Source organism: Cronobacter sp. HA18003 (genome assembly GCF_011605905.1).
GTDB lineage: Bacteria > Pseudomonadota > Gammaproteobacteria > Enterobacterales > Enterobacteriaceae > Cronobacter > Cronobacter sakazakii.
Genome location: NZ_JAANQO010000011.1, coordinates 173,015 through 403,700, shown reverse-complemented (window position 1 = coordinate 403,700; position 230,686 = coordinate 173,015). Strand labels below are relative to the sequence as shown.

Annotated in this window: 212 protein-coding genes, 8 tRNA genes, 2 pseudogenes, 1 riboswitch and 1 other annotated feature (2 of these 224 cut by a window edge); of the genes and pseudogenes, 84 read left to right on the top strand and 138 right to left on the bottom strand. The window is 55.7% G+C overall.

Translation table 11 applies throughout. The features are described 5' to 3' along the window. A protein-coding gene (gene tyrP / locus G6041_RS02905) for a tyrosine transporter TyrP (RefSeq protein ID WP_012124426.1) crosses the window boundary here: on the top strand, nt 1-1,191 show its 3' portion. 18 nt of this gene lie to the left of the window's left edge; only the last 1,191 of its 1,209 coding nucleotides appear in the window; its start codon lies off the left edge, out of view; it ends in the stop codon at nt 1,189-1,191. A gap of 28 nt (nt 1,192-1,219) precedes the next feature. Here the strand turns inward: tyrP and G6041_RS02900 are convergent, their stop codons facing one another. From G6041_RS02900 to uvrY, 7 genes are all read right to left on the bottom strand, one after another. Further along, a complete protein-coding gene (locus tag G6041_RS02900; RefSeq protein ID WP_041460467.1) occupies nt 1,220-1,639 on the bottom strand; it encodes a GNAT family N-acetyltransferase in 420 nt (139 codons plus the stop codon). A gap of 553 nt (nt 1,640-2,192) precedes the next feature. Next, a tRNA-Leu gene (locus tag G6041_RS02895) sits at nt 2,193-2,279 on the bottom strand. Between the two features lie 12 nt (nt 2,280-2,291). Beyond that, nucleotides 2,292-2,365 (bottom strand) — tRNA-Cys (locus G6041_RS02890). Between the two features lie 53 nt (nt 2,366-2,418). After that, nucleotides 2,419-2,494: transfer RNA gene (locus G6041_RS02885), tRNA-Gly, on the bottom strand. A 166-nt stretch (nt 2,495-2,660) separates the two neighbouring features. Continuing rightward, nucleotides 2,661-3,209, bottom strand: coding sequence for a CDP-diacylglycerol--glycerol-3-phosphate 3-phosphatidyltransferase (gene pgsA, locus G6041_RS02880; RefSeq protein WP_004387984.1), 549 nt, complete (start codon nt 3,207-3,209; stop codon nt 2,661-2,663). 56 nt (nt 3,210-3,265) lie between these two features. Beyond that, the gene (uvrC, locus tag G6041_RS02875; protein WP_012124423.1) at nt 3,266-5,098 is read right to left on the bottom strand and encodes an excinuclease ABC subunit UvrC; all 1,833 of its coding nucleotides are present in this window, start codon (nt 5,096-5,098) and stop codon (nt 3,266-3,268) included. Further along, on the bottom strand, nt 5,095-5,751 hold the full coding sequence (gene uvrY / locus G6041_RS02870; protein WP_004387982.1) for a UvrY/SirA/GacA family response regulator transcription factor: 657 nt from the start codon (nt 5,749-5,751) through the stop codon (nt 5,095-5,097). The genes uvrC and uvrY overlap by 4 nt, the downstream gene beginning before the upstream one ends. Before the next feature lie 483 nt (nt 5,752-6,234). Here uvrY and G6041_RS02865 point away from each other — a divergent pair, with 483 nt between their 5' ends. Next, nucleotides 6,235-6,459 carry a DUF2594 family protein gene (locus G6041_RS02865; RefSeq protein WP_004387981.1) on the top strand — a complete coding sequence of 75 codons (225 nt, stop codon included), beginning with the start codon at nt 6,235-6,237 and terminating at the stop codon, nt 6,457-6,459. Between the two features lie 73 nt (nt 6,460-6,532). Here G6041_RS02865 and sdiA read toward each other — a convergent pair whose 3' ends face one another. The 19 genes from sdiA to G6041_RS02770 form a co-directional block, all read right to left on the bottom strand. Further along, nucleotides 6,533-7,258: a transcriptional regulator SdiA gene (gene sdiA / locus G6041_RS02860; protein WP_004387980.1), complete on the bottom strand. Its 726-nt coding sequence runs from the start codon at nt 7,256-7,258 to the stop codon at nt 6,533-6,535. 252 nt (nt 7,259-7,510) lie between these two features. After that, nucleotides 7,511-8,263: an L-cystine ABC transporter ATP-binding protein TcyN gene (gene tcyN / locus G6041_RS02855; protein ID WP_012124422.1), complete on the bottom strand. Its 753-nt coding sequence runs from the start codon at nt 8,261-8,263 to the stop codon at nt 7,511-7,513. Beyond that, nucleotides 8,260-8,928, bottom strand: a complete 669-nt coding sequence (gene tcyL / locus G6041_RS02850; RefSeq protein ID WP_004387977.1) for a cystine ABC transporter permease — start codon at nt 8,926-8,928, stop codon at nt 8,260-8,262. Before tcyL ends, tcyN begins: the two co-directional genes overlap by 4 nt. Nucleotides 8,929-8,951: 23 nt before the next feature. Further along, a complete protein-coding gene (dcyD, locus tag G6041_RS02845; protein ID WP_012124421.1) occupies nt 8,952-9,944 on the bottom strand; it encodes a D-cysteine desulfhydrase in 993 nt (330 codons plus the stop codon). A 94-nt stretch (nt 9,945-10,038) separates the two neighbouring features. Further along, nucleotides 10,039-10,839 (bottom strand): cystine ABC transporter substrate-binding protein, encoded by an 801-nt coding sequence (gene tcyJ / locus G6041_RS02840; RefSeq protein WP_012124419.1) that lies wholly within the window; start codon nt 10,837-10,839, stop codon nt 10,039-10,041. Between the two features lie 85 nt (nt 10,840-10,924). After that, nucleotides 10,925-11,473 (bottom strand): flagella biosynthesis regulatory protein FliZ, encoded by a 549-nt coding sequence (gene fliZ, locus G6041_RS02835; RefSeq protein WP_004387974.1) that lies wholly within the window; start codon nt 11,471-11,473, stop codon nt 10,925-10,927. 60 nt (nt 11,474-11,533) lie between these two features. Further along, nucleotides 11,534-12,253, bottom strand: coding sequence for an RNA polymerase sigma factor FliA (locus tag G6041_RS02830; RefSeq protein WP_004387973.1), 720 nt, complete (start codon nt 12,251-12,253; stop codon nt 11,534-11,536). Nucleotides 12,254-12,385: 132 nt separating this feature from the next. After that, nucleotides 12,386-13,588: an acyl-CoA reductase gene (locus tag G6041_RS02825; RefSeq protein WP_012124417.1), complete on the bottom strand. Its 1,203-nt coding sequence runs from the start codon at nt 13,586-13,588 to the stop codon at nt 12,386-12,388. Further along, complete coding sequence (locus tag G6041_RS02820; RefSeq protein ID WP_012124416.1) at nt 13,572-14,654, bottom strand: LuxE/PaaK family acyltransferase; 1,083 nt, start codon at nt 14,652-14,654, stop codon at nt 13,572-13,574. The genes G6041_RS02825 and G6041_RS02820 overlap by 17 nt, the downstream gene beginning before the upstream one ends. Further along, nucleotides 14,647-16,062, bottom strand: coding sequence for an AMP-binding protein (locus tag G6041_RS02815; RefSeq protein ID WP_012124415.1), 1,416 nt, complete (start codon nt 16,060-16,062; stop codon nt 14,647-14,649). Before G6041_RS02815 ends, G6041_RS02820 begins: the two co-directional genes overlap by 8 nt. Further along, nucleotides 16,059-16,205 carry a hypothetical protein gene (locus G6041_RS02810; protein ID WP_012124414.1) on the bottom strand — a complete coding sequence of 49 codons (147 nt, stop codon included), beginning with the start codon at nt 16,203-16,205 and terminating at the stop codon, nt 16,059-16,061. The genes G6041_RS02815 and G6041_RS02810 overlap by 4 nt, the downstream gene beginning before the upstream one ends. After that, nucleotides 16,202-16,945 (bottom strand): SDR family NAD(P)-dependent oxidoreductase, encoded by a 744-nt coding sequence (locus G6041_RS02805; RefSeq protein WP_012124413.1) that lies wholly within the window; start codon nt 16,943-16,945, stop codon nt 16,202-16,204. The genes G6041_RS02810 and G6041_RS02805 overlap by 4 nt, the downstream gene beginning before the upstream one ends. 12 nt (nt 16,946-16,957) lie before the next feature. Beyond that, nucleotides 16,958-17,704 carry an SDR family NAD(P)-dependent oxidoreductase gene (locus tag G6041_RS02800; protein ID WP_032988482.1) on the bottom strand — a complete coding sequence of 249 codons (747 nt, stop codon included), beginning with the start codon at nt 17,702-17,704 and terminating at the stop codon, nt 16,958-16,960. 16 nt (nt 17,705-17,720) lie between these two features. Then, entirely contained in the window at nt 17,721-17,960 is a 240-nt protein-coding gene (locus tag G6041_RS02795; protein ID WP_032988410.1) for a hypothetical protein, read from the bottom strand. A 37-nt stretch (nt 17,961-17,997) separates the two neighbouring features. After that, the gene (locus G6041_RS02790) at nt 17,998-18,636 is read right to left on the bottom strand and encodes an acetyltransferase (protein WP_012124410.1); all 639 of its coding nucleotides are present in this window, start codon (nt 18,634-18,636) and stop codon (nt 17,998-18,000) included. Further along, the gene (locus G6041_RS02785) at nt 18,633-19,766 is read right to left on the bottom strand and encodes a DegT/DnrJ/EryC1/StrS family aminotransferase (RefSeq protein ID WP_007850978.1); all 1,134 of its coding nucleotides are present in this window, start codon (nt 19,764-19,766) and stop codon (nt 18,633-18,635) included. Before G6041_RS02785 ends, G6041_RS02790 begins: the two co-directional genes overlap by 4 nt. A 69-nt stretch (nt 19,767-19,835) precedes the next feature. Further along, nucleotides 19,836-23,186, bottom strand: coding sequence for a bifunctional class I SAM-dependent methyltransferase/glycosyltransferase (locus G6041_RS02780; RefSeq protein WP_012124409.1), 3,351 nt, complete (start codon nt 23,184-23,186; stop codon nt 19,836-19,838). A gap of 21 nt (nt 23,187-23,207) precedes the next feature. After that, nucleotides 23,208-24,695 (bottom strand): hypothetical protein, encoded by a 1,488-nt coding sequence (locus tag G6041_RS02775; protein ID WP_012124408.1) that lies wholly within the window; start codon nt 24,693-24,695, stop codon nt 23,208-23,210. Nucleotides 24,696-24,907: 212 nt separating this feature from the next. Further along, nucleotides 24,908-25,744, bottom strand: a complete 837-nt coding sequence (locus G6041_RS02770) for a flagellin N-terminal helical domain-containing protein (protein ID WP_007776089.1) — start codon at nt 25,742-25,744, stop codon at nt 24,908-24,910. Nucleotides 25,745-26,179: 435 nt separating this feature from the next. Between G6041_RS02770 and fliD the strand changes: the two genes are divergently transcribed. The 3 genes from fliD to fliT are packed head-to-tail and all read left to right on the top strand — an operon-like array spanning nt 26,180 to nt 28,392. After that, nucleotides 26,180-27,610 carry a flagellar filament capping protein FliD gene (fliD, locus tag G6041_RS02765; RefSeq protein WP_007776091.1) on the top strand — a complete coding sequence of 477 codons (1,431 nt, stop codon included), beginning with the start codon at nt 26,180-26,182 and terminating at the stop codon, nt 27,608-27,610. Between the two features lie 9 nt (nt 27,611-27,619). Beyond that, entirely contained in the window at nt 27,620-28,030 is a 411-nt protein-coding gene (fliS, locus tag G6041_RS02760; RefSeq protein WP_007850993.1) for a flagellar export chaperone FliS, read from the top strand. Next, complete coding sequence (gene fliT, locus G6041_RS02755) at nt 28,030-28,392, top strand: flagella biosynthesis regulatory protein FliT (RefSeq protein ID WP_004386798.1); 363 nt, start codon at nt 28,030-28,032, stop codon at nt 28,390-28,392. Before fliS ends, fliT begins: the two co-directional genes overlap by 1 nt. Nucleotides 28,393-28,745: 353 nt before the next feature. On the opposite strand, the gene yedD is transcribed toward fliT, so the two are convergent. Further along, the gene (gene yedD / locus G6041_RS02750) at nt 28,746-29,159 is read right to left on the bottom strand and encodes a lipoprotein YedD (protein WP_012124407.1); all 414 of its coding nucleotides are present in this window, start codon (nt 29,157-29,159) and stop codon (nt 28,746-28,748) included. A 203-nt stretch (nt 29,160-29,362) separates the two neighbouring features. On the opposite strand from yedD, the gene yedE reads away from it, so the two are divergent. The 3 genes from yedE to G6041_RS02735 all read left to right on the top strand — a co-directional run bounded on the left by yedE (nt 29,363) and on the right by G6041_RS02735 (nt 31,572). Continuing rightward, the gene (gene yedE, locus G6041_RS02745) at nt 29,363-30,580 is read left to right on the top strand and encodes a selenium metabolism membrane protein YedE/FdhT (protein WP_004386795.1); all 1,218 of its coding nucleotides are present in this window, start codon (nt 29,363-29,365) and stop codon (nt 30,578-30,580) included. Beyond that, nucleotides 30,577-30,810, top strand: a complete 234-nt coding sequence (gene yedF, locus G6041_RS02740; RefSeq protein ID WP_004386794.1) for a sulfurtransferase-like selenium metabolism protein YedF — start codon at nt 30,577-30,579, stop codon at nt 30,808-30,810. Before yedE ends, yedF begins: the two co-directional genes overlap by 4 nt. Nucleotides 30,811-30,888: 78 nt before the next feature. Next, nucleotides 30,889-31,572, top strand: coding sequence for an SOS response-associated peptidase (locus tag G6041_RS02735; RefSeq protein ID WP_012124406.1), 684 nt, complete (start codon nt 30,889-30,891; stop codon nt 31,570-31,572). A gap of 192 nt (nt 31,573-31,764) precedes the next feature. Here the strand turns inward: G6041_RS02735 and G6041_RS02730 are convergent, their stop codons facing one another. After that, a complete protein-coding gene (locus G6041_RS02730) occupies nt 31,765-32,370 on the bottom strand; it encodes a class I SAM-dependent DNA methyltransferase (protein ID WP_012124405.1) in 606 nt (201 codons plus the stop codon). 356 nt (nt 32,371-32,726) lie between these two features. Continuing rightward, complete coding sequence (locus G6041_RS02725) at nt 32,727-33,638, bottom strand: LysR family transcriptional regulator (protein ID WP_012124404.1); 912 nt, start codon at nt 33,636-33,638, stop codon at nt 32,727-32,729. A gap of 408 nt (nt 33,639-34,046) precedes the next feature. Between G6041_RS02725 and G6041_RS02720 the strand changes: the two genes are divergently transcribed. Next, nucleotides 34,047-35,264 carry an MFS transporter gene (locus G6041_RS02720; protein WP_084999248.1) on the top strand — a complete coding sequence of 406 codons (1,218 nt, stop codon included), beginning with the start codon at nt 34,047-34,049 and terminating at the stop codon, nt 35,262-35,264. 190 nt (nt 35,265-35,454) lie between these two features. Here G6041_RS02720 and G6041_RS02715 read toward each other — a convergent pair whose 3' ends face one another. After that, nucleotides 35,455-36,036, bottom strand: coding sequence for a DUF4142 domain-containing protein (locus G6041_RS02715; protein ID WP_012124401.1), 582 nt, complete (start codon nt 36,034-36,036; stop codon nt 35,455-35,457). Between the two features lie 471 nt (nt 36,037-36,507). Next, the gene (locus tag G6041_RS02710) at nt 36,508-37,404 is read right to left on the bottom strand and encodes an SDR family oxidoreductase (protein WP_012124400.1); all 897 of its coding nucleotides are present in this window, start codon (nt 37,402-37,404) and stop codon (nt 36,508-36,510) included. A 99-nt stretch (nt 37,405-37,503) separates the two neighbouring features. Here G6041_RS02710 and G6041_RS02705 point away from each other — a divergent pair, with 99 nt between their 5' ends. Further along, a complete protein-coding gene (locus G6041_RS02705; protein WP_004386786.1) occupies nt 37,504-38,343 on the top strand; it encodes a helix-turn-helix transcriptional regulator in 840 nt (279 codons plus the stop codon). Nucleotides 38,344-38,428: 85 nt separating this feature from the next. Here G6041_RS02705 and G6041_RS02700 read toward each other — a convergent pair. Then, nucleotides 38,429-38,723, bottom strand: a pseudogene (locus tag G6041_RS02700) (DUF4113 domain-containing protein); the annotation flags it as partial. Between the two features lie 144 nt (nt 38,724-38,867). Between G6041_RS02700 and G6041_RS02695 the strand changes: the two are divergent. Beyond that, nucleotides 38,868-39,272, top strand: coding sequence for a DUF2251 domain-containing protein (locus G6041_RS02695; protein ID WP_012124399.1), 405 nt, complete (start codon nt 38,868-38,870; stop codon nt 39,270-39,272). A gap of 204 nt (nt 39,273-39,476) precedes the next feature. Here the strand turns inward: G6041_RS02695 and G6041_RS02690 are convergent, their stop codons facing one another. The 3 genes from G6041_RS02690 to G6041_RS02680 form a co-directional block, all read right to left on the bottom strand. Further along, a complete protein-coding gene (locus G6041_RS02690) occupies nt 39,477-40,376 on the bottom strand; it encodes a hypothetical protein (RefSeq protein ID WP_012124398.1) in 900 nt (299 codons plus the stop codon). Nucleotides 40,377-40,820: 444 nt separating this feature from the next. After that, nucleotides 40,821-42,494, bottom strand: a complete 1,674-nt coding sequence (locus tag G6041_RS02685) for a hypothetical protein (RefSeq protein WP_228370870.1) — start codon at nt 42,492-42,494, stop codon at nt 40,821-40,823. Between the two features lie 36 nt (nt 42,495-42,530). Then, complete coding sequence (locus tag G6041_RS02680; protein ID WP_012124395.1) at nt 42,531-43,172, bottom strand: hypothetical protein; 642 nt, start codon at nt 43,170-43,172, stop codon at nt 42,531-42,533. A 256-nt stretch (nt 43,173-43,428) separates the two neighbouring features. Here G6041_RS02680 and G6041_RS02675 point away from each other — a divergent pair, with 256 nt between their 5' ends. Further along, nucleotides 43,429-44,031, top strand: a complete 603-nt coding sequence (locus tag G6041_RS02675; RefSeq protein ID WP_012124393.1) for a site-specific integrase — start codon at nt 43,429-43,431, stop codon at nt 44,029-44,031. A gap of 173 nt (nt 44,032-44,204) precedes the next feature. Here G6041_RS02675 and G6041_RS02670 read toward each other — a convergent pair whose 3' ends face one another. The 4 genes from G6041_RS02670 to fliE all read right to left on the bottom strand — a co-directional run bounded on the left by G6041_RS02670 (nt 44,205) and on the right by fliE (nt 47,737). After that, entirely contained in the window at nt 44,205-45,470 is a 1,266-nt protein-coding gene (locus tag G6041_RS02670) for a hypothetical protein (RefSeq protein ID WP_012124392.1), read from the bottom strand. 427 nt (nt 45,471-45,897) lie between these two features. Next, on the bottom strand, nt 45,898-47,163 hold the full coding sequence (gene umuC / locus G6041_RS02665; RefSeq protein WP_041460466.1) for a translesion error-prone DNA polymerase V subunit UmuC: 1,266 nt from the start codon (nt 47,161-47,163) through the stop codon (nt 45,898-45,900). After that, entirely contained in the window at nt 47,102-47,389 is a 288-nt protein-coding gene (locus G6041_RS02660) for a S24 family peptidase (protein WP_228370873.1), read from the bottom strand. Before G6041_RS02660 ends, umuC begins: the two co-directional genes overlap by 62 nt. Nucleotides 47,390-47,425: 36 nt before the next feature. Continuing rightward, the gene (fliE, locus tag G6041_RS02655) at nt 47,426-47,737 is read right to left on the bottom strand and encodes a flagellar hook-basal body complex protein FliE (RefSeq protein WP_004384862.1); all 312 of its coding nucleotides are present in this window, start codon (nt 47,735-47,737) and stop codon (nt 47,426-47,428) included. Nucleotides 47,738-47,967: 230 nt separating this feature from the next. On the opposite strand from fliE, the gene fliF reads away from it, so the two are divergent. The 14 genes from fliF (at nt 47,968) to rcsA (ending at nt 59,686) form a co-directional block, all read left to right on the top strand. Further along, nucleotides 47,968-49,665 (top strand): flagellar basal-body MS-ring/collar protein FliF, encoded by a 1,698-nt coding sequence (fliF, locus tag G6041_RS02650; protein ID WP_084999252.1) that lies wholly within the window; start codon nt 47,968-47,970, stop codon nt 49,663-49,665. Beyond that, on the top strand, nt 49,662-50,684 hold the full coding sequence (gene fliG, locus G6041_RS02645; protein ID WP_004384858.1) for a flagellar motor switch protein FliG: 1,023 nt from the start codon (nt 49,662-49,664) through the stop codon (nt 50,682-50,684). The genes fliF and fliG overlap by 4 nt, the downstream gene beginning before the upstream one ends. Further along, entirely contained in the window at nt 50,677-51,381 is a 705-nt protein-coding gene (fliH, locus tag G6041_RS02640; RefSeq protein ID WP_012124388.1) for a flagellar assembly protein FliH, read from the top strand. The genes fliG and fliH overlap by 8 nt, the downstream gene beginning before the upstream one ends. After that, nucleotides 51,381-52,751 carry a flagellar protein export ATPase FliI gene (gene fliI, locus G6041_RS02635; protein WP_012124387.1) on the top strand — a complete coding sequence of 457 codons (1,371 nt, stop codon included), beginning with the start codon at nt 51,381-51,383 and terminating at the stop codon, nt 52,749-52,751. The genes fliH and fliI overlap by 1 nt, the downstream gene beginning before the upstream one ends. Before the next feature lie 21 nt (nt 52,752-52,772). Then, the gene (gene fliJ / locus G6041_RS02630; protein ID WP_004388146.1) at nt 52,773-53,216 is read left to right on the top strand and encodes a flagellar export protein FliJ; all 444 of its coding nucleotides are present in this window, start codon (nt 52,773-52,775) and stop codon (nt 53,214-53,216) included. After that, nucleotides 53,213-54,475: a flagellar hook length control protein FliK gene (gene fliK, locus G6041_RS02625; protein ID WP_012124385.1), complete on the top strand. Its 1,263-nt coding sequence runs from the start codon at nt 53,213-53,215 to the stop codon at nt 54,473-54,475. The genes fliJ and fliK overlap by 4 nt, the downstream gene beginning before the upstream one ends. Before the next feature lie 103 nt (nt 54,476-54,578). Beyond that, nucleotides 54,579-55,052, top strand: a complete 474-nt coding sequence (gene fliL / locus G6041_RS02620; protein ID WP_004388144.1) for a flagellar basal body-associated protein FliL — start codon at nt 54,579-54,581, stop codon at nt 55,050-55,052. A 4-nt stretch (nt 55,053-55,056) separates the two neighbouring features. Then, nucleotides 55,057-56,061: a flagellar motor switch protein FliM gene (gene fliM, locus G6041_RS02615; RefSeq protein WP_004388143.1), complete on the top strand. Its 1,005-nt coding sequence runs from the start codon at nt 55,057-55,059 to the stop codon at nt 56,059-56,061. After that, a complete protein-coding gene (fliN, locus tag G6041_RS02610; RefSeq protein ID WP_004388142.1) occupies nt 56,054-56,518 on the top strand; it encodes a flagellar motor switch protein FliN in 465 nt (154 codons plus the stop codon). The genes fliM and fliN overlap by 8 nt, the downstream gene beginning before the upstream one ends. Next, nucleotides 56,519-56,896, top strand: a complete 378-nt coding sequence (gene fliO / locus G6041_RS02605; RefSeq protein ID WP_012124384.1) for a flagellar biosynthetic protein FliO — start codon at nt 56,519-56,521, stop codon at nt 56,894-56,896. Further along, nucleotides 56,896-57,633 (top strand): flagellar type III secretion system pore protein FliP, encoded by a 738-nt coding sequence (gene fliP / locus G6041_RS02600; protein WP_007868948.1) that lies wholly within the window; start codon nt 56,896-56,898, stop codon nt 57,631-57,633. Before fliO ends, fliP begins: the two co-directional genes overlap by 1 nt. 11 nt (nt 57,634-57,644) lie before the next feature. Beyond that, nucleotides 57,645-57,914: a flagellar biosynthesis protein FliQ gene (gene fliQ / locus G6041_RS02595; RefSeq protein WP_004388139.1), complete on the top strand. Its 270-nt coding sequence runs from the start codon at nt 57,645-57,647 to the stop codon at nt 57,912-57,914. An 11-nt stretch (nt 57,915-57,925) separates the two neighbouring features. Then, a complete protein-coding gene (fliR, locus tag G6041_RS02590) occupies nt 57,926-58,714 on the top strand; it encodes a flagellar biosynthetic protein FliR (RefSeq protein ID WP_012124383.1) in 789 nt (262 codons plus the stop codon). 348 nt (nt 58,715-59,062) lie between these two features. Continuing rightward, nucleotides 59,063-59,686: a transcriptional regulator RcsA gene (rcsA, locus tag G6041_RS02585; protein WP_004388137.1), complete on the top strand. Its 624-nt coding sequence runs from the start codon at nt 59,063-59,065 to the stop codon at nt 59,684-59,686. A gap of 168 nt (nt 59,687-59,854) precedes the next feature. Here the strand turns inward: rcsA and dsrB are convergent, their stop codons facing one another. Beyond that, nucleotides 59,855-60,043 carry a protein DsrB gene (dsrB, locus tag G6041_RS21290; RefSeq protein ID WP_004388136.1) on the bottom strand — a complete coding sequence of 63 codons (189 nt, stop codon included), beginning with the start codon at nt 60,041-60,043 and terminating at the stop codon, nt 59,855-59,857. A 123-nt stretch (nt 60,044-60,166) separates the two neighbouring features. Here dsrB and G6041_RS21285 point away from each other — a divergent pair, with 123 nt between their 5' ends. Both G6041_RS21285 and G6041_RS02575 read left to right on the top strand, forming a co-directional pair. Further along, nucleotides 60,167-60,379, top strand: coding sequence for a DUF2525 domain-containing protein (locus tag G6041_RS21285; protein ID WP_004388135.1), 213 nt, complete (start codon nt 60,167-60,169; stop codon nt 60,377-60,379). Between the two features lie 301 nt (nt 60,380-60,680). After that, complete coding sequence (locus tag G6041_RS02575; RefSeq protein ID WP_012124380.1) at nt 60,681-61,496, top strand: mannosyl-3-phosphoglycerate phosphatase-related protein; 816 nt, start codon at nt 60,681-60,683, stop codon at nt 61,494-61,496. A 3-nt stretch (nt 61,497-61,499) separates the two neighbouring features. Here G6041_RS02575 and dgcQ read toward each other — a convergent pair whose 3' ends face one another. The 3 genes from dgcQ to G6041_RS02560 all read right to left on the bottom strand — a co-directional run bounded on the left by dgcQ (nt 61,500) and on the right by G6041_RS02560 (nt 64,558). Further along, the gene (gene dgcQ / locus G6041_RS02570; protein ID WP_012124379.1) at nt 61,500-63,170 is read right to left on the bottom strand and encodes a cellulose biosynthesis regulator diguanylate cyclase DgcQ; all 1,671 of its coding nucleotides are present in this window, start codon (nt 63,168-63,170) and stop codon (nt 61,500-61,502) included. Nucleotides 63,171-63,371: 201 nt separating this feature from the next. Next, on the bottom strand, nt 63,372-63,554 hold the full coding sequence (locus G6041_RS02565; protein WP_004388133.1) for a YodC family protein: 183 nt from the start codon (nt 63,552-63,554) through the stop codon (nt 63,372-63,374). A gap of 89 nt (nt 63,555-63,643) precedes the next feature. After that, nucleotides 63,644-64,558 (bottom strand): DUF808 domain-containing protein, encoded by a 915-nt coding sequence (locus G6041_RS02560; protein WP_004388132.1) that lies wholly within the window; start codon nt 64,556-64,558, stop codon nt 63,644-63,646. Between the two features lie 178 nt (nt 64,559-64,736). On the opposite strand from G6041_RS02560, the gene yedA reads away from it, so the two are divergent. After that, nucleotides 64,737-65,648 (top strand): drug/metabolite exporter YedA, encoded by a 912-nt coding sequence (gene yedA, locus G6041_RS02555; RefSeq protein ID WP_012124377.1) that lies wholly within the window; start codon nt 64,737-64,739, stop codon nt 65,646-65,648. A 3-nt stretch (nt 65,649-65,651) separates the two neighbouring features. Here the strand turns inward: yedA and G6041_RS02550 are convergent, their stop codons facing one another. From G6041_RS02550 to G6041_RS02540, 3 genes are read right to left on the bottom strand one after another with little or no spacing between them, the layout of a single operon-like run. Continuing rightward, the gene (locus tag G6041_RS02550; protein WP_012124376.1) at nt 65,652-66,149 is read right to left on the bottom strand and encodes a very short patch repair endonuclease; all 498 of its coding nucleotides are present in this window, start codon (nt 66,147-66,149) and stop codon (nt 65,652-65,654) included. Continuing rightward, nucleotides 66,133-67,566 (bottom strand): DNA cytosine methyltransferase, encoded by a 1,434-nt coding sequence (locus G6041_RS02545; RefSeq protein ID WP_041460464.1) that lies wholly within the window; start codon nt 67,564-67,566, stop codon nt 66,133-66,135. The genes G6041_RS02550 and G6041_RS02545 overlap by 17 nt, the downstream gene beginning before the upstream one ends. 60 nt (nt 67,567-67,626) lie before the next feature. Next, on the bottom strand, nt 67,627-68,325 hold the full coding sequence (locus G6041_RS02540; protein ID WP_012124374.1) for a phosphohydrolase: 699 nt from the start codon (nt 68,323-68,325) through the stop codon (nt 67,627-67,629). A 644-nt stretch (nt 68,326-68,969) separates the two neighbouring features. Between G6041_RS02540 and ompC the strand changes: the two genes are divergently transcribed. Then, on the top strand, nt 68,970-70,094 hold the full coding sequence (ompC, locus tag G6041_RS02535) for a porin OmpC (RefSeq protein ID WP_041460463.1): 1,125 nt from the start codon (nt 68,970-68,972) through the stop codon (nt 70,092-70,094). Between the two features lie 153 nt (nt 70,095-70,247). Beyond that, nucleotides 70,248-70,487, top strand: coding sequence for a DinI family protein (locus tag G6041_RS02530; protein WP_007794693.1), 240 nt, complete (start codon nt 70,248-70,250; stop codon nt 70,485-70,487). Nucleotides 70,488-70,581: 94 nt separating this feature from the next. Here G6041_RS02530 and G6041_RS02525 read toward each other — a convergent pair whose 3' ends face one another. Then, nucleotides 70,582-71,376: an SDR family NAD(P)-dependent oxidoreductase gene (locus tag G6041_RS02525; RefSeq protein ID WP_012124372.1), complete on the bottom strand. Its 795-nt coding sequence runs from the start codon at nt 71,374-71,376 to the stop codon at nt 70,582-70,584. 29 nt (nt 71,377-71,405) lie between these two features. Next, the gene (locus tag G6041_RS02520; RefSeq protein WP_012124371.1) at nt 71,406-72,254 is read right to left on the bottom strand and encodes a type 1 glutamine amidotransferase domain-containing protein; all 849 of its coding nucleotides are present in this window, start codon (nt 72,252-72,254) and stop codon (nt 71,406-71,408) included. A 120-nt stretch (nt 72,255-72,374) separates the two neighbouring features. Between G6041_RS02520 and G6041_RS02515 the strand changes: the two genes are divergently transcribed. Continuing rightward, nucleotides 72,375-73,277, top strand: coding sequence for a LysR family transcriptional regulator (locus G6041_RS02515; RefSeq protein WP_012124370.1), 903 nt, complete (start codon nt 72,375-72,377; stop codon nt 73,275-73,277). Between the two features lie 6 nt (nt 73,278-73,283). On the opposite strand, the gene G6041_RS02510 is transcribed toward G6041_RS02515, so the two are convergent. Together G6041_RS02510 and G6041_RS02505 are read right to left on the bottom strand one after the other, a co-directional pair. Further along, nucleotides 73,284-74,861, bottom strand: a complete 1,578-nt coding sequence (locus G6041_RS02510; protein WP_012124369.1) for a GGDEF domain-containing protein — start codon at nt 74,859-74,861, stop codon at nt 73,284-73,286. Nucleotides 74,862-75,229: 368 nt separating this feature from the next. After that, a tRNA-Ser gene (locus G6041_RS02505) sits at nt 75,230-75,319 on the bottom strand. Nucleotides 75,320-75,412: 93 nt separating this feature from the next. On the opposite strand from G6041_RS02505, the gene mtfA reads away from it, so the two are divergent. The 3 genes from mtfA to shiA all read left to right on the top strand — a co-directional run bounded on the left by mtfA (nt 75,413) and on the right by shiA (nt 77,973). Further along, nucleotides 75,413-76,210, top strand: a complete 798-nt coding sequence (gene mtfA, locus G6041_RS02500) for a DgsA anti-repressor MtfA (RefSeq protein WP_004387292.1) — start codon at nt 75,413-75,415, stop codon at nt 76,208-76,210. 101 nt (nt 76,211-76,311) lie between these two features. Beyond that, nucleotides 76,312-76,387 (top strand) — tRNA-Asn (locus G6041_RS02495). Nucleotides 76,388-76,653: 266 nt separating this feature from the next. Beyond that, the gene (gene shiA, locus G6041_RS02490) at nt 76,654-77,973 is read left to right on the top strand and encodes a shikimate transporter (protein WP_014728569.1); all 1,320 of its coding nucleotides are present in this window, start codon (nt 76,654-76,656) and stop codon (nt 77,971-77,973) included. Nucleotides 77,974-78,015: 42 nt separating this feature from the next. On the opposite strand, the gene cbl is transcribed toward shiA, so the two are convergent. Both cbl and nac read right to left on the bottom strand, forming a co-directional pair. Beyond that, nucleotides 78,016-78,969, bottom strand: coding sequence for an HTH-type transcriptional regulator Cbl (gene cbl / locus G6041_RS02485; RefSeq protein WP_004387291.1), 954 nt, complete (start codon nt 78,967-78,969; stop codon nt 78,016-78,018). A 101-nt stretch (nt 78,970-79,070) separates the two neighbouring features. Then, the gene (gene nac, locus G6041_RS02480; RefSeq protein WP_004387290.1) at nt 79,071-79,988 is read right to left on the bottom strand and encodes a nitrogen assimilation transcriptional regulator NAC; all 918 of its coding nucleotides are present in this window, start codon (nt 79,986-79,988) and stop codon (nt 79,071-79,073) included. A 317-nt stretch (nt 79,989-80,305) separates the two neighbouring features. Here nac and G6041_RS02475 point away from each other — a divergent pair. Then, nucleotides 80,306-80,381: transfer RNA gene (locus tag G6041_RS02475), tRNA-Asn, on the top strand. A gap of 50 nt (nt 80,382-80,431) precedes the next feature. Here the strand turns inward: G6041_RS02475 and G6041_RS02470 are convergent. Together G6041_RS02470 and G6041_RS02465 are read right to left on the bottom strand one after the other, a co-directional pair. Continuing rightward, the gene (locus G6041_RS02470; protein WP_041460462.1) at nt 80,432-81,457 is read right to left on the bottom strand and encodes an LLM class flavin-dependent oxidoreductase; all 1,026 of its coding nucleotides are present in this window, start codon (nt 81,455-81,457) and stop codon (nt 80,432-80,434) included. Between the two features lie 241 nt (nt 81,458-81,698). Continuing rightward, nucleotides 81,699-82,910, bottom strand: coding sequence for a diguanylate phosphodiesterase (locus G6041_RS02465; RefSeq protein WP_012124366.1), 1,212 nt, complete (start codon nt 82,908-82,910; stop codon nt 81,699-81,701). 327 nt (nt 82,911-83,237) lie between these two features. On the opposite strand from G6041_RS02465, the gene G6041_RS02460 reads away from it, so the two are divergent. Further along, entirely contained in the window at nt 83,238-84,692 is a 1,455-nt protein-coding gene (locus G6041_RS02460) for an AMP nucleosidase (protein ID WP_004387287.1), read from the top strand. A gap of 129 nt (nt 84,693-84,821) precedes the next feature. Beyond that, nucleotides 84,822-84,897: transfer RNA gene (locus G6041_RS02455), tRNA-Asn, on the top strand. 114 nt (nt 84,898-85,011) lie between these two features. Here G6041_RS02455 and G6041_RS02450 read toward each other — a convergent pair. From G6041_RS02450 to G6041_RS02430, 5 genes and pseudogenes are all read right to left on the bottom strand, one after another. Further along, nucleotides 85,012-86,022, bottom strand: a pseudogene (locus G6041_RS02450) (DUF3396 domain-containing protein); the annotation flags it as partial. 97 nt (nt 86,023-86,119) lie between these two features. Next, nucleotides 86,120-87,340: a DUF3396 domain-containing protein gene (locus G6041_RS02445; RefSeq protein WP_012124364.1), complete on the bottom strand. Its 1,221-nt coding sequence runs from the start codon at nt 87,338-87,340 to the stop codon at nt 86,120-86,122. Between the two features lie 11 nt (nt 87,341-87,351). Beyond that, the gene (locus G6041_RS02440; RefSeq protein WP_012124363.1) at nt 87,352-88,653 is read right to left on the bottom strand and encodes a VRR-NUC domain-containing protein; all 1,302 of its coding nucleotides are present in this window, start codon (nt 88,651-88,653) and stop codon (nt 87,352-87,354) included. After that, nucleotides 88,653-91,175, bottom strand: coding sequence for a type VI secretion system Vgr family protein (locus G6041_RS02435; protein WP_166491626.1), 2,523 nt, complete (start codon nt 91,173-91,175; stop codon nt 88,653-88,655). The genes G6041_RS02440 and G6041_RS02435 overlap by 1 nt, the downstream gene beginning before the upstream one ends. A 391-nt stretch (nt 91,176-91,566) precedes the next feature. After that, entirely contained in the window at nt 91,567-93,039 is a 1,473-nt protein-coding gene (locus G6041_RS02430; protein WP_029464225.1) for an EmmdR/YeeO family multidrug/toxin efflux MATE transporter, read from the bottom strand. Between the two features lie 190 nt (nt 93,040-93,229). On the opposite strand from G6041_RS02430, the gene G6041_RS02425 reads away from it, so the two are divergent. After that, nucleotides 93,230-93,305 (top strand) — tRNA-Asn (locus G6041_RS02425). Nucleotides 93,306-93,418: 113 nt separating this feature from the next. On the opposite strand, the gene G6041_RS02420 is transcribed toward G6041_RS02425, so the two are convergent. The 4 genes from G6041_RS02420 to dacD all read right to left on the bottom strand — a co-directional run bounded on the left by G6041_RS02420 (nt 93,419) and on the right by dacD (nt 96,912). Then, the gene (locus tag G6041_RS02420; protein WP_004385327.1) at nt 93,419-93,757 is read right to left on the bottom strand and encodes a DUF496 family protein; all 339 of its coding nucleotides are present in this window, start codon (nt 93,755-93,757) and stop codon (nt 93,419-93,421) included. A 168-nt stretch (nt 93,758-93,925) separates the two neighbouring features. Continuing rightward, the gene (locus G6041_RS02415; protein WP_041460461.1) at nt 93,926-94,984 is read right to left on the bottom strand and encodes an FUSC family protein; all 1,059 of its coding nucleotides are present in this window, start codon (nt 94,982-94,984) and stop codon (nt 93,926-93,928) included. A gap of 200 nt (nt 94,985-95,184) precedes the next feature. Continuing rightward, nucleotides 95,185-95,658, bottom strand: a complete 474-nt coding sequence (gene sbmC, locus G6041_RS02410; protein WP_004385325.1) for a DNA gyrase inhibitor SbmC — start codon at nt 95,656-95,658, stop codon at nt 95,185-95,187. Nucleotides 95,659-95,745: 87 nt separating this feature from the next. After that, on the bottom strand, nt 95,746-96,912 hold the full coding sequence (gene dacD, locus G6041_RS02405) for a serine-type D-Ala-D-Ala carboxypeptidase DacD (protein ID WP_228370869.1): 1,167 nt from the start codon (nt 96,910-96,912) through the stop codon (nt 95,746-95,748). A 243-nt stretch (nt 96,913-97,155) separates the two neighbouring features. Between dacD and G6041_RS02400 the strand changes: the two genes are divergently transcribed. After that, nucleotides 97,156-98,307 carry an acyltransferase family protein gene (locus G6041_RS02400; protein ID WP_012124357.1) on the top strand — a complete coding sequence of 384 codons (1,152 nt, stop codon included), beginning with the start codon at nt 97,156-97,158 and terminating at the stop codon, nt 98,305-98,307. 77 nt (nt 98,308-98,384) lie between these two features. Then, complete coding sequence (sbcB, locus tag G6041_RS02395) at nt 98,385-99,812, top strand: exodeoxyribonuclease I (RefSeq protein WP_015386526.1); 1,428 nt, start codon at nt 98,385-98,387, stop codon at nt 99,810-99,812. A gap of 296 nt (nt 99,813-100,108) precedes the next feature. Here the strand turns inward: sbcB and G6041_RS02390 are convergent, their stop codons facing one another. Together G6041_RS02390 and gabT are read right to left on the bottom strand one after the other, a co-directional pair. Then, entirely contained in the window at nt 100,109-101,470 is a 1,362-nt protein-coding gene (locus G6041_RS02390; protein ID WP_007794764.1) for an APC family permease, read from the bottom strand. A gap of 188 nt (nt 101,471-101,658) precedes the next feature. Next, nucleotides 101,659-102,954 carry a 4-aminobutyrate--2-oxoglutarate transaminase gene (gene gabT, locus G6041_RS02380; RefSeq protein ID WP_041460459.1) on the bottom strand — a complete coding sequence of 432 codons (1,296 nt, stop codon included), beginning with the start codon at nt 102,952-102,954 and terminating at the stop codon, nt 101,659-101,661. Between the two features lie 266 nt (nt 102,955-103,220). On the opposite strand from gabT, the gene G6041_RS02375 reads away from it, so the two are divergent. Further along, nucleotides 103,221-104,000, top strand: coding sequence for a gamma-glutamyl-gamma-aminobutyrate hydrolase family protein (locus G6041_RS02375; RefSeq protein WP_012124352.1), 780 nt, complete (start codon nt 103,221-103,223; stop codon nt 103,998-104,000). Here the strand turns inward: G6041_RS02375 and G6041_RS02370 are convergent. After that, the gene (locus tag G6041_RS02370) at nt 103,984-104,808 is read right to left on the bottom strand and encodes an SDR family oxidoreductase (protein ID WP_004385874.1); all 825 of its coding nucleotides are present in this window, start codon (nt 104,806-104,808) and stop codon (nt 103,984-103,986) included. The two genes, G6041_RS02375 and G6041_RS02370, sit on opposite strands and share 17 nt — an antisense overlap. A gap of 180 nt (nt 104,809-104,988) precedes the next feature. On the opposite strand from G6041_RS02370, the gene hisL reads away from it, so the two are divergent. The 9 genes from hisL to hisIE all read left to right on the top strand — a co-directional run bounded on the left by hisL (nt 104,989) and on the right by hisIE (nt 112,228). Beyond that, nucleotides 104,989-105,039 (top strand): his operon leader peptide, encoded by a 51-nt coding sequence (gene hisL / locus G6041_RS02365; protein ID WP_071601073.1) that lies wholly within the window; start codon nt 104,989-104,991, stop codon nt 105,037-105,039. Then, nucleotides 105,015-105,137 (top strand) — a sequence feature (His leader region). Its footprint overlaps the gene before it by 25 nt. A gap of 47 nt (nt 105,138-105,184) precedes the next feature. Continuing rightward, complete coding sequence (gene hisG / locus G6041_RS02360; RefSeq protein ID WP_004385872.1) at nt 105,185-106,084, top strand: ATP phosphoribosyltransferase; 900 nt, start codon at nt 105,185-105,187, stop codon at nt 106,082-106,084. A 5-nt stretch (nt 106,085-106,089) separates the two neighbouring features. After that, entirely contained in the window at nt 106,090-107,394 is a 1,305-nt protein-coding gene (gene hisD, locus G6041_RS02355) for a histidinol dehydrogenase (protein WP_012124349.1), read from the top strand. After that, nucleotides 107,391-108,473, top strand: a complete 1,083-nt coding sequence (hisC, locus tag G6041_RS02350; RefSeq protein WP_012124348.1) for a histidinol-phosphate transaminase — start codon at nt 107,391-107,393, stop codon at nt 108,471-108,473. The genes hisD and hisC overlap by 4 nt, the downstream gene beginning before the upstream one ends. After that, on the top strand, nt 108,470-109,537 hold the full coding sequence (gene hisB / locus G6041_RS02345; RefSeq protein ID WP_004388509.1) for a bifunctional histidinol-phosphatase/imidazoleglycerol-phosphate dehydratase HisB: 1,068 nt from the start codon (nt 108,470-108,472) through the stop codon (nt 109,535-109,537). Before hisC ends, hisB begins: the two co-directional genes overlap by 4 nt. Continuing rightward, nucleotides 109,537-110,127, top strand: a complete 591-nt coding sequence (hisH, locus tag G6041_RS02340; RefSeq protein ID WP_004388507.1) for an imidazole glycerol phosphate synthase subunit HisH — start codon at nt 109,537-109,539, stop codon at nt 110,125-110,127. Before hisB ends, hisH begins: the two co-directional genes overlap by 1 nt. Beyond that, entirely contained in the window at nt 110,128-110,865 is a 738-nt protein-coding gene (gene hisA, locus G6041_RS02335) for a 1-(5-phosphoribosyl)-5-[(5-phosphoribosylamino)methylideneamino]imidazole-4-carboxamide isomerase (protein ID WP_012124347.1), read from the top strand. It abuts the gene before it with no gap. Next, entirely contained in the window at nt 110,847-111,623 is a 777-nt protein-coding gene (gene hisF / locus G6041_RS02330; protein WP_012124346.1) for an imidazole glycerol phosphate synthase subunit HisF, read from the top strand. The genes hisA and hisF overlap by 19 nt, the downstream gene beginning before the upstream one ends. Next, on the top strand, nt 111,617-112,228 hold the full coding sequence (hisIE, locus tag G6041_RS02325) for a bifunctional phosphoribosyl-AMP cyclohydrolase/phosphoribosyl-ATP diphosphatase HisIE (protein ID WP_012124345.1): 612 nt from the start codon (nt 111,617-111,619) through the stop codon (nt 112,226-112,228). The genes hisF and hisIE overlap by 7 nt, the downstream gene beginning before the upstream one ends. 61 nt (nt 112,229-112,289) lie before the next feature. Here hisIE and wzzB read toward each other — a convergent pair whose 3' ends face one another. The 35 genes from wzzB to G6041_RS02150 all read right to left on the bottom strand — a co-directional run bounded on the left by wzzB (nt 112,290) and on the right by G6041_RS02150 (nt 150,653). Beyond that, nucleotides 112,290-113,282 carry an LPS O-antigen chain length determinant protein WzzB gene (gene wzzB, locus G6041_RS02320; protein ID WP_004387999.1) on the bottom strand — a complete coding sequence of 331 codons (993 nt, stop codon included), beginning with the start codon at nt 113,280-113,282 and terminating at the stop codon, nt 112,290-112,292. 227 nt (nt 113,283-113,509) lie between these two features. Next, on the bottom strand, nt 113,510-114,916 hold the full coding sequence (gene gndA / locus G6041_RS02315) for an NADP-dependent phosphogluconate dehydrogenase (RefSeq protein WP_004387998.1): 1,407 nt from the start codon (nt 114,914-114,916) through the stop codon (nt 113,510-113,512). Between the two features lie 213 nt (nt 114,917-115,129). Then, nucleotides 115,130-115,894 carry a glycosyltransferase family 2 protein gene (locus G6041_RS02310; protein ID WP_012124343.1) on the bottom strand — a complete coding sequence of 255 codons (765 nt, stop codon included), beginning with the start codon at nt 115,892-115,894 and terminating at the stop codon, nt 115,130-115,132. Beyond that, entirely contained in the window at nt 115,884-116,762 is an 879-nt protein-coding gene (locus tag G6041_RS02305; protein WP_041460458.1) for a hypothetical protein, read from the bottom strand. The genes G6041_RS02310 and G6041_RS02305 overlap by 11 nt, the downstream gene beginning before the upstream one ends. Next, nucleotides 116,749-118,029, bottom strand: coding sequence for a DUF6337 family protein (locus tag G6041_RS02300; protein WP_041460457.1), 1,281 nt, complete (start codon nt 118,027-118,029; stop codon nt 116,749-116,751). Before G6041_RS02300 ends, G6041_RS02305 begins: the two co-directional genes overlap by 14 nt. A gap of 38 nt (nt 118,030-118,067) precedes the next feature. Then, entirely contained in the window at nt 118,068-119,012 is a 945-nt protein-coding gene (locus G6041_RS02295) for a glycosyltransferase family 2 protein (RefSeq protein WP_012124339.1), read from the bottom strand. Beyond that, entirely contained in the window at nt 119,012-120,274 is a 1,263-nt protein-coding gene (locus tag G6041_RS02290) for an O-antigen translocase (protein ID WP_012124338.1), read from the bottom strand. Before G6041_RS02290 ends, G6041_RS02295 begins: the two co-directional genes overlap by 1 nt. Next, the gene (locus G6041_RS02285; RefSeq protein ID WP_012124337.1) at nt 120,271-121,374 is read right to left on the bottom strand and encodes a DegT/DnrJ/EryC1/StrS family aminotransferase; all 1,104 of its coding nucleotides are present in this window, start codon (nt 121,372-121,374) and stop codon (nt 120,271-120,273) included. Before G6041_RS02285 ends, G6041_RS02290 begins: the two co-directional genes overlap by 4 nt. Next, nucleotides 121,371-122,306 (bottom strand): hypothetical protein, encoded by a 936-nt coding sequence (locus G6041_RS02280; RefSeq protein ID WP_012124336.1) that lies wholly within the window; start codon nt 122,304-122,306, stop codon nt 121,371-121,373. The genes G6041_RS02285 and G6041_RS02280 overlap by 4 nt, the downstream gene beginning before the upstream one ends. Continuing rightward, nucleotides 122,307-122,759, bottom strand: a complete 453-nt coding sequence (locus tag G6041_RS02275; protein ID WP_012124335.1) for a GNAT family N-acetyltransferase — start codon at nt 122,757-122,759, stop codon at nt 122,307-122,309. It abuts the gene before it with no gap. Next, nucleotides 122,752-123,153 carry a sugar 3,4-ketoisomerase gene (locus G6041_RS02270; RefSeq protein ID WP_014728540.1) on the bottom strand — a complete coding sequence of 134 codons (402 nt, stop codon included), beginning with the start codon at nt 123,151-123,153 and terminating at the stop codon, nt 122,752-122,754. Before G6041_RS02270 ends, G6041_RS02275 begins: the two co-directional genes overlap by 8 nt. Before the next feature lies 1 nt (nt 123,154). Further along, the gene (gene rfbA, locus G6041_RS02265; RefSeq protein ID WP_012124334.1) at nt 123,155-124,027 is read right to left on the bottom strand and encodes a glucose-1-phosphate thymidylyltransferase RfbA; all 873 of its coding nucleotides are present in this window, start codon (nt 124,025-124,027) and stop codon (nt 123,155-123,157) included. Next, nucleotides 124,024-125,103: a dTDP-glucose 4,6-dehydratase gene (rfbB, locus tag G6041_RS02260; protein WP_166491625.1), complete on the bottom strand. Its 1,080-nt coding sequence runs from the start codon at nt 125,101-125,103 to the stop codon at nt 124,024-124,026. The genes rfbA and rfbB overlap by 4 nt, the downstream gene beginning before the upstream one ends. Before the next feature lie 391 nt (nt 125,104-125,494). Continuing rightward, the gene (galF, locus tag G6041_RS02255; RefSeq protein ID WP_012124332.1) at nt 125,495-126,385 is read right to left on the bottom strand and encodes a UTP--glucose-1-phosphate uridylyltransferase GalF; all 891 of its coding nucleotides are present in this window, start codon (nt 126,383-126,385) and stop codon (nt 125,495-125,497) included. Nucleotides 126,386-126,614: 229 nt separating this feature from the next. Further along, nucleotides 126,615-127,610: an NAD-dependent epimerase/dehydratase family protein gene (locus G6041_RS02250; protein WP_012124331.1), complete on the bottom strand. Its 996-nt coding sequence runs from the start codon at nt 127,608-127,610 to the stop codon at nt 126,615-126,617. A 215-nt stretch (nt 127,611-127,825) separates the two neighbouring features. Continuing rightward, entirely contained in the window at nt 127,826-129,241 is a 1,416-nt protein-coding gene (gene wcaM / locus G6041_RS02245; protein WP_012124330.1) for a colanic acid biosynthesis protein WcaM, read from the bottom strand. Nucleotides 129,242-129,252: 11 nt separating this feature from the next. Next, the gene (wcaL, locus tag G6041_RS02240; RefSeq protein WP_012124329.1) at nt 129,253-130,473 is read right to left on the bottom strand and encodes a colanic acid biosynthesis glycosyltransferase WcaL; all 1,221 of its coding nucleotides are present in this window, start codon (nt 130,471-130,473) and stop codon (nt 129,253-129,255) included. Continuing rightward, nucleotides 130,470-131,750 (bottom strand): colanic acid biosynthesis pyruvyl transferase WcaK, encoded by a 1,281-nt coding sequence (gene wcaK, locus G6041_RS02235; protein WP_007851130.1) that lies wholly within the window; start codon nt 131,748-131,750, stop codon nt 130,470-130,472. Before wcaK ends, wcaL begins: the two co-directional genes overlap by 4 nt. A gap of 79 nt (nt 131,751-131,829) precedes the next feature. Then, entirely contained in the window at nt 131,830-133,308 is a 1,479-nt protein-coding gene (locus G6041_RS02230; protein WP_012124328.1) for an MOP flippase family protein, read from the bottom strand. 12 nt (nt 133,309-133,320) lie between these two features. Beyond that, nucleotides 133,321-134,715: an undecaprenyl-phosphate glucose phosphotransferase gene (wcaJ, locus tag G6041_RS02225; protein ID WP_004386776.1), complete on the bottom strand. Its 1,395-nt coding sequence runs from the start codon at nt 134,713-134,715 to the stop codon at nt 133,321-133,323. Nucleotides 134,716-134,829: 114 nt separating this feature from the next. Continuing rightward, nucleotides 134,830-136,200 (bottom strand): colanic acid biosynthesis phosphomannomutase CpsG, encoded by a 1,371-nt coding sequence (gene cpsG / locus G6041_RS02220; protein ID WP_012124327.1) that lies wholly within the window; start codon nt 136,198-136,200, stop codon nt 134,830-134,832. Between the two features lie 55 nt (nt 136,201-136,255). Beyond that, nucleotides 136,256-137,698, bottom strand: a complete 1,443-nt coding sequence (gene cpsB, locus G6041_RS02215) for a mannose-1-phosphate guanyltransferase (protein ID WP_012124326.1) — start codon at nt 137,696-137,698, stop codon at nt 136,256-136,258. Between the two features lie 3 nt (nt 137,699-137,701). Continuing rightward, the gene (gene wcaI, locus G6041_RS02210) at nt 137,702-138,925 is read right to left on the bottom strand and encodes a colanic acid biosynthesis fucosyltransferase WcaI (RefSeq protein ID WP_012124325.1); all 1,224 of its coding nucleotides are present in this window, start codon (nt 138,923-138,925) and stop codon (nt 137,702-137,704) included. Beyond that, a complete protein-coding gene (locus G6041_RS02205; protein WP_007699452.1) occupies nt 138,922-139,401 on the bottom strand; it encodes a GDP-mannose mannosyl hydrolase in 480 nt (159 codons plus the stop codon). Before G6041_RS02205 ends, wcaI begins: the two co-directional genes overlap by 4 nt. A gap of 2 nt (nt 139,402-139,403) precedes the next feature. After that, nucleotides 139,404-140,369 (bottom strand): GDP-L-fucose synthase, encoded by a 966-nt coding sequence (gene fcl, locus G6041_RS02200; protein WP_004386769.1) that lies wholly within the window; start codon nt 140,367-140,369, stop codon nt 139,404-139,406. Between the two features lie 2 nt (nt 140,370-140,371). Then, nucleotides 140,372-141,493 carry a GDP-mannose 4,6-dehydratase gene (gene gmd / locus G6041_RS02195; RefSeq protein ID WP_004386768.1) on the bottom strand — a complete coding sequence of 374 codons (1,122 nt, stop codon included), beginning with the start codon at nt 141,491-141,493 and terminating at the stop codon, nt 140,372-140,374. A 133-nt stretch (nt 141,494-141,626) separates the two neighbouring features. Continuing rightward, entirely contained in the window at nt 141,627-142,175 is a 549-nt protein-coding gene (gene wcaF, locus G6041_RS02190) for a colanic acid biosynthesis acetyltransferase WcaF (RefSeq protein WP_012124324.1), read from the bottom strand. A 22-nt stretch (nt 142,176-142,197) separates the two neighbouring features. Further along, nucleotides 142,198-142,950, bottom strand: coding sequence for a colanic acid biosynthesis glycosyltransferase WcaE (gene wcaE, locus G6041_RS02185; RefSeq protein ID WP_007699457.1), 753 nt, complete (start codon nt 142,948-142,950; stop codon nt 142,198-142,200). 14 nt (nt 142,951-142,964) lie between these two features. Beyond that, nucleotides 142,965-144,185 (bottom strand): colanic acid polymerase WcaD, encoded by a 1,221-nt coding sequence (gene wcaD, locus G6041_RS02180; protein ID WP_004386765.1) that lies wholly within the window; start codon nt 144,183-144,185, stop codon nt 142,965-142,967. Beyond that, on the bottom strand, nt 144,160-145,377 hold the full coding sequence (gene wcaC, locus G6041_RS02175; RefSeq protein WP_012124323.1) for a colanic acid biosynthesis glycosyltransferase WcaC: 1,218 nt from the start codon (nt 145,375-145,377) through the stop codon (nt 144,160-144,162). The genes wcaD and wcaC overlap by 26 nt, the downstream gene beginning before the upstream one ends. After that, nucleotides 145,374-145,862: a colanic acid biosynthesis acetyltransferase WcaB gene (gene wcaB / locus G6041_RS02170; RefSeq protein ID WP_029039283.1), complete on the bottom strand. Its 489-nt coding sequence runs from the start codon at nt 145,860-145,862 to the stop codon at nt 145,374-145,376. Before wcaB ends, wcaC begins: the two co-directional genes overlap by 4 nt. 2 nt (nt 145,863-145,864) lie before the next feature. After that, nucleotides 145,865-146,710: a colanic acid biosynthesis glycosyltransferase WcaA gene (gene wcaA, locus G6041_RS02165; protein ID WP_007699479.1), complete on the bottom strand. Its 846-nt coding sequence runs from the start codon at nt 146,708-146,710 to the stop codon at nt 145,865-145,867. A 189-nt stretch (nt 146,711-146,899) separates the two neighbouring features. Further along, the gene (gene wzc / locus G6041_RS02160; protein ID WP_084999354.1) at nt 146,900-149,062 is read right to left on the bottom strand and encodes a tyrosine-protein kinase Wzc; all 2,163 of its coding nucleotides are present in this window, start codon (nt 149,060-149,062) and stop codon (nt 146,900-146,902) included. Nucleotides 149,063-149,064: 2 nt separating this feature from the next. After that, entirely contained in the window at nt 149,065-149,508 is a 444-nt protein-coding gene (gene wzb, locus G6041_RS02155) for a low molecular weight protein-tyrosine-phosphatase Wzb (protein ID WP_032988474.1), read from the bottom strand. Nucleotides 149,509-149,513: 5 nt separating this feature from the next. Continuing rightward, nucleotides 149,514-150,653 (bottom strand): polysaccharide export protein, encoded by a 1,140-nt coding sequence (locus tag G6041_RS02150; RefSeq protein WP_004386759.1) that lies wholly within the window; start codon nt 150,651-150,653, stop codon nt 149,514-149,516. A 732-nt stretch (nt 150,654-151,385) separates the two neighbouring features. Here G6041_RS02150 and G6041_RS02145 point away from each other — a divergent pair. Then, nucleotides 151,386-152,975, top strand: a complete 1,590-nt coding sequence (locus G6041_RS02145; RefSeq protein WP_004386758.1) for a TerC family protein — start codon at nt 151,386-151,388, stop codon at nt 152,973-152,975. A gap of 59 nt (nt 152,976-153,034) precedes the next feature. On the opposite strand, the gene asmA is transcribed toward G6041_RS02145, so the two are convergent. The 3 genes from asmA to udk form a co-directional block, all read right to left on the bottom strand. Further along, entirely contained in the window at nt 153,035-154,876 is a 1,842-nt protein-coding gene (asmA, locus tag G6041_RS02140) for an outer membrane assembly protein AsmA (protein WP_012124320.1), read from the bottom strand. A 30-nt stretch (nt 154,877-154,906) separates the two neighbouring features. After that, nucleotides 154,907-155,488: a dCTP deaminase gene (gene dcd, locus G6041_RS02135; RefSeq protein ID WP_004386756.1), complete on the bottom strand. Its 582-nt coding sequence runs from the start codon at nt 155,486-155,488 to the stop codon at nt 154,907-154,909. An 83-nt stretch (nt 155,489-155,571) separates the two neighbouring features. Then, nucleotides 155,572-156,213, bottom strand: a complete 642-nt coding sequence (gene udk / locus G6041_RS02130; protein ID WP_004386755.1) for a uridine kinase — start codon at nt 156,211-156,213, stop codon at nt 155,572-155,574. A 300-nt stretch (nt 156,214-156,513) separates the two neighbouring features. Here udk and G6041_RS02125 point away from each other — a divergent pair, with 300 nt between their 5' ends. Continuing rightward, nucleotides 156,514-159,903 carry a diguanylate cyclase gene (locus tag G6041_RS02125; protein WP_012124318.1) on the top strand — a complete coding sequence of 1,130 codons (3,390 nt, stop codon included), beginning with the start codon at nt 156,514-156,516 and terminating at the stop codon, nt 159,901-159,903. Here the strand turns inward: G6041_RS02125 and alkA are convergent. After that, a complete protein-coding gene (gene alkA, locus G6041_RS02120) occupies nt 159,893-160,741 on the bottom strand; it encodes a DNA-3-methyladenine glycosylase 2 (RefSeq protein WP_012124317.1) in 849 nt (282 codons plus the stop codon). The two genes, G6041_RS02125 and alkA, sit on opposite strands and share 11 nt — an antisense overlap. 135 nt (nt 160,742-160,876) lie before the next feature. On the opposite strand from alkA, the gene yegD reads away from it, so the two are divergent. Then, the gene (gene yegD, locus G6041_RS02115; RefSeq protein ID WP_012124316.1) at nt 160,877-162,229 is read left to right on the top strand and encodes a molecular chaperone; all 1,353 of its coding nucleotides are present in this window, start codon (nt 160,877-160,879) and stop codon (nt 162,227-162,229) included. A 9-nt stretch (nt 162,230-162,238) separates the two neighbouring features. On the opposite strand, the gene G6041_RS02110 is transcribed toward yegD, so the two are convergent. Together G6041_RS02110 and G6041_RS02105 are read right to left on the bottom strand one after the other, a co-directional pair. Then, entirely contained in the window at nt 162,239-162,535 is a 297-nt protein-coding gene (locus G6041_RS02110) for a helix-turn-helix domain-containing protein (RefSeq protein ID WP_004388209.1), read from the bottom strand. Continuing rightward, nucleotides 162,522-162,884 (bottom strand): type II toxin-antitoxin system RelE/ParE family toxin, encoded by a 363-nt coding sequence (locus G6041_RS02105; RefSeq protein ID WP_046377190.1) that lies wholly within the window; start codon nt 162,882-162,884, stop codon nt 162,522-162,524. The genes G6041_RS02110 and G6041_RS02105 overlap by 14 nt, the downstream gene beginning before the upstream one ends. 230 nt (nt 162,885-163,114) lie before the next feature. Between G6041_RS02105 and G6041_RS02100 the strand changes: the two genes are divergently transcribed. From G6041_RS02100 to yegS, 8 genes are all read left to right on the top strand, one after another. Further along, nucleotides 163,115-164,362 (top strand): MdtA/MuxA family multidrug efflux RND transporter periplasmic adaptor subunit, encoded by a 1,248-nt coding sequence (locus G6041_RS02100; protein WP_004388207.1) that lies wholly within the window; start codon nt 163,115-163,117, stop codon nt 164,360-164,362. Beyond that, nucleotides 164,362-167,484 (top strand): MdtB/MuxB family multidrug efflux RND transporter permease subunit, encoded by a 3,123-nt coding sequence (locus tag G6041_RS02095; protein WP_012124312.1) that lies wholly within the window; start codon nt 164,362-164,364, stop codon nt 167,482-167,484. Before G6041_RS02100 ends, G6041_RS02095 begins: the two co-directional genes overlap by 1 nt. After that, complete coding sequence (mdtC, locus tag G6041_RS02090) at nt 167,485-170,574, top strand: multidrug efflux RND transporter permease subunit MdtC (RefSeq protein WP_054628505.1); 3,090 nt, start codon at nt 167,485-167,487, stop codon at nt 170,572-170,574. A 3-nt stretch (nt 170,575-170,577) separates the two neighbouring features. Beyond that, the gene (locus tag G6041_RS02085; RefSeq protein WP_012124310.1) at nt 170,578-171,993 is read left to right on the top strand and encodes an MFS transporter; all 1,416 of its coding nucleotides are present in this window, start codon (nt 170,578-170,580) and stop codon (nt 171,991-171,993) included. Further along, a complete protein-coding gene (baeS, locus tag G6041_RS02080) occupies nt 171,990-173,414 on the top strand; it encodes a two-component system sensor histidine kinase BaeS (protein WP_007902990.1) in 1,425 nt (474 codons plus the stop codon). The genes G6041_RS02085 and baeS overlap by 4 nt, the downstream gene beginning before the upstream one ends. Then, the gene (gene baeR / locus G6041_RS02075; protein WP_004388202.1) at nt 173,411-174,133 is read left to right on the top strand and encodes a two-component system response regulator BaeR; all 723 of its coding nucleotides are present in this window, start codon (nt 173,411-173,413) and stop codon (nt 174,131-174,133) included. The genes baeS and baeR overlap by 4 nt, the downstream gene beginning before the upstream one ends. Nucleotides 174,134-174,359: 226 nt before the next feature. After that, nucleotides 174,360-175,721, top strand: a complete 1,362-nt coding sequence (gene trhP, locus G6041_RS02070; protein ID WP_004386535.1) for a prephenate-dependent tRNA uridine(34) hydroxylase TrhP — start codon at nt 174,360-174,362, stop codon at nt 175,719-175,721. Between the two features lie 250 nt (nt 175,722-175,971). Then, nucleotides 175,972-176,871: a lipid kinase YegS gene (yegS, locus tag G6041_RS02065; RefSeq protein ID WP_012124309.1), complete on the top strand. Its 900-nt coding sequence runs from the start codon at nt 175,972-175,974 to the stop codon at nt 176,869-176,871. Between the two features lie 727 nt (nt 176,872-177,598). Here yegS and fbaB read toward each other — a convergent pair. The 5 genes from fbaB to G6041_RS02040 all read right to left on the bottom strand — a co-directional run bounded on the left by fbaB (nt 177,599) and on the right by G6041_RS02040 (nt 181,829). Further along, nucleotides 177,599-178,651, bottom strand: coding sequence for a class I fructose-bisphosphate aldolase (gene fbaB / locus G6041_RS02060; protein ID WP_041460696.1), 1,053 nt, complete (start codon nt 178,649-178,651; stop codon nt 177,599-177,601). A 147-nt stretch (nt 178,652-178,798) separates the two neighbouring features. Continuing rightward, entirely contained in the window at nt 178,799-179,599 is an 801-nt protein-coding gene (gene thiD / locus G6041_RS02055) for a bifunctional hydroxymethylpyrimidine kinase/phosphomethylpyrimidine kinase (RefSeq protein WP_012124307.1), read from the bottom strand. After that, a complete protein-coding gene (gene thiM / locus G6041_RS02050; protein ID WP_012124306.1) occupies nt 179,586-180,383 on the bottom strand; it encodes a hydroxyethylthiazole kinase in 798 nt (265 codons plus the stop codon). Before thiM ends, thiD begins: the two co-directional genes overlap by 14 nt. Nucleotides 180,384-180,416: 33 nt before the next feature. Then, nucleotides 180,417-180,513, bottom strand: a riboswitch (TPP riboswitch). 310 nt (nt 180,514-180,823) lie between these two features. Then, entirely contained in the window at nt 180,824-181,396 is a 573-nt protein-coding gene (locus G6041_RS02045) for a hypothetical protein (protein WP_012124305.1), read from the bottom strand. Nucleotides 181,397-181,511: 115 nt separating this feature from the next. Further along, the gene (locus G6041_RS02040) at nt 181,512-181,829 is read right to left on the bottom strand and encodes a DUF1493 family protein (RefSeq protein WP_041460456.1); all 318 of its coding nucleotides are present in this window, start codon (nt 181,827-181,829) and stop codon (nt 181,512-181,514) included. Between the two features lie 231 nt (nt 181,830-182,060). On the opposite strand from G6041_RS02040, the gene G6041_RS02035 reads away from it, so the two are divergent. Both G6041_RS02035 and G6041_RS02030 read left to right on the top strand, forming a co-directional pair. Beyond that, complete coding sequence (locus G6041_RS02035) at nt 182,061-182,387, top strand: RcnB family protein (protein ID WP_032976974.1); 327 nt, start codon at nt 182,061-182,063, stop codon at nt 182,385-182,387. 359 nt (nt 182,388-182,746) lie between these two features. Then, the gene (locus tag G6041_RS02030; RefSeq protein ID WP_012124303.1) at nt 182,747-184,471 is read left to right on the top strand and encodes an ABC-F family ATP-binding cassette domain-containing protein; all 1,725 of its coding nucleotides are present in this window, start codon (nt 182,747-182,749) and stop codon (nt 184,469-184,471) included. Between the two features lie 75 nt (nt 184,472-184,546). Here G6041_RS02030 and G6041_RS02025 read toward each other — a convergent pair whose 3' ends face one another. The 5 genes from G6041_RS02025 to G6041_RS02005 all read right to left on the bottom strand — a co-directional run bounded on the left by G6041_RS02025 (nt 184,547) and on the right by G6041_RS02005 (nt 190,417). After that, the gene (locus G6041_RS02025) at nt 184,547-185,152 is read right to left on the bottom strand and encodes a hypothetical protein (RefSeq protein ID WP_012124302.1); all 606 of its coding nucleotides are present in this window, start codon (nt 185,150-185,152) and stop codon (nt 184,547-184,549) included. Between the two features lie 7 nt (nt 185,153-185,159). Next, complete coding sequence (locus tag G6041_RS02020) at nt 185,160-186,137, bottom strand: hypothetical protein (RefSeq protein WP_007851202.1); 978 nt, start codon at nt 186,135-186,137, stop codon at nt 185,160-185,162. A 217-nt stretch (nt 186,138-186,354) separates the two neighbouring features. Next, nucleotides 186,355-187,899: a methyl-accepting chemotaxis protein gene (locus tag G6041_RS02015; RefSeq protein ID WP_012124301.1), complete on the bottom strand. Its 1,545-nt coding sequence runs from the start codon at nt 187,897-187,899 to the stop codon at nt 186,355-186,357. A 110-nt stretch (nt 187,900-188,009) separates the two neighbouring features. Continuing rightward, nucleotides 188,010-188,735, bottom strand: a complete 726-nt coding sequence (btsR, locus tag G6041_RS02010) for a two-component system response regulator BtsR (RefSeq protein WP_012124300.1) — start codon at nt 188,733-188,735, stop codon at nt 188,010-188,012. Continuing rightward, the gene (locus G6041_RS02005) at nt 188,732-190,417 is read right to left on the bottom strand and encodes a sensor histidine kinase (RefSeq protein ID WP_007889684.1); all 1,686 of its coding nucleotides are present in this window, start codon (nt 190,415-190,417) and stop codon (nt 188,732-188,734) included. The genes btsR and G6041_RS02005 overlap by 4 nt, the downstream gene beginning before the upstream one ends. A 98-nt stretch (nt 190,418-190,515) precedes the next feature. Between G6041_RS02005 and G6041_RS02000 the strand changes: the two genes are divergently transcribed. Further along, on the top strand, nt 190,516-190,956 hold the full coding sequence (locus G6041_RS02000) for a GNAT family N-acetyltransferase (RefSeq protein ID WP_007776469.1): 441 nt from the start codon (nt 190,516-190,518) through the stop codon (nt 190,954-190,956). Between the two features lie 56 nt (nt 190,957-191,012). On the opposite strand, the gene apbC is transcribed toward G6041_RS02000, so the two are convergent. Together apbC and G6041_RS01990 are read right to left on the bottom strand one after the other, a co-directional pair. Then, nucleotides 191,013-192,122: an iron-sulfur cluster carrier protein ApbC gene (gene apbC, locus G6041_RS01995; protein ID WP_004388666.1), complete on the bottom strand. Its 1,110-nt coding sequence runs from the start codon at nt 192,120-192,122 to the stop codon at nt 191,013-191,015. Between the two features lie 136 nt (nt 192,123-192,258). Beyond that, on the bottom strand, nt 192,259-192,597 hold the full coding sequence (locus tag G6041_RS01990) for a putative T6SS immunity periplasmic lipoprotein (RefSeq protein WP_012124298.1): 339 nt from the start codon (nt 192,595-192,597) through the stop codon (nt 192,259-192,261). A 280-nt stretch (nt 192,598-192,877) separates the two neighbouring features. On the opposite strand from G6041_RS01990, the gene G6041_RS01985 reads away from it, so the two are divergent. The 9 genes from G6041_RS01985 (at nt 192,878) to G6041_RS01945 (ending at nt 202,252) form a co-directional block, all read left to right on the top strand. After that, a complete protein-coding gene (locus G6041_RS01985; protein ID WP_124753121.1) occupies nt 192,878-193,348 on the top strand; it encodes a hypothetical protein in 471 nt (156 codons plus the stop codon). A gap of 48 nt (nt 193,349-193,396) precedes the next feature. Continuing rightward, on the top strand, nt 193,397-194,251 hold the full coding sequence (locus G6041_RS01980; RefSeq protein WP_012124297.1) for a hypothetical protein: 855 nt from the start codon (nt 193,397-193,399) through the stop codon (nt 194,249-194,251). 30 nt (nt 194,252-194,281) lie between these two features. Next, nucleotides 194,282-194,992 carry an ABC transporter ATP-binding protein gene (locus G6041_RS01975; protein ID WP_041460455.1) on the top strand — a complete coding sequence of 237 codons (711 nt, stop codon included), beginning with the start codon at nt 194,282-194,284 and terminating at the stop codon, nt 194,990-194,992. Continuing rightward, the gene (locus G6041_RS01970) at nt 194,952-196,229 is read left to right on the top strand and encodes an ABC transporter permease (protein WP_012124295.1); all 1,278 of its coding nucleotides are present in this window, start codon (nt 194,952-194,954) and stop codon (nt 196,227-196,229) included. Before G6041_RS01975 ends, G6041_RS01970 begins: the two co-directional genes overlap by 41 nt. Beyond that, nucleotides 196,132-197,703 (top strand): TolC family protein, encoded by a 1,572-nt coding sequence (locus tag G6041_RS01965; protein WP_012124294.1) that lies wholly within the window; start codon nt 196,132-196,134, stop codon nt 197,701-197,703. Before G6041_RS01970 ends, G6041_RS01965 begins: the two co-directional genes overlap by 98 nt. Next, complete coding sequence (locus G6041_RS01960) at nt 197,696-198,970, top strand: efflux RND transporter periplasmic adaptor subunit (RefSeq protein WP_046377235.1); 1,275 nt, start codon at nt 197,696-197,698, stop codon at nt 198,968-198,970. Before G6041_RS01965 ends, G6041_RS01960 begins: the two co-directional genes overlap by 8 nt. 154 nt (nt 198,971-199,124) lie before the next feature. Beyond that, nucleotides 199,125-201,158, top strand: a complete 2,034-nt coding sequence (gene metG / locus G6041_RS01955; protein ID WP_041460452.1) for a methionine--tRNA ligase — start codon at nt 199,125-199,127, stop codon at nt 201,156-201,158. Nucleotides 201,159-201,338: 180 nt separating this feature from the next. Further along, nucleotides 201,339-202,082 (top strand): MerR family transcriptional regulator, encoded by a 744-nt coding sequence (locus tag G6041_RS01950; protein WP_004388657.1) that lies wholly within the window; start codon nt 201,339-201,341, stop codon nt 202,080-202,082. Between the two features lie 59 nt (nt 202,083-202,141). Then, entirely contained in the window at nt 202,142-202,252 is a 111-nt protein-coding gene (locus tag G6041_RS01945; RefSeq protein WP_004388656.1) for a protein YohO, read from the top strand. On the opposite strand, the gene G6041_RS01940 is transcribed toward G6041_RS01945, so the two are convergent. From G6041_RS01940 to bglX, 5 genes are all read right to left on the bottom strand, one after another. Then, nucleotides 202,230-202,961, bottom strand: coding sequence for an ABC transporter permease (locus G6041_RS01940; RefSeq protein ID WP_007869323.1), 732 nt, complete (start codon nt 202,959-202,961; stop codon nt 202,230-202,232). The genes G6041_RS01945 and G6041_RS01940 overlap by 23 nt on opposite strands. Then, a complete protein-coding gene (locus tag G6041_RS01935; protein ID WP_012124291.1) occupies nt 202,954-203,895 on the bottom strand; it encodes an ABC transporter ATP-binding protein in 942 nt (313 codons plus the stop codon). Before G6041_RS01935 ends, G6041_RS01940 begins: the two co-directional genes overlap by 8 nt. Beyond that, entirely contained in the window at nt 203,888-205,045 is a 1,158-nt protein-coding gene (locus G6041_RS01930) for an ABC transporter permease (RefSeq protein WP_041460451.1), read from the bottom strand. Before G6041_RS01930 ends, G6041_RS01935 begins: the two co-directional genes overlap by 8 nt. Nucleotides 205,046-205,074: 29 nt before the next feature. Further along, entirely contained in the window at nt 205,075-205,983 is a 909-nt protein-coding gene (gene osmF / locus G6041_RS01925; protein WP_208089841.1) for a glycine betaine ABC transporter substrate-binding protein OsmF, read from the bottom strand. Between the two features lie 156 nt (nt 205,984-206,139). Continuing rightward, a complete protein-coding gene (gene bglX, locus G6041_RS01920) occupies nt 206,140-208,437 on the bottom strand; it encodes a beta-glucosidase BglX (protein WP_041460450.1) in 2,298 nt (765 codons plus the stop codon). Nucleotides 208,438-208,630: 193 nt separating this feature from the next. On the opposite strand from bglX, the gene dld reads away from it, so the two are divergent. Both dld and G6041_RS01910 read left to right on the top strand, forming a co-directional pair. After that, entirely contained in the window at nt 208,631-210,382 is a 1,752-nt protein-coding gene (gene dld / locus G6041_RS01915) for a D-lactate dehydrogenase (protein WP_041460449.1), read from the top strand. Nucleotides 210,383-210,474: 92 nt separating this feature from the next. Beyond that, on the top strand, nt 210,475-211,029 hold the full coding sequence (locus tag G6041_RS01910) for a GNAT family N-acetyltransferase (protein ID WP_015386497.1): 555 nt from the start codon (nt 210,475-210,477) through the stop codon (nt 211,027-211,029). 1 nt (nt 211,030) lies between these two features. On the opposite strand, the gene pbpG is transcribed toward G6041_RS01910, so the two are convergent. Beyond that, nucleotides 211,031-211,963 (bottom strand): D-alanyl-D-alanine endopeptidase, encoded by a 933-nt coding sequence (gene pbpG, locus G6041_RS01905; protein WP_007869351.1) that lies wholly within the window; start codon nt 211,961-211,963, stop codon nt 211,031-211,033. Between the two features lie 166 nt (nt 211,964-212,129). Continuing rightward, a complete protein-coding gene (locus tag G6041_RS01900) occupies nt 212,130-212,717 on the bottom strand; it encodes a Yip1 family protein (RefSeq protein WP_041460448.1) in 588 nt (195 codons plus the stop codon). Between the two features lie 182 nt (nt 212,718-212,899). On the opposite strand from G6041_RS01900, the gene G6041_RS01895 reads away from it, so the two are divergent. After that, nucleotides 212,900-213,466 (top strand): DedA family protein, encoded by a 567-nt coding sequence (locus G6041_RS01895; protein WP_012124285.1) that lies wholly within the window; start codon nt 212,900-212,902, stop codon nt 213,464-213,466. On the opposite strand, the gene G6041_RS01890 is transcribed toward G6041_RS01895, so the two are convergent. Next, complete coding sequence (locus G6041_RS01890; RefSeq protein ID WP_012124284.1) at nt 213,463-214,236, bottom strand: SDR family oxidoreductase; 774 nt, start codon at nt 214,234-214,236, stop codon at nt 213,463-213,465. The two genes, G6041_RS01895 and G6041_RS01890, sit on opposite strands and share 4 nt — an antisense overlap. Nucleotides 214,237-214,408: 172 nt before the next feature. On the opposite strand from G6041_RS01890, the gene yohP reads away from it, so the two are divergent. Then, nucleotides 214,409-214,492: a small membrane protein YohP gene (yohP, locus tag G6041_RS21525; RefSeq protein WP_000691708.1), complete on the top strand. Its 84-nt coding sequence runs from the start codon at nt 214,409-214,411 to the stop codon at nt 214,490-214,492. Nucleotides 214,493-214,528: 36 nt separating this feature from the next. Here the strand turns inward: yohP and G6041_RS01880 are convergent, their stop codons facing one another. Next, on the bottom strand, nt 214,529-215,488 hold the full coding sequence (locus tag G6041_RS01880) for an MBL fold metallo-hydrolase (RefSeq protein ID WP_012124283.1): 960 nt from the start codon (nt 215,486-215,488) through the stop codon (nt 214,529-214,531). Nucleotides 215,489-215,560: 72 nt separating this feature from the next. Between G6041_RS01880 and G6041_RS01875 the strand changes: the two genes are divergently transcribed. Continuing rightward, nucleotides 215,561-216,484: a LysR family transcriptional regulator gene (locus G6041_RS01875; protein WP_012124282.1), complete on the top strand. Its 924-nt coding sequence runs from the start codon at nt 215,561-215,563 to the stop codon at nt 216,482-216,484. Between the two features lie 2 nt (nt 216,485-216,486). On the opposite strand, the gene dusC is transcribed toward G6041_RS01875, so the two are convergent. From dusC to G6041_RS01860, 3 genes are all read right to left on the bottom strand, one after another. Further along, nucleotides 216,487-217,419, bottom strand: a complete 933-nt coding sequence (gene dusC / locus G6041_RS01870) for a tRNA dihydrouridine(16) synthase DusC (protein ID WP_012124281.1) — start codon at nt 217,417-217,419, stop codon at nt 216,487-216,489. Between the two features lie 70 nt (nt 217,420-217,489). Beyond that, the gene (locus tag G6041_RS01865; protein ID WP_007776551.1) at nt 217,490-217,789 is read right to left on the bottom strand and encodes a helix-turn-helix domain-containing protein; all 300 of its coding nucleotides are present in this window, start codon (nt 217,787-217,789) and stop codon (nt 217,490-217,492) included. Then, complete coding sequence (locus tag G6041_RS01860) at nt 217,790-218,137, bottom strand: type II toxin-antitoxin system RelE/ParE family toxin (RefSeq protein WP_012124279.1); 348 nt, start codon at nt 218,135-218,137, stop codon at nt 217,790-217,792. A gap of 252 nt (nt 218,138-218,389) precedes the next feature. Here G6041_RS01860 and G6041_RS01855 point away from each other — a divergent pair, with 252 nt between their 5' ends. The 4 genes from G6041_RS01855 to sanA all read left to right on the top strand — a co-directional run bounded on the left by G6041_RS01855 (nt 218,390) and on the right by sanA (nt 221,335). After that, nucleotides 218,390-218,791 carry a CidA/LrgA family protein gene (locus G6041_RS01855; protein WP_007869367.1) on the top strand — a complete coding sequence of 134 codons (402 nt, stop codon included), beginning with the start codon at nt 218,390-218,392 and terminating at the stop codon, nt 218,789-218,791. Continuing rightward, the gene (locus G6041_RS01850) at nt 218,788-219,483 is read left to right on the top strand and encodes a CidB/LrgB family autolysis modulator (protein ID WP_007869369.1); all 696 of its coding nucleotides are present in this window, start codon (nt 218,788-218,790) and stop codon (nt 219,481-219,483) included. Before G6041_RS01855 ends, G6041_RS01850 begins: the two co-directional genes overlap by 4 nt. Nucleotides 219,484-219,612: 129 nt before the next feature. Next, the gene (gene cdd, locus G6041_RS01845) at nt 219,613-220,497 is read left to right on the top strand and encodes a cytidine deaminase (RefSeq protein ID WP_012124277.1); all 885 of its coding nucleotides are present in this window, start codon (nt 219,613-219,615) and stop codon (nt 220,495-220,497) included. 124 nt (nt 220,498-220,621) lie between these two features. Continuing rightward, nucleotides 220,622-221,335, top strand: coding sequence for an outer membrane permeability protein SanA (sanA, locus tag G6041_RS01840; RefSeq protein WP_004387784.1), 714 nt, complete (start codon nt 220,622-220,624; stop codon nt 221,333-221,335). 715 nt (nt 221,336-222,050) lie between these two features. Here the strand turns inward: sanA and mglC are convergent. The 7 genes from mglC to G6041_RS01805 all read right to left on the bottom strand — a co-directional run bounded on the left by mglC (nt 222,051) and on the right by G6041_RS01805 (nt 230,228). Further along, nucleotides 222,051-223,061 (bottom strand): galactose/methyl galactoside ABC transporter permease MglC, encoded by a 1,011-nt coding sequence (gene mglC, locus G6041_RS01835; protein WP_004387466.1) that lies wholly within the window; start codon nt 223,059-223,061, stop codon nt 222,051-222,053. A gap of 15 nt (nt 223,062-223,076) precedes the next feature. Continuing rightward, complete coding sequence (mglA, locus tag G6041_RS01830; protein ID WP_004387465.1) at nt 223,077-224,597, bottom strand: galactose/methyl galactoside ABC transporter ATP-binding protein MglA; 1,521 nt, start codon at nt 224,595-224,597, stop codon at nt 223,077-223,079. 81 nt (nt 224,598-224,678) lie between these two features. Then, on the bottom strand, nt 224,679-225,677 hold the full coding sequence (gene mglB / locus G6041_RS01825) for a galactose/glucose ABC transporter substrate-binding protein MglB (RefSeq protein WP_004387464.1): 999 nt from the start codon (nt 225,675-225,677) through the stop codon (nt 224,679-224,681). A 283-nt stretch (nt 225,678-225,960) separates the two neighbouring features. Further along, nucleotides 225,961-226,986, bottom strand: a complete 1,026-nt coding sequence (galS, locus tag G6041_RS01820) for an HTH-type transcriptional regulator GalS (RefSeq protein WP_012124276.1) — start codon at nt 226,984-226,986, stop codon at nt 225,961-225,963. A gap of 155 nt (nt 226,987-227,141) precedes the next feature. Continuing rightward, a complete protein-coding gene (gene yeiB, locus G6041_RS01815; protein WP_012124275.1) occupies nt 227,142-228,299 on the bottom strand; it encodes a DUF418 domain-containing protein YeiB in 1,158 nt (385 codons plus the stop codon). Between the two features lie 8 nt (nt 228,300-228,307). Then, the gene (gene folE, locus G6041_RS01810) at nt 228,308-228,979 is read right to left on the bottom strand and encodes a GTP cyclohydrolase I FolE (RefSeq protein WP_004387461.1); all 672 of its coding nucleotides are present in this window, start codon (nt 228,977-228,979) and stop codon (nt 228,308-228,310) included. 124 nt (nt 228,980-229,103) lie between these two features. Beyond that, nucleotides 229,104-230,228, bottom strand: coding sequence for a YbfB/YjiJ family MFS transporter (locus tag G6041_RS01805; protein WP_004387460.1), 1,125 nt, complete (start codon nt 230,226-230,228; stop codon nt 229,104-229,106). Between the two features lie 123 nt (nt 230,229-230,351). On the opposite strand from G6041_RS01805, the gene fghA reads away from it, so the two are divergent. Then, a protein-coding gene (fghA, locus tag G6041_RS01800) for an S-formylglutathione hydrolase (protein WP_041460446.1) crosses the window boundary here: on the top strand, nt 230,352-230,686 show its 5' portion. It continues 496 nt past the right edge of the window; 335 of the gene's 831 nt are visible here — the first part of the coding sequence; its start codon is at nt 230,352-230,354; its stop codon lies beyond the right edge, outside the window.

Genomic DNA, 230,686 nt, shown 5'->3' with positions numbered 1-230,686 from the left:
GGCAGTATTTTTATCGTCGCCGGTACGACTATCGGCGCAGGGATGCTGGCGATGCCGCTGGCTGCGGCGGGCGTTGGCTTTGGCGTGACCGCACTGCTGCTTTTCTTACTCTGGGGGCTGATGTGCTACACCGCGCTGTTGTTGGTAGAGGTCTATCAGCACCAGCCTGCATCGACCGGGCTCGGTACGCTTGCGCTGCACTATCTGGGTAAACCTGGCCAGTGGTTGGCCGGGTTTAGCATGCTGTTTTTGATGTATGCGCTGACGGCGGCCTATATCAGCGGCGCGGGCGAACTGCTGGCCTCAAGCCTGAGCCAGTGGACGGGCGTAGCCATTACGCCTGCTGCCGGCGTGCTGGCGTTTACGCTTGTGGGCGGGCTTATCGTCAGCATCGGCACGCACAGCGTGGATCTGGTCAATCGTCTGCTGTTTACAGCCAAAACGGTTTTTCTGGTCGTGATGCTGGCGATGATGATGCCGCATATTCATCAGGTGAATCTGCTGACGCTGCCGGTGGAAAAAGGCCTGGCGCTCTCCGCGCTGCCGGTCATTTTTACGTCATTTGGCTTTCACGGCAGCGTGCCAAGTATCGTCAGCTATATGAAGGGCGATGTCCGCAAACTTAAGCTGATTTTTATCACCGGCAGCGCTATTCCGCTGGTGGCATATCTGTTCTGGCAGCTTGCCACGCTGGGTGCCATCCCGTCAGACACCTTTATAGGCCTGCTCGCTACCCATGCTGGCCTGAATGGTCTGTTGCAGGCGGTGCGCGATGTCGTCGCCTCGCCGCACGTGGAGCTGGCGGTGCATCTGTTCGCCGATCTGGCGCTGGCCACCTCGTTTCTTGGCGTGTCGCTCGGGCTGTTTGATTATCTGGCGGATATGTTTAAACGCTCCCGCACCGTAGCGGGCCGCGCCCAGAGTGGGCTGATGACTTTTGTGCCGCCGCTCGCTTTCTCGCTTTTCTACCCGCAGGGGTTTGTCATGGCGCTCGGCTATGCGGGCGTGGCGCTGGCGGTGCTGGCGCTGCTGCTCCCTTCCCTGCTCGCCTGGCAGAGCCGTAAACGCCACCCGGCAGGCTGGCAGGTCGCGGGGGGCAGTCTCACGCTGGCACTGGTTTTTGCCTGCGGCATCGCCATTGTGGCTATACAGTTTTTGATTAGCGCGGGCGTATTGCGCGAGGTTGGCTGAACAGGTTAAAGCCCCATTGCCGGGGCTTTTACTTTTCGCTCAGGTCTTTGCGGAAGTAAAAACGGGAGTGACCATCGCGATAATCGGGTGCCACGCCGTAGATTTCATACCCCTGTTTGCGGTAAAAATCCGGTGCCTGAAAGCTAAAGGTATCCACAAATACCCGTTTACAACCGCGCTTACGCCCTTCTGCTTCGGCCATCGCCATGAGCGACGCGCCGGTGCCCTGCCCGCGCAGGCTTTCATCGACCCACAGAAATTCGATATGCAGGCAGCCCCAGTAGCTACGCCCGGTCAGACCGGCGGTCAGATTGCCCTGCGCGTCGGTGACGCTGATGATCAGCTCCTGCGGATCAGACGTCATATGCTTTGCGTTATAAAGCCCGACCTGTTTTTTTATGCGTGCTTTGAGTTCTTCATCCGCGGTGCCCGTTAACTGATATTCCATCGTCTTTTCCTCGTTACCTTTTACTGACCTTAAGCGTTTCTGGCAGATGACATAACCCCCGAATTTCGGCAGGCGGTATTTCTGGAAAGAGTTTGGTGTGCGGGGAGGGAGGAAAAAGAAGCCAGTCCTCATGGACTGGCTCAGTCTGTTATGGTTTGCGCCGTCCTGGCCCTTATTCTGCAAGGTACGATTTTCCCCCGTGTGAGTCAGCGTCAGAATGGCTCAACCGTGGGGCTGAACGCTGACCTGGAAAACTCATTGCAGCGAGTAGAGAGCACCATGATGGGGTGCTATTAAAACGTAGCAGCAGAATGGAAAAACAGATACATGATATATCATGATTGATGAATTTATTAGCGAAGTGTGATGGTGTTCAGGTTGTGCGCTTCAGCTAAATACATTAAGAATCAGCGTGATGACGCCGTGGCCGCTCAGGAAAAAACGAGAAATGATGTCAGGAAAGATGTCAGGAAACGGCGCGACAAAATAAAAAACCACCCGAAGGTGGTTTGCACGACACTGCTTATTGCTTTGATTATTCTTGTCTTTCCCATGGTGCCCGGGGCGGGACTTGAACCCGCACAGCGCGAACGCCGAGGGATTTTAAATCCCTTGTGTCTACCGATTTCACCACCCGGGCTCGGGAAGAAAGTGGAGGCGCGTTCCGGAGTCGAACCGGACTAGGCGGATTTGCAATCCGCTACATAACCGCTTTGTTAACGCGCCAGAATTGCTTGCCTTTTCAGGCTGACACCAGCAAAGAGGCTGATATCAAAATTTGGAGCGGGAAACGAGACTCGAACTCGCGACCCCGACCTTGGCAAGGTCGTGCTCTACCAACTGAGCTATTCCCGCTTATCGAAGTAACTGAAAGCGAATCGCTTAATCTAATTACTTGATTTACTTACCGTCCGGCGAACCGTGCCGCCGTTCGATGCGTTGCATTCTACTTACCTGACGCAATGAGTCAACGAAATTTTCAGGCAACGCGATTCGTTTGCTGAATTTTGCGCCGTATAGATCAACGTTCGAGCAAATCACCGCGCGCGGCGTTCAAATACTGGAACATTGACCAGAACGTCAGCACTGCAGCGACGAAAAAGAGTGCAATCGCGGCGTACTCAACCCACTGATTCGGACGCCACAGCAAACCGACCAGCGCCATCATCTGCGCGGTGGTTTTCACTTTCCCAATCCAGGAGACGGCCACGCTGCTGCGTTTGCCCAGCTCCGCCATCCATTCACGCAGCGCGGAGATAATAATTTCACGTGCGATCATAGTGGCCGCCGGCAGGGTAATCCACCAGCTGTGATAGTGCTCGGCGACCAGCACCATCGCGATAGCAACCATCACTTTATCCGCAACCGGGTCGAGGAACGCCCCAAAGCGCGTGCTTTGATTCCAGCGGCGGGCGAGAAAACCGTCAAACCAGTCGGTCACCGCCGCAAAACAGAAGATCAACGCGCAGACGAAAGGCGCCCAGTGAAAAGGCAGATAGAACGCGAGCACGAAAAACGGGATCAGAATGACTCGAAACAGCGTCAGCAATGTAGGGATGTTAAATCGCATAGTGCAGGTAACTATCTGTCATAATTTGAGATTACCGCTATGTTGCTACATAGCCCTTAATGTTTCAACGAGTAGTAGATCTTTTCTGCAAGGGCCTGAGAGATGCCCGGCACTTTCGCAATTTCTTCGACCGACGCGTTCAACAGCGGCTGCAATCCACCCATGTATTTGAGCAACATCTGACGGCGTTTTGGCCCGATGCCTTCAATCGTCTCAAGCGTACTGGTGTTCTTCACTTTGGCGCGTTTTTTACGGTGGCCGGTAATCGCATGGTTATGCGATTCATCGCGAATATGCTGAATAACATGCAGCGCCGGAGAATCCGGCGGTAAGGCGAAGCCCTCCCCTTCCGGCTCCAGGAACAGCGTTTCCAGCCCGGCTTTACGATCGCTGCCTTTGGCCACGCCAAGCAGCAGCGGATGGTGTTTATCCCACGGCACGTCCAGCTCGGCAAAAACGGATTTCGCCTGACCAAGCTGTCCTTTACCGCCGTCGATAAGAATAATATCCGGCACTTTGCTCTCTTCGATGGCCTTGCCATAGCGACGGCGCAACACCTGATTCATCGCCGCATAATCATCGCCCGGTGTGATGCCGGTAATATTATAGCGTCGATACTCCGCGCGCAGCGGGCCGTTCGCGTCAAATACCACGCAGGACGCCACGGTCTGCTCGCCCATCGTATGGCTGATGTCGAAACACTCCATGCGCTTTATTTCCGGCAGATGCAGCGCCTGCGCCAGCGCGGTAAGACGCTGGCTGATGGTGGACTGCTGAGAAAGCCGCGTGGTCAGCGCCGTCGCCGCGTTGGTGCGCGCAAGCTTCAGGTATCGGGCGCGATCGCCACGCGGGCGCGTCTGCACATTCACACGACGCCCGGCGATTTCTGTCAGCGTCTCGGCCAGCAGTTCCGGCGTGGTGAGCGGGAAATCGAGCAAAATCTCGCCCGGTAACGTGCGCATCTGGCTGCCCTGCAGATAGAACTGCCCGACAAACGTTTCCACCACTTCCGCAAGCTCGGTGCCATTCGGCACTTTCGGGTAGTAGCTGCGGCTGCCGAGCACTTTCCCCTGACGGATAAACAGCACGTGCAGGCACGCCATGCCGGATTCAAACGCCACGCCTATCACATCCAGGTCATCGCCGTTATTGGAGACAAACTGTTTTTCCGTTACGCGGCGCACCGCCTGAATCTGGTCGCGCAGGCGCGCGGCCTCCTCAAACGCCAGATTCTGGCTGGCCTGCTCCATGCGTGAGACCAGCTGGTTAATCACCTGGTCGTCTTTACCGGCGAGAAACAGTCGCACGTACTCCACCTGCTGCGCGTAATCTTCTTCGCTCACCAGCCCTTCGACGCATGGCCCGAGGCAGCGGCCAATCTGATATTGCAGACACGGGCGCGAACGGTTGCGATAGACGCTGTTCTCGCACTGGCGAATCGGGAAAATCTTTTGCAGCAGCGCGAGCGTTTCCCGCACCGCGTAGCCGTTCGGGAACGGGCCGAAATACTCGCCTTTGGCGTGTTTCGCGCCGCGGTGGATAGCCAGCCGGGGATGCGTATCGCCGCTCAGGAAGATATACGGATAAGATTTGTCATCGCGCAGCAGCACGTTATAGCGCGGCTGGTAGAGCTTGATGTAGTTGTGCTCCAGCAGCAGCGCTTCGGTCTCGGTGTGAGTCACCGTCACGTCGATATTATGGATTTGCGCCACCAGCGCTTCGGTTTTACGGCTGGCGAGGTTGCTTCGGAAATAGCTGGAAAGGCGCTTTTTGAGATCTTTGGCCTTGCCGACGTAGATAACCGTGCCGCTGGCGTCATACATACGGTAGACGCCAGGCTGGCTGGTGACGGTTTTCAGGAACGATTTGGAATCAAAAACTTCACTCACTGACTTGATAAGGTCTCCGCGTTACACAGGCCATGGCGGATGGCCAGATGCGTCAACTCAACATCGCCATGAATGTTTAGCTTACTAAACATACGATAGCGGTAGCTGTTGACGGTTTTAGGGCTGAGATTAAGCTGCTCAGAGATTTCATTGACCTTCTGGCCTTTGGTAATCATCAGCATAATCTGCAATTCCCTTTCCGACAAACTCGCGAAGGGGGATTCGCTGCGGTCGGGCTCTATCTGACTGAGCGCCATTTGCTGTGCGATGTCGGAAGCGATGTAGCGCCGTCCGGCGTGAACCGAGCGGATAGCGCTCACCACCTCGGCGGGTGCGGCACCTTTACTCAGATACCCTGCGGCTCCGGCCTGCATCACTTTAGCCGGAAGCGGGTTTTCCGTATGTACGGTAAGCATGATCACTTTAATGTCTGAAGAATAACGGGCGATTTTGCGAGTCGCCTCCAGGCCGCCAATGCCCGGCATATTCATATCCATCAGCACCACATCCACCGGGTGAATGCGACACCATTTGATGGCGTCCTCGCCGCAGCAGGCTTCGCCTGCCACCTTAATGCCCTTCATATCTTCAAGTATGCGTCGTATCCCTGCGCGCACCAGTTCGTGGTCATCAACAAGAAGAACGTTGATCAAAGGAAAACACTCCTCAAAAAGGGATAACGCTGCTGGTAACTTATTCGCCCCATATTAGCGTTTTTTAAGTCAACTTTGAAACGCAAAAAATGCACTTCTGTAAGCAACGGGCGGGTTAAATCCAGTTAAAACGCGTTTTTGAGCCTGCGATAGCGGCACCGATACTTAAAAAACGTCCAGAAATCAAGGTTCAGCATTTCTGGATATATCATATTACTTTCTGACAATTTAAAAGCGCTGATGGGCAACTTTTAAATTTACAACGGAGAAACTTATTGGAAACATATATTTTCACCGCTACGTCAGCGAACCCTGAGAAATCCCGTTTATCGGTGAAAAGCTTATTATAATAAGCCAGACGCCTCACAAAACGCTCAAAAAAACGGCGCTAATTACTTTTTAGGACCTTGTGGTATACTCCGCCGCCTTAAAACATCAACAGGCGTGCCCGCTGCACGTCGTTACACTGACAGAGGATAAACCATGAGCACTCCCGATATTTCCACCGCAGAGAACAACCAGGAACTGGCTACCGAGGTGTCATGCCTGAAATCCCTGTTGACCCTGATGCTGCAGGCAATGGGTCAGGCTGATGCGGGCCGGGTTATCATTAAAATGGAAAAACAGATAGCTGAAATGGAAGATGCGGAGCAAGCGGCGGTTTACACCAATACCGTTAAGCAAATTAAACAGGCTTACCGCCGTTAATAAAAAAACCGGCTGGAGAACGTTTATTCTTCCAGCCGGTTCGAGTGTCTGGCACGCAGAACAAATGACCCGCTCAAATCAGTCCAATTGCAGCAGCATAACAGGCAATTTGCGTTTTGTTTGGAGCATTAAACTTCTTCTGCATATTTTTCTGGTGAAAATTAACGGTATTTTCCGAGATAGATAATATTATCGCAATTTCCGCCGACGTTTTACCTTCCGCCGTCCACTGCAATATCTCTTTTTCTCGCTTACTCAGTTTCATTTCCAGCACCGTCGCCGCCGGATCTTCCAGGCGCATCATGGTAACCAGGCTTTGTTCCACCAAATGCTGAAGTCGCAACGCCAGTTCGTCATCCGCCATGGAGTGTCCACGCGGGCTGGTTCCAGAGACGGATAAAAATCCCTGGGCGCGGTTAGGCGCAATGACGCACTGCGTTACGCCCTTGACCAGACCGTGGTCGCGCGCGGCATTCCAGAGCTCTTCTGCGGCGCCGGCGAACAGCGCGTCGTTCCAGGAGAGCGGACCCACCAGATAATTTGCAGGCTTCAGCACCGGATCTATCACGTAATAATTTTCCGCCTGGTAATGCTCAAGCCAGGCTTCAGGATAGGTGGTGTGCAGCGTCAGTTTTGGGCGCGTGAAAGGCACAGGATGGCGAACGCACAGCGCGAAATAATCATATTCCATGTTCTGCGTTTCGGTTTTCAGGAGCGAATAAATGTCGCTTGAATCCTGAATTTCCTGAAAGCGGGTCGTCATTTCCCGACGCCAGTTAAAAAAGTCACTTTCCTTCATGCTGTGGGGCGAAACTCCTGTCGTGCTGTAAGCATTATTTTTTTGTGATATGACAAAATAACACATTCTTCATAATTATTAATATCAATAATCCGCATTCCGCACGCGACATTGCGCCAGACACAGGCTTTAAGCCAAATTAAAACGCTAACGAACTGTATATGCTGATTAATTAGTCAGACACTTTTTAAGGCTTATTTTTTGCAGGGAGTTTGCGAAGGCACCCGGTGCTAAAACGCACCGGGTAAGGGGTCAGGCATTGAGAAATTTGTCTAAAAACTGGCGGGTGCGCGGCTGTGTCGGGTTAGCGAACAGGGCTTTCGCCTCGCCCTGCTCGACGATTTTGCCCTGATCCATAAAGATCGCGCGATCGGCCACATCGCGCGCGAAACTCATCTCATGGGTGACGATAACCATCGTGCGCTTCTCCTGGGCGAGCTGACGGATAGTGTTCAGCACTTCGCCCACCAGTTCAGGATCCAGCGCGGAGGTCGGCTCATCGAACAGAATCACCTCCGGGCGCATCGCCAGCGCACGGGCAATCGCCACACGCTGCTGCTGACCGCCGGAAAGCCGCTTCGGGTAGCTGTTTTCCTTACCGGAAAGGCCGACTTTCGCCAGCAGTTCACGGGCGCGCGCCGTCGCCTCCGCTTTCGGCTCGCCTTTCACAATAACCGGCCCTTCGATAATGTTTTCCAGCACGGTACGGTGCGGGAACAGGTTAAAGCTCTGAAACACAAAGCCCACCTGCTGTCGCAGCTCCCGCACCAGGCCGCGCTGTTCGCGAGCCGATCTGGCGGTATCAATGGTGATATCGCCCACGCGCACGGTACCGCTCTCGGGCTGTTCCAGCAGGTTAATACTACGCAAAAGCGTGGTTTTACCGGAGCCGCTCGGGCCGATAATCGCGACCACTTCTCCGGTCTGCACTTCCAGATCAATGCCATGCAGCACCGTCTGCCCGTGAAATTTCTTCACCAGGTTTTTGACCTCAATGGCACTCATTTCGGATCGCGCTCCTGTCGGTTTAGCTGGTTTTCAAAATGGTTTTGCAGGGCAGAAAGCACCGTCGCCATCACCCAGTAGATGAGCGACGCGGCCAGATACATCGTAAATACCTCCAGCGTGCGCGAGGTAATAAGCTGCGCCTGGCGGAAAAGTTCCGGCACCTGGATAGTGGCGGCGAGCGACGTATCTTTCACGAGGCTGATAAAACTGTTGCCGAGCGGCGGCAGCGCCACGCGGGCGGCCTGCGGCAGAATGGCGCGGCGCAGCGTCTGCCACGGCGTCATGCCGATACTCGCCGCGGCTTCCCACTGCCCTTTATCAATCGACGAAATCGCCGCGCGCAGCGTCTCAGAGGTATACGCCGCGGTATTGAGCGAAAGGCCAATCATCGCCGCCGGGATCGGGTCCAGCTCAATGCCGAACTGCGGCAGACCGTAGTAGATCATAAAGAGCTGGGCGATAAGCGGCGTACCGCGAAAAATCGAGATATAAAACCGCGCCAGCCACGAGACAGGCCAGAAAGGCGACAGCCGCATCATGGCCAGCAAAAAGCCTAACACCAGGCCGAAAAACATGCCGCCGATGCTGAGCTGTAGCGTAAAAACGGCCCCTTTCAGGAGAAAGGGTGCCGAATCGATAACCAGTTGGATACTTTCCTGCATTATAGTGGTTTCACCCTGCGTTTTCAGACATGCGGATGGTACGCGAACAGCGCCGGAGCGCCGCCGGTGTGAATAAAGAGAATCGGGCCGTTATCTTTAAAACGGTTCTGCGCGATGCCGTCAATGAGCCCCGCCATCGCTTTGCCGGTATAAACCGGGTCAAGCAAAATGCCTTCGAGACGCGCCAGCAGCTTCACCGCTTCCATGCCCTCGTCGTTCGGCACGCCGTAACCCGGCGCGAAATAGTCATCCCACAGTAAAATATCGGCGCGCGCTTCCAGCTCCAGCGCTTTTGCAACGCCCTGCTGCAGCGCGACGACTTTCGGCTTCTGCGCGGCGACGCTTCGCGAGACCGTCACGCCGATAAGTTCAGCCTCCGGCATCCCCTGCTCCAGCCCGACGGCGAGCCCCGCGTGCGTTCCGGCGCTGCCGGAGGCGACCACTACGGATGACGGGCGCACCACGCCTTCGCACTGCTGTACGATCTCGAGCGTGCTTTCGACATAGCCGAGCGCGCCCAGCACGTTCGAGCCGCCAACCGGAATGACATAAGGCCGGAAGCCCTGCGCTTCAAGGCGAACCGCCAGCTCGTCAAGCTGCTGGTCTGGTGCGTCCAGCGCATCGCACATCTCGACCTGCACATTAAAGAGATCCAGCAGCAGCCGGTTGCCGTTAGTGAGGTAATTCTCTTCGCGCGTGGCGATCGGGTTTTCCAGCAGCGCCACGCAGTGCAGGCCGAGGCGCGCGGCCACTGCCGCCGTCTGGCGCACATGGTTAGACTGTATCGCGCCCGCCGTCACCAGCGTGTCGGCCCCTTCGCGCAGCGCCTGGGCTGCGAGAAACTCCAGCTTGCGCAGCTTATTGCCGCCCATCGCCACCGGCATCGCGTCATCGCGCTTGATGAAAATTTCGCGGCCCAGGTAGTCAGACAGGCGCGGCAGAAACTCCAGCGGCGTGGGCGCGCCGATAAGCTCAAGGCGCGCATAGCGGGTAAGATTTTGCATGGTAAACCTCATGCCAGTTCAGCGGTTAAACCGTCATTATGCAGCAATTTTTCGCAGGCATAAAAAAAGGCGCTGATATCAGCACCTTTATTGCGCAGCGAAGCCGTTATTTGGTCACGTCCGCGCCAAACCACTTCTCAGAGATTTTCTTGAGCGTGCCATCTTTCTGCATCTCGACGATGGCGTTATCAACGGCCTTGACGAAATCGTCGTTGCCTTTGCGGATAGCCACGCCCGCTTCCTGACGAGAGAACGGTTCACCGGCCGCGGCCAGCGTGTTGTTGGTCTTCTTCACCAGATCCAGCGCCGCCAGGCGGTCCACCAGAATGGCGTCGATACGGCCTACGCGCAGATCCTGATATTTGGTCGGGTCGTCGTCATAGGTGCGGATATCCACGCCCTGCACGTTCTGGCGCAGCCACTCTTCGTAGTTGGTGCCAAGACCAACACCCACTTTTTTACCCTTGAGATCGGCCGCGGTTTTAATGCTGTCGGCGTTCTCTTTCTTCACCAGCGCCTGAATACCGGAAACGGTATACGGCGTTGAGAAATCATATTTTTTCTTGCGCTCATCGGAGATGGTGACCTGGTTAATCACCACGTCGATACGCTTAGAGTCCAGCGACGCCAGCATCCCGTCCCATTTGGTCGGTTTAAGCGAGGCTTTCACGCCCAGGTGCTTCGCGAGCGCCTCGGCGAACTCCACTTCAAAGCCGGTCAGCTTACCGTCATCGCCCTGGAAGCTAAACGGCGGATAAGTGCCTTCAAGCCCCACCAGCAGCGTGCCGCGTTCTTTAACTTTATTCAGCAAATTTTCCGCAGCATAGGTTTTCACGCTCATGCCCGCGACCAGCGCGACCGCCATAACGCCCATCAGCGCCTGACGACCCAAAAGTGCAAGTTTCATAAGTACCCCGAATTAACGAAATTAAGTGCTAGTGTAAGTAGTTACGCAAAGAAATCAAAACCACTGTGCTACAACTTATGCTTTTTTAATATATATCAGAAGTTGCCGTTGAGTCGGTTTTCTCTGTCGGCAGTGACGAGAGCTGCTGATACTGGGCATACTTACGAAGCGCAATACGATAATTGTTGGTACTGGTGAGCGGCAGCCACGCCTCAAGATGCTCGTCAAGATTATCCTGACGGGCAAGCGAGAGCGGCACCTGGCGTTGGGTGAGATGCGCGCCGAGACGGCGCAGGCGCACCACATATTCGCGGATCGTGCCGTGGCTCATATCGGTTTGCTCGAAGAGATATTGCTTAAAGCCGATGATATCGAAGTAGTTGCTCTGCTCTTTACAATGCAGATCGCCACAGAAGCGGCAAAGCGCCACCCAGTCCTGCTTTTCCTGCTCCCAGGTGGCCTCGTCAAGCAACGTGTCGAGCGCAGCGATCGCTATCTTGTTCACAATTTCGCCGCGATGAACCAGCGTAATGCGATCCAGCAGCTTGTGACAATGCGCACAATGCGTCTGTGAGTGCTTGAAATCTTTAAGGTAGCGGCTCAGGGGCCGCCTTTTAGGTTGCTGCGCCGTCATGATAACTCCTGGTTGTCGTTCCTGTGTGCGGCATTACCAGGATGATGACGAATCAACAACCTATAGCTTACCCAGCTTGGTACGCAGACGTTTGATGGCCTGGCTATGCAACTGGCTCACCCTTGACTCGCCCACTTCCAGTACCGCGCCAATCTCTTTAAGATTCAGCTCTTCCTGGTAGTACAGCGTCAGCACCATCTGCTCGCGCTCCGGCAGCGATTCAATCGCTTCCATAACACGCTCGCGCAAATTGCTTTCCAGCAGTTGATGCAGCGGGTTTTCGTTCTGGTTATCTTCCGTCACCAGTTCGATGCTATCGCCATGCTCTTCACGCCATTCGTCATACGAGAACAGCTGACTGTTGTTCGTGTCGAGCAACATCTGACGATATTCTTCAAGCGGGATACTCAGTCGCTCTGCGACCTCCAGTTCCGTCGCGTTACGTCCCAGTTCCTGCTCCAGTTGGCCTATTGCCTGCGCCACCTCGCGCGCGTTGCGTCGGACACTGCGTGGCACCCAGTCACGGCTGCGCAGCTCGTCCAGCATCGCGCCACGTATACGCTGCACTGCGTAAGTGGTAAATGCCGTTCCTTGCAGGGCGTCGTAGCGTTCTACAGCATTCAGCAAGCCGATGCCGCCCGCCTGTAACAAATCGTCCAGTTCGACGCTCGCCGGCAAACGCACCTGCAGGCGCAACGCTTCGTGACGCACCAGCGGGACATAACGCTGCCAGAGCGAGTGTTTATCCATTACACCATCAGCGGTATAGAGAGAATTCACGATAAACAGCCCTGCGTTAGTTGAGTTATCGGCGTGATTATCTAATTCTACAGCGCTTTTTAATCGGGAGAATAATGGTCTAAATAAGGGGTTATTTTCAGGTTATGCGCTAAATCACTGAAAATAAGTTGATTAATAAGAAATTAAAGTTAAACGGCGGGTCAGCATATCGGCCAGCGGATACCCGTCCCACAGCAAAGAAAACTGCATACTTTGCCCCAGAGGCACCACGCGATCGACGCCGCGCGGTTTCGCGATCGCCAGAAAGCGTTGAAATTCCTCAGGATCGACACCAAACGTGACGATCGTCTGGCACTTCTCCCCGCACAGTGGCGCGATGTCCAGCAGATCCTGCGCCACATATTCAATAAACACACCGCTCTGGTGATGATCCGCCAGCAACGCGCCATCCGGCGCGTCAGTTTGCGCCAGGAAAAGACGATTATCCGGCTGCGCGATGCGCCTGAGCGTCGGATCGTTGACAGTCTGGGCGCAAAACCACGCCAGATTGCTCACGGCGGTCGCAGGCAGCGGCGCGTAGCGCTCGCCGCACCAGTCGCGAAACGCGGGCCAGAACTGCGCACGCGCTTCATCGGTACGCTCGCCGGTCCACACCACCATTTTCGCGGCCGTACACGCCTGCTGCGCGGTCAGTAGCGTATCGTTGTAAAACGCTTCCAGCAGGCGCGCTTTATCCGGCGCCGCAAGCCACGCGTCGGCGTTGATCACCGCAAAGGAGTAACGATCCGCAAAGGCGATATCCACCGCGCGAGGGCGCAGCGCCGAGCGGCGCACCTCGCTGATCGTGCGATCGCCGCCCCAGATAAGCCGCGCGTCACAGAGCGCGGAGAAATAATCCGTCAGCGCCGCGTCGTGCGGGTACTGCACAAGACAAAGGCTCGCCGCCATCGACGGCACCTGTGACAGCGCCCCTTTCAGCGCGTCGCAAATCAGCGCGGTCTGGGGGAACGGTTTTGAGGAGAGCCTGACGATATTGGCGTTGCCGGTGAGCAGCCCCGCCGCCAGCGAAAACGCGAAATTCACCGCCACGTTGGACGGCGCGATATGAAACGCCACGCCGCGGCCCTGGGTAATGCCCTGCGGCATAAATTCCTGGCGCAATTTTTCAAGCGACGCCGGACGACACCAGAACGCGAGGCTCACCACATCGCTGTAGGCGCGCACGCGCGGGTCGGCCAGTAGCTTCCGGGAAAATTCGCTTAAAAACGTCAGCGTCTCGTCATCAAACGGCGCGCGCGGGCGAAAACGCTCAAGGGCGGCGAGCTGTGCGGCGTCGCCCAGCAGAAAAGTGAGGTTGTCAAAACTGGGCTGCATAAGTGTCGCTACATCCTCTGATTTCGGCCTGTTGCAGGCGTCCGTTGATGCGGAAATATTTACCGTGCCGCCCGCAAGGGCAATCATCCTCGCCAAGCAAAACGCCCTCATCTTCCGTAAGCAGCGAATGCCCCGGATAGGATTCCGGAATAAGCGACAGCACCTGCACGATCCCCGCGCGCCCCGGCGGGCACACCGAGAAATCGTGCGGATCGCGGATAATCACATCGGAAAAAATACTGGCGTGCAGGTGGCCCTGTTCGCACTGCATGTAAATGCAGCCGGTCTGTTCCACCATGCCGTAATAGTCATAAATACGCGTCAGGCCGCACACGTCGTGCAGACGGCGGGCGAACTCCTGCGGCGACACCGCTTCGCTGGCGAGTTTTTTCCAGCCGCCGCCGTGGATCAAAATGCCCTGGCTGAGATCGATCCGCTGACCGCGTTGCGAAAGCGCGCGCCAGAAATGCTGCCAGATCATAAATGTGAACCCAAACAGCAGCACCGGCTTGCCCGCGTGTTTCGCAAGAAACGCGGTAATACCGTCAATATCGAGATTCATCTCGTCATCAAGCGCAAAGGCGCGATCGGCCCCGAAGATTGAAAACCCCAGAATGCCCGCGCCGCGCGCGGAAAACATGGTGCGATCTTTCAGTACCGACGGCGCGTCGATGATAAGCATCGGCAAACGCCCCGCGCCGGTAAAGGCGCTGACGATCTTCACCAGCGTTTTCTGCTGGTTGGCCGCCGTTTGCTTATCCAGATAGATCCGCGACACCGCCTGGCCCGTGGTGCCGGATGAGGTCATCACCTTCACGGCTTCGTCGGGCGGCATGCTCGCAAGCGTCAGGGTTTTAAACAGCGACACCGGCAGAAACGGCACATCCTCCGGCGCGCTCAGCGCGGCGACATCCACGCCAAGGCCGTCAAGCATTGCCCGGTACGGCGCGCAGTTCGCGCGGTGATGTTCCGTCAGCCATTGCAGGCGCTGCATCATCAGCGCGCGCTTTTCATCGCGCGCCAGCGAATAAGGGGGTTGCTGTAACCACTGCGCGTAATCAAGCACTGAGCGCCTCCAGTTGTGCATAAAGCGTTTTTCCGGCGGCGTTTTTCGGGATAGCCTCCAGGATCACCACGCGAAACGCGCTGTGGTGTAGCTGGCAGGTCTGCGCCAGCCAGCTTTTAACCGTTTCGGCCTGGGTTTCATCGGTCAGAAACAGCGTGATGCGGTCATCAACGCCGCCTGTCGCGCACTCAAGCCCCACAAAATGGTTTTTCACCAGCTGTTCCAGCTCATCGAGCCCGACGCGGTTGCCGAACACTTTCAGGAACCGTTTTTTACGCCCGACGATGGTGTAAATGCCATTGTCGTCACGGCGGGCCAGATCGCCTGTCGCGAGCCGCCCGTTAAAATCATCGGTGCGCGCGAGACATGCCCGTTCCAGCGCATAACCATGACAGACGTTCGGGCCGTAATAGATAAGCTCGCCAGCCACACCCGCCGCGGTAATTTCCACGCCGTTTTCATCTTCAAGCGTAAAGCGCCCGCCCGGAATGGCGACTCCCATCGCGCCCGGCATTGCCGCCGCGTGCTCCACGGGCAGATAACCCATTCGCGAGGTCGCTTCCGACGCGCCATACATCACCACAAAACGCTTGCCCTGCTCTTGCGCCCAGGCGGCGAACGCCTCATGCAGCGCTGCAGAGAGCTTGCCGCCCGCCTGCGTCAACGTTCGCAGCGACGGCAGCGTCATGCGCATAAAGCGCAGCTTATTGAGCATTTCGAAGGTATAAGGAACGCCCGCGAGCGATGTGGCCTGCTGGCTTTTCACAAACGCCCAGAAACCCGGCTGCACCGGGCCGCTGCGGGTCATCAGCAGCGTCGCGCCCTGCGCCAGGTGGGAATGAATCACCGATAAACCATACACATAGTTCATCGGCAGATAGACCAGCGGACGCTCGTTCGCGTCAATCGCCAGATAGTCGCAAATGCTCGCGCAGTTGCTGAGAAGATTGTCATAGCTCTGGCGTACCAGTTTCGGGCTGCCGGTCGAGCCGGAGGTCGTTATCAGCAGCGCCAGCGCGTCGTCCATCGCCGGTGCCGGCTCGTTCGTCGCGATAAGCTGATACCCGTCCTGGCGCAGCAGCACCTCGCCCGGCCACGCGCGGCCTTCCGGCAGCCAGAGAAACCCCGGCCGCCAGCGCGCGAACAGCGCATTAGCCAGCGTCTCATCGAGCTGGCCGTCGAGCATCACCGGCACCGCGCGGGCGTTGAGCGCCGCGAGATAACCGGTGAGCGACCCCGCGCTGTTTTCGCAAAAGCAAAACATCAGCGCGCGGGCAGGCAGATGCGCGCGCACCTGCGCCACGCGGTCAGCCAGCTCGCCATATGTAAACGTCGCGCCGCCGTCTTCAGTCAGCGCCACGGCGTCGCGCGGCGCGTGTGTCAGTTGCCAGAAAGGCGCATCCGTCATAACACCGCATCCAGAATCTGTTGTGTAACCTGTGGCGCGGTCAGGCCGCACTGCTCCAGCATCCAGGCGTATTCGCCCGCCGGGCCGTAGCCCTGCGGAATGAAGAAATCGATCTGAACTTGGTTAGCAGCACAGCAGTTCATCGCATGCCACCATCAACACGTATCGTCTGGCCCGTTACATACGATGAAAGATCAGACGCCAGCCAGACGGCGGCGGCGGCTATCTCCTGCGGCGCGCCGAGGCGGCGCAGATCAGTGCTGTTACGGGTCTCTTCGATAACGTAATCCGGCATGGCTGAAAGCATGTCGGTTTCAGTCATACCCGGCGCGATGCAGTTGGCGCGAATCCCCTGCTCGCCAAGCTCTGTGGCGATCGTGCGGGTCAGCGCGACCACTGCCGCTTTGGCCGCGCCATAGGCCGCTTTACCTGAATTACCATCTTCGGCGGCAGTCGAGGCGATATTCACAATGCTGCCAAAACGCTGACGCGTCATCAGCTTTGACACCATCTGAGTCAGGCTGAACAGCGAGAAAAAATTCACCTCAAATTGTTCTCGCAGCGTCTGCATCGTGGTCATCTGGAACAGCGCGTTCCAGATAACACCCGCGTTGTTAACCAGCGCGTGCAGCGGACGTTTGTCGCTCATCAGCCGTTTCACCGCGCCTTTCATTGCGTCGTTATCGGTCAGATCAAAGCACAGCGGCCAGATCTCCACCTGGTAACGATCGGCAAGCGCTGCCATATCAGCCAAAAATTCCGGCGTTTCGCTGCGCGCATGCGCGTAAATGCACGCGCCTTCGGCGGCGAAAGCCTCCACCATCGCGCGCCCGATACCGCGCGCGCAACCGGTGATAATGACGTTTTTCTCTTTCAACAACATGGGCTTCCCCTTTTAATAACCGATCCCGCCATCGACGCGCAGTACCTGGCCCGTCACAAAGCTCGCCGCGTCAGAGCCAAGCCACACCAGCGTGTCGGCCACTTCGTCGGCACGCCCGGTGCGGCGCAGGGCGCTCTGCGCGAGCTTGCTTTCCACCACGTCGCTTGCGAGGTTTTCAGTCATCGGCGTGGCGATAACGCCTGGCGCCACCGCGTTCACGCGAATGCCCTGCGGTGCCAGCTCAATGGAGAGCGTTTTGGTCGCCGCCACCATCGCGGCTTTCGACGCCGCGTAGGCGAGCTGCCCGCTGTTGCCGTCAAGGCCGGAAATGCTCGAGATATTGATGATGCTGCCGCGTTTATTGCGCAGCATCAGGCGCGTCAGGTACTGGGTGAACACCATCTGTGAAAAGAAGTTGATGGCGAAGGTCTTGTGCAACTGCTCCATGGTGACCATCGGGAACAGCGCATCGAGCGTCACGCCCGCCACATTCACCAGGATATCTACCGGCACTTTCGCTTTCTGAATCGCCATCGCCGCCTGCTTGATGGACGCGTCGTCCAGCAAATCAAAGCAGACCGGCGTGATGGTCACGCCATATTGCGAAGAAAGTTCAGCGATTTGCGCGCTGAACGCCGCGTCTTCCTGCTGAACGCAGGCGAAGATATTCGCCCCGTGCCGCGCATAAGCGACCATCGTGGCGTTGCCGATCCCCTGCAGACAGCCGGTGATCACCGCGTTTTTTCCCACGAGCAGCATGCTGACCTCCGTCATATCAGGCGATTTCTACGTCGTATTTTTGCAGGATCTCTTTGCCTTTCTGCCAGGAGGTAAAGTCAATGATGTCTTCGGTATCCATCATGATGTCGAAGGTTTCTTCCAGTGCGGCGATCATGGTCATGTGGCCTACGGAATCCCAGGACGGGGTGTCCTGATATTTGTAATCCGCCAGCATTTCTTCCGGCACTTCAAAGGTTTCCATAAAAATGGTGTTGTACTTCACTAAGTTCGTCATGGTCATACTCCAGATAAAAAATGTTCTGTCGCGGCGCTTATTTAAATACCTTGCCTTCGGTATTCTGGCGCATCGCCCTGGCCGGGTTGCCCAGTACGATCGTGGCGTCCGCCACGTCGCTGAATACCGCAGAACCCATTCCGACGATGGCGTCATCGCCGATGCGGGTCTGCTCTTTTACGCAACTATTCATACCGATGAATACGCGCTCGCCCACTACACAGTGGCCCGCCAGCGCCACCATGCCAGATACGACACTATTTTCCCCTATAACGCAGTCGTGACCGACGCAGGCGCGCGGCAGGACCAGTACGTTTTTGCCAATCGTCACACCGCAAGAGATAAAAGCGCCATCGCAGAGGATCGCGCCTGCGCGGATCTCGCTTTGCGACGGGACATCGACATTCGGGTGAATAAGCGTCGCAAGCGGCGCGTTGCCTGCGAGCTTTTGCGCCAGACGCTGGCGCAGCGCCGGTTCGCCAATGGCGATTGCCACTTCGCACTCCGCCGGACGCGCGTCGAAACGCACCACCGCCGCGCCGTAGACCTCCTGCGCGTCGGTTACGTCGTCAATAAAGAAAATCTCGCTCCAGCGCGACGTGCACTGGTTAATGGCGCGCGCCAGCATCAGCACCTCGCGCCCTAACCCGCCCGCGCCGTAAATGCCAAGCTTCATGCCACTTTCTCCGCAAGGCCGAGCGCGGCCTGCGCGCGGATAGCGTCCACCACGCGGCGCTGATCCTCTTCGGTCAGATCCGGGAAAATCGGCAGACACAAAATACGCTCGGCGATACCGGTCGCTATCGGCAGATGTTGCGGCTGCGCCGATGGCAGATGTCGGTACATCGAGAACGCGCTGATAAGCGGGTAGAAGTAGCGGCGTGAGTAAATATTTTCGGCTTTCAGCGCTTCATAGAGCGCGTCGCGGCTGACCGGGAAGTCGTCGTTCACGCGGATCGGGAAGTAAGAGTGGTTCCACTCCACATCATCCGGCGCGCTGAAGGTTTCGATGCCAGGGATATCAGCAAGCCACTCGCAGTAGCGGTCATGGATTGCCGCGCGGTTCGCCAGCGCGTTATCGATATGCCCAAGCTGCACCAGGCCGAATGCCGCCTGCACTTCATTCATTTTGGCGTTGATGCCCGGTGCCACAACGGTCGTTTCCCCGGCAAAGCCGAAGTTTTTCAGGTAGTCGATGCGCTGTTTCATGCGCGCGTCCGGGCAAATAATTGCCCCGCCTTCAAAGGTGTTGAAAACTTTGGTCGCATGGAAGCTCAGGATCGACAGATCGCCGCAGTTCAGGATGCTCTGGTGGTTTTTCTTCACGCCAAACGCATGCGCGGCGTCGTAAATCACCTTCAGGCCCCAGGCGTCGGCGATGGACTGAATTTTGTCGACATCACACGGCAGGCCGTAGCAGTGGACCGGCAGGATAGCCGAGGTCGCTGGCGTGATCAGCTGTTCGATTTTGTTCGGATCGATATTACAGGTGACCGGGTCGATATCGGCGAAAACCGGCGTCAGGCCGTTCCACAGCAGCGAGTGGGAGGTGGCGACGAACGAATACGGGGTGGTGATCACTTCACCCGTAATGCGCAGCGCCTGCAGCGCGGTCAGGAGCGCCAGCGTGCCGTTGGAAAACAGGCAGAGGTGTTCCACGCCGAGATACTCCGCGAGCCGCGTTTCCAGCTCCTGATGAAACGGACCGCCGTTGGTCAGGTATTTGTTTTCCCAGATCTGCTCAAGATACGGGATAAACTCTTCCAGCGGCGGCAGCAGCGGGCTGGTGACAAATAGATTTTGCATGATACACCTCGGTGTTTTACACCAAACGTTGCCGGCCCCGGCCGGTATGGGTAATGCCGTCGCGACGCGTTATTCCTCAACGAAGAACGAACGCGGCGCTTCTCCGGTACAGTAAATTTTCCACGCCTCGCGCAGCCCTTTTTCAAAGGTCTCAGCCACCCGGAACCCGTCGGCGTTATTCGTCGGGATGCGGCTGCGCATGGAGAGACGAATCGCGTTCAGTTCCTCAAAGCGGCCCTGCCAGGAGAGCGCTTTTTCGACGTAGTCTGCTTTATCGTTCGCCACAAATTCCGGCAGTCCGTAGCCATTCATTGTTTCAACGCCCTGACGCCCCGCCATCGTCTCACCGCAAAGCGTGAGCGTCGGCACGCCCATCCACGCGCCGTGGTTGGTGGTGGTACCGCCGGTATACGGGAAGGCGTCGAGCAAAATATCGATGTGATGGTGGTATTCGAGATATTCGATAAGCCCGGTGCGCGTTCTGAAAATGAGCTGTTCGGGGCGCGCGCCGAAATGCGTCAGGCGGCGCGTCATCATGGCAATCATCTCGTCATCGGCCATAAAGCCCATCAGCAGCTTCGCACTGGGTTCACGCACCAGAATTTTCGCCCAGAGTTCGAGCACTTCATCGTTAATCTTTTTCGGGCGGTTGAAGCTCGCAAACGTCAGATGGCCGTTACGCAGCGCCGGTAGCGGATTTACATCCGGGCTTTGCGGGTGCGGCTCAAAAATTTTGCGCATCGGCACCCAGAGGATCTGCTCGGTAAACTGCTCAGCGAGCCCTGGAGGGCTTGCAAGCGTAGACGACAGCAGGCGGTAATCCATCGCCGGTACGCCCGTCGTGCCAGGGTAGCCAATCCAGGTCATTTGCAGCGGTGCCGGGCGCAGCGCGAACATCGGCAGCCGCGTCCAGGTGGTATGCCCGGAGAGATCGATAAGAATGTCCACGCCATCGTCGTTGATCTGGCGCGCCAGCTCGCGATCGCTTAACTGATACGCATCGCGCCACAACACCGCGCCCGCGCGCAGGTGATCGGTCACCTCGTCGTGCATCGGCGCGGCGTTATAGCCCACCAGTTCAAACTGCGTGCGGTCAAACGACTCCCAGAACGGCAGCAGGAAGTTGCTGACCGGGTGCGTACGCAAATCGCCCGAGACAAACCCGACGCGCAGCTTACGGTGCGGATCTTTCTCATTATTAAGCGGCAGATTGAGCGCTAAGCGTTCGGCGTACGCCGTAACGCGCTCGCCATAATCGCGGTGCTTCGCGAGCAGCTCCTGCGCGCTGACGCGGTTGTCGTGCGTCAGCACGAACAGCAGGCTGGTGAAGCAGTCAAAATCTTCAGGCGACAGTTCCAGGGATTTCTCCAGGAAATAACGCGCTTCGTCGAGCTTCTGGTTATCGCTCAGCACCACGCCCATCATGGCCAGATAGCGCGGGTTGCGCGGCTGGAAGCGGAACGCCTCGCGGGCGCATTTTTCCGCAAGCGTCATGTCGCCACGCGCGTGGTAGAGCGTGCCGAGCGAGTTCCAGAAACCCGCGTTTTTCTCATCGAGGCGCAACAGCCCTTGCACCACTTTTTTGGCGTTAAAGTGATCGAGCGTTTTTTGCAGCGCGGTCGCCAGATCGTAATAGATGTCGAGGCTTGAGAAGTAATGGCCCATCAGGCGGCAGAGCGCGTCCAGCGCCTCGTCCCACGCGCCGGTCAGCACGCAGGTACGTGAATAGCAGCGCAGGATGTGCATATTCTGCGGGTCCTGCGCCAGCAGTTCGCGGGTATACTCGCGCGCTTCTTTTGCCATACCTTTGACAATCAGCCGGTTGGCCTCTGCATAGACGGCATCCATCTCGCTGCTGTCGGTCTGGCTGTCGGCGTCCATATTGGCTTCGCTTTGCAGCAGACCGCCGCGCCGCTCGCTGACGCTCAGGAGCAACAGCGTATTCAGGCACTGTTTCAGCCACGCCACGTTGCCGGTGCGCAGAAACGGCTGAATGACATTTTTCCAGGCGAGCGGTGTGCCTTGCAGCACGCCGCGAATACGCAGCGAGGTAAAACTTGCCCAGGCGTCATCGTCAGTCGTGCGCATGCCGTCGCGCAGCCAGCGCCAGTGTGCGGGCGTAACGGTAACCGCCTCGCCCCACAGGTTCAGCACGCGGCTCTCTTCATCGGTCACCGGCAGCGGCAAGACCGGTGCCAGCACATCGTTTTCCGCCAGGTTATACGGCCCCGGTACGGCACTCCAGAACAGCCCGTCGAGATTATTGAGAAAGAGATCGCGCAGCGACTCCAGCACCTGCTTGCGGGTGTCGTCGCCCGGACGCTCCGGCAGGCGGCAGTTAAAAATCAGCTGTTCGACGCTGAGGCTCATCGGCCAGGCGCCCGCCAGCACGTCAAGAATTTGCAGCGTCACCGGGTTTTCCGTACGCACCGGCACGCCGGACTGTGAGATATGGCCGCTGACGACTTTTCCATTAATCGTGAACACGCGGGTGAAGTTGCCCGCCCAGTGCAGGGATTCCAGCATGGCCAGATCCGGCACGAAGGATGGCTCTGCCGCGTCTTTGGCGCAGAGCATCGTGAAGCGCTCGCGGCGGTTGACCGCGAAATCGAGGTACTGGCGCGCGCTGTGGCGATCGCGCGGCCCGGCGATCATCGCATGGAGCTGCTGCTGGCGTTCGCCATAGCACGCGGCAAGATCGGTCTGCGGGAGTGCATCGCCGATACACGCCAGATCCAGCGCCTGCATGTCGCGGGCAAAATCGGTGTAGTTGCGGGCAGCCGTATCGTCTGCCAGATAGCGCTGCATCAGCGACGCATCGTCCAGCGCTTCCGCCGCCAGCACCCGCGTTTTGAGCGCGCCATCCGGCAGCGTCATCGCCAGATATCCAAGCATGGCACGCGCCGAGGCGAGCTTTTCATTGTGAGTTGCGGCGCGCTGGCTGTGGAACGCGAGCGCGTCGCGAAGCGTGGCGTCATCGTCGTTCTCTGCAAGCGTCGCGTGATACGCAATGATGCCCTGCGCAGAGAGATGCTGACGACACCAGCGCAGCAGCGCGTCGCGCGTGTCGTCGTCGGTGTGGGAAAAACGCCCGTGAATGATGATGTAGTCAAACTCGCCCGGCGAGACCGCCAGCAGATCGCCAAGACCCGCGGCGAACAGCTCAATATTGGTCAGCCCGCTTGCCTGGATCTGTTGCTGCCCTTCACCGATACGCGCTTCGTCAAGATCGATCCCAAGCGCGATGCTGTTCGGCCAGGCGCGGGCGTGGGCGATGAGCGTCTCGCCTGCCCCGCAGCCAATCTCCAGCACGCGTGCGAACGCAGGCGACGCCGCCGCCACGTGGTTAAGCGCGGCGCTGGCGTGCAGCGCGAGAGGGCTAATGCGGTGTTCCGGGTAGAGCGTCTTCACATCATTCATCCGTTTTAATAAATAGAGAGTTTATGCGCTGAGGTATTTCGCCATCAGACTGGTTTTATAATCGCTGAATGGACCCTTGCCATTTTTAACCGTTGTAACCATCCAGGCGAATGCGTCTGGCGTATGGTTGATACACACCAGCCGTGAAGCCTCCTCCCTGCGTACCTGCATCTGTTCAACAGCAGGCAAAGTGTCGAGCGCAAATGAAAGCGCCACCTGATCGAGGAACCACTCGTTGTTTTCCGCCGCCAGGTTGCGGTCGATAAAACGGGCCACGATATCGAGATAGCGGAAGTTCGCCTGCGTCGGGCGGGCATAGATAAAGGCACCCAGCACGCGCTCCCAGAGCGGCGCGCCGTCGCTGCAGGTGAGGATCAGGTCAGCGTCGTCAAGACGCGTATGCACATCAGCCCAGGGTTTGCGCACCAGGCAGTCGGCATCAAGCAGCATCACCGGCGCGTCAAACTGCTCCAGCGCGTAACGCAGGAAAACAAAACGGCGCGAGGCGTAATGCACGTTAATGCCGCGCACCGGCGCGATAACTTCACTACTGAGAGAAAAGTTCAGGCCAGGAAACGCCGCCTGCATCTCGCGCACGCGTGCCTCGCAGCGCGCGTCGCAGTTATAGATGTGCAGATGCACATCCAGCGCGGTGCCGTTGGTGTCATAGACTGACGCCACCAGCGCCTGGGCGTGATCGAAGAAATAGTTCGGATCGCAGGAGATCAGCACCGTGGTGTTACCGGTGGCGGCTTTCGGGATATGCCAGCTGTAACGGCTGTAATCCGGCAGCGGCAGCGGTTCATTGAGCGGGCGGAAATCGATAAAGGAATCCGGGCAGCCGCCAAGCTTATAAATGCCACAAACAATCATCAGCAGCACCAGCGACTCTTCCTCTATTAAGGAAGAATCGCTGGTCAGCGCCTGAATCACCACCTGCGCCTGGTTGTAGTCTTCTTCCATCAGGCAGATGAGCAGCAGAATTTTCAAGACCGGCGCGCTGTTGCTGAGCCGCGAAAGATGATTCGAGATTAAAAAGACCGCGCCGTCGATTTCGCCCACGCGAAAGAGGAGCTGAATGGCGGCGACCACGAGATTGACCGCGTCGTCGCGCTTAAGCGCTTCCACCACGTGCGCGGTCACTCGATCGCCGAAACCTTCCACGGCGGCAATCTGATGCCCCTGCTTTTTACTGTCGAACGCTTGGTTGGCAAGCGTTGCGGCGCACAGCAGATGTTTAATCGCCAGCGCTTTTTCAGCATCCAGTTCGGGCGGCATTGGCGCCGCCATAATGGCGGGCTCCATCGCGGCATAATCGGTGCTCCAGAAGTGCAACACTTCCGCCACCAGATGCGACGGCATCACATCCGCTTCAGGGAGATAAATAGTGCGGGTGAAGATGTCACGGTAGTACTGATGCATTGCACGACACTGGGCAAACTGATTCATCGGTTTTAACTCATCATTAATTGCAACGCGCGACGGCGTTTTGCCAGTCAACCCGGCCATATCTGTCGCAACCTGGGGGTGGATTCCCTTCGCGGCACACAAAAAGGAAGCTTTCCTGAAAGGGTAACATCGGGGGCGCGGGCATAATGGAGTGAAAAACCCCGCGAATAGCGGCTTATTTTGGAGATTGCATTTAAGGTAAATGCCGATAACTGACAGGCAAAAAAAAAGGTTGCTGTTTCCAGCAACCTTTTTGAAAGCTTGAGCGTCTATTAACGCAGCAGGGACAGCATGGACTGCGGAACCTGGTTTGCCTGAGACAGTACAGAAGTACCAGCCTGTTGCAGGATCTGAGCGCGAGACATGTTAGAAACTTCGGTCGCGTAGTCAGCGTCCTGGATACGGGACTGTGCCGCAGACAGGTTGTTGATAGAGTTGTTCAGGTTGTTGATGGTAGATTCAAAACGGTTCTGAATCGCACCCATGTTAGAACGCGCGGTATCGATCTTAGCGATAGCAGCGTCAGCAGCAGAAATCACAGCCTGTGCAGAGGAGTTGTCTGCGATAGAGGTGCTCAGCGCAGAGTCCAGAGTACCGGAAGTGGCGTTGATCAGCGCGTTGCTGTCGATGGAGATGGTATCGTTAGAAGAAGTACCAGCGCCAACCTGAATTTTCAGAGCGGTGCTTACAGAACCGTCCAGCAGTTTTTTGCCGTTGAAGTTAGCACCACCAGCGATACGGTCGATTTCAGACAGACGCTGAGTGATTTCCGTGTTGATGGAAGTCAGGTCGGTAGAACCGTTGGTGTCGTTTGCAGCCTGAACAGCCAGCTCACGGATACGCTGTAAGTTGGTGTTGATTTCGTTCAGGTTACCTTCAGCGGTCTGAACCAGGGAGATGCCGTCGTTTGCGTTACGAGCAGCCTGGGTCATACCTTTAACCTGAGAGGTCATACGGTTAGCAATCGCCTGGCCAGCAGCGTCGTCTTTCGCGCTGTTGATACGCAGACCAGAGGACAGACGCTCGATAGCAGTGCCCAGAGCAGACTGAGATTTGTTCAGGTTGGTCTGAGTGGTCAGGGACAAAAGGTTAGTATTGATAACTGACATAATTTAATTCCTTCAAAAATTGGGTTTAGGTTCGGTGCCTAACACTCACGGCGTCTCTCACCGTCAACAAGGTTATCGACGCTTCTTAAAAAGACTTTAGAAACAAACTCAAAAAATTTACATGTGATTGTTTTTAAAAGAATTGTTTTATTTAATGTCTTTTTATAAGTCTCAGAACTAAGATTTTTCTTATGTATTGTATAAATAAATTCTGGCTGCCATTTCCTTATTATTAATGCGGGTTGGTCATTTTTTTCTGACTTTTTTGCAGACATATAAAGAAGGGGAATATTTCACTTAAGGCAGGCTATCGGCTCAATAGCCTGCGTCTGCATCATCTATTCCAGGGATTATTTTTTTGCCGCCAGGAGTAAACTTTTGCTTTGCGTCGCCGATAAGAGACTGAAACGACCATCGACTTCAAGGAAATCACGCATGGCTACAATCAGTAATCTCGGGGTAGGCTCGAATCTTGGGCTTGCCGATCTGTATGACAAGCTGGAAGCGGCAGAACAAACCAAACTGACGGTTATTACCAAACAGCAGACGACGTATAACACGCAGTTGAGCGCCTACAGCAAGCTGCAAAGCTCGCTGCAGAGCCTGCAGACCGCGACGGCTGCGCTCGGTAAAACCGCAACATGGAATTCAACCTCGGTCAGCAGCACCAATACCGCGTTTGCGGCGACCACCACCAGCGATGCGATGACCGGTGATTACACCGTCAACGTAAAACAGATGGCGAAAGCGCAGGTGCTGACCTCTGGCTCTATCGCCAGCAACACCACGCAGCTGGGTGCCACTACGGGCACCACCCGTACCGTCACCATCAGCCAGCCGGGCACGTCCAAACCGCTGACCGTTTCTCTGGCTGATGGCGATACCTCGCTGAACGGCATCGCAAAAGCGATTAACAAAGCGGGCGGCAATGTTTCCGCGAGCGTGATTAAAGCGTCTGACGGTGACTACCGCCTGATGCTGACCTCCAAAACCACCGGCACCAGCAATGACATGACCGTCACGGTCACCGGCGACGATACCCTGCAGGGGATTATCGGCTTCGATTCCAGCACCAAAACCGGTGCGCTCTCCATCCAGACGGCCTCTCAGAACGCCAAAGTGGTGGTGAACGATATCGAAATCGAACGCTCCACTAACGTGATTTCTGACGCGCTGCCGGGCACCACGCTGACGCTGAAAGCGCAGAGCACCGCTAACGAAACGCTCTCTGTGACCCGCGCGACCGACGCCAACAAAAAGGCCGTGACCGACTGGGTGACCGCGTATAACGCGCTGCAGTCCACCATTGCTTCTGTGACCAAGTACGTCAAAGTGGATGCGGGCGATACGCAATCCTCCAACAACGGCGCGCTGATCGGCGACAGTAACGTACGTTCCATCCAGTCTCAGCTGCGCAGCACGCTGACCCAGGTGCAGAGCGGCAGTATCGCTATCATGGCACAGCTCGGCATCACACAGGACCCGGTTCTGGCTGCCGACGGCGCCGCTGGCGTACTGAAAGTTGACGATGCGAAACTGACCAAAGCGCTGACCGAAAACCCGGACGCCGTTCAGGCCTACTTCGTGGGCGACGGCAAAGCGACCGGTATGGCCACGCAGATGAATAACACCCTGACCTCCATGCTGAGCACCACCACCGGCAAAGAAGGCGTTATTCAGAACGCGAAAGACAGTATTAACGACACGCTGAAATCGCTGGATAAGCGCTATACCGCGATGGAAGCTTCCATTGAAGCCACCATGGCGCGTTATAAGTCGCAGTTTAGCAACCTGGATTCCCTGGTAAACAAACTGAACAGCACCTCAACGTACCTGACTAAACAGTTCTCCTCTTCAAGCAGTTAAGGAACGGATATGTACAATAGCTCTGGTGTTCAGGCCTATCAGCAGGTGGGCCTGGAAAGTGCGGTAATGAGCGCAAGCCCACACCAGCTGGTCGTAATGTTATTTGACGGGGCACTCAGTGCCCTTGTCCGCGCGCGCCTGTTTATTGAACAGGGCGACACGGTGGCAAAAGGTCAGGCGCTGACTAAAGCCATTAACATTATCGATAACGGACTCAAAGCTGGCCTGAATATGGATATTGGCGGCGATTTGCCGCGTAACCTAGCCTCGCTTTATGAATACATGGTGCGACGTTTACTGCATGCCAACCTGCGTAACGATGTTGATGCCATCAATGAAGTTGAAACCCTGATGACCAATATTGCTGACGCCTGGAAGCAGATTGGCCCCGGCACCACTCTCGCGCAGGAAACGTTCTGATGAATGATTTCATCTCATCCCTAAACAACTGGCAGGCGCTGTACGCGCTTAGTAATACCATGCTCAGCCTGGCGAACTCAGGACAGTGGGATGAGCTGATTGAACAGGAAGTAAAGTACGTTACCCTGGTAGAAGCGATTGCCCGCAACCCAATCGAGCCGGATAACAGCGTGTTTCAGGAAAAAGCGCGTGAGCTGCTGACGAAGGTGCTGGCCAACGAAGCAGCGCTGAAAATCAAGCTTCAGGCGCGGATGGAAGAATTACGCGTACTGATTGAGCAGAACGGCAATCAGAAATCGCTGGTATCCGCCTACGGTAAGCTTTCCGGCAATGTGTTAATGCCAAACGATTTCAATCAATAATTTCCTGTCATTCAGGGCCGCGGTATTACGCCGCGGCCCTGCGCTTTTCTCCCGTCCGGGAATGTGAATATTTCAGTGTGATGTGTGAAGCGGGTGTGCGGCCTGGTGGTGGGGGTTTGGCCTTTGGCGGGGTTTGGCGTGGTGGTGGGGTTTGGCGTGATGGCGGGTGCGCTACGCTTACCCACCCTACAAAAGACATTCCGGCCTGTAGGGCCGGTAAGCGAAGCGCATCCGCCTGAAATCAGAAACCACTCTCCCGTAGGGCGGGTAAGCGAAGCGCACCCGCCGCCAGCCCCCCATAAAAAAGCCCGGCATGCAGATACGCGCCAGGCTCACTTTCACTGAAAACGCCCTTACGGCAGCGGCGTATCCAGCGGATTTTTGGTAAGGAAATCCGCGCACTCGGTCGTCGGACGGTCCACGCGCTCAAGCGTCATCCCGGCGTATTCCAGCGTATCGCCCTCGCGCGAAAGCTTATAAACCTCAAGCTTATTGGTCACGTTATAAAGGGTATCATCGCGACGCATCAGCTTCCCTGGCAGCGCAATCACCCGCTGCCACTGACGGCAGTCAAGCGTATCGCCTGCAGGCGTCACCACCAGGCTCGCGATCGCCTCCGGGCTTACCAGCTCGCTTTGCGGCCCTTTCGACTGCCAGTACCCTGCCAACCCCGCAGGCGGCGGCGTTTTCACCACCTCGTTATAGTTCTCCACCTGAACGCATCCGCTCAGCCCCAGCATCATCAATCCCAGCGCGATTTTTTTCATCGTTTGTCCTGCCCGTGAAGAAAAAAAGATTGTGGCATTAAAGCGTTAACGCTTCCACCCCAACGCAGCGGCGCGGGAATTGATCCAGATTCACTTTTGCCGAATTTTTGCTGTGCGAAAACCGCCAGCGGCGTAAGATGCGGGCTTCTTTTGGCGCGCTCACAGCGCCTTTTAGTTCCGTCTGAGTTCAGAGGCTAAAATTCATGTCATGGCACGACTTTAAACAGCAATATCTCGTTCGTTTCTGGGCACCCCTGCCCGCCGTAATCGCCGCAGGCATCCTCTCCACTTACTATTTCGGCATCACCGGCACCTTCTGGGCCGTTACCGGCGAATTCACCCGCTGGGGCGGACAACTCTTACAGCTCTTCGGCGTTCACGCTGAAAACTGGGGCTACTACAAGCTGATTCATCTGGAAGGCACCCCGCTGACCCGCATCGACGGGATGATGATTATCGGCATGTTCGGCGGCTGCTTCGCGGCGGCGCTGTGGGCCAACAATGTGAAGTTGCGTATGCCGCAGCACCGCATCCGCATTATTCAGGCGGTCGCGGGCGGCATCATCGCGGGTTTCGGCGCGCGTCTGGCGATGGGCTGCAACCTGGCCGCATTCTTTACTGGTATTCCGCAGTTCTCGCTGCACGCCTGGTTTTTCGCGCTGGCGACAGCCATCGGCTCGTGGTTCGGCGCGCGCTTTACCCTGCTGCCGCTGTTTCGTATTCCGGTGAAAATGCAGAAAGTGAGCGCCGCCGCGCCGCTAACGCAAAAGCCTGACCAGGCGAAGCGCCGTTTTCGCATCGGGATGCTGGTGTTTGCGGGCATGATTGGCTGGGCGCTGCTCACGGCCATGAACGCGCCGAAACTGGGCCTCGCGATGCTGTTCGGCGTCGGTTTTGGCTTGCTTATCGAACGCGCGCAGATCTGCTTTACCTCCGCGTTTCGCGATATGTGGATAACCGGCCGCACCCATATGGCTAAAGCGATTATTTTCGGCATGGCCGCAAGCGCCATCGGCATCTTCAGCTATGTCCAGCTGGGTGCCGAGCCGAAAATCATGTGGGCTGGCCCGAACGCGGTGCTCGGCGGGCTGCTGTTCGGCTTCGGTATTGTGCTGGCCGGCGGCTGTGAAACCGGCTGGATGTATCGCGCTGTGGAAGGCCAGGTGCACTACTGGTGGGTGGGGCTTGGCAACGTGATTGGCTCCACCGTGCTGGCGTATTTCTGGGATGACCTTGCGCCGTCGCTTGCGACCAGCTGGGACAAAATCAATCTGCTGAATACATTCGGGCCACTCGGCGGACTGCTGGTGACGTATCTGCTGCTTTTCGCCGCGCTGATGCTGGTCATCGCGCAGGAGAAACGCTTTTTCCGCCGTCAGAAACCTGCCGCCACCGCTGCGGCTATTAAGGAGGGCGCATGAACGCCATTACCCCTGATTATCGCCTGGATATGTCCGGCGAGCCCTGCCCTTACCCGGCGGTCGCCACGCTCGAAGCGCTGCCGCAGCTGAAAAAGGGCGAGATCCTGGAAGTGATCAGCGACTGCCCGCAGTCGATTAATAACATTCCGCTGGACGCCCGCAACCACGGCTATACGGTGCTGGATATCCAGCAGGATGGCCCCACCATCCGTTATCTCATTCAGAAATAACCCTCAGCGCCCTCCCCGCCGGGAGGGCGCGCGGTTCCTGCCCTATACTTCGGTAAAGCCTGTTAACCGGAGCCTGCTATGTGCGGCAGATTTGCCCAGACCTTAAGCCGTGAAGAGTACCTCGCGGCGCTTGATGAAACGACGGAGCGCGATATCGCTTTCGACCCGGAGCCGCTGGCGCGCTATAACGTCGCGCCCGGCACCCGCGTGCTGTTACTGAGCCAGCGCGAAGATGTGTTGCATCTCGACCCTGTTCACTGGGGCTATGCGCCAGCGTGGTGGCATAAAACGCCGCTGATTAACGCGCGCGTGGAAACCGCCGCCACCAGCCGGATGTTTAAGCCGCTGTGGCAACACGGGCGCGCGATTGTCTTTGCCGACGGCTGGTATGAGTGGAAACGCGAAGGCGATAAAAAGCAGCCTTATTTCATTCACCGCGCTGATGGCGAGCCGCTGTTTTTCGCCGCCATCGGCAAAGCGCCGTTTGAGCAGGGCGACGACCGGGAAGGGTTTGTGATTGTCACCGCGGCGGCGGACAAAGGGCTCATCGACATCCACGACCGCCGCCCGGTGGCGTTAACGGCAGAAGCCGCGCTCGCCTGGCTCAGCCCGGAGACCTCAGACAAACGCGCAGAAACGCTCGCGCACGACGGCGCGCTCGGGCCTGACGCGTTTATCTGGCACCCGGTGGATCGCGCGGTAGGGAATATCAGAAACCAGAGCCCGGACCTGCTCGCCCCTGTTGATAACCCTGTCGTGTGACGCTGTTATTAGATAATCTTTCGTATTACGGGCATGATGTTAAGGAAGAACTTAATCAGAGAACGTATACGATGCGCAAAACAACGATGATTTTAGTGATAGTGGCAGTTGTCGTCTGGGGCGCCGATTATATGGGCTGGCTGTAATGCCGGATAATATGGCCCGTCGAGACGGGCCGCGGCGTCAATAAGCTCAGCGCGCTTGCGCCAGCCAGACGGTGCGCCCACCGCTCGCCGCGTCATTCGGGCGAAACGTGAGAACGTCAAAGCCATGCGCATTCAGTAATTGCGTGTATTCTTCCGGCGACAGGCTCGCGTGATATAACGCCTCACCCAGAAATTCCCCCACCGCTTCGCCATTTTCCGGCCCGCTGTTAAACAGTAATTTCGCGCCTGGTTTTGCGTGCTGCTGAAAAATAGCAAACATGGCGCGCTGATCTTCACGCGTGAGATGAAAAAAGCTGTCCCAGGCAATCAGCGCATCAAAACGCGCGCTAAGCGACAGCGTTCTCATATCACCGGTTAACCAGCGGTGGCGCGGCAGCCGTTCCCGACAAAGGGCAACCAGCGCAGGCGTTACGTCAATGCCGGTGATAGCAAACCCTTTGCTGTCGATATACACACCTACCGGGCTCCCTGACCCGCAGCCGATATCGAGCACGGTACCGCCCTCTTGCAGCCCCTCCAGTACGGCATCGAGCCACGGCTGCTCAACAAATCGCGCCTGTCTTATCTCGTCCCACTGCAGGGCATGGTGGCGGTAAAAATGCGCGACGGTCTGTGAGGAAGGATGAGTCATAAGGCGTATCCTGGATGAAATTGAAAGACTGAGTATACGCACACGGGCGAGCGCCTGAAGCCGCCGATTCCAGGTGGGTGGCGTTAAGTTTTTTTACGTGACCGCGTAAATAAGCAGCCCGCTCCCCGCTTTCTGCGGGAGCCGTGAACGTCGGGCAGGCAAACCTTGCTGACCATCAGTTACTCTTTACCGAAAAATACTCGTCCGTTTTTCGGTTGTGAACGTGTTGCCAGGTGCAATAGATTCACCGGACACCTCATCACCGGAGAGCCACATGAATTTCACCGATCTTGACAGCCAGAACGCCCCTTTACTGATCGTTAACGTCTGGGGGCAGCAAAGAGGCATAAAACCTGTCAGGGCGCATCCCACGGCGCATCCCGCCAGCGTTCCAGCAGAAAATCACTGAACACCGTCAACCGACGAGCAATGGGCTCTCGCCGCGCCCGCACGATGCTGATCCTGGAAGGGGTCGCTTCCCACTCCGGCAAAACGCGTATTAACCGCCCGTCACGCAGTTCTTCATGTATATCCCAGGTCTCTCGCAGCGAGATGCCCATCCCGGCAAGGCACCAGGCGTGAAGCACGTCGCCGCTGTCGCTGCACAGCGTGCCGCCCACCGCGACAGCTTTTTCCATGCGGCCTTTGCGCAGCGGCCAGATGCTTTGCTGCAGGCCCGGATAGGCGAACACCAGGCAGTTATGCTGCGCCAGATCTTGCGGATGAGCAGGCTGCCCGTGCGCTTTCAGATAATCAGGAGATGCCGCCAGGATACGGCGGTTGTCGGCCACACGCAGCGCGACCAGCCGCGAATCGGCCAGCTCACCCATACGGATAGCCAGATCCAAATCGTCGCTATACAGATCCTGCATCTGATCGGAGAGCCGCAGGTCGAAAGTGACACCAGGATGCAGGCGGCAGAAATCCTGGATGGCCGGTGCCACGTACTTACGCCCAAACGGCATGGGCGCAGTCAGGCGGATAATGCCGCGCAGATCGCGGCTGGCGCCCGTCGCCACTTCCTGCATTTCTTCCAGTACGCCCAGCGCGACCTTCGCCCGCTCGGCAATAGCGCGCCCTTCATGGGTGATGCGCAGGTTGCGCGTGTTTCGCTCAAACAGAGTCGCGCCCAGCGCCTGCTCCAGCCGGGCTATCTGCTTGCTCACGGTCTTGGGTGCCAGATGCAGGGCGCGCGCCGCCGCAGAAAAGCTCCGGCACTCAACGACGTGCACAAATACCGCCAGGTCATCAAGATTGCGTAAAGTCATTTGGTACGATTCAGGGAAAGTGTTTGTCGATTATGGTCATTTATATGGTAGATCGGCATCACTAGAATGGCGATCAAAACCTGGCGTGTCGCAGTAAGTATTGGTCTTTGGCGACGCGCCGCTTTCCCCCGAAGATCGTCATCTCCAGCCCCTGCTTCACCCTTTTCATGGGGGTGCTGGCTGATGAGAATCGCCCGCGGCCCGGCGCGTCATCGTGTCCGTCACATCGGCGAAGGCGGTCATCGGTTTTGCAATACAGGAGCCCCAAACCATGCCACACCCTTTGTTCGTCCTGATCCACCATAAACGTAAAAAAACGGCTGAGGAAGCCGACAGCGCGCCCGGCGGTCCCGCGGCCGTGACGAAATTCCCGCTGGAGCTAAACCACCGGCAGCAGGAGGTTACGGTATGAGTGAACGTATGCCTTTCGTCATCTATGTCTTCGCGCTTTGCGCCTTTGCACTGGGCTTTACTGAGTTCGTCACTATCGGGCTGGTGTCAACCATCTCTGCCGATTTGCATACCACTGTCAGCCAGGTTGGCATGGCGGTCACAGCCTACGCTCTGGGCGCGGTGATCGGCGCGCCTGTTTTGACCGCGCTGGCAACCCGCTGGCCACGCAAGCGGCTACTGCTGGTGGCGATGGCAATGTTTACGCTGGGCAACGCGGTGGTAAGTGTGTCCGATGCGTTGATGCCAATGCTGGTCGCTCGTTTTGCTTCAGGTCTGGGGCATGGCGTTTTTCTCGCCGTGGCGTCCAGCGTGGCAACGCAGCTTGCCGGGCAGCATCGCGCTGGTGCGGCCGTCGCGGTAGTTTTCGGCGGGCTGACGCTGGCACTGGCGATTGGCGTGCCAGTCGGCACCTATTTGGGCAGTTTGTTAAGCTGGCAGGTTATCTTTATGGGAGTGGCAGGCAGTGGTGCCATTGGCTTTCTGGGCTTACTGACGCTGATGCCAGCGGAACGTGACGATACCTTAACGCAGGCTAATGCGATGAACGGACTACGGACCATATTCAATCCGCGTTTACTGGCAGGCGCCAGTATCACCGTACTGGCCTATGCAGGATCGTTCGCGCTATATACCTATATTTCACCCGTTTTACAGCAAGTGACGAAGGTTAGCTCAGGCACTGCCAGCCTGTTGATGCTGGGTTATGGCATCATGGCAGCCGTTGGCAACGTATGGGGTGGGCGACTCACCGATCGTAAGGGGCCCGATGCGGCCGTGATGACGGTGCTTGTCGGCCTCGCCGTCGTGTTGTTGGCTATCTGGCTGTCAGCGTCGTCATTGCCACTGATGGTGCTGCTCACGGGCTTGCTGGGAGCACTGACTTACGCGGCTGTACCGGCCTTGCAGGCACGTGTTATCAGATTGTCCCATAGCCATGCGCCGCACGCTCCCGCCGTTGCCGCTGGATTAAACATTGCCGGCTTCAACGGTGGCATTGCACTGGGTTCACTGTTCGGAGGGGCGAGTCTGGAAGTTATGGGACTGACCAGCACCGCCTGGGTTGGCGCTATCGTCGTGGGCCTGGGCGTCATCTGGATGCTGTGGCAAATGCGGCGCCCCGCTTTTCTTATCACAACGCTTCACGGCCAGATGAACGACACGAACACAATGTGAATGGGTGTCCGTACCGATTAAAAAACCAACCTGTTGCGGTTGGTTTTTTTGCCTGCGATGTGGTGAAAATAACGTCCCTGTTATTCATCTATTGATCGCAACAACAACGCCACTTCTGGCGTGGCGCGATTTTTTGTCCTGAGCACAAGTATTCCGGTTTACCGAACCCTGTGCTCACACATTGACCCGATTATTTACCTGAATGTTTCGACATCTGCTCGGCAGACTTCAGGTGTTCCTCAACAACCGGCGTATGCGCGTCGGCCAGCGCCTTCACATCTGCATCCTTAATTTTTTTGGCGTCGCTCTGCAGTTTTGAGAGCACCATTTTGTGGTCTTTAGTACCGGCGTTCTCCATATACTGCTTGTCAAAGGCGTCGCCACTCTCTTTTTCAAGCTTAGCGGCCATGGCCTTGTGCTTCGCGTCGGGCTCGGTCGGCAGCGTCACGCCTTTCTGCTGGGCAACCGCCTGCACTTTGCTGAGGGCAGCGCTATGGTCATCGACCATCTTCTGTGCAAAGGCTTTGACGTCGCTGTTCTGTGCTTTCTCCAGCGCAATCTTCGCGGCTGCGACTTCATTGATGTCGGCCTGCGCCATGTCCTTCAGCGCTTTTTCATCGCCCGCGCTGAGTTTCGCACCCGATGTGGTCTGGCCTGCGGCCTCATTTTGCGTGGTGCTTTTCGCTGTCTCGGCCTGCACGCCTGCGGTGCTGAACATCGCGGCGACTGCTGAGGCAACCAGCAGCCCTTTCAGGGTTTTCGTCTTTTGCATGTTGTTCTCCTGATAACCATAGGTAAGGCGGGTATCGGTTCATTTACCGTACGCCGCCTCAGAGGAAAGTTACGACTACACTGGTCAGTATAGGCTTAACATTCCGGGAGGGTTGCTTAAGTCAGACAAATCAGCAAGAAAACACCCGCGCTTGCGCGTCATAAAACTGCGGTCAGCGGATCGCTGGCCTGCGGTGATAAAAACAAAAAAGCAGGCAGAGAATTTCTGACTGCCTGTCGCTACTTGCCCATAAAACCGTGCCTGATCCGGCATAACGCCCGTCTTCTGGTACCGATGGTCGTCACGCCATACGGCATCCAGACGTCGCGTCGTCCCTGACAGTACGAAAATCAGAGACACGTGTATGGTGTTAATAACATCTGCTCTGTGCCAGGAGCGGACGTATCGGCGGCGCCGTAATAACAGGCTTTGCCTATAGATGTAAGTTTTAACCGCTACCCGGCGCTGGGTCTAAGGCTTGCCTGAGAAACTCATGCTGCGCAAATCATCAATAAGCCCTGGTCCTTTGGGCTGCCAGTCGAGCTGCTGGCGTGTCCATGCACCGCTGGCACGCATATCCATCATTGTGAAAGCGGCGAACCAGCCAAAATGCTCTGCGGCCTGTTCTGATTTCAGCGAAACAGCAGGGATATCCAGGCCGGTCGCCACGGTTTGCGCAATCAGCCATGAGGCAATGCTTTCCTCCGCTACCGCATGATAACGTTTGCCGCGTTCGCCTTGCTCAAGCACTTTTACGTACAGCCCGGCCACGTCATCCACGTGTGCCGCACACCAGGCGTTTTTACCTTCGCCAATGTAAGCTGCTGCGCCTTTTTCTCTGGCAAGAGAGATGTAATAGCTGATTAACCCCTGGCGTTCGGTGTTGTGAACCTGAGGCAAACGCACCACGCGCACATCAATCCCTGATTCCAGTAGCTGAGAGCCTTCCAGCTCAGAGGCTACACGTGGGTTAGGATGTGCCGGGTTGAAATTCTGCTCCAGAGCGGGCTGGCCGCTGCCGTCATCACCCATCCCGGTGCCGGAGGTGATAAGCAGCGGGCGCTGGCTGCCCTGAAGCACAAAGCCAATAGCGCTAATAACCCGGCGATCTTTTTCGCAATTTTCCACAAAACGGGTGAAATCATGATCGAAGGCGGTGTGGATCACTGCATCGCACTGGTCGATGCCTGCAACCCACGACAGGGGATCTTCCAGCGTTCCGCGCTGGGCAGTAACGCCCTTATCGACTAACTGCCGGGCTGCTTCTTCTGAACGCACAAGCCCGGTCACCTGATGGCCGCGTGCAAGAAGGGCTGATACTACACGTGAGCCAATAAAACCCGTCGCACCCGTTACAAAAATACGCATGGTCTTTCTCCTGAGTAATTTACTGCAACAGCGTAAGCACGGATCTTTTACTATTAAAGTAGTGACGTTATCAGTGTATAAACATTAACAGGCTAATTTATGACGCTGCTTTCTGAAAATCCTCTGGGTGATTTTTTAAGGGCCCGCCGTCTGGGACTTGACCCGGCTTCGTTTGGTTTTTTGCCCGGCCGCCGCCGTACGCCGGGCCTGCGCCGCGAAGAGGTGGCTCAGCTCGCGAATATCAGCCCGACCTGGTATACCTGGCTTGAGCAGGGCCGAGGGGGAGCCCCCTCACGCGAGGTGCTGAACCGGATTGCTGCCGGGCTGCGGCTTACATCTCCCGAACGCGATCATCTGTTTATACTTGCCTTTGGCCATCCGCCGGAAAGCCGGGTAAGTCCGTCCGGCAGCATAACCCCACGGTTGCAACGCGTGCTGGAAAGCCTGACGATTCCGGCGATTATCAAAACCGTCATCTGGGATGTAGTGGCATGGAATTATCCGGCGACGGTTGTGCTGAAGGACTACGCGCTGCTGCCGCCCGCGCGGCGAAATATTCTGCGCCTGCTGTTTACCGACCCCGAGGCGCTGGAGATGCAGCACGACCGGGAGGGCGTGGCCCGGCTCATCGTCAATGCCTTTCGGGCGGATGCCGCGCGCCTTGGTGCGTCAGAGGAAATCGCTCGGCTGGTTGAGGAGCTATCCGCTCAAAGCGCTGACTTTGCCCGCCTGTGGCGTAACAACGATGTTGCCGGGCATGGGGAAGGGTTAAAGATGCTACATCACCCGCAAATCGGGACAATTGCGCTGGAGTTTTGCACCTTTTCTGTCGAAGGGAGGCCGGATCTGTCAATGATGCTCTTCAATCCAGCAACCGAAGAAAGCAGGATGAAAATAGAGCGTTGGATAACCCAAAACCGGGCCCAGCGCGAAGGCTGAGTCAGACTTTCTTCAGTTTGCCATGATTAAACGTCCGCGCCTCGCTCAAAGCGGATGTTATCTTGCATTGAATGCCCGGAGACCATCACTTTAACCATGCCCGCGCGGTCTGTACATCAGCGAGCCATGTCGTGCAGCAAGGCGAAAGCCTCTCCCGCTTCATCTGCCACGACTGCTGGATGCCCTGCCCCGCAAAATAGAGCGTTCCCCGCCCCTGCTGGTTGAATTTGTCCCTCAGTGATATCAGCGCCTCGCTGTTAGCGCGCGGCGCGCTCTCATCAAACAGGTTCAGCTGCGCCACGCCCTGGCTGAAAAAGTCACCCAGTATCCCCCGCTTTCTGGTACCGGTGGTCGCCATGCCATACGACTTCTAAAATTCGTGCCGTTCTTGACCGTGCGGGATATTTAAGAGAATTCTATAGTGTTATTACTATCTGCTATATGCCAGAACAGACGCTATGTTAAATTTGCGGTAAGTTAGAAAGCTATCTAACGTAATGCACAAGGAAAGGAGAGTAATTTGAATGGCAATCTTAGTAACAATACAGGCCGAGCTCGTAGTTGGTGAAGCGCAGGTGATAAAGAGCCTGGCTCCTGAGGGGATGCTGGCGGCAGTTTTTGAGGACGATGGTGAGACCGGATATTTCTACGCTCTTGATGAATCTGTCGACGGAAATCCGATTCAGGACGCGTTGCATATCTACAACGCCGAAGATATTTCTGACGGCCACGTCCCTTCTGATGTAAAAATTGGCTGGTCTGAAGATAGTCAAAAGTGCGTGCTACTGATTAACGGATATCCGTATGGAGCTTTTGATTTCGTCGGGAAAAATGGGTACTGCAGAAGTGGTTTTCCTCCACCAATAAACAAAATATGGTCGAAGTCAGGCCATGAGTGGAGCGATGCGGTAGACGATTTTTTTCGATGAGGTTCGGCAGGCCTGGCGCCTGCCATAACTATGTCCGCACATCGGGAGTTAATAGCTTCGCTATTATTTCAATCAGACTGGTGATGAAGGCGTTACTAACATCGTGGTGGGTGAATCAACAGGGAGCAGGTCAAAAAGAGAAAGTCATATAGACATATTTTATATCAATACACGGCAACAGAACTAACGTTCAGGTTCAGCCGATTAACTAAACATCACAGGTAAAAACTCATATCTGAGAATACATGTCCGCCCCGCTTTTACAGCTGTCTTTATGGATGGCAAATTTTCCGGAATGATAGTTCCTGTCAACAGAATTGGTTCCCGGCTGGAATGGTAAAGAGAGTTACAAAGCAGGCGCTGAGCAAAGGAGGCCAAAGAGCGTCCGCGAAAGGCAGGAACGATAACCTCTTCAGAAATTCTATAGCCACGTAAAAAAGCAACGTCTCCTCTTTCGCAAATTATCAGTCCTACACGGATTCCCTCTTCGTAAACAATATGCGCATTACCTTCTGAAATATGATTACTGAGCTCTTCTTCATCGACAGGGCACAGATTGCCTCTTAAGGCTGGGATAGCTAACAACGAATACTGATAGGCATCCATCAGAGCCCGTCGGCACCATTCAAAATCGACGTACTCAGCCAATCTCAGGGTTACTGTGTCATCCGGATATTCTGAAGCACCAGACAGCCAGGATGCATAGATAAATTGGTCTGTTATACCCTGACTTTCTTCGTGGCCGGGCGTGAGAATTCGAATGTACTGTGGCTTTAGCTGCTCCCACTCCTGGCAGACAGATTTGAGTACAGAGCAATCTATGTTGGAGTCTGAAGCGACAATATCAATGAAAGGGTTATTGATATCGCCCCCGCGATAACGCGGACCAGTAAGAAACTGATGACCATCAATATTGAGTTTACGCTGTAAAAAATACTCTTGTGGTAAGCCAGTTTCTTTCCATGGAAAACGTGCTGAAAAGGTGGTATCCACACAGTATTTTTCCTGCTCATAAATCCATTTTTCAAGCCAGCTATAAAGGATGTCCTGTGGTATGGGCAGTTGAGCATACTGAGAGAGCATAAATTTTAGCATCATATTCATCTGACATAGCTCCAGGTATCAGGTCAATCTACTAAGATTGCCCTGATACCTGCTCAAACAGCAAGTAACTTTCCGAACGGTTTAGTCTACTTCTGGTTAGAGTGACTTGCGAGGCAATAGCCCTGTCAGCTTTGTGCCAGAAGCGGGCGTTTCAAAAAGGTGCAGTATGCCAATCCTAAACTGGCGATGAACCATTTTAGGATCGAGTAAGGTAATCGCCTGAGCGATCACTTATAATACAATTACAGTCGCACTGAATTATGGGTAGACACATAAAGGTGCTATTTAATTCTGAATCGCCGGTTCGGTAATGCACACGGATTAATGCGTGGTAATGGCGATAATGGTTTCTAATTTATATCAACGCGATGACAAAGTAATCCTCCAGACACAACCGAAGCTATTGTGAAGGACTACTGAAAGCTTATTAACGCTCAACCCTTACTAAGTCAGGAGAGTAAGGGAATCGATAATTTCATGTTCTGTATTTTCAATCTCCAGATTGAGAATTTCAGAAATACGTTGAGTTCTTAATCCTTTGTTGATGTTAAACAAATCCATTTTATCCAGCGCATACATGGTGAGTGCGGTTAAGACAGCAGACAAAAATGAGGCCGCAATTATACTTAACGGCTCACCCATGCCCATGCCACTGAGCCAGCTTTCGATAGCGATACCCGCAAACATAGTTACCGAGCCTGCAATGAGCTTTAGAATGGCATCGCCTTTTTGCGCAGGTGATTTGTTTGCGTCCCTCAGGATAGGAGCAATTTGCATCAATATTTTTACGCCTTCCTTAACTACCCGAGCGATTTTTTTAAATACGCCAACGAAGCAGTTAAGGATCCCTTCGAGCAGCATGCTGATGAAGTTTTTAAAAAAGGAGAGTAGTCCACCTTTTAAAAGGTTAGCTGCCTTTTCCATAATATGCATTTTCATCCGGCCAAAGCGTTCCTTAAGCGCCTCTTTGAAACTATTTGCGGCAATCCCATCTTCAATGCCATTTCTGAGACAGTCATTTAACTCATAGTAGAGCGGTTTTATTGCAAATAAAATCACTTCTCCCAGCAGTTGGTGTCCCGCAGCGTTGCCCGCATCGACAGCCAGTCTCTGTTGAACTTCTCTGTTGCTTTTGACATTACCCCACACTGTTTCATTTGTTTTCTTATCTAAGGCAATTTGTGCTTCGTCCATTCTCTTAATTTGATTCGCTTTGACTTCTTTGTCTTTTTCCGTAAGAACTATTTTATTCTGCTTATTTTTACTAAGTACGTAGCCCTGGTCAATTTGCTGTTGTAATTCGTCACGCGTCAAATCATGTTTAGCTTTATTGCCACCGGCATTATTTACCTGGCTGGTAATCACAATATTTTCTTCAATATTGATGATGTCTTTTATGTCATCAACAGTCAATGCTTTGTTGCTCTTGAGATTTTTGCAAAGTTCTGCGCAAGGCACCACATGATCTGCTTGAGCAGCTTGCCCCGGTAAACCTTCACTTTTGGCATGTTTCTTGTTTTTATAAATAACGCTATCAGGATCATAACCATCTTGGGCAGTATTCTCGTCACCAAAATACTTTTCTTTAATCGGATCTGAATCTTTTCGCATCGTGGTTACGTTGCCATCGCGAGTCATTTTTCCCTTATAGTAGACTGACCGTTTATCAAATATCGCGATGTTCACCTGCTCATTGAGCTGTTCGGTATAACTATCAATCGTCGTATTGCTCTGCGGTTTGGCATACGAAAATACTTTGCATTCGTTATAGAGTCGTGACGCGGTGATCCCTTGCTTAGTACCAAGCTTAAATGACCGCATGGTGCCATCGATAAGGCCAAGGAAGACGGGTTCCAGAATTGAATTAGAGCCGCTTTCCGCATCCATATTTGCGATTAAATCAGTAATTTCTGCGATATCTGAATCTTTAACTTCGTAACTATAGAGTTCGCCAACATAGGCAGCAGCCATATCGTTATTTTCAATAAACCGGGCATCTTCGGCATTGATTAGGCTTAATCCAAACAAATCAGGCATCGCCAGGTTACCTTTCCTTGCTGCTGATTGGTGCTGTCGAATGTTAGCTAATCGCATTTTATGTCGTTGAGCATTATCCATGTCACTATCCTATATCCAGCAAGCAATTAGAAACTGTCAGAATCCATGGGCGGTTTGGAGGCTACCTTCAGTAAATTCGGCAACTGTATTGATAATGATGTTGAAGATTTCTTCGTGTTCACTGCTAGTAAAGGCATGTTTTTTGATCAACGCTTTGGCTGAATTTGTTGAGGGTGGGTTACTTCTCATTTCTGAAATTTTATTTTGTGTAATTGCAGGCAGCTGCGCTCTCGTACCTATCCCGCAAATCAGCCAGTCCAGCTCTTCCATCAAATTGTCTGTGAGTTTACGACTAGTGGAAGCGCATGCTATGCCAAGTCCGAATGCAGCGACAATGAATTGGTCACGATTGGCAATTTGATCCAACAGCGCGGTGATCTGGCGTTTCAGTGCATGCATTTCGGCAGTATGGCGAGCCCGCTCCTCATTCCTGCCTTGATTAATATCACTCTGGCGACGGGCTTCAGTTGCAGAGTCATCCGCAACGCTTGCAGCCGCTCCAGCAGCACCTCCCACTACAGCAGCCCCTACAGCAAGAGCCTCTGCACCGAGCAGTGATCCTGCTAATGAAGCAGCACCCAAGACCGAGCCGCCACCCGTGAATGGAGCTAAAGCAACAGCAGCAACACCTACTGCAACTCCACCTGCGCAATACCCTACAATCTTCACTAATTTCATTCATCGCCTCAGATTATTATAATTATCTGATTAATAAAAATACGATCATTTTTATTCGTTCAAAACTTAATATCTTCTAATGTTGTTCATAATTCAAGGTGGACGAGAAACAGAAAAAAACTTCAGTAACTGACCTGCTCCGCGTTGATTAAGACACCTCAATGTTGGCCATGTAGTTGTTGGAGCTGCGAATTTCCACTCTTCGCTCATAAGGGACAACCATACTCAAATCTCCCACATTGCAGGAGATTTGAGTATGAACACGTCACCGTGGAACAAAGACCGTATCATCGGCCAAAAAAGACCACTTCAGATATATCATATCTGGGGGATCAGAATCCGACTTGAACTGGAAGGTAAAACGCGCGATTTAGCTCTGTTCAATATGGCCCTGGACAGTAAGCTTCGGGGCTGTGATCTGGTCAAACTCAAAGTATCTGATGTTGCATATGGCAGCTCTGTTTCAAGCAGAGCAACGGTTTTGCAACAGAAAACCGGTAGTCCTGTGCAATTTGAGATAACCAAAGGGACCAGAGAAGCTGTTTCTGCATTGATAAAGCTTGGCAATTTGCACAGTAAAGACTTCTTGTTTCGGTCTCGGGTCGGAACTAACCAGCACATTTCAACCCGGCAATACAACCGAATCTTTCATGGGTGGGTAGAAAAGCTTGGTCTCGACGATTCGCTGTACAGCACACATTCCATGAGAAGAACAAAACCTTACCTAATCTACAAGAAAACTAAGAACCTCCGGGTGATCCAACTTCTGTTGGGCCATAAGAAACTCGAAAGCACAGTCCGTTATCTGGGCATTGAGGTCGATGATGCGTTAGAGATCTCGGAGTCGATTGAAGTCTAGGGTTGTCGGGGCTGCAACAGCAGCCCTGTGCCAGTTGCGGAAGTTACTGAGAACAATCGGTGCCAATCAATAGGGAGCAGGTCAAGAGGCAGCATCAGTGCGGCCCGCAGTTTACTGCAGGCCTGAGAGGATCGGGTTGCACGTTATGTGCCTGGCGATCCCGTTATGTACCGCTAACGCTGTTGAGCTGCTACTTTGTCGCGATGAATAAAGAGAGACATATACCAAATGTCATCTTCGATGGCCGACATGACCACACCGGTTGTACGCGTCAAATGACAGTAACTATGAAGTAATTGCAGGGTCGTCTTTATGATCATCACATGCGTGCGGTACAGAGTGTCTGCGTTAATCTGCAGACCATATGTAGCAAGTTTTCCTTGCACTTCTGCGCTCAGGGTGTGCTGATTATCAAAGGCATTGAAAATCGGCAGAACCTTCAGGTCACTCATGTAAACATTGCGGCTGCCCTGGCGAAACTTTTCCTGCGCCGCAGAAAGGTATTCGTCGGCCAGGCGAATTTCAATCATGGCAGCGCCGAGATATCCCGGCCAGCTGGCCAGTGTCCCTGTGTGCATACGTAACCTTGTCTTACGGCTACCCCAGTTGCTGAAGAACTTCTGCACCCGTTGCGGATTATTGAAATCACGGATAGTGATCAGCGGCACGTCTCTCAGGCTTGGCCTGAGACTGGCTTCATTGAATGAGTGTTCGACGTCAAGTAATCTTTCAATATAATTTTCATTTAATTTCAAGTTGTTATTGCGAACCAGTACTGATGCTGCACTCTTTGCACCGAGCGTTACCTTCAGATACTGCATTATCATTTCATGACTGGCCATTAAGGTCAGGCGGGTAGCAAATTCAGGCGTAACGGAGTTGTTAATCCGTTCAGGACCATTTTTTCTCGCAGGCAGTATCCCTGTGACGATCAACCAGCAGTAGGCCTTCAGTGGTGCATCCACAAACTCCCAGGCCAGACAGCGTTTCACCAGATCGCGCCGAACCAGCGCCGAATAGCCAGCAAACTCTTCCTTTAGGGTTTCAGCGATTTCCAGCGCATAACGAGTATCAAAACCTGTCGCTTTCTCGATGACAACAAGCATAAACGCCAACTGGTAATTGGTACTGTAACGATCATAATCTGCAATGGTTTCTTCAGGAAGATCTATCGCTTCAACATCCACAGGAATCGCCTCTATCAGCTCATCACGCGTATTCGCCAGGTAGACTTCCAGAAAGCAGTAAGCCATATGTTTGATGGCTTCTGCATTAGCACCGGTATAGTGTTCTTCAGCCATCTGATTTACACGCGTCACGATTTCCTTTGTCTGTTGCCGCTCAGCAGCAGTCATTCCGCAATGAACTACCAGTTGATCAAAACAGAGCTGATCCACAAAGTCCATCGCTGCTTTCTGTTCTTTCGTAATACGAGTCATTTTTCTCTTCCTGGGACGTTGAATACGGCTGGCGCTATTATGTTGAGTTAGCTGGGCATGGGCTATTGCGAAAAAAACTGTACTTTTTTCTACACTAAGCTGGCAATCGGGAGGGCCTTTGGTAACTCGAATTATCGCTCCAGTAAGAAATATCTGCTTTGAGCTCTAGGAAGGGGATGAATAATCCAGTGACAGTTATCAAAGAGAATGCAGTCTTCATGTACAGAACAGCTTAAGACATGTGGTGTTTCTTCAGAAGAAATAATCGACACATTCATTTTCAGCACCATAGCTTTTGACATTCTCCCTATTAACTGGCGCTTTGGATAATTAGTTAAAGTTGTATAATCAGTGAGAAGAAGTTTTAACTTCCGCTCCTCGCTCAAAGCGGACGTTATCTTGCATTATAAATGTGTAAACATCACTTTTACCAAGCCCGCACGGTCGGCACATCTGCAAGCCGTGTCGTATAACACGGCGACAGCATCTCCCGCTTCATCTGCCACGACTGCTGGATACCCTGCCCCGCAAAATAGAGTGTTCCCCTGCCCTGCTGGTTGAGTCTGTCCATCAGTGACATCAGCGCCTCGCTGTTCGCGCGCGGCGCGTTCTCGTCAAACAGGTTCAGCTGCGCCACGCCCTGGCTGAAAAAGTCACCCAGCATAACGCCCGCCTTCTGGTACCGGTGGCCGTCGCGCCAGACCGCATCAAGGCAGCGCGTCGCCGCGGCAATTATGTCGCGCGTGTCCTGTGTGGGCGTCAGCAGCTTAGTCCCGCCGTGATTGCGGTAATACGGCTCAGCAGAGAACGGCGACGTTTTCACAAACACCGAAATGTACCGGCAGAACTGATGCTCGCCGCGGAGCTTTTCTGCCGCGCGCGCCGCATAGCTGCATATAGCCTGGCGCATCGCTTCATAGTCGGTGATGCGCTCACCAAACGAGCGGCTGCAGACGATTTCCTGTTTCGCCGGGGCAAACTCTTCGATCTCCAGGCAGGGCTCGCCGCGCAGCTCGCGCACGGTGCGCTCCAGCACGACGTTAAAGTGTTTGCGGATAAAGCGGATGTCGGTATCACAGAGCTGCAAAGCATTTTTGATGCCCATTGTCTCCAGCTTTCTGGCAATACGCCGGCCGACGCCCCAGACTTCCTCCACCGGCATCAGCGCCATCAGCCGCCGCTGGCGCGCCTGGTTTGACAGGTCCACCACCCCGCCCGTCTGCGGCCACTCCTTCGCCGCGCGATTGGCGAGTTTCGCCAGCGTCTTCGTCTGGGCGATACCTACCCCACAATGAATCCGGGTGTTACGCCGCACCGTCTCGCGTATCTCCCCGCCAAAATCAGCCAGGTCGCGACAGTTCCGCACACCCGTCAGGTCACAGAATGCTTCATCGATACTGTATACCTCAACGCGCGGGCACAGTTCCTCAAGCGTGGTCATCACCCGCTGGCTCATGTCGCCATAGAGTTCATAGTTGCTTGAGAAGGCTATGATCCGCTGTGGAAACTGTATCTCGCGAAGCTGGAACCAGGGCATGCCCATTTTTATGCCAGGCGCGTTGGCTTCGCGGCTGAGCGCTATCACGCAGCCATCGTTATTCGAAAGCGCCACAATGGGCTGACTGGCCAGATCAGGACAGAATGCCGTCTCGTAACTCGTGTAGAACGAGTTCATAACAACCAGCGCGAACATTGCGGTGCAGAGTGTGTATTACGCAAATGACAACGCCGACGATATCGAGGTCGTCGGCGTCATAAACAGCGATAGGCGGGTAAGCCGGGTTCTCGGCGCGCAGCTGCGCCACCGGGTACGTCACCAGCCTTTTAATGGTGAACTCGCCGCCAATACTGGCGACCATGATGTCGTTATGCTTCGCGTGCAGACTGAAGTCCACCAGCAAAAGCGAGACGCCAGGGATGCCAGATTTTTCAATCTTATCAGCGAGTCAGGCCTGTCAAACCTGCATATTCATAATATCCTGGTACGCCGCAACCAGCTTGTTGCGCACCTGGATGCCCATCTGCAGCGAGATAGACGATTTTTGCAGGTCGACCATCACATCGTTCAGCGCCACGCCCGGCGTGCCGATTGCGAATTTTTCCGCCTGAGTGCGGGCGGCGTTTTGCGTATCGCTGATACGTCCAAGCGCGGCCTGTAACTCTCCGGCGAAACTCACGGAGGGCGGGGTCTCGACAGCATTATTGCGCGCCACCTGCATGGTGGCCTGCATCTGCTGGAGTACCCCTTCAATACCCTGAATAGCCATCTTTTACCCCTGGATGATTTTTCAACGGGGTGCAGAGTAACACTTTGTCAATGGGATAAAGGCTCTAAATAACGATAAAAAACCAACCTATTTGACCCATAGAAAAACGCGCGACAGCCAATAATGACCCTCGCCATCCAAGTGGAACTTTAGTCGTGCTTGCCGACCCGGGAGTCCGTTTTGCTTCATAACACGCATTATTCTGTCAACGCTGAGTCAAGAGGGGCGCAATGACTGCCGCAGCTTCAACTCAAACGCCACAAAATAAAACCGTAGAGTGGCTCAACCGCTTACGCGCAAACCCGAAGATCCCCTTAACGGTGGCCGGGGCCGCCGCGGTGGCTATTATTGTGGCTCTGGTGCTCTGGGCAAAACAGCCGGAGTACCGCGTGCTTTACAGCAATCTGAGCGATCAGGACGGCGGCGCTATCGTCACCCAACTGACTCAGATGAATATTCCTTACAACTTTGCGGATAACGGTGCCTCTATCATGGTGCCTGCCGAGAAGGTGTACGATCTGCGTCTGCGTCTCGCCCAGCAGGGGCTGCCGAAAGGCGGTGCCGTGGGCTTTGAGCTGATGGATCAGGAAAAATTCGGCATCAGCCAGTTCAGCGAGCAGGTTAACTACCAGCGCGCGCTGGAAGGCGAACTCGCGCGCACCATCGAGACGTTAGGTCCGGTGAAGAATGCGCGTGTTCACCTCGCCATGCCGAAACCCTCTTTATTTGTTCGCGAGCAGAAATCCCCTTCCGCGTCGGTCACCCTGAACCTGCAGCCGGGCCGCGCGCTTGATGATGGCCAGGTCGCCGCCATCGTGCACATGGTGTCCAGCGCCGTTGCGGGCCTGCCGCCGGGCAACGTAACGCTTGTGGATCAGACCGGTCGCCTGCTGACGCAGTCCGGCACCGGCGCTCGTGATCTTAACGACGCGCAGCTCAAATACGCCTCCGATGTTGAAGGCCGTATTCAGCGCCGTATCGAATCTATCCTTGCGCCTATCGTCGGCACCGGCAACGTCCATGCCCAGGTCACCGCGCAGATCGACTTCTCTAATAAAGAACAGACCGAAGAGCAGTACCGTCCGAACAGCGACCCGTCGCAGATGGCCGTCCGCTCTCGTCAGCTGAACACCAACGACCAGGTAGGCGGCGCTTATCCGGGCGGCGTACCGGGCGCGCTCTCTAACCAGCCTGCACCGGCCAACAGCGCGCCTATCGACGCGCCTGCCGGTCAGAACAATGGCCAGAACGCCAATGGTCAGAACGCGCAGCGTACCCAGAGCACCAGCACTGCAGGTGCGAGCAGCGGCCCGCACAGCAGCCAGCGTGATGAAACCACGAACTACGAAGTGGATCGCACCATTCGCCACACCAAAATGAACGTGGGCGACGTGCAGCGTCTCTCCGTCGCGGTGGTGGTGAACTACCGTCAGCTGGGCAACGGCAAGCCGCTCGCGCTGACCGCCGAGCAGCTGAAACAGATTGAAGACCTGACCCGCGAAGCGATGGGCTACTCCGACAAGCGCGGCGATACCCTGAACGTCGTTAACTCGCAGTTTACCGCGAGCGATGAATCCGGTGGCGAACTGCCGTTCTGGAAGCAACAAGCATTCATCGATCAGCTTCTGTCCGCAGGCCGTTGGCTGGTGGTGCTGATTGTCGCCTGGCTGCTGTGGCGTAAAGCGGTCCGTCCGCAGCTGCAGCGCCGTGCTGAAGAAGTGAAGCGCGTCCAGGAAATGCAGCAGCAGCGTAAAGAAGTGGAAGAGTCCGTGGAAGTTCGCCTGAGCAAAGACGAACAGACGCAGCAGCGCCGCGCTAACCAGCGCCTGAGCGCCGAAGTAATGAGCCAGCGTATCCGCGAAATGTCAGACAACGATCCGCGCGTGGTCGCGCTGGTCATCCGCCAGTGGATGAGTAACGAGCTATGAGTAACGCTAATTCCAACGCTAATGCCAATGGTCTGTCGGGTACCGACAAAAGCGCCATTCTGCTGATGACCATCGGTGAAGACCGCGCGGCGGAGGTGTTCAAACACCTCTCGCCTCGCGAGGTGCAGCACCTCAGCGCCGCGATGGCGAGCGTGCGTCAGATCTCTAACAAACAGCTGACTGACGTGCTGGCGGAGTTTGAACAGGAAGCGGAACAGTTCGCGGCGCTGAGCATCAACACCAACGACTACCTGCGTTCGGTGCTGGTCAAAGCGCTGGGCGAAGAGCGTGCCTCCAGCCTGCTCGAAGATATTCTCGATTCCAAAGAGACCACTTCGGGTATGGAAACGCTCAACTTTATGGAGCCGCAGAGCGCCGCCGACCTTATTCGCGACGAACACCCGCAGATTATCGCCACCATTCTTGTGCACCTCAAACGTGCCCAGGCGGCGGATATCCTGGCGCTGTTCGACGAGCGTCTGCGTCACGACGTGATGCTGCGTATCGCCACTTTCGGCGGCGTCCAGCCGGCGGCGCTGGCGGAGCTGACCGAAGTGCTGAACAACCTGCTCGACGGCCAGAACCTCAAGCGCAGCAAAATGGGCGGCGTGAGAACAGCGGCGGAAATTATCAACCTGATGAAAACGCAGCAGGAAGAAGCCGTTATTACGGCAGTGCGCGAATTCGACGGCGATCTGGCGCAGAAAATCATCGACGAAATGTTCCTGTTCGAAAACCTGGTGGAAGTCGACGACCGCTCCATCCAGCGCCTGCTGCAGGAAGTGGAGTCCGAATCTCTGCTTATCGCCCTCAAAGGTGCCGAGCAGCCGCTGCGCGAGAAATTCCTGCGCAACATGTCGCAGCGTGCGGCCGATATCCTGCGCGACGACCTGGCCAACCGCGGGCCGGTGCGTCTGTCTCAGGTGGAAAACGAACAGAAAGCTATCCTGCTCATCGTCCGTCGTCTGGCGGAAACCGGCGAGATGGTAATTGGCAGCGGCGAGGATACCTATGTCTAATAAGCTTCCCTGGCAGCGCTGGATGCCGGATGACCTCTCCCCGCCTGTAATGCCGGAATTCACGGCATTCGACGAGACGGTCAGCGGCGAAAGCGAAGAAATCGACGAAGAGCAGTTACGCCTGCAGCAACAGCAGCAGGCGCTGGTGATGATGCAAACCCAGGCGCACGAGCAAGGCTTTAACGCCGGGCTCGCCGAAGGGCGTCAGCAGGGCTTCGAGCAGGGCCGCCAGGAAGGCCATTCCAAAGGATTCGAACAGGGGCTCGCCGAAGCGCGCGCCCAGCAGGGGCCAATACACGCGCGTATGCAGCAGCTGGTCAGCGAGTTCCAGTACACCCTGGACGCGCTCGACAGCGTCATCGCCTCGCGCCTGATGCAGATGGCGCTGGAAGCCGCGCGCCAGGTGATCGGCCACGTTCAGGTGGATAACAACCACCTGATTAAGCAGATCCAGACGCTGTTGCAGCAGGAGCCGCTGTTTAGCGGCAAACCGCAGCTGCGCGTGCATCCGGACGATTTACAGCGCGTCGAAGAGATGCTCGGCGCGACCTTAAGCCTGCACGGCTGGCGTCTGCGCGGCGACCCGACCCTCCATCCGGGCGGCTGCAAAGTCTCCGCCGATGAAGGCGATCTCGATGCGAGCGTGGCGACGCGCTGGCAGGAACTGTGCCGCCTGGCCGCACCAGGAGTGGTGTAATGACCGCCCGTCTGACCCGCTGGCTCAATACGCTCGATAACTTCGAGACCAAAATGGCGCAACTGCCGTCGGTGCGCCGCTACGGCCGCCTGACCCGCGCCACCGGCCTGGTGCTGGAAGCGACCGGGCTGCAACTGCCGCTCGGCGCGACCTGTATTATCGAACGTCAGGAAGGCACGCAGCTCCAGGAAGTGGAAAGCGAAGTGGTCGGCTTTAACGGCCAGAAACTGTTTTTAATGCCGCTTGAAGAAGTCGAAGGCATTCTGCCGGGCGCGCGCGTCTATGCCCGTTCGGGGGGTGGCGAAGGGTTACAGAGCAGCAAACAGCTGCCGCTCGGCCCGCAACTGCTTGGCCGCGTGCTGGACGGCGCGGGCAAGCCGCTTGATGGTCTGCCCTCCCCTGACACCGAAACCACCGGCGCGCTTATCACCCCGCCGTTTAACCCGCTGCAACGTACCGCCATTGAAGATGTGCTGGACGTGGGCGTGCGCCCGATTAACGCCCTGCTGACCGTCGGTCGCGGCCAGCGTATGGGCCTGTTCGCGGGCTCCGGCGTCGGTAAATCGGTACTGCTCGGCATGATGGCGCGCTACACCCAGGCGGATGTCATCGTGGTGGGGCTTATCGGCGAGCGTGGCCGTGAAGTCAAAGACTTTATCGAGAACATTCTCGGCGCCGAAGGGCGCGCCCGCTCGGTGGTGATTGCCGCCCCGGCGGATGTCTCTCCTTTATTACGTATGCAGGGTGCCGCCTACGCCACCCGCATCGCAGAAGATTTCCGCGACCGCGGTCAGCACGTTCTGCTGATCATGGATTCGCTGACCCGTTACGCGATGGCGCAGCGTGAAATCGCGCTGGCCATCGGCGAGCCGCCTGCGACCAAAGGTTACCCGCCTTCGGTGTTCGCCAAACTGCCCGCGCTGGTCGAGCGCGCCGGTAATGGCATCAGCGGCGGCGGCTCGATTACCGCGTTTTATACCGTACTGACCGAAGGCGACGACCAGCAGGACCCGATCGCCGACTCCGCGCGCGCCATTCTCGACGGCCACATCGTTCTGTCGCGTCGCCTCGCGGAAGCCGGTCACTATCCGGCGATTGATATCGAAGCGTCCATCAGCCGCGTGATGACAGCCATCATCAGCGAAGAGCATTACGCGCGCGTGCGGACCTTCAAACAGCTGCTTTCAAGTTTCCAGCGCAACCGCGACCTGGTGAGCGTTGGGGCTTATGCCAAAGGCAGCGATCCGATGCTGGATCGCGCCATTACGCTGTGGCCGCAACTGGAAGCGTTTCTGCAGCAGGGTATTTACGAACGTTCCGGTGTAGAGGATGCGTTGCAGGCACTGGAACTTATCTTCCCGTCAGTTTGATGAGGTATGAGGGAGGTAGCCATGAAACAAAATGGCGCGCTGAACACGCTTAAAGATATGGCTGAGAAAGAAGTCGACGATGCCGCGTTGCGGCTTGGCGAAATGCGTCGCGGCTGTCAGCAGGCGGAAGAACAGTTGTCGATGCTGATGAATTATCAGCAGGAATATCGCAATAACCTGAATCAGACCATGACCCAGGGGATTGCCAGTAACCGCTGGGTGAATTACCAGCAGTTTATCCAGACGCTGGAGAAAGCGATTGAACAGCATCGCCTCCAGCTTACGCAGTGGAATACCAAAGTCGATCAGGCGCTCTCGTTCTGGAAAGAGAAAAAGCAGCGTCTTCAGGCCTGGCAAACGCTCCAGGACCGGCACGCCAGCGCGGCGCTGCTGGCGGAAAACCGGCTCGATCAAAAAAGAATGGATGAATTTGCCCAGCGGGCATCAATGAGGAAAGGCGAATGATTACGTTGCCCAATGTTGTGCTTACCAGTGACGTCGATGCGACTGGCACCGGTGCCGGGCTGAAAGGCGTCGATGCGAAAGGCGGCGACGCGGCGCAGGATTTTCTGGCGCTGTTAGGCCAGCATTTCTCAGGCAAGCTGCCGTTTGCCGACGGTAAAACGCTGTCGCTCGCGCAGTTGCAGGGTGCCGGTAAAGAGACGCTGGCGGGTAAAACGCTGGCCGATGCCACGGCGGGCCAGCAAGGCGTGCAGAACGATCTCGCACGCCTGCTGGATCAACTGACCAACGGCGAAATCACCCCGGCCGATCTGACGCTTGCTGCCGGCGACGCGCAGGCAGTGACGGCGGACGCCGCGAAGCCCGCGCTGAAAACCGCCGGTCTTGACGACGATAAAAAACTCAGCGACGAAGATATGGCCGCGTTAAGCGCCCTCTTCGCGATGCTGCCGCAGACCCAGCAGCCGAACGCGGCGGCTGACGCACCAATGCAGACCCAGGCGCAGGGCGTTGCCGCGCTGAGCGCTAATGGTTTTAGCCCGGCGGCAAGCCTGACCCAGACGCTCGGCAACGCCAAAAGCGATGCTAAAACCAGCGCGAAAAGCGATGACGCCGCCACCCCGCTGACGGCCGCCACAGCGACTGCGCCGGTCACCGGCCAGGCCGCTTCGGATGTTGTTGCGCCGGTCTCGACGCTCGATAAAACCGCCGCGGATGTGAGCAGCACGCAGGTGCCGCATAACCTGAACCTGCACGCGCTGGCCTCCACGACCACGCAAGGAGCCCAGAACACCACGCCGTCCATGACGATGCCGACCCCGCAGGTCACCGCGCCGCTCGGCACGCCGGACTGGCAGAACTCGGTGAGCCAGCACATCACGCTGTTTACCCGCAACGGCCAGCAGAGCGCCGAGCTGCGCCTGCACCCGGAAGAGCTGGGCGCAGTGCAGATTAGCCTGAAGATTGACGACAACATGGCGCAGGTTCAGATGGTGTCGCCGCACAGTCATGTGCGCGCAGCGCTGGAAGCCGCCCTGCCGACGCTGCGCGCGCAGCTTGCGGAAAACGGCATTCAGCTCGGTCAGAGCAGCATCAGCAGCGAAAACTTTAGCGGTCAGCAGCAGCAAAACAACCCGCAACAGTCTGCCGCATCCCGTTCCGGCGGCGCTTTTAGCCTGAATGGTGAAGAAGAAGCGATTGCCGCTCCGGCAAGCCTTCAGGCAGCCGCTCGCGGCAATGGCGCGGTCGATATCTTTGCCTAACGCCAGAGGTAACGTGATTATTCCCGTTTTTTCCAGGCTTTGACTGCGCGCAGAGACGGGATAATCACTCTATCGCAGTACTGATACAGGAAACCCGAGTCTGATGACTGACAGCGCAATCACCAAAGGTAAAGGCCGTAAACGCTCCATCTGGATCCCGTTACTGGTCATTATAACTCTCGCTGCCTGTGCGACGGCAGGTTACAGCTACTGGCGTATGCAGCAGCATGGCACCACCGCGGCTAAAGCGGCGCCAGAACCGCCGCCAGCGCCGGTCTTTTTCGCACTGGACACCTTCACCGTGAACCTGGGTGATGCCGACCGTGTGCTGTATGTCGGCATTACGCTGCGTCTGAAGGACGAGGCGACCCGCCAGCGTCTTAGCGACTACCTGCCGGAAGTGCGCAGCCGTCTGCTGCTGCTCTTCTCCCGTCAGGATGCCTCACAGCTCGCGACCGATGAAGGCAAACAGAAGCTGGTGGAAGCGATTAAACAGACGCTTTCCGCGCCGCTGGTGGCAGGACAACCGAAGCAGGTAGTGACTGACGTCCTCTACACTGCCTTTATTCTGCGGTAAAGCCATGGGCGACAGCATTCTTTCTCAGGCCGAAATCGATGCGCTGTTAAACGGCGACAGCGAGCAGAGCGCGGAACAGCAAGCGACAGGCGGCGATGGCGACATTCGCCCCTACGATCCCAATACCCAGCGTCGCGTGGTGCGCGAGCGCCTCCAGGCGCTGGAGATTATCAACGAACGCTTCGCGCGCCAGTTCCGTATGGGGTTGTTTAACCTGTTGCGCCGCAGCCCGGACATCACCGTGGGGGCGATTCGTATTCAGCCCTACCACGAGTTTGCCCGCAACCTGCCGGTGCCGACCAACCTTAACCTGATTCATTTAAAACCGCTGCGCGGTACCGGGCTGTTTGTGTTTTCGCCAAGCCTGGTGTTTATCGCGGTGGACAACCTGTTCGGCGGTGATGGCCGCTTCCCGACTAAAGTGGAAGGCCGCGAATTTACCCACACCGAACAGCGCGTCATCAACCGTATGCTCAAGCTGGCGCTTGAAGCTTACAGCGACGCGTGGAAAGCGATTAACCCGCTGGACGTGGAGTATGTGCGTTCAGAAATGCAGGTGAAATTCACCAATATCACCACCTCGCCGAACGATATCGTGGTTAACACCCCGTTTCACGTCGAGATTGGTAACCTGACCGGCGAGTTTAATATCTGTCTGCCGTTCAGCATGATTGAGCCGCTGCGTGAACTGCTGGTTAACCCGCCGCTGGAAAACTCCCGTCAGGAAGATCAGAACTGGCGCGACACTCTGGTACGGCAGGTGCAGCACTCGGAGCTGGAGTTAATTGCTAACTTCGCCGAGATCCCGCTGCGACTCTCGAAGATTTTGAAGCTGAAGCCAGGCGACGTGCTGCCCATTGATAAGCCGGATCGCATTCTGGTGCATGTGGATGGCGTACCGGTTCTCACCAGCCAGTACGGCACCGTAAACGGGCAATACGCCCTGCGCGTTGAACATTTGATCAACCCAATTTTGAATTCGCTGAATGAGGAACAGCCCAATGAGTGACATTAACAAACCGTCCGATGAAAATGCTGGTGAAATGGACGATCTGTGGGCTGATGCACTGAAAGAACAAAAAAGCACCGGCGACTCCGCAGACGATCTGTGGGCCGATGCGCTGAGCGAGCAGAAAACCGCGGGCAAGAGCTCGGCGGATAGCGTGTTCCGCGCGCTGGAAGGCGGCGACATGGTCGGCGCGCTCCAGGATATCAACCTGATTATGGATATCCCGGTGAAACTCACCGTGGAGCTGGGCCGCACCCGCATGACCATTAAAGAGCTGCTGCGTCTGACGCAGGGTTCCGTGGTCGCGCTGGATGGTCTCGCCGGCGAGCCGCTGGATATCCTCATCAACGGTTACCTGATTGCTCAGGGTGAAGTCGTGGTCGTCGCCGATAAATATGGCGTGCGCATCACCGACATTATCACCCCGTCAGAACGTATGCGTCGCCTGAGTCGTTAAATGAAAAATCAGACCACGGTTGCACAGCCGGCAATGCCCGACGCCGGCTCATCCTTAATCCAGGTAAGCGGCGCGCTGACGCTGATTATCCTCTTTATTCTGCTGTTTGCCTGGATGGCAAAGCGTTTTGGCTTCGCGGCTAAAAGCACCGGGATGCGTGGTCTGAAGCTCAACAGCAGCCTGAGCCTTGGGGCTCGCGAAAAGATTGTGATTGTCGAAGTGGAAGACGCCCGCCTGGTGCTGGGCGTGACCGCCACCTCTATCACGCCCCTGCACACCCTGCCGCCTGCGCCACCCGCGCAGGAGTCGGAAACCGTGCCGGGCGCTGAATTCCAGAACCTGATGAAAAATCTGCTTAAGCGTAGCGGGAGAAAGTAATGCGTCGTTGGTTAAATCTTTCTTTCCTCGCGCTCGGCCTGCTGGCGGCGCCTGCGATGGCACAACTGCCGGGTCTTGTCAGCCAACCGATATCGGGCGGCGGTCAGAGCTGGTCGCTGCCGGTACAGACGCTGGTGTTTATCACCTCGCTGACGTTCCTGCCCGCCATTCTGTTAATGATGACCAGCTTTACGCGCATCATTATCGTTTTCGGTCTGCTGCGTAACGCGCTCGGCACCCCGTCCGCGCCGCCAAACCAGGTGCTGCTGGGCCTCGCGCTGTTCCTGACCTTTTTTATCATGTCGCCGGTTATCGATAAGATCTATTCCGACGCCTATCAGCCGTTTAACGAAAACAAAATTTCGATGGAAGTGGCGCTCGACCGTGGCGCGCAACCGCTGCGTGAATTTATGCTGCGCCAGACCCGCGAGGCGGATCTGGCGCTGTTCGCAAAGCTTGCCAATACGCAGCCGATTCAGGGGCCGGAAGCGGTGCCGATGCGCATCCTGCTGCCCGCGTATGTTACCAGCGAGCTGAAAACCGCGTTCCAGATTGGCTTTACCGTGTTTATCCCTTTCCTGATCATCGATCTGGTGGTGGCGAGCGTATTAATGGCGCTCGGGATGATGATGGTGCCGCCTGCGTCTATCGCCCTGCCCTTCAAGCTGATGCTGTTTGTGCTGGTTGATGGCTGGCAGCTCCTTGTCGGTTCGCTTGCCCAAAGCTTTTACAGTTAACGAGGTGCATGATGACGCCAGAATCGGTCATGATGATGGGCACGGAAGCCATGAAAGTCGCGCTCGCGCTTGCCGCGCCCCTGCTGCTGGTGGCGCTGGTGACCGGCCTGTTTATCAGTATTTTGCAGGCGGCCACCCAGATTAACGAAATGACGCTGTCGTTCATTCCGAAAATTCTGGCGGTGTTTGTTGTTATCGTGGCGGCAGGCCCGTGGATGCTCAACCTGCTGCTCGACTATATGCGCACGCTGTTTTCTAACCTGCCGTATATCATCGGCTGACGGCCGCGCCCATGCTGCAATTCACCAGCGACCAGTATCTTCACTGGCTGACTCTGTACTTCTGGCCGCTGCTGCGCGTGCTGGCTCTTATCAGCACCGCGCCTATCTTAAGCGAGCGTTCCATTAGCATCCGCGTCAAGATTGGTCTGGCGCTGCTGATTACCATCGCGCTCGCGCCCAATATTCCCGGCAGTAACGTGCCGATTTTCTCGCTCGAAGGGCTGTGGCTGGGGTTGCAGCAGATCCTTATCGGCGTTGCCATCGGCTTTACGATGCAATTTGCCTTCGCGGCGGTGCGCACCGCAGGCGAGCTTATCGGCCTGCAAATGGGGCTCTCATTCGCCACGTTTTTCGATCCGGGCAGCCGTCTGAATATGCCGGTGCTGGCGCGCTTTATCGATATGCTGGCGATGCTGCTGTTTCTCACGGTTAACGGTCATCTGTGGCTTATCTCCATTCTTGCCGACACGTTTCACACCCTGCCCATTGGCGGCGAAGCGATTAACAGCAACGCTTTCATGGCGCTGACCCGCGCGGGCGGTCTGATTTTTATTAATGGCGTCATGCTGGCGCTGCCGATGATTACCCTTTTGCTGTCATTAAACCTGGCGCTTGGCCTGTTAAACCGTATGGCCCCGCAGTTGACCGTATTCGCCATTGGCTTTCCGCTGACGCTGAGTATCGGGATAATCGTCCTCGCTGCGTTAATGCCCTTAATAGCACCGTTCTGTGAACATTTATTCGCAGAAATATTTCACTTGTTGACTGATATCGTTAGCGAAATTCCTGCAAAGGGTTAACCCCTCTCTTTAAATGGTCATCCTAAGGATATTCCTAATATGGAAAATATATTCTCTGGCTGACCATACATCCCAGGCGGAATTAATGATTTTACGCCTCTCACAGAACCGGATCGCCTCTTTACTTTAAGAACTTTCCTGGCAAATTATACGTAACTTTACGGGATAGTTGGGGTCGCCTGAATGACTTCGATACCCGGCTGATACGATTCACGCTATCGGTCTGCGGTACGCCGTTTGACGCTTTATTATCCCGTAAATGCTGGTCTTGGCAGAACGGCGGTCGTTCTCAGGCTGGTGGAGCAATCGTTGTGCTTTAACGGATAACGCGTTTAGTGAGGGTAGGCTATGTCAACGATTATTATGGATCTCTGCAGCTATACCAGGCTCGGGCTAACCGGTTATTTATCGACAAGAGGAGTCAGAAAACGTCAGATATTTCATGCTGATAGTGTTGAAACTCTGGAAGAAGCCTGTCAGCTGCGTAAGCCCCATGTGGTGTTTATTAATGAAGACTGTTTTATTCACGATCCCGAAAGCAGTCAGCATATAAAGCACATCATTAATCAGCATCCCGGTACGTTATTTATCGTTTTTATGGCGATTGCCAATATTCACTTCGATGAATATTTACGGGTGCGTAAGAATCTGTTAATTAGCTCTAAATCGATTAAACCAGAGTCGCTGGACGCTATTCTGGGAGATTATTTAACCAAAGATATGCAGTGTATTGGGAAAATCAGTTTGCCTACACTCTCTTTAAGCCGTACTGAATCCAGTATGCTGAGAATGTGGATGTCGGGCCAGGATACGATTCAGATTTCCGATCAGATGAATATTAAGGCCAAGACAGTTTCGTCTCACAAAGGGAATATAAAACGTAAAATCAAGACCCATAATAAGCAAGTGATCTATCATGTTGTGCGGTTGACCGATAACGTCACCAACGGCATTTTTGTGAATATGCGCTAACGCAGCACGTTAATTTACCCTGTACCCTACACGATTCGTCTCTGACGCTCGTCGGAACGATTACATTACTCATCATCATATCGCTCAGGCGAGGATGAACCCTGTCTTAAAAATAACGCCGCCCCGAATTAACGGAGCGGCGTAACAATAAGTAAAAAATATGACGTGTTATTCCACCTTTTCGACAAATATCCCGTCCGGGTGATCTTTCTCATTAAAGAACCATATTCCCAGCGGATACTCCTCCAGTGAAACCAGATACATCGTACCTTCATTAAAAGGCTCAACGGCCAGCACCACGCCTGGACGACGCGGCCCGCCATCCGTTTTAACGGTAACCCGATCGTTAACGTTCATAACTGCTCCTCTTATCACTATTGTGCCAGTGTAGAACAAAACCGCTTTGCTGGCACCGGGCTGAGTGGCGCCTGCCGGCGGACAGCTATAATTAGCGTGATGGGGTCGTGTGAGGTGAATGCCATGAAACCGGAAAACCCAACGCCAGAAACGCCACAGGCTGATATCGACGCGCTGCTGGGCGCGATTGAGGTGATTAGCGAAGACGAGCGGCACACGCCAGAATGCGTCTCCCCGACGCTGGCGGATGCGCGCAGAAAGGATACGTGTCGGGAGCTTGGCGAGGAGTTTGAACTGGATATCCGCGATGCGGGGCCGAGCGAAGTGAACCATTGAGCATAAAAATATCCCGGCCTGGGGAGCCGGGATAAGCTTGCGAAAGCAAGAAGCACTTAAAATTCGTTACACCAGGGAAACTGATGTCGATGAACAACATACCGCAAAATTTTTGCCGCACAAGGATATATTTTCTTGGTGAATAATACATTGCTAATATTATGGAACCATATATTCACTGCAAGCCAACAACCGCGCGCCTTTCGTGGCAACGATCTCAAAATAACCCTGCAAAAAAGGCCGATTAATTGAGATTATTCCTGGTTAGCCAGCAAATGGCTGCGCGTAAAAAGGAGCCACTATGGCGCATCTGCATGACGATTTGCTGGTAATTACCGACCTGGACGGCACGCTGCTTGATCCGAATACGCATGAATGGGAACCGGCGCAGGCGTGGCTTACTCGCCTTATCGACCATCAGGTGCCGGTGATTCTCTCCAGCACCAAAACGGCGGCGGAAATTATCGCCATCCAGGATGCGCTTGGTCTCTCCGGGCAGCCTTTTATCGCCGAGAACGGCGCGATTATTCAGCTTGACGCCGCCTGGGAGGATAGCCCTGACTTTCCTCGCCTGCTAAATGGCGTTCCCCATGACGACATCCTCGCCGTGATTAACCGCCTGCGCGACGAGCACGGCTATAAACTTTTCTGCTTCAGCGATGTGGATGAGAAAATCATTGCCGAATGGACCGGGCTTAGCCCGAAACTTGCCGCGATGGCGACGCTGCTGGAAGCCTCCGAGACGGTTATCTGGCGCGACAGCGACGAAAACCTGGCGCGCTTTACCGCAAGCCTTGAAGCGCTCGGCCTGATGATGATTGAGGGTGGACGTTTCTGGCACGTGCTGGATGCACGCGGCGGTAAAGGCCAGGCGGTGAACTGGCTGAAAGAGCAGTACCGCAAGCGTGAAGGCACACTGCGCACCACAATCGGGCTTGGCGACGGGCCGGATGATGCCTCGCTGCTTGATAACGTCGACCTGGCGGTGGTGGTGAAAGGCTTAAACCGCCAGGGCGTTATGCTTAAAAATGACGATCCCACCCGCGTCTACCGTACGACCGAGCGCGGCCCGGCGGGCTTTCGCGAAGGGCTCGATCACTTTCTGGGTAAGGCGTAAGCCTTACCCCTCGTCACATACCTGGTTGCGCCCGCGCTGTTTGGCCAGATAAAGCCGGTGATCGGCTATCGACTGCAGATGCTCGAAATCGTAATCGCCGTCGCGTCGTGCTTCGCTCACGCCTACCGACACGCTGATACGAATGGTCGTATCCGGGCGCACCAGAATCTCCTGGCTGTTGATGCGCTGGCGTATCCGCTCTGCCACCTGCCGCGCCCCGTCAGCGGTCGTACCCGGCAGAATCACGCAAAACTCCTCCCCACCGACGCGCCCCGCCACATCCTGGGCGCGCAGCGAACGGCTTAACATGCCCGCCGCCCACGTCAGTACCTTATCGCCCGCCTGATGACCATAGCGGTCATTGATGCTTTTAAAGTGATCGAGATCGAGCTGGATAACCGAAAACGGCTCACTTTGCGCAAAACACGTTTTCGCCGCCATACGCGCGCGCTCAAAGAACGCGCCACGGTTGTACAGGCGCGTCAGCGTGTCATACCAGGCGCGCCATTTCAGCGAGCGCTGCATGGTCAGCATATTGCGCACCATGCCCACGATCACCCGCCAGGAGAGAAACAGCATGGCGGTAAAGAGCAGCCACAGCAGGCCAAGCACCATCGCCACTTTGCCGAATTTCCCTTCCGCGCTTTGCGACACCGTGGTGACTTTCACCAGCACACCGTCGAAATAATCGAGCTTCGCCCAGGTGATGAAGCGGGTATCCATCCGCGCGTCGCCCTCGTTGCCAAGCTCCATCTGGCGGGCCAGCATCGCTTTATCCTGCGCCGTGAAATGCAGCGCGGTGTCGCTGCCGGAAGCGGTCGTGGCTATCGGGCTTAGCTGGCTGTCGAAAAGCAAAATTTCGCCGCCGCTGTCGTCGGCATTCAGTGCATTTTTCAGGAAATCGCGCATCGCGCCGATGGGGAAATCCATCGCCAGCACACCGAACCAGCGGCCTTTATCATCGAGCGGGATGCTGGCGGTGACGCGCTGCCCCGTGGGCATGCTGAGATCGCGCCCGTGCAGCCAGCGCACGCCACGCCCAGGATTGCGCCGCCGCGACTGATCGAGAAACCAGCGGCTACTGACTTGCTGGTAGTAGAGTTCCGGTATGCTGCCGTGACCGTAAAACGGCAAATTAGTGAGGTAAAAACCGGCGCGCGACACATAAAAAGTGCGTACTTCCGGACGCTCAGCGCGGGCATCGGCGATGCTCAGCATGTGGCCGAGCGCCAGCGTCGCATTTAGCTCGCTATAGAGTAGCGCGTCGTCGCGCTCAAGCAGCGTGCTCTGGCCGATAAATGTATCAGAGACGCCCTGAATTTCCGGTGCCAGATCGCGCCCGGTCGGCAGCGTCCATTCAGGTTTATCACGCTCCGCCTTAAACCCGGCGATGAGAGCGTCGGTCTGCGGGCCTTCTAAGAGGTTATGCATGGCATAACGCATACCCGCGCGATAAAACAGCAGTTTATCGACGCTGTATTGCAGATTACGGTCCATCGCCGTGGCGATGCTGTCGAGCTGATTGCGCTGCGAGGAGATAAAAGCGTCCTGCAGAATAACTCCTTCACGCCAGGTCAGCAGCGTGGAGAAGATAAAGACGGCGCAGAAGCAGAAGTTGACGACCCGAATAGGGTTTTTGGTCCGCCAGCGGCTGATGAGTAACTTGTCAGGCACGTCAGACTCCCTGTACTGATAAAGGCTCGACTGGATGAAGCAGAGTGAAGGTCAGGCGGCTCAGATAATACCAGGCGGCGCGGATATTAAAAGTGTGGCCGTTTTTTACGGATTGTCGCCTGGAAAGTAAAAGGATGTCATTGATCTGTTGTAGGATGGAGGGGGAAAAGAAAACGCCCGGCAGTGTAACCGGGCGTTCTTTCAACGACGTTCTTCGCGAGATTTCCTTTCGCCGGGCAGCAGTTCGTCTTCACGAAACGCTTCCCGCTGCACGCCGTAACCGTCATACCAGCGGCATTCCACCATGCCGCTTGAATAACCGGTCACGACCATGCGTTGACCGCTGTTTTTGCGCCGGACTTCATCGCTGACTAAAAAGACCATGCCTGCCTCCTTTATCAGTGTGAAAACATCCAGAAGATAGTCAACGCACGCGATTTTCGCCTGTCAGACGTGCAGTTTCAGGAATATTCTCAATGCGCCGGTTTACCGCGCAGCCGTCCGATAAGCGAAACAACGGCGAGCACGACAGCGCCGAGGATAAAACCGAGCACCAGGTTTAGTACCGTGGGCATCACCGCCGCGCCCACGCCGCCCAGGCTCTGCGCCCAGTGTTCAATCCCGTGATGCAGCGGCGCGATGCCGTGTACCACAATACCGCCGCCCACCAGAAACATCGCGATAGTGCCGAGGACAGAGAGCGCCTTCATCAGCCACGGCGCCGTCACCAGCAGCCCTTTACCAACGCCGCGCGCCAGCGCCGAGCGTTTATCCGCAAGCCAGTACCCCATATCGTCAAGCTTCACAATGACGCCCACGATGCCATAAACACCGAGCGTCACAAGAACAGCGATACCGCTTAATATCAGCACCTGGTTTAAGAGCGGGGCTTCGGCCACGATGCCAAGCGTAATGGCGACGATTTCCGCCGAGAGGATAAAGTCAGTGCGCACCGCGCCTTTCACTTTATCGCGCTCGTAGAGTTTCGGGTCCTGCTTTGCTATCTCATTCAGACGCTGCTGTTTCTGCTCCGGTGTCTCTTTGTGTTTACGCGCGTGGATGCTGTGCATCACCTTTTCCACGCCTTCAAAGCACAGAAACGCACCGCCCACCATCAGGAGCGGGGTAATGGCCCACGGCGCGAAGGCGCTAATGATAAGCGCGAGCGGCACCAGAATCAGTTTATTGAGCAGCGATCCTTTCGCCACCGCCCAGACCACCGGCAGTTCGCGATTCGCGCGCACGCCAGTCACCTGCTGTGCGTTAAGCGAAAGATCGTCGCCCAGCACCCCGGCGGTCTTTTTTGCCGCGAGTTTTCCCATCATTGAGATATCGTCCAGCAACGTGGCGATATCATCCAGCAGCGTTAATAAACTACTTCCGGCCAAAATTTCATTCCTTCGTGTTGTGATTCTGAAGTGTTAAGTATGGAGTAAAAGGCGCTACCCCGAAACTACCACCTTCTGTCAACGCAAAATTAACCTAAGCGAAACAATTAAAAATCTCGCCTCGGCAATAATTTTAGCGTTCACTATAAGCGTTCTTTATTTCACGTCGTGAGGGAGTATGCGTTTCGGTCGAGTATTACCGCTGCTTGGCGCACTGTTCGCGCTGTATATCATCTGGGGTTCCACCTATTTTGCGATTGCCGTCGGCGTGAAAAGCTGGCCGCCGTTTATGATGGCGGGCGTGCGCTTTCTCTGCGCGGGCGTTCTGCTGCTGACATATCTGCTGGCGACCGGCCACAAACTCCCGGCGCGTCGCCCGATGTTAAACGCGGCGCTGATTGGCGTGCTGCTGCTGGCCGTCGGTAACGGCTTTGTGACGGTGGCGGAGCATCAGCATGTGCCATCTGGCATCGCCGCCGTGATGGTCGCGACCGTCCCGCTCTTCTCGCTGATTTTCAGCCGTTTCTTTGGCATTCAGACCCGTAAGCTGGAGTGGCTCGGTGTGGCGATTGGCCTGGCGGGCATTGTACTGTTAAACAGCGGCGGCAACCTGAACGGCAATCCGTGGGGCGCGCTGTTGATTCTGATAGGCTCGCTTAGCTGGGCGTTCGGTTCGGTCTACGGCTCGCGTATTGAATTGCCGACGGGAATGATGGCGGGCGCGATTGAGATGCTGGCGGCGGGCCTGGTGCTGATGGCGGCGTCGCTGCTCACCGGCGAACGGATGACCGCGATGCCCGATCTCTCCGGCTTTCTGGCGGTGGGCTATCTGGCGCTGTTCGGCTCGGTGATTGCCATCAACGCTTATATGTATCTTATCCGCAACGTCTCGCCTGCGGTCGCCACCAGCTACGCGTATGTCAACCCGGTGGTGGCGGTGCTGCTTGGCACCGGCTTTGGCGGCGAAAGCCTGTCACAGATTGAGTGGATTGCGCTTGGCGTGATCATTGTAGCGGTGTTGCTGGTGACGCTCGGTAAATATCTGCTGCCGGCTAAACCGGTCGTTGAGCCCTGTGACGTTCAGAAGTAAACCTTAACCGGCGGGTGGCGCAGGCCGCTCGCCCTCCAGGGCGTGAATGCCCTGAATGTCTATTTCGGCATGCGCCCCGCCGCTGCAAATCCACTCTTCCAGCCGCTCGGCGAGCGCCGCGTCAGAGAGTTTCTCACGACCGCGTAACGCACACTCCCAGACTAACAGCACGCGCCAGCCTTCACTGAGCAGCGTGGCCACATCGCGCTTATCGCGCGCCACATTTTTGCCGATTTTATCAAGCCAGAAATCGGTGCGGGTGGCAGGCACTTTAAAGAGATAGCAGTCGTGGTGATGCCAGAAACAGCCGTGAGTGAAGATAACGCAGCGGTAGTCGTCGAGCACAAAATCGGGGCGGCCAGCGAGTGCGGCGTCCTGCACGCGAAAGATAAACCCTTGCCCGGTGAGAAGCGCGCCGAGCCGCTTTTCAATGGCGGTATCGCGGGTGCCGATGGCGCGCATATTTTTACTGCGAACGGCCTTGCTATGAACGTCCGCCATCGCGATTCTCCAGCCGCAGCCGCACCGCCTGCGCGATACGCGGACGCAGTAACTTTGCGACCGCCGCAAAAGCAGGCACCACCACCGAGTTGCCGAACTGGCGATAGGCCTGGGTATCGGAAACCGGAATACGAAACGCGTGGCCCTGCGGCGCTTCAAAGCCCATCAGGCGCGCGCATTCGCGCGGCGTCAGGCGGCGCGGGCGACGCTGCTGGTTGGCGGCATCGTCGAAATCCCGCTCGCCAAGCGCTTTATCCCAGCCGCGGTCAATTAAGATTTCCGCGCCGTCTTTGTAATAACGTGCCGAGAGCGTGCGCGCCACGCTTGCGGGATTTTGCGGGTCCACCAGACCATAACCAAAGCCGTTGCCCTTCGCCTGATGCTTCTGGGCGTAGCGGTAGAGATATTTCCACAGCGTCGGCGTCAGCACGTAGCGGGCATCGACGGTCGGATCGAGCAGTTCACCAAACGCCGGGCGACGCGCGGGGTAAAACTCAGGCAGCGCGCGCAGCGTAAACCCGTCGTGCAGATTGAGCGAGCGGCGAAAGCCCACCAGCACGATGCGCTCGCGGTGCTGCGGCAGGAAATGTTTGCCGTCGATGATTTTCGGATCGTCCGGACCCATTTCCGCGGCGTCCGCCACTTCATAGCCCAGCTCATCCAGCGTCTGCATGATGATGCGAAAAGTATTGCCCTTGTCGTGGCTTTTCAGGTTTTTGACGTTTTCCAGCACGAAAATCGCAGGCTTGCGCGCGGCGATAATGCGCACCACGTCGAAAAACAGCGTGCCCTGAGTTTCGCAGGCAAAACCGTGCGCGCGGCCCAGCGCGTTTTTCTTCGACACGCCCGCGAGCGAAAACGGCTGACACGGAAAGCCCGCCAGCAGAACGTCATGCTGCGGAATACACGCGCGGATATGCTCGGCGGCGGCCTCGTCGCTGATTTCTGGCTTGTGGCTTAGCGTGACATCCCGGATATCTTCATTGAACTGATGTTGTTGCGGATCGCAATACCAGTTGGCTTTATAGGTGCGCACCGCGTGTTTATTCCACTCACTGGTAAACACGCACTGGCCGCCTGCGGCTTCAAACCCGCTGCGAATACCGCCGATACCGGCGAAGAGATCGATAAAGCGAAACGCGTAGTTCGGATGATGGCGCGGTGGCATGGGGAGTAACGCCAGCAGGCGGCGATACTCTTGCGGGCCAAGACGCGCGCCATCCGCGTTGAGCTGCTGGCGCTTAAGCCTGGCGCGGCTCCAGCGCTTTTCGCCTGCCTCATTTAACAGCGCCACCACCGTTTTGGTGTCGTAAATCTCCAGCACTTTTTGCAGCAGCGCGTGCGCGCTCAGCGCAGGAGCGGCGTTGAAATCCGCGCCTGCCAGTCCGTCTTCAGTAACAGCGTGATTGTCGAGCATTACCTTCGCCATACAAAACCGATATAGGACAGAGTAACACACTTTCGCGCGGGGCTGCGGTTAAGGCGTAACCTGAATAAAGCGACGCAGTACCTCTTCATCAAGCTCACAAAAATCGCCCTTCAGTTCGGCGCAGAGCTTGGCCATGTAATGCACGAGAAAATCAGCGTTATGGCGCGCCAGTGCCCTGCCCGCCTCGGTTTGCATGGTGGAAGGCAGCGTCAGCAATTTTTTCTGGAAGTGATCGAGCGCCCAGGCGGTGTCATCGAGTTCACGATGTGCGGCGAGCGGATCGTCACTGTCGAACAGGGCGCGGCCAAGCGCGCCGGAGACATAAAAGACACGCGCAAGACCGATAGCCCCGAGCGACTCCAGCCGGTCGGCGTCCTGCACAATTTTCGCCTCAAGCGTCGTCGGCGCAATACCGGCGCTGAAACTGTGCGCACGCACCGCATGGGCCACGTCGTCATACATTTCTCGTGGGAAATCGGCAAAGTGAGTGTCCAGAATGCGCAGCGTCTCCTGAGCGGCCAGCGTCGAGGCCAGATGGCGCTGCGGATGGTTTTTCGGCAAATTGACGATATCGTGGAAATAGCAGGCGGTCAGCACCACCAGACGGTTGGCCTCACTGCCTGCCATGATCTGCTGCGCGGTTTTCCAGACGCGGCGAAAATGCGCGATATCATGCGCTTTGTCATCCTGATTCCAGCTTTGATGCAGCCAGTCTTCAAAACGCTGCTGCCAGTGGGTGAGCGACATAGCGTCTCCTTCTACGCGGGTCAGTCCGGTTTTTTCTGTAATGCAGATCACAAAATTAGCATGCTTTATGCGCTTTTGCGCGAACGGCCTTCTGCATGGGTAACAAATCGCTAAGTAAAAAGAACGTGCCGGGTAGCAGGGATAATGAGTGTTATCGGTCCTAAAAGTCGTTCCTTAAAAAAGGAGGCATTCATCACTTATCTGATTTTTATTTTCACACGCCGGAACCGGACTTTTTTCAGCGCTAACAGACCCGCTTCGTACCGTTCTTTTTTCTGAAAATTAATTATCCGAATAATAATTCAACAGGCAATTATCTTTTATTACTGATGCCTTTAACGCTTATTTATTTGATAGCGCGCACATCCAGAAAAACCAGCCACCATGCCCTCTGGACTTGTACTTCAGCCAGGAAAACCCTTTATAAATAATTTCAACGCCCTACCAAGAACATTGATGAAAATAATGAAAGAAAAAATAAAATAACCAACACAAATATATTAATTTTCACCAGAATTCGCCCTGGGAAATAATTTTTGTGGCGTTTTTACATTCTGCTAATATGCGTGCCGCGGACGATGCTCCGTTACGTCATTCAATTAAACCATTCATTTATTTTATTTATGACGATAAGGAAGTTAATAATGAAAAGAAAAGTACTGGCTCTTGTAGTACCCGCTTTATTAATGGCAGGCGCTGCGAATGCGGCAGAGATTTATAATAAAGACGGCAATAAACTCGATTTGTTTGGTAAAGTCGACGCGCGTCATACCTTTTCCGATAACCCGGGTGACGACGGCGACGGCACCTATCTGGAATTCGGCTTTAAAGGCGAAACCCAAATCAGTTCAGAGCTGACCGGCTATGGCATGTGGAACTACAAAATCATGGCCAACAGCACCGAGGACAGCAACACCTCTTACAACAAACTCGCGTTCGCGGGCCTTAAATATGGCGATTACGGCTCCTTCGATTATGGCCGTAACTACGGCGTGATTTATGACGTTGAAGCCTGGACCGATATGCTGCCGGTGTTCGGCGGTGACTCTTACACCTACAGCGATAACTACATGGTGGGCCGCGGCAACGGGATGGCGACGTACCGCAACACCGATTTCTTCGGCATGGTGGACGGGCTTAACTTCGCGCTGCAATACCAGGGCAATAACGAAGACGACGGCAACGGCAACGAAGGCACCACTAACGGTCACGGCATCCAGACCCAGAACGGCGACGGTTTTGGTCTCTCCACGACCTATGATTTCGGTATGGGCTTTAGCGCATCCGCGGCCTATTCCTCCTCTGACCGTACGTCAAAACAGGTTAATGAGGGCCGTGGCGATTCTATCGTCGCAGGCGGCGAACGCGCGGATGCGTGGGCGACTGGCCTGAAGTATGACGCCAACAATATCTATCTTGCCGCCACCTATGCTGAAACCCGCAACATGACGCCGTATGGCGACGGCGACGGCATTGCCAACAAAACGCAGAACATCGAAATCGTGGCGCAGTACCAGTTTGATTTCGGCCTGCGTCCGTCTCTGGCCTACCTGCAATCCCGCGGTAAAGATCTGTGGTATGCCGGTAAGTACCAGGACAACGATCTGGTTAAATACGCGGATGTCGGTGCCAGCTGGTATCTCAACAAGAACTTCCTGACCTACGTTGATTACAAAATCAACCTGCTGGATAGCGACGACGACTTCTATAAAGATAATGGCATCGCAACCGACGACATCGTCGGCATCGGTATGGTGTATCAGTTCTAAGCGTTTTACTGATCCTTTTCAGGCCCGCCGCGTGCGGGCCTTTTTTATTTTCCACGCTTCTTCACGCGCGCCTTCACTCTCCTCTTTACCGGATGCCGGACGGGCGCTATAGTGTGCCAGGACTGTATATATATCCATACTGTGGAGTTTTCCATGTTTGTTGAACTGGTTTATGACAAACGCAATGTCGCAGGCTTGCCCGGCGCGCGTGAGATTATCCTGGCCGAGCTGACCCGCCGCGTACACCGCATTTTTCCGGATGCTGATGTGCGCGTTAAGCCGATGCAGACAAACGGTCTCAATTCCGACGCCAATAAAAACGATCGCGAAAAGCTGAACCGGATGCTGGAAGAGATGTTCGACGAAGCCGACATGTGGCTGGTTAACGAATAAGCGACAGTAAAAAACCCGCCAGCGCGGGTTTTTTATTATTCAGATTCACCCGGCGTCACGCCCGGCCAGCCCTTTTCTCCTGCTATGCCTCTGATTACAGAATAGAGCGGTACGTACCGCCTTCCACGCGCACCGCCGCGCCGTTTGACGCCGCGCCCAGCGGGCTTGCCAGCAGCGCCACCATTGAGGCTATCTCCGTGGCATCAATCATGCGCGCAAGCAGCGAACTCGGGCGATACGTCGCAAAGAAATTCGCTTCAATCTGGGCGTCGGTCATGCCCGGTTGCGGCGCGGTCTGGCGCAAATATTCCATAATGCCTTCTGAACGCGTGGCCGAAGGCAACACGCTGTTTACCGTCACGCCGGTGCCTTTGGTTAACTCCGCCATGCCGCGCGCCACCGCAAGCTGCGCCGATTTGCTCATCCCGTAGTGCACCATATCCGGCGGCGTAAACGCACCCACTTCGCTGGAGATAAAAATGACGCGTCCCCAGTTTTTCGTCAGCATTTGCGGGAAATAGTGCCTGGAGAGCCGCACGCCGGACATCACGTTAACGTCAAACATCCGCAGCCACGCCTCGTCGGTGATATCCGCAAACGGCGTCGCCTCATAAAAGCCGAGATTGTTAATCAGAATATCGGTTTCCGGCTGTTGCGCCGTCAGCGCCGCGACGCCTTCCACGGTGCTGACGTCCGCCAGCACGCCGGTCACGGAGGCACCTTTCGCCTCCGCCTCAATGGTCGCGACCGCCGCCGCCAGTTTTTTATGGTCGCGGCCGGTGATGGTGACCGCCACGCCTTCCTGCGCCAGCGTCCGGGCGATCGCAAGGCCAATGCCTGCCGTCGCCGCCGTCACTATCGCCGTTTTAGTGTTCAGTTGCAGATCCATGTTGGTTCCTCAGTGCAGTGCGTCAGAGATTAATGAAGACGTTCCAGCAGCGCCTGCGCCACCGCCGTTGCCGAAGCCGGGTTCTGCCCGGTGATGAGTTCCCTGTCCGTCACGATATGCGAGGTGAACGGTTCGGTATTGCTGCTGTATTGGCCGCCCGCCTGCTCGAGCGCGGTTTGCGGATAAAATTTCATCGCCCCGCCTTTCGGCAGCAGGCCTTTGGCAATCTCCTCTTCCGCATTGCTGATAACGGTCATCCGGTAACCCGCGTAAATCCAGCCGGGCTGCGCCGCGGCATGGCCGGTTTCCGCCAGCTGGCGGGTGAATGCCGGCGCATCCGGCAGCGTGGAGAGCAGCGCGATGGGACCGTGGCAGACCAGCGCCGTTGGCTTACCGGCGGCATGAAACGCGGCCAGCGCCTTGCCGAGCGCCGGGCTGGTCAGCAGATCCTGCATCGGCGCATGGCCACCTGGAATGTAAATCGCGTCAAACTCGCCGTAACCCCGCTGCGCGGCTCGCGCCAGGCTAATCACCGGCGAAGACGAAGGCGACGTCAGTTTCAGTTTGTCGAGCAACGCGCGATGCGTGCGCCACGCGTTCACGTCATTGTTGAAATACATTTTGTCGTCAGAGGATTTATCGAGCGTCGGCGCCTGCCCGTTCGGCGTGGCGAACGTGACCTGGTGCCCGGCGTCCAGCAGACGTTTTACCGGCTGCATCAGTTCATTGAGATAAAAGCCTGTCTGAAACACTTTGCCGTCTTTCAGATCCAGGTGGTCAGAATCCGACAGCACTACCAGCACACTGGCGGCATGCGCATTCAGGGCAGAAAGACCAAGCGCTGCGGCGAGCGCGAGATGACGTACCATTTTCACCATGTACTCCTGTTGATGTGTTTAGATTTGCAAGCCTTGCCTGCAACTGGCGCACACTGTAGTGTTTCCTCAAAAGTGGATAAACCACCGCTAAAGACATTCATTTGTTCTTCAGGAGACATAATGAGCCGACGTTTCGCCCATCTCAGCGATGTGGAAATCTTCGTGACGATCATTGAGAAAGGCTCGATCACCGCGGCGGCGGTGGCGCTAGGCACCACGGCATCCGTACTGAGCCGGGCGCTAACAAGGCTTGAGACGCGGCTTGGCGTACAGCTGGTGAGACGCACCACGCGCCAGCTCAGCCTGACGCAGGCCGGGCGGCACTATTACGAGCAGGCGTGCAGCGCTTTTAGTGTGTTTGAGCGCGCCGAGCGGGATATTCAGGGACGCGGCGCACAGACGGTCGGCCATATCCGGCTTAGCGCGCCGACCACCTACGGGCACTACCGGCTTCCGGCGCTGTTGCAGCGTTTCGCCGCGCACTATCCGGGGATTACCGTTGAGCTGAATATCACTAACCGAAACGTGGATCTGGTGGCCGAAGGCTACGATCTCGCTATCCGTCTGGGCACGCTGCCGGACAGCCGGCTGGTCGCGCGTAAGCTTGAAGAGGCACCGCTGTGCCTGGTCGCAGCACCCGCTTATTTGCGCCAGCACGGCGAGCCGCACACGTTAGCCGCGCTTGAAAACCACCGCTGCCTGCCGTTTATCATGCCAAGCAGCGGGCGTATCGCGCAGTGGAGCCTGTGCGAGGAGGGAGCCCCCATTGAGTGGACGCCGAAGGGGCAGATTCAGGTCTCGGATGACATTCTGGGCGTTATCTCGCTTGCCGTCAGCGGCGCGGGTATCTGTCAGACTTACGATTTTATCGCGCGCCCGCTCATGGAAAACGGCCTGCTGACGGAGATCCTCCCGCAAACCCGCGGCCGCACACGCCCCTTTTCGCTTATCTACGCGCCGCACAAAGGGCTGTCATCCGCCAGTGAAGCGTTTATTCGCTTCATACAGCAGGCAACAGGCTAGTGGCGTTTATGACAACAGGACGGCACGGTTACGCCCGGTGCTTTTCGCCTGATAGAGCGCCTCGTCCGCCCCTTTGATAAGCTCGGTCAGACACGCCATTCTGCCGTCGGATGTCATGCTGTAACAGCCCGCGCTGATGGTCACCACGCCATCGGGCAGTTCGGTGTCGGGGTGTGGCAGCGCCTGCTCCCGCACCATGCTGACCACCTTTTCCGCGACGCGCAGGGCGTCGGCGGACGAAGCCTCAGAGAGTATGATTGCGAACTCTTCGCCACCGTAACGCGCCACCAGATCGCCATGGCTAAAAGAAGCCTGCTGGAGCACACCGCCGATACGACGCAGGCAGGCGTCACCGGCCACGTGACCGCGATTGTCGTTATAACGTTTGAAAAAATCGACATCGATAAGAATGAGTGAGACGGGGTTTCCGGTGACAGCGGAGTCGGCCAGCGCCTGCTCAAGAAAGGCGTCAAAGCGCCGCCGGTTAGCAAGCCCCGTCAGACCATCGACCATCGCCATGGAATGCAGCGTGTGGTTGATTTTCACCAGCTCGTCACGCAGCGTCGCCAGTTCGTTGCGGTCGCGGATATTCACCCTCACCTGTCTGAACAGCACCATGCCCATCAGGATAATGGCGGTCAGCAGCGCGCCGTTGATAAGCAAATCGGGAATACTGTTTTTAAGCCAGGTCGCGCGCAGATTGTCTTTGTCATACCCGGCCACCACGACAATCGGGTAACGCGTCGAGCGCGCAAACCCGTAGATTCTGACGACCTGATCAAGCGCCGACAGCCAGGTGGCGCTGCCCTGGCGCGCTCGCAGCAGCACCTGCGTAAAAAGCGGGCTGTCTGAGAGATCTTTATTCAGCACGCTTTCGTCAAAGGGGCGAATGTACAGCGGCTTGCCATCGACCAGCAGCAGCGCCAGGATGTCGTTATTCGTCAGTTCAAAATAACTGTAAAACTGGCGGAAGTAGTCCATTTTCACGGTGGCCATTACCACGCCCGCAAAGCCGCCGGTGATGTCATTAATGCGTAGCGAAACCGGGATCACCAACTGGCCGCTGATTTTACTGCGCACCACATGACCAATATGCACGCCCATCCAGCCATGATCTTTGTGGTAGAGAAAATCATCGCGGTCCGCAATGTTGTCCTCAGCAGGTTCCTGCCCGAAAGAACTGTTGCGCCATGCGCCGTGCGCATCGTAAATAAACAGCCCATCAAGCTGCGGCAGCCGCTGTTCCAGCTCGGCAAGCGATGCGTTGAGTTCGTGATCGGGAAGATAGCCATAAGCCAGATTGCGGCGGATCTCCTGGAGGGTCAGCTCCGTCTGGAGAAAGGTGTCATCCGCCTGTCGTACCTGCGAAAGCGACAGGTTAATCGCCTTGCTCTCGGCATCTTCAACCGTGCGCTCCCAGGAGAGATACAGCGTTACCGCATTGGCCGCGATGCTTCCTGCCAGCAGAATAAACAGAAAGAACGCCAGACTGCGCCCGAGCGGCGTATCCAGCGCCAGAATGCGGATAAACTGTTTTTTCTCAGGCACGACGGCCACCTCCTGCGTATCCTGCCCGCGTTGCATTAATTTTACTGAAGTTTATCGGAAGCCGCGTCAGGCTCGTTTTTAACTCACTTTGAAAGCCCCCGAACGACAAGCCAGAGAATTCCGCGAGTTAACATCAATATGCATCAGATAAGAATAGACCCGATCGCGTCACAGGCGGCAGTTTTCAGTGGTAATCGTTAAGGGTTAGTTTGGGTGACTGACGCGCGCTGTCGCGTTTAAAAGAGAGGCCGCCAGTAACATGAAAGCGGGTGAAAACTGCAAAGAAAGGTAAAAAGCATCCAGGCGAGAAGCGAAGCCGGGCACAATTCACGGCGCGATTAGTCTCAAACTTTTCTCAACGGGATTTTTATCACTGAAAAACGAGGCGGTAAGTGCTTGAATAGTGGCGGAGAGAGGGGGATTTGAACCCCCGGTAGAGTTGCCCCTACTCCGGTTTTCGAGACCGGTCCGTTCAGCCGCTCCGGCATCTCTCCGTACTTGAGGTTGCCATGATGCCAGGATCTTTGGCATTTTAACAGTCCCTGCCTCTTCGATTTTGTTCAAGTGACGAGTTTGCGAGCAATAAGATGATTAAGTGGCCCTGGAAAGCAAATCACACCGCCGCGCTGGCACCTCTTCCCTGGGAAGCGGCGCTCGCCATTCCGTTACTGGCGGGCCTGAGCGACGAACAGCAGCAGAAGCTGGTGCGCTTAAGCGAGCGTTTTTTACAGCAAAAGCGGCTGGTGCCCTTACAGGGTTTTGAGCTGGATGAGCTGAAAAGCGCCCGCATTGCCCTGCTCTTCTGCCTGCCGGTGCTGGAGCTCGGTTTAGAGTGGCTCGACGGCTTTCACGAAGTGCTGATTTACCCCGCGCCGTTCGTGGTGGATGACGAATGGGAAGACGACATCGGTCTGGTGCATAACCAGCGCGTGGTGCAGTCCGGCCAGAGCTGGCAGCAGGGACCGATTATCCTCAACTGGCTCGATATTCAGGATTCGTTCGACGCCTCCGGCTTTAACCTTATCATTCATGAAGTGGCGCATAAGCTCGATATGCGTAACGGCGATCGCGCAAGCGGCATTCCGCTTATCGCGCTGCGTGAAGTCGCAGGCTGGGAGCACGACCTGCACGCGGCGATGGAAAATATTCAGGATGAGATAGATCTGGTGGGTGAAAGCGCCGCCAGCATTGATGCCTATGCTGCCACCGATCCGGCGGAGTGCTTCGCGGTGCTCTCCGAATATTTCTTCAGTGCGCCGGAGCTTTTCGCGCCGCGCTTCCCGTCGCTGTGGCAGCGTTTTTGTCACTTTTACGGTCAGGATCCGCTGCTGCGCTTACGCCTGCGTGAAACGCCCGCCCTTTCCGACGGCGGTCAGGTACATTAAAAGCGCAATCTGACGCAGAATTAAGCGTTTGAATACATAGCGTAATTTTTTGCGTTGACACTGATGCGGGGCATGATTATTATGCGCCCCGTTCACACGATTCCTCTGTAGTTCAGTCGGTAGAACGGCGGACTGTTAATCCGTATGTCACTGGTTCGAGTCCAGTCAGAGGAGCCAGATTTAAAAAAGCCCGCTTTTTAGCGGGCTTTTTGCTTTTCTGCTTCCGTTATTCTCTCCCTCTTTACCGCATATTCCTCTGCCCACCCGGCATCTCTGAGTTAATTGGTCCTTAAACGTCCGTCACGGCGCAAAACGGTTTTCACCCGGCGGCTGGCGCGGTAGTCTCAGTAACGGCTTTTTTTGGCTGCGTACGATGTGAGTAACCTTCAATCTGCTTTGATAACAATAACAATACAGAATGTTGACGAATGGACAGGACAACGATGGATTCCACAATCACGACTCCCCGCCCCGATGAGGCGCTCCCTGCCTGCAACCGCGCGCGCCGTGCTGCCTGGGGCAGCTTTGCCGGCGCGGTGGTAGACTGGTTTGATTTCTTACTCTATGGCATTACCGCGGCACTGGTGTTTAACACCGAGTTTTTCCCGCAGATCTCACCGGCCATGGGCACGCTTGCCGCCTTCGCCACCTTCGGCGTCGGCTTTTTATTCCGTCCGCTCGGCGGGATTGTCTTTGGCCACTTCGGCGATCGCCTGGGCCGTAAGCGGATGCTGATGATGACCGTCTGGATGATGGGCATCGCTACCGCCTGCATCGGCATTCTGCCGTCGTTCGCCACCATTGGCTGGTGGGCGCCGGTATTACTGGTGACGCTGCGCGCCATTCAGGGGTTTGCCGTGGGCGGCGAATGGGGCGGCGCGGCGCTGCTTGCGGTGGAAAGCGCCCCCGCCGGGAAAAAAGCGTTTTACAGTAGCGGCGTTCAGGTGGGATATGGCGTAGGCCTGCTGCTCGCCACCGGGCTGGTGTCGCTTATCAGCTACCTGACGACCGATGCGCAGTTCCTGAGCTGGGGCTGGCGCTTGCCGTTTTTGTTCAGCATTGTGCTGGTGCTGGCGGCGCTGTGGGTGCGTAACGGTATGGCGGAGTCCGCGGAATTTGAGCGCGCGCAGGCGGCAAAGCCCGCGCAGGCGAAAAAGCGGCCGCCGGTCTTTGAGGCGCTGGTACGCCACCCGGGCGCATTCCTGAAAATCATCGCCCTGCGCCTGTGCGAACTGCTGACGATGTATATCGTTACCGCCTTCGCCCTTAACTATTCCACGCAGAATCTGGGTCTGCCGCGCGAGCTGTTTCTTAATATCGGCCTGCTGGTGGGCGGCGTGAGCTGCCTGACCATTCCGCTGTTCGCGTGGATGGCCGATCGCTACGGACGGCGCCGCATTTATATCACCGGCGCGCTGCTCGGCGCACTGAGCGCCTTTCCCTTCTTTATGGCGCTGGAAGCCCGTTCGATTGTCGGCGTGGTGATTTTCTCGCTGATGCTCGCGAATATCGCGCACGATATGGTGGTCTGCGTGCAGCAGCCGATGTTTACTGAGATGTTCGGCGCGGGTTACCGCTACAGCGGCGCGGGCGTGGGGTATCAGGTGGCAAGCGTGGTGGGTGGCGGCTTTACGCCCTTTATCGCCGCCGCCCTGCTGACTTTCTCCGGCGGCGCATGGCATACGGTCGCGATTTACCTGATGGCGGGCTGTCTGCTGTCGGCGCTGACCGCGCTTTTTATTAAAACGCCACAGGCGCAGTAATCGTCACGCTCCGCCAGCCCTGCGCTGGCGGGGCGTTTACCGCTAAATCTGATAATCGATCACCACGTCACTCGCAGGCTCCAGCGCCTGCTGTTTAATTTCGTCAACCGACAGCCCGGCGTTGCACAGCTCGATAAATCGCCAGACGTAATTGCGCTGAAGCTGCCCACGTTTGAGGCCCAGCCAGACGGTATTCGCGTCGAACAGATGCCGCGTGTCGAGCCGCGTGAGCAGGCTCTCTTCATGGGGTTCGCTCGCCTGCTCCGCCACCAGCCCAATGCCAAGCCCCAGTTCAACATACGTTTTGATAACGTCGGAGTCCTGCGCGCTCAGGACGATATCCGGCGTCAGCCCTTTACGGCTGAAGGCTTCATCAATACGCGAGCGTCCGGTGATGCCCTGCCGGTAGGTAATCAGCGGCCAGCGGCTGATCTCTTCGAGCGTCAGGGGGTTGGCCTGCGTGAGGGGGTGATCCTTCGGCACCAGCAGACTGTGATGCCAGCGAAACCACGGATAAGCCACCAGGCCCGGATCGGCGCTTAAGCGTTCACTGGCGATACCGATATCCGCCGTGCCGCTTTGCAGCAGCGATTCTATCTCCTGCGGCGTGCCCTGAATCAGCTCGAGACGCACCTCGGGAAAGAGCGAGCGAAAGGTTTTAATCACCGACGGCAGGCTGTAGCGGGCCTGGGTGTGCGTCGTGGCGATAGTCAGCACGCCGCTGGCGTCGTTGGTAAAGAGATCGGCCAGGCGGCGCACGTTGCTGGCCTCGTTAAGAATGCGCTCGGCAATCACCAGCAGCGCTTTGCCAGGCTCCGTCATGCCCAGCAGCCGTTTGCCGCGGCGAATGAAAATTTCAATGCCGAGCTCTTCTTCAAGTTCGCGAATATGGCGGCTGACGCCAGACTGCGAGGTATAAAGCATATTGGCCACTTCGGTGAGATTAAAATCCCGCCTTGCCGCCTCACGAATAATTTTCAGTTGCTGGAAATTCACAGCGCCCCCGGGAGCGATTCAACATGACGCTATTGTTAAAGTCCCCCGGCGGGCATCACAAATAATAAAAAGCTGTCTGTTATTCCGTTGCGGAATATCTGTCAGCCCACCAGCAGCAGTTCGCGGTTTTCCAGCGCCGGGCGCGCCACCAGTGACAGCAGAATATCTTTCACGGCCTGCGCCTGCGGCGTTAACGGCACGCGGGAGGAGACATTGAGCGAGAGCGGCAGCGTCATCGACGGGCTAGTGATACGCGCGAGCCAGCCGTTGGTGGAGCCCGCAAGCGAGCGCGCGGCGGATTCCGGCAGCACTGTCACGCCCATGCCGCTGGCGATGGCCGCGCTCAGCGTGGACACCGACTCGATTTCGCCGATGATTTTTGCCGTCAGGCGGCGCAGCGAGAAAGCTTCATCGACGCGCTTGCGCACGGCGCTGTAATCACGCGGCAGGAAAAGATTCATCTGGGCGACGCTCGCCAGATCCACGCTCTGCCCCGGACAATCGCGCGTGCCGACCAGGAACAGATCTTCTTTGATAAGCGGCTGGCTGGTGAGCCCGGCCACCGGCGCGCGGTCATACAGCACCGCCATATCGAGCTGGCCGCTTAGCAGTTTATCGTTCAGCGTCGCACCGCTGTCTTCATGCAGGTAAACCAACACGTCCGGGAGTTCGGCGCGCACGGCCTGCAGCAGCGGCATGGTTACTGAAGAGGCGGCGGTACCAGGCGCGAGGCCAATAGAGACCTGGCCCTGTAGCGTCTGGCCGACATTATGTACGGCGAGCTGCGCCTGTTCGCACTGGCGCAAAATGGTGCGGGCATGCGCATAAAGAATTTTCCCGGCTTCCGTTGGCGTGACGCCCCGTTTGGTGCGAATCAACAGTTGCTGATCCATCTCCCCTTCCAGAGTCGCCACCTGCTGGCTTAACGCGGGCTGCGCGATGTGCAGCACTTCCGCCGCCTGCGTCAGGCTACCGATATCGACGATTTTCACAAAGTATTTCAGTCGTCTTAAGTTCATTTTGCCTCCTGTACGGAATGCCAGAGCCAATGCCGGCAATGATGTCGTAACAGGTTTTGCAAGATGCTTGCCAGTTTTTGAAAAGCAGGAGCGGCTAATATAACTGCTTAAATTATAAGAGAAAGCGATAACTTATCGGTTTGCAACGTTGAAACACTGTTTTGCTTATGCCCCATAAGAGGTACGTTTGCACCAGAAGAGTGCAAAGGCGGAAGGTTTCGGCTGGTTGACGCTTTTCTCAGCAAACGAATTTTCTGGTGCGTTCAGGGCTTTACAACGCCAGGCGACCTCGGTACTATGCGCCCCGTTCACACGATTCCTCTGTAGTTCAGTCGGTAGAACGGCGGACTGTTAATCCGTATGTCACTGGTTCGAGTCCAGTCAGAGGAGCCAAATTTAAAAAAGCCCGCTTTTTAGCGGGCTTTTTGCTTTTCTGCGCTACGCTAATCGCGCCATCCCATTGCGGGGGCGATATGCCGCAGCACCGATTCAATCACATGCACGTTGTACTCCACGCCCAGCTGATTCGGCACCGTCAGCAACAGGGTATCCGCTTCGGCAATCGCGTCGTCCTGCTTAAGCTGTTCAATGAGCTTCTCCGGTTCAGCCGCGTAGCTGCGCCCGAAAATGGCGCGCGTTTTCTCATCCAGAAACCCGACCTTATCGCTGTCATCACGGCTGTTGCCAAACCAGGCGCGATCCCGGCTGTCCATGAGCGGAAAAATGCTGCGGCTCACCGACACACGGGGCGTACGCGTGTGCCCTGCCTCTGCCCAGGCGGCGCGGTAGGCGCGGATCTGCTGCGCCTGTTGAATGTGGAACGGCTCGCCGGTTTCATCGTCTTTCAGGGTGGAGCTTTGCAGGTTCATTCCGAGCTTCGCCGCCCAGACCGCAGTGGCGTTGGAGCCTGCGCCCCACCAGATGCGCTCGCGAAGTCCCTCAGACCACGGCTCAAGCCTCAGAAGGCCTGGCGGGTTAGCAAACATCGGTTGCGGATTGGGTTTGGCGAAGCCTTCCCCGCGCAGCACTTCCAGCAGCGCCTCGGTGTGACGGCGCGCCATGTCAGATTCGTTTTCACCGGCGGCAGGTTCATAGCCAAAATAGCGCCAGCCATCAATCACCTGTTCCGGCGATCCGCGGCTGATACCCAGCTGCAGGCGACCGCCTGAAATAAGATCCGCCGCCCCTGCGCTTTCCGCCATATAGAGCGGGTTCTCATAGCGCATGTCGATAACGCCGGTACCGATCTCAATATTGCGTGTTCTGGCCCCGATGGCGGCCAGCAGCGGAAATGGCGAGGCGAGCTGGCGTGCAAAGTGATGCACGCGGAAATACGCGCCATCCGCGCCCAGCTCTTCGGCTGCGACGGCCAGATCGATGGATTGCAGTAGCGCATCTGCGGCGGTGCGCGTGGCGGACTGCGGCGACGGCGTCCAGTGGCCAAATGACAAAAAGCCTATTTTTTTCATGTTGATCCCGTTTTCAGGGCGAGCATATATGGCGCAACCGATATCAATCACGCCATGCCCGCCGCGTTGTCTGGTTCAGATACCCTACTCTGTGCTGATAACGGGAAAGAATAAATGCCCTTTGTTTAACATAATGGTTCAAATTTCTTGAAGAATGGGCTGGCGCGAAAGCTGAAATGGCATGACGGGTTGGCAGAATAAGGCTGACGACAGTTTCCGATGCCAGCCTTCGTGAGCTTGCTTATCTGGCCGTTGGCCAGCTTACCGACGGGGCGCGGTTGAGTAATGGCCTTGCAAACAGATATCCTTGGAAATAGCGAATGCCCGCCGCTTCCAGCCAGCACCACTCTTCCACTTTTTCCACGCCTTCAGCGACCACCGTTATCTCAAGCTCGGCGCAGCAGCGCACGATGCCGTGCACGATGGCCTGCTTCGGGCCGTGCAGGTGAATATCGGCGACGATGCAGCGATCGATTTTAATACGGCCTGGCTGGAAGCGGGTCAGCAATGACAGACCGGCAAACCCGGCGCCAAAATCGTCTATCGCCAGGTTAATGCCCGCGGCACGCAACTGGCGAATGACGCACTCAAATTCATCAAAGCGCGAGATAACCTCGCTCTCGGTGACCTCAACAATCACTTGCTGTGGTAACAGCCCCTGGCGCGCAATTTGCGCCAGCAGGATCTCCACCGCGCCGGGCATCTGCACCAGCGTTCCGGGTAGAAGATTCACGGAGATCATCTGACTGCCAATATTCACTGCGTTTGCCAGCGCGAAAGCGATTTCTTTGGAATGCAGATCGAGTTCATACAGCGCTTTGCTGGAGAGTGATGCAAACAACGCGGCGGGCGAGCCCCCCTCAGGGGAGCGGATCAGCGCCTCATACGCTTTAATTTTGCAGGTCGTCGGCTCAACAATCGGCTGCAGGGCAAACTGGCAGGCGATATCCGTCACCACGGGCGCGACAGACGCCAGCGGTGGCGGCGAGGTGGGTTCCATCCGCCAGGCACCAGGCTGAAACTGACGGGAAAGCTGCTGGCTGTCCGGCCGACGCAAAAAAGAGCGGATAAACTGATACACCCGCGCCTCTCGGGCGAGATTAAACGGCACCACACTTGATTTAACCACCGCTTTCAGCACCGCGTGGGCTTTGACGTTACGCAGATCAAAGAGCGCCATGCCAACATTTTCGAAATGCCGACGCGGGGCGTAGTCGCGCATCAGCTCCACGACGAAATCGTGCCGTTCGTCCTGGCTGATACGACCAAAAAGGGCTTCTACCGCATGCAGCGGCCCTTCCAGCACCTGAAGAAACTGATGACCATCAAAGACAAGAATACCGCTGACCTGCATCTGCGCATTCCGCGTCTGTGCCTGCCTTACAATCACCTGCAGGCTCGCCTGGTCGATATCGCCTTTCAGCCGACTGCGGTAAATCAGGGTAGATAGCATCGTTTTCCTGCGTGTTCAGGTCATATAAAAAATCAGTATACCCTGTCGCTTTTCACCGCAAGCGGCGAATTTGCCCGCAAAAAGTCGCTCACTATGGGCTATTGCGACTTTAATTAATAAAAACAGATGTATAACCAGTGAAAATATTTATTCATAAAGCGAATACGTTAATACGTGAGACGACCAGGCCCATTGCGCACAATCTCAGCAAGTAAACACTTTACAGATTTATGCCATTGCGCCATTCCTTTATGTTTCATAAACCTCTGAAATAATTATCAGAGACAGCCCATCTCCCCGCCGAGCTATGTGGGATCAGGAGAACCGATGAATACCACTGCAACACCACTGACGCCCGACGAGGCGCTCGACAAACTGGAAGCGTTATATGATGACGCGGTTAACGCGCTGCGCGAGGCAATCGCCGCCTATATTAACGAAGGCCGCCTCCCGGACGAGACAGCGCGCGCGCAGGGTTTATTTGTCTATCCGCAGTTGCGGGTATGCTGGGATGGTGACGGCAGCAAAGCGCAGAAGACGCGCGCCTACGGGCGTTTCACCCATCCGGGGTGTTACACCACCACCGTTACGCGTCCTGGGTTATTTCGCAGTTATCTGCGCGAACAGCTGATTCTGTTGTATGAAGACTACGGCGCGACGATTGAAGTCGGCCCTTCACAGCATGAGATCCCCTACCCGTATGTGATTGACGGCTCGGCGCTGACCCTGGATCGTTCGATGAGCGCCGGTCTGACCCGCCACTTCCCGACCACCGAGCTGGCGCAGATTGGCGATGAGACCGCCGACGGGATTTTCCACCCGACTGAATTCTACCCGCTGTCGCACTTCGACGCCCGCCGCGTCGATTTCTCGCTGGCGCGTCTGCGCCACTACACCGGTACGCCGGTCGAGCATTTCCAGCCCTTCGTGCTCTTTACCAACTACACGCGCTATGTCGATGAGTTTGTGCGCTGGGGATGCAGCCAGATCCTCGATCCGGACAGCCCATACGTGGCGCTCTCGTGCGCGGGTGGCACCTGGATCACCGCGGATACCGAAGCGCCGGAAGCGGCGATTTCCGATCTCGCGTGGAAAAAACACCAGATGCCCGCCTGGCATTTAATTACCGCCGATGGCCAAGGCATTACGCTGGTGAATATCGGCGTCGGGCCGTCGAATGCCAAAACGATTTGCGATCATCTCGCGGTGCTGCGCCCGGATGTCTGGCTGATGATTGGCCACTGCGGTGGCCTGCGTGAAAGCCAGTCGATTGGCGACTACGTGCTGGCGCACGCGTATTTGCGCGACGATCACGTGCTGGACGCGGTGCTGCCGCCGGATATTCCGGTGCCGAGCATCGCCGAAGTGCAGCGCGCGCTCTATGACGCCACGAAGCTTGTGAGCAATATGCCGGGTGAGGAAGTGAAACAGCGTCTGCGTACCGGCACGGTGGTGACAACCGACGACCGCAACTGGGAACTGCGCTATTCGGCCTCGGCGCTGCGCTTTAACCTGAGCCGCGCGGTGGCTATCGATATGGAAAGCGCGACTATCGCCGCCCAGGGTTATCGCTTCCGCGTGCCTTACGGTACGCTGCTGTGCGTTTCCGATAAACCGCTGCACGGTGAAATCAAGCTGCCGGGCCAGGCGAATCGCTTTTACGAGGGCGCGATTTCCGAACACCTGCAGATTGGCATTCGCGCCATCGATTTACTGCGCGCGGAGGGCGAACGCCTGCACTCGCGCAAACTGCGCACCTTTAACGAGCCGCCCTTCCGCTGATTAACGCAACCCCGGCGTAGCGCTGGCCGCGCCGGGGTTGTGGAATTATTCAGCAAACGGTTCAGCATTTCACATTCAGGCTTTGACAACCCGAAACGCTGCCGTTACTATGCGCCCCGTTCTCGCAATTCCTCTGTAGTTCAGTCGGTAGAACGGCGGACTGTTAATCCGTATGTCACTGGTTCGAGTCCAGTCAGAGGAGCCAGATTTTAATCCTGTGATGTGCCAGTCAATCCTGGGATGCTAAAAACAAATTAACCCGGCGCTTCTGCTAAAGATCGCCGGGTTTTTTGTATCGTAAATTTACGCGCTGACCTCACGGCTCGCGGGATGTCTTTGCTTCGGCTTTATCCAGTTGAGCGCTGGCTTCGTCAAAGCGGGCAAACCAGGCCATGGACGACGCTTTTTCAAACTGTAAGTTTTCATAGCCTGAAAAAAAGTGCAGGCCATTATGCCCGTCATACCGCACCGGGCGAATAAGCTGGTTTACCTTAATCAGGAGTGGCGATAATCCTTCCGTTTTCATGTCACCCAACGGCGGAGGAAGCTCTCCGGCCTTAAGGACCACACCGTTGCTGTAGGGCAACAGCCTGATTTCCGGCTTTTTAATCAGGCGATGCGTTAACTGCTCTGCACCCCCCAGCTTTTCCAGCCACGGGGTGCCGAGAATGGTGTACCAGCAGGCGCCTTTTAAACTATTCACTGCAACTCTGCCTTCGAGCGTACCAATAGAATCCACCATCACGCCGGAAAAACGCTGCGCCAGGGCGTACTCATACGGGAATATTCGTTCACGCGAATAAGGAAGAATAAATGACAGCCCGGCATAGCCGCTTTCCACGGCAAAGGTGTTACACAGCCACAGCAGCCAGCCTTCATATTGTGCTTTACCGTCAGGCTCTTTCAGCAGCGAGAGCGGAAATGTCAGTTTAATAACGGAGCGATCAGTATCTTTATGGAAGATACGTTTGCCCATAATTAATATACTGTAGTCAGGCGCTAAAAAGTCTTTCTCTGCGCTGCCCATATACCAGGAAAAGATCTCTTCAGGAGTTGAATCGATAATCTCCTGCCGCTTTCTGGCGTAATTTTTCTCCGTAATTCCAACCCAGTTTTGGGTGAGATGCTTTTTCAGATACGGCTTAAATTCCGTATAAAAGCGATCGACACACTCCACCATCCTGCGGCGCACGGCCGGCGTATGCCCGTCCTTAAAAAATACCGTGATAATCAGACCAAGATTAACTGCCGGGCTGCCGTCTCTATATTTCACTGACGCTTCCGGCAGCCACTTCTCAAGGTAGTTCAGCTCAAAATCCCGTAATACCATACCTGCTCCTTTTAACCGGCACCCAGCGCCGCTGCGCCCCGGGTGCCGTGGCGACAAAAAACGTCCTCTGTATTGGGTCAGGGGCGCTATCCACTAATCAGTCATCTTCAGGTAAAGCATAAACACTGCCTTTGTCGTCCCGCTTCAGCAATGTCCAGCAGGCCCGGTGTGGCTTACCGTATTTATCCTTATAAAGCGGCATCTTCTGCCCTTCTCGCGTCCGGATATACTCCGTCCTGCCGTTAACAATCGCCGCCCATTGCCCTGCATAAGGGGCGATATCGTCAGTCCAGCACTGGATACGCACGGGCGCGCGCGATGTCTCTGCTTCGGCTTTATCCAGCAGGGCGCTGGCTTCGTCAAAACGGGCAAACCAGGCCATGGACGACGCTTTTTCAAACTGTAAGTTTTCATAGCCTGAAAAAAAGTGCAGGCCATTATGCCCGTCATACCGCACCGGGCGAATAATCTGGTTCACCTTAATCAGGAGTGGCGGTACCCCTTCCGTTTTCATGTCACCCAACGGCGGAGGAAGCTCTCCGGCCTTAAGGATCACACCGTTGCTGTAAGGCAACAGCGTGATTTCCGGCGTTTTAACCAGGCGATGCGTTAACTGTTCTGCACCGCCCAGCTTTTCCAGCCACGGGGTGCCGAGAATGGTGTACCAGCAGGCGCCTTTCAGCCCTTCAACGGCTTCGCCGCCCTCAAGCGTTCCGAGAGAATCCACCATCACGCCGGAAAAACGCTGCGCCAGGGCGTACTCATACGGGAACATTCGTTCACGCGAATAAGGAAGAATAAATGACAGCCCGGCATAGCCGCTTTCCACGGCAAAGGTGTTACACAGCCACAGCAGCCAGCCTTCATATTGTGCTTTACCGTCAGGCTCTTTCAGCAGCGAGAGCGGAAACGTTAATTTTATGACTGAACGATCATTATCGTTATGAAAAATCCTTTTACCCATAATTAATATACTGTAGTCAGGCGCTAAGAAGTCTTTCTCAGCGCTGCCCATATACCAGGAAAAGATCTCTTCTGGTGTTGAATCGATAATCTCCTGCCGCTTTCTGGCGTAATTTTTCTCCGTAATTCCAACCCAGTTTTGGGTGAGATGCTTTTTCAGATACGGCTTAAATTCCGTATAAAAGCGATCGACACACTCCACCATCCTGCGGCGCACGTCCGGCGTATGCCCGTCCTTAAAAAATACCGTGATAATCAGACCAAGATTAACTGCCGGGCTGCCGTCTTTGTATTTCACTGAAGCTTCCGGCAGCCACTTCTCAAGGTAGTTCAGCTCAACATCCCGTAATACCATATCTGCTCCTTTTAACCGGCGCTCAGCGCCGCTGCGCCTGCGCCACCGCCGAGAATTGTTACAAGGGTTTCCCAGGCGGTTATCGCCAGACGAATAATCAGAAGAAATGCGCTAATAATGGCCTCCGGGATGCCCAACGTCACTACCAGCGCGCCGACGCAAATAGCCACCAGGATAACGCCCACCGTTTTCGCTACATTCGTTAAAATTTGTACCCAGTCCACCTGCTTGAGCAGGTCCAGCGTCATATCCGTGGCGTATTGGATTTCCGCCCATGCAGCTTTTATCCGGACATTGCTCCAGGATTTCACCGCCTTACCGGTTTTACTGGTCCATATCCAGACTTCACTTCCCTGCCGGTAGATCCACTCCCCGCTGTCATTAAGCCAGCCTGCCGTTGAGTTCAGCAGCTGTTGCGTCTCTTTTGATAGCGAGCTCCAGCCTTCAGCGACGCCGCGAATCGCACCATCGCTAAGACTGACCACGGCTTGACCGGCGTATGTCCACGGCTCAATTCGTGCGGCTACTGGCGTGGAAGGCGGGCGAGGCATAAATATCGGCGGGTAGAGAAACAGCGGCCAGTATTTTGCCCCGCTGGTTTGCCAGGCTTTCATCGTCACATTCACGACCTGATCCACCCACTGCTGCTCTTGTGGGCGGCAGTCGTGGATCTCCAGAATGGTCATACGGTTACGATCTTTACCGACAATCTTCATATATTCGTCATATTGATCTTCAAAAAGTGTATCCCCCGGAAACTTGACCTCTACCAGACGGGCCAGATTGTCGCCATGCATACCCGGAGGATCATCGTGATCCGGCCCCGCCAGCCCAGGCCAGCGATCCTGTTTGTCTTTCACGATAATGACGTCAGGACGACGATAAATTCCTTTACCGGGTACCGGGAAGGGATTGGTGGTGTGGCGTCTGCGAGCGCCGTCGTCTTGCTTCAATGTACTGCTAAGAAATGGACGTGGCGGCGTGGTGCGCATATCAAACGGCACTTCTGCTTTGTAATACCAGTAGTAATTACGGGCGATTTCATCCGCGCGGATAAGTCCGCTCATCATGAGCTGTTTAAGGCTCATCTGGTACGTTTTTCCTTCACGACAAATTTTTGCTGCCAGTTGAGGAAAACGCATGGCGTATTCCACCTTAAGATGCAGATATTGGCGGTTTTCATTAGTGGGCAGACGCGACTGTTTTTCGACCATCTCAACCCCTGTCGTCGTGCAGTCCCACGGCTGATTTTTCTCGCCGGTGGGGGTGTCGGGCGCGGTTGTCGGTGTGTCCGGTAAAGCGGGCATGTCCATTATGACGGGTTCTCCCTGAGTTCGGTTTCCAGTTGATATACATTCGTTTCGCCTACAAACCACATTGACTCTTCCGGCGATGCTGTTTTGCGCAGAATATGCAGTTCCACATCTTCCGGTTGGCGGGTATAGACCGGTACGGAGCGGCCTTCAGTATCGCTGTATCCAGCAATCGTCTGGCCAGAGGGCGTGGTGAGGCGGTAAGGCGTGTTGATGAGAATATTGCCTTGCTTGTCCTGTAGCTGATAAATCGCGGAATATATATAGGCCGTTCCCACGCGTTGTACTTTTAATGGCATATTCTTCGGCGCGCCCACCATTGTTCGCTCCACCTTGCGTAAATACGTGGCCGTCGTTCCGTACTCTATTTTCCCCTGCTCTATTTTCAGGTAACTGCCGCCGCCAATCAGCGTCACCTTCTTCTTACCGGCAAACAGCATATCGCCTGTCGAAACCAGACTTATTTTCTGCTGCGCGCTCAAAGACATCGTGCCGTTCTGTGCCTGAAACTGCACCGGACCTTCGCCGGAGATAACATTCAGTTTTCCCGTTCGGGCAAACAGGCCGATTTTTTCACCGGCGTTCAGGGTCATGTTTCCCATCGCGCCCATACTCAGAGAGCCTCCGGCATTCATTACCACATTCTTGCTGGCCGTCATCTGTAGATGTTCGCCGCTGGTAAACGCCGTTCCCTGCGGACCGTGGAAATGCACCATCTGGTTTAACGGCTTTAACCGCGCATTGAACATCGCAATCTGGCTGGCAATATCTGCTTCCAGCGCCTGTGCCTGCGCTGCGGCGTCAGCTAACTGTTGGATCTGGTTAAGGCAAATTTCTATTTCTCTCTGCGCCGCCTCCCTCTCCAGCACCTCGCCTGCGGCTTTCGTCTGGCCGTCTGCAGTGACAAACAGCCCTTTCGCCACGCGGATAACGCCATATTCATCCGTTCTGAGTTCAAAACCCGCGCCACGCTGTTGACTCTGTTCATCCGTGATGTGGCCCTGATTCAGAGAAGATGCACCGTATGGAGTGGTGAGCGCGACGTGCTCCTGCCCGCGCAGATCCTCCATCCGCAGTTCATTGCGCGCCGCTGTGCGCAGAATGTTCTGGCTGCGGTTGTCGCACGTGACGATGTCGGCATGTTCAGCGTCGTGAAACGCATGGGCGATATAAGGGCGGTCGATATTGCCGTCGTCAAACGCAATGCTGACTTCGGTGCCGTCCAGAAGCGGCGTGTGCCAGCCAAAGGCATCACCCGCATACGGCTTTGCCTGACGAACCCACAGGTAGTGATAGCCAGGCTCAGCATCTTCACGGCTGAAATCCAGCTTCACCCGGTAGCGGCCGGTATCGTCCAGCCAGGCGTAGGTGTCATGCGGCTCACGGCTTTCAATACGGGCTGGCAGCGTACCTTGAATTTCCGGGCGGATAATCTCCACCGGGCGATAATTCACCCGCTCGGAATAAGGAATGCCCCACAGCGAGACATGCAGGCGCGTATCCCGCGCGGCGCGGTATGTTGCGAGCGTAATCAGCATCCCCTCTTTCAGCGCGGCTACCGGGCTTTCTGGCGTTTCCAGCACCTGCCCAGGCGTGAGATGCGAGACGTTGCTGAAAAGATGCAGACGCGTAGCACTGTTCAGTTCGCGCTCATGGTGGATGCGCGCATAAAACGCGCCGCTCTCCGTTTCCGGCTCTGACGTCGCGTCGTCGCCCGCTTCAAGAAACGGCGCGCCATACCGGTAATGCTCGCCGGTGGTGATAGCCTCGCTCCTTACCATCACGGCAGAATCCATCGGCGTATCAGCGGTGCGATAGTTGTAATCCCGGGTGCGTACCACGCCGGTGACTGTGTTCTGCCAGCACCGCACATCCCAGACGGCGTCTTGCGCGCCGTCATACAGGCCGGATGGCTCACGGTATGGCACGCTGACGCCGAACACGCAGTTAAGCTGGCTGTCGCCAACGATGAGAGTTTCCAGTTGCGTCACCGCGTTCATTTCTGTGCGAAACCAGATACCCACTTCAGAGAGAATGCGCTGAATAAATGCCAGATCGGTTTCCCGCCACTGGGTGATGAGTTCCCGCTGCGGATACGTCCGCTCCAGGCGGAAATCAAAATCCGGCCCTTCCAGGCCGTGCGCACGCAGTATCTGCTCCAGCAGTTCAGGCACAGAGAGATTCTGGTAAACCGCGCAGCGGCGGGTCAGGCTCAGTAACGCCAGCCGCGAAGCGAGCGTCACCGCGTAGTGCGTCTGGTCTGCTGACGTTCCCAGCCATTCAAAACGGGTAATGACGCCATATACCACGCGACCAGAAAGCATCTTCAGAGTGGCGTATTTCAACAGAACGTCTTCAGGCGCCAGGTCGCTCTGCGGTGCGGTGAATTCAATGCGCCATTGGTATGGCTCGCTAAGGGCTTCGCGACCGTGAAAATTAAGTACGTCGGGCCTCACCCGGCTGTGGGCGATTTCAAGCGTATAACGGGAAGAAACACTGGATCCTTTATCGGAAATAGTCATCCTTCATTCCTTTGAAAAAGATTGCCGCGTCCGGCAATCGTCCGAATAGTTTTAATAACGAAAAAAAATAACAGGATAAGCCGCAAAAAATCCGGGTCAATCCGGGAAAAGGTAATAAATCGTTTTTAGCCAGACATATTTCGATGTGAATGCCAGCTATTGCCACCACGCCAGGAAAGCAATGCTTAATATTTATTTTTCGCTACCGGAATATAGAGTCAATTATATTTATCACGCGAATTGATTTATTAAATAAATAATGAAACTGAATGGATATATAAAAAAATATTTCCAGGGAGTATGGAATATTGACTGGCTGGCAAAGCGTCTTCAGAAGACGCATCAATGGGTATAAAAAGCCCGCTTTATAGCGGGCTTTTTGGCTTCAGGCTTACATCGCCTTCGGTTGCCCCGGCGGTGCGGGGGTGTCCAGTACCACGGGCCGCTTCGGCGGGCGTGGATATTTTTGCAGCCACTTGCCGCTCACCATGCGCCAGTAGAAGAAGACACCGCGCACGGCCCAGTCGAGGAACATGCCGAGCCACACGCCCACAACGCCCATACCGAGCACAATCCCGAGCGTATAGCCTGCCACGACGCGACAGCCCCACATGCCGAGCATCGACACCCACATCGCAAAGCGTGCGTCGCGCGCGCCTTTAAGCCCCGCTGGGAGCACCCACGAGGCCGCCCAGATCGGCATAAACGCCGCGTTGAGCCACAGCAGGACTTTTACAACCTCTTTCACATCGTCTTCATGGGTATAAAACGAGGCGAACAGCCCGGCAAACGGCGCGCTCACCCAGGCGATGGCGGTCAGCATGATTGTCGAAAGCCAGAAAACGTGGCGCAGCTCGCGCTCGGCCTGGCCAATCTGCCCTTTGCCGAGACGTTTACCGGTGATGATAGTGGAAGCAGAGCCGAGCGCGTTCCCCGGCAGGTTGATCAGCGCGGCGACCGAGAACGCGATAAAGTTGCCGGCAATCACATTGGTGCCCATGCCCGCCACAAACATCTGCGTCAAGAGTTTCCCGCCGTTAAACAGCACCGATTCAATACTCGCAGGCAGTCCGATGCCGAGCACTTCCCAGAGAATATTGAGCTTAAGCGGCGAAAAATAGCTTTTAAGCGAGATGCGCAACGCCGGGTTAAAGCCGATCATCAGCACATAAAGAATAGCGATAGCGCCGATATAGCGCGAAATAGTAAGCCCCAGTCCGGCTCCGATAAAACCGAGGCCGTGCCAGGAAAACAGCCCGTAAATCAGAAAGCCGCTGATCACGATATTCAGGATGTTCATCCCGCCGTTAATCAGCAGCGGGATTTTGGTATTCCCCGCCCCGCGCAGCGCGCCGCTGCCGATAAGCGCGATGGCCGCCGCCGGATAGCTCCAGGCGGTCAGTTGCAGGTAAATGAGCGCCAGTTCTTTGACCTGCGGCGTCGCCTCGCCCGCCACCACATCGATGATGTATTCACCGGTCACATGTACCAGCGCCGCCAGCAGAATCGAGACGATAGTCATCAACACGAGCGACTGTCTGGCCGCCGCCCTCGCCCGCTTACGATCGCGCTTGCCGAGGCTGAACGCCACCACAACGGTCGTCCCTAAATCAACCGCAGCGAAAAAGGAGAGCACGACCATATTGAAGCTGTCGGCGAGGCCCACGCCCGCCATCGCTTCTTTGCCGAGCCAGCTTACAAGGAACGTGCTCAGCACGCCCATCAGCAGTACGCAGGTGTTTTCCAGCAAAATAGGCACAGCCAGCGGCGTGATTTCGCGCCAGAACAGCACCCGATAGCTTTTTCTTTTCTTGTACCAGGGCGTACGAGCGATAGCCTGGCGAACGGTAGTGGTTACACTCAAAATGAACCTGCGTGTGAAAGTTGAAACCTCATTTCAAATAATGAGTTAGAACCCGCATTCCTGCAAAGGCTTTCCAGAGATATTGTTGGAAAATAGCGCGTAATGTTCAGAGAATGTCCGAACGCGCAGGCCGAAGGAAAATGGCATTTGACAATTGGCGCGGGGCCGCTATGATTAGCCTCCACACGATTCCTCTGTAGTTCAGTCGGTAGAACGGCGGACTGTTAATCCGTATGTCACTGGTTCGAGTCCAGTCAGAGGAGCCAGATTCAAAAAAGCCCGCTTTTTAGCGGGTTTTTTGCTTTTGGATGCTCGCTCGGCAATCGAGACGTGCGCCATAGCGCAGAAATAAAAAAACCGCCGAAGCGGTTTTTTTTACTTATTCTTCGCCTTTCGGCTCGTGCACTTTCAGCTCGCCCATCGCTTTGAGCTTTTTAGAAATCTCGCGGCGCTCTTTGGAGATCTCAGCGTTTTTGATGATGTAGTCATCAACGCGGTCTTCGTAGTCGCTCTTCATGCTGGCGATAATGCCCTGAATGGCTTCCACGCTCATGCCCGGTTTGATGTAATCGCTCAGGTTGTCGAGCAGCAGTACGCGCTTCTGGTTGTCACGAATTTTCTTCTCGACGTCCTGAATTTCACGCTGCAGCTTGTTCTTACGGCGGAACAGACGCACGAACTCAAGAACGTCCTGGAATGAAGGTTTGCTGTTTTCCATTTTTACACCCCTACTGAATTTAAGACTCGGATTCGTTTAAACAACCGCATGACGTAAACCTTACTGTCAGCGGCGGTTGATGACAATGGTTTTATCCCGTTCAGGATGCCTGTGGTTATCATAGCCTGAAACGGTGCTGAATCGAAACAAGCGCCGGTCGTCTGCGGATTATTTGCGCAGCGCCCGGCAAATCAGCTGTGAAAGGCGCTCCAGCTGCTGCGCCAGTTCCATGCTCAACCATACATAGCCGTGAATCGGCGTTTCGACCAGCGCACCCTGCTGCCCTTCGCTCATCAGCGCGCGCAATTCCTGGGCGATCTCCGCGAGCTTCTCGCGGTTGGCCATCACCGGCGACGGGTTTCCTTCGCGCAGCGCCTGTGCAATCGCCGCCAGCGTATTCTCCGTCATCTGCTGCGAATCGCGCAGGGTACGGGCGTTAATCATCAGGAAGTGGCTTTCGCGCGAGGCCCACCAGGCGTTGTTCTGCATCTCAAGCGTACAGACCATATTGCGGCTGGTGGTCTGAATAGCCTCGAAAATGGCGCGCTGAATGTGCGTTTCCTTGCTGGCGGGCGTGATAAACGCGCGCAGCTTCACGACGCTGCCGAGGATATTCTGGAGCGGCTTATCGAGCCGCGGGCGCTCCACCAGATTTGGCGACAGCCCGGCGTGATAAATTTTCGCGAAATCGCCGACAAAATTCGCCATCTGGATACGCCAGTGAATAAACGCCCGCTGCGGCCAGAGACTCGTAAAGAGCATCGCCAGCAGCGAGCCGAAAATCACATCACCGCCGCGCCAGAGCGCGACCAGCATGTCGCCCTGCGGCGCGCCGACCACCACCGACAGCGTGATGCCAATCAGCAGCGCCTGATAAGGCCGCTTGCCGAGCGCCAGAAAGCCGCACAGAAACATCGCCAGCGCGCACCACAACAGCATCAATGGCAGCGACCAGCCTTCGAGTTGCAACGCTACGAGCCCCAGCGCCGCGCCGAGAATAGTGCCGCCAATGCGCTCAAAGGCGCGCGGAACCACGTTGCCCCAGAATGAGATTGGCCCCATCACCACCACCAGCGTGATGAGCGGCCAGGTGCCTTCCGGCACGTTCAGCATCCGCACCAGTAAAAACGTCAGGATAAACGCCAGCGCAATGCGCACGCCGTGCACGATGCGGTAATGCTGGTAGAGACGGATTTCAAAAGAGGAGAGCGATTTATCGGCACGCACGCTGACTTTCCCGTTAACAGCTTAGATGAAACGTCGCTTCAGGCGAAACGCCTGAAAATGAGGGGCGCTATTTTCTGACAAAAATCGGGGAAAAGCTGTAACTTTTCAGAGAAGTCGTACGAATTATCGAAGAATTAACGTTATTTTGCCATTTACTTAACAAAAAGCGCGCCCGCCGCCATCGCGGGGGCGCGACTGCGTTATTCGCCGGAGGTCTGGACCGGGATATACATGTCGATGTCCCAGTAGCCGTCGCGCTTGCCATCGTTGAGATAAATTTCAAAACACGGGCGCGCGGCCATCTGGTAGCGCACGTCCTGATGCAGACGCGTAAAGAAGGCGAGCCACGGCGTGCCGAAATCGTTGTTCTCAACACGAGCGCGCGCCACCGCGTACTGGCCGCCCGGCAGGTCCGTCAGGATCACGCCGACGCTGTTCTCCGGCAGGGTGAAATCTGCCGGCACTTCAACCACCGTATCGGCGCGCAGTTTCTCCGGGGCGACCTGCTGCGGATTATCGTAATAAACCGCCAGCCACGCCTGCGGCTGGATATGGAAGTTATCCACCCACAGAGAGAGCTGCTCAAACCCCTGCGGCACCGTTTTCTCCCACGGGCCGACCAGATGAAAACCGGCGATTTTACGCGTTAAGACATGCTCGATGGTGTAATCCATGTTCACTCCTCGCTGTTCAAAATAGCGAGTATAGTGTGCGGCGCTCATCCGGACGTCTGTGAGCGCCTTCGCGTTCGCAAAAAACGCTTACAGGGTCAGATGCAGCCAGTCGCCAAAGCGCGAGAACACGCCGCCCTTTTTTACCTTCTCAAGCGTCACCAGCGGCATACGCGCAATAATCGTATCGCCGTTATAGAGCTCTATCTCGCCCACCCTTTCATTGGCGTCCAGCGGCGCGTCGAGGCGCTCGCGATCGAGCAGATATTTCGCCTTCACGTTCGCAAGCTGCGCCTTCGGCAGCGTCAGCCAGAAATCGCGATCGGTGCCGACCGCCACCTGCTCGTCTTTGCCGTACCAGACGCGCTCGGTGCCCACTTTCTTGCCCTTTTGCAGGATCTCCACGGTATCGAAAGTCTGCTGGCCCCAGTGCAGCAGTTTACGCGCCTGGTCTTCGCGCCCTTTCGGGCTGTCGGCGCCCATGATCACCGCGATCAGGCGGCGCTTGCCGTCAACGCTGGAGGCTATCAGGTTAAAGCCCGCGCCTGAGGTATGGCCGGTTTTCAGTCCGTCAACATTGAGCGTTTTATCCCACAGCAGGCCGTTGCGGTTCTGCTGGGTGATGCCGTTCCAGGTCAGGCTCTTTTCGCTGTACATATGGTAAAACGCCGGCTCGCCGTGGATGATGGCGCGCGATAATACCGCCAGATCGTAAGCGGAGCTGTGCTGCCCCGGCGCGTCCAGCCCATGCACGGTTTCAAAATGCGTATCTTTCAGGCCGAGCTTCTGAACGTAATCATTCATCATCGCAACGAACTGCGGCTGGCCGCCCGCCACGTAATCGGCCAGCGCCACACAGGCGTCATTGCCGGAATCGACAATCAGGCCGCGGCTGAGGTCGCGCACCGTGACGCGATCGCCCGCCTTCAGGAACATCAGTGACGAGCCCTCAAACACCGGGTTATCTTTCGCCCAGGCGTCCTTCCCGACCGTCACCACGTCATCTGGCGTGATGCGATGGCTGTCGATGGCGCGGTCCACCACATAGCCGGTCATTAATTTGGTCAGGCTCGCCGGGTTACGCTGTTGATGCTCGTTATTCGCCGCCAGTATTTGTCCGGTCGTATAGTCCATCAACACATAGCTGCCCGCCATTATGGCTGGCGGTTGCGGCATGGAAAGCGCGGCGGCGTTCGCCTGCGCGGTAATACCGGCCAGCATGATGCAGGAAACGGCAATCATTGGTCTAAATTTCAACAGCATATCCTCTGTAACTTCGCGATGGGGCGCCTTTTTTACGGCAGTTTTTATTTCCTTGCTCCGCTAAATTGCAAGGAAATATGAATAAGACGCGTCTTAACTAAAATTGCCACCGTTTCGTTTACCTGCCGATAACACGCTGCGGAAAATCTGATAATAAACATTTCACGTACTGTTCCGATTGTTATAAAGGCCGACTCTTTTTAGCCTGGTGACTTTTAAAAGGCTGAGGAGAAGGGTATGGCGCAGGGTAAAAGCTGGTCGCCGGAGCTTGAGGGGTTACGCGGTCTCGCGTCGCTGTGGGTGCTGCTGGGGCATATTTGTTTGCTGGTGCAGTGCCGCATTCCCCTGTTATACGATCCGGGCATGGGCGTCGATCTGTTTATTTTGCTGTCGGGTTTTCTGATGGCGAAGAATTATATGGAGCGTCGGGACATTGAGCCGTGGACCAGTGGCCATACTATGCGTAATTTCTGGCTGCGCCGCTTTTTCCGTATCGCGCCGCTCTATTATTTCCTGCTGCTGTTAGCGCTTATTTTCGGCGCGGCGTTCGGCGAATGGCGCGATGTCATCGCCCAGGCCTGGCCGTCGACGCAAACCGAAAGCCAGCGCTATGCCGATACGTCCGCGGGCAATATTCTCGCGCATATTTCGTTTGTATTCGGCGCTATCCCTTATTATTCGTTCCGCACGGTATTGCCGGACTGGAGCATCGGGCTCGAAATGCAGTTCTACGTGCTGTTCCCGTTCATTATGCTGCTGGTGATGCGCTGGGGATTCTTTGCCGCCGCCTTCGCGGTAATGGTGGCCTGCTTTGCGGCGCGCTGGGCATTTCCGGGGTATTTTGAGGCGTTCCCGATGCCTTCGATGATCCTGATTAAGCTGCCGCTGTTTGTCGCAGGCATGCTGATAGCCGCCGCCGTGCGCGACAGCCGCCGCCAGTTGCTGCTGCTGGCGTTCCTGGCACCGGTACTCGCCTGGCAGATGCATATCGCGGTGACGCCGGTTCGCCTCATCGCCCAGTGCGTGATGATTGCAGGGCTCGGCGCGCTGCTGTGGCAGGCGCAGGCGGGCTCGCTGCTGCATCAGGCGATGCGGCTGCCGCGCTGGCTGTTGACGCGCCGTATCAGCCAGTTCCTCGGTGATGTCTCCTATTCGGTCTATCTGCTGCATCTGATGATTGTGATTCCGGTCATCGGCCTGCTGGTGGAGCACAGCGCGTTTGAGCAGTACGCCTCGCCGGTGCGCCTGCTCATCGCCGCCGCCATCAGCCTGCCGGTGACGTACGCGCTGGCGACGGTTCTTTTCCATCGCGTGGAGAAACCGGGCATTGCGCTCGGCAAACGGCTGATTACCCGCAAACCGGTGCAGCCGGAGCAGGTCATGCCTTAAGGCCGCTGCCACTTCTTCCTGAGAGGGCTATGGTTTACCATAGCCCTGTTTTTTTACTTACTCTGGATGGTGACCTGGTGTCTGATTCTGCCGCGCAACCGACTTTTCTGTTCCACGATTACGAAACCTTCGGCAAAAGCCCCTCGCTGGACCGCCCGGCGCAGTTCGCCGCCCTGCGCACCGATGAGAATTTCACGGTCATCGGCGAGCCGGACGTCTTTTACTGCAAGCCCGCCGACGATTATCTCCCTCAACCAGAAGCGGTGCTGATAACCGGTATTACGCCGCAGGTGGCGCGCGCGCGCGGCGAAAACGAAGCGGAATTTGCAAGACGCATCCACGCGCTGTTCACCGTGCCAAAAACCTGCGTGGTCGGCTATAACAACGTGCGCTTCGATGACGAAGTGACGCGCAATATTTTCTATCGCAACTTCTACGACCCTTACGCCTGGAGCTGGCAGAACGATAACTCGCGCTGGGATCTGCTGGATGTGATGCGCGCCTGCTACGCGCTGCGCCCGGAAGGCATCGTCTGGCCGGAGAACAGCGACGGGCTGCCGAGCTTTCGCCTTGAGCATTTAACCGTCGCCAACGGGATTGAACACGCCAACGCGCACGACGCGATGGCGGATGTGTACGCCACCATCGCCATGGCGCAGCTGGTGAAAACCCGCCAGCCGCGGATGTTCGATTATCTCTACACCTACCGCAGTAAGCAGAAGCTGGCGACGCTGATTGATACCGTTCAGATGAAGCCGCTGGTGCACGTTTCCGGCATGTTTGGTGCATGGCGCGGCAATACGAGCTGGATAGCGCCCGTCGCCTGGCACCCGGACAACCGTAACGCGGTAATTGTGGTGGATCTGGCAGGCGATATTAGCCCTCTGCTGGAGCTGAACGCTGACGATCTGCGCGAGCGGCTCTACACGCCGAAAGCGGCGCTCGGCGACGCGAGCGCGGTGCCGGTGAAGCTGGTGCATCTCAATAAATGCCCGGTACTGGCGCAGGCCAATACGCTGCGCCCGGAAGATGCCGAGCGTCTTGGCATCGACCGTCAGCACTGCCTGAATAATCTCAAGGTGCTTCGCGATTCGCCGCAGGTGCGCGAAAAACTGGTGGCGCTGTTTGCCGACGCGCCGCCGTTCCCACCTACCGATAACGTCGATGCGCAGCTCTACGACGGCTTTTTCAGCGACGCCGATCGCGCCGCGATGCGCATTGTGCTGGAGACGCCGCCGCAGAATCTGCCGGCGCTCGATATTACGTTCGTGGATAAGCGTATCGAGAAGCTGCTGTTTAATTACCGGGCGCGTAATTTCCCCGGCACGCTCAGCGAGCAGGAACAAGCGCGCTGGCTGGCGCATCGCCGCGACGTGTTTACGCCGGAATTCCTGCAGGCCTACGCCCAGGAGTTAGAGATGCTCTACAACCAGTATGAGAGCGACAAAGAGAAGACGGCGCTGCTGAAAGCGTTGTATCAGTACGCGCAGGAGATTGTCGGGTAAGCGCGGGGGATACCGGCGTGACGGGATATGGCGGGTGCGCTGCGCTTACCCGCCTTACTAACGGGAAATGGAGTTGGTTTTAATATGGCGGGTGCGCTTCGCTTACCCGCCCTACATATTCCCAACAGAAACGCTCACTCGGAGGGCGGGTAAGCGAAGCGCACCCGCCGCCCCGCCCCATCGAAATCCCAATCCACTGCCCCATACCATCGACATCCCAACCCGCCGCCCCAAAAACTACCGGCAATAAAAAAGGCTCCCTTCGTGGAGCCTTTTCGTTATGCGTATCGCGGTAATTACGCGATATCTTCACGGTACTGCGGTACCGGGTTACGGAAGCTGCGGGTCACGCACGCCAGGTAAACCACACCGATACCGGCCCAGATCAGGCCCAGCACCATGGAGCTTTCTTCCAGGTTCAGCCACAGGGCACCCACGGTCAGTGCGCCGCATACCGGCAGCAGCAGGTAGGTGAAGTGGTCTTTCAGCGTCTTGTTGCGGCCTTCGCGGATCCAGAACTGTGAAATCACAGACAGGTTCACGAAGGTAAACGCCACCAGCGCACCAAAGTTAATCAGCGCGGTCGCCATTACCAGGTCGAAGTTAATCGCCATCAGCGCAATCGCGCCCACCAGCACCACGTTCAGCGCCGGGGTACGCCATTTCGGATGCACGTAACCGAAGAAGCGGTTCGGGAATACGCCGTCACGGCCCATCACATACATCAGACGCGCAACGCCTGCGTGCGCCGCCATACCGGACGCCAGTACGGTCACGGTAGAGAAAATCAGCGCGCCGACCTGGAAGGCTTTACCTGCCACGTAGAGCATGATTTCCGGCTGGGACGCATCCGGATCTTTAAAGCGCGAGATATCCGGGAAGTAGAGCTGGATAAAGTAAGTCGCGAAGATAAAGATCAGGCCGCCGATCAGCGCGGTCAGGAAGATAGCGCGCGGAATCACACGTTCAGCGTCTTTGGTCTCTTCCGACAGGTTGCTGATGCCATCAAAGCCGGTAAACGAGAAGCACAGAATGGTCGCCCCGGTGATCATCGGGATGACGTGCGCATTCTCAGACCAGAACGGACGTGAGCTCGTCAGCGTACCCGCGCCTTCGCCGTGCGCTACACCGTAAATCACCATGCCCAGAATCACGGCGATCAGCACCACCTGCAGCACCACGATAATGGTGTTGAAGTTCGCCACGCCTTTAAGCGTACGCATGTTGAAAACGGTCATGAACGCGACCAGCAGCACCACGAAAATCCATGACGGGATTTCCGGCACCAGCGCTTCAAAGTAAATTTTCGCGAGCAGAATGTTGATCATCGGCGCGAAGAGGTAATCGAGCAGCGACGACCAGCCCACCATGAAGCCCACGGTCGGGTTAATCGCTTTCTGCGCGTAGGTGTACGCCGAGCCCGCAGACGGGAAGCGTTTCACCAGTTTACCGTAGCTCAGCGCGGTAAAGAGGATAGCGACCAGCGCGAAGGCATAGGCGGTCGGCACGTGACCGTCCGTCAGGCCAGATACAATACCGAACGTATCGAACAGCGTCATAGGTTGCATATAGGCGAGGCCCATCATAACAACCGGAATCAACGTAAGCGTTTTACGTAATTCCACGCGAGAGGTTTTTGGAGTTGCATTAAGCGACATAATTATTCTCCTTTACGGTGAACATCGCCGCATAAGCGAAAAATTGCCCCATTTTCTGTATTCCTCAGCGACAACAACTGTCGGATTTTAAGTAAGTATCTATCCGGTACGAAGCCCGGCCTCTTGAATTTAATTACGATGCTCTTGACTGCAAAAAAATAACCGACGCGTTGACGTCGGTTAATATCTTATTTTGCAGGGCGCGTATTTTGCACCACTTTAAGGCAGGATGACAAGACGTTGAGACCTTCTGTCACAATTTCTTTCTCAGCGGTGAGCGGGATAAGGAAACGGATGACGTTCGCACGCACGCCGCAGGTCAGTAAAATCAGACCCTGACGCCCTGCCTCCTGCACCAGTTGCTGGGTCAATTCTTTATCCGGACGATGGCTGTCGCGCTCATGCACCAGCTCCATCGCCACCATCGCGCCGACGCCGCGCACATCGCCGATACAATCATACTTCTGCGCCAGCTCTCGCAGACCGCTCATCAGCAGTTCGCCCTGGGCGATGGCACGCGCGTTTAATTGCTCCTGCTCAATGAGATCCGTCACCGCCAGCGCCGCCGCGATACTTACCGGCGAGCCTGCGTAAGTGCCGCCAAGCCCGCCCGGCAGCGCTTTGTCGAACAGCGCCTTTTTCCCCACCAGCGCCGAGAGCGGGAACCCGCCCGCCAGGCTTTTCGCCATGGTAATGAGATCCGGCTCGACGCCTGAATGTTCGATGGCAAACGTTTTGCCGGTCCGGCAAAAGCCGCTCTGGATCTCATCAACAATCAGCACAATGCCGTGTTTATCGCACAACGCGCGCAGCTGCTGCATAAACTCGGCAGAGGCGGCGTAAAACCCGCCCTCGCCCTGTACCGGCTCGATAATAATCGCCGCCACCTCTTCCGGTGCCACGTCCGCGGCGAAAATCCCCGCCAGCGACGCCAGCGCCTGGGTGTCGCTCACGCCGAGATATGCCGCCGGGTAAGGCGCGTGATAAATGCCCGCCGGGAATGGACCATAGCCTTTTTTATAGGGCTGCACTTTGCCGGTGAGCGCCATGCCAAGCAGCGTGCGGCCATGAAACGCGCCGCGAAACGCAATCACCGCCGAGCGCCCGGTGGCGATACGCGCCACCTTGATGGCGTTCTCCACCGCCTCAGCACCGGTTGAGAGAAACAGCGTCTGGCACGGCTCGCTGATGGGAGCCAGCCTGTTCAGGCGTTCCGCAAGCTCAATGTAATTGCCATAAGGCGTTACCTGAAAACAAGGGTGCGTAAAATTATCGAGCTGCGCCTTAACGGCCTCGATAACCGCCGGGTGGTTGTGCCCGGTATTGAGCACCGCAATGCCGGAGGCGAAATCGATATAGCGCTTCCCCTCCACGTCCCAGATCTCCGCGTTCTTAGCCCGCGCCACAAATACCGGCAGCGCGTTACCCACGCCCTGCGGCACCGCTTCCTCACGTCGCGCCTGCCACTGCTGATTGCTTTGCATCATTGACTCCTGTGCGCAAAAAGCCTCCGCCCAAAAAGACGGAGGCAACATTATTTTCATCGCTATATCGGGGGGCGTTAACGTCTGGAAAAAGCGTTACGGCAGTTATTACATCGCGAAAAAGCGTGGCGAAAACCGCTTAAATAACGCCCGTTATCAAAACATAGCTCAAGCCGGACGTTCTGCCAGAGCGGGCGCGTGGAAAGTTGACCCGTTGCGAATGCTCAACTACAGGATCTGTATCCCGGCGAAACAGGCGAGCCAGCATGACCGTAAACACACCGCCTCTGATTGGCGTATTGATGTGTCAGAGTAATCAGGACGAGCAGTTAATCTTAACGGTGGAAAAGCTTTATCTGGCACCGCTTTATCACTCCGGTGCTGTGGCCATTCCCCTGCCCCACCATTTGGCGGACGATCCGCTCTATCTGGCGGCAGCGCTGAAATCACTGAGCGGAATTTTTCTGCCAGGCAGCCCGTGCAACATTGAGCCGCATCATTACGGCGAAGAGGCGCAGGAGACCAGCAACGATCCGGGGCGCGACAAACTGGCGCTGATGCTGGTGCGTCACGCGCTGAATACCGGCCTGCCGCTGCTCGGCTCGTGCCGGGGCGTGCATGAGATGGTCGTCGCCACCGGCGGCAAGCTCTGGCGGCAACTGCATAATGTCGAAGGGCTGCGCGAGCATGAAGTGAACCCGAACGGCAGTCCGGAGGCGAAATTCGCGCCGGTACACGGGCTTGAGATAACGCCCGGCGGCTGGCTCGACAGCTGGGTCGCGCCCGGCGAAACCGTGCGGGTGAATACGCTGCATCAGCAAGGGATACGCGAGGTGGGGCCCGGCGTGTTTATCGAGGCGCGCGCCGACGACGGGCTGATTGAGGCTATCAGTATTCCGGAGCACCCGTTCGCCTTCGGGGTACAGTGGCACCCGGAATGGGGCGCGCTGCACGACGAGCCGCTCTCAAAACAGATTTTTGACGCCTTTGTGGCCGCCTGCCGCGTCTGGCAGGCTGACCATCAGGCGCTCACTCCATTGGCATAACCAGCGGGTCCGGGTAGAGATACTCGAACCCCAGTTCATGGCAGATCCGGTTGCCGTCAATCAGCTTGCCTTTGGTGCCCGCCGGGCTTTCGCTAAAGCGCGGCGGCTCAAGGCCAAGCTGGCGCGCCATCACCGGATAAAACTCCGCGCGCGTCGGGTGTTGCGGGGCGCACAGGTTATAAATATGCCCGCCTTTGGGCGACTGCAACAGGAGGGTAATGGCACCGATCACGTCCTCAAGATGCACGAGATTGACGCCATGTCCGCCATTCGGGCCCGTTTTACCCGCAAAGAAACGGCCCGGATGACGCCCCGGGCCGACAAGCCCCGCCAGGCGCAAAATATCCACTGACGTACCCGGCAAATTGTGCAGCCATTGCTCAAGCTCTCTTAACACGCGCCCGCTTTCAGTGACCGGATTTGCGGGCGTCGTTTCTTTGCAGATGCCTTCCGCCTCGCCGTAGACCGAGGTGGAGCTGGTAAAAATGATCCGTGGGATCTGGTGCGCCAGGGCGCTGTCCACGACCTGCTGCACCGCCTGTAAGTAATATTCGCCGTTGCCGCCGGTACGCCGCGCGGGCAGCGTCACCACCAGCGCGTCGGCGTTAAACAGCGCCTCCAGATCGTCGCTGTCGCACACCATTTCCGGCAACAGCTCCAGCTGATAGCTTTCGATACCGCACATACGTGCGGCTTCCACGCCGTCAGCCGTGGTTTTGCTGCCAGCGACCTGCCAGCCACGGGCGTTAAGCGCGAGCGCCAGCGGCATACCCAACCACCCTAATCCGACAATCGCGACCTTTTTCATTGCGTTCTCCTGCTCCGTCTTTGCGTCTGCCTCTTTTCAGGCTACGCCAGCCGCCGCAGGCTGACAATTGATGTAGTGAATATGAAAGGTTTTAATGATGAAAAAAAGCCCTTGCCTTCTCTGCCCGGTATGGTTTACGGTTAAGACAGGTTTTGAATAAGCATTCAACAAGAGAATTTTATGACACGCGTTCAGTTTAACAACCACCACCATCACCATCATCCTGATTAGTCTTTCAGGCGATGTGTGCTGGAAGACGATCGGATCTTCCAGTGGTGCATGAACGCTAAGAGAGCCCCCGGAAGATCATCTTCCGGGGGCTTTTTTATTGGGCGTTGGCAGACGAATTTAACGAGATCAACAAGGATAAGGCGAGATGACAGACAACAACCGTTTACGCATAGCTATTCAGAAATCCGGCCGTTTAAGCGATGATTCGCGCGAACTGCTGGCCCGCTGCGGCATAAAAATTAATCTGCACACCCAGCGTCTGATCGCGCTGGCGGAGAATATGCCTATCGACATCCTGCGCGTGCGCGATGACGATATTCCGGGCCTGGTAATGGATGGCGTGGTCGATCTCGGCATCATCGGCGAAAATGTGCTGGAAGAAGAGCTGCTGACCCGCCGCGCTCAGGGCGACGACCCGCGCTACTACACGCTGCGTCGCCTCGATTTCGGCGGCTGCCGCCTCTCGCTCGCCACGCCGGTCGATGATGTCTGGGAAGGCCCGGAAAGCCTGAATAATAAACGTATCGCCACCTCTTACCCGCACCTGCTTAAACGTTATCTCGATCAAAAAGGCGTGCAGTTTAAATCCTGTCTGCTGAACGGCTCGGTGGAAGTCGCCCCGCGCGCCGGGCTTGCCGACGCCATCTGCGATTTAGTTTCCACCGGTGCGACCCTTGAGGCCAACGGCCTGCGCGAAGTGGAAGTGATTTACCGCTCGAAAGCCTGTCTTATCCAGCGCGACGGCGAGATGCCTGCCGTGAAGCAGCAGCTTATCGATAAACTGCTGACGCGTATCCAGGGCGTTATCCAGGCGCGCGAATCGAAATACATCATGCTGCACGCACCGACCGAGCGCCTCGATGAAGTCATCGCCCTGCTGCCGGGTGCCGAGCGCCCGACTATTCTGCCGCTGGCAGGCGATCAGCAGCGCGTGGCGATGCACATGGTGAGCAGCGAAACCCTGTTCTGGGAAACCATGGAAAAACTGAAAGCGCTGGGCGCCAGCTCCATTCTGGTGCTGCCGATTGAGAAGATGATGGAGTGACCGCCATGACCTTTACGACGATCGTTGACTGGAACGCCTGTAGCGCACAGCAGCAGCGTGAACTGCTGATGCGCCCGGCTATCTCGGCATCAGAAAGCATTACCCGCACGGTGGCGGAGATCCTTGATAACGTCAAAGCCCGCGGCGACGCGGCGCTGCGTGAATACAGCGTGAAGTTTGATAAAACCGACGTCGCGGCGCTAAAAGTCACCGCTGAAGCGATCGACGCCGCCGCCGCGCGCCTTGACGATAACGTCAAACAGGCGATGGCCGTTGCCGTCGCGAATATTGAGAAATTCCACCGCGCCCAGCAGCTCGCGCCTGTGGATATCGAAACCCTGCCTGGGGTGCGCTGCCAGCAGGTGACGCGCCCGGTGGCGTCGGTCGGGCTTTATATTCCGGGCGGCTCCGCGCCGCTCTTCTCGACGGTGCTGATGCTGGCGACGCCCGCGCGCATCGCAGGCTGTAAACGCGTGGTGCTCTGCTCTCCGCCGCCCATCGCCGATGAAATTCTCTATGCCGCGAAGCTCTGCGGCGTGCAGGAAGTCTTTCAGGCAGGCGGCGCGCAGGCGATTGCCGCGCTCGCCTTTGGGACGGAAAGCGTGCCGAAAGTAGATAAAATTTTCGGGCCGGGTAACGCGTTTGTGACCGAAGCCAAACGCCAGGTGAGCCAGCGTCTCGACGGCGCGGCGATCGATATGCCCGCAGGGCCTTCCGAAGTGCTGGTGATTGCCGACAGCGGCGCGACGCCGGATTTCGTCGCGTCCGATTTACTCTCGCAGGCCGAGCACGGCCCGGATTCGCAGGTGATTCTGCTCACGCCGGACGCGGCGATGGCGCAGGCCGTGGCCGACGCCACCGCCCGCCAGCTTGAGGCGCTGCCGCGCGCGGAAACCGCCCGCCAGGCGCTCTCGGCGAGCCGCATCATCGTGGCGCGCGATCTCGCGCAGTGCGTGGCTATCTCTAACCAGTACGGCCCGGAGCACTTAATCATCCAGACCCGCAACGCACGCGAGCTCGTCGATGACATCACCAGCGCAGGCTCCGTCTTTTTAGGCGACTGGTCACCGGAATCAGCGGGCGATTACGCCTCCGGCACCAACCACGTATTGCCGACATACGGCTACACCGCCACCAGCTCAAGCCTCGGTCTGGCGGATTTCCAGAAGCGTATGACGGTGCAGGAATTAACGCCCGCAGGTTTTTCCGCGCTCGCTGAAACCATCGAAACCCTGGCGGCGGCCGAACAGCTCACCGCCCACAAAAACGCCGTGACGCTGCGCGTGGCAGCCCTGAAGGAGCAAGCATGAGCATTGAAGAACTCGCGCGCGAGAACGTGCGCACTCTGACGCCCTACCAGTCTGCGCGCCGTCTTGGCGGCAATGGCGATGTGTGGCTGAACGCGAATGAATATCCGCTGCCCGTCGAGTTTCAGCTGACCGCGCAGACGCTCAACCGCTACCCGGAGTGCCAGCCGAAACGCGTCATCGAACGTTACGCGCAATACGCCGGCGTGAAACCTGAGCAGGTGCTGGTCAGCCGCGGCGCGGATGAAGGCATTGAGTTGCTGATCCGCGCCTTCTGCGAGCCGGGCCGCGACGCCGTGCTCTACTGCCCGCCGACCTACGGCATGTACAGCGTCAGCGCCGAAACCAGTGGCGTGGAGTGCCGCACCGTGCAGGCGACGGACGGCTGGCAGCTTGATCTGCCTGCGATTGCGGAACAGCTTGACGGCGTTAAAGTCATTTTCGTCTGCAGCCCCAATAACCCGACCGGCCAGCTGATTAACCCGCAGGATCTGCGCACGTTGTTGGAGATGGCGCGCGGCAAAGCCATCGTGGTGGCGGATGAAGCCTATATTGAGTTCTGCCCGCAGGCGACGCTCGCGGGCTGGCTTGGCGAATACCCGCACCTCGTCGTGCTGCGCACGCTCTCTAAAGCCTTTGCGCTCGCCGGGCTGCGCTGCGGCTTTACGCTCGCGAATGAAGAGGTCATTAACCTGCTGCTGAAAGTGATCGCCCCCTACCCGCTATCAACGCCGGTGGCGGATATCGCTGCGCAAGCGTTAAGCCCGGAAGGCATCACCGCGATGCGCGAGCGCGTGGCGCAGGTGCTGGCTAACCGCGATGTTCTGATAGCGGGCCTGCGCGAGACGCCCTGCGTCGAGGCGGTTTTCGACAGTGAAACCAACTATGTGCTGGCGCGTATCACAGCCTCCAGCGCGGTATTTAAATCGCTGTGGGATCAGGGCATTATCTTAAGAGACCAGAACAGACAACCGACACTCAGCGGCTGCCTGCGCATTACCGTTGGCACCCGCGAAGAGTGCCAGCGCGTGATTGACGCCCTGCGTGACCAACCCGGCCTTGCGGCCACGGAGCGAGTATGAGCCAGAAGTATCTCTTTATTGACCGCGACGGCACGCTGATTGCCGAGCCGCCGGAAGATTTCCAGGTCGATCGTTTTGACAAGCTGGCCTTTGAGCCGGACGCTGTCCCGGTGCTGCTGCAACTGCAAAAAGCGGGCTTTAAGCTGGTGATGATCACCAATCAGGACGGTCTTGGCACCGCCAGCCTGCCGCAGGCGGATTTCGACGGCCCGCATAACCTGATGATGCAGATTTTTACCTCTCAGGGCGTGCTCTTTGAAGATGTGCTGATCTGCCCGCACTTCCCGACGGACAACTGCGACTGCCGCAAGCCTAAAACAAAGCTGGTCGAGCGTTATCTCGAACCGGGCGTGATGGACGCGGCGAACAGCTATGTGATTGGCGATCGCGCGACCGACGTGGAGCTTGCGGAAAACATGGGCATTACGGGCCTGCGTTACAACCGTGCCGATCTGAACTGGGCCGCCATCGGCGAGCACCTGACAAAGCGCGATCGCTACGCGCACGTTGAGCGCAGCACCCGTGAAACCCAGATTGACGTTAAAGTATGGCTGGACCGCGAAGGCGGCAGCAAAATCAACACCGGCGTCGGCTTCTTCGACCATATGCTGGACCAGATAGCCACCCACGGCGGCTTTCGCATGGAAATCGGCGTCAAAGGCGATCTCTATATCGACGATCACCACACCGTGGAAGATACCGGCCTGGCGCTCGGCGAAGCCCTGAAGCTGGCGCTTGGCGACAAGCGCGGCATCAACCGCTTCGGCTTTGTGCTGCCGATGGATGAGTGTCTCGCGCGCTGCGCGCTCGATATCTCCGGGCGTCCGCACCTCGAATATAAAGCCGAGTTCAATTATCAGCGCGTGGGCGATCTCAGCACCGAGATGGTGGAACACTTCTTCCGCTCGCTCTCCTACACCATGGGCGTCACGCTGCACCTGAAAACCAAAGGCAAAAACGACCATCACCGCGTCGAAAGCCTGTTTAAAGCGTTTGGCCGTACACTGCGCCAGGCGATTCGCGTTGAAGGCGAAACGCTGCCCTCTTCAAAAGGAGTGCTGTGATGAACGTGGTGATTCTGGATACCGGCTGCGCCAACCTGCACTCGGTACAATCGGCGGTGCGCCGCCACGGCTATGAGCCCGTGGTGAGCCGCGACCCGGATCTGGTGCTGCGCGCCGATAAACTCTTTTTGCCGGGCGTCGGCACCGCCGAGGCGGCGATGCAGCAAATTATCGAGCGCGATCTGGTGGATTTAATCAAAGCCTGTACCCAGCCCGTACTGGGGATCTGTCTCGGTATGCAGCTGCTCGGCAGCCGCAGCGAAGAGAATAATGGCGTGGATCTGCTGGGCATTATCGATCAGCCGGTGCCGAAAATGACCGACCACGGCCTGCCGCTGCCGCACATGGGCTGGAACCGCGTGTATGCCAAAGCGGGCGACCGGCTGTTTCGCGGTATTGAGGATGGCGCCTGGTTTTACTTCGTGCACAGCTACGCGATGCCAGTGAACGCGAACACGATAGCACAGTGCACCTATGGCGAGGCGTTCACCGCCGCGGTGCAGAAAGATAACTTCTGGGGGGTGCAGTTCCACCCGGAGCGTTCAGGAGCCGCGGGCGCGCAGCTGCTGAAAAACTTCCTGGAGATGTAAATGATTATTCCGGCTCTGGATTTAATTGACGGCACGGTGGTGCGCCTGCATCAGGGCGATTACGGTCAGCAGCGCGACTATGGCCGCGACCCGCTGCCGCGCCTGCAGGATTACGAAGCGCAGGGCGCGCAGCTGCTGCATCTGGTGGATTTAACCGGCGCGAAAGATCCGGCGAAGCGCCAGATTGCGCTCATTCAAAAGCTGGTGGCGGGCGTCAACGTGCCGGTGCAGGTCGGCGGCGGCGTGCGCAGCGAAGATGACGTGGCGGCGCTGCTGGACGCAGGCGTAGCGCGCGTGGTGGTGGGCTCAACGGCGGTAAAAGCGCCGCAGGACGTGCAGCGCTGGTTCCAGCGCTTCGGCGCCGACGCGCTGGTGCTGGCGCTGGATGTGCGTATCGACGACGCCGGCAACAAACAGGTGGCGGTCAGCGGCTGGCAGGAAAATTCCGGCGTGACGCTGGAAACGCTGGTGGAAAGCTATCTGCCCGCGGGGCTTAAGCATGTGCTGTGCACGGATATCTCCCGCGACGGGACGCTGTCTGGCTCGAACGTGGCGCTGTATGAAGAAGTCTGCGCGCGCTATCCGCAGGTGGCGTTCCAGTCCTCCGGCGGCATCGGCGAACTGTCAGACATTCGCGCGCTGCGTGGCAGCGGTGTCGGCGGCGTGATCGTCGGTCGCGCGCTGCTGGAAGGCAAATTTAACGTAACGGAGGCGATCCAATGCTGGCAAAACGGATAATCCCTTGCCTTGACGTACGCGACGGGCAAGTCGTCAAAGGTGTGCAGTTTCGCAACCATGAAATTATCGGCGACATCGTGCCGCTCGCGAAACGCTACGCCGAAGAAGGCGCCGATGAGCTGGTCTTTTACGATATCACCGCCTCAAGCGATGGCCGCGTGGTGGATAAGAGCTGGGTCACACGCGTGGCAGAAGTCATCGATATCCCCTTCTGTGTGGCGGGCGGGATCAAAACGCTGGAAGACGCGGCGCAAATTCTCTCCTTCGGCGCGGACAAAATTTCCGTCAATTCCCCGGCGCTGGCCGATCCAACGCTTATCACAAGGCTTGCGGATCGCTTCGGCGTGCAGTGCATCGTGGTGGGCATCGATACCTGGTTTGATGAAGAGACCGGCAAATATCACGTCAACCAGTACACCGGCGACGAAAGCCGCACCCGCGTGACCCAGTGGGAAACGCTGGACTGGGTGCGGGAAGTGCAGCAGCGCGGCGCGGGTGAAATTGTGCTGAACATGATGAACCAGGACGGCGTGCGTAACGGCTATGATCTCGTACAGCTGAAAAAAGTGCGTGAGGCGTGCCGCGTGCCGCTTATCGCCTCCGGCGGTGCCGGGACGATGGAACACTTCCTGGACGCCTTTCGCGAGGCAAACGTCGACGGGGCGCTGGCCGCGTCAGTGTTCCACAAACAGATTATTAATATTGGCGAGCTGAAAGCGTTTCTGGCTCAGCAAGGCGTGGAGATACGGGTGTGTTAACAGAACAACAGCGGGCTCAACTGGACTGGGCAAAAACCGACGGGCTGCTGCCGGTCGTGGTGCAGCATGCGGTTTCCGGCGAGGTGCTGATGCTGGGTTACATGAATCAGGAGGCGCTGCGCGAAACCGAGCAGAGCGGCAAGGTCACGTTTTTCTCGCGCACGAAGGGGCGTCTTTGGACCAAAGGCGAAACCTCCGGCCATTTTCTCAATGTGGTGAGCATTACGCCGGACTGCGATAACGATACGCTGCTGGTGCTGGCTAACCCGATTGGGCCAACCTGCCATCTCGGTACCACCAGCTGCTTTGGCGAGGCGCATCACCAGTGGCACTTCCTTTATCAGCTTGAAGAACTGCTGGCCGCGCGTAAAACCGCGTCGCCGGAAAGCTCTTACACAGCGAAGCTCTACGCCAGCGGCACCAAGCGTATCGCGCAAAAAGTGGGTGAAGAAGGCGTGGAGACGGCGCTTGCTGCAACCGTACACGACCGCGAAGAGCTGGTGAACGAAGCCTCTGACCTGGTGTATCACCTGCTGGTGCTGCTTCAGGATCAGGAGCTCGATCTCAGCGCGGTGATTGAAAACCTGCGCGGACGGCACAAATAATCCTTCGGGCATGACGCATAAAAAAAGGCCGCATCACGCGGCCTTTTTTAATACTGAGAGATTAGCGCACTCTGTTGGCGCTGTGTTCGCGAATCGCGTTGCGACACAGCACAATACCGCAGCCGATTAACCCGCCGAGAAGGACAGAAAGCACCAGCACCAGCGCGCGTTTCGGACTGTCACGGCGCAGGGGTTCGGTCGGCTTCATTACATAGCGATACGCATGCAGTGAAGATTCGTCGATTTTAAGCTTCGAGATATCCAGCAGGTTTTGTTTAGTCTGGTAATACGCATCACTAAAGACCAGCGGACGCGTCGATTCATTTTTAATCATCGATGAGAGCGCCTCGCTGCCCAACAGGAACAGCGTATCCTGTGTGACTTCCTGCGCCTGCGGCATCTGTGGCGAAGTGACATTCGATTCCTGCGCGAATTTAAGCGCTTCGGCGATCTGCTTGATACGCAGTTCTTTCTGCTCCTGCGCCACTTTCTCCTGCGTCGCAAGCGATTCCTGCAGCTCTTGCTGACGGGCAGTCACGTTATCGGTAAGGTCTTTATTCAGCTCTTTGGCGATTTGCTCATCCACCTGCTGAATGTATTCCGCCAGTTTTTTCTGCGCTGACTGTGCGGTTGCTCCCTGATAAGTCACTTTCAGCGGCAGCGGCTGGCCTTTTACTGCCGTATCGATGGTTAACTGTTCTGGCTCTTGCTGGTTTTGCAGCGTTTCAGACAGCGCGGAAAACGCAGAGCTGAAACGCCCCACTACGCGCTGCTGCACGTCGGTGACGTTGGGCGCAGCATTGCCATACAGGATATTCATGGCGTTGTTGTAACTGGCTATCTGACCGGCATCCGGCATGGTCACGATAGCTGTCGATGTCCATTTTTCTTTAGCGACGAAAAGATAAAGTACGGCAAGCACGATCATCACGACGATCGTGGTAATGATAGTGACCTTCCCCCGCCAAAGCTGCGCCAGAAGGTCGAATAAATCGATTTGTTCCTGGTTACTATTGCTGCGGTGAAAAGCGTCACCCTGAAATTCTTTGCTCATAGAGTCCTTATTTGTCATCTAGTTATTATGAGAAAGCCACACCCGCCTTGAGTGTAGATGCAAGGCATTATAATTGCATAGCCAGGCGCAAAAGAGAGCTGGGAAAATACTGAAAAACAAGGCGCTTACTGGTTGCTTTTAAGGCAGTGCACGGCTTCTGGTACTGTCATCAGACGTAAAAAAAGCCCGGCGAAACCACCGGGCTTGTCTTTTGAATCAGTAAAACCTTATTCCATCCACTCGGTGTGGAATACGCCTTCTTTATCGGTGCGCTTGTAGGTATGCGCCCCAAAGTAGTCACGCTGTGCCTGAATCAGGTTCGCTGGCAGTACCGCAGAACGGTAGCTGTCGTAGTAAGCGATAGCGGCGGAGAAGGTCGGAGTCGGGATACCGTTCTGTACGGCATACGCCACAACATCGCGCAACGCCTGCTGATAGTCATCAGCGGCTTTCTTGAAGTACGGCGCCAGCAGCAGGTTCGCGATGGACGGATTCTCTGCGTAGGCGTCAGTGATTTTCTGCAGGAACTGAGCACGAATAATGCAGCCCGCGCGGAAGATCTTCGCGATTTCGCCGTAGTTCAGATCCCAGTTGTACTCTTCAGACGCAGCGCGCAGCTGAGAGAAGCCCTGCGCGTAAGAGACGATTTTACCGAGGTACAGCGCGCGGCGGACTTTCTCGATAAATTCGCCTTTATCGCCTGCGAACGGTTTCGCCTGCGGGCCGCTCAGCACTTTGGATGCCGCGACGCGCTGCTCTTTCAGAGAGGAGATATAACGCGCGAATACCGATTCAGTAATCAGGGACAGCGGTTCGCCGAGATCCAGCGAGCTCTGGCTGGTCCACTTACCAGTACCTTTGTTGGCTGCTTCGTCCAGAATGACGTCAACCAGGTAGTTACCGTCTTCATCTTTTTTGGTGAAGATATCTTTGGTGATATCGATAAGGTAGCTGCTGAGCTCGCCTTCGTTCCACTCAGCGAAGGTTTTCGCCAGATCTTCGTTAGACAGGTTCAGACCGTGCTTCAGCAGGGAATAGGCTTCTGCAATAAGCTGCATATCGCCGTATTCGATACCGTTGTGCACCATTTTCACATAGTGACCCGCGCCGTCTGGCCCGATATAAGTCACGCACGGTTCACCTTCCGCTACGGCCGCGATCTCTTTGAGGATCGGCGCAACCAGCTCGTAAGCTTCTTTCTGGCCGCCAGGCATGATGGACGGGCCTTTCAGGGCGCCCTCTTCGCCACCGGAGACGCCGGTGCCGATAAAGTTAAAGCCTTCTTCGGAAAGTTCACGGTTACGACGGATGGTGTCCTGGAAGAAGGTGTTACCGCCATCAATAATGATGTCGCCTTTTTCCAGATAAGGCTTCAGGGAGTCGATAGCCGCATCAGTACCGGCACCTGCTTTCACCATCAGCAGGATACGGCGCGGGGTTTCCAGCGACTCGACAAATTCCTGAACGGTATAATAAGGAACCAGTTTTTTGCCCGGATTTTCGGCAATCACTTCTTCAGTTTTGTCACGAGAGCGGTTGAATACGGAGACGGTATAACCACGGCTTTCAATGTTGAGCGCCAGGTTGCGCCCCATGACTGCCATACCGACGACGCCGATCTGTTGCTTGGACATTACATACTCCTGTCAGGTGTGGTCACCGCGACTTGTGCGCGGGTGTTATGTAGCTACGATGTTAACTCATAGATAGCGAATTTGAATAGAAATTGATAACAGCAAAGTTATAACTGAGCGAAGAATGCTCATTGGTAAACCTTATCGTTCCAGGGCATTCCGAATAGGATTTCAAAGTTAATAAAGTCAAAACATTTATAATTAAAAAGTGCATTAGCTACTTTTAGTGACGCCATGTTTTTTTACTGCTCGAACAACATAGAATGAAAAATACCATGCTGCCTTTATAGAATTAAATTTAAGGTAAGTTCTGTAAAACGACCATTGTGATGAAAGAATTTTTATCTTATTTGAAGAAAGACTTTCATGTCCCTCTCTATAAAACGCAAGTTCTTCTGGTAAACACCAGGCATAATCAATTTTTTCTAGTATTTTTAGCCATAAAGCCATATCCTGGCGTTTGCGAATTTCAGGCATATAAACCTTACCAAGCTTTTGAGCATCATATATCGCAGTTAGGCATCCTATAACATTGGATTTTAAAAGCTCAGAATAGTTAACTCGTGCTGGAGGATTGATATGGCCTATTACGTTACCTTTCTGATTGATTTTTTTATATGCAGTGTAAGTCAATGCATAGTTGTTGTTAAGCATGAAGGCTACTTGTCTGGACAGTTTTTCCGGATGCCACATATCATCACTATCCAAAAAAGCAATAAAGCGCCCTTTAGCATTTTTAATACAATTATTACGGGATATACCAGCGCCTGAATTCTTATCATTGAAAAATAGTTTTATTCGTGGTTCTTTATTAGCAAACTCTTTTAACAAACGGATAGTGCCATCACTCGAACAATCATCAGTTATGATTAATTCCCAGTTGGTATAGGTTTGCCTAATGATTGAATTTATACTATCAGCGATAGTTAACTCAGAATTCCAGCTAGGCATAATAATTGATACAAGATTACTCATCATTTCTTTTATAATTGCCTCTAAAAGAATTCAAATCAAGATTAAAATAATTCATAGCGTTTAAAAATTGTTGCGTATTCTGATCGTTTAGTACGTTTATCTTCTCGAGGCCTTTTGTGAAGCCAGTGATAATCGGTGTAAAATGCGTACTGTCATCATTGATCAAAATAGCGTTATATCCGCGAGCTGTAGTTAGCGCTTTATACCAAATATCATCGGCATAGGGACACAGTTTATTTATCGCCTCGTAATCGGCTACACGTGCGTCGAGCGAATCTCTAGGATAACACACGCCTGATACACCTGTGGGAAGTAACTCATTGCCTGTTATTTCTTTTCTTCGCGCAAGCGGCCAGACTGGATAAGCGACGAGACTACCTGCATCGTTAAACAGAATAGCACGGCCTCTGTAACAGTAAACAGCATCAGGATTATCATTTATATTAGATTTAAAACCATCGATCCAATTTGTTGGGTAAAATACGTCGTCGTCAGCGGTAATATAGAAATCGTAATCAGGATAATAACCAGGTACAAAAGAAAGTTTTTTATAAGATCTAACATCATTATCTACAAAAACTATTTCCAGCCCTCGCTTTTGCTGTCGGGATAAAATCCATCTGGCTATTCCCTGAGGTTTATCCTTTTTATGTAACCACAATACTATTTTTGCAGGGCGAACGTGTTGATGCAAGATACTCTCAATTGTCAAGAAAACGAAATTCTTACGTAAACCATAGCTAGTTAGCGTTACTAAAAATGTCGAATTTTTGTCAACCCCAGATGATTGAGAAAAAATTGCTCTGAAAAAGTAATATATGCTTTTTTTTATTGACTTGCATAACAGTATAATTTTTTTATCGAGTCTCATCGTAACTTTCCCCAGAGAATAAAGTTATATTTCTGAACTTTATTTTCCTTTCAAAGATAGTATAAAAAATCAAAATTAAAACAGTAACTTCAAACGGCATTAACAGGTAGTAGTAGTAATCAAACCAACTAAAAAAAAGAAACGACGTAATAAACGTATATATAATTAAAAAACATTGACTACGCTTCGCAAACCACAGCAATAAATATATGCAGAAAAACATGAAGAAATAGAAAACATATGCATAATACCCTCCGGCCAGCAACAGAGTACCCCATAGCGTTGGAACATTTCCAGTCGTACCAGTAATTTTATTAATTACGACAAAATACTTTGGGAGCGTTAGGTTTATCAAGTCGTCATTTAGTATCACATTGATTATATTGACCGGACCGGAAAAAAGCCCAAGAATGTCGCTTGGTATAAATGCATTATATAAACCATCAGAAATGTATACAGAAAATGTTAGAAGTCCCGAATAAAGATAGCCAAAGAAATGAATCATTATTTCTATTAATACAGTATTATAATCAACGTTTTCAGAACCTTCTCTAAAAAAAACCTTCATAAAATAGACTGAGAAAAATAAAGAAACGAGTAAAAATGCCAAAATCAGCGAAATAAACAAGAACTTTCTAATAGAGAGCTTTATATATCCAGCAACTATAGAGTACCAAAACATCCATACAAGCGGGATCATTACCCAATATTTAACTTGCTTCATAAATAAAAGCACAAGCACAAAAACTAGCAGTAAGAAAACGGATTTGGTTCTTTTAGAGTAATATGCTTTTAGCAAAAATGGTATTAAAGCAACCAGGATAGCAAAAAAATGACCCGCGATGCCATAAGTGAGAGTCCCCTCAAAATCATCGCTTACAAAAGATCCAACCTCACTCCATCCTTTATAAATAAAAAAACAACATATAAGAGAAACCACTACTGTTATATTTATTATATTTTTCCGAATTTTGAGTCCGTAATATTTATCTGTCACACGAGTATTAAGAACAGTGCCTTTGCTAAGAAATGACATCCCAAATGCACAGCTTAGACTTGCAAAAAGCCCGACAACATAAAATGTTGTTATAAAAAAGTAAACATTTGACTCTACAGGTAAAAAACCAAGAGACTCGCCTATGGCAGCATGTATAAACAATATTACATATATACCGATAACAGAAATCATTGAAGGCGTGATTTTTCGCCATATAAAATAATCAAGACACGAACCGAAAAACAAAGACACAACAAATAAATAAAACATATTTACACCAATTTTTATAAAAGTAGATGCAATATAATTTAGATTGCATCTTTTTTAGTAAAGTTAATGATATGTCGCCTAATCTTCCGAACAATATAAATAGGTCTTAAGCTTAAATGGATGACATCCAGCGATCTCGACAAAAAGCTGACTTTATTCCCGGTTAACTTTGCAATTAACTTCTTTCCATATAATAATGTTAGAGCATCCAGTTTTAGCGCTTTATAATATATACCTTCGATATCGTTAATTTTAAACATCTTGTCGATATTAATCAGATCGTTCAAAAAGTTATAGTTAACATAACGGTGAGAATGTTTCGATGCAGAATTTGCCACACGGTAGTACACTGTAATCGCTTTCAAAAAATACAGTTTGTAGCCCTTTTTAGTGAAGCGAAGCCACAATGGTAAGTCTTCAATCGTGCTGAAACTTTCGTCAGCATAACCAACATCAATTAGAGCTGAACGACGTATAAATGATGCAGGTGCAATATTGAAGCTTTTAAATCTTAAATAATTATATTGTTGTTCAGCATCCAGGCTAAAAAAAGGCATATTATATGGCTCAGGAGTTATTTTTTTTATCCGTCCGAACCATTTCATTTGACTAAATACAATACTACACCCGGAATTATTCTGAATATATTCCATGTTTTTATCAATGCAATCAGTACTTAGAAGATCATCTGCGCCTATTGTTTTTATCCATTCAGATGTGCAGGATTGCCAGCCAACATTACAATTTTTAGAAACGCCCTGATTGATAACATTTTTTTTGAAAACAACCTTTGAAAATTTTGATGCGTTTTTAGTAATCCAGTTTTCAACAACGATTGTCGTGTCATCAGTAGAAGCATCATCTGATATGATAAGCTCTATATTAGCAGGCCCATAACTTTGATTTAAAATACTATCTAAAGTTTCTACTATAGTTTTCGCTGAGTTATAAGTAACAATTACTACTGAAACAACATCTTTCATTATTGCCTATCCTGGTTAATTATTCTTTTTAAATTACCATATACAAAGATAAAGTATAAAATGTAATTCAATAAGTATCCCCAATTTGCACCATTAACTCCCAGATGCGAAATCATAATCCAACTTATTAACACGAATGTTGTGGAAAAAAATATTTCAGAAAACACGAACCAGCGAGTAGCGCCTCTGGCTAACATCGGAAAAGCATATAGCCACGCCAGGATTTTGATGACGTCCCCCACAAGTTGAACGCTGAATAAGTCTCTCGCAGGTTGAAAATCGCTTGTAAAAAGTAAAAATATAGCGACATCGCGAAGCAAATAAACTAACAACGCTAAAATAATAACCACAGGAAGAATAACTTTTGCTGTTTTATTTATTTCCCACCGTATCTCAACACCACTCTTCAAGCTTGCAAGTTGAGGCAAATAATATGTACTCAATGCCATAGTAATAATGGCAAGATAAACTTCAGAGATTTTCCATACCGCTTGCCATTGTCCTGTCGCACTCCAACCCACTTCGGAAATTAATATATTTCTTATCAGAATCAATGCAATCGGAGTAGTGATGGCGGATGTAACTGCCATCACTACATAGCCTCCAATTTCTTTTCTATAAGACGAAGATGAGCGGCCAAGCCATAATTTAACTTTAAACCAAGGCTCCTTTATACAAGCAAAAAAAACGACTAGTCCGGCAATCGATGTATTAAGTGATGCAGCAACAAAAGCACCTTTAATATGATAAAAATGAATCATCATAACCATTAATACAGTCGATATTGTTACGGAAATAAACCCTAGCGATACATATTTTTTATAGTGTTTCTGTCCGTTAATAACAGAAATAAATGCCGTATTTATTATTGACAATGGAAGAACTAAACAACCTAATAGTACAACCCAATAATAATCAATAGTATTGAATAGAAATTGAGAAATAGGTTTGCTAAATAATAATACGGTGCCCAGCACTAGCAAAAATATAGAAAATGCCCACTGTAAGGACGCCTGCCACCATCCTGAACATCTTTTATAACCTTCAGTGTGCTTTTCAGCCGTATAGCGAACCACCCCATTCCCTACGGGTGCAGTCACAACACCATTAAGCCCAGCAATCACACTTTGTACCTGCCCAAGCATAGCCATTCCAGTAGGCCCCGTATATATAGCAACGACCTTAGCTATCGCAAAACCACTTAACATTTTGAAGAATGTCAGTAAGGCTGTAAAAGCAGTAACAGAGATGATTTTACTCATGCCTTATACTCATTCATGCACTGAATAACATAATCCACCTCGTACTGAGACATATTTGGATCCATTGGCAAAGAAAGTACTTCACGATGTATTTTTTCTGTAACAGGAAGATTAAGACTATTATATTCACTGTAAGCCCTCTGCTTATGAGGGGGAACAGGATAATGTATTAGCGTATCAATATCTTTCTTATGTAAGTATTCTTTCAATGCATCTCTTTGCGCACAGCGAACGACAAATAGATGCCAGACATGATTCACACTTTCATTTACAGTGGGAAGTATTATTTCTTTATTATTTATGCCTAAAAGATATTGGGAGGCAATTCTTCTGCGAGCATCTATTTCGCTATCTAAATGAGGTAATTTAACTCGAAGCATTGCAGCCTGAATTTCATCTAGTCGGCTATTGCATCCCTGATAAATATTTTCATATTTTTTGTGAGATCCATAATTCCTGAGTGCCACTAATGCTTCTTTTAGTTCATCGTTGTCAGTCGTGATGATCCCACCATCGCCTAATGCACCTAAATTTTTACCGGGATAAAAACTAAAGGCGGATGCATGACCCCAGGCACCAGCTTTTTTATCTCCAAGCATCGCCCCATGCGCTTGCGCTGAATCTTCTAAAACCAATATTCCTTTTTTATTTGCGAATCTACAGATCTCATCCATTGGGTTGATACATCCATAGAGATGAACAGGAATGATTAATTTTACATCCTGCGTATAACTTCTTTCGATTTGATCTAGCGTTAAATTAAAAGTGTAAGGATCTGGCTCTGTAAGAACAGGCGTTAAATTATTTTCGGTGATCGCTAATACTGAAGCTATATAGGTATTTGCAGGGACAATAACTTTGTCACCGTCCTTAAGTTTTCCTAATAGCTTCCATGCCTTTATAGTAAGGACTAATGCATCCAGTCCATTTGCAACCCCGATGGCATGTTTTGTACCACAATAGGTAGCAAATTCATTTTCAAAATTAGCTACCTGTTGGCCATTGATATACCAACCAGAATCGATCACGTTTTCCAATGCCTGCATCAATTCGGTTTTATATTTTTCGTTTATTTTTTTTAAATTTAAAAAGTTAATCATAATAACTCCATTTCATAAAAATCATGTACAACCGCTCTGGCGCCGAAACCTTCTTTTTGAGCGATTAATCCAGTATTGAGGTATTGTCCTGCGTTTTCAGTTGATATACCAAAACTTAGATATTTTTTCTCAGTATAAATGTCATTGATTAACGTAAATAATATATAATCTAGTGCGCCTATTTGCCGACCTTGCTGTGTATTGGCCATATATTGTGTATGAATAATATGTCCGTAATCGTAGACCAGAACCCCAGCGAGCCACTGCTCATCCTGCATGGCGGCATAGAGTTTAATATTATGCGGAAATGAGTTTTTTAATTGTTCAAGTTCTGTGATGCTATGTACAGGGCATGCACCAAATTTTGCCAGAACCTCTGAAAGTATTTGATGGAATTTTTTCAAGTCAGACGATTCACAGATCTCCACATTATTTTTTTGTGCTTTAACAATGGTATTCTTACGGGAATCTGAAAGTTTAGGTCTGTTAAAGAGATCAATTACGCTTGAAACGTCTCTGCGGATTAATTTTGCAGAATTTCTGAATAATGCGTATAAATCTTCCTGGGCAGGATACTTTGTAAAAGGATGAGGTATAGCTTTATAAACAACCTTTTTAATACCTTTGTTTTTATAATGTTTATTTATAAGTTCAAATATTTCTAAAACATCCGCTGCATGTAATTCTGGCAGCATAATCAAACCGCCAAAAGTTAATCCTTGGTGGCTATAAATGGTGTCATTCACACGGTTAGCAGGGAAAAGTGCGACAGCTTTACTTTTTTTATATATCATTAAAGAACTATCTTCAAATCGCGCTTCATGATATTTAAAATAATCTATCTCAAAAAGGAAAAGGCCGTTTTTAGCATTTTCGACCACTTGATTCCAATCATTATATTTACTTTTTTCAAGTTCACATATCGAAAGCATCTAAATTACCTTTTCCATAAAAATCACATTACTTTCAGATTTACTAATTACAAAACCAGATTTATGGTAAGCCTTGATAGCTCTGGGATTCAATTCACTGACTTTCAAGTATAGCTTTTTCACCCCACATTTATTGGCAATACATTCGATTTCTTCTATAACGATTTTGCCAATTCCTTTACCCCATAAATCCTTCTCGCCTATATAACCCCAGTATTCTGCGATATCGTTTTTGATGTTTTTTAACCCGGCAACACCAATTTTTCTCGTCCCTAATTGAATACCAAATATCAAATAATCTTTTCTTTCCTTTAGGGAATGAAAAAATTGTAATTGCTGCTCACGAGTAAAATCACTGGTTAAAGTTAATTTTTTTATTTCCGGATCCTGCAGCCATATCCAGCTAAGATCTAAAAACTCACGGTCATAACTAGTTAAAGTTATTCTATCCATTGGTTACCATTTTTTTAAATAGTGAATAATCCCGAATATAGTCAGATTCATCATAATGACTATCAGCAAGTATAAGTAGAACGCAATCAGGAGAAAAATCTGACATTTCTCGCCACATAAAAGAATCAATGTAAAGACCTTGAGAAGGCGAATCCAGAACGATTTCTACTCGTTCTTTACCATCATCAAGTTTAAATCGACACGATCCTTTTATTGCAATAGCCACTTGCTTTAACCTTTGGTGCGCATGGAATCCGCGGCTTACGTTTTCTTTAGTATTAAATAAATAATAAACACGTTTTATTGCAAAAGGGATGTTCTTTTCATCTTCAAGCGATACCAAACTGCCTCGTTCATCACCATGCGTCTGAAGTGGAATTAGTTTAATATCCATATTATTCTCCTTTTTTTAATAGTTGTAGTAGGTAATGGCCATAGTCATTTTTACATAAACGTTGCCCAATATCTTCTAACTCAATATTACTCAGCCATCCATTTCGCCAGGCTATTTCCTCAGGACAAGCAACCATCATTCCCTGACGCTTCTGTACCGTCTCAACAAAACTTCCAGCTTCGATGAGACTATCGTGTGTTCCAGTATCAAGCCAGGCGAAACCACGCCCTAAGAGCTCTACACTAAGGCTCTGCTTATTTAAATAAACTTCATTGACTGAGGTAATTTCTAATTCACCTCGCTCGGAAGGGCGAATAGATTTAGCAATCTCCAAAACGTCATTATCATAAAAATAAAGGCCAGTGACCGCCCAGTTAGACTTAGGATTCTTTGGTTTTTCTTCGATAGAGATCGCTTTAAATTGCTCATCAAATTCAACAACACCAAAGCGCTCTGCGTCTTTTACCTGGTAAGCAAAAATCGTCGCACCACTTTTTTGAGCAGCCGCTGACTTGAGTTTAGGGCTAAAACCTTGCCCAAAGAAAATATTATCGCCAAGAACCAAACAAACCGAGTCGTTACCAACGAAATGACGACCTATTATAAACGCCTGTGCAAGCCCATCGGGAGATGGTTGAACAGCATATTGAATATTGATCCCAAACTGGCTGCCATCTCCAAGTAAACGCTGGAAACTCGCGTTATCATCACTAGTAGTGATTATTAAAATATCCTTAATACCGGCCAGCATGAGGACTGATAGAGGATAATAAATCATAGGTTTATCGTATACAGGAAGTAACTGTTTAGAGATACCTATAGTAATTGGATAAAGACGAGTTCCGGACCCACCTGCCAGGATAATTCCTTTCATTTTTCACTCAACCCTAAATGCTTACATTGATAGGTTCGGTTCTTAATGCTGTTCACCCACTCTTCATTATTAAGATACCAGTACACAGTTTTACAGATGCCAGACTCGAAGGTTTCCTGTGGTCGCCAGCCTAATTCCCGGCTGATTTTATCTGCATCAATGGCATAACGACGGTCATGCCCTGGTCTGTCGGCAACATAGGTTATCTGTTCACGATAAGACGTCGCTTTAGGTTTAATCTCATCCAGCAGGTCACAAATAGTCAGTACGACATCAAGATTCTTTTTCTCGTTATGTCCGCCGATATTATAGGTTTCGCCGATCTGCCCCTGCGTGACTACGGTATAGAGCGCACGCGCATGGTCTTCAACATATAACCAGTCGCGAATTTGGTCGCCTTTGCCATATATCGGCAACGGTTTACCTTCCAGCGCGTTAAGGATGACCAGCGGAATCAATTTTTCGGGGAAGTGATACGGGCCATAGTTGTTAGAGCAGTTGGTTACCATCGTCGGCAAACCATAGGTGCGTAACCACGCACGCACCAGATGATCGCTTGAGGCTTTTGAGGCGGAATACGGGCTGCTTGGCGCATAGGCAGTTGTTTCAGTAAAGAGCGGCAGCGCCGCGCTCTCATGCCATTCATCAGGATGTGGCAGGTCGCCATAAACTTCATCGGTAGAGATATGGTGAAAGCGGAAAGCCGCCTTGCGCTGCTCATCCAGTGAAGACCAGTAAGCGCGCGCCGCTTCGAGAAGGGTATACGTGCCGACGATATTTGTTTCGATGAAATCTGCCGGGCCGCTGATTGAGCGATCAACATGACTTTCTGCAGCCAGGTGCATGACCGCGTCAGGCTGGTGCTCTTTAAATACACGATCGAGCGCAGCGCGGTCACAGATATCAACCTGCTCAAATGCATAGCGTTCACTGTTTGCCACAGAAGCAACAGATTCAGGATTGCCTGCATAGGTAAGCTTATCAAGATTAACTACCCTGTCCTGGGTATGGTTAATAATATGGCGTACTACAGCGGAGCCAATAAATCCGGCACCGCCGGTCACTAATATCTTCACAGTGAGTTATCTCTTATATGTGGATATTTTGAGAGGAATGATAATTAACACGTTGTCGCTGTGAGCATGACGTTATCGAGGTTTTAACGCTCTATATGGATAAATATTAAGCATTTTTCCAGCAGCCTGTTCAACAATGCTACCGCCCCTGGCTCAATAGCTACCAGTGCACTACTTTATACAAAACTTTTGAAATCAGCTAATTAGCTTTTTTGACGGGATAGTCGATCTCGGTAACTATTTTGGATTATGGCCCCGTCACAGCGCTTGCACCAAAAAAACAAAACGGCAGCGAGTCCGTCGAGTATAAATGCTTATCAACCCGAATGCTCAACTGCCGTTTTATCAAAGGCTATCCTGCCTGTATAGCGTTCTGCAGAGAACGGCTGGCTTATGCCAGCAGTTTCTTAATGCTCTCGCGGAACTTCTGCCCTTCTTTCAGGTTACGCAGGCCGTAATTGACGAACGCTTTCATGTAACCCATTTTCTTACCGCAATCGTAGCTTTCGCCGGTCATCAGCATCGCTTCAACAGGCTGATTCTCCTTCAGACGAGCGATAGCATCGGTCAGCTGGATACGTCCCCAGGCGCCCGGTTCGGTTTTGGCAAGCTCTTCCCAGACATCGGCAGAGAGCACATAGCGCCCGACCGCCATCAGATCAGAATTCAGCGTCTGCGGCTGGTCCGGTTTCTCGATGAAATCAACGATACGGCTGATTTTGCCTTCAGTATCCAGCGGATCCTGAGTAGTTATCACTGAATATTCAGAGAGATCGCCTGCCATACGCTTCGCCAGCACCTGGCTGCGGCCATTTTCCTGGAAGCGCGCAATCATAGCGGCCAGGTTATAACGCAGTGGGTCAGCAGAAGCGGCATCAATAATAACATCCGGCAGCACGACAACAAACGGGTTATCGCCGATAATCGGACGCGCGCACAGAATAGAGTGGCCAAGGCCCAGCGGCTGCGCCTGACGCACGTTCATGATGGTCACGCCCGGCGGGCAGATAGACTGCACTTCCGCAAGAAGTTGGCGCTTCACACGCTGTTCAAGCAGCGCTTCGAGTTCGTAAGAGGTGTCGAAGTGGTTCTCAACCGCGTTCTTGGAGGAGTGGGTAACCAGCACAATTTCCTTGATCCCTGCCGCTACGATTTCGTCGACAATGTATTGAATCATCGGTTTGTCGACAATCGGCAGCATCTCCTTTGGAATCGCCTTGGTGGCAGGCAGCATATGCATGCCGAGCCCTGCGACGGGAATAACTGCTTTCAAATTAACCATCTCTTTCCACCTCTAAATGTTTGTTATCTTGAATTTGGTCAATCACAGCCGTGTGACCTAAATGCGTATTTCACGGCTGTCATTCTGTGATTTTCAGATACCTGATAACATAAGAACTGACTTAACTCTTAATTGGGCTCAGAGAATTCGGAAAACAGCCAAAACGATTTTCAGAGCGTCCCTTACACACAAATAAAATGCAGATTTTACGTTCGTCACTGAGCGCTTTTTACTCAGAAACAAACGTAATATCGTCCTGTTTCACAGCAACAAACTCATATTGTAATGTGCGATCGAGCCCTTCTGAGAGCGTGTAGGGCGCGATGAAACCTGACTGATGCACTTTAGTCGCGTCAAACTGGGTAGTTGCACAGAACTTTTTAACACGGACGGCACTGACAGCATACTTCTTACCAGTGATTTTGCTAAGGATATCAAAGCAATAACCACCTAACATACCGAGCGGATAAGGAAGATGTACTGAAGGGATCTTTTTATCGAGACTCTTCTCTACCTCTGCAACTAGCTGATTCATATTGAGATCAGGCTTATCGACATAATTGTAAACCTGATAGCCGGGCATGACATTTTTCAGTTTCCAGGTAATAAACTCAACGATATTCCCTACATAAGCCATTGATTTGTAATTATTACCTGCGCCAACCATAGCAAAGCGACCACTGGCTATCTGTTTGAGTAAATTATAGACGTTGCCACGGTTACGCTCGCCAAAAATGACGGTCGGACGAATTATCGTTAAAGAACGGGTATCCGGCGCGCGGTTAAACCATTCACGCAAGACTTCTTCAGCCTGCCATTTGCTTTTGCCGTAATGATTGAAAGGGTCAACCGGGTGGTTTTCATCCGGGTTCTTTTTATTGAGGCCATACACCGCTACAGAACTGGTGAAAATGATATTTTTGATGTTGTGCTTATCCATCGCGTCAAGCACGTTACGGGTGCCTTCAACATTAACATCATAGTACAGCGAGGTAGGGCTGACATCATCACGATGCTCTGCGGCCAGCAACACAACGGTCGAACACTCGCTAAGCTGCTTCTCCAGAGAAGCTTTATCGCGCACATCACCTGCTACCGTGATAGCGGGATAGAAGTGGCTGTTTTGCTTATCAAAATTCGTAATATCGAAGTCAGACAGTGCCCTTTCAATCAGTCTGGTGCCGACAAACCCAGACGCGCCGATAAAAATCACCTTCTCTTTCATATCCTGCCCGATGCGTTAGTGACTGCTTCAATAAAAAACTGAAAGCGCCATCCTCTTATCTCAGGAAGCGTCTTTCAGTTAATGAGATTCCCTTATTAATTTGAGGAAGTATAAGCTTTTGCAGCCGGATCGCCAGTATCAAATCGCGTGACTTTGCACAGAAAATACGCATCTGGCATCGTACGATCGGCACTTTATTACATCCGGCATGCGGTTTAGCGTGTCCTTTGCGGCAGCGCAAAATTCAGCATTTGCGTATTCACGTGCTGATGATCCACGCGGTCAATATCGACCGAACTCTGCCCTTTCTCGTTCACCGCCTGAATGTTGGCAAGCGACAGCAGCGTGTCGTCTGTGGCCATAAAACGGCCGCGTACGTCTTTGCGCAGATCAAATTGCATCTTCAGCGCGGGGCCTACGGACGACTCCTGCATCACTTTGACGTTACGCACAAACAGGTGTTGCGGCTTGTTGTGCAGCTCAAGCGTCGCGCGCTGCATATCGACGTTCGTGATAGCGACAAACGAGGTCGTGTTACCGGATGAGATCTGAATGCCGCGCAGCTTATAAGGCAGGTTACGGTTATCCATATGGATATTGTTCAGCTTGAAGTTCTGCGGAATCGACAGGTAATTCCCTTTGATAACGCCGTAGCCGATCAGCATCCCGGCGCTGTTCACCATCGTCACGTCATCGATAAGAAAGTTATCGCAGCCATAAATCGCGACCGTCGCGTTATCGATGCCCGCGGTTTTGCTGAAGTCCGGCGTGATGTTTTTCGCTTTCACATTACGAATGACGAAATGCTTGCCGTTCTCCACGTGCACCAGCTGGCGGCAGTTACTGCCGGTAATGTTCGCCACCACGAAGTTCTTCACCGCCTGGCTTTCCGGGTAGGCGTTATCGTAGGTGCTGCCCGCAAGGCCAATGCCGATGCCCCAGTTGATTTTGCCGTTGGTGCAGTTGATCTGGTCGAGAACGTGGTCGGAGATAAGAAGCTCCGAATCATTAATCGCCACGTTCCATTCGATGGCGTCGCCCTGGAGACGTTCAAAGCGTCCGTTAGTGATACGCACGTTGCGCAGTTCGTTATGAAAACCCTGGCGCAGAATGCCGTAGTTGGCGTCGTGGATGTAGATATCGTCGATCACGAGATCCTGCATCTTCTGCGGCTTTTTGCCGCCGATGTAAATCTGCATGACCGGGCCAAAACCGCTCATCTCGATGCCTTTAATGGCCACCTGCGAGCCGCGCACGTCGAGAATGATGTTATGCAGACGCCCTTTTTTCTCGCCCAGGATCTGGCAGCCGTCCTGGAGAATAAAGCGCCCTTTGCCGTTGCCTTTGAGTGCGCCGAGCACCCGCAGGGTTTTCCCGGCTGGCATAAACACCGGGCTGTTAATGTTGTCGCAGGTGAGGCTTTCGGGCACTTCCACGGTCTGCGCTTCACTAAAAGCAAGCTTGAACGCCTGCGGCCAGTTGTCCTTGTAGAAGTCAGCAACATTGACGGTCTTGCCGCCCGTGACGGCCTGGGCGGCGCGGCTGTGCAACAGCGGCATCAGCGCCGCAGCGGCGCTGGCCTGCACAAAAGTCCGGCGGGAAAGACGCCCGGACGACATGATTTTACGCATAAAACCTCGGGTTACAGGGTTTGCAGCAGGCCCGCGAGTTCGCGGTAGATGCGCTGCTGGTTAAACTCGGTTTCCACTTTTTCACGGGCGCGGGTCAGCATCGGGCGCAGCGTCTGCTCGTCGATTTCAGCGAAGGCCTGAAGCTTATCCGCCAGCGCGTGCGCGTCGTTTTCCGGCACCAGCCAGCCCGATTTTTCAGCATCGATAAGTTCCGGAATGCCGCTGTGCAGCGTGGAGATAACCGGAATGCCCACGGCCATCGCCTCCATCAGCGCGACCGGAATCCCTTCCATATCGCCATCGACGCCCGTAACGGAAGGCAGCAGGAACAGATCGGCCTCATCGAGCATCGCTTTCACTTCATGGCTCGGCTTAAAGCCCGGCATAAAGACGCAATCTTCCAGGCCATACTGCTCAATCAGCGTATGCAGGCGGCGCTCCCACGGCCCGGTGCCCAGGATGTTGTAACGAAAGTCCACGCCGCGGCCTTTCAGCAGGCGGCAGGCCTCGATCGCCACATGCAGCCCCTTTTTCTCGGTCAGGCGCGCCACAGAAATAATCTCCAGCGGCGTGCCCGGCTGCTTCAGCGGGCGCAGCGAGAATTTCTCCATGTCTACGCCCATGCGCGAGACGGCGATTTTCTCCTGCGGGCAGCCCATCGCTTTCAGGCGTTCGGCCCACAGCTCGCTAATCGGCAGCATCAAATCGCCGCGGCGGAAAAGCTGCTGATACTCCGGCGTGTAGCGCATCAGCACTTCACGGTGCGACACATCGATGCCGTGGAATACGGTGGCGATTTTGCCGTCCAGCACGCCCAGCTTGCGAAGCTTGGCGGCGGTCACGCCCGCCGGGCCGAAGTGCGCGATAAACACATCGGCCTTCAGCGTGCCGGGCACACGTCCGCAAATGGCCGAGAGGATCAGGTTGCGCGCCTCGTCGCCGTAGCGCGCCATATTAAGCGCCCGCCAGGTGCGGGCGTTAAAGAGCCCGCGCGCAGTATGGCTGGCGCGATATTTAAGCTTGGCGGCTTTGCCTTCCGGCTCTTCCAGCAGAAAACGGGTTTTCTGCGCCAGGTTGTATTCAGTGTACGCGGCATGGGTGTTTTTCAGATCGCCCTTCTGCAGCGAGACGATCTCCACCTCATACCCCATGTTGATAAAGCCGACGATCTGGTTCAGGACGAACGTTTCAGAGGCGACCGGGAATTTCAGCAGAAAGAAGCTGACTTTCATCGGGCTCCTCCCGCGCGCATCAGCACGGATTTCACCATCTGATGGCCTTTTTCGCGCTCGGCGGCGACCGCCGTGGCGAGGCGTTCGTTAATCGCCGGCAGCTGGCCGAGGGTGTCGCCTACCATCGCCTGCAACGAGCCGTCCAGCAGGTGGCGGATCTCAATCGCCATCTCTGGCATGCCGAGCTGCTGCATGATGCCCGCGGATTTGTGTTCGTAGTTAATGGCAATCGCCGGCGTCCCGAAGTTCATCGAGATAATCGCCGAGTGCAAACGGGTGCCGACGGTCAGTTCGCATGCGCCGAGAATTTTGCCCATTTCGAGATCGTTCAGTTCATCCATCACCACGTGGAAGCGCGACGGATCTTTCACGAGCTTGCTGAGATTCAGCGCCACCATACGGTCATCTTTGTTGTAGCTGTCGATACCGGTACAAGTAGAGAGCGCCAGCACCTGATAGCCTTCGTCGATGATACGGTTCACCACATTGGCGAAAGCCTGTTCGTAGGCCTGCTGGGTAGTGCCGAGACGTTTGTCGAACGGCGCCAGCTCGCGCAGCGTAATCGCCACGGTCTTGTCGCGTGCCGCCACGTCCAGCCAGTGCTGCACCGCGTAGCTCGCGACGAAATCGTCATTGTGATGCTCAACCAGCCAGGCGGTATCGACGCCCAGTTCCACTTTCGAGGTGTCAATCTGGCCTTTTTTCATCAGATCCAGGCTCACGGTTTCGCGCAGGATCAGCGCGTCGCAATGGCCGAACACATAATTGGCGAGCTGATTAAACTGCGGCTCCTGGAACGGGCCGACGCTGTGGCCCACCATAAACAGCGGTTTTTTCGCCATAAAGGCGCACAGCGCATGTTCGAACTGCGGGGTGCCGTAGAGATCGACGAAGAACGAGCCGCCGACCTGGATAATCGCGTCATAGTTGCCAAGCAGGCCGACGAAATCGGTAAAGCCCTGCGGCAGTGAAATATTGCGCAGTTTGCCGTTGCCGGTCACTTTGGCGAGCAGCACCTGGTGCTGGTAGCGGCGGCGCAGCACTTTCTTCACGCGGCCCATCACGCCCGCCGCGTTGTTAAACTGCTTCATCTGTTTGTAGAGCGGGTCAGGCATGACCTCTCTGTCCAGCAGCCAGGCGGAGCTCACCGGGTAGCGGCTCATCACGTCCACTTCCGCTGAAGGGTCCTGAAGCGCTATCGCATCGATAAGACCGCGCAGGATGGCGCTGTCGCCACGGTTTCCGCAGGTGTGGTTGCCAAGAATGAGTAACTTCATGTTGACCTCTGAAATATACGCTCTCGCTACCCGCTGCACGCTGTCAGCGGGGCTCGCGCATCAATAATTTTTAACGGGATCAGCCTGCACGGAGCAGCATTTTCATTTTATCGTTGCGGCAAAACTGGCGTTTCAGCTCTACCACCAGCGCATTGCGCGACAGCACAATCGTCACGGCGAAGGCCAGTACGCCCGCGGCAATCTGCACCGCCAGCAGCGGCGCGAGCGCCAGATGGCCTTTCAGCGCCACGCCGAGCGCGTAGCTGACCACAAGCGTAGGCAGCGAGAGCCAGAATGGCAGCAGAATGCTCTGGATATACTCGCGGTAGCTGGAGCCCAACACCGGTTTAATCATGATGAAATAGCTCAGCACGGTGTTGATGATCTGCACCAGCAGGAAGCCGAGCGTCACGCCGAGCGCGCCGCCAAGATGCCCGCCCGCGACAATCGCCGGAATAAACAGGAAGGTTTTAAACACGTTGAATTTAAAGCTGATATCCACGCGCGCTTTCGCCATCAGCAGCGAGCCAATCGGGTTGCCGATAGAGCGCAGGAGACCAACAACGCACAGCAGTTGCAGAATCGGCACAATGCTGACCCACTTCTCGCCAAACACCAGCGGCACGAAGTTATTCGAGACCACCATCAGGCCGAGCAGCGCCGGGAAGTTAATGATCCCGACCACCGAGAGCAGCTTGTAGAAATTCACGCGCAGCTTGTCGATGTCATCCTGGATTTTGGCGAACGCCGGGAACAGCACGCGGGTGATAATCGGGTTGAGCTTCATCGGCGGCACCACGGCCACGTTGTACGCGAGGTTATACCCGCCCGCCACCGCCGCGCCGAGGATACGCGCCAGCACCAGCGTCGAGAGATTGGTGTTGACGTAGTTCACCAGGCTGTCAGCCGTCAGCCACGCGCCAAACTTCAGGTTCGAGGAGACTGACGAGAGCGAGAAATGCAGGCCAGGACGGTAAATCTTACGCCCGAAGAACCCGAACAGCGCGGTGCGTACCGCCGTATTAACCAGATAACCGAGGATCGCGGTCATCGCCACCGGCCAGTACTGGGCGGATACCACCGTAAAGGTGAAGCCCGCCAGCACCGAGAAAGTTTCGATGGCGCCAATCTTGTTAAACTCAAGCTCCTTTTGCATCAGCGCGCGGAACTGCTGGCCGTGCGGGATAACCACGAAGGCGAACGCCAGCGTTCTGATAAGCGGTGCCAGATCCGGGTTATGGAGCACGCCCGCGATAAGATCGCTTAACAGAAACACCACGGCGCAGACCACAATCCCCAACCCCACGTTCAGCCAGTAGAGCGTGGTGAGCTCCAGGTTGCTGATGGATTTGCGCTGGATAATCGAGTTCGCAATCCCGAAATCGGAAAGCGTATCGGCCAGCGCGATAATCACAAGGCTAATGGTCAGCAGGCCGAACTGATGGCCATCCATCAGCCGCGCCAGGATGGTCATCTGCACCAGCCCAAGGCTGATGATAATCACCGTCGAAATGGCGGACCACCTGGCACCGCTAATGGTTTTGTCGCGAAGGCTCATGACCCACTACCCTTAATAAGCCGCTTTGTTAACAAAGCCTTTGAACACGGTCAGGAAAACGATTTTGATATCGAGCCATACGCTCCATTCGCGGATGTACTCCAGATCGAACTCGATGCGTTTTTCCATCTTCTCCAGGGTATCGGTCTCGCCGCGCCAGCCGTTGATTTGCGCCCAGCCGGTAATGCCCGGTTTGACTTTATGGCGCAGCATGTAGCCCTGAATTAGCGCGCGATACTGCTCGTTATGCGCCACCGCGTGCGGACGCGGGCCGACAATCGACATCTCGCCGGTCAGTACGTTGATAAACTGCGGCAGTTCATCAAGCGAAGTGCGGCGCAGGAAGTTGCCCACTTTGGTGACGCGCGGGTCGTTCTGGGTCGCCTGCTTCACCACTTTGTCGTTTTCCATCACGCGCATGGAGCGGAATTTCCACACCATAATCGGCTTGCCGTCCATACCGTAGCGGGTCTGGCGGAAGATAATCGGGCCTGGCGAGCTGAGCTTCACGGCAACCGCGATACAGCACAGCACCGGCGAAATCAGCAGCAGGATCAGAGACGCCAGCACGATATCTTCCAGGCGTTTCAGCACGCGGTTGATGCCGGAGAGCGGCGTGTCATACAGCGGCACTACCGGCACGCCGTTCACATCGTCAAGGCGCGAGTGCAGAATGTTGAACGTGAACACATCCGGGATCAGCATCACTGAGCAAGTGGTGTCAGAAAGCTCGCGCACGAGTTTCTTCATCTGCGCCTCTTCGCTCATGGACATCGCGATATAGACGTTATGGATTTTGCCCGTGCGGGCGTCTTCCACCAGCTGCTCAAGGTTACCTGCCCAGCCGGTCGGTACGCCGCCCGGTTCCGGATCGTGGTAAATGCCGACGACCTCAAACCCAAGCCACGGTTCGTTGCGAAAGCTGTCGGCGAGTTGCTGGCCTACCGGCTGCGCGCCCGCAATCGCCACGCGACGGGTGTTATAACCGCGATTACGCAGCCAGCCCGCGCCGAAGCGAATCGCCGAACGGCACATCACCATGCCCGCGCCGGTCAGAAGGTACCAGGCCAGATAAACACGGAACGGGCTTTCGAAATCGGGGTTAAAGGCCATCAGACCGGCGCTGAACACCAGGCTCATGGTCCAGTTCTGCAACAGCAGCAGCAGTTCGGTGGAGATTTTTACGCCGCGCCAGGAGCGGTAAAAATCGGTGATCCCGCCAATCATCTGGAACACAACGAGGGTGGTCAGGGCCATCAGCAGATGCATGTAGAAAAACGGCAGCTCATTGATCCTGCACACCACCCACAGTCCGACGAACATAATGGTTATGTCGGAGAATCGTTGCACCAGAGAGATTAACGATGCATTCGTTTTGGCTCGTTCGCGCTTTTTTAGATTTGTCATCGTCGTACCTTCAGGCGCCGTAAGGCGCAGTTAAGCGGCTGCCCTGCCCGGCAGTCCGAAGCCTGCGGGGCGTAAGCGTCGCGGTGTGCGGCGACGCCGGGCGGCCGCGCCGTTTTACTGATTCAGCAGCGCAAGGATTTCCTGGGTTTTCGCCTGCATCAGTTCCGTATCCGCACGCGACTCCACATTCAGGCGTACCACCGGCTCGGTGTTGGAGGAGCGCAGGTTAAAGCGCCACTCGCCGAAATCCATGCTGATACCGTCGGTGCGGTCGATCCCTTTCGCCTGCGGCGCGAAATGGTCTTCCACACGTTTAATGGCAACCGCCGGCTGCGCCAGTTTGCTGTTGATTTCGCCGCTCGCCGGGAACGCCGCCATGCGGTCGCGCACCAGCTCGCCAAGCGACTGACCTTTCAGGCACAGCAGTTCGGTCACCAGCAGCCACGGGATCATGCCGCTGTCGCAGTAGGCGAAATCGCGGAAGTAGTGATGCGCGCTCATTTCGCCGCCGTAAATGGCGTCTTCCTGGCGCATACGCTCTTTGATAAACGCATGACCGGTTTTCGACATCACAGGCGTGCCGCCCGCGCCCTCGACCACGTCCACGGTGTTCCAGGACAGACGCGGATCGTGAATGATTTTCGCGCCGGGGTGCTTTTCGAGGAACGCTTCGGCCAGCAGACCGACAATGTAGTAGCCCTCGATAAACTGCCCGGTTTCATCGAACAGGAAGCAGCGGTCGAAATCGCCGTCAAACGCGATACCCATATCCGCGCCATGTTCGATAACCGCGTTGCGGGTGTCGTCACGGCACTCCGGCAGCAGCGGGTTAGGAATACCATTCGGGAAATTGCCGTCCGGGTTGTTGTGAACCTTGATGAACTGCACCGGCACGTTCAGCGCTTTGAAGCGCGCTTCGATGGCGTCTACCACCGGGCCGGCGGCACCGTTACCGGAGTTAATCACGAGCTTCAGCGGCGTGAGGTTTTTCACGTCGATATAACCGAGCAGGTGATCGATATAGGCGTCACGCAGGTCGATTTTTTTGTAGCTGCCGCGGGCGGATTCATTCACCGGCGGGAAGTCGTTCGCCTCGGCAAGACGCTGCACGTCGCGCAGGCCGGTATCGCCGCTAATCGGGCGCGCGCCTTCGCGAACGAGCTTCATGCCGTTGTAGTCCATCGGGTTGTGGCTCGCGGTCACTTCGATGCCGCCGTCCACGCCCAGGTGGAACGTCGCGAAGTAAATCTCCTCGGTGCCGGACAGGCCGATATCCAGCACGTCGACGCCCGCGTCCTGCAGGCCTTTCGCCAGCGCCAGCTTCAGCGCTTCGCTGGTCAGACGCACATCGCCGCCGAGCACGATGGTTTTCGGTTTCAGGAACTCGCCATACGCGCGGCCGATGCGCCACGCGATATCTTCATTTAACTCTTCGCCCAGACGCCCACGAATGTCGTAGGCTTTAAAACAGGTTAACTTTTCCATTTGTTATCTCTTGGGTTCTCTTTTTTGTCGGAAAAATGCGCAGGATGCCTGCGCCTCACACCCGGCCGTAACGGTCGGCGAAGCGGATCACATCGTCCTCTTCCAGATAAGTGCCGGAGCGCACTTCAATGAGGTCGAGCGGGATCTTGCCGGGGTTTTCCAGGCAGTGCGTGGCGCCGAGCGGGATGTAAACCGATTCGTTTTCCCCCACCAGTTTCACCTCGTCGTTAATGGTCACCTTCGCGGTGCCCGCCACCACAATCCAGTGCTCGGCGCGGTGATGATGCATCTGCAATGACAGCCCTTCGCCCGGTTTCACGGTGATGCGTTTCACCTGGTAGCGTTCGCCCTGATCGATGGAGTCATATTTGCCCCACGGGCGGTACACTTCGCGATGGATATGATGCTCATGGCGGCCGTCGGCTTTGATTTTCTCGACCACTTTTTTCACGTCCTGGACATGATTACGGTCGGCGATCAGCACGGCGTCTTTGGTCTGTACCACCACAAGGTCTTTCACGCCGACGGTGGTCACAAGACCAGACTCGGCATAGACGTAGCTGTTTTCGGTGTTGTGCGAAATCACGTCGCCGTGATGCACGTTGCCTTCCGGCGAATGGTTGGAAATTTCCCAGAGAGACGACCAGGAGCCGACATCGCTCCAGCCCGCGTCCATTGGCACCACCACCGCGTCGGCGGTTTTTTCCATCACCGCGTAGTCGATAGACTCTTCCGGGCAGGCCAGGAAGGCTTCTTCATCAACGCGGATAAAATCGAGATCCGGGTCAACGGTGCTCATAGCTTTTTCGCAGGCGTCCAGAATATCCGGACGGAATTTCGCGAGTTCTTCCAGGTAACGACCGGCGCGGAACAGGAACATGCCGCTGTTCCAGTAGTATTCGCCGCTGTTGACGTAGGACTGCGCGGTCTCCAGATCCGGTTTTTCGACGAACTGAGCGACGCTGAAGGCAACGGCGTCCACCGCCACGTCCGGGTTAGAGACTTCGCCACGGCGAATGTAGCCATAGCCGGTTTCCGGCAGGTTCGGCACGATGCCGAAGGTGACCAGCTTGCCGCTTTCGGCAAACGGCATCGCGGCGCGCACGGCGTTGCGAAACGCGTCTTCGTCCTGAATGACATGGTCAGCGGCCAGCACCAGCATCAGCGGATCGGTGTCCGGGCTGTTGCGTTTCGCCGCCAGCGCCGCCAGCGCGATAGCCGGCGCGGTGTTGCGCCCGGCAGGCTCCAGGATGATGTTTTCGGTCAGCTTGTTGAGCTGGCGCAGCTGCTCGGCGACGATAAAGCGATGCTGTTCGTTACAGATAACCACCGGGCTTTCGCACTGCACGCCGTTTAAGCGGCAGACGGTGGTCTGAAGCATTGTCAGATCCCCTTTCAGGCAGAGGAACTGTTTTGGGTAAAGCACGCGGGAAAGCGGCCACAGACGGCTGCCGGAGCCGCCTGCCATAATTACCGGAAAGAGTTTTGACTGACTCATGGCTTAACCCCGAATATCAGCGATAAATTGGCTTAACACGTTCTCTTTTTCGAGCGTGCGTTCGGCATATTCACGTGCCACCGTGTTGTCTTTGGGCAGCGCCAGCGCGCTGACGATGCCTTCTGCCAGCGCATCCACCGACTCTGGCTCTACGCAGACGGCGATGCCCGGCTCTTCAATACAGAGCTGTCCAAGTTCGGTGTCGGCCTCGGCGGTGATCACCGCGTTGCCGCCGACCGCCAGAATATTGGTGAGCTTGGAGGGCAGCACCGCGTCGGCCGCGCCGCGCTTCTGAATCACCAGATGGCAATCCGCCATCTTCAGCAGCGCCGGGAGCGCTTCATAAGGTTGCAGCGGGAAGAACTTCACGTTCGTCAGCCCCCGCTCTGCGACCATCTTCTCAAGGCGCGCTTTGCCACCGCCCTGGCCGACAATCGCGAAAATCCACGGCTTATCAGTAAACCGCGCCGCCACGTCGATGGCGTTCTCCAGCCCCTGTTTCTCCCCGATGTTGCCGGAGTAGAGGATGATTTTTTTATCCGCCGGCAGGCCAAGCTGGCTGCGCAGCGCCTCAACCTCTTCGGCTTTCACCTCCCGGAACCGCGCCACTTCGGACCAGTTCGGGAAAAAGATCACGCGCTCAGGGGGAACCCCTTTTTCTTTGGCTTTGTTCATCATCGAGCGCGAAATGGTCGAGACGTTGTCGACGTTATGCAGACCGCTACGTTCAAAGCGGCTGGCGAGACGGGCGATTTTGCCCCCCTTGCCGCGGCCCGCCATGCCAAGGCCGAGCATGGCGTCCACTTCGTAATCCTGAATGTGCAACACGGTTTTGGCACCGGAGAGCTTCGCCAGCAGGCGCATGCCCGGCGTGCAAAACAGGGTTGGCACAACGCCGATGATGCGATCCGGCTTCCAGCGACGCTGGGCCAGCAGCGGAAAGAACGAACTCGCCGCGAAGCTGCCGAGATGGATCAGGCGTTTTAACGTAGAAGGCTGTTTCGGGACATAAAGCGGGCAGCGCCACACCGTGGCGGCACCCTGCTCTTTGCGCCAGCGCCAGGCGGAGTAGTTCTCCCCCACTTTCCAGGCCGGGTAGTAAGGCGGTGCGGTAATCACCCGCACCTCATGGCCCTGACGGGCCATCCATTCCACCATCTCGCCGGTGTACTTACCGATACCGGTCAGCTCCGGCGAGTAGTTAATGCCGTAAACCAGGATTTTCATAAGCCCGGTACTCCGGCAAAACGTTCAGCCATGAAATAGGCGCGGCTGTTGTCGTGCACATCTTCACTGGCCACAATCGAGGCGGGCGACTGCCAGCGGTAAGCTTCGTGCTGCTCTTTGGGCAGGTTGAGCTCATCCGCGTTGACGCGCAAGCGGAACCCCAGCACGATGTAGTGGGTGGTGAAGTCGGTCCCGGAGAAGTTGTCGTCATAGAAGTGCTGCCAGACGCCGTAAAACTCTCCCTCCGGCATCGAAAAGCGTTTGCCAAGTTCCGCCTGCGTCAGTCGTTCAAACGCCTGGGCCAGCGGCTCATCTTTCTGAACCCGACCGCCTGGCACGAACCAGAAGCCCTGCGCCGGACGATTGGTGCGATGACCGAGCAGGAACTCCCCCTGCTCGTTCTCGACAATCAGATCGATGGAGATAAGCGGCGTGGAGCGCACCACGGTGGCAAAATCTTCCTGACTTAAAAACATCCTTACCCCCGGAAACGATGCTGGTTTTCAAGGAACCACTGGTAAGTGCTGGCAAGGCCCGCCTCCAGTGAAATCTCGTGATACCAGCCCAGTGAGTGCAGACGAGTCACGTCGAGCAGCTTGCGCGGCGTACCGTCCGGTTTAGACGCGTCAAACACCACGCGGCCTTTGTAGCCCACCACTTTGGCGATGGTCTGCGCCAGCTCGCGGATAGTGCAATCCACGCCGGTGCCGACGTTGATGTGCGACAGCATCGGCTCGGTGTTCTCCTGCCACACCTCGCGATCCAGCTCCATCACGTGAATGCTGGCAGCGGCCATGTCATCCACATGCAGGAATTCACGCATCGGCGTACCGCTGCCCCACACCACCACGTCCGCGGCGTTTTCCTGGGTCGCTTCGTGGAAGCGGCGCAGCAGCGCCGGGATCACGTGCGAGTTGCTCGGGTGGAAGTTATCGTTCGGCCCGTACAGGTTGGTTGGCATCACCGAGCGGTAATCGCGGTTATGCTGGCGGTTGTAAGACTCGCACAGCTTAATGCCCGCGATTTTGGCGATGGCGTACGGCTCGTTGGTAGGCTCCAGCGTGCCCTGCAGCAGTTCGCTTTCCGCAATCGGCTGGTTCGCCAGTTTCGGATAGATACAGGACGATCCGAGGAACAACAGCTTGTTCACGTTGTTCAAATGAGCCGCGTGAATGATGTTGCTCTCAATCATCATATTTTCGTAGATGAAGTCCGCCGGGTAGGTGTTGTTGGCGACAATGCCGCCCACCTTCGCCGCCGCCAGGTAAACCTGATCCAGCGCGGCGTCCGCGAAGAACGCGTTCACCGCCGCGCTGTCCAGCAGGTTCAGCTCGTCACGCCCTTTGAGCACCAGCTCGACGTCGTCGCGCTGCTCAAGCTGGCGAACGATGGCCGACCCCACCATCCCGCGGTGGCCGGCCACAAAAATACGTTGCTTTTTCATGCTCAGGACTCCAGCGCGATGGCAACCTCGTAGCCGTGAGATTTCAGCAGCGAGTGTTTCTTCGCGGCTTCGAGATCTTTCGCGACCATTTCAGAGACCATTTCCTGCAGAGTGATTTCCGGTTTCCAGCCCAGTTTTTCGTGTGCTTTGGTCGGGTCGCCCAGCAGGGTTTCCACTTCAGCAGGACGGAAGTAACGCGGATCAACCTGAACGATCACATCGCCCGGTTTCACGCCCGGTGCGTCATGGCCAGTCACGGAAACCACGATGCCTTTCTCTTCCACGCCTTTGCCTTCAAAGCGCAGTTTGATACCCAACTGTGCGGCCGCCATTTCGACGAACTGACGCACGGAGTACTGCACGCCGGTCGCGATAACGAAATCTTCCGGCTGTTCCTGCTGCAGCATCATCCACTGCATTTTCACGTAGTCTTTGGCATGGCCCCAGTCACGCAGGGAGTCCATGTTGCCCAGATGCAGGCAGGATTCCAGGCCCTGTGCGATGTTGGCGATAGCGCGGGTGATTTTGCGGGTCACGAAGGTTTCGCCGCGGCGCGGGGATTCGTGGTTGAACAGAATGCCGTTGCACGCGTACATGCCGTAGGATTCACGGTAGTTTACGGTGATCCAGTAAGCGTACAGTTTCGCGACCGCATACGGAGAACGCGGATAGAACGGCGTGGTTTCTTTCTGCGGGATTTCCTGCACCAGGCCATACAGCTCAGAGGTGGATGCCTGATAGAAACGGGTTTTCTTCTCCAGACCCAGGAAGCGGATGGCTTCCAGCAGGCGCAGGGTGCCCATGGCGTCCACGTCTGCGGTGTATTCCGGGGATTCGAAGGAGACCGCTACGTGGCTCATCGCACCCAGGTTGTACACTTCGTCCGGCTGCACTTCCTGCAGGATACGGGTCAGGTTGGAAGTATCGGTCAGGTCGCCATAGTGCAGGTGGAATTTCGGGTTGCTGCTGTGCGGATCCTGGTAGATATGGTCAACGCGCTCGGTATTGAAGGAAGACGCGCGGCGTTTGATACCGTGGACTTCATAACCTTTCTCAAGCAGAAACTCAGCCAGATAGGAGCCATCTTGTCCGGTTACGCCGGTAATGAGAGCAACTTTACTCATAATTTGTTTTTCCTCTGTTTAAATCGGACTTTGCCTGGCTCACCAGGCCGTTTATTAATTCAGGGATCAGTGTCCTGCTCCCCTTTCCCAAACCCTCTCGGCTTGAGAGGGGAAATCGGTGTGGCGTAAAGGGTTACTCCCCTTCCACCCGGTCGCGAACGATCTGCGCCGGATTGCCACGACAAATCTTGTTCGGCGGCAGCGTTTTAAATACGCTGCTGCGCGCGCCGACCACCGTGCCTGCGCCGACAGTGACGCCCGGTGCGACAAACACATCTGTCGCAAGCCAGGCCTTTTCGCCAATCACAATCGGCTCGGCGGTAATATCAAAATGCTTACTCATGTAGTCGTGGCTGCCGGTGCACAGGTAGCATTTCTGCGACACCACGGCGTTGGCGCCGATGGTGATATCCCCGAGTGTGTACAGCACCGCGTCATCCCCGACCCAGGCGTAATCGCCAATGGTTAATTTCCACGGGTAGGTAATTTGCACCGAAGGGCGAATTACCACGCCTTTGCCAATTCGCGCGCCAAATAACCGTAATAAAAAAGCGCGCCAGCGATATAATATTTGCGGAGACCAGGCAAACAGCGTCGCCTGAACCGCCCACCACAGTTGAACCTTAATAGGGTGCCCACCCCGGAAGCCTTTCGGCACCGAGAATCCGCTTAAATCCTGCATATGCTTTCCTTATGGCAAGGCTTTATGCTTTGTTATACAGCGCCTTAGCTTTTCCGGTCGTACGCATGCGTAATAAATAAGAAAGTTCTGTTAATATTCCAGGAACCCGTAATATGTTGCGCTGAACTTTTTTAGCGTCCTGACATAATTCCAGATTATTCGAGGTTGACACGCCGCCCATTGAAAATTCTGATACCAGCCCTTTCAGCTTTTTAAAGCCGTAGCCTGATTTATACATTTTGGCGGTTAACGCGTAATCGGATGAGACTTTATATTGCAGATCGTAGGGGTACTTTTTAAGCCCGGAAACCGGGAAGAAAATGGCCTGATGGCTGGCCGGCAGGCTGTGATAAATATACCAGCCGCTTTTCGCGCTGCGGCGAATTTTATTGCCGTCGCCAAAATCAAGCAGCGCGTCGCCAATATACATCGCATTGTCATTTGCCGGTGCGGCAGCCAGCTGGCGTGCCACGTCAGCGACGGACGGGTGAAATACGTCGCCGGAATTCAGAAAAATCGCAAAGCGACCGTTGGCCATTTCAATGCCTTTATTCATCGCATCGTAAATGCCGTTGTCTTTTTCGCTGACGAAGCGCAGGTTGTACTGACCGTTGAGATCTTCCAGGAACTGCGCGGTGCCGTCGTTGGAGCCGCCGTCCACCACAATCCATTCAAACTCGATCTCCGGCGCCTGCGCCAGGTGGGCCAGGGACTGCCAGGTCTTCACCACCCCTTCGTAATTGCGCCAGGCGACAGTAATTACACTTAAAAGCATCCGGGCCTACCTCATCAGGAATCTGTAATGTTTAACGCTTTACGCAGAATAAACGGACAAACAATTAAGAACGCATATTCCGGGCTAAAAATCGAACCGGTAAAAAACAGGGATACAGGTGTAAATAACCACAGCTGTACACGAAAATTCTGATTATTACCAAATGCGTTAATCATCATTTTCCCGACCCTGAACATATACCAGCCGGTGAGTAACACTGCGAACCATGAGAAATAAATGATTAGCAGGTAGAGCCCATTGTCTATTGTTTTTCCGACGTCCGCACCGTTAAAAATTCCGAATGATGCGACATATTCGTAAAGCGAACCAAAACGCACTACACCATCGATATTCGTCAGCGAATATCCCACCATCACCAGCGGTCCGATGATGCGATAATAGGATGACGAACCCTCTGTGCCTAAATCACCGATACGCTCCGCGATATACGGGAAGGCGAACACCACGCCCACGATAAAGACAGCCAGGGAAATAATTGCCAGCGGCAACTTTTTACGAATCGCGTTTTTATTAAGATACTGAAACGCCCACTCAAGCAAATAAAACAGGATAAATGTCATCACGCCCGAAAACGAACCCGATAAGACTATCCCTAAAAGAATCATACCATCGGTTTTTGGGGTTTTGATACCAAACTGTTTGATGCTGAGCCAAATTGAGATTAATGCCAGAGCGAAGAACGCCGGCTCGAAATACATCGCCGTGGTGCGTTTGCCGCCAAACTTAATGAAATTGAGTACATAGCTGTTACTGTAGATGAGGAACTTCGAGATGTTCTCCATCAGACTGCTGCCGCCAGTCAGGATAATCTGCGCCATCTCCAGCGCCGCCAGCGTGACGATAAAGCCCACCACCAGGTAGAACAGCCGCAGAATTTTGCGGTAGTTACGCGGCGAGATGGTCTTGAAGCGAATGCTCCATGTCATCCCGATGATGATAACGATGTAGAGAAACAGCATCGTCGAGGTGACATATTTACTGGCGTCGAGCGACTTACCAAACACGTAGTTAAAGAGCGTCAGGCCAGCGCCGATCCCGAGCGCGATCATCAGCTTCTTCAGGTTGATTTTGTCGACGAACAGCAGCAGCAGCACCGGCAAAAACGTCACAATCGTAATCGGGAAACTCTCGCCGAGCTGCGCCAGTTTGACGTTCACCACCAGATAGATGAACGGCAGCAGCAGATAGCTACAGATTCTGATAGAACGAGACATATTCCTCCAGCATCTGTTGGCCGCTGTACGCTTCCCGGCTACGTGCCCGGAAGGCCTCAAGCGTCGTGCCGAAAACCGCCTCGGCGATCTGCGCTTTACCGCGCTGCGCCAGCTGCAGCGCTTCACTTTCATCGACCGTTTTACCGCCCGATTTATTGAGCACTTCCTGCGCCGCCTCGCTGTGCGTGGCGATGACCGGCACACCGATGGAGAGCGCTTCGCACAAAATCAGCGGGTAGTTATCAACGCGCGACGTAAAGAGCAGCGCGTCCATCTGATTCAGCTCATTCATCAGCTTGCGTTTGTCGGTCAGAAAGCCGTGGTTAACCACGTTGGTGCCTTCAAACGGCGAGAACTTGCCGAAGGTGTGGACTTCCACTTTATCGCCAAGCGCCACCAGATCGCGCACCAGGCGCTGATTGGTTTTGCCGTCGTAACGCAGATCGTGCGCCACCACCGCGATTTTCGGCGCGCCGGTACCCGGCGGCATCAACGGCAGTTCGGCGAGAATGGCTTCTGTCGCCACATCGATGCCGTTATTGATAATTTTGCAGCGCCCTGCCCCGTAGAGGCTGTTAAAGGCGTCGGCCACGTGCTGGCTTGGCGAAATAAAGTGGCAGCCGAGCGCCAGCATGTCGCGAAAACGCTGGCGTTTGTTATCGACCAGGCTGTGGGCGCGGTCGATTTTCACCGGCGGATAGTTATCGAGCGTCGGGCACTTCTGGCAGCCGGTTTTCCAGCCTTCGCAGCCGTCAAGAAACGCACAGCGGCCAGTCACGCTCCAGTGATCGTGCAGCGTCCAGACGAAAGTGACATCACGCTTATGCGCTTTTAGCTTCTGGCAGAACGCCACGACCTTATCGAGATTCAGCCAGTAGCTATGTAATACATGAAAGTGCAGCACCACCGGCCCGTCGGTGCGGGTAATGCGGCGATAAAGGCTGTCGAGCGAGCCAAAAAGATCCTGGTTGACGAAACGGAACAGCGCGATATTGGCAATGGACGTCAGGCGCGGCGTATGTTTTTCCACTTCCGGGAAGTTGTCGTGACTGACGCTCTTTTTGCCGCCCTTGCCGTAGCCGTAAATAAAACGGGAGCGCATCCCTTTTTGCAGGGCGCGCTGGTGAAGATCCAGCGCCACGCCTGCCGCGCCGCCTTCTGCGAGGCGGACATTAAATTGTAATATGTTCATTTAATTACCTTCACCCGCGCTTTTTCGCCGACCACCAGCGCATTGTCCGGAATGCTGTCCAGCACCACGCTGCCTGCGCCTACCGTGACGTTATTGCCGATGGTGATATCGCCAATGATCACCACGTTCGCCCCAAGCTCCACGCCGTTACCGATAACCGGGCAGGCGAGATTGTCCGCGCCGCGGTTGCCGATGGTGACGCCGTGACGAATGGTGAAATCATCGCCCGCCACCACGTTTTTATTGATAACGACGGCGTAGCCGTGGTGAATAGTGAAGCGGCGGCCAATGGTGGCGGCGGCCTGAATTTCATACCCGAAGAGACATTCGGTAAAAAAGCGGTAGAGCAGCAGCACGGGCGCTGCCCACAGGTTGTTAAGCACGTTTTTTTTGCGCCACACCGAGCAGAAGTGCGCGATGCGATAGGCGACCACCATGCAGCAGGGGCGCAGGTTCCATGAATTCGCGCGCAGATCCTCAAGCAGCATTATTTCCCCCGCAGGCTGTCAGCCAGACGTTTGGTATTACGCACCGACAAAAGCGTCAGCAGCGTACGCCAGTTCATGCGTTTATTACGGATCTGATAGAGCGTAAAGAGCTGATACTTTTTGCTGGCGCGGTCGAATTTATCTTTATGTTTGCGGTAGAAGTGGAAATACCCGGCAAACTTTTTCGCCGATTTGGTTATCTGCATTTCGCCGTGGTTGATATGCAGAATTTGCGTCGCGTCTTCCACTTTCCACGGCTCGCCGTAGGTCACGACCATACGCAGAAACATGTCGTAGTCCTGCGCGGCGGCGAGCTCGTTATCAAACAGCGACTCTTTGAAACGCCACGCCCAGGTGAACACCTGGTTGCCGACGATGTTGCGCTTAAAGAACAGCTTCAGCGACCACGGCGATTTCGGGTAGAGCGGCAGGCTGGTCGGCTGAGAGTAGACCTGGCCTTCGCACAGATAGTCGTTGGCGTAGAGAAACGCATGCTGATTGAGCTTTTCTTTATGCGCCAGGAAAACGGACAGACGGTTCGGCATCCATTCGTCGTCATCGTCGATGCCGGTAATGAAATCGCCCTTCGCCTGCAAAATGGCCTGGTTGCGCACCGCGCACGCGCCGGAGTTAAAGTCGTTACGCGTGTAGCTGACGCGCGGATCGTTAAGCGCCAGAACAAAGTTTTGCAGCTGCTCCCAGTTGCTGGAACAGTCATCGACAATGATAAGTTCCCAGTTGTCGTAGTCCTGGCGCAGCACGGAATTGATCGCCCGGATAGCCAGTTGCTGGCGATTCCACGTCGGCATGTAAACAGAGACTAAGGGGCGCGCGGTGCTGGTCATTGTGGTTTCTCCGAATGCTTAATGGATGTTATGCACGTTGCCGCAAGGGCGTAGCCGCATAAGGCTGCGCCGTGTTCGTTGCCCTCACCCCCGCCCTCCTCCTCTTAAAAGAGGAAGAAAATAAGCCTGCCGTTTGGGGTTGCTTACCCTCCCGCAGGAAGCGGGAGGGCGGAGTGAGGCGTGACGCCGCTACTTGTGGTCCGATTTGTACTCGTACTCGTAGTAGCCGTAGTCCTGATAGCCAGTCGCGCGACGGAAGATGGAGTTGAGAATCACCCCCTTCACCTGGATGCCGTTCTGTTCGAAGCGGCTCAGGCTGGTCTGCACTTCTTTCAGGGTGTTGACCGCATAGCGCGCGACCATCAGCGTGGTGCCTGCGTGGCGGCCTACCACGGCGGCATCGGTCACGGCCAAAATCGGCGGCGTATCGATAAGCACCATGTCGTAGTTGGCGCTCGCCCATTTCACGAGTTCCGCAAAACGTTCGCTCATCAGCAGTTCCGACGGGTTCGGCGGCACCTGACCACGCGGCACGAGATCGAAGCCCGGCACAGAGGTTTTCTGCGCGCAGCGGCTGATATCGCCCTGGCCTGCCAGTACATCAGAGAGCCCGTTCACATTGGTGGTGCCGAGCAGCTCATGGGTGTAGCCCTTACGCATATCGCAGTCGATAAGCAACACGCGCTTGTGCGTCTGGCTGATGACCGCCGCCAGGTTGGCGCAGACAAACGTTTTACCGATTGACGGGCTCACACCGGTCAGCATCAGCACATTGTTTGGTGCCTGCATCATGGCGAAGTGCAGACTGGTGCGCAGGCTGCGAATCGCCTCGATGGCGAGGTCGGTCGGGTTACCCACCGCCAGCAGCTGGCTCTGTTTAAAGCGTTTCACGCGTTTAACGGTTTTCACGCTGTCGCGCGATTTCTGCCACTCAGAAAGCGGGATGCTGGCGTACACGTTGATACCGGCTTCTTCCAGCGCCAGCGGGCTTTCGATACCGCGGTTAAACAGCGAGCGCAGCAGCACAATCACGATGGAGAGCAGCAGGCCGAGAATAATGCTGCCAAGCACGATCAGCGCTTTCTTCGGCTTCACCACGCCCGGTTGCGTAATCGCCGGGTCGACGATGCGCACATCGCCCACGGTGCTCGCCTCAGTGATTTTCAGCTCCTGCTGTTTGTTCAGCAGTTGCATATACACCTGCTGGCCCGATTCCACATCACGGGTCAGACGCACGATTTCCTGCTGGGTTTTCGGCATCGCGGTGACGCGGTTATTCAGCTTCGCTTTTTCATCTTCCAGCGCTTTACGTTTTTCGAGCAGCGTGCGGTACGCCGGGTGCGCTTTGGTGTAGAGCTTGGAGATTTCCGCCTCTTTGAACGTCAGCTCATTAAGCTGGGCGTCAATGTTCACCATAGAATCCAGCACCGCTTTGGCCTCCAGCGGCAGGTCTACCGAATCCTGCTGCTGGCGATACGCATTGAGCTTGTTCTCAGCGACGTCCAGATTCGCGCGCACTTCCGGAAGCTGTTTGGCAAGGAACGCGAGGCTTTTGGCCGCTTCTTCCGATTTACGCTCGATATTCTGCTCAAGGTAGTTACGGGTGATGCTGTTAAGAATATCGCGGATCTGATCGCGATCTTCGCCCATATAAGTGAGGCTCAGCACGCCGGTGTCTTTCCCCGTTTCGGTGACCGTCAGGTTGTTTTGCAACTGATTGATCATGCCGAGCGTGGAGTATTTGGTGACGGTAAACTCGCTGCCTTCCTGCGCGTGGATCTCGCTCACCACCATTTTCACGCCGTCTTTGCTCAGCGGTTTGCCCACTTCACCGCGGGCGCTAAAGCCGCCGCTGCTGGTGAGCTGATACTGTTTCGGGCCTGTTACCTCGACCGTGAACTCATCATTCGCCATGCCTTTTGGCAGGTCGAACGTGGTCACTTTAAGCGTCTCGTCGGCGCGTCCCATCAGACGCTCCCAGCCTGCGCCAAACAGCGGGAAGGTCTTTTTCTGAACGGCGATATCGAGATCAAGATCGTCCACGGTTTTGCCGAGCACCAGACGAGACTGGATCAGCTGAATTTCCGCATCCGATGCGGGCGGTTTGTTTTGCAGCGCCGTGCTGATGTCCTGCACCAGCGAGTTGCCCTGATTCTGCTCTATCTGCACCAGCGCGTCGGCGCTGTAGATGGGAGTGGCGAACATGACATAAATCAGCGCGCCCAGCGCAAACAGCGCCGTAATGCCAAGCACACACCAGCGTGCCTCCACTACGGTGCCGACCAGGCGTCCGATATCTATCTCGTCACCGCCCTCCACCGGGGCGGCAGAATGTCTCACTTTTTCAGTCATCGTTATCCCTGCTGCGTTTTCAGTGCCTGCGCCCACTGGCGGGCAGAGTGATCCAGAAGTCCGTAAACCGCTTCAAAGGCGTCCCGGCTCTTACGATACGGGTCGGGAATATCGCGCTGGTCGTCCCAGTGACCGAACAGCATCACTTTGCCGCGCATCTCCGGCGCCATTTCGCAAATCGAGGCGACATGGCGCTTTTCCATCGCGAGGATTAAGTCATAGTCGCGGCACATGGCGCTGGTTATCTGGCGGGCCTTATGGCCCTCCAGAGAGAGGTCATGTGCGGCCGCCACGCTGACTGCGCTGGCGTCCGCGCCCTTCCCGACCAGCGCGCCAAGCCCGGCGGACGCGACCGTCACGTCCGGCAGGTAGCGCTTAAGCAGCCGCTCCGCCGTGGGGGAACGGCAGATGTTCCCCACGCAAACCACAAGTATTTTGTTGAACATAGGCATTACCACTTGTGAATGTCGTTAGCTGTATCCGTCATATAACGGACGCCACTGATGGTCGGCAGCAGCTGGTTGATAAGGCGGTTCCAGCGCGCCACCGGTGCGGTGGTGACATAGACCACGTCATACGGTTGCAGACGGAATTCCGTCGCCATAATGAGCGACGTCGCGTCAGACATATCAAGCTGGTAGATGTTGGCAATCTTGCCGCCGCGCTGGTTGTCGCCGCGCAGAGGACGGATAACGAAGATGCCGCTCGCGTTAGACGTTGTCAGATCGATGCCTTCGGCCTGGCCGAGCGCTTCGGTCAGCGTCATACCGCTGAAGTCCATTTTGAGCGTGCTCTGTTTCTTCACTTCGCCCATCACGAAGACTTTCAGATCGTCGTTACGTGGGACGAATAAGATGTCGCCCGGATAGAGCAGATGGTTCTGGCTCAAATCGCCGTTCTGCATCAGCGCCTGCAGGGAGATGCGGCGCTCCTGACCATTATGGGTCAGCACGACGTTGCGCCAGTCGGCGGCATCCGTCAGGCCGCCCGCGGCGTTGATGGCGTCCAGCACGGTCAGCGGCACGTTGGTAATGGCCTGCTGGCCCGATTTCGCCACCTGGCCTGAGATATAGGCTTTCTGCGAGCGGAATGCGGCGATATTAACGTCCACCTGCGGGTCAGCGATGTACTGCGCTAAACGGCCGGTAATATCGCTGCGGATTTCAGCGAGCGTTTTGCCTGCCACGTGGACTTTACCAATGTAGGGATAGAACATGGTGCCGTCCGGCTGGACCCAGTTACCGGTGTCGCTGGAGCTACGGTACTGGCCCGCAGGCGTTGTGAGTTCCGGGTGATCCCAGACGGTGACGTTCAGTACGTCGCCCGGCCCTACGCGATACTGGTAGTTGGCAATCTCCTGGTCGAGAGACATATTCGGCTGGGCCACATTCGGACGAGGACGTAATTGTTCTACCAGTCGCGGCGTTAGCGGATATACGTTCACCATCCGGTCAAGATCAAAGTCTGCATCCTGTTGCTTGATCACGTCCTTTCCCATCGTTGACATATTGCTGCCGGGAAAAACAGTGCAACCGCTCATCAAGGTTACAGACACCAATAAAGGCATCAATTTCAGTCTGGATTTCATCATTGAATTTTTATCACTTTGGCAGAGTAATTATTCTGACCCTTTAAATAAGCCACCGTACCGCTTGTTCCTGCATCAAGAATGCGGCGTCAGGTGCCAGAATATAACTGGAATCATTCCTAAAAGTCGCTTATTTACCCATATACTATTGACAGAATAATTGAGGCTAATTGACAGACTTCAGGCACGCTACCGCCCTTGGCTTTCAGTTACCAATCTACTGCAAAAACAGACGGTTATATTGACACACCCCTGTGAAGCCTCTTCCAATTGGATTTATCTTATTGAAAGAGACGGTTCATTACGCTGGCGCACTGCTCATCCAGAACGCACAAAGATAAATCCTTGTGTGCCGGTGGGAATAAGAAATGCTGAATGGATTGTTGCAGCTAAAGTTTTACCAGGCAAGTTAACGCACCGTTGCAGTGCTGTTTTTAAGAATAATATGAACGCCCCATTTTATTACTTTTAGGATTTTCTTCATGTTGACAGGCAGGGGTAGTTAAACTACGCAGACATTATAATTAAGAAATATCCGGGTAATATTATTATTTCATTCTTTTTCATTATGACCAGAATATGGCATCTGGCTATTAATTAGCATTTATTTGCCATTTTTGGTTAATTTCCCGCCACACTACATCGTTAAGATAATTCTGCCTCGCGTTGCATTTTAAGCGCGACTTATCCAGGATCATCAGACTGCTATTTATCTTAAAAGGTAACTGACCTCATATGGAATGGATTGCCGACCCCTCTATCTGGGCAGGTCTGGCCACGCTGATTGTGCTGGAGCTGGTGCTCGGAATCGACAACCTGGTGTTTATCGCCATCCTTGCTGAAAAACTGCCCCCCGCCCAGCGCGACCGCGCGCGCGTCACCGGTCTGATACTGGCGATGATAATGCGACTCGGCCTGCTGGCCTCGGTGTCGTGGCTGGTAACGCTCACTACGCCGCTGCTGACAATAAAAAGCTTCAGCTTCAGCGCACGCGATTTAATTATGCTGCTGGGCGGCCTGTTCCTGCTGTTTAAGGCGACCGTCGAACTCAACGAGCGGCTTGAAGGCAAAGACACCGAAAACCCGACGCAGCGGCGCGGTGCCCGCTTCTGGGCGGTGGTGGCGCAGATTGTCATCCTTGATGCCGTATTCTCGCTCGATTCGGTGATTACCGCCGTCGGCATGGTGGATCACCTGGCGGTGATGATGGCGGCAGTGATTATCGCCGTCTCCCTGATGCTGCTGGCGAGCAAGGCGCTGACGCGCTTTGTGAACAATCACCCGACGATTGTGATTCTCTGTCTCAGCTTCCTGCTGATGATTGGCTTTAGCCTGATAGCCGACGGCTTCGGCTTTCATATTCCGAAAGGCTATCTCTACGCGGCGATTGGCTTTTCCATCATTATTGAAGCGCTCAACCAGCTCGCGATTTTCAACCGCCGTCGTTTTCTCTCCACCGCCAACCAGACGCTGCGCCAGCGCACCACGGAAGCGGTGATGCGCCTTATCAGCGGCAAGAAAGAAGACGCCGATCTCGACCCGCAGACGGCGTCACTGATTGCCGATTACGACAACCATCCGCTGTTCAACCGTCAGGAACAACTGATGATTGAGCGCGTACTGAACCTTAACCAGCGTACCGTCAGCAGTATTATGACCTCCCGCCATGACGTCGAGCATATCGACATCAACGCCCCCGAGGCGCAGGTGCGCGCGCTGCTGGAACGTAATCAGCACACCCGCGTGGTGATCCGCAGCGACGAGGATGAAGACGATCTGCTTGGCGTAGTGCACATCATCGACCTGCTGCAACAGTCGCTGCGCGGCGAGCCGCTGGATCTGCGCGTGCTGGTGCGCCAGCCGCTGGTCTTCCCGGAAGGGCTGCCGCTTTTAAAAGCACTGGAGCAGTTCCGCAACGCCCGTACTCACTTCGCGTTTGTGGTCGATGAATTTGGCTCGGTGGAAGGCGTGGTGACGTTAAGCGACGTGATGGAAACCATCGCCGGTAATCTGCCGAATGAAGTGGAAGAGATTGACGCGCGCCACGACATCCAGAAAAACGCCGACGGCAGCTGGACGGCCAACGGCCATATGCCGCTGGAGGATCTGGTTCAGTATGTGCCGCTGCCGCTGGATGAGAAGCGCGAATACCATACGCTCGCGGGGCTGATGATGGAGTATCTGCAACATATTCCTGGCGTGGGCGAGACGCTTCAGGTGGGACATTACCAGTTGAAAACGCTGGAAGTGGAACACCACCGCATCCAGAAGGTGCAGATAACCTCGCAGACCGCGCCGCAGGCACTGTCGCCCGGCGCGGCGTAACGCCATAAAAAAAGCGGCCATCAGGCCGCTTTTTTGTGTGAGTTATTGTGTGATAGCTCTTAGAGCTTATCGAGCAGTTTTTTCACATCCTTCGCGTCACTGCTGTCTTTGTGACGCTCGCTCCAGTCACTCAGACGGCGCTTCGCTTCATCCTGCAGATGTTTACGCAGTAACTGGTCAACCTGAAGATTGTAGTTAAGCGCGTTCCACGGGCCGTAAACCCGCAGCGGCACCGGCGTGGTTTTCAGCCACTGCACCAGTTTGTCGTCGCCTTTCCAGCCGTCCGTCACCTGAACCTTAAAGCGTGTGTCGCACTGTTCACGCACCAGATCGAGCGTGCCCTCGCCGCTTAAGGCCAGCAGCGACGATTGCCCCTGCATCTCATCAAGCGTCAGCTCGCCGTGGTCGAGCGTCGCGTGCGTGGTGAAGCTGTCGAGCGTGGTGGCGTTGTCGAAATCTTCACGCGCGCTCACGCCGCCGCCGCTGTGCTCCACCGCCTGCTGGATGAGCTGCTGGAAGTTTAGCCCTTCCATGCGGCTGCCCTTGAGCGCGAGCGTCGCCTCGCCTTCCCAGTTTTCACGAAACGCCTGCGCGTCGATGCGGTCGCCCTCAAACTTACCGTCAACGCTCATTTTGCCGGTCAGCGCGATAGGATAGTTAAAGGCGTGCAGGATATCGCCCACCTCAATCTCTTTCGCGTTAACCGTAAAACGCGCTTGCGGCACATCGTCACGCGCATCCAGCGTTCCCGGCAGCGACAGCTCGCCCGTGCCAAGCTTACCGCTGAGCGCAGAGAGCGTCAGCAGCCCCGCCTGGTTGCGCATCTGCGCGTTCACGTCGCTGAAGGTCAGCCCGCGCCAGCGCACGCTGTCGGCTTTAATCGTAGCGCTGGCGTTGAAACCGCGCAGCCCCGTATAAGGCGCCTCTTCCACTTCATTGGCAATCACCGGGCGCGGGCGCGCATTCTGCTGGCCCTGCTGGGCGACGGCGGTGGTCGTGGCGGCGTCCGGTGCAAGCAGTTTTTCCAGATCGAGCGCGCTGAAATGCAAATCGAGATCCCAGCCCGGCGTGTCGCCAAGCGTCACGCTCCCCTGCCCGGCGAGCTGGCTGTCGTTAGCTTTAAGGTTGAGCGCGCTGAATTCCAGCCGTTTGTCACCCTCAAGCCAGCGGGCCTGGAGCGTGCCGTTGCCCACAATGCCATCGCGCGGCAGATCCGCGCCGCGCAGTTCCCAGGAGAGCTGAGAAACGGTGGCGCTCAGCGTCTGCGGATAGTCGGCTGCATTGAGCGCAGCGCTCAAGGAGAGCGTTAAATCGCGCTGGTCGCGGCTCACTTTGCCGCTCAGCTCAAGCTGCGCGTCGTGATGCTCGTTCTGCTCCATTTGCAGATTGATGTTGCGAACGGTGATCTGCTCATCATCTTTATGCTGGAACACCAGCACACTGTCCGCGACTTTAAGACGGGCGATATCAAACGACCAGCCGTGGGAATCTTCCACCGGCGGCGCGCTGTTTTTCGGCCCGACTGGCGCGCCGGGTTCATGCCGCGCTTCGCTCTGGGGCGTGAGCTGAACCACCGCGCCTTTCAGCATCACCTGACGTACCGAGAGCTGATGCGAGAGCAGCGGAAACAGCGCTACGTCGAGGCGCATGTTATCGGCGCTGACCAGCGGCTGGCTGGCCCCCGGCGCGGTGAGACTCATCCGGCCTGAGAGAATGCTGAGCTGCGGCCAGACGTGCCAGCGCAGCGGGCCGTCCAGCCTGAGCTGATAGCCGCTGCGCCGTTCCACCTGGCTTATCATGTAACTGCGAAAATCGTTGGGATTTACCAGCATCACCAGCGCGGAGAGACCGGCGAAAAACACCACCAGTAAGATCATCAGCGTGGTCAGAACTCGTCTCATGGCATCCTCTGCAGACCGGCCCGCGGGCGCTTAGTCTTTGTCTATACGGCTGGCGACAGCACCCTGCTGATCGCGGTATTTCGCATCCTGGCGACGGTTGTAAGGCCGCGCCGCCGGGCCGGAAAGCGGCTCGAAACTGAGCGCGCCTATCAACATGCCTGGGCGCAACGCCAGGGGCAACTTACCTGAATTATAGAACTCCAGCACAATACAGCCCTGCCAGCCTGGATCGATACGGTGCGCGGTCACGTGCACCATCAATCCAAGCCGCGCCAGTGACGAACGACCATCGAGCCAGCCGACCAGATCCGCCGGCAGCGTGACGGACTCATAGGTCACCGCCAGCGCCAGTTCGCCCGGATGCAGGAAAAACGCTTCGCCGTCGTTAAGCACGATTTCATCGCTCATCACGCGATCGAGCGCCGCGCTCACTTCATCTTTCGGGCCGCTTAAATCGATATACGCAGCGGTATGGCCGCGGAAGGTGCGGAATTTATTGCCAAGACGCACATCCACCGTGGCGCCGTTAATGCGCTCCACCGGCGGACGCGGGGTAATCGCCAGTCGGCCTTCATCCAGCCAGGCTTCAATATCTCGGTCACAAAGACGCATTACACTCTCCTGATGTGTTCAGGCTTCCGGCATATGCCGAAAGCCTGAGGGTAACTTCTGGAACGGTACACGCAAAACGCAGCTTATTCAAAGAACTGGCTGATTTTCGCCTTGAGAATATCGATAGCGATGCGGTTTTTACCTCCGCGCGGCACGATGATATCGGCGTACTGCTTGGAAGGATCGATAAATTGCAGGAACATCGGGCGCACCGTTTTCTGATACTGCGTCATCACAGAATCCATAGAACGGCCGCGCTCGTTGACGTCACGCTTAATGCGGCGCATCAGGCAGATATCGAGCGGGGTATCGACGAAAATCGAGAAATTCATCTCTTCACGCAGACGCGCGTCGGTGAGCAGCAGGATCCCTTCCAGAATAATCACCTTTTTCGGTTCGATATGTACCGTCTGCGCGGTACGGGTGTGCTCCACGTAGCTGTAAACCGGCAGCTCGATGGGTTTACCTGCTTTCAGCATTTGCAGGTGTTGAAACAGCAGGTTGTGATCCATCGCGTTCGGATGGTCGTAGTTGGTTTTAACCCGCTCCTCCATGGACAGATGGCTTTGATCCTTGTAATAGCTGTCTTCTGGAATAACACCAATGTGTTCATCACCGACCTGCTCACGCAGCTCCCGATAGAGGGTACTTGCGATAAGGCTTTTACCTGAAGCCGATGCGCCGGCGATGCCGATGATGACGCATTGATGGGACTTGTCAGTCATAAATTAGCGACCTGGTTTACATAATAAAGAGAAAAGGAAGGGTGACGCCGTCGCGTCAGACGCGGCAATTATAGGGATTTCACGAAATTGATACCAGTCGATGCTGCAATCGTGAGAATAAGTGCGCAAATTCTGTCGCGCATGGCAGGTGAAAAGCCCTGTTTTTGGCTGCGCAAACAGGGATTAAGCGAGGCGCAAACGGAGCGGTGCGCTTTTTATTATTCACCACAGTTAATTTATGAGCAGACGCCATAGGAATTGTAAATTGTTTGTACTAGCATAACCGAAACATTTTTCCTGATGCGTTCGGGTATTGCACCTGACGGCAATGCCTATGCGGATTATGTGGTAATGATTAAAAAAAAGAACAAGCAGGAGCTGGCGGCCACGCCGCATCCTTTGCTGCGCTTAGTCAGTCTTGGCTTGCTGACTTATATTTTTACGCTCTTCTCGCTTGAGCTGACGCTATTCGACACGCTGCTGGCCCCGCTGTGGTTCCCGACCTCTATTATGATGGTGGCGTTCTTTCGCCACGCCCTGCGCCTGTGGGTGCCGATCGCGCTGGTCTGCGGCGCAGGCACGGTGCTCGCGACGCTGACGCTCTTCCCGCCTGGGCACCTTGAGCTTTCATATACCGCGATAAACATCGTCGAAGCGCTGGTGGGCGCCATACTGCTGCGCAAACTGCTGCCCTGGTATAACCCGCTTAAAAACTTAAATAACTGGCTGCGGCTGGCATTCGCCAGCGCCGTGGTGCCGCCGCTGGTGGGTGGCTTATTGCTGGCGGCCATCAGCGAGGGTCACGTGACGCTGCGCCTGGCGCTGGTGTGGATCTTATCGGAAACCATCGGCGCGCTGGCGCTGGTGCCGCTCGGCCTGCTGTTTAAAGCGCGCTATCTGTTGCGCCACCGCAGCCCCCGCCTGCTGGCCGAAAGCCTGGCGACGCTGTGCGTCACGCTGCTGTGCAGCTGGCTCGCGCTCCACTATATGCCTTGGCCGTTTACTTTTGTGATTGTGCTGCTGATGTGGAGCGCCATCCGCCTGCCGCGCCTGGAGGCGTTTACCGTCTTTCTCGCCACTGTCATGATGGTTTCTTTCGTTATTGCCACTAACCCCGCGCTGCTGGATTTGCCCCATCAGGGCATGGTGGTCAACGCGCCGTGGCTGCCGTTTTTGATGATTCTGCTGCCCGCGAACGTCATGACCATGGTGATGTACGCCTCGCGCGAAGAGCGCAAGCTGATTACCGAGAGCGAAACGCGCTTTCGCAACGCGATGGAGTATTCCGCCATCGGCATGGCGCTGGTCTCCACAGAAGGCGGCTTTTTGCAGGTCAACAAGGCGCTCTGTAACTTTCTCGGTTATACGCCTGAGCAACTCGCGCACATGAGCTTCCAGCAGCTCACCTACCCTGAAGATCTGCATGCCGATATGGAACAGGTGGAGAAGCTGCTGAACGGCGAAACGAACAACTACTCGCTCGAAAAACGCTACTACACCCGCGCGGGCGATGTGGTGTGGGCACTGCTGGCGGTCTCTATCGTGCGCCAGCGCGACGGCTCGCCGCTCTATTTTATCGCCCAGGTGGAAGATATTACCGAACTCAAGCGCACCGAATGGGTGAACAAGCGCCTGATGGAGCGCATCACGCTTGCCAACGAAGCGGGTGGCATCGGCATCTGGGAGTGGGAGCTTGGCACCGACGTGCTCGCCTGGGATCAGCGCATGTTTGAGCTTTACGAAGTGCCACCGCATACGCGCCCCACGTATCAGCTGTGGAAATCGCGGCTGCTGAAAGAAGATGTCGCCCACGCGGAAGCCACGATTCAGGAGGCGCTACGCGCGCGCATGCCGTTTAAACTTGAGTTTCGCATTCAGGTGAAAAACGGCGTTCGCCACATTCGCGCGCTCGCCAACCGCGTGCTCAATAAGCAGGGCGAAGTGGAGCGTCTGCTCGGCGTGAATATGGACATGACCGAGGTGAAACAGCTCAACGAGGCGCTGTTCCAGGAGAAAGAGCGCCTGCATATCACGCTCGATTCCATCGGCGAAGCGGTGATTTGTACCGATGTCGATATGAACGTCACCTTTATGAACCCGGTCGCCGAGAAGATGAGCGGCTGGCGTCAGGAAGAGGCGATTGGTCAGTCAATCCTGACGATTTTGCGCATCACTTTTGGCGATAACGGCCCGCTGCTGGACGATATTCACAGCGGCGAAGCCACGCACGCCGGGACCGGCATTGAACAGGACGTGGTGCTGCACTGCCGCAGCGGCGGTAATTACGATATCCATTACACCATCACGCCGCTCAGCACGCTGGAAGGGGAAAATATCGGCTCGGTGCTGGTTATCCATGACGTGACCGAGTCGCGCAAAATGCTCCGCCAGCTGAGCTACAGCGCCTCGCATGACGCCCTCACCCATCTCGCCAACCGCGTCAGTTTTGAGACGCACCTCAAGCGGTTACTGCAAAGCGTCAGCGACACCCATCAGCGCCACGCGCTGGTCTATATCGATCTGGATCGTTTTAAAGCGGTGAACGACTCGGCCGGACATGCGGCGGGCGATGCCCTGCTGCGTGAACTGGCCTCGCTGATGCTGGGAATGCTGCGCACCACCGACGTGCTGGCGCGTCTCGGCGGCGATGAGTTCGGCCTGCTGCTGCCGGATTGCAGCCTGGAGAACGCCCGCACTATTTGCGAGCGCATCGTGGCGGCCATCAACGAATACCCGTTTGTCTGGGAGAGCCGCCTGCACCGCATCGGCGCCAGCGCCGGGATCACGATTATCGACGCCTCGAATAATCAGGCGCAGGACGTGATGTCGCAGGCGGATATCGCCTGTTATACCTCGAAAAACGCCGGGCGTGGCGTGGTGACGGTCTACGAGCCGCACCAGCAACAACTCCACAGCGGCCGCGGCACGCTGACTGCCCAGGAGCAGCAACGCATGATCAATGAGCATCATCATGTCCTGATGGTGCGCCCCGTCGCCTCACCACGTGTGCCGGAAAGCGCCAGCTTCTGGCTGCTGTCGCTGCGTCTGTGGACCAGTGAAGGCGAAATGATAGAAGAGCACAGCTTCCGCGCGGGGCTTAACGATCCTGAGCTGATGCAGGCGCTGGATACGCGCATGATGACCGATTTCTTCCGGGATCACGCCGCCAGCGTGGCGCAAAAAGGCGTCGGCGTGGCGCTCACGCTCTCCGGCGCGACGCTGTTAAACGCGCAGCGTCTCGATGCGCTGCTGGCGCAGCTCGCCGCGAGCCCGCTGCCGCCGCGCCTGCTGCATCTGGTTATCGATAGCGATGTGCTGATGCAGGATACCACGCAGGCGCGCCGTCAGCTGGCGCGCCTGCGTGAAGCGGGCTGTCGGGTTGTACTGAGCCATATCGGTCGAGAGCTGGAGGTTTTTGAACATCTCTCCGCCTCGTGTGCCGACTACATTATGGTGGCAAGCGATCTGGTGGCCGACGCCCATGCCAGCCTAATGGACGAAATGCTGCTGACGATTGTGATGGGTAACGCGCGCCGCCTCGGCCTGCAAACTATCGCCGGGCCTGCCGACCAGCAGTCGTTGCTGGAAACGCTCGCGAATGTCGGCATCGATCTGGTGTTTGGCGAAACGGTGGCCCAGACGCAGGCGCTGAGCGCGCGTCTTGCCACCAGCTATTTCGCTATTCACTGACTGGCGTCTGCCACGCCGTGACGTACCAGACGTGCAGGAGCGCGTAGGTGCGCCACGGCTGCCAGCGCGCGGCATAGCGGCGAATTTGCGCAGGCGTCATCGGCGCGAAACGCTGCTTAATCAGATAGTCGTCCGGCAGAAAAATATCCGGTGCCTGCCAGCCGCGCATCGCGAAATAATTTGCAGTCCAGGGGCCGATACCTGGCAGTAGCGTCAGCGCTTTCACGCCCGCGGCGACATCGGACGGACAGGTGAGCGGAAACCGCCCGGCCAGATGTTCATGGGCGAGCTTGATAAGCGCCCCGGCGCGCATCAGCGGCATGCCGAGCGCTTTCAGCGTCGCAGGCTCGGCGCGCGCCATCTCCTCAGGCGTCGGAAACCGCCAGCCGGTACCATCTTCAAGCGGCATCCCCACCGCCTGCACCACTTTGCCGGTCAGCTTCGCCGCCATCGCCACGCTCACCAGTTGCCCGAGAATCGCGCGCACGCCCTGCTCAAACATATCCACCGACCCCGGCAGCCGCAAGCCTGGTCTGTCGGCGGCGAGCGGCCCGAGCGTCTCCAGCATGGGCGTCGGGTCGAAACGCAGATCGAAGAGCCGCATCACGCGCGCCTGCACCTCTTCCGCCACCGGCAGCAGGCCGTCGCTCATCTCAAGCGTCACCATTGCGTGCGCCGGGTGCGGCGTGACGCTAAACCAGCCCTGATACCCGCCGATAGCCAGCGTGCGTCGGTAGTGGTTTTCGCTCACATCTTCAATGCCCGCCACGGCACGATCGCCCAGAAAGCGTAACATCCACGGCCAGTCGTAAGGCGGCTGATAGCGAAGCGTAAACATAGCGTCTCCTTTGTTTTTGATTTCTAAAGCTTAATCGCTACGCCCTTTTTTTGCCTTGCGCAGTTATTCCATTTGCCGCCGACGCGACATTTCGCTAAAGTCGCCCCCCTTCTTCACGGCATGGGGAATATGTGAATGTTTATCGGTTTTGACTACGGCACCGCCAACTGTTCTGTCGCGATGATGCGTGACGGCGTGCCGCAAATGCTGCCGCTTGAGCAGGGCTCGACGCTGCTGCCGTCCATGATTGGCGCGCCGGTGCGCGAGGCGGTAAGCGAATGGCTGTATCGCCATCAGAATGTCGAGGCGAGCGGCGCGGAAACGCAGGCGCTGCTGCGCCGCGCGGTGAGCTATAACCGCGAAGAGAGCATCGACGTGACGCCTGGCAGCGTGCAGTTCGGGCTCAGCGCGCTGCGCCAGTATATGGACGACCCGGAAGAGGTCTGGTTCGTGAAATCGCCGAAGTCGTTTCTCGGTGCCAGCGGGCTGAAGCCGCAACAGGTCGCGCTGTTTGAAGATCTGGTTTGCGCGATGATGGTGCATATTCGCCAGACGGCGCAGCAGCAGGCGGACGCGGAGATAGACCAGGCGGTGATTGGCCGTCCGATCAACTTCCAGGGGCTCGGCGGCGATGACGCCAACCGTCAGGCGCAGGGGATCCTCGAGCGCGCGGCGCACCGCGCTGGTTTTCGCGACGTGGTGTTTCAGTATGAGCCGGTCGCGGCTGGTCTCGATTTTGAAGCCACATTGAGCGAAGAGCAGCGCGTGCTGGTCGTGGATATCGGCGGCGGCACCACCGACTGTTCGCTGCTGCTGATGGGCCCGCAGTGGCGCGCGCGCCGCGACCGCGATCAAAGCCTTCTCGGTCACAGCGGTTGCCGCGTGGGCGGTAACGATCTGGATATCGCGCTGGCGTTTAAACAGCTGATGCCGCTGCTCGGCATGGGCGGCGAAACCGAAAAAGGCACCGCGCTGCCGGTGCTCCCATGGTGGAACGCCTGCGCGATTAACGACGTGCCAGCGCAGAGCGAGTTCTACAGCGCCGCCTGCGGACGCCTGCTGGCGGATTTAGCCCGCGACGCCCGCGAGCCGCAAAAAGTGGCGCTACTGCAAAAAGTGTGGCGGCAACGCCTGAGCTACCGTCTGGTGCGCGCGGCGGAAGAGAGCAAAATCGCGCTCTCGCAGTCCCCGCTCTGCCAGACCGCGCTGCCGTTTATTGAGCCGCAACTGAGCCAGGAAATTACACAGCAGGCGCTCGCGCTGGCGCTCAACCCGCCGCTACAGCGTATCCTTGAGCAGGTGACGCTGGCGCTTGAGGCAAGCAACGAGCGCCCGGATGTTATTTATCTCACCGGCGGCAGCGCGCGCTCGCCGCTCATCCGCGAGGCGCTGCAGGCGCAACTGCCAGGCATCCCGGTACAGGGCGGCGACGATTTCGGCTCCGTCACCGCGGGCCTTGCGCGCTGGGCGCAGGTGGTGTTTCAGTAACCGGCGCGGTCAGACGGGGATCACTTTGCTGCCTTCGGGCAGCTCTATCAGTAAAGAGAGCTTGCCGCCCAGCGCTTCGACGTAGCGCTTGAGCGTCAGCAGTTTAATCTCCTTACCGCGCTGCTCAATGGCGGCGATAGCGGGCTGCGTCACGCCCATTATCTCCGCCAGTTGCTGCTGCGAAAACGCCCGCGCTTCGCGAATGCGCGGCAGGCCGTGCTCCAGCGCGATTTCGTCTGCCATGCGCAGGATTTCTGCCTGCCGTTCCGGGGAAAAGCCCGCCATTACGTCATCAAGAGTTTTCATTTCGTCTCTCCATCGCTTGCACATGCGGGAAGAATTCTTCTTCAGCCTGCCTGATTAAGGCGTCATAAAAATGTTTCTGGCTCCGTTTATTGCCTGCGCAGAGCACAACGGCCTGACGTTCAGCGTCAAACGCAAAAAAAACGCGCCAGGGTTCGCCGCCATACTGCACACGTAGCTCTTTCAGGTTGGGATAACGCGAACCTTTCACCGTATCGACCAGCGGGCGTCCGACAAGCGGGCCGGAATAACGTAAGTTCCATAAGAGCGCGGCGATACGATCCTGTAATCCTTCGGGCTGCTGTTGATACCAGTCGTTAAAACGATCGGTAAAAATCACCGTCCATGCCATACCCATCCCTCATAAACTATAGTTTATATCCACAGATAAAACCATACTTTAAAAGCGGTTTTATGAGCCCACCAGAGAGAGATACAAGCGCTGCGAGACGTCTCGTAAAACCTGAGCGATTCAGACAGTTCTAAACGGTGTTTCATATTTCCTCCATCTTTCTGCGGTCAGGGCTGACTAAACTTGTATCATTACGCCTAATCGTTTCAGGAAAAGAAGACGTACTGCTTATGAAAAGCACGGTTAAAAAGCGCGGGTGGGTCATCGCTGGCATCGTGGTCGTGGCGATTGCCGCGCTCCTCTACTGGCGTAACGCCGCCACGGATGCACCATCAGGTAAAACGACACACGCAGGCGGTCGCGCCGCGATGCGCATGGGCGGCGCACAAGCCCCAGTACAGGCCGCCACCGCGCGCAGCGAGGCGGTGCCGCGCTATCTCACAGGGCTTGGGACTATCACTGCCGCGAACACCGTCACGGTGCGTAGCCGCGTGGACGGTCAGCTAATGGCGATTCACTTTAAAGAGGGCCAGCAGGTAAAAGCGGGCGATCTGCTCGCGGAAATCGATCCGAGCCAGTTTAAAGTGGCACTCGCGCAGGCCCAGGGGCAGCTCGCCAAAGACCGCGCGACGCTTGCCAACGCCCGTCGCGATCTGGCGCGCTATCAGCAGCTCGGGAAAACGAACCTGGTTTCACGCCAGGAGCTTGATGCCCAGCAGGCGCTGGTCAGCGAAACCGAAGGCACGCTGAAAGCCGACGAAGCCGCCGTCGCCAGCGCGCAGTTGCAGCTCGACTGGAGCCGTATCACCGCGCCGATTGACGGGCGTGTCGGCTTAAAACAGGTCGATATCGGCAACCAGATCTCCAGCGGCGACACCACCGGCATTGTGGTGCTGACCCAGACGCACCCGATTGATCTGGTCTTTACCCTGCCGGAGAGCGATATCGCCGCCGTGATGCAGGCGCAAAAGGCGGGGAAAGCCCTGACGGTGGAAGCCTGGGATCGCACTAACAGCACAAAGCTCAGCACCGGTGAGCTGTTAAGCCTGGATAACCAGATAGACGCCACCACCGGCACGATTAAGCTCAAGGCGCGCTTTGCCAATGAGGATGACGCGCTGTTCCCGAACCAGTTCGTTAACGCCCGCATGTTGATTGATACGCAGCAGAACGCGGTCGTGATCCCGACCGCCGCGTTGCAGATGGGCAACGAAGGCCACTTTGTCTGGGTGCTGAACGACGACAACAAAGTGAGTAAGCACACCGTCACGACCGGCATTCAGAACAGCGAAACCGTAGTGATCACCGCAGGCCTTTCCGCAGGCGATCGCGTGGTGACGGACGGCATCGACCGCCTGACCGAAGGCGCGAAGGTGGATGTAGTAGAAGCGCAAACGGCCACGGATAACGCGAAGCCTGAACGCGGCGAGCGCAGCCCAACCGACAGCGCCCGCGCAGCCAAAGGAGCGCGTTCCTGATGCAGGTGTTACCTCCGAGCGCCACCGGCGGGCCGTCCCGCCTGTTTATTCTGCGCCCCGTGGCCACCACGCTGCTGATGGTGGCTATTCTGCTTGCAGGCATCATCGGCTATCGCTTTTTGCCGGTCTCCGCCCTGCCGGAAGTGGACTATCCGACGATTCAGGTCGTCACGCTCTACCCTGGCGCCAGCCCGGATGTCGTGACGTCGGCTATCACCGCGCCGCTGGAGCGCCAGTTCGGCCAGATGTCGGGCTTAAAGCAGATGGCTTCGCAAAGCGCGGGCGGCGCGTCGGTAGTCACATTACAGTTTCAGCTCACGCTGCCGCTGGATGTCGCCGAGCAGGAGGTGCAGGCCGCCATTAACGCCGCCACCAACCTGCTGCCGGACGATCTCCCTAACCCGCCCGTTTACAGCAAAGTGAACCCGGCGGACCCGCCAATCATGACGCTTGCGGTCACCTCATCGGCGCTGCCGATGACCCAGGTGGAAGATATGGTGGAAACCCGCGTCGCGCAGCGTATCTCGCAGGTGACGGGCGTGGGCCTCGTGACGCTCTCCGGCGGCCAGCGTCCGGCGGTGCGGGTGAAACTGAATGCGCAGGCGCTGGCGTCGCTGGGCATTGACAGCGAAACCGTGCGCACCGCCATCACCAGCGCAAACGTCAACTCGGCGAAAGGCAGTTTCGACGGCCCGGAGCGCGCGGTGACGCTCTCCGCCAACGATCAGATGAAATCCGCCGACGAATACCGCAACCTGATCATCGCCTATAAAAACGGCGCGCCGGTGCGCCTTGGCGACGTGGCGACGGTGGAGCAAGGCGCGGAGAACGCCTGGCTTGGCGCATGGGCCAATAAACAGCCCGCGATTGTGATGAACGTCCAGCGCCAGCCGGGCGCTAACATCATCACCACCGCCGAAACCATTCAGAAACTGCTGCCGCAGCTTACGGAAAGCCTGCCGAAATCGGTGCAGGTGAAAGTGCTGACCGACCGGACCACCAATATCAGCGCGTCGGTCAACGACACGCAGTTTGAACTGATGCTGGCGATAGCGCTGGTGGTGATGATCATCTACCTGTTCCTGCGCAACATTCCGGCGACCATTATCCCGGCGGTGGCGGTACCACTGTCGCTGGTCGGCACCTTTGCGGTGATGGTGTTTCTCGATTTCTCCATCAACAACCTGACGCTGATGGCGCTGACCATCGCCACCGGGTTCGTGGTGGATGACGCCATCGTGGTGATAGAAAATATCTCGCGCTATATCGAAAAAGGCGAAAAGCCGCTGGCCGCCGCGCTCAAGGGCGCAGGCGAAATCGGCTTTACCATTATCTCCCTGACGTTCTCGCTGATAGCCGTGCTGATCCCGCTGCTGTTTATGGGGGATATCGTGGGCCGTCTGTTCCGCGAATTCGCAGTGACGCTGGCGGTGGCGATTTTGATCTCCGCTGTCGTCTCGCTGACGCTGACGCCAATGATGTGCGCGCGCATGTTAAGCCATGAATCGCTGCGCAAACAGAATCGCTTCTCGCGCGCCTCAGAACGTGTGATCAACCGGGTGATCGCCCGCTACGGCCAGCTTCTGAAGCGCGTGCTGAATCACCCGTGGCTGACGCTCGGCGTCGCGCTTGGCACCCTGGCGCTGACGGTGCTTTTGTGGATTTTCATCCCGAAAGGCTTTTTCCCGGTGCAGGACAACGGCATCATCCAGGGCACATTGCAGGCACCGCAGTCGGTGTCGTTCGCCAGCATGGCCGAGCGCCAGCGCGCGGTGGCGGATGTCATTCTGAAAGATCCGGCGGTAGAGAGCCTCACCTCGTTTGTCGGCGTCGATGGCACGAATCCGTCGCTTAACAGCGCACGGCTGCAAATCAACTTAAAACCGCTCGATGACCGTGACGACCGCGTGCAGACGGTGATTGCGCGCCTTCAGGAGGCCGCGAGCCGCGTGCCGGGTGCCACGCTCTACCTGCAACCGATTCAGGATCTCACCATCGACACCCAGGTGAGCCGCACGCAGTATCAGTTCACGCTCCAGGCCAATTCGCTGGAGGCGCTCAGCACCTGGGTGCCGAAGCTTATCGCCCGGCTGCAAACGCTGCCGCAGCTCGCGGATGTCAGCAGCGACTGGCAGGACAACGGTCTTGTGGCTTACGTGAATGTGGATCGCGCGAGCGCCAGCCGTCTTGGCATCAGCATGAGCGATGTCGATAACGCGCTCTATAACGCCTTTGGCCAGCGCCTTATCTCAACCATCTATACCCAGGCCAACCAGTACCGCGTGGTGCTGGAGCATAACACTACCGCCACGCCGGGCCTGGCGGCGCTCGACGGTATTCGTCTTGCCAGCAGCGATGGCGGCATGGTGCCGCTCAGCGCCATTGCGAAGGTCGAGCAGCGCTTCGGGCCGCTTACGATTAACCATCTCGATCAGTTCCCGTCGACGACTATCTCGTTTAACGTGCCGGACGGCTATTCGTTGGGCGACGCGGTAGACGCCATCACTCAGGCGGAAGCCGATCTGGCGTTCCCGGCTGAGATAACGACCCAGTTCCAGGGCAGCACCCTCGCCTTCCAGGCGGCGCTTGGCAGCACGCTCTGGCTGATTCTGGCGTCGGTGGTGGCGATGTACATCGTGCTCGGCGTGCTGTATGAGAGCTTTATCCACCCGATTACCATTCTCTCGACGCTGCCCACCGCAGGCGTTGGCGCGCTGCTGGCGCTGCTTATCGCCGGTGCCGAGCTGGATGTCATCGCCATCATCGGCATTATTCTGCTGATAGGCATCGTCAAGAAAAACGCCATCATGATGATCGACTTTGCGCTGGCCGCCGAGCGTGAACAGGGCATGACGCCGCGCGAGGCCATTTACCAGGCGTGTCTGCTGCGTTTTCGGCCCATCCTGATGACCACGCTCGCCGCCCTGCTCGGCGCGCTGCCGCTGATGCTCAGCACCGGCGTCGGCGCGGAGCTGCGCCGTCCGCTCGGCATCGGCATGGTCGGCGGCCTGCTGGTAAGCCAGGTGCTGACGCTCTTTACCACGCCGGTAATTTATCTGCTGTTCGACCGCCTCGGCCACGCCGTGCGCCGCCGTCTGCCCGCGCGTGAAGAGGAGGCGTAAGTGAAGTTTTACGCGCTCTTTATCTACCGCCCGGTGGCGACGATCCTGCTCTCCATCGCCGTGACGCTCTGCGGCGTGCTTGGCTTCCGACTGCTGCCGGTGGCCCCGCTGCCGCAGGTCGATTTCCCGGTCATTATGGTGAGCGCGTCGCTGCCGGGCGCGTCTCCGGAGACGATGGCGTCGTCGGTCGCGACACCGCTTGAACGCTCGCTCGGGCGCATCGCGGGCGTCAACGAGATGACCTCCACCAGCTCGCTTGGCAGCACGCGCATTATTCTGGAGTTCAATTTTGACCGCGATATCAACGGTGCGGCGCGCGACGTGCAGGCGGCGATCAACGCCGCGCAAAGCCTGTTGCCGAGTGGAATGCCTTCGCGTCCGACGTATCGCAAAGCGAACCCGTCCGATGCGCCGATCATGATCCTTACGCTCACCTCGGACACCTTCTCCCAGGGCGAGCTTTATGACTACGCCTCGACGCAGCTTGCCCAGACCATCGCCCAGATTGACGGCGTGGGGGATGTCGACGTGGGCGGCAGCTCGCTGCCCGCCGTCAGGGTGGCGCTCAACCCGCAGGCGCTCTTTAACCAGGGCGTCTCGCTGGATACGGTGCGCAGCGCCATCAGCAACGCCAACGTGCGCCGTCCGCAGGGGGCGATAGAAGACGCGCAGCGCCGCTGGCAGTTGCAGACCAATGATGAGCTCAAAACCGCTGCCGAGTATGAGCCGCTGATCGTTCACTATAACAACGGCGCGGCAGTGCATCTGCGCGACGTGGCGACCGTGACCGATTCGGTGCAGGATGTGCGCAACGCGGGCATGACCAATGCCAAACCGGCCATTTTGCTGATGATCCGCAAACTGCCGGAAGCCAATATTATTGAGACGGTGGACCGCATCCGCGCCGCGCTGCCGGAGCTGCGCGACACCATCCCCGCCGCCATCGACATGCAAATCGCGCAGGATCGCTCGCCGACCATTCGCGCGTCACTGGCGGAAGTGGAGCAGTCGCTGGCGATATCGGTCGGCCTGGTGATTCTGGTGGTGTTCCTGTTTCTGCGCTCCGGGCGCGCAACGCTCATTCCTGCCGTCGCGGTGCCAGTATCGCTTATCGGCACCTTCGCCGCCATGTATCTGTGCGGTTTCAGCCTGAATAACCTCTCGTTAATGGCGCTGACTATCGCCACCGGGTTTGTGGTGGATGACGCCATCGTGGTGCTGGAGAATATCTCGCGCCACCTTGAGGCGGGCGTCAAACCGCTTCAGGCGGCGCTCCAGGGCGTGCGCGAAGTGGGCTTTACGGTGCTCTCCATGAGCCTGTCGCTGGTGGCGGTCTTTCTGCCGCTGCTGCTGATGGGCGGGCTGCCAGGGCGGCTGTTCCGGGAGTTTGCCGTGACGCTCTCGGTCGCCATCGGCATTTCACTGGTGGTGTCGCTGACGCTCACGCCGATGATGTGCGGCTGGCTGCTGAAGGCCAAACCGAGTGAAGAGACCCGCAGTCGCGTCGGCATCAATCGCCTGTTGCTGGCGCTGCAGGGCGGATACGCCCGCTCGCTCGGCTGGGTGCTGAACCACGCCCGGCTGGTCGGGCTGGTGCTGCTCGCCACCATCGCGCTGAACGTCTGGCTCTATATTTCCATTCCGAAAACCTTTTTCCCGGAGCAAGACACCGGGCGGCTGATGGGCGGCATTCAGGCCGACCAGAGCATCTCGTTCCAGGCGATGCGCGGCAAACTGCAGGATTTCATGAAAATCATTCGCGAAGATCCGGCGGTGGATAACGTTACCGGCTTTACCGGCGGCTCGCGGGTGAACAGCGGCATGATGTTTATCTCCCTCAAGCCGCTCGGCGAGCGTACGGAAAGCGCCCAGCAGGTGATTGACCGGCTGCGTAAAAAGCTTGCGCGTGAGCCGGGCGCGAGCCTATTTTTAATGGCGGTGCAGGATATCCGCGTCGGCGGGCGGCAGTCGAACGCCAGTTATCAGTACACCTTGCTGTCTGACGATCTGGCGGCGCTGCGCGAATGGGAGCCGAAAATCCGCCAGGCGCTCGCGAAACTGCCGCAGCTCGCCGACGTGAACTCCGATCAACAGGACAACGGCGCGGAGATGAGCCTGGTCTATGACCGCGAATCGATGGCGCGGCTTGGCATCAGCGTGCAGGACGCCAACAGCCTGCTGAATAACGCCTTCGGCCAGCGCCAGATTTCGACCATCTACCAGCCGCTTAACCAGTACAAAGTGGTGATGGAAGTTGACCCGCGTTACACCCAGGATATCAGCGCGCTCGATCAGATGTTCGTGATGAACAGCGAAGGCAAGCCGATTCCGCTCTCGTGGTTTGCGAAATGGCAGCCCGCCAACGCACCGCTGTCGGTTAACCATCAGGGGCTGTCGGCGGCGTCGACCATCGCGTTTAACCTGCCGACCGGCGTGTCGCTCTCGGAAGCGAGCGACGCCATCACCCGCACGATGACCTCGCTTGGCGTGCCGTCGTCGGTGCGCGGCAGCTTCGCTGGTACGGCGCAGGTATTCCAGGAGACGATGAATTCGCAGGTGATCCTCATTCTCGCGGCCATCGCCACGGTCTATATCGTGCTGGGGATGCTGTATGAGAGTTACGTGCATCCGCTGACCATTCTCTCCACGCTGCCATCGGCGGGCGTCGGCGCGCTGCTGGCGCTGGAGGCGTTCGATGCCCCGTTTAGCCTCATCGCGCTTATCGGTATTATGCTATTGATTGGTATCGTGAAGAAGAACGCGATAATGATGGTGGACTTCGCGCTGGAAGCCCAGCGCAGCGGCCAGCTCAGCGCCCGCGACGCCATTTTCCAGGCCTGCCTGCTGCGTTTTCGCCCGATTATGATGACGACGCTGGCGGCCCTGTTCGGCGCGCTGCCGCTGATGATCGCAAGCGGCGACGGCGCGGAGCTACGCCAGCCGCTCGGCATTACGATTGTCGGCGGGCTGGTGATGAGCCAGTTGCTGACGCTCTATACCACGCCGGTGGTCTATCTCTTCTTCGACCGACTGCGCCTGCGTTTTACGCGCCGGGCGAAACCTGAGGACACCCTGACCGCGAGCGAATAATTTATGACCGACCTGCCCCAGAACGTGCGCTGGCAATTGTGGATCGTCGCCTTCGGCTTTTTTATGCAGGCGCTGGATACCACTATCGTCAATACCGCTCTCCCCTCAATGGCCGCGAGCCTCGGGGAGAGCCCGCTGCGGATGCACATGGTTATCGTCTCTTATGTGCTGACGGTGGCGGTGATGCTGCCCGCGAGCGGCTGGCTGGCGGATCGCGTCGGGGTGCGCAACATCTTCTTCACCGCGATTGTGCTGTTCACGCTCGGCTCGCTGTTTTGCGCGCAGTCCTCAACGCTCAATGAGCTGGTGGCGGCGCGCGTGTTACAGGGCATCGGCGGCGCGATGATGGTGCCGGTCGGCAGGCTGACGGTGATGAAAATCGTCCCGCGCGATCAGTACATGGCGGCGATGACATTTGTGACGCTCCCCGGCCAGGTGGGGCCGCTGCTCGGCCCGGCGCTCGGCGGGCTGCTGGTGGAGTACGCCTCCTGGCACTGGATCTTTTTAATCAACCTGCCGGTGGGCATTGCCGGTGCCGCCGCGACGCTCTGGCTGATGCCGAACTACACCATGCAGACGCGGCGCTTCGATTTCTCCGGCTTTCTGCTGCTCGCCTTCGGCATGGCGGCGCTGACGATTGCGCTTGACGGCTATCGCAGCACTGGTCTTTCCCCAGCCGGGCTTGGCGCGCTGGTGGCGGGCGGCAGCGCGGCCACGCTGCTTTACCTGTGGCATGCGCGCGGCAACGAGCGGGCGCTGTTCAGTCTGCGGCTTTTCAATACCCGCACCTTTTCACTGGGGCTGTTCGGCAGCTTATGCGGGCGCATCGGCAGCGGGATGCTGCCGTTTATGACGCCGGTTTTTTTACAGATTGGCCTCGGCTTCTCCCCGTTCCACGCCGGCCTGATGATGATGCCGATGGTGCTTGGCAGTATGGGGATCAAACGCATTGTGGTGCAGGTGGTAAACCGCTTTGGCTACCGCCGGGTGCTGGTGGCCTCGACGCTTGCGCTTGCGCTCGTGACCCTGCTGTTTATGGGCGTGGCGCTGGCGGGCTGGTACTGGCTGCTGCCGGTAGTCATGCTTTTTCAGGGGATGGTGAATTCGGTGCGTTTCTCGACGATGAACACGCTGACGCTTCGCGATCTGCCCGATGAGATGGCGAGCAGCGGCAACAGCCTGCTGTCGATGGTGATGCAGCTCTCGATGAGCCTTGGGGTGAGCATCGCGGGTCTGCTGCTTGGCGCGTTCGGGCATAACCAGCTCGCAGCGGACAGCGGCGACGCCCACGGCATCTTTTTCTGGACCTATTTGTGCATGGCGCTAATTATCGCCCTGCCGGCGCTGGTCTTCGCCCGCGTCCCTGACGATATCAGTAAAAACGCCGTCATCGCGCGGCGCAAAAGGAGTGCTTCATGAGGTTCTGGCGGCCCGGCATTACGGGCAAGCTGTTTTTGGCCATTTTCGCCACCTGTATTCTGCTGTTGATTACGATGCACTGGGCGGTGCGCTTTAGCTTCGAGCGCGGCTTTATCGACTACATCAAACACGGTAACGAACAACGTCTGGCCCTGTTAAGCGACGCGCTGAGCGAGCAGTACCAGCAGCACGGCGACTGGGGATTTCTGCGCCATAACGATCGCATGATATTCCAGATTTTACGCTCTTTTGAACGGGAGAACGCCCACGACGGCCCGCCGCCGCCAGACCGAGGGCCGCCGCCCCACATGCCGCCGCACGGCTGGCGAACGCAGTTCTGGGTGGTGGACGCCGAACAAAATGTGCTGGTCGGCCCGCGCTCGCCGGTGCCGCAGGATGGCGCGCGGCGCGCGATTGTCGTTGACGGCAAACGCGTCGGCTGGGTAATCGCCTCGCCGGTGGAGCGGCTGACGCGCAGTACCGATATCAATTTCGATAAACAGCAGCGGCGCACCAGCTGGCTTATCGTCGCGCTCTCGACGCTGCTCGCGGCAGCCGCCACCTTGCTGCTGGCACGCGGCCTGCTGGCCCCGGTAAAACGACTGGTGGAAGGCACACACCGCCTGGCGGCGGGCGATTTTACTACCCGCGTCGTCGCCACCGGGCAGGATGAGCTGGGCCGACTGGCGCAGGATTTCAACCAGCTCGCCAGCACGCTTGAGAAAAACCAGCAGATGCGCCAGGCATTTATGGCGGATATCTCCCATGAGCTGCGCACGCCGCTGGCGGTGCTGCGCGGCGAGCTGGAGGCGATTCAGGACGGCGTGCGCCAGTTTACGCCGGAGTCGGTCGCCTCGTTGCAGGCCGAAGTGGGCACGCTGACCAAACTGGTGGATGACCTGCACCAGCTGTCGCTCTCTGACGAAGGCGCGCTCGCCTACCAGAAAAAGCCGCTGGAGATCGTGACGTTGATAGAAGTGGCTGCGGGCGCGTTCCGCGAGCGCTTTGCCGCGCGCGGGCTGACGCTGAATCTGTCGATGCCGGAAAACGTGACGCTCTTTGGCGATCGCGACCGGCTGATGCAGCTTTTTAATAATCTGCTGGAAAACAGCCTGCGTTACACGGACGCGGGCGGCGGATTACTGATTCAGGGTGAGCGTCAGGCGCAGCGTTTCGTGCTGCGGTTTATCGACAGCGCGCCGGGCGTGAGCGATGAGCAGCTGTCAAAATTGTTTGAGCGCTTCTACCGCGCGGAAGGCTCGCGCAACCGCGCCAGCGGCGGCTCGGGCCTCGGCCTTGCCATCTGCGCCAATATCGTGGCGGCGCATGGCGGGACGATTAATGCCGATCATTCATCATCAGGCGGTGTTAGCATCACCGTATCCTTACCGCTTGATGCCGTACTTCCGGGAGACGTATGACAGAGTTACCGATTAACGATAAAACCCCGCGCATTCTGGTTGTCGAGGATGAGCCAAAACTCGGCGCGCTGCTGGTGGATTACCTGCGGGCGGCCAGCTACGCGCCGACGCTGATTAACCACGGCGATCAGGTGTTGCCCTATGTGCGCCAGACGCCGCCGGATTTAATCCTGCTGGATCTGATGCTGCCCGGCACCGACGGGCTGACGCTGTGCCGCGAAATTCGCCGCTTCTCGGAAGTGCCGATTGTGATGGTGACCGCCAGAATCGAAGAGATAGACCGCCTGCTGGGGCTTGAGATCGGTGCCGATGATTACATCTGCAAGCCGTTTAGCCCGCGTGAGGTGGTGGCGCGCGTGAAAACCATTTTGCGCCGCTGCAAGCCGCAGCGCGATCTGCAGGCGCAGGATGCCCAAAGCCCGCTGATTATCGATGAAGGGCGTTTTCAGGCGAGCTGGCGGCAGAAGCCGCTCGACCTGACGCCAGCCGAATTCCGTCTGCTGAAGACGCTTTCCGGCGAGCCCGGCAAAGTGTTTTCGCGCGAGCAGTTGCTGAATCATCTGTATGACGATTACCGCGTGGTGACTGACCGCACCATCGACAGCCATATCAAAAACCTGCGCCGCAAGCTGGAAGCGCTGGACGACGAGCAGCCGTTTATCCGCGCCGTCTATGGCGTGGGCTACCGCTGGGAAGCCGACGCCGGTCGGGTGGTGTAGAGGTTACGGCTGGCGGGTGCGGGTTGCATGGCGGGTGCGCTGCACGTGACCGGTTTTTCGTAGGGCGGGTAAGCACAGCGCACCCGCCTCACGTCCATAAGCCCCATAACGGTTTGCACGCCCAGGCCGCGGGCGCTACAATTCCCGCCCTTAACGTGGGGGTAAACGTGCCCCCGACCGCTTCGCCGTTGAAGCGGGTCTGACCTGTCATCAGAACGAGTTCAACATGTTTAAACCAGAATTACTGTCGCCTGCGGGAACGCTGAAAAATATGCGTTACGCCTTCGCCTATGGTGCCGACGCCGTATACGCCGGCCAGCCGCGCTACTCGCTGCGCGTGCGCAATAACGAATTCAACCACGAGAATTTGCAGCTCGGCATTAATGAAGCCCATGCGCTTGGCAAAAAATTCTACGTCGTGGTTAACATCGCGCCGCACAACGCCAAGCTGAAAACATTTATCCGCGATCTCAAACCCGTGGTGGAGATGGGCCCGGATGCGCTGATCATGTCCGATCCGGGGCTTATCATGCTGGTGCGCGAGCACTTCCCGCAGATGGATATTCACCTTTCGGTACAGGCCAACGCGGTGAACTGGGCGACGGTAAAATTCTGGCAACAGATGGGCCTGACGCGCGTCATTCTCTCCCGCGAACTGTCGCTTGAAGAGATTGCGGAAATTCGCGAGCAGGTGCCGGAGATGGAACTGGAGATTTTCGTTCACGGCGCGCTCTGCATGGCCTATTCCGGCCGCTGCCTGCTTTCCGGCTACATCAACAAGCGCGACCCGAACCAGGGCACCTGCACCAACGCCTGCCGCTGGGAATATAAGGTGCAGGAAGGTAAAGAGGACAGCATCGGCAATATCGTGCATATCCACGAGCCTATCCCGGTGCAGACCGTCGAGCCGACGCTTGGCATCGGCGCGCCGACCGATAAAGTCTTTATGATTGAAGAGGCGCAGCGCCCCGGCGAATACATGACCGCGTTTGAAGATGAACACGGTACCTACATCATGAATTCCAAAGATCTGCGCGCAATTCAGCACGTCGAGCGCCTCACGAAGATGGGCGTTCATTCGCTGAAAATCGAAGGCCGCACCAAATCGTTCTACTACTGCGCGCGTACCGCTCAGGTTTACCGTCGCGCCATTGACGACGCCGCCGCCGGTAAACCGTTCGACCCGAGCCTGCTTGAGACGCTCGAAGGGCTCGCGCACCGCGGCTATACCGAAGGTTTTCTGCGTCGTCACACCCACGACGATTATCAGAACTATGACTATGGCTACTCGGTATCGGACCGCCAGCAGTTTGTCGGCGAATTTACCGGCGAGCGCAACGGCGCGCTGGCTGCGGTGGCGGTGAAAAACAAATTTTCCCTGGGCGACAGCCTGGAACTGATGACGCCACAGGGCAACGTCAGCTTTACGCTTGAGCATATGGAAAATGCGAAAGGCGAGAAGATGGAGGTGGCACCGGGAGACGGATATACCATCTGGATGCCGGTTCCTGAGGATTTAGCACTGGAGTATGCGCTGTTAATGCGTAATTTCTCTGGCCAGACCACCAGAAATCCACACGGTAAATAATTTATAGGGGTTATTTTTACCGCGCGAATGTTTCTTCGAATGGGATCACAAACCGTTATGTTTAAAGCGGTTATCATCCCCGGCGCTGAAAAACATAATCCATAAATGCCCGTTGTACCAGGAACCACCTCCTTCAGCCTGCGTAATCTCCCTTACGCAGGCTTATTTTTTTGTCCTTTCAGCCAGTTCTTAAGCGACTCGCCAGACTCTGCGATAAACTCTCTGAATCCGTATTCAAAGGAGTGTATTCATGTCCCGTTCCGCTGGTTCTTTTCTGATATTAAATGGTAAAAGCGCTGATAATGAGATCCTGCGCGGCAGCGTGAAGCTGCTGCGTGACCAGGGCCACCCGATAGAGGTGCGCGTGACCTGGGAGAAAGGCGATGCGGCGCGCTATGTCAGTGAGGCGGCGGACCAGGGCGCGCAGACGGTCATTGCGGCAGGCGGCGACGGCACCATTAATGAAGTGGCGGCGGCGCTGGCGGGTGTCACGCAGGAAAAACGTCCGGCGCTCGGCCTGTTGCCGCTCGGCACCGCGAACGATTTCGCAACCAGCGCGGCCGTGCCGGACGATATCGAACTGGCGCTGAAGCTGGCCATTGAAGGCCGCGCGGTGCCGATTGATATTGCGCACGTGAATGATAAAACCTGGTTTATCAATATGGCGACGGGCGGTTTCGGTACGCGCATCACCACTGAAACGCCGGAGCGCTTAAAAGCCGCGCTCGGCGGGGTGTCGTATCTGATCCACGGGCTGATGCGTATGGACGCCCTGAAAGCGGATCGCTGTGAAATTCGCGGCGAGAATTTTCACTGGCAGGGCGACGCGCTGGTTATCGGCATCGGTAACGGGCGGCAGGCGGGCGGCGGTCAGGAGCTGTGCCCGGAGGCGCTGATTAACGACGGGCTGCTGCATTTGCGGATTTTTACCGGCGAAGAGTTGCTGCCTGCGCTGTTTACCACGCTGACGCAGCCGGAAGAGAGCCCGAATATTATCGATGGTGCCTCGCCCTGGTTTGAGATAACCGCGCCGCATGAGATTACCTTTAACCTCGACGGCGAGCCGCTGAGCGGACAGCATTTCCGCATTGTGGTTGAGCCCGGCGCGCTGCAGTGCCGCCTGCCGCCGGATTGTCCGCTGCTTAAGTAAAGGAATGTGTGGCATCGCGATTTTCGGGACGGCGGGTGCGCTACGCTTACCCGCCCTACCAGAGATGCAGCGGTATGAAACGTTCCAGGGTGGGTAAGCGCAGCGCACCCGCCATCAGCACCGCCGTCAAATAAAAGGCATTGCCTGTTCAACACTGGTGAATCGTGGAACCCGGGAATATGTACGCCTGGTGACCTGTTCCGTTCGCCACAACGCGGATTCTCTCTGTCATGTTTACTCACGCGAACGTGTTAAGGGGGCTCGCCGCCGCCCCCTTAACAATCCCGGCTCGCGGCCAAAGGGCAGCCGCAAGGGAAAACATACGGCATCGGCGGTGGCTTTTGTGGTTTCGTAGGGCGGGTAAGCGCAGCGCACCCGCCATCAGCACCGCCGTCAAATGAAAGGCATTGCCTGTTCAACACCGGTGAACCGTGGAACCCGGGAATATGTACGCCTGGTGACCTGTTCCGTTCGCCACAACGCAGATTCTCTCTGTCATGTTTACTCACGCGAACGTGTTAAGGGGGCTCGCCGCCGCCCCCTTAACAATCCCGGCTCGCGGCCAAAGGGCAGCCGCAAGGGAAAACATACGGCATCGGCGGTGGCTTTTGTGGTTTCGTAGGGCGGGTAAGCGCAGCGCACCCGCCGTTTATCTCGCGCCACCATTTACCCCAGCCACAAAAAACGCGCCCGCAGGCGCGTTTATGCTGCGTAACCACAACCGCCATCAGGCGATCGCCACTTTCTTATCCAGATACACATCCTGCACCGCATTAATCAGCTTCACGCCGTCGGCCATCGATTTCTTAAACGCTTTACGTCCCAGAATCAGCCCCATGCCGCCTGCGCGCTTGTTGATCACCGCCGTGCGCACCGCATCGGTGAGATCCGCCTCGCCGCCGGATGCGCCGCCGGAGTTAATCAGCCCCGCGCGGCCCATATAGCAGTTGGCAAGCTGATAACGCACCAGGTCAATCGGGTTGTCGCTCGTCAGCTTGCTATACACGCGCTCGTCGGTATAGCCGAACTTCAGCGCGGTATAGCCGCCGTTATTCTCGGCCATTTTCTGCTTCACGATATCCGCGCCAATGGTGGCAGCCAGATGGTTAGCCTGACCGGTCAAATCGGCGCTGGAGTGGTAATCGACGCCATCTTTCTTGAAGTGACTGTTGCGCAGATACGCCCACAGCACCGTCACCATGCCAAGCTCGTGCGCGCGCTCAAACGCGGCGGAGATCTCTTCAATCTGGCGGCGCGACTCTTCTGAGCCGAAATAGATAGTCGCTCCGACCGCCACCGCGCCCATATTGAACGCCTGCTCGACACTCGCGTACAGCGTCTGGTCATATTGCGTGGGGTAACTGAGCGTTTCATTGTGGTTGAGTTTCACCAGGAACGGAATACGGTGCGCATAGCGCCGCGAGACTGACGCCAGCACGCCATACGTTGACGCCACGCAGTTACAGCCCGCCTCAATCGCCAGCTCGACGATATTTTTCGGGTCGAAATACATCGGATTGGCGGCAAACGACGCGCCCGCCGAATGCTCGACGCCCTGGTCCACCGGCAGAATAGACAGATAGCCGGTGCCGGCAAGGCGACCGGTGTTATAGAGAGTCTGCATATTTCGCAGCACCGCGGGCGGACGGTTGTTATCGATCATCACGCGATCGACATAATCCGGCCCTGGCAGGTAGAGCTGGTCGGAGGAAATGGTCGTACAGCGGTGCTGTAACAGGCTATCGGCATCGTTGCCGAGCAACTGCGCAATATCAGTCATCATACGCTCCCGTTATGGTCGGCAGGTGGTGACCTGCCGGACGATAAGATTCCTTACCCACGCCTTAGCTGGGCCTTCTTAGCCTGGACTTGATTAGCACAGATTGCCAGACCTGAGCGCATTTTCAGCTAATTCTGCTGGCACGGTTCACCACCATGCATGAAAATGATGGACGGGCCCGATGCCCTCCCCTACTTCCAGACTATCCGCCTGTTGCAGCGCTTTCGTGAGCCACGCCTTCGCCGCCGTCACCGTTTCAACCCAGTCAGCATACTGCGGACGCAGCGCCGCAAGCGCGCTGGAGAGCGTGCAGCCGGTGCCGTGGGTGTTTTTCGTCATGACGCGCGGAGCGGTAAAGCGCGTCGCGCCTTCGCGGGTAAAGAGCCAGTCGGGGCTTTCGGCGTCATCCAGATGCCCGCCTTTCATCAGCACCGCGCCACAGCCGAGCGCCAGCAACGCCTCGCCCTGCTGGCGCATCTCCGCTTCGCTGCGGGCGTGGGTGGCTTCCAGCAGCGCCGCCGCCTCCGGCAAATTCGGCGTGATGATCGCCACCTGCGGCAATAACTTTTCGCGCAGCGTGCGCACGGCAGACGGGCTCAGCAGTGGATCGCCGCTTTTCGCGAGCATGACCGTATCCAGCACAATATTGCGCACGCGGTAACGTGATAGCCGCTCCGCCACGGCCTCGACGATATCCGTTTCTGCCAGCATGCCGATTTTCGTCGTGTCGATGCGCACATCGCTTAACACTGAATCAAGCTGGGCGGCGACAAACGACGGTTCGATGCGATAGACCGACTGCACGCCGCGGGTGTTCTGCGCCACCAGCGCCGTGACGACGGACGTGCCGTAAGCACCGAGCGCCGAGAAGGTTTTGAGATCGGCCTGAATCCCCGCCCCGCCGCTCGGGTCGGTACCGGCGATGGTGAGCGCGTTAATGCGTTTCATAAGCACCTCCGAACGCCTGCGCATGCAGATTATCCAGCAACGCGCTGGCGAAACTGCCGGGGCCACGGGAGACGGTCAACGCCTCTTCTCCCGCCCGTTTCATCAGCCAGCAGGCCGTTGCGACATTCTCCAGGCGATCGCCCGGCAGCGCGCAGCAGGCAGCAACGACCGCCGAAAGCGCACAGCCGGTGCCCACCACGCGGGTCAGCATCGCGGTGCCCCCCTCAACCGCGACCGTGCGTTCGCCATCGGTGATGTAATCGACCTCGCCGGTCACGGCGACAACCGCGCCGGTGCGGCGCGCCAGTAAACGGGCCGCCTCACGCGCCTGATGCGCGCTTTCGGTTGCGTCAACGCCGCGCCCGCCGCCGCTTTCTCCTGTCAGCGCGCGGATTTCCGAGGCATTAGCGCGAATGGCGGCGGGACGACGCGCCAGAATCTCCTGCGCAAATTCAGTGCGCAGCGTGAGCGCGCCGACGGCGACCGGGTCAAGCGTCCACGGCTTGCCCGCCGCGCAGGCGCTGTCGATAGCCGCCCGCATCGCCTGCTGCTGCGGGCGTGTTAGGGTACCGAGGTTTATGAGTAAGGCATCGGCGATGGCCGCGAACTGCGCGGCTTCGTCAGTATCCACCACCATCGCGGGCGAGGCGCCAAGCGCGAGCAGGACATTGGCAGTGAAGTTTTGCACCACATCATTGGTAATGCAGTGTACCAGCGGCGCGTGACGGCGAAGTTGGGTGACAACAGGCGCGGCGTGCGAGCCGCAAAGCAGGTCAGAAGACATGGTTCTCTCCTGCCAGGCGCGAAGACGGGATACCGGACAGGCATCTGACTTCCCTACGCTGGCATTATCCAGATCAGGTAATACGGGTATTTCTCAGCCTTCACGCAGAAGGGCACCCCGAGTCATTTACTGCAAAATCAAAAAGTTGCGATTAACGCTACATTACTCTCTGTTGTGGATCATGCCAGCGGCAAGCCAAAGACTCAACCCTAAAAAATAGGCTGCGTCTCAGTTTGAGGGGCATATAAAAGCTTTAAGTATGAAAAATACAGACTGCCCGGCTTTATTTGCTGGTGATTTCATTGTCCCTGATGCATTGATGCGGTGCTGGAGCGTAAGTGACGTAGTAAGAGGCATTACCATTGGTTTCACGATTATCAAAGAAATAAGCATCAGAGTTTCATTAAAAATTATTCCTGACCTTACGGAAAAAGAGCCTGTCAGTTGGTCGTCCCCTGGCTAATAATAACTCCCTGAACCTTATCATCTTTCAGATAGTACATGATGCTGTTACTCTGCGTGTATTCACCTGATTTTTCGATATCCTTGTAGCACATAACGATATCTTTCTTAGGCTTATGTTTAAAATATTTTTCTGTTTCTTCTTTAGTTGTTAACACAGGCGCCTTAACGGATACGTATAATACTCCCTTGTAAGGTGTACAAGGCGATCCATCTTTCGCTATGGCAACTGCGGTTAAATCCCCCGCCCCCATCTCATTATCAGAAATAAACCAATAATTGATGCCCCCTGATTTCAGGCAAATCCAGGAAGCCAGGTTATCTTTATTTACCTTTACATCGGCATTCTTAGCGATAAATGCAAGCGTGTTAACCTCAAACTTGTATTCGGTGGTTCCTATAGCAATAACGGGTAGCAGATCTTTATCGGTTTCATGATTATCTGAATAGACTTCAGTAATATCATCGTAATACCTTGCGCCAAATCCCGTCATTTGGGTTGCCGCGCATGTACCCGCCACTAGCCATAAGAATACAAAACCATATTTCATATCAGTCTTCCACTACCAGTATCTTGTCACTACTGTTATTAATCGTTATACGATCTTGCAGCGTCACTTAAAATGACTTCCGATAATGGCATTACAACCTCAGGTGTTCAATGCGTTAATCAACAATCCAGCGCCCCGCCTTTGCCGAGGCAATCAGCATTTGCACCGTCAGCGGCGAAGGCTGATGCTTATCGCTTTTTAAATAGTCGGGAAGAATCGCATTGGGCAGAAAAAATATCCCTTCTTGCGGAAAATATTTACGGAAGTCGAAAGAGGAATAATTCATATTGAACACAGCAAAGTATTCCCCGAAGAAGGCGTGCGCATCTTCTGGCAGGACGCAATATTGCCCGGTGCTTAACGAATCTTCATCTGCCATCTCCCAGAAATGCTTTTTTATTAACGCCCGAACGCCGTCTTCTGTACTCATCATAAATAGTCCGATGGATGACAATCTCATTATCCCTGCAATCATGACATAAGTATAACCCACCACTTCTGGCAGCCCATAAGCACGCCCCACCAAATCAGCCCCGCGCCGATTGCTATCCGCTTCATTTTTTTATACATAATTAGCCTTGCCCGGCCGGGAATGGCGCAGGAAGATAGCGGCCTGACGGTAACAAAATCAACGGGGCGCAGCGCCCTGACATGTGGAGAAGGTATGTTGAAAACCAGAATGATCGTAGCGGGAGTGCTGTTGATGTCGGTGGCCTCTGCATTCGCCGCAGATGCGGTAAAACCCAAATCCATCGATAGCTATGAAGTGAAAGAGTTTCACTCCGATTCCAAAAAATACACCATCGGCGACATCGTGCCGGACCTCTACCGCACCGAGCAGTACAACATCAAACAGTGGCAGATCCGCAACCTGCCCGCCCCGGAAGCTGGCACCCACTGGACCTACATGGGCGGCTACTACGTGCTTATCACCGACGCCGAAGGTAAAGTCGTGCGCGCCATGAACGGCGATATTTTCTACCACCGTTAATCCTTCTAGCGCCTGAAGCAGGCCCGACGCTCAGGCGCGTCTTATATCTCCCCTTTCCAAAACGTTTTTTCGCTCACACCCCTTAATACGCGTAGTGGTGCTTAAACGCGCTGCCCGCTACACTCGCTCTACCTATCAACCTGATGAATATAAAAGGAGGACTCTTATGCTGTGCTGTGAATTGTTTGACTATTCACATCATTTTGGCGATCGCCAGAGCTCAGGCATTACCGGTATCGTGCTGCGATAACTGGCCCCTGAGCGAAGATCCCATCACATCACCCTTCTCCAGGGCTTACCAGATTATCGTCAGCGATGTTTGACGAGGCATTGTTATGCCTGAAAATTCTGAGTAAGCGATGAGCACATTACTGACGGCGCACTCCCTGCGCATTGATTCCCCGTTTGGCCCGGTGCTGAACACCCTTTCCTTTACCCTGAAAAAAGGCGACCGCATTGGCCTTATCGGTCATAACGGCTGCGGCAAAAGCACGCTTCTGAAAGCGCTGGACGGCACCATTGCGCCTGCCGAAGGCGTTGTGACGCGCGCGGCGCGCTGTCTGCTGGCGCGCGTGGAGCAGCATCTGCCCGACGAACTGCATCAGCAGACGCTGCTGGACGCGCTGCTGGCCAGGCTGCCTGAGGCCGAGCGTGAATGCAGCGCCTGGCGGGCGCAGGCGTTGCTCGCGAATATGGGCTTTGCCGAGGCCGCCTGGTCGCTGACGGCGGGCTCGCTTAGCGGCGGCCAGCACACACGCTTATTGCTGGCGCGGGCGCTGATTATCTCGCCCGATCTGCTGTTGCTCGACGAGCCAGGCAACCATCTCGATCTCCCGACGATGTTGTGGCTGGAGCAGTTTCTGGCCCGCTGGAACGGCAGCTTTATTCTGGTCTCCCACGACAGCGCGCTGCTGGACAGCGTAACCAACCGCACCTGGATATTGCGCGACGGTCAGCTTCAGGCGTTCGATCTCCCCTGTACGCAGGCACGCGCGGCGCTGGCGGCGCGGGATGAGAGCGATGCCCTGCGCCATAAAGCGGAGCAAAAAGAGATTGACCGCGTGACGGCGAGTGCAAAACGGCTCGCCACGTGGGGACAGGTTTATGACAACGAAGATCTGGCGCGCAAAGCCAAACAGATGGAAAAACAGGTGGCGCGGCTCAAAGAGGAGCAAACCGAACTGGCGCAGGGCAGCCGCTGGCGACTGACGCTTTCCGGCGACGCGCTGGCGGCGGATCGCCTGCTGGAGCTGGGAAATCTGGCCGTCAGCGCGGCACCTGATGCCCCGACGCTCTTTACCCTGCCGCTGGCGCGGCTCAAAAGCGGGGATCGCGTGGCGCTGCTTGGGCATAACGGCTGCGGGAAGTCGTCGCTGCTGCGCCTGCTGTGGCGACAGTGGCAAACAGGGGAAACGGTTCCCGGCGTCACCTTCCATCCGCGCGTGTCCCTTGGGTATTACGATCAGTCGCTGCATCAGTTACCGGATAACGCCACGTTGCTGGAGGCGCTGGAGCCGTTCGCGCCTGAGTTGCAACAGCGTAAGCTTGCGCTTATCAGCGCCGGTTTCCCGTGGGCGCGGCACGGGCAGCGGGTCGACACGCTGAGCGGCGGCGAGCGCTCGCGCCTGCTGTTTGTCGGCCTGTCGCTCGCGCGCTATTCGCTGCTGATGCTCGACGAGCCGACCAACCATCTCGATATGGAAGGTAAAGAGGCGCTGGCGCAAACGCTGCAAACGTTCGAAGGCGGGCTGTTGCTGGTGACGCACGACAGAACGCTGATGGAGGCGAGCTGTAACCGCTTCTGGCTCGTGGAAGATGGCGGTTTAAGCGAGTGGCACAATATGGAAGCGCTGATGGCGCGTCTGCGCGCAGCGCCGACGCAGGAGGCAGAGAATGAGGCACCTGCGGCACTCGCCACGCCGCCTGATGAGCACAGTGACGCGCGCCTGCTGGAGCGGCTGATTGAGCTGGAGACGCGGCTCAACGCCGATCTCGAACGCAAACCGCGCCACCAGAAACTCGCCCTGCAGGCTGAGTGGCGTAAGGAGATAGCGCACCTCAGCGCCGCGCTGGGGCTGGAATAAAACAGCAAGAAAGACTCTCCATAAAGGAGGGTCTTTCTTATTAATATAAAAGTAAAAGGATACGCAGATGGATGTTTATCGTTTCATTACGCCTGGCTGGTAAGCCTGATATTTAGCCTGCTCGCGCAGAATACGGTTATAAAAGCCAAGGGCGACGGTTTCCATAAATAACTTGCTATTGATACAACGCACGCTGAATACCGAAAACATTATACCCAGCAGAGCGCCAATAATATCCCAGCGCACAACTCCTTCGGAGGAAAGTAAAGACACAAGCACGCTCATAAAAAATAGCGCGCTCACGAATACCGCTATCGCCACCAATGCCAGCCATAACTGCAAGGCGCGGAGATCCCCTCTTGCAACCCCTGTCATTGCAGGGATGATCAGCACACAAAAAAGAAAATTGCTGACGAGCATGCCAATGAAGAATGCACTTTCCGCTAACCCTAAACTCTGCGAAATAGCCACCCAAAAAGAAATTTGGGGAATGGCGAAGCTAAGTACAGCCATAACCATTGCTAATACCAGTGGCATCCCAAGGCTCCGCCACCCCGTGGGCAGACGAACTTGTTCTTTGAGCTGCGTTTTAAGCTGCTCCAGTGCCTCGGGCCGCTTGTTTTGAAGACCATGCTCTACAAGGCGACCCAGTTGCAGGCTTCTTTTTAAATAATTAATCATCCCTGTTCTAACGGCTCCCGGCGAGTGAGACAGACTGAATAATACCCACTACAAATTTTCCGGTATTTTGTAAATTTTGCGGGTTTCTGATGGTTCCGGAGACGGCGCTTCCCGCAAAGGCAGAGGCGTTATTGAATGCTTTAATTAATTCATACTGCAAACTTTTTTGTAATGCTTCTGTTGGAAATCGGCTTGGGTAAGCACCGGCTTTAATGAGCGCTTTAATCCCGTCATTAGAAATACCAGGATTTCTGTTGCGTATAATTTCAATAGTTATACGTTTACGCTCATGCCTGCTCAGTGTCCTGAGCCAATCCAGTGCTTTCGCTGAAGAACCCGCTTTCATCGCCATATAAGCTTTTATTGTACTTCTCAGGCCCACACTTGCCCCAGCAAGAGAAATAACATCAAGCGCTGTCATGGTAGAGGTATACCAATCCTGGGAATCAAACCAGGCAACATTTTCTTCGTAGCCATATCCTATAGCAAATAGACGACCTACACCTACCGCACACTGGAAACCTGTAGCCACTGTTCCGGCTGTCATTATTCCCGCCAGGATCCCCGTTGCTCCAGCAGTAAAAGGTATGACAAGTGTTGCACTCACAGCAATTAAGGCAGTAGCAACTAATGCACCGCAGGATATTGCAGTTGAGGTTATTTCTGTTGTTAATGAAGGTGCCTGAAGCGGTTTTGTAATAGCTTTCCCTGCATTTTGCAGTGATGTATCATTTACCTTCGTAATAATTACATGACTGACATTCGTCTCATTTGGCGTTGCTATACGTCGTGAAGGTCTTACAAGCCAATCGTTAACTCCATTAGAATAGATGATGCCTACACGATTAAAGTCGCGTGTTCGATCCAATTCTTTTGCAAGCGCATGGAAATTAAAATCTACCGTTCCAGGCCCGCCCCACGTTACTGGCTTATCGAAAGAAGGGAGGTTATTAGGCGCATTCATCCCTGATAAATAGTCTGACATGACTTTTTCCTTCTAAATCCGTTGAGGTAGAGCAAGGCTATAAATTTATATAAATAAAAAAATTAAGAACATTCCTAATAGAGAGTTATGCCCCTGTTTTTTGTGAGTTACTTCATAGCTTAATCGTAGGCCAAATACCAGAGGCCAAGAGATATTCATAAGGAAAACCAAAAAGCCGCCCTCACAGGCGGCTTTTTTAATACAACGACGACGAATATCAGGCCGAGAGGCGGAACTTCTGCACGGTGCTTTGCAGTTCTTCGGTCTGGCGCTCCAGCGCGGCGGCGGCGGCGGACACCTGCTCCACCAGCGAGGCGTTCTGCTGGGTGACGGTATCCATCTGAGTGATGGCGATACCCACCTGCGAGATGCCCTTGCTCTGCTCTTCAGACGCCGAGGCTATCTGTTTGATGATCGTGCTGACGTTGGAAACGCCGCGGTAGATTTCCGCCATCGAATCGCCCGCCGCGTTGACCAGCTCAGAGCCTTTCTCGATACGCTCGACCGATTCGGTGATGAGCGTTTCGATTTCACGCGCGGCTTCGGCGCTGCGGCTCGCGAGGTTACGCACTTCGCCTGCAACCACCGCGAAGCCGCGGCCCTGTTCGCCTGCACGCGCCGCTTCTACGGCGGCGTTGAGCGCCAGAATATTGGTCTGGAACGCAATACTGTTAATCACGCTGGTAATATCAGCGATTTTCTTCGAGCTGCCGGAAATGCCCTGCATGGTCTCGATAACATTTTGCGCCAGCTGGCCGCCTTTACCGGCGTTTTCCGAGGCAGCATGCGCCAGCTCGCTCGCCTGACGGGCGTTTTCGGCGTTAAGGCGCACGGTAGAAGTTAGCTCTTCCATACTGGCGGCGGTCTGCTCAAGCGCTGCGGCCTGCTCTTCGGTACGGGATGAAAGGTCATTATTGCCCGCCGAAATTTCCGACGCGCCGCGCCAGATATTTTCGCTGCCGTGGCGAATGGCGCTAACCGCTTCGCGCAGTTGATCCTGCATCGCGGTCAGGAGCGGCACCAGTTTACCAACGCAGTTGCGGCCAAACGGCTCCACCGGCTGGCTGAGATCGCCACCGGCAATCAGCGTGAAATGGTTGCGGATCTTCTCAAGCGGCTTCACCAGCATCGCCACCAGATAGCGGTCGGTCAGCAGCAGAAGCAGCAGGCCAATAATCACCGCGATAATAATCACCGTTTTGGTGGTGACGGTCATGCTGTCGACGCGCTCGCGGGTGGCATCAAGCTTGGCGCCCGCCGCGGCGTTGAATTTCTCGGCGCTCGCGCCAAACGCGCGGCTGAATACCGGCGTCACTTTGCCGGCATGGGCGCGGTACGCGTCCGGCGTGCCTTCACGCGCCAGTTTCATCTGCGGGATCACGCCGTCATCCAGCAGCTTCTGCCAGTCGGCGATCACCTGTTGTGATACGGCCGGATCGAGCGGGCCGGGAGAAAGCTGTTTAAACGCGTCGAGCTGGCGCGACATGTTGTCGAGCGCCTGCTGCGCGGATTCGAGCGATTTGGCGTCCGGCGTGCCGTTTTCCATGGCGCGGGTCAGACGGGTGACGAAGCGGAAATACTGATCGTTGCCTTTGCTGAGCACGGTCATCTGCGACACCAGCTGGCGGTCGACGCGGTTACCATCGGCCATCGCCGAGAGCGAATAGACGCTGTAGACGCCCACGGCCGCCCATAACACACAGAGTACGCCGAGCACCGTCAGCATCACTGCGCGGATAGAAAAGTCTTTAAGCAGGCCCATCAAAAAGTCCTCATTTTTGCCTGATACGGATATATCCTCCCGTTATAGGCAAGCGAGGAAAAAGATGTACGGGGAGGTAACATTTATTTTACCGCCGCGATAATTGCGGATTATCCGCGCAGCCCGAGCGCCTCTTTCAGGGTTTTGAGGTAACGACGACTAACCGGCACCGTCTGGCCGTGGCGCAGCAGCAACTCCGCCTGGCCATTCTCCTCCAGCCGGATCTCCTTCAGGTGCGCCATATTGACCAGATACTGCCGGTGACAGCGCATCAGCGGCGTGCGGCTCTCCAGCGTGCGCAGCGTCAGCTCCGTGAAACCCTCCTGCCCCTGGCTGCTGGTGACATAAACGCCGCTCAGGCGGCTTGCGACAAACGCCACGTCCTCCATTTGCAGCAGCCAGATACGGCTATGGCCGGTGCAAGGAATAAACTTCAGCGCCTCCTGGCGCTCGGTGATGGGCGTCATATCCTGCTCGCGGCGTTCATTACGCATCCGCATCAGCGTCTTTTGCAGGCGCGCGGTCTCAATGGGCTTGAGCAGATAATCAAACGCGTGCTCTTCAAACGCTTTTACGGCGTATTCGTCAAACGCGGTCAGAAAAACAATCCACGGGCGGGTGTCGGGGTCGAGCATGCCGACCATTTCAAGGCCCGAGATGCGCGGCATCTGGATATCGAGAAAGACCACATCCGGGCGCAGGCGGTGTACCGCGCCGATGGCTTCGACGGCGTTGGCGCATTCGCCCACCACCTCGATATCCGCCTCCTCTTTCAGCAGCAGGCGCAAATTTTCCCGCGCCAGCGGCTCGTCATCGACAATCAGCACGCTAATCATGTCGTTCCCTCCAGCGGTAAACGTAAGGTAATCCGGGTAAAGCGGTCCTGCTCACAGGCGACCGAAATGCCGCACTCGTCGCCGAAGCGCGCGCGCAGTCGTTTATCCACCAGGCTCATGCCAAGGCCGTTGCTGGCGGCGTTGGGCTGATAGAGCCCGGCGTTGTCTTCAATTTCCAGCACCAGATGATCGTCGTCGCGGCTGGCGCGCAGGGCGATTTCGCCAGGGCCCAAGAGCTGCGACGTGCCGTGCTTAATGGCGTTCTCAACGATCGGTTGCAGCGTAAACGCGGGCAGCCGGATATGGCGCAGCTCATCGGGCAGGTTCATGCTCACCTGCAAATGCGACTGAAACCGCGCCTGTTCAATTTGCAGATAGGCGTTTACATGGTCGATTTCATCGGCGAGCGACACCACATCCGTAGGGCGCTTAAGGTTTTTGCGAAAAAACGTTGAGAGATATTGCACCAGCTGGCAGGCCTGATCGCTGTCGCGTCGGATCACCGCCATCAGCGTGTTCAGCGCGTTAAAGAGAAAATGCGGGTTCACCTGGGCGTGCAGCAGTTTGATCTCCGACTGGGTGAGTAGCTGCTTCTGGCGTTCATACTGGCCCGCCAGAATTTGCGCGGAAAGCAGCTGCGCGATCCCTTCTCCCAGCGTGCGGTTAATCGAGCTGAACAGACGGTGCTTCGGCTCATACAGCTTAATGGTGCCGACCACCTTGCGGTTCTCGCCGCGCAGCGGAATGACCAGCGTCGAGCCGAGCTTACAGTTTGGGTGCAGCGAACAGCGGTACGGCACTTCGTTGCCATCGGCGTAGACCACTTCGCCGGATTCAATTGCCCGTAGCGTCCAGGGGGATGAAATCGGGCTACCAGGCAGATGGTGATCCATACCGATGCCGGTAAATGCCAGCAGTTGTTCGCGATCGGTAATGGCGACCGCGCCTATCTCCAGCTCCTGGCGAATCACCTGCGCCACCTTCATGCTGTTTTCGACGTTAAACCCCTGGCGCAGAATGCCCTCTGTTGCGGAGGCAACCTTGAGCGCGGTGGCCGAAAACGCCGTGGTGTATTTCTCAAACATGGCGCGCTTGTCGAGCAGAATACGCATGAACATCGCGGCCCCGATGGTATTGGTAACGACCATAGGCGCGGCGATATTTTGCACCAGATGCAGCGCGTCGCCGAACGGGCGCGCGATCAGCAGAATAATGCCCATCTGCACCAGCTCCGCCACCAGCGTAATTGCGCCTGCGGTAAAAGGGTTGAAGATTTTATCGGTGCGCCCGCGGCGAATCAGCCAGCTATGAACGATGCCCCCGAGCAGCCCTTCAACAATCGTTGACACCATGCAGCTCAGCGCGGTCATGCCGCCGAGCGAATAGCGATGCAGACCGCCGGTAAGCCCCACCAGCCCGCCCACCAGCGGCCCGCCGAGCAGGCCGCCCATGACGGCGCCGATGGCGCGGGTATTGGCAATGGAATCCTGAATATGCAGCCCGAAATAGGTGCCCATAATGCAAAAACAGGAGAACGTGACGTAGCACAACAGCTTATGCGGCAGGCGAATCGAGACCTGAATCAGCGGGATAAACAACCGCGTTTTACTCATCACCCAGGCGATCACCAGAAACACGCACATCTGCTGGAGCAGCAATAACACCAGATTGAACTCGTACACGCCCACGCTCCGCGCTGATAATTAAGAGCGCGTAAAATACGCTGCTGTGCCATAACTTTCTATGAAGAAACCCAAAAAACGGTAAGTGAGTGTCGTTAATGAAGAAAAACGCAGTGGAGATCAGGCCCTGGGAAGAGAGCGATCGTCCGTTTTTACGCACGATCTATTTACACGCCCGGCGCGAAGGCTGGCCGTGGCTTGATGGCAGCGAATGGCAACTGGAGGATTTTGACGCCGACACGCTTGGCGAAACGATTCTGGTGGCGCAGGCGGACGGTCACCGGCTCGGGTTTGCGTCCATCGCCGAAAACGACAATTTTCTGCATCACCTGTTTGTCGCCCCGGACGCTCAGGGGCGCGGCGTCGGCGCGGCCCTGCTTGAGGCCGTACAGGCGCGGTTTACCGGCACCGGCGCGCTTAAATGTCTTGAAAAAAACGAACGCGCGCTGCGCTTTTACGCCCGTCACGGCTGGGTGCAGGAGGGGCACGGTGACGCACCGGAGGGCGCTTACCTGCTCCTGCATTTTCGTAAATCCTGACCATAAAAAACGCCTCCCGGAGGAGGCGTCTGTCATGGCGCTAAACGCTCCCGGCGTTACACCGCGCGAAACGCGATATCGCCCGGGATCACTTCGCCCTGCCAGTAGAGCTGCGCCGCCACACGGCCCGCCAGCTGGCGGTAAAGCGTGGTGAATTCGCTCTCCGGGCGGGAGATAACGGTCGGCTGGCCGCGGTCGAGATCTTCACGCAGCGAGATATGCAGCGGCATCTGGCCCAGCAGCTGAGTATGATAAGTTTCCGCCAGCTTCTGCGCGCCGCCAGTGCCGAAAATCGGCTCGTGATGACCGCAATTGCTGCAAATGTGCATACTCATGTTTTCGACAATGCCGAGTACCGGCACTTCCACTTTCTCGAACATCACGATGCCTTTTTTGGCATCGATAAGCGCGATGTCCTGCGGTGTGGTCACCACCACCGCGCCGGTCACCGGAATGTTCTGGGCGAGCGTCAGCTGAATGTCGCCGGTGCCCGGCGGCATATCCAGCACCAGATAGTCGAGATCCGGCCACATGGTTTCCTGCAGCAGTTGCAGCAGCGCTTTGCTCGCCATCGGGCCGCGCCACACCATGGCGTTATCGTCGGTCACCAGATAACCAATGGAGTTAGTGGCAAGACCGTGAGAGATAATCGGCGCCATATGAGTGCCGTCCGGCGAGGTCGGGCGTTCGCCTTCCGCGCCGAGCATCGTCGGCACCGACGGGCCGTAGATATCGGCATCGAGAATGCCCACTTTCGCGCCTTCCGCCGCGAGCGCCAGCGCCAGGTTGACGGCGGTGGAGGACTTCCCTACCCCGCCCTTACCGGAGCTGATCGCGATAATGTTTTTCACGCCGTTCACGCCCGGCTGGTTTTTCACACGTTTTAAGGTGGCGATACTGTGCGACAGTTTCCAGTCAATGGCGCTGGCACCGGTTAAACGCAGCAGCTCGGCGCTCACCTGCTCTTTCAGCTCCTCAAAACCGCTGCGCCAGGCAAACGGCATCTGTAACTCGACGTGGATGGTGTCATCAAGCCAGGCGACGTGATGCAGCGCTTTCAGCGCTGTGAGGTTGTGCTTCAGGGTGGGGTGCTGGAAATTGGCTAACGTCCCGGCGACCAGCGCACGCAGCGCCTCGGGGGATTTGGCCTGGGATTGCGAATTCATCCCGACTCCTTTGTTGTTCTGATGTTAATAAATTGCAGTCATAGAATCATAACAGAGTCGCGGGGAGTAAGACGACATTAAACGCCCACAGGGGTTAGCCTGATGTGCGCTAAAGCAGGCATGTGGGCGTCTGGCTTCAGGGCGAGGTAAACGATACGGCGTATTTTTGCAGTTCACCGCCGGGCTTCATCAGCACATACTCTGCCACCCACGCTTCACCCTTCTGATAAGCGCCGTTTGGCAGACAGGTCTGATACGCAGGTAAAAGCACCGCGTGGCGCTTCGGGTTTGGGTCATCGATGGAATAAACCGCATACTGCGTAAAGACATCCCCCGGCCCGGCCTGCGCGGTATAAATACAAACCTCGCCATTGATAATGCGCATGTCCCCGGCGCGATTAAACGTCGCCTGGTCAGCCACGCAGCCGGTTAAATTAACCAGCGACATCAGGAAAATAGCCGATAACGTTTTCATATCTGGCGATAAGTCTTTTGTCGGTGTTCCCATCGTCTTCCTTACCAAAAGTGTTATCTATGGTGTTAAATCAGCCTTTGAAGATAAGAAAACCATGAAGCGAGCAGGCAAAAGGGATTTTCCCTGGTCACCTATTATTTTTGGTGGCTAAAGTAAATGGATTCTCTGCCGTTACTCCAGACTTAGGGTTATTTTGCAAATGTTGGAAGCAAAAGCACCTTAAGGGCTCAAAACGGTATACTCAGTTCTGTGTAAAAATGGAATTTTATATGGAAAAACAATGAGAAAAAATCTTGTTTATTTATCTTTAGCACTGGCTGCATGTGCTGCTTCTCTGCCTGCAATGGCAGCGACGGGATCCATTACAAAGACAGTAGTGCCATCTTCAATCCGTCTTTACTCCGCTGGCACAGCGCCTGTTACGTCAACCTTGTTTACATTCCAGGTTGCTGACTTTCAAAAAGGCTCTGCAAACCCAACCAAAACATTGACTCTGATTCGCTTTGATTCGGCCGCATATCCCGCTGCTTATACGCACACGACGGAATTATGCATATATCAACCTTATCAGTCAGGCCCAACACGTTGTATTCCGGTAAGCAGCGGTTCTTCATCATCAACCACGGCGTTGAATGATGTACGTTTCGATGCTGGCAGTCGGATTTCTCTGCGCCATACTGTTACAGGCGCACCATCAGAGACGTTACAGCCATCACGTAACGAAAGCGTCACCGTCGAGTTTTCTTACTAAGTACCAATAGATGTAATTAACTAACCACAGGCGAGAGGGATATCAATTATGATGATCAATCAATCATACGTAACATACAAACAGATGCAGGATACGTCAGGCACCCGTTTGAAAACCATTTCCTCTCAGCCTGTTAAATTAAACAGAACACAAGAAAATACAGAGTCAGCGATTGCGAACATTAGCTTTAGTGGTAAAGGGATAATGATGTCTCGCCTTTTTGGTGACAGTGATTCTACCCCTCCTGTTCAAACACAGCTAAATGTTAATAACATGAATATGTCTTCTGTTAATTTTTTAACAACTCAAGATCGGAGTATATTATCTGACTTATACGAGCAGGCTCAAAATGAGGGTGCTGACTTGAGATATGTTGACGACTTAGCGCATGACCTGGGAACGTATCGAATGTTTAACGGTGTAATGGCAAACGTCAATGATGGAACCATGTTTGATATGGAAGGACATCAGCAAACCTTCATATTTACAGAAGCTGATACTGCTACTGCAACAAGAATTAAAAGTAGTAAAGGCTTTTCCGGCTCCGTTCTTGACACAGGCTTTTTGAACTATGAATTAGACGCAGGCTATTCATTTTCGCACAAAGCCAATTTCGATTTCCTTGAAGCAGTGGTAAATGGTCAAAATTTGGGTGCTAAATTCGCTACTTACGAGGGTAAAGGACAAAAAAATTATATTATTGAAACTGCCAGTGAAGTGACATTAAAAACGGAAGAACCAGACTGGCGTAACGTCAATGGCGTATTCACTGTCACGGAGAAAGGACTGAAAAATGGCTTCAGTTTGGTTGATGGGAAATTGCTCCATGATCCCCAGAGCTTCCTTACCACTTCTTTCCCGGAAAACAAAACACTATTAGACGCATTTATTTCTCAGAAATGAAGTTGAGATGAAAAGATAAAATCACGAACAATGACAGAGGTTCAATACAATAAAGATATAATTTGCCTGAGAAATATTTCTCATTCATATCCTAAAGACCTTTCCCGGCAGGTTATATTAAATAACATTTCATTGTCAATTCCCCATGGTCAAAGTTGCGCTATTGTTGGCGCTTCAGGATCAGGGAAAAGCACGTTGCTCAACATCATTGGCCTTTTAGATAAACCTAATGTTGGAAGTGTATTTATCAATGGCACTGAAATGTCACAAGCTAATAGTGAAATAAGAGCAATAGCCAGAAACCAAATCATTGGCTTTGTCTTTCAAAGCTATAATCTTTTACCACGCCTTACAATATTAGATAACGTCGCATTACCGCTTTTCTATCGCGGCGTATCTAAATCAAATGCCTATAAGGCAGCGAAGATACAGCTGAATCGTGTTGGGCTAAGCGACAAAATCCAGTATAAACCCGCCGATCTCTCAGGTGGGCAGCGCCAGCGTGTGGCTATCGCACGATCATTAATAGGCGAACCCATATTGTTGTTGGCCGATGAGCCTACCGGTAATCTCGATAGCAAAAATGCCGAAGGCATTATTAATTTATTAATGTCACTAAATCAAACAGAAAAAACAACACTTCTGTTAGTGACGCACGATAAAAACCTTGCTGGCTGTATGTTTCGTTGTATAGAAGTACATGATGGTACTATCAGTGAAAGATCTCATGCCAACGGCTAAACGCAATACATTCATATACTCAGAATTAAAACTCGTCTATGGTCCATCTTGCTTACACATTTTACGAGAATCTCAGGAAAACTTAAGGCTCCTCGGTCGTCGTGCATTTCTGGCTCTCATTGGAATCGCTATAGGTTGTATGGCCGTCGTTGCGTTACTAAATATTGGTCACAATGCGCAATTACAGGCAATGAGCGTCTTCAAAGGGATGGGTACCGATATGATTGCAGCGACTATTCAACTGCCTGTTGGTAACCGAAACGAGACAATTTCGGTTAATACAACCTTAAATACCAGTGATTTAAACACACTGATTCCTGAAACAATTGCAGTAGCCCCTTTAGTCTCAGCAAATATAGATGCTCTTTTCAAAGGACAAGTATTGAACGTAACAACGATAGGGAGCACTGATAAATTATCAGATGTTTTGGGCCTGCATCTCAAAGTGGGACGATTTCTTAGCATATATGATACGGGGAATACTTATGCAGTTCTGGGAGGAAATATCGCTAATCAATTGGAAAATGCAGGGAAAGACATCAAGCCGGGGGATCATATTCAGCTTGCCGGGTACCTTTTCGAGGTAATAGGGATAATCAAAAGTGATGAGCAAAACCCATTGGTACCTTTTTCCGTTAATGATTCCATTTTTGTGCCCATAGACAGTATGCGTCGTATATTTCCTAATCCATACATTACAAGTGTTCTTGTTCGTAATCATGATTATGATCACGTCGTTCAAAATGCCCATATTTTACGCAACTGGCTAGCAAAAAAAATTTCCGGTTTTGAAATAAGCGTACAATTCCCTCAACAATTACTTAAAGGTATGGAAAAACAGTCACGCCTGTTTTCCTGGTTCCTTTCTGGTCTTGGAGGAATAGCGCTTTTGGTTGGTGGAGTCGGTGTTATGAATGTTATGGTGATGAACGTTGTTGAAAGGCGTCGTGAAATTGGCGTCCGTATAGCGTTAGGAGCCAGACCTAAAGATATCGCATTACTTTTCTTAATTGAATCCACCGTTCTTACTGGTCTGGGAGAACTTACCGGCGCACTTATGGGCCTTATTACAGCCTGGTTATTTGTCTATTACTCTGGCTGGGGAACTTTCTCATTATATCCCTCAGGTTTTATGCTGGGTGTTGGCGGCGCAGCAATTACAGGGCTTTTATTTGGGCTATCGCCAGCAGTCTCTGCGGCGCGTTTATCTCCTGTCCAGGCATTACGTGATGATTAAAATTTTAATAGCAATATCAATACTATTTGTGCCTGTCAGTGTAGATGCTTATTCGTTTTCAAATGAACAGGCTGTTTCTGCCGGGCAAGAAAAAAATTTAACTTTTAACTCCCCAGACATCTCATTGCATGCACAGAAAATTGAAATGACATTGGGAGATGCTATTTATTTGGGACTCCGAAACAATCGTGCTATACGTAGCGCTTATTTGAACCGTATTTCTCAGAAATTTGATCTTACAGTGTCTCAAGACAGATTCAACCCGAAATTGACGCTTAGCGGCAATTATCTTGCCACATATAACCAGGATGACCGTTATCGTCAGGGGGCTGTGTCACCAAAAACCACTATCCTGACACCTTATGGTTCAAGAGTAAGCCTTGGATGGAACTATATTAATACAAAAGCGAATATGGCTGGCTTTTCCACAAACGATGGTGTCAGCATCACTGTCATTCAACCTTTACTGCGTGGTGCCGGTAAAAATATTGCAACAGCACCTGTTCGCTTGGCACAACTGAGTGAGCAAATTAACCGGCTTAATTTAAAATCAATAATTTCACAAACTGTCACCGGGATCATTACTTCTTACAGAGCATTATTGCAGGCACAAGAGCAGCTAAAAATTGCTCGCGAATCTCTTAATCGATCACATAAATTAGTTGATGTTAACCGGGCAATGATTGCTGCAGGAAGAATGGCTGAATTTGAGATTGTACAGGCAGAAGCTGAGGTTGCCTCTCAGGAACTAAATTTTGAACAAGCCCGTAATGACCTTGACGCAAAGCGTCTGGAGTTATTGCAATTACTCTCTCTCGATTTAAACACGCCAATAGAAGCAACCGAATCACTTCAGGCACATGATACAAAAGTTGATGTTGTACAGGCTATAAAGCAAGCAGAATACTCCCAGCCGCAATGGCTCATAAAGCTTATTGAAAATGAGCAGGCAAATATTGACCTGGCAGTAGCTCACAATAATAGCCAATGGGATGTATCCCTTGTTGGTGGAGCCAATCAAGTGCGCAGACGAGATAATCAGTCTGGGGTATCCAGGACATGGGAGAACTACGTAGGCATACAGGTCGAAATACCGGTCAATGACATGAGTATCCACCAGGCAGAAGTACAGGCCAGGGTAAATGTACGTAACAGTGGAATCCAGCTTGCCGAAGCTCACCAGCAACTGGAGCGAGAGGTAACGAACGCAGTGCGAGATATTAACGCTCGCTGGCGGCAATATGAAATCTCGCAACGTGCCCGGGATCTATCCCTTCGTAAGCTGGAGATCGAACGTGAGAAGCTTACCGTAGGACGTTCAAGTAACTTCCAGGTATTGAGTTATGAAAATGATCTTCGCAATGCTGAAAATGCGCGTCTGAATACGCTAATAAATTATCTTAATGCCCAGGCTGAACTGGATCAGCAACTGGGTACTACCCTGCAAAGTTGGGACATAACAATTAATGATTAATTTTCCTTTAGCATCTAAATATTTAACAACAGCGCGCCTGAAGCCTTTTTTACTATTTTTTTTAGTTATAGCATTTATTACTGGCTTGGGGCTAATATTACTAAAGGAAGATGAGCAAAAAGTTCAAGTCGTTGATAAAAATTGGCTTCAGATAAGACCAGAAAGGCTGGAGCAAAATATTGGACTGGTTGGGCGTATTGAGGCAGTACGTCAGCAAACTCTTTCAGCTCCGTTTGAAGGTGTCATTAAAGAAATAATGGTACAGGAAGGTCAACGTGTTGCGGCTAATCAGATACTGGCTCACATTAATCCTGAGCAAATTCAAATCCAGTTACGTCAGGCACAGGGAGATTTGTTAAAGGCACAGCGAGAACTGCATCAATTAAAAAACTGGAGCAACAGCCCAGACGTTGTCCGGGCCAGGAGAGCCTTAAAGGCCTCACAGGATAGCTTGAATGCAACATATGCAAATTTGCGGGAAACGCAATTATTATTCAAACGCGGCATCGTTGCCCGTATGGAGGTTGATTCGCTTGAAGCGCAATTACGTTCTCAACAACAAGATTTATCCGCCTCTCAGGATGAACTCAATGTTATTGAACTGAAAGGCCAGGGTGAAGAGTATGAACTTGCCAGGTTAAATCTGGTTAATGCACAAGCGCGATTTCAAATGTTGCTCGCCCAATCTCAACGCCAAATTATCACAGCGCCTTTTGCAGGGGTTATAGTTCGACAGTCACCGATGGAAAATAGTAAAAAAATCGTTATTCAGCCAGGAATGCCGGTAAACCAGGGAACACCCCTTTTAACACTTGTCAGTCTCGATCATTTGCAGGTCGTGACAAAAGTCGAAGAGTCAGACATACATAGAATACATGAAGGCATGCCAGTAAAAATAACCGGAGATGGATTTGTCGGAGAAGAGTTGGAGGGTCATGTCAGCGCTATTGCCGTTCAGAGTGATGCAGCAGATGCTTCAGGAATGTCGGTCTATTACGATGTCATCATTTCAGTAGATACGCCATCAAAAGGAGCCAGAATAGGTATGAGTGCACATCTGGCGATAATACTTTATATGAATGAGAAGGGAATTGCCGTTCCCCCGGAGGCGCTGCATCAGGATATCAACGGGGTTACATGGGTAAACTATCGTGCTGCAGAGGAAGGCCCCATAAAAAAAATTGAAGTTAAAACCGGTAAATCGGTTGTACAAGGTATTGAGGTAAAAGGACTGGAAGCAGGCTATATTGAGGTTCCCTTAAAATAAGCTAACGCATTCTGTCTGTTCATTATGTATAGCGAGCGTAGAACAGGAGCGTTTATCGTCATTTTTGCGCGCTTTTACCGCCGCGCGGTACTCAACGCGGGTGGATTCGGGTACTATGACTGCCCCATTTGCCACAGAAGACGTAATACTCACTATGACTCAAGTCGCGAAAAAAATTCTGGTAACGTGCGCGCTGCCGTACGCCAACGGCTCCATCCACCTCGGCCATATGCTGGAGCACATCCAGGCTGATGTCTGGGTCCGTTACCAGCGAATGCGCGGCCACGAGGTTAATTTCATCTGCGCCGACGACGCCCACGGCACGCCTATCATGCTCAAGGCCCAGCAGCTTGGCATTACGCCGGAGCAGATGATTGCCGAGATGAGCAAAGAGCATCAGACCGATTTTGCGGGCTTTAACATCAGCTATGACAACTATCACTCTACGCACAGCGACGAAAACCGCGTGCTGTCGGAGCTGATTTATACTCGCCTCAAAGAAAACGGCTTTATTAAAAACCGTACCATTTCGCAGCTCTACGACCCGGAAAAAGGCATGTTCCTGCCGGACCGTTTTGTAAAAGGCACCTGCCCGAAATGTAAATCCCCGGATCAGTACGGCGATAACTGCGAAGTCTGCGGCGCGACCTACAGCCCGACGGAGCTTATCGAGCCGAAATCGGTCGTTTCCGGCGCCACGCCGGTGATGCGTGATTCTGAACACTTCTTCTTCGATCTGCCGTCTTTCAGCGAAATGCTGCAGGCGTGGACCCGCTCCGGCGCGCTCCAGGAGCAGGTGGCGAACAAAATGCAGGAGTGGTTTGAATCCGGCCTGCAGCAGTGGGATATCTCCCGCGACGCGCCCTACTTCGGTTTTGAAATCCCGAACGCGCCAGGCAAATATTTTTACGTCTGGCTGGATGCGCCTATCGGCTACATGGGCTCGTTCAAAAACCTGTGCGACAAGCGCGGCGATACCGTGAGCTTTGACGAGTACTGGAAAAAAGATTCTGACGCCGAGCTGTATCACGTCATCGGTAAAGATATCGTCTACTTCCACAGCCTGTTCTGGCCTGCAATGCTCGAAGGCAGCGGTTTCCGTAAACCAACCAACCTGTTTGTCCACGGCTACGTGACGGTCAACGGCGCGAAAATGTCTAAATCGCGCGGCACGTTCATCAAGGCCAGCACCTGGCTGAACCATTTCGACGCCGACAGCCTGCGCTACTACTACGCGGCGAAGCTCTCCTCCCGCATCGACGATATCGACCTGAATCTGGAAGATTTCGTGCAGCGTGTGAACGCCGACATCGTCAACAAAGTGGTCAACCTGGCGTCGCGCAACGCGGGCTTTATCGCCAAACGTTTTGACGGTGAATTAGCCGCTGAACTGGCTGATCCGGCGCTCTACCAGACCTTCACCGACGCCGCAGCCGTGATTGGCGAGGCATGGGAGAGCCGTGAGTTTGGTAAGGCTATCCGCGAAATCATGGCGCTTGCTGACCTCGCGAACCGCTACGTGGATGAGCAGGCACCGTGGGTAGTTGCCAAACAGGAAGGCCGCGACGCCGATCTGCAGGCGATTTGCTCTATGGGTATCAACCTGTTCCGCGTGCTGATGACCTACCTGAAGCCGGTACTGCCGGAGCTGTGCGCCCGTGCCGAAGCGTTCCTGAATGTCGAGCTGACCTGGGATGGCGTAAACGCCCCGCTGCTCGGCCATAAAGTGAACAGCTTTAAAGCACTCTATAACCGTATTGAGATGAAACAGGTGGAGGCGTTAGTGGAAGCGTCCAAAGAAGAAGTGAAAGCGGCGGCGGCACCGGTGACTGGCGAGCTGGCGGAAAATCCGATTCAGGAGACCATCACGTTTGACGATTTCGCGAAAATCGACCTGCGCGTGGCGCTGATTGAAAACGCGGAATTTGTGGACGGCTCTGACAAACTGCTGCGCCTGACGCTGGATCTGGACGGCGAAAAACGTAATGTCTTCTCCGGCATCCGCTCCGCTTACCCGGACCCGCAAGCGCTGATTGGCCGCCTGACCGTTATGGTGGCGAACCTCGCGCCGCGTAAAATGCGTTTCGGTATCTCAGAAGGCATGGTGATGGCCGCAGGCCCTGGCGGGAAAGATATCTTCCTGTTAAGCCCGGACAGCGGCGCGAAGCCGGGCCAGCAGGTGAAATAACCTGACGCCCAGCGCGCCAGCAGCGCCATAAAACGAAGGGGAGATGCTTATCTCCCCTTTTTTCGTCCAGCGTCGTGGTTATCGCCTTTTTGCCTGCGGGATACAGGATACAAACTCTTTTTCCCGGTTCGTGCATCACCTACTACATTTAACGGGTACCATTCCCCGAAGAGAACCAGTATGGCGTTATATACGATTGGCGAAGTGGCCGATCTCTGTGAAGTTAACCCCGTGACGCTGCGCGCGTGGCAGCGCCGTTACGGACTGCTTAAACCCGTGCGCACCGACGGCGGCCACCGTTTGTTCAGCGAGGCGGATATCGACCGTATCCGCGAAATCAAACACTGGATTGAGCAAGGCGTTCAGGTCAGTAAAGTCAAAACGCTGTTAAGCCAGGACAGCGCCGATGAGCCGGAAGGCTGGCGCGAGCGCCAGGAGATGCTGCTTGCGAAACTGCGCAGCGGCAACCCGGGCCAGGTGCGGCACTGGGTGAGTGAATTAGGACGCGACTACCCGGCCCAGATGCTGGTGCGCCATCTCTACACCCCGCTGCGCCGCCGGATGCAGCTACAACACGCCACGCTGCATGCGCTCTTAAGCCTGCTCGACGGCATTCTGATTAACTACATCGCGCTTTGTCTGCAATCCGCATGGAAAAAGCCGGGCAACGACGCGCTGGTGGTCGGCTGGAATCATCAGGACGCGACGCAGATCTGGCTCGCGGCCTGGGTGGCGGTGCAAAAAGGCTGGCGGGTGGATGTGCTGGCGCAACCGCTGGTTCAACTGCGCCCTGAACTGTTTCCTGGCAGAACGCTGCTGGTGTGGTGCGGCGAACCGCCCGCGGCGCGTCAGCTTGAGCAAATTGCCGCCTGGCATGCGCAGGGCCACGCCATTTTCTCGCTCCATGAACCGGAAACCATTTAAAGGTTCATTAACAGGCGCGCTTCACCGTATACTTACGCGGTTAACATAAGGAGCAACGCATGAAATTTGTCAGAATCGGGCTTATCACCGGCATGGTCCTGATGGCCATCGGCGGTATCGGCGGCGTTATGCTGGCCGGCTACACCGTTATCCTGCATTCCGGTTCATAACCCGCGCCAGACGCTCAAAGAGCCGGTCCACCAGAACCGCCGCCAGCGCCACCAGCACCGCACCCTGAATCACATACGCCGTGTTAAACCCACTCAGGCCGATGATAATCGGGGTGCCGAGCGTGCTGGCTCCCACGGTGGAGGCGATGGTGGCAGTGCCGATATTAATAATCACCGACGTGCGTATCCCCGCCAGCATCACGCCAGACGCCAGCGGCAACTCGACTTTGCGTAAGATCTGAGCGCGGCTCATGCCGACGCCCCGCGCCACCTCTTTCACGTCCTCCGGCACCGCGCTTAAGCCCGCGAGCGTGCCCTGCAACACCGGCAACAGGCCGTAAAGAATAAGCGCGACAATCGCAGGCTCGCGCCCGAAGCCCATTACCGGCACCGCAATCGCCAGCACCGCCACCGGCGGGAACGTCTGACCGGCGGCGGCCAGCGTTTCGGCGAGCGCGCGAAACTCACGCCCCCACGGGCGCGTCACCGCAATCCCCACCGCGACGCCGCAGGCGACCGACACCGCGCCTGCCGCCGCCACCAACCCGAGATGCGAAAGCGTGAGCGCGACAAAGCTTTCCTGAAGATAGACCGGGCGCGCCAGCCCCGGAAACAGCCAGTGGAACAGCCCTTCGCTGTGCGGCATCGCCAGCAGCAGCGCGACAAACAGCAGCGCCAGCCAGAGCAGCGGATCGCGCAGTCTATTCACCCCGCGCCTCCCGCTGATTTACCAGATGGCGAAACCGCAGCACGCCGCGGTGCGCGCCGGTTGCATCCACCACAGACAGCGCTTCGCACTGGCGTTCGACGAACACCGACATCGCCTCGCGCAGCGTTAAGGTTTCCGCCACCGGCGCGCCATCGGCCATGCCAGGCTCGATGAAATCCCCCACCTGTTTGAGCGACAACAACCGCACGCCAAGCTCGCTGCGCCCGAAAAAGTCACGCACGAAGTCATTGCGTGGCGCGGTGAGCAGCGCCAGCGGCGTGCCCTGCTGCACTACTTCGCCGTTATCCATCAGCACCAGATGCTCAGCCAGCCCCAGCGCCTCGTCGATGTCATGCGTCACCAGCACAATGGTGCGCCCGAGCAACTGATGTATGCGGCGCATCTCCTGTTGCAGCGCGCTGCGCGTGACCGGATCGAGCGCGCCGAACGGCTCGTCCATCAGTAATACTTCCGGGTCGGCCGCCAGCGCGCGCGCCACGCCGACGCGCTGCTGCTGGCCACCTGAGAGCTGATGCGGGTAGCGATCGCGAAATGCGTCAGGCGTGAGCCCAAGCAGCGCGAGCAGTTCATCCACCCGCGCCTGAATGCGCGCCTTCGGCCACTTCAGCAGCTGCGGCACCGTCGCGACATTTTGCGCCACCGTCCAGTGCGGAAACAGCCCGACCGACTGGATCGCATACCCCATGCGCCGGCGCAGCGCTTCGGGCGAAAACTGGCGGATCTCCTCGCCCGCGAAGCGGATTTCGCCCGCGTCGTGCTCCACCAGCCGGTTAATCATCTTCAGCGTGGTAGACTTACCGGAGCCGGAGGTGCCGATAAGCACTGAAAACGCGCCTTCGGCGAACGTCAGGCTTAAGTCTTTCACCGCCGCGCCGCCGTTGTAAAACTTGCTGACCTGCTTAAATTCAATCATTTCTTTTTGTCTCCAGCGCGCCGATGGCGAGCGTAAACAGCGCGTCCAGCACCACCGCCAGCGCCACGACCGGGATAACGCCAAGCAGCACCAGATCGAGCGCGCTGCTAAGCAACCCCTGAAAAACCAGCGCGCCGAAGCCGCCTGCGCCAATCAGCGCGGCCACCACCGCCATACCGACCGTCTGCACCGCCACCACACGCAGGCTGCGCAGCCAGACGGGCAGCGCCAGCGGTACGTCGACATGCCATAAGCGCTGCCAGGCGGACATTCCCACCCCGCGGGCGCTCTCCCGCACCGCGTCGGGCACCTGCCCGAGCCCGGCCACCACGCCGCGCACCAGCGGCAGCAGCGCATAGAGCGTGAGCGCAATCAGCGCAGGCGCAAGCCCGGTGCCGGAGACGCCCAGCGCGCCGAGCGCCGGAAACGCCTGCGCCAGCCCCGCAAGCGGGGCCATCAACAGGCCAAAGAGCGCCACAGACGGCACCGTCTGAATAATATTGAGCGCAGCGAACAGTCCCGGCTGCCAGCGCGGGCGTCGGTGACACAAAATACCGAGCGGCAAACCAATGACGACCGCAGGGGCCAGCGTGCCGAAAAGCAGCGTCAGGTGGCGCGCGGTGGCGTCATCAAACACCGTCTGGCGGTTGGCGTATTCTTTTAGTAGCGACAGCGCATCAAAATGACCGCTCAGCAGAAGCCAGAGCGGCGCAATCCAGATCTGCACCTGTAACAGCCAGCGCCCGAGCGGCTGGCGCGTCAGCCTGCCGATGGCGTCGCTGGCGGCAAGTAAGGAGACCGCGAGCATCAGCCACAGGCCGCTGCCGGGCGAGGTGCGCGCCAGACGGCTGCCGGTTTCGGCCAGCCGCGCCGCCTCTGCGCCGGTCACCACCAGCAGCGTGATAAAAAGCGCCTGCGCCGCAACCAGAATCAGCAGCGCGCCCGGTTTTCTGGGTACAAAGGCGAGTAAACAGAGCAAGGCCGGCAGCGCCCATAACGCGGGCGCGGCGGCAGGGAAAAGCCCGGAGAGAGCAAGCGGCGCGCCGGACACCAGCCGGTTCGGCGCGTAATTTAAAAAAGGCAACAGGGCGGCGGCGGCCAGCAGGACCGCCAGCAGCACCAGCACCCGGTTATGGCATCTGATTGACAAAACGTATCCCGAGGCAAACGCCGGTGGCGTTATTTCACCAGTCCTTTTTCTTTGAGCCACTGCGACGCCACTTTACCGGCATCCAGCCCTTCTACCGCGATCTGCGCGTTCAGCTCCTGAAGCGTTTTCTCATCCAGCGCTTTAAAGACCGGCTCAAACCACTGCGGCATGTCCGGATACGCTTTCAGCACGGCTTCGCGCACGACCGGCGCGGGCGCGTAAACCGGCTGCACGCCTTTCGGATCGGTGAGCGTTTGCAGGCCGAGCGCCGCCACCGGGCCATCGGTGCCATAAGCCATCGCGGCGTTAACGCCGGAGGTCTGCTGGGCCGCCGCTTTGATAGTCACCGCCGTGTCGCCGCCCGCGAGCGACAGCATCTGGTCCTGGTTAAGCTTAAACTGGTAGGCTTTTTCAAGGGCCGGCAGTGCGTCCGGGCGCTCGATAAACTCCGCCGACGCGGCGAGTTTGAACGTCCCGCCCTCTTTCAGATAGCGGCTAAGGTCGGCAAGCGAGATTAGCTTGTTTTTCTGCGCCAGATCCTGACGCACCGCGATAGTCCAGGTGTTGTTCGCCGCCGCAGGCGTCAGCCAGATAAGCTTGTTCTGTTCGGCGTCGAGCTTTTTGACTTTCTCATAGCCCTGCTTGGCGTTTTTCCACGCCGGATCGTTCTCCTGCTTAAAGAAAAACGCCCCGTTGCCGGTGTATTCCGGGTAGATATCCAGCTCACCGGAGGTGATCGCCCCGCGCACGACCGGCGTGGTGCCCAGCTGGATTTTGTTGACCGTTTTCACGCCGTGGCTTTCCAGCACCTGCAAAATCACGTTGCCGAGCAGCGCGCCTTCGGTGTCGATTTTCGAGCCCACTTTCACCGGCTCGGCCGCCTGCGCGCCTGCCGCCAGCAGTACCAGGCCTGCCGCGCTCCAGAGTTTTAGCCTCATGATTTTCCTCTTTTATCCGCTTCGCTAAGGGCTTAAGAGAAAAGCGTAGTTGATAAATCTCAGGGGGAAAGGGAAAAGACGGGAAATGGCATTTTTTAACGGGCGATGAGCATAAAAAAGGGCCGGTTTCCCGGCCCTCTGACAATCGACAACCGCTTACAGCAGTTCGAATTCGCCCTGCTTCACGCGGGCGGAATCCAGCCCGATGAAGACGTTGAATTTGCCAGGCTCCGCGTCATATTTCATGCGCTGGTTCCAGAATTTCAGCGCGTCGATATCGATCGGGAAGCTGACGGTCTGGCTTTCGCCCGGTTTCAGCGTGATTTTCTCAAAGCCGCGCAGCTGTTTCACCGGACGGCTCATAGAGGCCGTGACGTCCTGGAGATACATCTGCACTGCAGTCGCGCCTTCACGTTTGCCGGTGTTGGTCACCGTTACGCTGGCGGTCACTTTGCCGTCACGCTTCATGGTCGGCGCGGAGAGCTTCACGTCGGAAACGCTGAACGTGGTGTAGCTCAGGCCGTAGCCGAACGGATAGAGCGGGCCGTTGGCTTCGTCAAAGTAGCGCGAGGTGTATTTGTTCGGTTTTTCCGGGTTGTACGGACGGCCCGTGTTGAGGTGGCTGTAGTACACCGGGATCTGCCCGACCGAGCGCGGGAAGGAGATTGGCAGCTTGCCTGACGGGTTGTAGTCGCCAAACAGCACGTCGGCGATGGCGTTACCGCCTTCGGTCCCGGCAAACCAGGTTTCCAGAATCGCATCGGCCTGCTGATCTTCTTTCACCAGCGCCAGCGGACGACCGTTCATCAGCACCAGCACCAGCGGTTTGCCGGTCGCTTTCAGCGCGCTGATAAGGTCACGCTGGCTCTGCGGAATGGTGAGATCGGTACGGCTGGACGCCTCATGCGCCATGCCCTGCGCTTCGCCCACGACCGCCACGACCACGTCAGACTGCTTCGCGACGTTTACCGCCTCGTCGATCATCGCTTTCGGCGTGCGTTTATCCACCACCACTGCCGGCTCATAGAGATTCAGGAAGTCAACGATGCCCTTATCGTCGGTGACGTTAGCGCCTTTGGCGTAGAGGATTTTGGCCTTATGGCCCGCGACGTTTTTCATACCCTGCAGCAGCGTGACGGACTGATCGGCCACGCCTGCGGCAGACCAACTGCCCATCATGTCGCGTTTGCTGTCAGCGAGCGGCCCCACCACCGCGATGGTGCCGGATTTTTTCAGCGGCAGCGTCTCCAGGCGGTTTTTCAGCAGCACCAGGCTTTCGCGCGCCACTTTACGCGCGTCGTCGCGGTGCAGGCGGCTTTCAGCGTTGGTGTCTTTCGGGTCGGAGTCTTTCGGCCCCAGATGGCTGTACGGATCGTTAAACAGCCCCATGTCATATTTGACGTTCAGCACGTGACGCGTAGCGTCGTCGAGCTCTGCCATGGTGACTTTGCCGCTCTTGATAAGATTCGGCAGGTATTTGCTGTAGTACTCATCCGCCATACTCATATCGACGCCGGATTTAATCGCCACGCGCACCGCGTCTTCCGGGTCGGACGCCGTACCGTGTTTAATCAGCTCTTTAATCGCGCCGTGGTCAGAAATGGTGATGCCTTTAAAGCCCCAGTCGCCGCGCAGCAAGTCTTTCAGCAGCCAGCCGTCGGATGCCGCTGGCGTGCCGTTCAGGGAGTTGAGCGCAATCATCACGCCGCCGCTGCCTGCGTCGAGCGCCTCTTTGTAAGGCGGCATGTAGTCGTTGAAGAGACGCTGAGAGCTCATATCGACGGTGTTGTACTCTTTACCGCCCTCCACCGCGCCGTAAGCGGCGAAGTGTTTCACGCTGGTCATCACCGAATAGCGGTCCGCCGGGCTTTTGCCCTGCATCGACTCGACCATCGTTTTGCCCATCATGCTGGTGAGATAGGTATCTTCACCGAACCCTTCCGAGCCGCGGCCCCAGCGCGGGTCGCGCGTGACGTCGACCATCGGCGCCCAGGTCATGTTAAGACCGTCGTCAGCGGCTTCATACGCCGACACGCGGCCCACGGTTTTTACCGCGTCGAGGTTAAACGAGGAGGCAAGCCCGAGGCTGTTCGGGAAAATGGTGCGCTGGCCATGCAGCACGTCGTAGGCGAAAAACAGCGGAATTTTCAGGCGGCTTAACTGCATCACCTGATCCTGCATCGCGCGGATATCCGGGCGGGTAACGGTGTTGAAAATCGCGCCGACCTGACCTTCTTTGATCATGTCCCGAATCGCTTCTTTCGGGTTATCCGGCCCGACGCTAATCAGACGCAGCTGGCCGATTTTCTCATCGACAGTCATTTTTTTGAGTAAATCGGTGACAAACGCATCCCGCGCTTCGGGCGTCAGAGGATGCTCGCCAAATGGTTCAGACGCCAGGGCCGGTTGCAGCGCAAGGCTCACGGCCATACCCACAGAACAAAGCCATTTCATAGGATTAACTCTCTTTTAGACGCAGCCGCAACGTTGCCGCCACAAAGAATAAGGTGTGCAGTGTGCCATAAGCCTTAGCAGGGAAGAAGCCAAACGCAAGTTTATACGCTGATTTTTCAACCTTTTCGGACTCGTCGCGAAATTCGCGGCTATGCTTAGAGACGTGCGTTTTCTCTGCCACAAGGAGTGGAACATGATCCTGACACCAACCTCCGGTAACCATGAGGTTATCGCGGAGCTGACCCGCATTATCGGCGCCAGCCATCTTCTCACCGACCCGGCCAAAACCGCCCGTTACCGCAAAGGCTTTCGCTCAGGCCAGGGCGAAGCGCTGGCCGTCGTTTTTCCCGGCACGCTGCTGGAATTATGGCGCGTACTGGAAGTTTGTGTCGCCGCCGACAAAATCATTCTGATGCAGGCGGCTAACACCGGCCTGACGGAAGGCTCGACGCCGAATGGCAACGACTACGATCGCGACATTATCATCATCAGCACGCTGCGCCTCGATAAGCTGCACCTGCTGGATAACGGCGAGCAGATCCTCGCATACCCCGGCACCACGCTCTGGCAGCTGGAGCGCGCGCTCAAGCCGCTTGGCCGCGAGCCGCACTCGGTGATTGGCTCCTCCTGCATCGGCGCGTCGGTGATGGGCGGCATCTGTAATAACTCCGGCGGCGCGCTGGTGCATCGCGGCCCCGCCTATACCGAAATGGCGCTGTTCGCGCAGATAGACGACACCGGGCGGCTGCGTCTGGTGAACCATCTGGGCATCGATCTCGGCCAGACGCCGGAGCAGATCCTGGGCCGCCTTGACGATGACCGCATTGATCCGACCGCCGTGCGCCACGACGAACGCCAGGCCTCCGACCGTCATTATATTGAGCGCGTGCGCGACATCGAGGCCGACAGCCCGGCGCGCTACAACGCCAACCCGGAGCGGCTCTTTGAAGCCTCCGGCTGCGCCGGTAAGCTCGCGGTGTTCGCGGTGCGTCTTGATACCTTCGAAGCCGAAAAACGCCAGGAGGTGTTTTATATCGGCACCAATCAGCCTGACGTACTGACCCACATCCGCCGCCATATTCTTGCAAATTTTCAAAGCCTGCCGGTCGCGGGTGAATATATGCACCGCGATATCTACGACATCGCCGAGCGCTACGGGAAAGATACGTTCCTGATGATCAATAAGCTCGGCACCGACAAAATGCCGTTCTTCTTCACGGCGAAAGGCCGCACCGACGCCTGGCTTGAGAAAGTGCCGTTTGTTAAACCGCACTTTACCGACCGCGTAATGCAGAAACTGGGCGGGCTTTTCCCCGGCCACCTGCCGCCGCGCATGAAAAGCTGGCGCGATAAATATGAGCACCATCTGCTGCTGAAAATGGCGGGCGACGGCATTGAAGAAGCGCGCAGCTGGCTGACGAGCTTCTTTAAAGAGGCCGAAGGCGACTTCTTCGCCTGTACGGCGGAAGAAGGCAGCAAAGCGTTTCTGCACCGCTTTGCGGCGGCGGGCGCGGCGGTGCGTTATCACGCGGTTCACGCTGACGAGGTGGAAGATATTCTGGCGCTGGATATCGCGCTGCGGCGCAACGACACCGAGTGGTTCGAGCGTCTGCCGCCGGAAATTGACAGCAAGCTGGTGCACAAGCTCTATTACGGCCACTTCTTCTGCCATGTGTTCCATCAGGATTACATCGTTAAAAAAGGCGTGGATGTGCATGCGCTGAAAGAAGAGATGCTGGCGCTGCTGCGCGAGCGCGGCGCGCAATATCCGGCGGAGCATAACGTCGGCCACCTTTACGAAGCGCCGGAGAGCTTAAAACAATTTTATAAGGCCAATGACCCGACCAACAGCATGAACCCCGGTATTGGTAAAACCTCAAAGCAGAAATACTGGGGTGAACCGGACAGGATCGCACAAACGCAAGGGGATCAGACCGCCCGCTGATTCTGGCAGGCTGTTTTCTTTTTAAGCACAGGCATAATATATCCTCCATGCCGCCGGAGCCCTCCGGCGGCATGTCTTTTGAGGATACAGGTATGGCTGTTGTGGAAAATCTCACGGCATCAAAAGCCGCGATTCGTGACGTTACGCCGGGGGATATCGACGCCATTCGCGCCATTTATGGCTGGCATGTCGAACACGGCCGCGCCTCCTTTGAAGAAACGCCCCCGACGCTTGATGAGATGACCGCGCGTGTTAATGCCGTCACCGCGCAGGGCTTGCCCTGGCTTGTGGCGGAGATGGACGGCATTGTGGTCGGCTACTGTTACGCCTCGCCCTGGCGTGCGCGCCCTGCCTATCGCTATACCCTCGAAGAATCGATTTATATCGACGCCAGCATGGTCGGGCGCGGTATCGGCAGCCGTCTGTTACAGGCGCTTATCGAGCGCTGCGAGCAAGGCCCGTGGCGTCAGCTGATGGCGGTGATTGGCGATGGCGAGAATAATCGCGGCTCGACGCGTCTGCACCGGCTGCTGGGGTTTGAAGTGGTGGGAAGTTTGCGCAGCGTCGGGTTTAAATTCGGCGGCTGGCGCGACACGCTGATTATGCAGCGTCCGCTCAACCAGGGAGACTGGACGCTACCGGAATAGCTTACTCGACGCTGTTGTTCGCCATTTGCGCCGCTTTCTGGCGCTTATAGCTCAACGCCGCCTCAGGCACCGGTTGTACCTTGCCGGTTTCAAGCCAGGTGCGCAGGCGGCTGGCGTCGGCAAAGTGGGTGTATTTACCGAAGGCGTCCATCACCACCAGCGTTACCGGACGGTTTTTAATCAGCGTGCGCATCATCAGGCAGTGCCCCGCCGCGTTGGTAAAGCCGGTTTTGGTCAGCTGAATATTCCAGTTATCGCGGTAAACCAGATGGTTGGTATTACGGAACGGCAGCGTGTACGTCGGGTTCGAAAACGTCGCCATCTCTTCACGCGTGGTGCTGAGCTGGCCAATCAGCGGATACTGTTTGGTCGCGATTAACAGCTTCGTGAGATCGCGAGCGGTCGAGACGTTGTGGATGGAAAGCCCTGTCGGCTCCACAAAATGCGTATTGCGCATGCCGAGCGCTTTCGCTTTGGCGTTCATGGCGCGGATAAACGCGTCGTAGCCGCCCGGATAGTGATGCGCAAGACTTGCCGCCGCGCGGTTTTCCGACGACATCAGCGCCAGCAGCAGCATATTTTTACGGCTGATCTGGCTGTTTAAACGCACCCGCGAATAGATCCCTTTCATCTCCGGCGTATGGCTGATATCCACCGTCAGCATCTCATCCAGCGGCAGGCTGGCGTCGAGCACCACCATCGCGGTCATCACTTTGGTAATTGACGCTATCGGACGCACCAGATCCGGGTGGCTTGAGAACAGCACTTCATTGGTGCGCAGATCGACAATCATGGCGCTGCCGGAGGCAATTTGCGGCTCAGCGGCGGCAAGCGGCGACGCGGCAGCTTTCGCGGCGGCCAGCGCCGGAGTGGAAAGCGGCGCGGCCAGCAGCAGCGCGAGACTTAACAGGGAAAGACGAATTTTTGTCGGCATGGCGAAAGTTCGGAAAAGAATTCACGCGCGTAATTAAACGCACCGCCATCAACGGTGAAAGCTATTGGTGGCTGGCGCGGGCATGATACTCCGGCCTTCGCGTTTCCCGCTACAGAAGATTCAGCGCCGGGCGCGGCACCGCCGGTTTTTACACCGGCGGCATACGTCAGAAGAGACGATAACCGTAACCCCACAGCAGCACGGTCAGCGCCAGCAACACCTCCAGCAGCAGCACGCCGATGGCGAGCGTCGAGCCGGAAAAGCGCAGCCCTTCTTCCTGATTAATATTGAGAAACGCCGGAATGCCGACATACAGCAGATAACCGGTGTAGAGCAGCGCGAGCGTCCCCACCAGCGCGCAGAGCCACACCAGCGGATAGAGCGCCACCACGCCGCTTAAAAAGAGCGGCGTCGCCACATAGCCCGCGAACACCATACAACCGGCGAGCGACGGACGACGCGGATAATCACGCGCCATCCACCAGATAACCCGCCCCATCACCGCGACGCCTGCCAGCATCAGCGCATAAAACAGTACCGCCAGATAGAAACCGGTAAAGAACGACAGCTTCACGACGTTGCCGTCGCCGAAATCCCAGCCAATCTGGGCGGTGCCGATAAACGCGCACAGCACGGGAATGGCCGCCATGATGAGCACGTGGTGGGTATAGTGATGCGTCACGGTTTCGTTTTCGTGGCGAATCACCTGCATTTCACGGAAAGGATGGGACAAAAGCCCCCAGACATGGTTCATAACGCCCCCTGACTCAGACCGCCCGGAACGGGTACTGTAAGTATAATTCAGGCCTGTAGATTAAAAAGTAAACAGCGCAAAAACAGGTAGTCCGTTGAACGCGCAGGGCGCGGCGGGCGCGTTATACTTTCGGTTTCGCGCGTGGCGCGAAGAAAGCCTGACAAACGGGAGTAGTGGAATTCATGGATATCAATAACCTGATTGAACAGTACGGTTATGTGACGCTGTTACTGGGCAGCCTTGCCGAAGGGGAAACCGTCACGCTTCTGGGCGGCGTGGCGGCACATGAAGGGCTACTGCGTTTTCCGCTGGTGGTGCTGGTGGTGGCGCTCGGCGGCATGATTGGCGACCAGGCGCTGTATCTGGTGGGCCGCCGGTTCGGCACCCGGGCGCTGGCGCGCTTTTCCGGCAAGCAAAAGCAGATAGCCCGCGCGCAGGCGCTTATCCAGCGCCATCCGGCGTGGTTTGTCATCGGCACCCGCTTTATGTACGGTTTTCGTATTATCGGCCCGCTGTTAATTGGCGCGAGCCGCGTCCCGCCGAAGCTCTTTGTGCCGCTGAATATCCTCGGGGCGCTGGTCTGGGCGACGCTGTTTACCACGCTTGGTTACGTGGGCGGCCAGGTGATAGAGCCGTGGCTGCATCGCCTCGATCATCATCTGAAACAGCTGGTGTGGGTCGTACTGGCGGTGGGTATTGTGCTGCTGCTGCGCTGGCTGTGGCGCAAGCGCAGCAGCAGAGAGGATTAAGCCTTCGGCTTAAACTGCGGGTTAGCGAGCGTAAACCCGCCGTCGATGATAAACGACTGGCCAGTGGTATAGGTGGCGCCCTCCGAGCAGAGCCACGCGACGATGCTGGCTATCTCATCGGTTTCGCCGGGGCGCGCCATCGGGATATTCGGCATCGAGCCGGGTTTCGCGTCGCCCTCTTCCATGTCGTTCATCGGCGTGGCGATAGCGCCAGGCGCGACGGCGTTCACCAGGATGTTATGTTCCACCAACTCCAGCGCCATCGATTTGGTCAGCCCGCCGAGCGCGTGTTTGGCCGCGGTGTAGGCGCTCGCCTCCGGCAGCGGCGTGTGTTCATGCACCGAGGTGATATTCACAATGCGCCCGCCCTGCCCCTGTTTCACCATCGCTTTGGCGGCGATTTGCGAGCAGAGAAACGCGCCGTCCACATCCACCGTCTGAATGCTACGCCACTCATCGAAGGTCATCTCCAGAAACGGCTTTTTGATCATCGCGCCCGCGTTATTCACCAGCGCGTCGATACGTCCGAAGCGGTCGATAAGCGCCTGGATGGCGTTCGCGCCCTCCGGCAGATGGCTGAGGTTGAGCTGGATAAGTTCAGCGCGCCGGCCCAGGCTTTCCACTTCCTGCGCGGTCTCCTTCGCGCCTTTATCGTCACTGTGCCAGGTAATGCCGATATCGAACCCTTGCCTTGCGAGAAATACCGCACACTTCTTGCCGATGCCTGAATCTGACGCGGTGACGATCGCCACTTTGGTTGCAGAACTCATGGTGCCTCCGGGAGTTGCGTTAAAGCGTTAAGTATAGCGAGGCCTGAAAAATCAGCGCCCGGCGGGCGAAAACGCTCCCCTCACTTTTTTCTGCCGCCTTCGCAGGAGCTTCTATACTGGTAATTACCTTCATGGATCAACGAGATCCCGCAAAGACAATAAGGAGTAAGTGATGAAAATCATTCTGTGGGCGGTACTGATTATTTTTCTGATTGGGCTGTTAGTGGTGACAGGCGTATTTAAAATGATCTTCTGATCTACCGGGCGCCGCCTGTCCGCGGCGCCCTTTACCTTACTTCGCGCCGTGGCTGCTGTAGTTGACCGGCACCCAGCGATACCCGTCTCCCTGCGCTTTTATCTTGCCGATACCCGGAAACGCGATATGCGCCGATGCCACCCAGGCGTTGCTCTGCGCCGCCATTTTCAGCGTTTTCTCCCGCATGGTCACCGCCTCATCCTGATTGACATCAAAATGAATCGCCACCTGCGGCTGCGGCATCTGCACCGCTTTCACATGGATAATATCGCCCCACAGTAAAAGCGTTTCACCGCCGCGGGTCACTTTGTAAATCACACTGCCGGGCGTGTGGCCGGGCGCGGGCAGTGCTTCAATGTCGGGCATGATTTGCGCGGGCGCGTGGAACGCTTTCATCTTTCCGGCGCTGATGACCGGGCGCAGCGACCGTTCCGATTCCGCAAACGTATGGCGCTGGCTGGCTTCGACTTCCTTTTCATGCGCCGGGTTGAGCCAGAAATCGAGGTCGCGCTGGTCCACCCGCACGGTGGCGTTCGGGAAGACCGGTTTACCGTCGCGCTGCACACCGCCGGAGTGGTCGGCGTGAACGTGCGTCAGCAAAACCATGTCGATTTGCGACGGGTCGATACCGGCGGCGCGCAGGTTTTCCGGCAGATGACCGCCGTTATTGCCCAGCAGCGCGCCCGCGCCGCTGTCCACCAGGATGAGTTTATCACCAGTGTTAATGACGTAGGCATTAATGGAGGTTTCGACCTGCGGCGTCAGCGCGTCATCGGCGAGGCGCGTTTTGAGAGCGTCAGGCGTGATGCGGGTCAGGAGTTTATCGGCGGGAATGGTCACGGTGCCGTCGGAGACAGCGGTTATCTGCCAGTCGCCGAGCATCATGCGGTAATAGCCGGGTGCCTGCGCACTGTTAACAGGCAATGGCGCTGCGCCAAGCGGCGCGGCCAGCGCAAAAGTGAAAAGCGCCAGTAAGGTTGCGGCAGTTTTCATCATCGTCCTCCAGTTGATTTGACTTGCTGAAGTATCCACGCCGCACTAGTATCACTCCAATTGATTGGAGCCATAATGACTATCAAAGAAAACGATTTTCGCAAAATCGACCTCAACCTGCTCATCGCGTTTGCGGTGCTGTTTCGCGAGCAGAGCGTGTCGCTTGCGGCCGATAAACTGCATCTCGGGCAGCCCGCGGTCAGCGGCGCGCTCGCGCGCCTGCGCGATATGTTCGATGACCCGCTGTTTATCCGCAGCGGCCACCGGATGCAGCCGACCGCGCGCGCCGTCGCTCTGCATGGCGAGCTGATGCCGCTGCTGGAGCAGCTTCAGTCAGCGCTGTTCCAGCAGGCTGAATTTCACCCGCAGCAGGCGAGCGCCACCATTACGCTTGGCATGACCGACTGGGTGGAGATGTGGCTGATGCCGCAGCTGATCCCGGCGCTGCGCGAGGCAGCGCCGGGCGTGCGGCTCAACGTGGTGGCGAGCTCGCCGTTTAGCGATCCGCGCCGTCTGGAGGAAGGCGAGCTGGATATGGCGATAAGCGTGGCGCAGGCCGGGCCGCGCTGGCAGGAGCGCGAGGTGTTAGTGAGCATGCCGTTTGTGACGCTCTGGCACCCGTCGCAGCTCAGCCTCACCGCCCCGCTGACGCTTGACGATTACGTGCGCGAACCGCACCTGATGGTGACGTATCGCGAAGCGACCAGCAGCCTTATCGATACGCTGCTGGCGCGCCAGGGAGCGCGCCGCAGCATTTGCTACACCACGCCGCACTTCGCGGGCCTGCCTGGCCTTCTGATGCAAATGCCCGCGCTCGCGACCGTGCCCGCGGGGCTCTGTGATATGTGGCAAACGGCCTGGGGGCTTTCGGCAAGCCCGGTGCCGCTCGACGTGCCGCCGTTTGAAGTGGCGCTGCTGTGGCATCAGCGCCATAACAGCGATCCGGCGTTGATGTGGTTACGCGGATTTATTCAGCGGCTGATAGCGAACGGCGAATAACCTCAGTGGCGGTTTATGGCGTCAGCGATAGCTGCCGAGGTAGTTAACGCGCGGATTTCGCTGAAGAGTTCCGTCGCCTCGGCGTACTCTTTACGCAGATAACCGAGCCACTGCTTGATACGCGCCACGTGGTACATGCCCGTATCGCCCTGTTTCTCAAGCCGGGTGTACTGTTGCAGCAGTTGCACCACGTCCGGCCAGGGCATACGCGGCTCGTTATATTTAATCACGCGGCTTAAATTCGGCACGTTGAGCGCGCCGCGGCCAATCATGATGGCGTCGCAGCCCGTTTCCGCCATGCACGCCTGCGCGCTGGCGTAATCCCAGATTTCACCGTTGGCGATAACCGGGATCGTCAGGCGCTCGCGGATTTCGCCAATCGCCGCCCAGTTAATGCGCTCCGCTTTATAGCCATCTTCTTTGGTGCGCCCGTGCACCACCAGCTCCGTCGCGCCCGCCTGCTGGACGGCATCGGCGATTTCAAAACGGCGCGCACCGCTGTCCCAGCCGAGACGAATTTTCACCGTGACAGGCAGATGCGCAGGTACGGCTTCGCGCATCGCTTTCGCGCCGCGATAGATAAGATCAGGGTCTTTCAGCAGCGTCGCGCCGCCGCCGCTGCCGTTCACAAGCTTCGACGGGCAGCCGCAGTTGAGATCAACGCCCCAGGAGCCAAGCTCCACCGCGCGGGCGGCGTTTTCGGCAAGCCATTGCGGGTGCTGACCGAGCAGTTGCACACGCACCCGCGTGCCGGACGGCGTGCGGCTCTCGTGGTGAAGTTCCGGGCAGAGTTTATAGAATGATTTCACCGGCAGGAGGCTGTCCACCACGCGCAGAAATTCGGTGATGCAGAGATCGTAATCATTTACCCCGGTGAGCAGTTCGCGCACCAGAGAATCAAGCACGCCTTCCATCGGCGCCAGTAAAACACGCATAACGCTACCCGCTAAAAAAAGAGGCGCTATGGTAGCGCCTCGCCGCCGTGAAAGGAATGCGCGAGCGCGCTCAGAGCGTAAAACCGAAACGCTGGCCGTCCGGCAGCTCGACATCCAGCCGCACCGTACCGCCCAGGGCTTCGACATAGCGCTTAAGCGTTGAGATTTTCATCTCGTTGCCGCGCTGTTCGATAGCCGCGACTGACGGCTGGGCGATACCCATCTGGCGCGCCATCTCGGTTTGCGACACGCTGAGCGCCTCGCGCAGCGCATACAGATGGGTTTCCAGCAGCAGCTGCGCCGTTTTCTCTTCGATACGCGCGCGGGCCTCCGGGGTCTGCGCCGCCAGCACTTCATCAAACGTCTTCATCTATACCTCCCGGTGGTTCAGATAGTGGCTAAACAGTTTGTCAGCGACGCGCAGTATGACCCGGTAAAACCGCTTTTCATCGCCCTTTTTCTGTGCCGCGCACAGCACAATGGCGTAACGGTGCGGATCAAAAGCGTAAAAGGCGCGTATGGACCGCCCGGCGTGCTGAACCCGTAATTCCTTCATACCCGCCTGGCGCGAGCCTTTGAGCGTATCGGCATACGGGCACCCGAGGTGCGGACCTTTGATTTTCAAAAGCCCCAGCGCGGTCAGCACATCTTCCTGCAACGGCTGCGGCTGTCTCGCGAGCCAGCACTCAAACTCGTGAGTAAGGTAAATAGTCCACATGGCGCTCCTCCCTGTTCGTTAGCGACTACCGTGAACGGCAAGGAGCGTTTTATAGATTGTAATCTATAGCCTCAACAGGATCATTACTGGTTTGCGTAACGGTTCGCAAAAAATTTTTGCGGCCATGAAAGGCGCGTTGTGAACCTGAGCGGCGGCTCGAAAGTTTAGGTATGCTGAGTTGGCTCCTGTGATCGGTAGCACAGTTTTCATTTTAATTGTATGATGAATGCGTTCGGTTTAAAGGTGACCCCTATGAGCACAATGCTGACTTCTCTCTGGCAACTGGTACGCGCGTTTGTTTTGATTTACGCCTGCCTCTATGCAGGCATCGCGATTGCCGCGCTGCTGCCGATTACGATCCCCGGCAGCATCATCGGCATGCTGATTCTTTTTGTGCTGCTGGCGTTTCAGATCCTGCCCGCGAAATGGGTACAGCCCGCCTGTAATCTGCTGATCCGCTATATGGCGCTGCTGTTCGTGCCGGTCGGTATTGGCGTGATGCAATATTTCGACGTGTTGCAGGCGCAGTTTGGCCCGGTGGTCGTCTCCTGTTTTATCAGTACGCTGGTGGTATTTATGGTGGTGAGCTGGAGCGCGCATCTGGCGCACGGCGAGCGCAAAGTGGTAGGCCAGGAAAGGAGCCATGAGAAATGATGCAGAATATCTGGTGGTCGCTGCCGCTGACGCTGCTGGTGTTTTTCGCCGCCCGCAAGCTTGCCGCGCGGCTCAAAAGCCCGCTGCTTAATCCGCTGCTGGTCTGCATGGTGGTGCTGATCCCGTTTCTGATGCTGGCCCATATTCCTTATGAGCGCTATTTCCAGGGCAGCCGCATTCTGAATGATTTGCTGCAACCCGCCGTGGTGGCGCTGGCGTTCCCGCTCTATGAACAGCTGCACCAGATCCGCGCGCGCTGGAAGTCGATTATCACGATTTGCTTTGCAGGCAGCGTGGTGGCGATGGTCACCGGCACTTCTGTTGCGCTGCTGATGGGCGCAAGCCCGGAAATCGCGGCGTCCGTCCTGCCGAAATCGGTCACCACGCCGATCGCGATGGCCGTGGGCGGAAGCCTCGGCGGCATTCCCGCTATCAGCGCCGTGTGCGTGATTTTCGTCGGGATCCTCGGTGCGGTGTTTGGCCATACGCTGCTGAATATGATGCGGATAAAAACCAAATCCGCGCGCGGGCTCGCGATGGGCACTGCTTCGCACGCCCTCGGAACGGCGCGCTGCGCGGAGCTGGACTATCAGGAAGGCGCGTTCAGTTCGCTGGCGCTGGTGATTTGCGGGATTATTACGTCGCTGGTCGCCCCGTTCCTGTTCCCGCTTATTCTCGCGATATGGCGCTAAAACTTGCGATACGTCGCGCATTTTCATTCTAAATTTCATTTGTTGCATAGCCAGCGAGATCTAAATCACATATAAAGCCTCAGGAGCGCCGTAAACTATTTTTCCTGTTACTTCTTTTGAGGCTTTGCCATGCACCCACGTTTTGAAACTGCCTTCGCACAGCTGCCGGCGGCACTGCAAGCCGCTCTGGCTCCACTGATTGCTGATACTTATTTTCCGGCGATGCTGAGCGCCGAACAGGTCGCTGACGTTCGCCGTCAGAGCGGGCTGGACGATGACGCGCTGGCGTTTGCGTTGCTGCCGTTAGCCGCCGCCTGTGCGCAGACGGAGATTTCACACTTTAATGTGGGCGCGGTGGCCCGTGGCCTTAGCGGCAATCTCTATTTCGGCGGCAATATGGAGTTTCGCGGCGCGGCGATGCAGCAGACGATTCACGCCGAGCAGAGCGCCATTACCCACGCCTGGATGCGCGGCGAAACCGGCCTTGCGGCGATTACCGTTAACTACACGCCGTGCGGCCACTGCCGTCAGTTTATGAACGAGCTTAACAGCGGGCTGACCCTTCGCATTAACCTGCCGGGACGCGCGCCTTCACAGCTTGGCGATTACCTGCCGGACGCGTTCGGCCCGCGCGATCTCGATATCAAAACGCTGATTTTCGATACGGAAAATCATGGCTATGCGCTGAAAGGCGACGCGCTGACGCAGGCCGCGATTGCGGCAGCCAACCGCAGCCATGCGCCGTACAGCCAGTCCCCTTCTGGATTGGCCATTGAAACCCGCGATGGTGAAATCTTTACCGGCAGCTATGCCGAGAACGCGGCGTTCAACCCTTCCCTGCCGCCGCTGCAGGCCGCGCTGAATCTGATGAGCCTGAACGGTTACGCATGGGCTGACATCAAGCGCGTCGCGCTTGCCGAACGTGACGACGCAACGATTGTTCAGCGCGACGCCACCGCCGCGACGCTGAAGGCGCTTGGCTTCACGAATCTCGAACTCGTTACGCTTGCCTGAAATAACGCTGCGGGCGTTCTGCCCGCAGCGGCGAAAAATGCTTCAACCGGTCGTTCGATTCTTGCTCTTGCCCGGCGGGTAAAGTAGCCTTGAATCTCTTTTCTGATTGCTTCGAGCTGCCTGAATGTTAAAGCGTTTGTTATACAGCCTGCTGGCCCTGATTGGCGTACTGCTGTTAACGGCGCTGCTCCTTGACCGCTGGATCAGCTGGAAAACCGCGCCTTACGTCTATGACGAGCTACAGGATTTACCGTGGCGTCAGGTAGGCGTGGTGCTGGGCACCGCCAAATATTATCGCACCGGCGTGATTAACCAGTATTACCGCTACCGCATTCAGGGCGCGCTGAACGCCTATAACAGCGGCAAGGTGAATTACCTGCTGTTAAGCGGCGATAATGCCCAGCAGAGCTATAACGAGCCGATGACGATGCGCAAGGATTTGATTGCCGCAGGCGTCGATCCGGCGGATATCGTGCTGGATTACGCGGGTTTCCGCACGCTCGACTCTATCGTGCGCACCCGCCGTGTGTTCGATACCAACGATTTCATCATCATTACCCAGCGTTTCCATTGCGAGCGCGCGCTGTTTATCGCGCTGCATATGGGCATTCAGGCGCAGTGTTACGCCGTGCCGTCGCCGAAAAATATGTTGTCGGTGCGCGTGCGTGAGTTTGGCGCGCGTTTAGGGGCGCTGGCGGATCTTTATATTTTTAAGCGTGAACCGCGTTTCCTCGGCCCGCTGGTGCCCATCCCCGCCCTTAGCGAAGTGCCTGACGACGCGCAGGGTTACCCTGCCGTGACGCCCGAGCAGATGCTGGAATTGCAGAAAAAGAAGTAAGCGTCGCGATGGCAGGTGCGGTGGGTGCGCGATGCTTACCCACCCTACAAATTCCTTTCATCTTTATACCCGGTGGGTGCGCTGGCGCTTACCCACCCTACAAATTCCTTTCATCTTTATACCCGGTGGGTGCGCTGCGCTTACCCACCCTACAAATTCCTTTCATCTTTATACCCGGTGGGTGCGCTGCGCTTACCCACCCTACAAATTCCTTTCATCTTGGTACCCGGTGGGTGCGCTGGCGCTTACTCACTCTACAAATTCCTTTCATCACCGTAGGGCGGGTAAGCGCAGCGCACCCGCCATCCAGTTTTTAATATATCAGGTCGGTGAATTCGTTACGTTCGCCACAATGTCATCCTGATATGTGCGCTTCCCTCACGCGAACGTGCAAAGGGGGATCGCCGCCGCCCCCTTTGCAATCCCGGCTCCCGGCAGAAAATCGCCCCTGCGGGGAAGCCTCGCCTTATTCCCTCCGGCCATGGGTCGGGCAAGACAAAACCTCCCTGTATTGTCATGCCCTCGCACCGGGTCCCTCCGGTGCGCCCCGGCCTGCGGCGAAACAGCGAGGCCGATTTTTTAAGCCGGAGCAAAACCATCATCCTCAACGCTCACTCTGAGTGTAAGGCGGGTAAGCAAAGCGCACCCGCCATCATTCACACTCACCGCCCATAAAAAAGCCCCCGCGTACGGAGGCTTTTTGGCGTAACCGCGCTTATTTCTTACGCGCGTATTTCAGGGAATCCAGGGCGACCGCGAAAATGATAATCGCGCCCTTGATGATGTACTGCCAGTAAGGGTTGATGCCGATATAGGTCAGGCCGTAGTTGATAACGGTGAAGATAATCACACCGGTCACCACGCCAAGCACCGTACCCACGCCGCCGCTGAAGGAGACGCCGCCCACCACACACGCCGCGATGGCGTCGAGCTCATACATAAAGCCCAGATTGTTAGTGGCAGAACCGATACGGCCCGCTTCCAGCATCCCACCGAAGGCGTAGAACACGCCGGAGAGCGCATAAATCATCAGCAGGTTCAGCGCCACGTTCACGCCGGAGACTTTCGCCGCTTCCGGGTTACCGCCGATAGCGAAAATGTTTTTACCAAAGCGGGTTTTATTCCACAGGATCCAGACGAACGCCACGGCAATCAGCGCGTAAAACGTAATGTAGGAAAGCCTGAAACCACCGAGCGCGACAAACCCCTGCGTAAACGTCGAGAAGCCGGAATCGAAGCCGGAAATCGGCGACGCGCCCACGAAGTCGTAATACAGCGAGTTGATACCGTAAACGATGATCATCGTGCCAAGCGTGGTAATAAACGGCGTCACGTTCAGGTACGCAATGATAATGCCGTTTACCAGACCAATCACGGCACCGATAGCGCAGACAATCAGGATCACCAGCGCAATCGGCATGGTCGCCATTTCCGGGAACACTTTGTTGGCGTTTTCCATCGACTGCAGCAGCGTTGCCGCGACCACCGCGGCGAGGCCAACCTGACGCCCTGCGGAAAGGTCAGTCCCCTGGGTGACAATCAACCCTGCCACGCCAAGCGCGATAATAATACGCACCGATGACTGGGTGAGAATATTACTTAAGTTCAACAGGCTTAAAAACGTCGGGTCCTGGAAAATAATAATGGCCAGCAACACTAAAAGAACGACGTAAATACCGCCCTCTTTCAGATAAGTGAGAAAACTCTTCTTATTTAACGCACTCATGAGGAGCCCCTGATATTAAAGGTGCAAAGACGCAAGACGCAGAATTTCATTTTGCGTCGTCGTTTTGGTGTCAACAATTCCGGAGACGAGGCCATTGCTCATTACCAGAATACGGTCAGTTATCCCTAACAGCTCAGGCATTTCTGAGGAGATAATAATGATCCCCTTACCCTTTTTCGCCAGTTCAGCAATAAGCTGGTAGATTTCAAATTTCGCGCCTACGTCGATGCCGCGCGTCGGCTCATCGAGCATTAATATTTCCGGCTGGGTGAGCAGCCAGCGCCCGATGATCACTTTTTGCTGGTTACCGCCGGAAAGCGAACCAATTTGTGTGCGATGACCCGGCGTTTTAACACGCATTGAGTCAATCACCCACTGGGTATCGCTTTTCATGCGGGAATTATCCAGCAAGCCGATTTTGCTTTTATAGTTGCGAATATTGGAAATCAGGGAGTTAAAACCGATATCCAGATAAGCGTAGATCCCCGTTGAGCGGCGCTCCTCGGTCACCAGCGCAAAGCCGTTATTAATGGCCTCATTGGCGCTATGGTTATTGATCTTTTTACCGTGCAGACTAATGGTACCGCCAGATTTCTCGCGAATACCAAATAACGTTTCCACAATATCCGTGCGCTTCGCGCCCACCAGACCGGCAATACCCAGGATCTCGCCTTTATGCAGATCAAAGGAGACATCACGAATAGAGGGCTGGCGCAGCGAGGTCAGATTGCGCACTTCAAGGATCACTTCACCGGGTTTGTTTTCACGATCCGGGAAGCGCTGGTTGAGAGAACGCCCAACCATCATGGCGATGATCTTATCCATATCCAGCCCTTCCAGCGACTGGGTGGCGATCCACTGGCCATCGCGCAGGATAGTGATTTCATCGCACAACTGGAAAATCTCTTCCATTTTGTGGGAAATATAAACAATACCGCAGCCGCGTTCTTTCAGCTTACGGATAATCTTAAAGAGATGATTAACTTCTTTCTCCGTCAGAGAAGACGTCGGTTCATCCATGATGACGATTTTCGCGTCGTAGGAGAACGCTTTGGCGATTTCAATCATCTGCATCTGCGATACAGAAAGCGTACCCACGCGAGCTTTAGGGTCGATATCAATATCGAGCTCGTCGAAAATCGCTTTGGTATCAAGATACATTTTTTCCTGGTCAACAAACATGCCTTTGGTCGGATAACGGCCAAGCCACATGTTGTCCATGACGGAACGTTGTAATACCAGGTTTAATTCCTGATGCACCATCGATATTCCATTCTCCAGCGCCTCTTTGGCCGAATGGAAATCAATTTCTTTCCCCTGGAAAAGAATACTGCCGGAATCTTTTTGATAGATCCCGAAAAGACATTTTAATAACGTTGATTTGCCCGCGCCATTCTCACCCATCAGAGCATGAATAGAATGAGGACGAACTTTTAAATTAACGTTATCGAGTGCCTTAACGCCCGGAAAACTCTTGTTGATATTCGTCATTTCCAACAAGTATTCGCCTGACGACTGCGTATTATTGCTGACCATATTTATACCTGGCTGCGAGTGTGTTGGCTGAGCATGGCACGCTAAAGGGGGCGCAAAATGCGCCCCGTAAATACATTGCAATTATTTTTTGCTGGTGATTTCCGCCAGGTTGTCTTTATCAACGCCGACATAAGGAATACGCACCACTTTGTTTTCAATTTTCCAGTCAGTGCCGTCTGCCGCGCCTTTACCTGCGGCCAGATTTTTAGCAAGGTCGAAGGTCGCTTTCGCCTGGTTGTTGGCATCGTTCAGCACGGTACCGGCCAGCGCGCCAGATTTCACCAGCGCCAGCGCTTCAGGCAGCGCATCCACACCGAAGACCGGAATAGATGATTTGTTGTGCGCTTTCAGCGCTTCTACCGCACCCATCGCCATGGCGTCGTTGTTCGCGATAACCACTTCGATTTTGTTAGCGTTCGGGCCAGAGAGCCAGGCATCCATTTTATCTTTCGCCTGAGCGGTATCCCACATTGCGGTATCCAGCTGCAGCTGCTCGGTTTTAATGCCTTTGTCGTTCAGCTCTTTGATAACGTAAGTGGTACGCGCTTCAGCATCCGGGTGGCCCGGCTCGCCCTTCAGCAGGACGTACTGGATCTGGCCATCTTTGTTCAGATCCCAGCCCGCGTTTGCTTTCCAGTGCTTGGCAATCAGATCGCCCTGGATAATGCCGGATTCTTTGGAGTCGGTGCCCACGTAATAGGCTTTGTCATAGCTGTCCAGCGCTTTGCGGGACGGCTCTTTGTTAAAGAACACGATGGGGATGTTCTGACCGCGCGCTTTTTCGATAACAGTGCCTGCGGCCGCCGGGTCAACCAGGTTGATCGCCAGAGATTTCACGCCTTTTGCCAGCAGCACATCAATCTGATCGTTCTGCTTGGACTGGTCGTTCTGGGAGTCGTTCATCAGCAGCTGAACGTCAGGCGAAGCGGAAGCGTCTTTTTCAATTGCCTTGCGCACGACAGACATAAAGTTGTCGTCGTATTTATAAATGGTTACGCCAATACGGTCGGCTGCCTGAGCCGCGGTGCCAAAAAGCATGCAGGACATAACGGCAGAGAGGGTCAACACCTTCTTATTCATGGTATCTCCGGTTTTTATGCAGGGTAGCAATCGTGAAAAACGGGCGGCAGGACGGTAAGGAGAAAAACCTTACTGAATGCCGAAGTTCACTAATAAAAAACACTTCCTTGCTCGGTAATGCTTCCAGTAAAGCTTTTTTATCGTTCAGGGGCGGCAGATAACGTCAGTGTTAAATCGCCGTTACATAAAGTTTCAGGCCCATGAGACGCCGTCATCATAGTCAGCGCAATGTTAATATACTGTGAATTTACTCACAGATTGAAAGCGGTTACATCACGCGCATTTATAAACTAGTGATCGGCTCCACATTTTGCCGCGCCGCGACGGAATGACGACGCACCAGCGTAGGCATAAAACAGTGGGTAGCCGTCGGATCCAGCGCTCCTGCGGCCCCCTGTAGCGCCAGTTCAGTGGCGAGACGCGCCATGGAGACCACCGGATAACGCACGGTGGTCAGTTGCGGATCGGTGTAACGGGCAATCGGGATATCATCGAAACCAATGACTGACAGATGCTGCGGCACCAGAATGCCGTTATCTTTCAGCGCCGTCAGCGCGCCTGCCGCCATGCTGTCGTTGTAAGCAAACACGGCGGTGAGATGCAGATTGCGGCCTAAGAGTTCAACCATCGCCGTCTCGCCGCCCTGCATATCCGGGCTACCGGTGCCGACCCAGGCCTCCGGCGGCTGAACGCCTTCATCGGCCAGCGCCCGCTGCCACCCTTCGCGGCGTTTGTCGTTATCATCAATCTGGTGGCTGGAGGCGAGATAGCCGATGCGCTGATGGCCGCTGCTTTGCAGCATGCGCGTCGCCATCATCGCGCCGGTGACGTTATCAAGCCCGACGCAGCGATGCGCGTAACCCGGCACGATGCGGTTAATCAACACCATGCCCGGCACCTGTTCAAGAAAAGCGGCAAGCTCCTCGTCGCAAAGCGATTTGGCGTGCACGATAAGCGCGCTGCAACGCTGGCGGATCAACACTTCAATGGCGTGGCGCTCTTTTTCCGCCTCGTGATAGCTGTTGCCGATAAGCACATATTTGCCGTGCTGCTGCGCCACCACATCGACGGCTTTCACCAGCGCGCCGAAGAACGGATCGGAGACGTCCATCACCACCACGCCTATCGTATCGCTGACCTGAGTGGCCAGCGCCTGGGCGTTCGCGTTCGGGCGGTAACCAAGCTGCGTGACCGCCTGCATGACGGTTTCACGCGTTTCCGGGCTGACCAGCGCGCTGTTATTGAGAACGCGGGAGACCGTCGCAACAGAGACCCCTGCCAGACGGGCAACGTCACGAATGGTGATCATGGCGACCACCCTGAAGAGCTGAAATGCGTCTCACAGAAACCCCCTGTGTTAAGTCAGGTGGCTATTCTGGCAGTGCGCCTGAACGCGCTGCGTGAAGCGCATCACAGCGCTGGAAACGGTTACATACGATTTGTTAACGATTGTGATCCAGATCGTTATCTGGATGATACAGATTGCGGTGCGCCTGCGGCGAGACGTGTCAGACGCCGCCATAGCCACTCCAGCGGCCCCTGGCGGAAATAACGCAGCCACAGCACAGAGAACGCGAGATTAACGGCCCAGACCGCCGGAACAAACGCCAGCAGCGAGAGCCGGTCAAACTGCATAAACAGGCCGAAGCGGTTGAAGAGCGTCGTGCAGATAAGACTTTGCAGCAGATAGTTAGTGAGCGCCATACGCCCGACGCAGGCTACGGCGGTCATCAGTTTCAGGCGCGCCAGACACGGCCAGTAACCGAAAACCAGCGCCGTATAGCCGAGCGCCTGCAGCGGCGCGCCCAGTTCGCGCGGTGCCTGAAGCAGAAACGCGCACCAGCGGTAATCCCAGCCGAGATGCCACTGCACGACTATCGCGGGCAGGTTAATCAGCACGCCCAGCGCCACCAGCCCGAAACCGGTGCGCCGGTAGTGGCGCAGACTGAATTCGCCGCGCAACCAGCCGCTGCGCATCAGCGCCGCGCCGGTCAGCATCATGCCCGCGAGCTGCCAGCCATACTGCGCGCCGAGCGCCAGCAGCATGGAGGAGAGCAGATCGAGGCGGCTGCGCACGGCCTCCATGCCCCCTTCCAGACGCCAGAATTTTTCATAGAAGAGATCGGCCGCCTGCGGCGTCCAGGAGCGGCTCATGTGCTCGCCGGATATCATGCCGAGCAGCAACAGCACCGCAATCCCGATGAGATAAAGCACCACGCCGGTTTTAAACAGCGATTTAACGCTCGGGGCGTCGCGCACCATGCGCCAGCAGATGAGCCCTACCAGCCCGTACGCCAGCAGAATATCGCCATCCCAGATGAAAATGGCGTGTACAAAACCGAGCAGCGCCAGCAGCGTAAGCCTTGCCTGGATCCAGCGTTTACCGCGCGGCAGCAGCATTTGCAGACCAGCCCCGAACAGCAGCGCGAACAGCGTGAGGAATTTGACCTGGGCGAAGAGATCGAGCAGCGCCCATGTCCAGGCGTCGCGGGAGGTGATATCGCCATACCAGGCGGGGTTGAGATAGGCCGCCTTCGGGAGCCCAAAGGCGGTAATGTTAAGCAGAAGGATGCCGAGGATCGCCAGACCGCGTACCGCGTCGAGGGTGATATTTCTCGTCATCCTGGGTTTTAGCCGTTGTGGTGACGCACGGCGCGCAGAAATTCCTGGCGCGTGTTCTGGCTGGATTTAAACAGCCCGCCGAGCGAGGTCGTGGTGGTCGCGCTGGTGGCGTCGCGGATGCCGCGCGCTTTCACGCAGTAATGCACCGCGTCGATGGAGACCGCCACGTTGTTCGTGCCAAGCAGCGTTTGCAGTGCCACCAGTACCTGCTGCGTCAGTCGCTCCTGCACCTGCGGACGCTGGGCGAAAAACTGCACGATGCGGTTGATTTTTGAAAGGCCGATCACCGCGTCTTTCGGGATATACGCGACGGTCGCTTTACCGTCGATGGTCACAAAGTGATGTTCGCAGGTGCTGGTCAGGGTGATGTCGCGCACCGTGACCATTTCATCCACCTTCATTTTGTTCTCAATAACGGTAATCTTCGGGAAATTGGCGTAATCGAGGCCGGAGAAAATCTCATCCACATACATCTTGGCGATGCGATGCGGCGTTTCCATCAGGCTGTCATCGCTCAGATCCAGATTAAGCAGCTGCATGATTTCGGTCATATGACCGGCGATAAGGCGCTTGCGGGTTTCGTTATCCAGCTCGTTGACCGGCGGACGCAGTGGCGTCTCCAGACCGCGCGCGACCAGCGCTTCATGAACCAGGGCCGCTTCTTTACTGAGTGATGGCATCGTTATTTTCTCCTGCAGGTGTAACCAGACTCTGCCCGGCCGGGGCGGAGCGTGGCTCATTGTGCGTGAGCTAACGCACATAATCCAGTGGCCGGGGCGAAATTGTTGAAATCGTCGCAGCCTTTCAGGCTCGCCGGAAGACCAGCGCGCCGCCGATAAACAGCGCCACGCCCGCGAGCCACAACGCGGGCTCAAGCTGGCCGGTGAAGTGGCTTGAGAGCGCTGAAGTGACCGGCCCGACAAGCTGCCCTATCGCATAACCGGTAGTCAACAGGCCTGCGAGATAGCGGGTGTGCGACGGTGCCAGCTCGCGCCCGCACTGCAAAGAAAGCTGCACCGCGCACAGGAAACCGCCGCCCACGAGAAGTGAGCCGATCACAAGCCCTGATAATCCCGGCAGCAGCGCCGCCGCCAGTACGCCGAGGCCCTGGAGCCAGAGGACAATCGCGAGGCGCTGCGATGCCGTACCGCGCGTTCGCCAGAGAATACTGAGCGCAATGCCCACAACCGACGCCGCGCCGAACACCGGCCAGACGAACTGCGCGAACAGGCTGCCGGGAAAGCGCGCCGCCGCCATCTGCGATAAAAACGTGGCGGGCAGAATATAGCCGTAGCCTGCGAGACTATAGCTCCAGACCAGTCTTTTGAGCGCGGGCGTCAGTTCGAGCGGCGCGGGCGGCGTATCCGCCCGGTGCAGCTCGCCTTTGCGGGGTAAATAACGGGCGATAAGCGCAATCAGCGCGAACGCCAGCGTGCCGTAAATCACCCAGCCCTGTGCGGCGCTGAGCGCTGCGCCGTGGATCCAGACCGCCAGCAGGCCGCTGATAGTGATACCAACGCCAGGGCCTGCGAAGACCGCCGCGCTTAAGCCAGGCCTGCCGTGGTGGGCGAGCTGTTCGTTAGTCCAGCCTGCGGCCATCACCAGCGCCCAGCCGCTCATGCAGCCAATCACGAAGCGCACCACGCCGTGCGACCACGGGCCGTCTGCCAGCGCGGAAACGAGCGTCAGCAGCACCGCGCCCCAGACGCCCATATGCAGCCGGTATTCGACATGGCGATGCGCGCGCATGGCATCCCACGCACCCACCAGATAGCCAAGATAGTTGGCGGCGGCCACAAGCCCCGCAGTGGTCAGCGTCAGCTCACCTTCGCCCACCATAAGCGGCACCTGGGGCGTGAACGCGAACCGCCCTATTCCCATTGCCACCACCAGTGCCAGAAAGCCGGTTAATGCAATACGCAGCGCCACGCCGCCTCCATTTGTTAAAATAAAGTTATCAATATGATGCGCTATGATCCCGGCCCGGTGAAGTGAAACTTGCTCACCTGACGGTTAGACTGCACTATCCGGGTTTGAACAAAAGGAGCCCCTATGGAACTGCTCGAAGAACACCGCTGTTTTGGCGGTTTACAACAGCGCTGGCGTCACGACTCCCGCGTGCTTAACTGCCCGATGACCTTCAGCATCTATCTTCCGCCCGACGCGCAGACCCCGCCGCCGGTGGTGTGGTGGCTGTCCGGGCTGACCTGCAGCGATGAGAATTTCACTACCAAAGCGGGCGCGCAGCGGGTCGCTGCTGAGCTGGGACTGGCGCTGGTGATGCCGGATACCAGTCCGCGTGGCGACGCGGTGGCGGATGACGCCGGTTACGATCTCGGCAAAGGCGCGGGCTTTTACCTGAACGCCACCGAGACGCCGTGGGCCGC

Bases quoted from the DNA above. Each gene is read 5' to 3' on its own strand.
- G6041_RS02900 (WP_041460467.1), bottom strand. From the start codon at position 1,639: ATGGAATATCAGTTAACGGGCACCGCGGATGAAGAACTCAAAGCACGC.
- pgsA (WP_004387984.1), bottom strand. From the start codon at position 3,209: ATGCGATTTAACATCCCTACATTGCTGACGCTGTTTCGAGTCATTCTG.
- G6041_RS02865 (WP_004387981.1), top strand. From the start codon at position 6,235: ATGAGCACTCCCGATATTTCCACCGCAGAGAACAACCAGGAACTGGCT.
- sdiA (WP_004387980.1), bottom strand. From the start codon at position 7,258: ATGAAGGAAAGTGACTTTTTTAACTGGCGTCGGGAAATGACGACCCGC.
- tcyN (WP_012124422.1), bottom strand. From the start codon at position 8,263: ATGAGTGCCATTGAGGTCAAAAACCTGGTGAAGAAATTTCACGGGCAG.
- tcyL (WP_004387977.1), bottom strand. From the start codon at position 8,928: ATGCAGGAAAGTATCCAACTGGTTATCGATTCGGCACCCTTTCTCCTG.
- dcyD (WP_012124421.1), bottom strand. From the start codon at position 9,944: ATGAGGTTTACCATGCAAAATCTTACCCGCTATGCGCGCCTTGAGCTT.
- tcyJ (WP_012124419.1), bottom strand. From the start codon at position 10,839: ATGAAACTTGCACTTTTGGGTCGTCAGGCGCTGATGGGCGTTATGGCG.
- fliZ (WP_004387974.1), bottom strand. From the start codon at position 11,473: ATGACGGCGCAGCAACCTAAAAGGCGGCCCCTGAGCCGCTACCTTAAA.
- G6041_RS02825 (WP_012124417.1), bottom strand. From the start codon at position 13,588: ATGCAGCCCAGTTTTGACAACCTCACTTTTCTGCTGGGCGACGCCGCA.
- G6041_RS02815 (WP_012124415.1), bottom strand. From the start codon at position 16,062: ATGACGGATGCGCCTTTCTGGCAACTGACACACGCGCCGCGCGACGCC.
- G6041_RS02810 (WP_012124414.1), bottom strand. From the start codon at position 16,205: ATGAACTGCTGTGCTGCTAACCAAGTTCAGATCGATTTCTTCATTCCG.
- G6041_RS02805 (WP_012124413.1), bottom strand. From the start codon at position 16,945: ATGTTGTTGAAAGAGAAAAACGTCATTATCACCGGTTGCGCGCGCGGT.
- G6041_RS02800 (WP_032988482.1), bottom strand. From the start codon at position 17,704: ATGCTGCTCGTGGGAAAAAACGCGGTGATCACCGGCTGTCTGCAGGGG.
- G6041_RS02795 (WP_032988410.1), bottom strand. From the start codon at position 17,960: ATGACGAACTTAGTGAAGTACAACACCATTTTTATGGAAACCTTTGAA.
- G6041_RS02790 (WP_012124410.1), bottom strand. From the start codon at position 18,636: ATGAAGCTTGGCATTTACGGCGCGGGCGGGTTAGGGCGCGAGGTGCTG.
- G6041_RS02785 (WP_007850978.1), bottom strand. From the start codon at position 19,766: ATGCAAAATCTATTTGTCACCAGCCCGCTGCTGCCGCCGCTGGAAGAG.
- G6041_RS02780 (WP_012124409.1), bottom strand. From the start codon at position 23,186: ATGAATGATGTGAAGACGCTCTACCCGGAACACCGCATTAGCCCTCTC.
- G6041_RS02775 (WP_012124408.1), bottom strand. From the start codon at position 24,695: ATGGCCGGGTTGACTGGCAAAACGCCGTCGCGCGTTGCAATTAATGAT.
- G6041_RS02770 (WP_007776089.1), bottom strand. From the start codon at position 25,744: ATGTCAGTTATCAATACTAACCTTTTGTCCCTGACCACTCAGACCAAC.
- fliD (WP_007776091.1), top strand. From the start codon at position 26,180: ATGGCTACAATCAGTAATCTCGGGGTAGGCTCGAATCTTGGGCTTGCC.
- fliS (WP_007850993.1), top strand. From the start codon at position 27,620: ATGTACAATAGCTCTGGTGTTCAGGCCTATCAGCAGGTGGGCCTGGAA.
- fliT (WP_004386798.1), top strand. From the start codon at position 28,030: ATGAATGATTTCATCTCATCCCTAAACAACTGGCAGGCGCTGTACGCG.
- yedD (WP_012124407.1), bottom strand. From the start codon at position 29,159: ATGAAAAAAATCGCGCTGGGATTGATGATGCTGGGGCTGAGCGGATGC.
- yedE (WP_004386795.1), top strand. From the start codon at position 29,363: ATGTCATGGCACGACTTTAAACAGCAATATCTCGTTCGTTTCTGGGCA.
- yedF (WP_004386794.1), top strand. From the start codon at position 30,577: ATGAACGCCATTACCCCTGATTATCGCCTGGATATGTCCGGCGAGCCC.
- G6041_RS02735 (WP_012124406.1), top strand. From the start codon at position 30,889: ATGTGCGGCAGATTTGCCCAGACCTTAAGCCGTGAAGAGTACCTCGCG.
- G6041_RS02730 (WP_012124405.1), bottom strand. From the start codon at position 32,370: ATGACTCATCCTTCCTCACAGACCGTCGCGCATTTTTACCGCCACCAT.
- G6041_RS02725 (WP_012124404.1), bottom strand. From the start codon at position 33,638: ATGACTTTACGCAATCTTGATGACCTGGCGGTATTTGTGCACGTCGTT.
- G6041_RS02720 (WP_084999248.1), top strand. From the start codon at position 34,047: ATGAGTGAACGTATGCCTTTCGTCATCTATGTCTTCGCGCTTTGCGCC.
- G6041_RS02715 (WP_012124401.1), bottom strand. From the start codon at position 36,036: ATGCAAAAGACGAAAACCCTGAAAGGGCTGCTGGTTGCCTCAGCAGTC.
- G6041_RS02710 (WP_012124400.1), bottom strand. From the start codon at position 37,404: ATGCGTATTTTTGTAACGGGTGCGACGGGTTTTATTGGCTCACGTGTA.
- G6041_RS02705 (WP_004386786.1), top strand. From the start codon at position 37,504: ATGACGCTGCTTTCTGAAAATCCTCTGGGTGATTTTTTAAGGGCCCGC.
- G6041_RS02695 (WP_012124399.1), top strand. From the start codon at position 38,868: ATGGCAATCTTAGTAACAATACAGGCCGAGCTCGTAGTTGGTGAAGCG.
- G6041_RS02690 (WP_012124398.1), bottom strand. From the start codon at position 40,376: ATGAATATGATGCTAAAATTTATGCTCTCTCAGTATGCTCAACTGCCC.
- G6041_RS02685 (WP_228370870.1), bottom strand. From the start codon at position 42,494: ATGGATAATGCTCAACGACATAAAATGCGATTAGCTAACATTCGACAG.
- G6041_RS02680 (WP_012124395.1), bottom strand. From the start codon at position 43,172: ATGAAATTAGTGAAGATTGTAGGGTATTGCGCAGGTGGAGTTGCAGTA.
- G6041_RS02675 (WP_012124393.1), top strand. From the start codon at position 43,429: ATGAACACGTCACCGTGGAACAAAGACCGTATCATCGGCCAAAAAAGA.
- G6041_RS02670 (WP_012124392.1), bottom strand. From the start codon at position 45,470: ATGACTCGTATTACGAAAGAACAGAAAGCAGCGATGGACTTTGTGGAT.
- umuC (WP_041460466.1), bottom strand. From the start codon at position 47,163: ATGTTCGCGCTGGTTGTTATGAACTCGTTCTACACGAGTTACGAGACG.
- fliE (WP_004384862.1), bottom strand. From the start codon at position 47,737: ATGGCTATTCAGGGTATTGAAGGGGTACTCCAGCAGATGCAGGCCACC.
- fliF (WP_084999252.1), top strand. From the start codon at position 47,968: ATGACTGCCGCAGCTTCAACTCAAACGCCACAAAATAAAACCGTAGAG.
- fliG (WP_004384858.1), top strand. From the start codon at position 49,662: ATGAGTAACGCTAATTCCAACGCTAATGCCAATGGTCTGTCGGGTACC.
- fliH (WP_012124388.1), top strand. From the start codon at position 50,677: ATGTCTAATAAGCTTCCCTGGCAGCGCTGGATGCCGGATGACCTCTCC.
- fliI (WP_012124387.1), top strand. From the start codon at position 51,381: ATGACCGCCCGTCTGACCCGCTGGCTCAATACGCTCGATAACTTCGAG.
- fliJ (WP_004388146.1), top strand. From the start codon at position 52,773: ATGAAACAAAATGGCGCGCTGAACACGCTTAAAGATATGGCTGAGAAA.
- fliK (WP_012124385.1), top strand. From the start codon at position 53,213: ATGATTACGTTGCCCAATGTTGTGCTTACCAGTGACGTCGATGCGACT.
- fliL (WP_004388144.1), top strand. From the start codon at position 54,579: ATGACTGACAGCGCAATCACCAAAGGTAAAGGCCGTAAACGCTCCATC.
- fliM (WP_004388143.1), top strand. From the start codon at position 55,057: ATGGGCGACAGCATTCTTTCTCAGGCCGAAATCGATGCGCTGTTAAAC.
- fliN (WP_004388142.1), top strand. From the start codon at position 56,054: ATGAGTGACATTAACAAACCGTCCGATGAAAATGCTGGTGAAATGGAC.
- fliO (WP_012124384.1), top strand. From the start codon at position 56,519: ATGAAAAATCAGACCACGGTTGCACAGCCGGCAATGCCCGACGCCGGC.
- fliP (WP_007868948.1), top strand. From the start codon at position 56,896: ATGCGTCGTTGGTTAAATCTTTCTTTCCTCGCGCTCGGCCTGCTGGCG.
- fliQ (WP_004388139.1), top strand. From the start codon at position 57,645: ATGACGCCAGAATCGGTCATGATGATGGGCACGGAAGCCATGAAAGTC.
- fliR (WP_012124383.1), top strand. From the start codon at position 57,926: ATGCTGCAATTCACCAGCGACCAGTATCTTCACTGGCTGACTCTGTAC.
- rcsA (WP_004388137.1), top strand. From the start codon at position 59,063: ATGTCAACGATTATTATGGATCTCTGCAGCTATACCAGGCTCGGGCTA.
- dsrB (WP_004388136.1), bottom strand. From the start codon at position 60,043: ATGAACGTTAACGATCGGGTTACCGTTAAAACGGATGGCGGGCCGCGT.
- G6041_RS21285 (WP_004388135.1), top strand. From the start codon at position 60,167: ATGAAACCGGAAAACCCAACGCCAGAAACGCCACAGGCTGATATCGAC.
- G6041_RS02575 (WP_012124380.1), top strand. From the start codon at position 60,681: ATGGCGCATCTGCATGACGATTTGCTGGTAATTACCGACCTGGACGGC.
- G6041_RS02565 (WP_004388133.1), bottom strand. From the start codon at position 63,554: ATGGTCTTTTTAGTCAGCGATGAAGTCCGGCGCAAAAACAGCGGTCAA.
- yedA (WP_012124377.1), top strand. From the start codon at position 64,737: ATGCGTTTCGGTCGAGTATTACCGCTGCTTGGCGCACTGTTCGCGCTG.
- G6041_RS02550 (WP_012124376.1), bottom strand. From the start codon at position 66,149: ATGGCGGACGTTCATAGCAAGGCCGTTCGCAGTAAAAATATGCGCGCC.
- G6041_RS02545 (WP_041460464.1), bottom strand. From the start codon at position 67,566: ATGCTCGACAATCACGCTGTTACTGAAGACGGACTGGCAGGCGCGGAT.
- G6041_RS02540 (WP_012124374.1), bottom strand. From the start codon at position 68,325: ATGTCGCTCACCCACTGGCAGCAGCGTTTTGAAGACTGGCTGCATCAA.
- ompC (WP_041460463.1), top strand. From the start codon at position 68,970: ATGAAAAGAAAAGTACTGGCTCTTGTAGTACCCGCTTTATTAATGGCA.
- G6041_RS02530 (WP_007794693.1), top strand. From the start codon at position 70,248: ATGTTTGTTGAACTGGTTTATGACAAACGCAATGTCGCAGGCTTGCCC.
- G6041_RS02525 (WP_012124372.1), bottom strand. From the start codon at position 71,376: ATGGATCTGCAACTGAACACTAAAACGGCGATAGTGACGGCGGCGACG.
- G6041_RS02520 (WP_012124371.1), bottom strand. From the start codon at position 72,254: ATGGTGAAAATGGTACGTCATCTCGCGCTCGCCGCAGCGCTTGGTCTT.
- G6041_RS02515 (WP_012124370.1), top strand. From the start codon at position 72,375: ATGAGCCGACGTTTCGCCCATCTCAGCGATGTGGAAATCTTCGTGACG.
- G6041_RS02510 (WP_012124369.1), bottom strand. From the start codon at position 74,861: ATGCAACGCGGGCAGGATACGCAGGAGGTGGCCGTCGTGCCTGAGAAA.
- mtfA (WP_004387292.1), top strand. From the start codon at position 75,413: ATGATTAAGTGGCCCTGGAAAGCAAATCACACCGCCGCGCTGGCACCT.
- shiA (WP_014728569.1), top strand. From the start codon at position 76,654: ATGGATTCCACAATCACGACTCCCCGCCCCGATGAGGCGCTCCCTGCC.
- nac (WP_004387290.1), bottom strand. From the start codon at position 79,988: ATGAACTTAAGACGACTGAAATACTTTGTGAAAATCGTCGATATCGGT.
- G6041_RS02470 (WP_041460462.1), bottom strand. From the start codon at position 81,457: ATGAAAAAAATAGGCTTTTTGTCATTTGGCCACTGGACGCCGTCGCCG.
- G6041_RS02465 (WP_012124366.1), bottom strand. From the start codon at position 82,910: ATGCTATCTACCCTGATTTACCGCAGTCGGCTGAAAGGCGATATCGAC.
- G6041_RS02460 (WP_004387287.1), top strand. From the start codon at position 83,238: ATGAATACCACTGCAACACCACTGACGCCCGACGAGGCGCTCGACAAA.
- G6041_RS02445 (WP_012124364.1), bottom strand. From the start codon at position 87,340: ATGGTATTACGGGATGTTGAGCTGAACTACCTTGAGAAGTGGCTGCCG.
- G6041_RS02440 (WP_012124363.1), bottom strand. From the start codon at position 88,653: ATGGACATGCCCGCTTTACCGGACACACCGACAACCGCGCCCGACACC.
- G6041_RS02435 (WP_166491626.1), bottom strand. From the start codon at position 91,175: ATGACTATTTCCGATAAAGGATCCAGTGTTTCTTCCCGTTATACGCTT.
- G6041_RS02420 (WP_004385327.1), bottom strand. From the start codon at position 93,757: ATGGAAAACAGCAAACCTTCATTCCAGGACGTTCTTGAGTTCGTGCGT.
- sbmC (WP_004385325.1), bottom strand. From the start codon at position 95,658: ATGGATTACACCATCGAGCATGTCTTAACGCGTAAAATCGCCGGTTTT.
- G6041_RS02400 (WP_012124357.1), top strand. From the start codon at position 97,156: ATGGCGCAGGGTAAAAGCTGGTCGCCGGAGCTTGAGGGGTTACGCGGT.
- G6041_RS02390 (WP_007794764.1), bottom strand. From the start codon at position 101,470: ATGTCGCTTAATGCAACTCCAAAAACCTCTCGCGTGGAATTACGTAAA.
- gabT (WP_041460459.1), bottom strand. From the start codon at position 102,954: ATGCAAAGCAATCAGCAGTGGCAGGCGCGACGTGAGGAAGCGGTGCCG.
- G6041_RS02375 (WP_012124352.1), top strand. From the start codon at position 103,221: ATGACCGTAAACACACCGCCTCTGATTGGCGTATTGATGTGTCAGAGT.
- G6041_RS02370 (WP_004385874.1), bottom strand. From the start codon at position 104,808: ATGAAAAAGGTCGCGATTGTCGGATTAGGGTGGTTGGGTATGCCGCTG.
- hisG (WP_004385872.1), top strand. From the start codon at position 105,185: ATGACAGACAACAACCGTTTACGCATAGCTATTCAGAAATCCGGCCGT.
- hisD (WP_012124349.1), top strand. From the start codon at position 106,090: ATGACCTTTACGACGATCGTTGACTGGAACGCCTGTAGCGCACAGCAG.
- hisC (WP_012124348.1), top strand. From the start codon at position 107,391: ATGAGCATTGAAGAACTCGCGCGCGAGAACGTGCGCACTCTGACGCCC.
- hisB (WP_004388509.1), top strand. From the start codon at position 108,470: ATGAGCCAGAAGTATCTCTTTATTGACCGCGACGGCACGCTGATTGCC.
- hisH (WP_004388507.1), top strand. From the start codon at position 109,537: ATGAACGTGGTGATTCTGGATACCGGCTGCGCCAACCTGCACTCGGTA.
- hisA (WP_012124347.1), top strand. From the start codon at position 110,128: ATGATTATTCCGGCTCTGGATTTAATTGACGGCACGGTGGTGCGCCTG.
- hisF (WP_012124346.1), top strand. From the start codon at position 110,847: ATGCTGGCAAAACGGATAATCCCTTGCCTTGACGTACGCGACGGGCAA.
- wzzB (WP_004387999.1), bottom strand. From the start codon at position 113,282: ATGAGCAAAGAATTTCAGGGTGACGCTTTTCACCGCAGCAATAGTAAC.
- gndA (WP_004387998.1), bottom strand. From the start codon at position 114,916: ATGTCCAAGCAACAGATCGGCGTCGTCGGTATGGCAGTCATGGGGCGC.
- G6041_RS02310 (WP_012124343.1), bottom strand. From the start codon at position 115,894: ATGATGAGTAATCTTGTATCAATTATTATGCCTAGCTGGAATTCTGAG.
- G6041_RS02305 (WP_041460458.1), bottom strand. From the start codon at position 116,762: ATGAGACTCGATAAAAAAATTATACTGTTATGCAAGTCAATAAAAAAA.
- G6041_RS02300 (WP_041460457.1), bottom strand. From the start codon at position 118,029: ATGTTTTATTTATTTGTTGTGTCTTTGTTTTTCGGTTCGTGTCTTGAT.
- G6041_RS02295 (WP_012124339.1), bottom strand. From the start codon at position 119,012: ATGAAAGATGTTGTTTCAGTAGTAATTGTTACTTATAACTCAGCGAAA.
- G6041_RS02290 (WP_012124338.1), bottom strand. From the start codon at position 120,274: ATGAGTAAAATCATCTCTGTTACTGCTTTTACAGCCTTACTGACATTC.
- G6041_RS02285 (WP_012124337.1), bottom strand. From the start codon at position 121,374: ATGATTAACTTTTTAAATTTAAAAAAAATAAACGAAAAATATAAAACC.
- G6041_RS02280 (WP_012124336.1), bottom strand. From the start codon at position 122,306: ATGCTTTCGATATGTGAACTTGAAAAAAGTAAATATAATGATTGGAAT.
- G6041_RS02275 (WP_012124335.1), bottom strand. From the start codon at position 122,759: ATGGATAGAATAACTTTAACTAGTTATGACCGTGAGTTTTTAGATCTT.
- G6041_RS02270 (WP_014728540.1), bottom strand. From the start codon at position 123,153: ATGGATATTAAACTAATTCCACTTCAGACGCATGGTGATGAACGAGGC.
- rfbA (WP_012124334.1), bottom strand. From the start codon at position 124,027: ATGAAAGGAATTATCCTGGCAGGTGGGTCCGGAACTCGTCTTTATCCA.
- galF (WP_012124332.1), bottom strand. From the start codon at position 126,385: ATGGTTAATTTGAAAGCAGTTATTCCCGTCGCAGGGCTCGGCATGCAT.
- G6041_RS02250 (WP_012124331.1), bottom strand. From the start codon at position 127,610: ATGAAAGAGAAGGTGATTTTTATCGGCGCGTCTGGGTTTGTCGGCACC.
- wcaM (WP_012124330.1), bottom strand. From the start codon at position 129,241: ATGCGTAAAATCATGTCGTCCGGGCGTCTTTCCCGCCGGACTTTTGTG.
- wcaL (WP_012124329.1), bottom strand. From the start codon at position 130,473: ATGAAAGTCAGCTTCTTTCTGCTGAAATTCCCGGTCGCCTCTGAAACG.
- wcaK (WP_007851130.1), bottom strand. From the start codon at position 131,750: ATGAAGTTACTCATTCTTGGCAACCACACCTGCGGAAACCGTGGCGAC.
- G6041_RS02230 (WP_012124328.1), bottom strand. From the start codon at position 133,308: ATGAGCCTTCGCGACAAAACCATTAGCGGTGCCAGGTGGTCCGCCATT.
- wcaJ (WP_004386776.1), bottom strand. From the start codon at position 134,715: ATGACAAATCTAAAAAAGCGCGAACGAGCCAAAACGAATGCATCGTTA.
- cpsG (WP_012124327.1), bottom strand. From the start codon at position 136,200: ATGGAAAAGTTAACCTGTTTTAAAGCCTACGACATTCGTGGGCGTCTG.
- cpsB (WP_012124326.1), bottom strand. From the start codon at position 137,698: ATGAGTCAGTCAAAACTCTTTCCGGTAATTATGGCAGGCGGCTCCGGC.
- wcaI (WP_012124325.1), bottom strand. From the start codon at position 138,925: ATGAAAATCCTGGTTTACGGCATTAACTACTCGCCGGAGCTGACCGGT.
- G6041_RS02205 (WP_007699452.1), bottom strand. From the start codon at position 139,401: ATGTTTTTAAGTCAGGAAGATTTTGCCACCGTGGTGCGCTCCACGCCG.
- fcl (WP_004386769.1), bottom strand. From the start codon at position 140,369: ATGAAAAAGCAACGTATTTTTGTGGCCGGCCACCGCGGGATGGTGGGG.
- gmd (WP_004386768.1), bottom strand. From the start codon at position 141,493: ATGAGTAAAGTTGCTCTCATTACCGGCGTAACCGGACAAGATGGCTCC.
- wcaF (WP_012124324.1), bottom strand. From the start codon at position 142,175: ATGCAGGATTTAAGCGGATTCTCGGTGCCGAAAGGCTTCCGGGGTGGG.
- wcaE (WP_007699457.1), bottom strand. From the start codon at position 142,950: ATGCTTTTAAGTGTAATTACTGTCGCCTGGCGCAATTACGAAGGGGTG.
- wcaD (WP_004386765.1), bottom strand. From the start codon at position 144,185: ATGTCTCGTTCTATCAGAATCTGTAGCTATCTGCTGCTGCCGTTCATC.
- wcaC (WP_012124323.1), bottom strand. From the start codon at position 145,377: ATGAACATATTACAATTTAATGTCCGCCTCGCAGAAGGCGGCGCGGCA.
- wcaA (WP_007699479.1), bottom strand. From the start codon at position 146,710: ATGACCAGCACCGCGCGCCCCTTAGTCTCTGTTTACATGCCGACGTGG.
- wzc (WP_084999354.1), bottom strand. From the start codon at position 149,062: ATGACTGAAAAAGTGAGACATTCTGCCGCCCCGGTGGAGGGCGGTGAC.
- wzb (WP_032988474.1), bottom strand. From the start codon at position 149,508: ATGTTCAACAAAATACTTGTGGTTTGCGTGGGGAACATCTGCCGTTCC.
- G6041_RS02150 (WP_004386759.1), bottom strand. From the start codon at position 150,653: ATGATGAAATCCAGACTGAAATTGATGCCTTTATTGGTGTCTGTAACC.
- G6041_RS02145 (WP_004386758.1), top strand. From the start codon at position 151,386: ATGGAATGGATTGCCGACCCCTCTATCTGGGCAGGTCTGGCCACGCTG.
- asmA (WP_012124320.1), bottom strand. From the start codon at position 154,876: ATGAGACGAGTTCTGACCACGCTGATGATCTTACTGGTGGTGTTTTTC.
- dcd (WP_004386756.1), bottom strand. From the start codon at position 155,488: ATGCGTCTTTGTGACCGAGATATTGAAGCCTGGCTGGATGAAGGCCGA.
- udk (WP_004386755.1), bottom strand. From the start codon at position 156,213: ATGACTGACAAGTCCCATCAATGCGTCATCATCGGCATCGCCGGCGCA.
- G6041_RS02125 (WP_012124318.1), top strand. From the start codon at position 156,514: ATGCGTTCGGGTATTGCACCTGACGGCAATGCCTATGCGGATTATGTG.
- alkA (WP_012124317.1), bottom strand. From the start codon at position 160,741: ATGTTTACGCTTCGCTATCAGCCGCCTTACGACTGGCCGTGGATGTTA.
- yegD (WP_012124316.1), top strand. From the start codon at position 160,877: ATGTTTATCGGTTTTGACTACGGCACCGCCAACTGTTCTGTCGCGATG.
- G6041_RS02110 (WP_004388209.1), bottom strand. From the start codon at position 162,535: ATGAAAACTCTTGATGACGTAATGGCGGGCTTTTCCCCGGAACGGCAG.
- G6041_RS02105 (WP_046377190.1), bottom strand. From the start codon at position 162,884: ATGGCATGGACGGTGATTTTTACCGATCGTTTTAACGACTGGTATCAA.
- G6041_RS02100 (WP_004388207.1), top strand. From the start codon at position 163,115: ATGAAAAGCACGGTTAAAAAGCGCGGGTGGGTCATCGCTGGCATCGTG.
- G6041_RS02095 (WP_012124312.1), top strand. From the start codon at position 164,362: ATGCAGGTGTTACCTCCGAGCGCCACCGGCGGGCCGTCCCGCCTGTTT.
- G6041_RS02085 (WP_012124310.1), top strand. From the start codon at position 170,578: ATGACCGACCTGCCCCAGAACGTGCGCTGGCAATTGTGGATCGTCGCC.
- baeS (WP_007902990.1), top strand. From the start codon at position 171,990: ATGAGGTTCTGGCGGCCCGGCATTACGGGCAAGCTGTTTTTGGCCATT.
- baeR (WP_004388202.1), top strand. From the start codon at position 173,411: ATGACAGAGTTACCGATTAACGATAAAACCCCGCGCATTCTGGTTGTC.
- trhP (WP_004386535.1), top strand. From the start codon at position 174,360: ATGTTTAAACCAGAATTACTGTCGCCTGCGGGAACGCTGAAAAATATG.
- yegS (WP_012124309.1), top strand. From the start codon at position 175,972: ATGTCCCGTTCCGCTGGTTCTTTTCTGATATTAAATGGTAAAAGCGCT.
- fbaB (WP_041460696.1), bottom strand. From the start codon at position 178,651: ATGACTGATATTGCGCAGTTGCTCGGCAACGATGCCGATAGCCTGTTA.
- thiD (WP_012124307.1), bottom strand. From the start codon at position 179,599: ATGAAACGCATTAACGCGCTCACCATCGCCGGTACCGACCCGAGCGGC.
- thiM (WP_012124306.1), bottom strand. From the start codon at position 180,383: ATGTCTTCTGACCTGCTTTGCGGCTCGCACGCCGCGCCTGTTGTCACC.
- G6041_RS02045 (WP_012124305.1), bottom strand. From the start codon at position 181,396: ATGAAATATGGTTTTGTATTCTTATGGCTAGTGGCGGGTACATGCGCG.
- G6041_RS02040 (WP_041460456.1), bottom strand. From the start codon at position 181,829: ATGATGAGTACAGAAGACGGCGTTCGGGCGTTAATAAAAAAGCATTTC.
- G6041_RS02035 (WP_032976974.1), top strand. From the start codon at position 182,061: ATGTTGAAAACCAGAATGATCGTAGCGGGAGTGCTGTTGATGTCGGTG.
- G6041_RS02030 (WP_012124303.1), top strand. From the start codon at position 182,747: ATGAGCACATTACTGACGGCGCACTCCCTGCGCATTGATTCCCCGTTT.
- G6041_RS02025 (WP_012124302.1), bottom strand. From the start codon at position 185,152: ATGATTAATTATTTAAAAAGAAGCCTGCAACTGGGTCGCCTTGTAGAG.
- G6041_RS02020 (WP_007851202.1), bottom strand. From the start codon at position 186,137: ATGTCAGACTATTTATCAGGGATGAATGCGCCTAATAACCTCCCTTCT.
- G6041_RS02015 (WP_012124301.1), bottom strand. From the start codon at position 187,899: ATGGGCCTGCTTAAAGACTTTTCTATCCGCGCAGTGATGCTGACGGTG.
- btsR (WP_012124300.1), bottom strand. From the start codon at position 188,735: ATGATTAGCGTGCTGATTGTCGATGACGAGCCGCTGGCGCGGGAAAAT.
- G6041_RS02000 (WP_007776469.1), top strand. From the start codon at position 190,516: ATGAAGAAAAACGCAGTGGAGATCAGGCCCTGGGAAGAGAGCGATCGT.
- apbC (WP_004388666.1), bottom strand. From the start codon at position 192,122: ATGAATTCGCAATCCCAGGCCAAATCCCCCGAGGCGCTGCGTGCGCTG.
- G6041_RS01990 (WP_012124298.1), bottom strand. From the start codon at position 192,597: ATGAAAACGTTATCGGCTATTTTCCTGATGTCGCTGGTTAATTTAACC.
- G6041_RS01985 (WP_124753121.1), top strand. From the start codon at position 192,878: ATGAGAAAAAATCTTGTTTATTTATCTTTAGCACTGGCTGCATGTGCT.
- G6041_RS01980 (WP_012124297.1), top strand. From the start codon at position 193,397: ATGATGATCAATCAATCATACGTAACATACAAACAGATGCAGGATACG.
- G6041_RS01975 (WP_041460455.1), top strand. From the start codon at position 194,282: ATGACAGAGGTTCAATACAATAAAGATATAATTTGCCTGAGAAATATT.
- G6041_RS01970 (WP_012124295.1), top strand. From the start codon at position 194,952: ATGATGGTACTATCAGTGAAAGATCTCATGCCAACGGCTAAACGCAAT.
- G6041_RS01960 (WP_046377235.1), top strand. From the start codon at position 197,696: ATGATTAATTTTCCTTTAGCATCTAAATATTTAACAACAGCGCGCCTG.
- metG (WP_041460452.1), top strand. From the start codon at position 199,125: ATGACTCAAGTCGCGAAAAAAATTCTGGTAACGTGCGCGCTGCCGTAC.
- G6041_RS01950 (WP_004388657.1), top strand. From the start codon at position 201,339: ATGGCGTTATATACGATTGGCGAAGTGGCCGATCTCTGTGAAGTTAAC.
- G6041_RS01945 (WP_004388656.1), top strand. From the start codon at position 202,142: ATGAAATTTGTCAGAATCGGGCTTATCACCGGCATGGTCCTGATGGCC.
- G6041_RS01935 (WP_012124291.1), bottom strand. From the start codon at position 203,895: ATGATTGAATTTAAGCAGGTCAGCAAGTTTTACAACGGCGGCGCGGCG.
- osmF (WP_208089841.1), bottom strand. From the start codon at position 205,983: ATGAGGCTAAAACTCTGGAGCGCGGCAGGCCTGGTACTGCTGGCGGCA.
- bglX (WP_041460450.1), bottom strand. From the start codon at position 208,437: ATGAAATGGCTTTGTTCTGTGGGTATGGCCGTGAGCCTTGCGCTGCAA.
- dld (WP_041460449.1), top strand. From the start codon at position 208,631: ATGATCCTGACACCAACCTCCGGTAACCATGAGGTTATCGCGGAGCTG.
- G6041_RS01910 (WP_015386497.1), top strand. From the start codon at position 210,475: ATGGCTGTTGTGGAAAATCTCACGGCATCAAAAGCCGCGATTCGTGAC.
- pbpG (WP_007869351.1), bottom strand. From the start codon at position 211,963: ATGCCGACAAAAATTCGTCTTTCCCTGTTAAGTCTCGCGCTGCTGCTG.
- G6041_RS01900 (WP_041460448.1), bottom strand. From the start codon at position 212,717: ATGAACCATGTCTGGGGGCTTTTGTCCCATCCTTTCCGTGAAATGCAG.
- G6041_RS01895 (WP_012124285.1), top strand. From the start codon at position 212,900: ATGGATATCAATAACCTGATTGAACAGTACGGTTATGTGACGCTGTTA.
- G6041_RS01890 (WP_012124284.1), bottom strand. From the start codon at position 214,236: ATGAGTTCTGCAACCAAAGTGGCGATCGTCACCGCGTCAGATTCAGGC.
- yohP (WP_000691708.1), top strand. From the start codon at position 214,409: ATGAAAATCATTCTGTGGGCGGTACTGATTATTTTTCTGATTGGGCTG.
- G6041_RS01880 (WP_012124283.1), bottom strand. From the start codon at position 215,488: ATGATGAAAACTGCCGCAACCTTACTGGCGCTTTTCACTTTTGCGCTG.
- G6041_RS01875 (WP_012124282.1), top strand. From the start codon at position 215,561: ATGACTATCAAAGAAAACGATTTTCGCAAAATCGACCTCAACCTGCTC.
- dusC (WP_012124281.1), bottom strand. From the start codon at position 217,419: ATGCGTGTTTTACTGGCGCCGATGGAAGGCGTGCTTGATTCTCTGGTG.
- G6041_RS01865 (WP_007776551.1), bottom strand. From the start codon at position 217,789: ATGAAGACGTTTGATGAAGTGCTGGCGGCGCAGACCCCGGAGGCCCGC.
- G6041_RS01860 (WP_012124279.1), bottom strand. From the start codon at position 218,137: ATGTGGACTATTTACCTTACTCACGAGTTTGAGTGCTGGCTCGCGAGA.
- G6041_RS01855 (WP_007869367.1), top strand. From the start codon at position 218,390: ATGAGCACAATGCTGACTTCTCTCTGGCAACTGGTACGCGCGTTTGTT.
- G6041_RS01850 (WP_007869369.1), top strand. From the start codon at position 218,788: ATGATGCAGAATATCTGGTGGTCGCTGCCGCTGACGCTGCTGGTGTTT.
- cdd (WP_012124277.1), top strand. From the start codon at position 219,613: ATGCACCCACGTTTTGAAACTGCCTTCGCACAGCTGCCGGCGGCACTG.
- sanA (WP_004387784.1), top strand. From the start codon at position 220,622: ATGTTAAAGCGTTTGTTATACAGCCTGCTGGCCCTGATTGGCGTACTG.
- mglC (WP_004387466.1), bottom strand. From the start codon at position 223,061: ATGAGTGCGTTAAATAAGAAGAGTTTTCTCACTTATCTGAAAGAGGGC.
- mglA (WP_004387465.1), bottom strand. From the start codon at position 224,597: ATGGTCAGCAATAATACGCAGTCGTCAGGCGAATACTTGTTGGAAATG.
- mglB (WP_004387464.1), bottom strand. From the start codon at position 225,677: ATGAATAAGAAGGTGTTGACCCTCTCTGCCGTTATGTCCTGCATGCTT.
- galS (WP_012124276.1), bottom strand. From the start codon at position 226,986: ATGATCACCATTCGTGACGTTGCCCGTCTGGCAGGGGTCTCTGTTGCG.
- yeiB (WP_012124275.1), bottom strand. From the start codon at position 228,299: ATGACGAGAAATATCACCCTCGACGCGGTACGCGGTCTGGCGATCCTC.
- folE (WP_004387461.1), bottom strand. From the start codon at position 228,979: ATGCCATCACTCAGTAAAGAAGCGGCCCTGGTTCATGAAGCGCTGGTC.